Source organism: Allobosea sp. 05T438 (genome assembly GCF_056396025.1).
In genome coordinates, this window is the sequence record NZ_JBFTKQ010000006.1 from 115,344 (window position 1) to 292,717 (window position 177,374).

The 177,374-nt window shown below is 66.5% G+C and carries 162 protein-coding genes and 3 tRNA genes (1 of these 165 only partly in view); 98 read left to right on the plus strand and 67 right to left on the minus strand.

All coding sequences use genetic code 11. From position 1 onward, the window contains the following. Both AC1DIN_RS14760 and prfB read left to right on the plus strand, forming a co-directional pair. A protein-coding gene (locus tag AC1DIN_RS14760) for a penicillin-binding protein 1A (RefSeq protein WP_476810315.1) crosses the window boundary here: on the plus strand, window positions 1-1,745 show its 3' portion. The gene continues 703 nt to the left of window position 1, outside the view; only the last 1,745 of its 2,448 coding nucleotides appear in the window; its start codon lies off the left edge, out of view; it ends in the stop codon at window positions 1,743-1,745. Window positions 1,746-1,910: 165 nt separating this feature from the next. Beyond that, window positions 1,911-3,039, plus strand: a protein-coding gene (prfB, locus tag AC1DIN_RS14765) for a peptide chain release factor 2 (protein WP_441470933.1) whose coding sequence is annotated in 2 segments (ribosomal slippage) — window positions 1,911-1,979 and window positions 1,981-3,039 — 1,128 coding nt in all. Because the reading frame shifts where the segments join, the coding sequence is not laid out codon by codon here. Between the two features lie 74 nt (window positions 3,040-3,113). Here prfB and AC1DIN_RS14770 read toward each other — a convergent pair. Next, entirely contained in the window at window positions 3,114-4,421 is a 1,308-nt protein-coding gene (locus tag AC1DIN_RS14770) for a M23 family metallopeptidase (RefSeq protein ID WP_476810316.1), read from the minus strand. 82 nt (window positions 4,422-4,503) lie between these two features. Then, window positions 4,504-4,968, minus strand: a complete 465-nt coding sequence (locus AC1DIN_RS14775) for a peroxiredoxin (RefSeq protein ID WP_476810317.1) — start codon at window positions 4,966-4,968, stop codon at window positions 4,504-4,506. Window positions 4,969-5,198: 230 nt separating this feature from the next. On the opposite strand from AC1DIN_RS14775, the gene AC1DIN_RS14780 reads away from it, so the two are divergent. After that, the gene (locus tag AC1DIN_RS14780; protein WP_476810318.1) at window positions 5,199-8,633 is read left to right on the plus strand and encodes a hypothetical protein; all 3,435 of its coding nucleotides are present in this window, start codon (window positions 5,199-5,201) and stop codon (window positions 8,631-8,633) included. Window positions 8,634-8,648: 15 nt separating this feature from the next. Here AC1DIN_RS14780 and tyrS read toward each other — a convergent pair whose 3' ends face one another. Together tyrS and AC1DIN_RS14790 are read right to left on the minus strand one after the other, a co-directional pair. Then, window positions 8,649-9,902, minus strand: coding sequence for a tyrosine--tRNA ligase (gene tyrS, locus AC1DIN_RS14785; protein ID WP_476810319.1), 1,254 nt, complete (start codon window positions 9,900-9,902; stop codon window positions 8,649-8,651). 191 nt (window positions 9,903-10,093) lie between these two features. After that, the gene (locus AC1DIN_RS14790) at window positions 10,094-10,321 is read right to left on the minus strand and encodes a DUF1127 domain-containing protein (protein WP_441470938.1); all 228 of its coding nucleotides are present in this window, start codon (window positions 10,319-10,321) and stop codon (window positions 10,094-10,096) included. Between the two features lie 128 nt (window positions 10,322-10,449). Here AC1DIN_RS14790 and gcvA point away from each other — a divergent pair, with 128 nt between their 5' ends. After that, window positions 10,450-11,397 (plus strand): transcriptional regulator GcvA, encoded by a 948-nt coding sequence (gcvA, locus tag AC1DIN_RS14795; protein WP_441470939.1) that lies wholly within the window; start codon window positions 10,450-10,452, stop codon window positions 11,395-11,397. A 9-nt stretch (window positions 11,398-11,406) separates the two neighbouring features. Here the strand turns inward: gcvA and AC1DIN_RS14800 are convergent, their stop codons facing one another. Further along, window positions 11,407-12,078 (minus strand): alpha/beta hydrolase, encoded by a 672-nt coding sequence (locus AC1DIN_RS14800; protein WP_149129147.1) that lies wholly within the window; start codon window positions 12,076-12,078, stop codon window positions 11,407-11,409. Between the two features lie 293 nt (window positions 12,079-12,371). On the opposite strand from AC1DIN_RS14800, the gene AC1DIN_RS14805 reads away from it, so the two are divergent. The 8 genes from AC1DIN_RS14805 (at window position 12,372) to AC1DIN_RS14840 (ending at window position 20,204) form a co-directional block, all read left to right on the plus strand. Next, window positions 12,372-13,577, plus strand: a complete 1,206-nt coding sequence (locus AC1DIN_RS14805) for a cysteine desulfurase family protein (protein ID WP_476810423.1) — start codon at window positions 12,372-12,374, stop codon at window positions 13,575-13,577. Between the two features lie 60 nt (window positions 13,578-13,637). Next, window positions 13,638-15,110 (plus strand): Fe-S cluster assembly protein SufB, encoded by a 1,473-nt coding sequence (gene sufB, locus AC1DIN_RS14810; RefSeq protein ID WP_441470940.1) that lies wholly within the window; start codon window positions 13,638-13,640, stop codon window positions 15,108-15,110. Between the two features lie 110 nt (window positions 15,111-15,220). Beyond that, entirely contained in the window at window positions 15,221-15,973 is a 753-nt protein-coding gene (gene sufC, locus AC1DIN_RS14815; RefSeq protein WP_476810320.1) for a Fe-S cluster assembly ATPase SufC, read from the plus strand. Continuing rightward, window positions 15,973-17,322: a Fe-S cluster assembly protein SufD gene (sufD, locus tag AC1DIN_RS14820; RefSeq protein ID WP_476810321.1), complete on the plus strand. Its 1,350-nt coding sequence runs from the start codon at window positions 15,973-15,975 to the stop codon at window positions 17,320-17,322. Before sufC ends, sufD begins: the two co-directional genes overlap by 1 nt. Next, window positions 17,322-17,528, plus strand: coding sequence for a tautomerase family protein (locus AC1DIN_RS14825; RefSeq protein WP_038365758.1), 207 nt, complete (start codon window positions 17,322-17,324; stop codon window positions 17,526-17,528). Before sufD ends, AC1DIN_RS14825 begins: the two co-directional genes overlap by 1 nt. Window positions 17,529-17,530: 2 nt before the next feature. Beyond that, complete coding sequence (locus tag AC1DIN_RS14830; RefSeq protein ID WP_476810322.1) at window positions 17,531-18,784, plus strand: aminotransferase class V-fold PLP-dependent enzyme; 1,254 nt, start codon at window positions 17,531-17,533, stop codon at window positions 18,782-18,784. Window positions 18,785-18,839: 55 nt separating this feature from the next. Further along, a complete protein-coding gene (locus tag AC1DIN_RS14835; protein ID WP_476810424.1) occupies window positions 18,840-19,199 on the plus strand; it encodes an SUF system Fe-S cluster assembly protein in 360 nt (119 codons plus the stop codon). Between the two features lie 114 nt (window positions 19,200-19,313). After that, on the plus strand, window positions 19,314-20,204 hold the full coding sequence (locus AC1DIN_RS14840; RefSeq protein ID WP_476810323.1) for a PhzF family phenazine biosynthesis protein: 891 nt from the start codon (window positions 19,314-19,316) through the stop codon (window positions 20,202-20,204). Here the strand turns inward: AC1DIN_RS14840 and AC1DIN_RS14845 are convergent. Next, window positions 20,199-20,555, minus strand: coding sequence for an MmcQ/YjbR family DNA-binding protein (locus tag AC1DIN_RS14845; RefSeq protein ID WP_476810324.1), 357 nt, complete (start codon window positions 20,553-20,555; stop codon window positions 20,199-20,201). The two genes, AC1DIN_RS14840 and AC1DIN_RS14845, sit on opposite strands and share 6 nt — an antisense overlap. 7 nt (window positions 20,556-20,562) lie before the next feature. After that, complete coding sequence (locus AC1DIN_RS14850; protein ID WP_476810325.1) at window positions 20,563-21,630, minus strand: malate/lactate/ureidoglycolate dehydrogenase; 1,068 nt, start codon at window positions 21,628-21,630, stop codon at window positions 20,563-20,565. Window positions 21,631-21,836: 206 nt separating this feature from the next. On the opposite strand from AC1DIN_RS14850, the gene AC1DIN_RS14855 reads away from it, so the two are divergent. Beyond that, window positions 21,837-22,226 (plus strand): HesB/IscA family protein, encoded by a 390-nt coding sequence (locus AC1DIN_RS14855; RefSeq protein WP_441470947.1) that lies wholly within the window; start codon window positions 21,837-21,839, stop codon window positions 22,224-22,226. A gap of 108 nt (window positions 22,227-22,334) precedes the next feature. Here the strand turns inward: AC1DIN_RS14855 and AC1DIN_RS14860 are convergent, their stop codons facing one another. Together AC1DIN_RS14860 and AC1DIN_RS14865 are read right to left on the minus strand one after the other, a co-directional pair. Continuing rightward, the gene (locus AC1DIN_RS14860; RefSeq protein WP_441470948.1) at window positions 22,335-23,393 is read right to left on the minus strand and encodes a GGDEF domain-containing protein; all 1,059 of its coding nucleotides are present in this window, start codon (window positions 23,391-23,393) and stop codon (window positions 22,335-22,337) included. 186 nt (window positions 23,394-23,579) lie between these two features. Then, on the minus strand, window positions 23,580-25,049 hold the full coding sequence (locus tag AC1DIN_RS14865) for a DEAD/DEAH box helicase (RefSeq protein WP_441470949.1): 1,470 nt from the start codon (window positions 25,047-25,049) through the stop codon (window positions 23,580-23,582). A 162-nt stretch (window positions 25,050-25,211) separates the two neighbouring features. Between AC1DIN_RS14865 and AC1DIN_RS14870 the strand changes: the two genes are divergently transcribed. After that, a complete protein-coding gene (locus AC1DIN_RS14870) occupies window positions 25,212-25,907 on the plus strand; it encodes an alpha/beta fold hydrolase (protein WP_476810326.1) in 696 nt (231 codons plus the stop codon). Between the two features lie 2 nt (window positions 25,908-25,909). On the opposite strand, the gene AC1DIN_RS14875 is transcribed toward AC1DIN_RS14870, so the two are convergent. From AC1DIN_RS14875 to parE, 3 genes are all read right to left on the minus strand, one after another. After that, on the minus strand, window positions 25,910-26,170 hold the full coding sequence (locus AC1DIN_RS14875; protein ID WP_476810327.1) for a hypothetical protein: 261 nt from the start codon (window positions 26,168-26,170) through the stop codon (window positions 25,910-25,912). A 71-nt stretch (window positions 26,171-26,241) separates the two neighbouring features. After that, a complete protein-coding gene (locus AC1DIN_RS14880) occupies window positions 26,242-27,213 on the minus strand; it encodes a LysR family transcriptional regulator (RefSeq protein WP_476810328.1) in 972 nt (323 codons plus the stop codon). A gap of 159 nt (window positions 27,214-27,372) precedes the next feature. Next, on the minus strand, window positions 27,373-29,454 hold the full coding sequence (gene parE, locus AC1DIN_RS14885) for a DNA topoisomerase IV subunit B (RefSeq protein WP_476810329.1): 2,082 nt from the start codon (window positions 29,452-29,454) through the stop codon (window positions 27,373-27,375). A 337-nt stretch (window positions 29,455-29,791) separates the two neighbouring features. Between parE and AC1DIN_RS14890 the strand changes: the two genes are divergently transcribed. The 3 genes from AC1DIN_RS14890 to AC1DIN_RS14900 all read left to right on the plus strand — a co-directional run bounded on the left by AC1DIN_RS14890 (window position 29,792) and on the right by AC1DIN_RS14900 (window position 32,671). Next, window positions 29,792-29,992 (plus strand): hypothetical protein, encoded by a 201-nt coding sequence (locus AC1DIN_RS14890; protein WP_476810330.1) that lies wholly within the window; start codon window positions 29,792-29,794, stop codon window positions 29,990-29,992. A 71-nt stretch (window positions 29,993-30,063) separates the two neighbouring features. Then, window positions 30,064-31,281, plus strand: a complete 1,218-nt coding sequence (locus AC1DIN_RS14895; protein WP_476810331.1) for a glycosyltransferase family 4 protein — start codon at window positions 30,064-30,066, stop codon at window positions 31,279-31,281. A gap of 7 nt (window positions 31,282-31,288) precedes the next feature. Further along, entirely contained in the window at window positions 31,289-32,671 is a 1,383-nt protein-coding gene (locus AC1DIN_RS14900) for a hypothetical protein (RefSeq protein ID WP_476810332.1), read from the plus strand. 197 nt (window positions 32,672-32,868) lie between these two features. On the opposite strand, the gene glnA is transcribed toward AC1DIN_RS14900, so the two are convergent. Together glnA and AC1DIN_RS14910 are read right to left on the minus strand one after the other, a co-directional pair. Next, on the minus strand, window positions 32,869-34,278 hold the full coding sequence (gene glnA / locus AC1DIN_RS14905) for a type I glutamate--ammonia ligase (RefSeq protein ID WP_441470957.1): 1,410 nt from the start codon (window positions 34,276-34,278) through the stop codon (window positions 32,869-32,871). Between the two features lie 97 nt (window positions 34,279-34,375). After that, window positions 34,376-34,714: a P-II family nitrogen regulator gene (locus AC1DIN_RS14910; protein ID WP_441470958.1), complete on the minus strand. Its 339-nt coding sequence runs from the start codon at window positions 34,712-34,714 to the stop codon at window positions 34,376-34,378. A 283-nt stretch (window positions 34,715-34,997) separates the two neighbouring features. Between AC1DIN_RS14910 and AC1DIN_RS14915 the strand changes: the two genes are divergently transcribed. Next, complete coding sequence (locus tag AC1DIN_RS14915) at window positions 34,998-36,524, plus strand: NAD(P)H-hydrate dehydratase (protein WP_476810333.1); 1,527 nt, start codon at window positions 34,998-35,000, stop codon at window positions 36,522-36,524. A 68-nt stretch (window positions 36,525-36,592) separates the two neighbouring features. Here the strand turns inward: AC1DIN_RS14915 and AC1DIN_RS14920 are convergent, their stop codons facing one another. Beyond that, a complete protein-coding gene (locus tag AC1DIN_RS14920) occupies window positions 36,593-37,138 on the minus strand; it encodes a PRC-barrel domain-containing protein (RefSeq protein ID WP_476810334.1) in 546 nt (181 codons plus the stop codon). A 241-nt stretch (window positions 37,139-37,379) separates the two neighbouring features. Here AC1DIN_RS14920 and AC1DIN_RS14925 point away from each other — a divergent pair, with 241 nt between their 5' ends. After that, window positions 37,380-37,586, plus strand: coding sequence for a hypothetical protein (locus AC1DIN_RS14925; RefSeq protein ID WP_441470961.1), 207 nt, complete (start codon window positions 37,380-37,382; stop codon window positions 37,584-37,586). 139 nt (window positions 37,587-37,725) lie between these two features. Here AC1DIN_RS14925 and AC1DIN_RS14930 read toward each other — a convergent pair whose 3' ends face one another. Continuing rightward, complete coding sequence (locus AC1DIN_RS14930; RefSeq protein ID WP_441470962.1) at window positions 37,726-37,893, minus strand: hypothetical protein; 168 nt, start codon at window positions 37,891-37,893, stop codon at window positions 37,726-37,728. A gap of 184 nt (window positions 37,894-38,077) precedes the next feature. Between AC1DIN_RS14930 and AC1DIN_RS14935 the strand changes: the two genes are divergently transcribed. The 4 genes from AC1DIN_RS14935 to AC1DIN_RS14950 all read left to right on the plus strand — a co-directional run bounded on the left by AC1DIN_RS14935 (window position 38,078) and on the right by AC1DIN_RS14950 (window position 42,179). Beyond that, window positions 38,078-38,353 carry a hypothetical protein gene (locus AC1DIN_RS14935; RefSeq protein WP_476810335.1) on the plus strand — a complete coding sequence of 92 codons (276 nt, stop codon included), beginning with the start codon at window positions 38,078-38,080 and terminating at the stop codon, window positions 38,351-38,353. A gap of 196 nt (window positions 38,354-38,549) precedes the next feature. Beyond that, window positions 38,550-39,209, plus strand: coding sequence for a peroxiredoxin (locus tag AC1DIN_RS14940; RefSeq protein ID WP_476810336.1), 660 nt, complete (start codon window positions 38,550-38,552; stop codon window positions 39,207-39,209). Window positions 39,210-39,313: 104 nt separating this feature from the next. After that, complete coding sequence (locus AC1DIN_RS14945; RefSeq protein ID WP_476810337.1) at window positions 39,314-40,201, plus strand: MBL fold metallo-hydrolase; 888 nt, start codon at window positions 39,314-39,316, stop codon at window positions 40,199-40,201. 937 nt (window positions 40,202-41,138) lie between these two features. Further along, window positions 41,139-42,179, plus strand: a complete 1,041-nt coding sequence (locus AC1DIN_RS14950; RefSeq protein ID WP_476810338.1) for a zinc-dependent alcohol dehydrogenase family protein — start codon at window positions 41,139-41,141, stop codon at window positions 42,177-42,179. Between the two features lie 252 nt (window positions 42,180-42,431). On the opposite strand, the gene AC1DIN_RS14955 is transcribed toward AC1DIN_RS14950, so the two are convergent. From AC1DIN_RS14955 to uvrA, 4 genes are all read right to left on the minus strand, one after another. Then, window positions 42,432-42,758, minus strand: coding sequence for a hypothetical protein (locus tag AC1DIN_RS14955; RefSeq protein ID WP_476810339.1), 327 nt, complete (start codon window positions 42,756-42,758; stop codon window positions 42,432-42,434). Window positions 42,759-43,482: 724 nt separating this feature from the next. After that, on the minus strand, window positions 43,483-43,629 hold the full coding sequence (locus tag AC1DIN_RS14960; RefSeq protein WP_476810340.1) for an SEC-C metal-binding domain-containing protein: 147 nt from the start codon (window positions 43,627-43,629) through the stop codon (window positions 43,483-43,485). A 195-nt stretch (window positions 43,630-43,824) separates the two neighbouring features. After that, window positions 43,825-45,030: a reverse transcriptase domain-containing protein gene (locus AC1DIN_RS14965; RefSeq protein WP_476810341.1), complete on the minus strand. Its 1,206-nt coding sequence runs from the start codon at window positions 45,028-45,030 to the stop codon at window positions 43,825-43,827. A gap of 647 nt (window positions 45,031-45,677) precedes the next feature. Beyond that, on the minus strand, window positions 45,678-48,650 hold the full coding sequence (gene uvrA, locus AC1DIN_RS14970; RefSeq protein ID WP_476810342.1) for an excinuclease ABC subunit UvrA: 2,973 nt from the start codon (window positions 48,648-48,650) through the stop codon (window positions 45,678-45,680). A 208-nt stretch (window positions 48,651-48,858) separates the two neighbouring features. On the opposite strand from uvrA, the gene AC1DIN_RS14975 reads away from it, so the two are divergent. The 4 genes from AC1DIN_RS14975 to AC1DIN_RS14990 all read left to right on the plus strand — a co-directional run bounded on the left by AC1DIN_RS14975 (window position 48,859) and on the right by AC1DIN_RS14990 (window position 51,944). Beyond that, window positions 48,859-49,527 carry a GntR family transcriptional regulator gene (locus AC1DIN_RS14975; RefSeq protein WP_476810343.1) on the plus strand — a complete coding sequence of 223 codons (669 nt, stop codon included), beginning with the start codon at window positions 48,859-48,861 and terminating at the stop codon, window positions 49,525-49,527. 296 nt (window positions 49,528-49,823) lie between these two features. Next, on the plus strand, window positions 49,824-50,390 hold the full coding sequence (locus tag AC1DIN_RS14980) for a biotin transporter BioY (RefSeq protein ID WP_441470971.1): 567 nt from the start codon (window positions 49,824-49,826) through the stop codon (window positions 50,388-50,390). 145 nt (window positions 50,391-50,535) lie between these two features. Further along, window positions 50,536-51,090 carry a hypothetical protein gene (locus tag AC1DIN_RS14985; protein ID WP_476810344.1) on the plus strand — a complete coding sequence of 185 codons (555 nt, stop codon included), beginning with the start codon at window positions 50,536-50,538 and terminating at the stop codon, window positions 51,088-51,090. 98 nt (window positions 51,091-51,188) lie between these two features. Then, complete coding sequence (locus tag AC1DIN_RS14990; RefSeq protein ID WP_476810345.1) at window positions 51,189-51,944, plus strand: metallophosphoesterase family protein; 756 nt, start codon at window positions 51,189-51,191, stop codon at window positions 51,942-51,944. A gap of 181 nt (window positions 51,945-52,125) precedes the next feature. On the opposite strand, the gene AC1DIN_RS14995 is transcribed toward AC1DIN_RS14990, so the two are convergent. Further along, window positions 52,126-52,347 (minus strand): hypothetical protein, encoded by a 222-nt coding sequence (locus AC1DIN_RS14995; RefSeq protein ID WP_476765333.1) that lies wholly within the window; start codon window positions 52,345-52,347, stop codon window positions 52,126-52,128. 323 nt (window positions 52,348-52,670) lie between these two features. Here AC1DIN_RS14995 and AC1DIN_RS15000 point away from each other — a divergent pair, with 323 nt between their 5' ends. Beyond that, window positions 52,671-53,408, plus strand: coding sequence for an SDR family oxidoreductase (locus tag AC1DIN_RS15000; RefSeq protein ID WP_476765348.1), 738 nt, complete (start codon window positions 52,671-52,673; stop codon window positions 53,406-53,408). Here AC1DIN_RS15000 and AC1DIN_RS15005 read toward each other — a convergent pair. Further along, the gene (locus AC1DIN_RS15005) at window positions 53,359-54,300 is read right to left on the minus strand and encodes a LysR family transcriptional regulator (protein ID WP_476810346.1); all 942 of its coding nucleotides are present in this window, start codon (window positions 54,298-54,300) and stop codon (window positions 53,359-53,361) included. The two genes, AC1DIN_RS15000 and AC1DIN_RS15005, sit on opposite strands and share 50 nt — an antisense overlap. Before the next feature lie 333 nt (window positions 54,301-54,633). Between AC1DIN_RS15005 and AC1DIN_RS15010 the strand changes: the two genes are divergently transcribed. From AC1DIN_RS15010 to ssb, 4 genes are all read left to right on the plus strand, one after another. Then, on the plus strand, window positions 54,634-55,626 hold the full coding sequence (locus AC1DIN_RS15010) for an ABC transporter substrate-binding protein (RefSeq protein ID WP_476810347.1): 993 nt from the start codon (window positions 54,634-54,636) through the stop codon (window positions 55,624-55,626). Then, window positions 55,623-56,480 (plus strand): ABC transporter permease, encoded by an 858-nt coding sequence (locus AC1DIN_RS15015; RefSeq protein ID WP_476810348.1) that lies wholly within the window; start codon window positions 55,623-55,625, stop codon window positions 56,478-56,480. The genes AC1DIN_RS15010 and AC1DIN_RS15015 overlap by 4 nt, the downstream gene beginning before the upstream one ends. A 119-nt stretch (window positions 56,481-56,599) precedes the next feature. Then, complete coding sequence (locus tag AC1DIN_RS15020) at window positions 56,600-57,865, plus strand: 3-phosphoshikimate 1-carboxyvinyltransferase (RefSeq protein WP_476810349.1); 1,266 nt, start codon at window positions 56,600-56,602, stop codon at window positions 57,863-57,865. A 165-nt stretch (window positions 57,866-58,030) separates the two neighbouring features. After that, window positions 58,031-58,591 carry a single-stranded DNA-binding protein gene (gene ssb / locus AC1DIN_RS15025; protein ID WP_441470979.1) on the plus strand — a complete coding sequence of 187 codons (561 nt, stop codon included), beginning with the start codon at window positions 58,031-58,033 and terminating at the stop codon, window positions 58,589-58,591. 664 nt (window positions 58,592-59,255) lie between these two features. Here ssb and AC1DIN_RS15030 read toward each other — a convergent pair. Genes AC1DIN_RS15030 through AC1DIN_RS15045 form a run of 4 tightly spaced genes read right to left on the minus strand, consistent with a single transcriptional unit; the run spans window position 59,256 to window position 64,220 of the window. After that, on the minus strand, window positions 59,256-59,522 hold the full coding sequence (locus tag AC1DIN_RS15030) for a YMGG-like glycine zipper-containing protein (RefSeq protein WP_441470981.1): 267 nt from the start codon (window positions 59,520-59,522) through the stop codon (window positions 59,256-59,258). A gap of 12 nt (window positions 59,523-59,534) precedes the next feature. Then, complete coding sequence (locus AC1DIN_RS15035; RefSeq protein ID WP_441470982.1) at window positions 59,535-61,364, minus strand: SLC13 family permease; 1,830 nt, start codon at window positions 61,362-61,364, stop codon at window positions 59,535-59,537. A 50-nt stretch (window positions 61,365-61,414) separates the two neighbouring features. Next, window positions 61,415-62,620 carry a M20/M25/M40 family metallo-hydrolase gene (locus AC1DIN_RS15040; protein ID WP_441470983.1) on the minus strand — a complete coding sequence of 402 codons (1,206 nt, stop codon included), beginning with the start codon at window positions 62,618-62,620 and terminating at the stop codon, window positions 61,415-61,417. A 49-nt stretch (window positions 62,621-62,669) separates the two neighbouring features. After that, window positions 62,670-64,220 (minus strand): AbgT family transporter, encoded by a 1,551-nt coding sequence (locus AC1DIN_RS15045; RefSeq protein WP_441470984.1) that lies wholly within the window; start codon window positions 64,218-64,220, stop codon window positions 62,670-62,672. Between the two features lie 283 nt (window positions 64,221-64,503). Between AC1DIN_RS15045 and AC1DIN_RS15050 the strand changes: the two genes are divergently transcribed. The 11 genes from AC1DIN_RS15050 to AC1DIN_RS15100 all read left to right on the plus strand — a co-directional run bounded on the left by AC1DIN_RS15050 (window position 64,504) and on the right by AC1DIN_RS15100 (window position 79,780). Beyond that, window positions 64,504-65,736: an alpha/beta hydrolase gene (locus AC1DIN_RS15050; protein WP_476810350.1), complete on the plus strand. Its 1,233-nt coding sequence runs from the start codon at window positions 64,504-64,506 to the stop codon at window positions 65,734-65,736. Between the two features lie 286 nt (window positions 65,737-66,022). After that, window positions 66,023-66,907, plus strand: coding sequence for a helix-turn-helix transcriptional regulator (locus AC1DIN_RS15055; protein WP_441470986.1), 885 nt, complete (start codon window positions 66,023-66,025; stop codon window positions 66,905-66,907). A gap of 99 nt (window positions 66,908-67,006) precedes the next feature. Beyond that, entirely contained in the window at window positions 67,007-68,176 is a 1,170-nt protein-coding gene (locus tag AC1DIN_RS15060; RefSeq protein ID WP_441470987.1) for an MFS transporter, read from the plus strand. Window positions 68,177-68,414: 238 nt separating this feature from the next. After that, the gene (locus AC1DIN_RS15065; protein WP_441470988.1) at window positions 68,415-69,515 is read left to right on the plus strand and encodes an efflux RND transporter periplasmic adaptor subunit; all 1,101 of its coding nucleotides are present in this window, start codon (window positions 68,415-68,417) and stop codon (window positions 69,513-69,515) included. Continuing rightward, window positions 69,512-72,595, plus strand: coding sequence for an efflux RND transporter permease subunit (locus AC1DIN_RS15070; protein ID WP_476810351.1), 3,084 nt, complete (start codon window positions 69,512-69,514; stop codon window positions 72,593-72,595). Before AC1DIN_RS15065 ends, AC1DIN_RS15070 begins: the two co-directional genes overlap by 4 nt. Next, window positions 72,592-73,737, plus strand: coding sequence for an efflux RND transporter periplasmic adaptor subunit (locus AC1DIN_RS15075; RefSeq protein ID WP_476810352.1), 1,146 nt, complete (start codon window positions 72,592-72,594; stop codon window positions 73,735-73,737). The genes AC1DIN_RS15070 and AC1DIN_RS15075 overlap by 4 nt, the downstream gene beginning before the upstream one ends. Before the next feature lie 89 nt (window positions 73,738-73,826). Beyond that, complete coding sequence (locus AC1DIN_RS15080) at window positions 73,827-75,323, plus strand: M17 family peptidase N-terminal domain-containing protein (protein ID WP_476810353.1); 1,497 nt, start codon at window positions 73,827-73,829, stop codon at window positions 75,321-75,323. Next, window positions 75,320-75,829, plus strand: a complete 510-nt coding sequence (locus tag AC1DIN_RS15085; RefSeq protein ID WP_441470992.1) for a DUF1269 domain-containing protein — start codon at window positions 75,320-75,322, stop codon at window positions 75,827-75,829. Before AC1DIN_RS15080 ends, AC1DIN_RS15085 begins: the two co-directional genes overlap by 4 nt. Then, window positions 75,826-77,556 (plus strand): hypothetical protein, encoded by a 1,731-nt coding sequence (locus AC1DIN_RS15090; RefSeq protein ID WP_476810354.1) that lies wholly within the window; start codon window positions 75,826-75,828, stop codon window positions 77,554-77,556. The genes AC1DIN_RS15085 and AC1DIN_RS15090 overlap by 4 nt, the downstream gene beginning before the upstream one ends. Before the next feature lie 31 nt (window positions 77,557-77,587). Continuing rightward, window positions 77,588-78,661 (plus strand): patatin-like phospholipase family protein, encoded by a 1,074-nt coding sequence (locus AC1DIN_RS15095; protein WP_476810355.1) that lies wholly within the window; start codon window positions 77,588-77,590, stop codon window positions 78,659-78,661. A gap of 60 nt (window positions 78,662-78,721) precedes the next feature. Next, window positions 78,722-79,780 carry an AI-2E family transporter gene (locus tag AC1DIN_RS15100; RefSeq protein ID WP_476765339.1) on the plus strand — a complete coding sequence of 353 codons (1,059 nt, stop codon included), beginning with the start codon at window positions 78,722-78,724 and terminating at the stop codon, window positions 79,778-79,780. Here the strand turns inward: AC1DIN_RS15100 and AC1DIN_RS15105 are convergent. Beyond that, window positions 79,770-81,509: a metallophosphoesterase family protein gene (locus AC1DIN_RS15105; protein ID WP_476810425.1), complete on the minus strand. Its 1,740-nt coding sequence runs from the start codon at window positions 81,507-81,509 to the stop codon at window positions 79,770-79,772. The genes AC1DIN_RS15100 and AC1DIN_RS15105 overlap by 11 nt on opposite strands. Window positions 81,510-81,746: 237 nt before the next feature. On the opposite strand from AC1DIN_RS15105, the gene AC1DIN_RS15110 reads away from it, so the two are divergent. Genes AC1DIN_RS15110 through AC1DIN_RS15145 form a run of 8 tightly spaced genes read left to right on the plus strand, consistent with a single transcriptional unit; the run spans window position 81,747 to window position 89,068 of the window. Next, window positions 81,747-82,256: a Na+/H+ antiporter subunit E gene (locus AC1DIN_RS15110; protein WP_476810356.1), complete on the plus strand. Its 510-nt coding sequence runs from the start codon at window positions 81,747-81,749 to the stop codon at window positions 82,254-82,256. Further along, the gene (locus tag AC1DIN_RS15115) at window positions 82,249-82,536 is read left to right on the plus strand and encodes a monovalent cation/H+ antiporter complex subunit F (protein ID WP_476810357.1); all 288 of its coding nucleotides are present in this window, start codon (window positions 82,249-82,251) and stop codon (window positions 82,534-82,536) included. Before AC1DIN_RS15110 ends, AC1DIN_RS15115 begins: the two co-directional genes overlap by 8 nt. After that, entirely contained in the window at window positions 82,533-82,826 is a 294-nt protein-coding gene (locus AC1DIN_RS15120; protein WP_476810358.1) for a cation:proton antiporter, read from the plus strand. The genes AC1DIN_RS15115 and AC1DIN_RS15120 overlap by 4 nt, the downstream gene beginning before the upstream one ends. Next, complete coding sequence (locus tag AC1DIN_RS15125; protein WP_476810359.1) at window positions 82,823-83,755, plus strand: hydrogenase subunit MbhD domain-containing protein; 933 nt, start codon at window positions 82,823-82,825, stop codon at window positions 83,753-83,755. Before AC1DIN_RS15120 ends, AC1DIN_RS15125 begins: the two co-directional genes overlap by 4 nt. After that, window positions 83,752-84,096, plus strand: a complete 345-nt coding sequence (locus AC1DIN_RS15130; RefSeq protein WP_476810360.1) for an NADH-quinone oxidoreductase subunit K — start codon at window positions 83,752-83,754, stop codon at window positions 84,094-84,096. The genes AC1DIN_RS15125 and AC1DIN_RS15130 overlap by 4 nt, the downstream gene beginning before the upstream one ends. After that, complete coding sequence (locus AC1DIN_RS15135) at window positions 84,093-85,616, plus strand: complex I subunit 5 family protein (protein WP_476810361.1); 1,524 nt, start codon at window positions 84,093-84,095, stop codon at window positions 85,614-85,616. Before AC1DIN_RS15130 ends, AC1DIN_RS15135 begins: the two co-directional genes overlap by 4 nt. Then, window positions 85,613-87,244 carry a complex I subunit 5 family protein gene (locus AC1DIN_RS15140; RefSeq protein ID WP_476810362.1) on the plus strand — a complete coding sequence of 544 codons (1,632 nt, stop codon included), beginning with the start codon at window positions 85,613-85,615 and terminating at the stop codon, window positions 87,242-87,244. Before AC1DIN_RS15135 ends, AC1DIN_RS15140 begins: the two co-directional genes overlap by 4 nt. A 24-nt stretch (window positions 87,245-87,268) precedes the next feature. Then, window positions 87,269-89,068: an SLC13 family permease gene (locus AC1DIN_RS15145; protein ID WP_476810363.1), complete on the plus strand. Its 1,800-nt coding sequence runs from the start codon at window positions 87,269-87,271 to the stop codon at window positions 89,066-89,068. Between the two features lie 21 nt (window positions 89,069-89,089). Here the strand turns inward: AC1DIN_RS15145 and AC1DIN_RS15150 are convergent, their stop codons facing one another. Both AC1DIN_RS15150 and AC1DIN_RS15155 read right to left on the minus strand, forming a co-directional pair. Next, on the minus strand, window positions 89,090-89,380 hold the full coding sequence (locus AC1DIN_RS15150; RefSeq protein ID WP_441471004.1) for a GlsB/YeaQ/YmgE family stress response membrane protein: 291 nt from the start codon (window positions 89,378-89,380) through the stop codon (window positions 89,090-89,092). 705 nt (window positions 89,381-90,085) lie between these two features. Further along, a complete protein-coding gene (locus AC1DIN_RS15155) occupies window positions 90,086-90,973 on the minus strand; it encodes a LysR family transcriptional regulator (RefSeq protein WP_476810364.1) in 888 nt (295 codons plus the stop codon). 86 nt (window positions 90,974-91,059) lie between these two features. Between AC1DIN_RS15155 and AC1DIN_RS15160 the strand changes: the two genes are divergently transcribed. Beyond that, window positions 91,060-91,635, plus strand: a complete 576-nt coding sequence (locus AC1DIN_RS15160; RefSeq protein WP_476810365.1) for an NAD(P)H-dependent oxidoreductase — start codon at window positions 91,060-91,062, stop codon at window positions 91,633-91,635. A 1-nt stretch (window position 91,636) separates the two neighbouring features. Here the strand turns inward: AC1DIN_RS15160 and AC1DIN_RS15165 are convergent, their stop codons facing one another. Together AC1DIN_RS15165 and AC1DIN_RS15170 are read right to left on the minus strand one after the other, a co-directional pair. Continuing rightward, window positions 91,637-92,434, minus strand: coding sequence for a class I SAM-dependent methyltransferase (locus AC1DIN_RS15165; protein WP_476810366.1), 798 nt, complete (start codon window positions 92,432-92,434; stop codon window positions 91,637-91,639). Further along, complete coding sequence (locus tag AC1DIN_RS15170; protein ID WP_476810367.1) at window positions 92,427-92,900, minus strand: NUDIX hydrolase; 474 nt, start codon at window positions 92,898-92,900, stop codon at window positions 92,427-92,429. Before AC1DIN_RS15170 ends, AC1DIN_RS15165 begins: the two co-directional genes overlap by 8 nt. Window positions 92,901-92,994: 94 nt before the next feature. Here AC1DIN_RS15170 and AC1DIN_RS15175 point away from each other — a divergent pair, with 94 nt between their 5' ends. From AC1DIN_RS15175 to AC1DIN_RS15220, 10 genes are all read left to right on the plus strand, one after another. Further along, the gene (locus tag AC1DIN_RS15175; protein WP_476810368.1) at window positions 92,995-93,507 is read left to right on the plus strand and encodes a GAF domain-containing protein; all 513 of its coding nucleotides are present in this window, start codon (window positions 92,995-92,997) and stop codon (window positions 93,505-93,507) included. 9 nt (window positions 93,508-93,516) lie between these two features. Then, a complete protein-coding gene (locus tag AC1DIN_RS15180) occupies window positions 93,517-93,867 on the plus strand; it encodes a winged helix-turn-helix domain-containing protein (protein ID WP_441471010.1) in 351 nt (116 codons plus the stop codon). 336 nt (window positions 93,868-94,203) lie between these two features. Further along, complete coding sequence (exbB, locus tag AC1DIN_RS15185; protein WP_476810369.1) at window positions 94,204-95,220, plus strand: tonB-system energizer ExbB; 1,017 nt, start codon at window positions 94,204-94,206, stop codon at window positions 95,218-95,220. A gap of 3 nt (window positions 95,221-95,223) precedes the next feature. Beyond that, on the plus strand, window positions 95,224-95,673 hold the full coding sequence (gene exbD / locus AC1DIN_RS15190) for a TonB system transport protein ExbD (RefSeq protein ID WP_441471012.1): 450 nt from the start codon (window positions 95,224-95,226) through the stop codon (window positions 95,671-95,673). Then, window positions 95,670-96,530: an energy transducer TonB family protein gene (locus AC1DIN_RS15195; RefSeq protein ID WP_476810370.1), complete on the plus strand. Its 861-nt coding sequence runs from the start codon at window positions 95,670-95,672 to the stop codon at window positions 96,528-96,530. The genes exbD and AC1DIN_RS15195 overlap by 4 nt, the downstream gene beginning before the upstream one ends. A 69-nt stretch (window positions 96,531-96,599) precedes the next feature. Continuing rightward, window positions 96,600-96,842 (plus strand): hypothetical protein, encoded by a 243-nt coding sequence (locus AC1DIN_RS15200; protein ID WP_476810371.1) that lies wholly within the window; start codon window positions 96,600-96,602, stop codon window positions 96,840-96,842. A 391-nt stretch (window positions 96,843-97,233) separates the two neighbouring features. Further along, window positions 97,234-98,439 (plus strand): ABC transporter substrate-binding protein, encoded by a 1,206-nt coding sequence (locus tag AC1DIN_RS15205; protein ID WP_476810372.1) that lies wholly within the window; start codon window positions 97,234-97,236, stop codon window positions 98,437-98,439. 206 nt (window positions 98,440-98,645) lie between these two features. Continuing rightward, on the plus strand, window positions 98,646-100,511 hold the full coding sequence (locus tag AC1DIN_RS15210) for an ABC transporter permease (RefSeq protein ID WP_476810426.1): 1,866 nt from the start codon (window positions 98,646-98,648) through the stop codon (window positions 100,509-100,511). Then, window positions 100,508-101,281, plus strand: a complete 774-nt coding sequence (locus tag AC1DIN_RS15215) for an ABC transporter ATP-binding protein (RefSeq protein ID WP_441471016.1) — start codon at window positions 100,508-100,510, stop codon at window positions 101,279-101,281. The genes AC1DIN_RS15210 and AC1DIN_RS15215 overlap by 4 nt, the downstream gene beginning before the upstream one ends. Then, window positions 101,281-101,991 carry an ABC transporter ATP-binding protein gene (locus tag AC1DIN_RS15220; RefSeq protein WP_476810373.1) on the plus strand — a complete coding sequence of 237 codons (711 nt, stop codon included), beginning with the start codon at window positions 101,281-101,283 and terminating at the stop codon, window positions 101,989-101,991. Before AC1DIN_RS15215 ends, AC1DIN_RS15220 begins: the two co-directional genes overlap by 1 nt. On the opposite strand, the gene AC1DIN_RS15225 is transcribed toward AC1DIN_RS15220, so the two are convergent. The 7 genes from AC1DIN_RS15225 to modA form a co-directional block, all read right to left on the minus strand. Continuing rightward, window positions 101,948-102,505: a MarR family winged helix-turn-helix transcriptional regulator gene (locus AC1DIN_RS15225; protein ID WP_476810374.1), complete on the minus strand. Its 558-nt coding sequence runs from the start codon at window positions 102,503-102,505 to the stop codon at window positions 101,948-101,950. The two genes, AC1DIN_RS15220 and AC1DIN_RS15225, sit on opposite strands and share 44 nt — an antisense overlap. A gap of 212 nt (window positions 102,506-102,717) precedes the next feature. Next, on the minus strand, window positions 102,718-104,136 hold the full coding sequence (locus AC1DIN_RS15230; protein WP_476810375.1) for a M20 family metallopeptidase: 1,419 nt from the start codon (window positions 104,134-104,136) through the stop codon (window positions 102,718-102,720). A gap of 176 nt (window positions 104,137-104,312) precedes the next feature. Then, window positions 104,313-104,723: a Cu(I)-responsive transcriptional regulator gene (cueR, locus tag AC1DIN_RS15235; protein ID WP_441471020.1), complete on the minus strand. Its 411-nt coding sequence runs from the start codon at window positions 104,721-104,723 to the stop codon at window positions 104,313-104,315. Window position 104,724: 1 nt separating this feature from the next. Further along, window positions 104,725-107,211 carry a heavy metal translocating P-type ATPase gene (locus tag AC1DIN_RS15240; protein ID WP_476810376.1) on the minus strand — a complete coding sequence of 829 codons (2,487 nt, stop codon included), beginning with the start codon at window positions 107,209-107,211 and terminating at the stop codon, window positions 104,725-104,727. Window positions 107,212-107,448: 237 nt separating this feature from the next. Then, window positions 107,449-108,543: a molybdenum ABC transporter ATP-binding protein gene (gene modC, locus AC1DIN_RS15245; RefSeq protein WP_476810377.1), complete on the minus strand. Its 1,095-nt coding sequence runs from the start codon at window positions 108,541-108,543 to the stop codon at window positions 107,449-107,451. Next, a complete protein-coding gene (gene modB, locus AC1DIN_RS15250; protein ID WP_476810378.1) occupies window positions 108,540-109,202 on the minus strand; it encodes a molybdate ABC transporter permease subunit in 663 nt (220 codons plus the stop codon). Before modB ends, modC begins: the two co-directional genes overlap by 4 nt. After that, window positions 109,199-110,044 (minus strand): molybdate ABC transporter substrate-binding protein, encoded by an 846-nt coding sequence (gene modA, locus AC1DIN_RS15255; RefSeq protein WP_476810379.1) that lies wholly within the window; start codon window positions 110,042-110,044, stop codon window positions 109,199-109,201. The genes modB and modA overlap by 4 nt, the downstream gene beginning before the upstream one ends. Window positions 110,045-110,160: 116 nt before the next feature. On the opposite strand from modA, the gene AC1DIN_RS15260 reads away from it, so the two are divergent. Together AC1DIN_RS15260 and tsaA are read left to right on the plus strand one after the other, a co-directional pair. Continuing rightward, the gene (locus tag AC1DIN_RS15260; RefSeq protein ID WP_441471025.1) at window positions 110,161-110,367 is read left to right on the plus strand and encodes a TOBE domain-containing protein; all 207 of its coding nucleotides are present in this window, start codon (window positions 110,161-110,163) and stop codon (window positions 110,365-110,367) included. Window positions 110,368-110,535: 168 nt separating this feature from the next. Beyond that, window positions 110,536-111,027: a tRNA (N6-threonylcarbamoyladenosine(37)-N6)-methyltransferase TrmO gene (gene tsaA / locus AC1DIN_RS15265; protein WP_476810380.1), complete on the plus strand. Its 492-nt coding sequence runs from the start codon at window positions 110,536-110,538 to the stop codon at window positions 111,025-111,027. Window positions 111,028-111,242: 215 nt separating this feature from the next. On the opposite strand, the gene AC1DIN_RS15270 is transcribed toward tsaA, so the two are convergent. From AC1DIN_RS15270 to AC1DIN_RS15280, 3 genes are all read right to left on the minus strand, one after another. Beyond that, window positions 111,243-111,761 (minus strand): cupin domain-containing protein, encoded by a 519-nt coding sequence (locus AC1DIN_RS15270; RefSeq protein WP_476810381.1) that lies wholly within the window; start codon window positions 111,759-111,761, stop codon window positions 111,243-111,245. Window positions 111,762-111,822: 61 nt separating this feature from the next. Further along, the gene (gene sseA, locus AC1DIN_RS15275) at window positions 111,823-112,677 is read right to left on the minus strand and encodes a 3-mercaptopyruvate sulfurtransferase (RefSeq protein ID WP_476810382.1); all 855 of its coding nucleotides are present in this window, start codon (window positions 112,675-112,677) and stop codon (window positions 111,823-111,825) included. Between the two features lie 78 nt (window positions 112,678-112,755). Next, a complete protein-coding gene (locus tag AC1DIN_RS15280) occupies window positions 112,756-113,472 on the minus strand; it encodes an alanyl-tRNA editing protein (protein WP_476810383.1) in 717 nt (238 codons plus the stop codon). A 170-nt stretch (window positions 113,473-113,642) separates the two neighbouring features. On the opposite strand from AC1DIN_RS15280, the gene AC1DIN_RS15285 reads away from it, so the two are divergent. Beyond that, on the plus strand, window positions 113,643-114,425 hold the full coding sequence (locus AC1DIN_RS15285; protein WP_476810384.1) for an SDR family NAD(P)-dependent oxidoreductase: 783 nt from the start codon (window positions 113,643-113,645) through the stop codon (window positions 114,423-114,425). A gap of 8 nt (window positions 114,426-114,433) precedes the next feature. Here the strand turns inward: AC1DIN_RS15285 and AC1DIN_RS15290 are convergent, their stop codons facing one another. Together AC1DIN_RS15290 and AC1DIN_RS15295 are read right to left on the minus strand one after the other, a co-directional pair. Further along, entirely contained in the window at window positions 114,434-115,888 is a 1,455-nt protein-coding gene (locus tag AC1DIN_RS15290) for a cryptochrome/photolyase family protein (protein WP_476810385.1), read from the minus strand. Between the two features lie 99 nt (window positions 115,889-115,987). Then, window positions 115,988-116,061: transfer RNA gene (locus AC1DIN_RS15295), tRNA-Cys, on the minus strand. 169 nt (window positions 116,062-116,230) lie between these two features. Here AC1DIN_RS15295 and AC1DIN_RS15300 point away from each other — a divergent pair. The 4 genes from AC1DIN_RS15300 to AC1DIN_RS15315 all read left to right on the plus strand — a co-directional run bounded on the left by AC1DIN_RS15300 (window position 116,231) and on the right by AC1DIN_RS15315 (window position 119,513). Then, window positions 116,231-116,305: transfer RNA gene (locus tag AC1DIN_RS15300), tRNA-Asn, on the plus strand. A gap of 185 nt (window positions 116,306-116,490) precedes the next feature. Further along, on the plus strand, window positions 116,491-117,132 hold the full coding sequence (locus AC1DIN_RS15305) for a protein-L-isoaspartate O-methyltransferase family protein (RefSeq protein ID WP_476810386.1): 642 nt from the start codon (window positions 116,491-116,493) through the stop codon (window positions 117,130-117,132). A 173-nt stretch (window positions 117,133-117,305) separates the two neighbouring features. After that, entirely contained in the window at window positions 117,306-118,721 is a 1,416-nt protein-coding gene (locus AC1DIN_RS15310) for a TolC family outer membrane protein (protein ID WP_476765345.1), read from the plus strand. A 186-nt stretch (window positions 118,722-118,907) separates the two neighbouring features. Further along, window positions 118,908-119,513: a PopZ family protein gene (locus AC1DIN_RS15315; protein WP_476810427.1), complete on the plus strand. Its 606-nt coding sequence runs from the start codon at window positions 118,908-118,910 to the stop codon at window positions 119,511-119,513. Between the two features lie 52 nt (window positions 119,514-119,565). On the opposite strand, the gene AC1DIN_RS15320 is transcribed toward AC1DIN_RS15315, so the two are convergent. Both AC1DIN_RS15320 and AC1DIN_RS15325 read right to left on the minus strand, forming a co-directional pair. Further along, a complete protein-coding gene (locus tag AC1DIN_RS15320; protein ID WP_476810387.1) occupies window positions 119,566-119,859 on the minus strand; it encodes a hypothetical protein in 294 nt (97 codons plus the stop codon). A gap of 26 nt (window positions 119,860-119,885) precedes the next feature. Further along, entirely contained in the window at window positions 119,886-120,368 is a 483-nt protein-coding gene (locus AC1DIN_RS15325) for a pyridoxamine 5'-phosphate oxidase family protein (RefSeq protein ID WP_476810388.1), read from the minus strand. A 180-nt stretch (window positions 120,369-120,548) separates the two neighbouring features. Here AC1DIN_RS15325 and dps point away from each other — a divergent pair, with 180 nt between their 5' ends. The 5 genes from dps (at window position 120,549) to AC1DIN_RS15350 (ending at window position 127,856) form a co-directional block, all read left to right on the plus strand. Then, window positions 120,549-121,076 carry a DNA starvation/stationary phase protection protein Dps gene (gene dps, locus AC1DIN_RS15330; protein ID WP_476810389.1) on the plus strand — a complete coding sequence of 176 codons (528 nt, stop codon included), beginning with the start codon at window positions 120,549-120,551 and terminating at the stop codon, window positions 121,074-121,076. Window positions 121,077-121,222: 146 nt separating this feature from the next. Then, the gene (locus AC1DIN_RS15335) at window positions 121,223-124,042 is read left to right on the plus strand and encodes a valine--tRNA ligase (RefSeq protein ID WP_476810390.1); all 2,820 of its coding nucleotides are present in this window, start codon (window positions 121,223-121,225) and stop codon (window positions 124,040-124,042) included. Between the two features lie 264 nt (window positions 124,043-124,306). Next, on the plus strand, window positions 124,307-124,888 hold the full coding sequence (locus AC1DIN_RS15340) for a YqaA family protein (RefSeq protein WP_476810391.1): 582 nt from the start codon (window positions 124,307-124,309) through the stop codon (window positions 124,886-124,888). 288 nt (window positions 124,889-125,176) lie between these two features. Then, on the plus strand, window positions 125,177-126,907 hold the full coding sequence (ilvD, locus tag AC1DIN_RS15345) for a dihydroxy-acid dehydratase (RefSeq protein WP_476810392.1): 1,731 nt from the start codon (window positions 125,177-125,179) through the stop codon (window positions 126,905-126,907). Further along, entirely contained in the window at window positions 126,894-127,856 is a 963-nt protein-coding gene (locus tag AC1DIN_RS15350) for a tetratricopeptide repeat protein (RefSeq protein WP_441471039.1), read from the plus strand. The genes ilvD and AC1DIN_RS15350 overlap by 14 nt, the downstream gene beginning before the upstream one ends. A 117-nt stretch (window positions 127,857-127,973) precedes the next feature. On the opposite strand, the gene xth is transcribed toward AC1DIN_RS15350, so the two are convergent. Next, window positions 127,974-128,753 (minus strand): exodeoxyribonuclease III, encoded by a 780-nt coding sequence (gene xth, locus AC1DIN_RS15355; RefSeq protein ID WP_476810393.1) that lies wholly within the window; start codon window positions 128,751-128,753, stop codon window positions 127,974-127,976. A gap of 134 nt (window positions 128,754-128,887) precedes the next feature. Beyond that, window positions 128,888-129,334 (minus strand): BA14K family protein, encoded by a 447-nt coding sequence (locus tag AC1DIN_RS15360; RefSeq protein WP_441471041.1) that lies wholly within the window; start codon window positions 129,332-129,334, stop codon window positions 128,888-128,890. Window positions 129,335-129,578: 244 nt separating this feature from the next. On the opposite strand from AC1DIN_RS15360, the gene AC1DIN_RS15365 reads away from it, so the two are divergent. After that, window positions 129,579-130,154: a TIGR00645 family protein gene (locus AC1DIN_RS15365; RefSeq protein WP_476810394.1), complete on the plus strand. Its 576-nt coding sequence runs from the start codon at window positions 129,579-129,581 to the stop codon at window positions 130,152-130,154. 130 nt (window positions 130,155-130,284) lie between these two features. Here AC1DIN_RS15365 and trpE read toward each other — a convergent pair whose 3' ends face one another. Both trpE and AC1DIN_RS15375 read right to left on the minus strand, forming a co-directional pair. Continuing rightward, complete coding sequence (trpE, locus tag AC1DIN_RS15370; protein WP_476810428.1) at window positions 130,285-131,799, minus strand: anthranilate synthase component I; 1,515 nt, start codon at window positions 131,797-131,799, stop codon at window positions 130,285-130,287. A gap of 2 nt (window positions 131,800-131,801) precedes the next feature. Further along, on the minus strand, window positions 131,802-133,715 hold the full coding sequence (locus AC1DIN_RS15375; protein ID WP_476810395.1) for a peptidylprolyl isomerase: 1,914 nt from the start codon (window positions 133,713-133,715) through the stop codon (window positions 131,802-131,804). Window positions 133,716-133,908: 193 nt separating this feature from the next. Here AC1DIN_RS15375 and tpiA point away from each other — a divergent pair, with 193 nt between their 5' ends. The 3 genes from tpiA (at window position 133,909) to AC1DIN_RS15390 (ending at window position 137,014) form a co-directional block, all read left to right on the plus strand. Then, entirely contained in the window at window positions 133,909-134,673 is a 765-nt protein-coding gene (tpiA, locus tag AC1DIN_RS15380; protein WP_476810396.1) for a triose-phosphate isomerase, read from the plus strand. 152 nt (window positions 134,674-134,825) lie between these two features. Further along, window positions 134,826-135,233, plus strand: a complete 408-nt coding sequence (gene secG / locus AC1DIN_RS15385) for a preprotein translocase subunit SecG (RefSeq protein WP_441471045.1) — start codon at window positions 134,826-134,828, stop codon at window positions 135,231-135,233. A gap of 152 nt (window positions 135,234-135,385) precedes the next feature. After that, window positions 135,386-137,014, plus strand: coding sequence for a CTP synthase (locus AC1DIN_RS15390; protein ID WP_476767047.1), 1,629 nt, complete (start codon window positions 135,386-135,388; stop codon window positions 137,012-137,014). Between the two features lie 98 nt (window positions 137,015-137,112). Here the strand turns inward: AC1DIN_RS15390 and AC1DIN_RS15395 are convergent, their stop codons facing one another. After that, window positions 137,113-137,505 carry a GFA family protein gene (locus AC1DIN_RS15395; protein ID WP_476810397.1) on the minus strand — a complete coding sequence of 131 codons (393 nt, stop codon included), beginning with the start codon at window positions 137,503-137,505 and terminating at the stop codon, window positions 137,113-137,115. 101 nt (window positions 137,506-137,606) lie between these two features. Here AC1DIN_RS15395 and AC1DIN_RS15400 point away from each other — a divergent pair, with 101 nt between their 5' ends. From AC1DIN_RS15400 to AC1DIN_RS15415, 4 genes are all read left to right on the plus strand, one after another. Next, a complete protein-coding gene (locus tag AC1DIN_RS15400) occupies window positions 137,607-138,008 on the plus strand; it encodes a DUF350 domain-containing protein (RefSeq protein ID WP_476810398.1) in 402 nt (133 codons plus the stop codon). Between the two features lie 7 nt (window positions 138,009-138,015). Continuing rightward, window positions 138,016-138,636 (plus strand): DUF1190 domain-containing protein, encoded by a 621-nt coding sequence (locus tag AC1DIN_RS15405; RefSeq protein WP_476810399.1) that lies wholly within the window; start codon window positions 138,016-138,018, stop codon window positions 138,634-138,636. A 1-nt stretch (window position 138,637) separates the two neighbouring features. Beyond that, entirely contained in the window at window positions 138,638-139,807 is a 1,170-nt protein-coding gene (locus AC1DIN_RS15410) for a glutathionylspermidine synthase family protein (RefSeq protein WP_476810400.1), read from the plus strand. 165 nt (window positions 139,808-139,972) lie between these two features. Further along, window positions 139,973-140,854: a VOC family protein gene (locus AC1DIN_RS15415; protein ID WP_476810401.1), complete on the plus strand. Its 882-nt coding sequence runs from the start codon at window positions 139,973-139,975 to the stop codon at window positions 140,852-140,854. A gap of 64 nt (window positions 140,855-140,918) precedes the next feature. Here the strand turns inward: AC1DIN_RS15415 and mdoH are convergent, their stop codons facing one another. Both mdoH and AC1DIN_RS15425 read right to left on the minus strand, forming a co-directional pair. Then, complete coding sequence (mdoH, locus tag AC1DIN_RS15420; RefSeq protein WP_476810429.1) at window positions 140,919-143,102, minus strand: glucans biosynthesis glucosyltransferase MdoH; 2,184 nt, start codon at window positions 143,100-143,102, stop codon at window positions 140,919-140,921. Further along, entirely contained in the window at window positions 143,090-144,649 is a 1,560-nt protein-coding gene (locus AC1DIN_RS15425) for an OpgD/OpgG family glucan biosynthesis protein (protein WP_476810402.1), read from the minus strand. The genes mdoH and AC1DIN_RS15425 overlap by 13 nt, the downstream gene beginning before the upstream one ends. Before the next feature lie 310 nt (window positions 144,650-144,959). Here AC1DIN_RS15425 and glmU point away from each other — a divergent pair, with 310 nt between their 5' ends. Next, window positions 144,960-146,327, plus strand: a complete 1,368-nt coding sequence (gene glmU / locus AC1DIN_RS15430) for a bifunctional UDP-N-acetylglucosamine diphosphorylase/glucosamine-1-phosphate N-acetyltransferase GlmU (protein WP_476810430.1) — start codon at window positions 144,960-144,962, stop codon at window positions 146,325-146,327. A 121-nt stretch (window positions 146,328-146,448) separates the two neighbouring features. Beyond that, on the plus strand, window positions 146,449-148,275 hold the full coding sequence (gene glmS, locus AC1DIN_RS15435; protein ID WP_476810403.1) for a glutamine--fructose-6-phosphate transaminase (isomerizing): 1,827 nt from the start codon (window positions 146,449-146,451) through the stop codon (window positions 148,273-148,275). 99 nt (window positions 148,276-148,374) lie between these two features. Here glmS and AC1DIN_RS15440 read toward each other — a convergent pair whose 3' ends face one another. Beyond that, window positions 148,375-148,761: a YbaN family protein gene (locus AC1DIN_RS15440; protein WP_441471055.1), complete on the minus strand. Its 387-nt coding sequence runs from the start codon at window positions 148,759-148,761 to the stop codon at window positions 148,375-148,377. 128 nt (window positions 148,762-148,889) lie between these two features. Between AC1DIN_RS15440 and AC1DIN_RS15445 the strand changes: the two genes are divergently transcribed. Next, window positions 148,890-149,606, plus strand: a complete 717-nt coding sequence (locus tag AC1DIN_RS15445) for a DUF502 domain-containing protein (RefSeq protein WP_476810404.1) — start codon at window positions 148,890-148,892, stop codon at window positions 149,604-149,606. On the opposite strand, the gene AC1DIN_RS15450 is transcribed toward AC1DIN_RS15445, so the two are convergent. Then, window positions 149,596-150,510 carry an AraC family transcriptional regulator gene (locus AC1DIN_RS15450; protein WP_476810405.1) on the minus strand — a complete coding sequence of 305 codons (915 nt, stop codon included), beginning with the start codon at window positions 150,508-150,510 and terminating at the stop codon, window positions 149,596-149,598. The two genes, AC1DIN_RS15445 and AC1DIN_RS15450, sit on opposite strands and share 11 nt — an antisense overlap. A 103-nt stretch (window positions 150,511-150,613) precedes the next feature. Continuing rightward, on the minus strand, window positions 150,614-152,713 hold the full coding sequence (gene recG / locus AC1DIN_RS15455; RefSeq protein ID WP_476810406.1) for an ATP-dependent DNA helicase RecG: 2,100 nt from the start codon (window positions 152,711-152,713) through the stop codon (window positions 150,614-150,616). Window positions 152,714-152,900: 187 nt separating this feature from the next. On the opposite strand from recG, the gene AC1DIN_RS15460 reads away from it, so the two are divergent. Both AC1DIN_RS15460 and mfd read left to right on the plus strand, forming a co-directional pair. Beyond that, entirely contained in the window at window positions 152,901-153,197 is a 297-nt protein-coding gene (locus AC1DIN_RS15460) for an FAD assembly factor SdhE (RefSeq protein WP_476810407.1), read from the plus strand. Between the two features lie 175 nt (window positions 153,198-153,372). Continuing rightward, entirely contained in the window at window positions 153,373-156,921 is a 3,549-nt protein-coding gene (mfd, locus tag AC1DIN_RS15465) for a transcription-repair coupling factor (protein WP_476810408.1), read from the plus strand. 154 nt (window positions 156,922-157,075) lie between these two features. Here mfd and pcaG read toward each other — a convergent pair whose 3' ends face one another. The 10 genes from pcaG to AC1DIN_RS15515 all read right to left on the minus strand — a co-directional run bounded on the left by pcaG (window position 157,076) and on the right by AC1DIN_RS15515 (window position 165,963). Continuing rightward, a complete protein-coding gene (gene pcaG / locus AC1DIN_RS15470) occupies window positions 157,076-157,792 on the minus strand; it encodes a protocatechuate 3,4-dioxygenase subunit alpha (protein ID WP_476810409.1) in 717 nt (238 codons plus the stop codon). Beyond that, window positions 157,776-158,495 (minus strand): protocatechuate 3,4-dioxygenase subunit beta, encoded by a 720-nt coding sequence (gene pcaH / locus AC1DIN_RS15475; protein WP_476767054.1) that lies wholly within the window; start codon window positions 158,493-158,495, stop codon window positions 157,776-157,778. Before pcaH ends, pcaG begins: the two co-directional genes overlap by 17 nt. Before the next feature lie 39 nt (window positions 158,496-158,534). Then, window positions 158,535-160,442: a bifunctional sugar phosphate isomerase/epimerase/4-hydroxyphenylpyruvate dioxygenase family protein gene (locus AC1DIN_RS15480; RefSeq protein WP_441471063.1), complete on the minus strand. Its 1,908-nt coding sequence runs from the start codon at window positions 160,440-160,442 to the stop codon at window positions 158,535-158,537. A gap of 12 nt (window positions 160,443-160,454) precedes the next feature. Further along, window positions 160,455-161,285: a shikimate dehydrogenase family protein gene (locus AC1DIN_RS15485; RefSeq protein ID WP_476810410.1), complete on the minus strand. Its 831-nt coding sequence runs from the start codon at window positions 161,283-161,285 to the stop codon at window positions 160,455-160,457. After that, window positions 161,282-162,346, minus strand: a complete 1,065-nt coding sequence (locus AC1DIN_RS15490) for a Gfo/Idh/MocA family protein (RefSeq protein WP_476810411.1) — start codon at window positions 162,344-162,346, stop codon at window positions 161,282-161,284. The genes AC1DIN_RS15485 and AC1DIN_RS15490 overlap by 4 nt, the downstream gene beginning before the upstream one ends. An 11-nt stretch (window positions 162,347-162,357) precedes the next feature. Next, the gene (gene aroQ / locus AC1DIN_RS15495) at window positions 162,358-162,807 is read right to left on the minus strand and encodes a type II 3-dehydroquinate dehydratase (protein WP_476810412.1); all 450 of its coding nucleotides are present in this window, start codon (window positions 162,805-162,807) and stop codon (window positions 162,358-162,360) included. Window positions 162,808-162,858: 51 nt separating this feature from the next. Then, complete coding sequence (locus AC1DIN_RS15500) at window positions 162,859-163,590, minus strand: amino acid ABC transporter ATP-binding protein (RefSeq protein ID WP_441471095.1); 732 nt, start codon at window positions 163,588-163,590, stop codon at window positions 162,859-162,861. Between the two features lie 168 nt (window positions 163,591-163,758). Further along, on the minus strand, window positions 163,759-164,592 hold the full coding sequence (locus AC1DIN_RS15505; protein WP_441471067.1) for a transporter substrate-binding domain-containing protein: 834 nt from the start codon (window positions 164,590-164,592) through the stop codon (window positions 163,759-163,761). Between the two features lie 53 nt (window positions 164,593-164,645). Then, on the minus strand, window positions 164,646-165,287 hold the full coding sequence (locus AC1DIN_RS15510; protein WP_441471068.1) for an amino acid ABC transporter permease: 642 nt from the start codon (window positions 165,285-165,287) through the stop codon (window positions 164,646-164,648). A 7-nt stretch (window positions 165,288-165,294) separates the two neighbouring features. Continuing rightward, window positions 165,295-165,963 (minus strand): amino acid ABC transporter permease, encoded by a 669-nt coding sequence (locus AC1DIN_RS15515; protein WP_441471069.1) that lies wholly within the window; start codon window positions 165,961-165,963, stop codon window positions 165,295-165,297. A gap of 220 nt (window positions 165,964-166,183) precedes the next feature. Between AC1DIN_RS15515 and AC1DIN_RS15520 the strand changes: the two genes are divergently transcribed. Next, the gene (locus tag AC1DIN_RS15520) at window positions 166,184-166,849 is read left to right on the plus strand and encodes a TetR/AcrR family transcriptional regulator (protein ID WP_441471070.1); all 666 of its coding nucleotides are present in this window, start codon (window positions 166,184-166,186) and stop codon (window positions 166,847-166,849) included. Between the two features lie 50 nt (window positions 166,850-166,899). On the opposite strand, the gene aroQ (AC1DIN_RS15525) is transcribed toward AC1DIN_RS15520, so the two are convergent. Next, window positions 166,900-167,367, minus strand: coding sequence for a type II 3-dehydroquinate dehydratase (gene aroQ, locus AC1DIN_RS15525; protein ID WP_476810413.1), 468 nt, complete (start codon window positions 167,365-167,367; stop codon window positions 166,900-166,902). 191 nt (window positions 167,368-167,558) lie between these two features. On the opposite strand from aroQ (AC1DIN_RS15525), the gene AC1DIN_RS15530 reads away from it, so the two are divergent. After that, window positions 167,559-168,251 carry a GntR family transcriptional regulator gene (locus AC1DIN_RS15530; protein WP_476810414.1) on the plus strand — a complete coding sequence of 231 codons (693 nt, stop codon included), beginning with the start codon at window positions 167,559-167,561 and terminating at the stop codon, window positions 168,249-168,251. 46 nt (window positions 168,252-168,297) lie between these two features. Here AC1DIN_RS15530 and AC1DIN_RS15535 read toward each other — a convergent pair whose 3' ends face one another. Further along, entirely contained in the window at window positions 168,298-170,085 is a 1,788-nt protein-coding gene (locus AC1DIN_RS15535) for a peptide ABC transporter substrate-binding protein (RefSeq protein ID WP_476810415.1), read from the minus strand. A gap of 231 nt (window positions 170,086-170,316) precedes the next feature. On the opposite strand from AC1DIN_RS15535, the gene AC1DIN_RS15540 reads away from it, so the two are divergent. From AC1DIN_RS15540 to AC1DIN_RS15580, 9 genes are all read left to right on the plus strand, one after another. Next, window positions 170,317-170,391: transfer RNA gene (locus AC1DIN_RS15540), tRNA-Lys, on the plus strand. Window positions 170,392-170,460: 69 nt separating this feature from the next. Then, entirely contained in the window at window positions 170,461-170,772 is a 312-nt protein-coding gene (locus AC1DIN_RS15545) for an FtsB family cell division protein (protein WP_441471074.1), read from the plus strand. 174 nt (window positions 170,773-170,946) lie between these two features. Further along, complete coding sequence (gene pdhA, locus AC1DIN_RS15550) at window positions 170,947-172,035, plus strand: pyruvate dehydrogenase (acetyl-transferring) E1 component subunit alpha (RefSeq protein WP_476810416.1); 1,089 nt, start codon at window positions 170,947-170,949, stop codon at window positions 172,033-172,035. Window positions 172,036-172,095: 60 nt separating this feature from the next. Further along, complete coding sequence (locus AC1DIN_RS15555; RefSeq protein WP_476810417.1) at window positions 172,096-173,493, plus strand: pyruvate dehydrogenase complex E1 component subunit beta; 1,398 nt, start codon at window positions 172,096-172,098, stop codon at window positions 173,491-173,493. A 15-nt stretch (window positions 173,494-173,508) separates the two neighbouring features. Continuing rightward, complete coding sequence (locus AC1DIN_RS15560; RefSeq protein ID WP_476810418.1) at window positions 173,509-174,861, plus strand: pyruvate dehydrogenase complex dihydrolipoamide acetyltransferase; 1,353 nt, start codon at window positions 173,509-173,511, stop codon at window positions 174,859-174,861. Window positions 174,862-174,941: 80 nt separating this feature from the next. Further along, window positions 174,942-175,472 (plus strand): hypothetical protein, encoded by a 531-nt coding sequence (locus tag AC1DIN_RS15565; protein ID WP_476810419.1) that lies wholly within the window; start codon window positions 174,942-174,944, stop codon window positions 175,470-175,472. 140 nt (window positions 175,473-175,612) lie between these two features. Continuing rightward, window positions 175,613-176,200, plus strand: coding sequence for a hypothetical protein (locus tag AC1DIN_RS15570; RefSeq protein ID WP_476810420.1), 588 nt, complete (start codon window positions 175,613-175,615; stop codon window positions 176,198-176,200). Continuing rightward, on the plus strand, window positions 176,197-176,889 hold the full coding sequence (locus AC1DIN_RS15575) for an SGNH/GDSL hydrolase family protein (protein WP_476810421.1): 693 nt from the start codon (window positions 176,197-176,199) through the stop codon (window positions 176,887-176,889). Before AC1DIN_RS15570 ends, AC1DIN_RS15575 begins: the two co-directional genes overlap by 4 nt. A 75-nt stretch (window positions 176,890-176,964) precedes the next feature. Continuing rightward, window positions 176,965-177,374 (plus strand): FAD-dependent oxidoreductase (locus tag AC1DIN_RS15580; protein WP_476810422.1); only part of this gene is annotated, 410 nt, incomplete at its 3' end.

The window sequence follows — 177,374 nt, forward strand, 5'->3', positions numbered from 1 at the left end:
ACTACGTGATCGACCGCATGGTCGAGAACGGCTACGTCAAGCGCGAGGTCGCCGAGGACGCAAAGAAGCAGCCGCTCGGCGTCAATCCGCGCACGATTTCGCCGAATCAGATCGCCGCCGGCTATTTCGCCGAGGAGATTCGGCGCGAGCTTCAGGACCGTTACGGCGAGAAGAAGCTGCTCGAAGGCGGCCTGTCGGTGCGCGCCACCGTCGATCCCAAGACGCAGTTGATGGCACGCAAGGCGCTGGTCGACGGTCTCGTGCGCTTCGACGAGGCGCGCGGCTGGCGCGGCGCGATTCAGAAGCTCGATATCGGCCGCGATTGGGGCGCCGCGGTTGGCGAATTGCCGGTCCTCGGCGACGTCGCACCCTGGCGGCTTGCCGTCGTGCTCGAATCCAGCGGTGACAGCGCCAAGCTCGGCCTGCATCCGCTGCGCGACAATGCCGGCCATCTCAACAAGGAGCGCCAGACCGTCACCCTTGCTGCCGACGGCATCAAGTGGACGCGCCGCGCGCGTGTCTCCCAGGCCGTCTCGGTCGGCGACGTCGTCTACGTCGAGCCGATCGACAGCCGGCCCGGCTATGTGCGTCTGCGTCAGCTCCCGGAGGTCAACGGCGCCATCGTGGTGATGGACCCGTTCTCGGGCCGCGTGCTCGCCATGGTCGGCGGCTTCTCGCATGACCAGTCGGAGTTCAACCGCGCGACGCAGGCGCTGCGGCAGCCCGGTTCGTCGTTCAAGCCCTTCGTCTACGCGACCGCGCTCGACAACGGCTACACCCCGTCCAGCATCATCCTGGACGCGCCGATCGAGATCGATCAGGGGCCGGGGCTCGGCATGTGGCGGCCGGAGAATTTCGACGGCAAGTCGACCGGCCCGCGCACGCTGCGCTACGGCATCCAGTTCTCGAAGAACCTGATGACGGTGCGCCTCGCCAAGGATGTCGGCATGCCGCTGATCGCGGAATATGCCCGCCGCTTCGGCATCTATGACGATCTTCAGCCCGTGCTGTCGATGTCGCTCGGCGCCGGCGAGACGACGGTGATGCGCATGACCGCGGGCTATTCGATGCTGGTCAATGGCGGCCGTCGCATCCGTCCGACCCTGATCGACCGCATCCAGGACCGCACCGGCACGACCATCTATCGTCACGATCAGCGCGTCTGCGAAGGCTGCAATGCCGACAAATGGGCGAACCAGTCGGAGCCGCGCCTGGTCGACAACCGCGAGCAGGTGCTCGATCCGCTGACTGCGTATCAGATGGTCTCGATCCTGGAAGGCGTCGTCAACGCCGGCACTGCGACAGTGGTGAAGTCGGTCGGCAAGCCGCTCGCCGGCAAGACCGGCACGACCAACGACGCCAAGGACGTCTGGTTCGTCGGCTTCTCGCCGGACCTCGCGGTCGGCGTCTATATGGGCTTCGACAAGCCGAAATCGCTCGGCACTTCGGCCACCGCCGGCCAGTATGCCGCGCCGATCTTCCGCGACTTCATGACGGTCGCGCTGAAGGACAAGCCGGCCACGCCGTTCCGTGTGCCGGCCGGCATCAAGCTGATCCGTGTCGACCCGAGGACCGGCATGCGGGCCGGCGGCGAGGGCGGCATCCTCGAAGCCTTCAAGCCCGGCACCGCCCCTCCGGACAGCTATTCGGTGATCGGCGCGGCGGGTGACGGCAGCGCGCCGCTTTCCGTCGGCCCCGGCGGCGGCGGGCGCGCCATCGGCTCGGGAACCGGCGGCCTTTACTGACGCCGGCACGGGATTTTTCGATGCCCGGAGCGATGCTCCGGGCATTTTGCATTCCCTGGACCAGGCACGCTCTTGCAACTCGCCTCGGCGCGGGCGTTTACAGCCGGCGCATTCCCCCCTATCTCAGCCCTCGAACACAGATCACAAGGACGTTTCGACGGAATCATGCGCCCCGAAATCCAGACGCAACTCGACAACGCCAAGCAGTCGATCGGACTGCTGAGGAGGCATCTTTGACTGGGATCAAGCCCAGCGCCGCCTAGCGGAACTCAACGCTCTCTCCGAGGGCCCCGATTTCTGGAACGATGCCGAAGCCGCGCAGAAGCTGATGCGCGAGCGGACCTCGCTGGAAACCCAGATCGAAGGCATCAGCAAGCTCGAGCGTGATCTCGACGATGCGCTGACGCTGATCGAACTCGGCGAGATGGAGGAGGACGACGCCACCGTCACCGAGGGCGAGCAGGCGATCAAGGCCATTCAGGACGAATCGGCGCGCCTTCAGGTCGAGACTCTGCTCTCCGGCGAAGCCGATATGCTCGACACCTATGTCGAAATCCATCCCGGCGCCGGCGGCACCGAGAGCCAGGACTGGGCCGAGATGCTGCTGCGCATGTACCGGCGCTGGGGCGAACGGCGGAAGTTCAAGGTCGAGACGCTCGAATATCAGGACGGCGATACCGCCGGCATCAAATCGGCGACGCTCCAGTTCAAGGGGCACAACGCCTATGGCTGGCTGAAGACCGAATCCGGCGTGCACCGGCTCGTGCGCATCTCGCCCTTCGATTCGAACGCGCGGCGGCAGACCTCGTTTGCGTCGGTCTGGGTCTATCCGGTCGTCGACGACCGCATCGTCATCGATGTGAAGGAGTCGGACTGCCGGATCGACACCTACCGCGCCCAGGGCGCCGGTGGGCAGCACATCAACACGACCGATTCGGCGGTGCGCATCACGCATATTCCCAGCGGCATCGCGGTCGCCTGCCAGCAGGAACGCTCGCAGCACAAGAACCGGGCCAAGGCCTGGGAAATGCTGCGCGCGCGCCTCTACGAGGTCGAGCTGAAGAAACGCGAAGAGAAGGCCAACGCCGAGCAGGCTTCCAAGACCGATATCGGCTGGGGCCACCAGATCCGCTCCTATGTGCTGCAGCCCTATCAGCTCGTGAAGGACCTGCGCACCGGCGTGAGCTCGACGGCGCCTTCGGAGGTGCTCGACGGCGATCTCGATCCCTTTATGGAGGCGTCGCTGGCCCAGCGTGTCTACGGCACGGAGGTCGAGGTCGAGGATATCGACTGAGCCTTGCTCCGTTTCCCACGGTCCAAACAGAAAAAGCCGCGCAGGTTGCGCGGCTTTTTCATTGGATCAGAGGCTCAGAGTGCGTTGGCGAAGAGCTTGCCGCCAGCCCGCAGGAAGCGCGTGGGATCGACCGGCTCGTCGTTGATCCGGGTCTCGTAGTGCAGATGCGGGCCGGTCGAGCGGCCGGTCGAGCCGACCCGGCCGACCACCGTGCCGGCCTTGACCGTCTGCCCGACCGAGACCGAGATCGCCGACATATGGGCGTAGCGCGTGCTCAGGCCGTTGGCGTGCTCGACTTCGACCATGTTGCCGTAGCCGCCATTGTACTCCGCCGCGACGACCTTGCCGGGCGCCGTGGCGAGGATCGACGAGCCCGTCTCGGCGCGGAAGTCGACGCCCGTATGCATGGCGAGGCCCCGGGTGAAGGGGTCGGTCCGGTAGCCGAAATTGGATGTGAAATCGTGGTCGCCGGCCATCGGCCGGGCGAGGGGGAGCTGATCGATGACGCCGCGCAGGCGCATGACCGAGGCCATGCGCGGCTGCAGGGCGGTCAGCGTCGCCTCGAAGGGGCCGGCGGCGGGGTCCAGCTTGACCGGGACGAAGGGGCCGCCGACGCCTCCTGCGCTGTCCGGAGGCGTGAGGCGCTCGGCGTCGAGGCCGGTTTCCGCCAATGCGCTGCGGAGCCGCTTCTGAGTGGCGGCCAGCGTTTCGTCCATATCCTTCAGCGCGACGATCTGCGCTTCGGTCGTGCTGGCCATGGCCTTATCGAGCCGGGTCAGGGTTGCTTCGACGCGCTTCGCGGGCGGCTCGGCCGGTGCCTCGCCCGACTGCCAGCCCTCGGCCGCGTTGGCGTCGGCACCACGCAGCGGCGGCGCTTCCGGCGCGGGCATCGGCTTGCTCGGCATGATCGGCGCGAAACTCGTGACGCCCGAGGCGCGGATCGGCTCGCCCGGCTTGATGACGTTCGCGCGCAGCGGCAGCTTCACGGCCGGCACGAGGCCGCTGGACTGAAGCGTGTCGGCAAGGGCAGCGACGAGCGACTGGCGGGATTCGAGTTCCGCCTGCCGGGTCGCAAGCTCGTCGACGCGGGTTTCGACACCGTCCTGGTCGAGCAGGGCGCGGCTGGCATAGCGGTCGATATCGGCGCGCAGGGCGGCGATTCGGTCCTCATAGGCGTATTGGCGGGTCGTTTCGCGGGCGATCAGCCGGGCGGCGAGATCGTCCCGGCTGAGGATGTACCAGCCGGCGCCGCCGGAGCAGGCCGTGGTCAGGGCGAGCCACGCCAGCCCGGCGAGCATCGTCGAGCGGCGGATCGTGTAGGTCCTGTGGGTGACCAGGCCGACGGTCGAGAGAGCTGGGCCCGTTTGTGACTGATGATGCATACGCGGAACCGGAAAGAACGCTGCCGATGCCGCGATTAGAGATCGTTAGGGTTAATCTTTCGCAAATTCGGACGGAGCCGGCTCACAAGGCCCGAGCGGCCGCCAGCACTTCCTCGGCGTGGCCGGCGACCTTGATCTTGCGCCAGATGCGGGCGAGGCGGCCCTCGGCGTCGATCAGAAATGTCGATCGCTCGATCCCCATGTACTTTCGGCCATACAGGCTCTTCTCGACCCAGATGCCGTAGGCGGAAGCGAGCTTCTGCTCCTCGTCGGCCAGCAGCGCGAAATCCAGCTCATATTTGCGCTTGAAATTGCCGTGACGTTGCACGGAATCCGGAGAGACGCCGATAATCTCGGTCCCGCAATCCGCGAAGGCCTGGCGCAGGCGGTTGAAGGCGATCGCTTCCTCGGTGCATGCCGGGGTGTTGTCCTTCGGATAGGCGTAGAGCACGACCTTCCGGCCGCGCAGCTCCGACAGACCGACCTCGCCGCCGCCGTCGCGCGGCAGCCTGAAATCGGGCGCCGGATCTCCTTCCTGCAATGTCATGGCCGTTGCCTTCCTTTTGTCGCCTTCTCACTGCATGGACCGCCGAACACTACAAGGCAGGCCGGCGATACCATCGGTCAGCGAAGCATGTGGCACGTCCTTTCCGGATTGCCGAATCGCTTCGTCTGGCCTCATCGACATGCATGCCGTCTGGCGGGATTGCGGCAAGAGGCGAACAGACGCACTCTGCGGCAGGCCGATGCCCGGCGCCGAAAAGGACCACGCGCATCTTGGCGGATGAGGAAGTAGGGGCCACGGCTTCGGGGCGAGCGGAAGCGCAGCCCGAGCGCGAAGCCTGTGAAGTCGAGATCGTGAAGCGCGGCGCGAAAGCCGGGCTCGCGACGATCTGCGTCGCGATCACGGTGGCCATTGTGGTTCTGGCGGGCGCGGCGGTCACGCTTCTGGCGACCGGGATCGTCCCGTTGTCGGGCCTCGAGGGGCGTATCTCCGCAGCGATCGAGGAGCGGCTGGGGCCGGGCTGGGAAGTCGAGGCCGCATCGGCGGAACTCAGCCGGACCGACGGACATTCGCAGCTCAAGGTTCGTCAAGTCCTCTTCCGCCATGCCAGCGGCGCCATCATCCGCGCCCCTGAAGCGGTTCTCGGCTACGAACCGCTCGCTCTCCTCAAGGGCGATATCCGGCTGGTTTCGGTCGATCTGCGCGGGGTCAATGTCCGCCTCGGCGTCAACAAGGAAGGCGTCCTCGTCGTCAATGCCGACTCGGCGCCTGCCGAGACCCCGCCGACACCGGCACTGCCGGACGCCGCGCAATGGAACGCCTTCACCGGCATCATGGGCGCGATCTCGATGCTGGCGCGCGGCGACGGATTGCTTGGTTCGCTGGAGACCGCCGGCATGAACGGTGCGCGCCTGGCGCTCGTCGATCCCGATGGTCGCCTGAAGGCTGGCCTCGAGGATGTCGAGATCAGGCTCACGCGCTCCGGCGAGCGCGGAACCCGCCTGACGATGAAGGGGCGCACCGGCCAGCGCTGGAAGGATATCGCCGTCGATCTGTCGACGGAAGCCGATGGAACGCAGCGGGCCGACATCAACATCCTGCGCTTCGAGCCCGCGGAGATCGTGGCGCTGGCTTTGGGCACCGGGGTGAGCCTGGAAGGCTTGCCGCTCCAGGGCAAGGCGACGCTCCGCCAGACGCCGGACGGGCACAAGTCGATCACGGCGCAGATCGATGTCCATGCCGGCCATGTCCGCTTCCCGGACGGGCCGATGCCGCCGCTGGCGGTCGATTTCGTTCATCTCGAACTGGCGAGCGGCGCCGATCTCACGCAGCTCGACATCCAGAAGGCCGAGTTCAAGGCCGGTGCGACGCAGTTGACCGCGACCGGCTCTCTACGCACCGACGATGGGGCCTGGCGGCTTGCCCTCGACGCCAGCGGTCAGCTCGCGGGCCTCGATGCGACGGATGCCGCCGTTCGGATCGATAGCCTGAAGGCAGCTCTCAAGATCGACCCGGCGAACGCTACGGTGACGATCGAGCAGGCAGCGATCCGCGGACCTGCCGCGACCGTCGACATGACCGCCTATATCCAGAAGCAGGGCGAATCCCCGCTGCAGCGCTTCGCGATCAAGGCGAGCGATTCCGACGTGCGTGCGCTGCTCGCGATCTGGCCCGAGTTCACCACCCCCCAGGTGCATCAGATCTTGCACCATCAGCTCGCAGCCGGCCGGATGAAGTCGCTGTCCGTCGATCTCGACCTGCCGGCGGCCGATCATGCCCGCCTGATCCGCGGCCACGGCCTGCCGGACGGCGCCCTTTCGGTCGTGATCGATGCCAATCAGGTCCGCTATCTGCCCGATCCCGGCCTGCCGCCGCTGGCGGATGCCACCGTCACCGGCAAGGTGACGGGGCGGACCGTGCAACTGGCGATCGGCAATGCCACCGCCGAGCTCGGCAATGGACGGCAGTTGCAGCTCAGCGAAGGCAGCTTCGCCATGCMCGACTACGCCGTACATCGAGCCCCGGGCCGCATCGGTTTTCGTGCGCAGGGCTCGATGGACGCTTTGGCCGCGCTCTTCGCCTTTCCGGCCCTCAAGGATTTCAATCTCGGACAGATCGACCCCGGCGCCATCAAGGGCGCGAGCGATCTGAAGGTCACCATTGCCCTGCCGCTCGCACATGATCTCAAGCCGGACGAAATCACCGTCACCGGCGCGGGAACGCTGACGAATGTCAGTTCCGATACGCTTCTTGGGACGGAGAGGCTGGAAGGCGGCAATCTTTCCGTCAATGTCGACCGCAACGGTCTTGCCCTGCGCGGCGATGCACGCATCGGCGGCGACAAGGGCACCATCGAGCTGAAGCAGAACGGCAAGGGGCAGGGCGAAGCCACGCTGCAACTCAACCTCGACGCCACGGCTCGGCAGCGGCGTGGTCTCGGCGCGGATTCAGGCATTTCGGGCGTGCTCCCCGTGAAGGTCACGAAGCTTCTCGGCAAGGGCGGCGATGGGCCGCCGCGCATCGAGATCGATCTGACCAAGGTGGCGCTCGATGGCGTCGTTCCCGGCCTGAGCAAGCCGGCCGGCCGGCCCGGCAAGCTCAGCTTCCTCTATGTCTCCAGTGCCGACGGGCCGGATCTAGAGGACTTCACGCTCGATGCAGCGCCTGCGCTGATCAAGGGGCGGGTGGAGCTGAACAGGCAGAACGGCCTCGACGCCGCCAGCCTCTCGCAGTTCCGGATCTCTCCCGGCGACAATCTGAAGCTCGACGTGAAGCGGGACGGCAATGTCACCAAGCTCGCTGTGCGCGGCGCCGTGGCGGATCTGCGCCCCTTCATCAAGGATATCCAGGGCGCGGCCCCTTCAGCCAGGGGCGCAGACAAGGCAGGGCCGAAGGATAGCGACTACGACATCGATCTCGATGTGCCGATCCTCACCGGCTTCAACAACGAGGCCATTACCAACGGCACGCTCAAGCTCTCCAAGCGGGGCGGCGAGGTGCGGTCGGCAAACTTCCAGGGGCGGATCGGCAAGGCCGATGTGACGGCGCGCCAGGGCCGGCAGGGTGAGCGCCTTGTCGTTCAATCCGAGAACGGCGGCTCGCTCCTGCGCTTCCTCGATCTCTACAACAAGGCCCATGGCGGCGATCTCGTCCTGACCATGGGGTCGGGAGCAAACCAGAGCGGCGATCTGATGTTCCGGAACTTCATCGTGCGCGACGAGCCGGCCCTGCGTCGCGTGGTCGGTGCTCAATCCGCAAACGCCTTCTCGGGGGATCGCCCCGAGGAGCAGCGTATCGACACCTCCGAGGTCGCCTTCACCAAGCTCAAGGCGGAGTTCACCCGTTCCACCAGCCGGCTCGACGTTTCCGAGATGGTGATCTGGGGCCAGCAGGTCGGTTTCACCCTGCAGGGCCATGTCGACTATGGGCGTGACCGCGTCGATATCGGTGGCACCTTCGTGCCAGGCTATGCCTTCAACAACGCCTTCGCCCAGGTGCCGGTGGTCGGCGCCTTGCTCGGCGGCGGCAGCCAGTATGGCGGTCTCTTCGCCGTGAACTTCCGGATTTCGGGCCCGGCCAGCGCGCCGACCATGACGATCAATCCGCTCTCTGCAATCGCGCCCGGCATCCTGCGCCGCTTCGTCGATCCGCTCGGCGGCGCGCCGGCGCAACGCCCGGTCCGGCCGGGCGAGGCGCCGCGACGCTGAGCGACGTGCTGCGGCCTATTCGGGCCGCAACAGGATGTGCTTCTTCTTGCCGAAGGAGAGCTTGATGACGCCTTCCGACGACAGGTCGGAGAGCCCGAGCAAAGCGCGCTCATCCGTCACGACCGCGTCGTTGACGCGCAGGCCGCCGGCCTTGACCTGGCGGCGGGCCTCGCCTGTGGAGGGCACCAGCCCCGCCTTGACGAAGGCGGTCAGTACCCCGACGCCCGGCTCGATCTCGGCCCGCGCGATCGCGACGCTCGGCAGGTCGGCAGCGAGCGCGCCTTCCTCGAAGGTCTTGCGCGCGGTCTCGGCGGCGGCTTCCGCCGCATCGCGGCCATGGACGATCGCGGTGATCTCGGTGGCGAGGATCTTCTTCGCCTCGTTCAGCTCGGCCCCACCGAGCGCGGCGAGTCTGGCGATCTCGTCCAGCGGCAGCCGGGTGAACACCTTGAGGAAGCGGCCGACATCGGCGTCCTCGGTGTTGCGGAAATACTGCCAGAAATCATAGGGGCTGAAGACGTCAGCATTGAGCCAGACCGCGCCGTTGGCTGTCTTGCCCATCTTGGCGCCGGAGGAGGTCGTCAGCAGCGGGGTCGTCACGCAGTAGAGCTGCGGGCCGCCCATCCGGTGCGAGAGATCGACGCCGTTGATGATGTTGCCCCACTGGTCGGAGCCGCCCATCTGCAGACGGCAGCCATAGCGGCGGTTGAGCTCGACGAAGTCGTAGCCCTGCATGATCATGTAGTTGAATTCGAGGAAGGACAGCGACTGCTCGCGGTCGAGCCTGAGCTTCACCGAATCGAAGGACAGCATGCGGTTGACCGAGAAATGCCGGCCGACATCGCGCAGGAACTCGACATAGTTCAGCTTCAGCAGCCAGTCGGCATTGTTGGCCATCATCGCGTCGGTCGGCCCGTCGCCATAGCGCAGGATGCGGCCGAAGACCCGCTTGATGCTCTCGATATTGCTGGCGATCTCCTCGACCGTGAGCAGCTTGCGTTGGTCGTCGCGGAAGGAGGGGTCGCCCACCATGGAGGTGCCGCCGCCCATCAGCGTGATCGGGCGGTGGCCGGTCTCCTGGAACCAGTAGAGCATCGTCAGCGAGATCAGGTTGCCGATATGGATGCTGGTCGCGGTCGCGTCATAGCCGACATAGGCCGTCTGGGTCCCCTGCCGGCACAGAGCATCGAGGCCCGCCGGATCGGAGACCTGATGGATGAGGCCGCGCTCGTCGAGCACGCGCAGGAAATCGGACTTGTAGGTGGTCATGGCGGCTTGCGATCTGGTGAATGTCGTTCCGCCGTCGTCTAGAGCATGGACCGAAAAGTGGAAACCACTTTTCGGAAAATCCGATGCCAAACAAAGAGCTGGATCGCCACTTTGCGCCCGACAGGACACCAGGCGATCCAGCATGTTCAGCCAAAGTGGAAACCGCTTTTGCGGCAGGAGCACCTGCTGGCTTACCCTGGGACGCGGTTGAGCCAGAGCGCCGCAGGGGCGGATGGGCGCGGCGGGTCGACGATCTCGCGCGACAGTCCGAGATCGCAGAGGGCACGATCGTCGAGCGTTGCGAGATAGCGCTGCGCCCGGGCGGCAGCGAAGTGGCGCCGCCAGACCAGCAGCCAGCCGAGCGGGAAGGAAGCGCCGCTCTGCGGAGCGAGCGGTGCCGTTTGCGACAGACAAGTCATGATCCGACCCTCGGGAAGGCGGGCGGCGGCGCCCGCTGATGTGAGTTCGAATCTGGACGAGCCGCGGCGCCGTCACAAAGCGGAAGATTGTCATCTGCCATAAAGACAGCTTATGCTTCGGCATGCCCATGCATCCACCGCCACCGAAGCTTCCGCCCCTTGCAGCGGTCCGCGTCTTCGAGGCCGCGGCGCGCCACCAGAACTTCACCCGCGCGGCTGAGGAGCTTGGCATGACGCAGGCCGCGGTGAGCTATCAGATCCGGTTGCTCGAGGATCGCGTCGGTGCGGCGCTGTTCGTGCGCCAACCGCGCCAGGTTGTTCTGACGGCGATCGGCCAGCGGCTCGCCGGGCCCGTTGCAAAGGCGCTCTTCGATATAGGCACCGTGTTTCGCGGGCTGTGCGAGGAGAACCAGGCCGTCCTGACGATCTCCTCGCTGCAGACCATGGCGATCACCTGGCTGTCGCCGCGCCTGGCCCAGTTCCAGGTCGAGAATCCGCAATTCGAGGTGCGGGTGGGAACGACAGAGCACCTCGTCAATTTTGCGACGGAATCGGTTGATCTCGCATTGCGGTACGGGCGGGGGGAATGGCCCGGCCTCGTGGCGGAACGGCTGTTTGCCTGTCATTACGCGCCGCTATGCACGCCCGAGCTGCGCGAGCAGCTGCAGCTGCGCGAGCCCCGGGACCTGCTGCGGGCGCCGATGCTGAGCCCGATGGATATCTGCTGGAAGAGCTGGTTCGCCGATGTCGGCGTCGACGTGCCCAAGCTCGGTGGGCGCGCGACGATGGCGCTGCAGATGCAGGCGATGAGCATTCAGGCGGCGCTGCGCGGGCATGGCGTCGCGATGGCGATACCGGAGCTCTTCGCCTACGACATCGCAGCCGGGCGGCTGGTCTTCGCCATCGACCATGCCGTTCGCGACGAGCGCTCCTATTGGGTCGTCTACCCGCAGGAGCGCCAGCGCGAGCGCAAGATCAGGCTGTTCCGCGACTGGGTTCTGGCGGAAGCCCGGGCAGCCTGCATGAAGCTGCCCGTTCTCGCCGGAAGCCGGGGCGTTACCGTCCCGGCGGTCTGAGCGTCCGGGTCAGGCCTGTTCCTGCTCGGACTTGAGGATCTCGGGGCCGACCTTCCGGTCAAGATAGACGCCGACCTGCTCCATGAGCTGCTCGACGCGGCCGTCGAAGAAGTGGTTCGCGCCGTCGACCACGGCATGCTCGATCTGGATGCCCTTCTGGGTCTTCACCTTCTCGATCACCGCCATCACCTCCTTCACCGGGGCGACGCGATCCTCGGAGCCATGGACGAACAGGCCCGAGGACGGGCAGGGCGCCAGGAAGGAGAAGTCGTAGCGGTTGGCCATTGCCGCGATCGAGAGGAAGCCCTCGATCTCCGGGCGGCGCATCAGCAGCTGCATGCCGATCCAGGCGCCGAAGGAGACGCCGGCGATCCAGCAGCTCTTGGCCTCGGGGTTGAGTGCCTGCATCCAGTCGAGCGCGGCGGCCGCGTCCGAGAGCTCGCCGGCGCCGTGGTCGAACTGGCCCTGGCTGCGGCCGACGCCGCGGAAATTGAAGCGCAGCGCCGAGAAACCGCGGTTCACGAAGGTGTAGAACAGATTGTAGACGATCTGGTTGTTCATCGTCCCGCCGAATTGCGGGTGCGGGTGCAGGATGATCGCCAGCGGCGCACCGCGCTTCTTGGCGGGCTGATAGCGGCCCTCGATACGACCTGCCGGCCCGTTGAAAATCACCTCTGGCATCGTCTCACCGCTTCCTGTCGGGGACGCCGGCACGGGCGGGCAGAAAGCGGGCGCATGCCTGCTCGAAACCCGGCCGCCCTTGACGACGCCACCATGCGCGCCCTAGATAAAGAGCGCTTAGAATAGTTCTAACAGCCGTGAACAAGTCGAGAACAAAACGGTGGATCGCTTGAGCGGACCGCGTCTCGACCGTTCCGGCCGGTTCGGATGGGCGGCTATAGCACGGCGCACAGGTGCGATTTCAAGCATTTCGTATCGACGAGCCAGGCAATGACGATGATGGAGCAGGAAGGATCGTGACGGCGGGGCGCGCCTATCTCGACCACAACGCCACCACCCCGGTCCGACCGGAGGTGTTGGAGGCGGTCGCGCATGCGCTTTCGCTGCCGGGCAATCCGTCTTCCGTTCATGGCGAGGGGCGGGCTGCGCGCGGCGCGCTGGAGCGCGCGCGTGAGCAGGTCGCGGCGCTCGTCGGGGCCAAGGCGTCGAACGTCGTGTTCACCAGCGGCGGCACCGAAGCCAATGTCACGGTGCTTTCGCCCGGCCTGATGGATTGCGATGGCGGGCGCGACTGCGTGCGGACGCCTGCAACCCTGCTGCTCCACAGCGCCACCGAACATGCCTGCGTACGCGAGGGGCACCGCTTCCCCGCCGCGACGGTCGAGGCGATCCCGGTCGACGGGAACGGCCTGGCCGATCTCGCCTGGCTCGACGAGCGGCTGGCGCGTTTCGTGGCGGATAGTCCCGGCGCGCGGGCGCTGGTCTCGATCCATCTCGCCAATAACGAGACCGGAGTCGTCCAGCCGATCGCCGACGCCGCCGAGATCGTGCATCGCCATGGCGGCTTGCTGCACAGCGACGCCGTGCAGGCGGCCGGCAAGATCGCCATCGACATCATGGCTGTTGGCGCCGACGTGCTGACGCTCTCGGCGCACAAGATCGGGGGTCCGAAGGGCGTCGGCGCAATTGTCTTCCGCACTGGTGCGCTCGAACTCGCCAACAAGCCAATGCGCGGCGGCGGGCAGGAGCGCGGCTGGCGCGCGGGAACCGAAAATCTGCCGGGAATCATAGGCTTCGGTGCAGCAGCTGAAGTTGCGCGCGAACGTCTCATTGAAGAGGCGGAGCGCGTTGCGGACCTGCGCGACCGCCTGGAAGCAGGGCTGGCCGCTCTCTCGCCGGAGACGGCGGTCTTCGGCCGCGCTGCGCCGCGCCTGCCCAACACCAGCGCCTTCGCGACGCCGGGCCTCAAGGCCGAGACCGTGCTGATCAAGCTCGATCTGGCCGGGGCCGCGCTGTCCTCCGGCTCGGCCTGCTCCTCGGGCAAGGTCAAGCGTTCGCATGTGCTCGACGCGATGAAAATCGACCCCGCCATGAGCGCAGGGGCCTTGCGGGCCTCGCTCGGATGGACCACCTGCGAGGCAGATATCGACCTTTTCCTCGCGGCCTACGGCAAGCTCGTGGCCGCGGACACCGATCGGAGCGCCCGGGCTGCCGCCTGAGCGTTCCGCAACACGAAGACTGAACCGGCGGGCCCTTGAACCCGCGACTGGAGACTGAACATGGCAGCGGTCCAGGAGACCATCGATCAGGTCAAGTCGATTGACGTGACCGAGTACAAATATGGCTTCGTCACCGAGATCGAGGTCGAGAAGCCGGCCAAGGGCCTGACCGAGGACACGGTCCGCTACATCTCGGCCCGCAAGAACGAGCCGGAATGGATGCTCGCATGGCGGCTGGACGCCTTCCGCCGCTGGAAGACCATGATCGAGCCGACCTGGTCGCGCGTGAACTATCCGCCGATCGATTATCAGGACCTCTATTACTATGCCGCGCCCAAGAAGGGCGCTTCGCCGAAGTCCCTCGACGAGGTCGATCCGGCGATTCTGGATACCTACAAGAAGCTTGGCATCCCGCTGCGCGAGCAGGAGATTCTCGCCGGCGTCGCGCCGGAGAATCGCGTCGCGGTCGATGCGGTGTTCGACTCCGTCTCGGTGGTGACGACCTTCAAGGAGGAGCTTGCCAAGGCCGGTGTGATCTTCTGCTCGATCTCGGAGGCCATCCAGGAGCATCCGGAGCTGGTGAAGAAGTACCTCGCCAGCGTCGTGCCGGTGACGGACAACTATTTCGCCACGCTCAACAGCGCGGTCTTCACCGACGGCTCCTTCGTCTACATCCCCAAGGGCGTGCGCTGCCCGATGGAGCTGTCGACCTATTTCCGCATCAACGAGCAGAACACCGGCCAGTTCGAGCGCACGCTCATCATCGCCGACGAAGGCTCCTATGTGAGCTATCTCGAAGGCTGCACGGCGCCGAAGCGCGACGAGAACCAGCTTCACGCCGCCGTGGTCGAGCTGATCGCGCTGGACGATGCCGAGATCAAGTACTCGACCGTGCAGAACTGGTATCCCGGCGACGCCGACGGCAAGGGCGGCATCTACAACTTCGTGACCAAGCGCGGCGATTGCCGCGGCAGGAATTCGAAGATCTCGTGGACGCAGGTCGAGACCGGCTCGGCGATCACCTGGAAATATCCGTCCTGCATCCTGCGCGGCGACGGCTCGCGCGGCGAGTTCTACTCGATTGCGGTGTCGAACGGGGCGCAGCAGGTCGATAGCGGCACCAAGATGCTGCATCTCGGCAAGAACACGACCTCGAAGATCATCGCCAAGGGCATCGCGGCCGGCAAGTCGGACTCGACCTATCGCGGCATGGTCTCGGCCCATCGCAAGGCGACCGGCGCGCGCAACTTCACCAACTGCGATTCGCTGCTGATCGGCGACCAGTGCGGCGCGCACACGATCCCCTACATCGAGGCCAAGACCGCGACCGCGATCTTCGAGCACGAGGCCACGACCTCGAAGATCGGAGAGGACCAGATGTTCTACTGCCAGCAGCGCGGTCTCTCCGAGGAGGAGGCGGTGGCGCTGATCGTCAACGGCTTCGTCAAGGAGGTGCTGCAGCAGCTCCCTATGGAGTTCGCCGTCGAGGCGCAGAAGCTGATCACCATTTCCCTTGAAGGCTCCGTGGGCTGACGCCCGATCGTTTCCGAGATGCCCGGGCCAAGCCCGGGCAGGACGCCAGGACCAAGCGCGTCATGGACGGGCTCGCCCCGACCATCTCCTGCAGAATGGAACTCTGAACAATGCTCGAAATTCGCAATCTGGTCGTCAAGATCGCCGACGAGGACAAGCAGATCCTCAATGGCCTGAACCTCACCGTGAACGACGGCGAGGTCGCCGCCATCATGGGGCCGAACGGCTCCGGCAAGTCGACGCTCAGCTATGTCATCGCCGGCAAGGAGGACTATGAGGTTCTCGACGGCGAAATCCTGCTCAACGGCGAGAACGTGCTGGAGATGGAGGCCGACCAGCGCGCCGCCGCCGGCATCTTCCTCGCCTTCCAGTATCCGCTGGAGATCCCCGGCGTCGCCACCATGACCTTCCTGAAGGCGGCGATGAACGCCCAGCGCAGGGCGCGCGGGCAGGACGAGCTGCTGACGCCGGACTTCATCAAGCAGGTCAACGCCGCCGCCGACAAGCTCGGCATCGCCAAGGACATGCTGCGTCGCCCGCTCAATGTCGGCTTCTCCGGCGGTGAGAAGAAGCGCATGGAAATCCTTCAGATGGCTCTGCTTTCGCCGTCCATGTGCATCCTCGACGAGACCGATTCCGGCCTCGACATCGACGCGTTGCGCATTGTTGCCGAGGGCGTCAACGCGCTCCGCGACAAGAGCCGTGGCTTCCTGGTCATCACCCACTATCAGCGCCTGCTCGACCATATCGTGCCGGACACCGTCCACGTCATGTCGAAGGGCAGGATCGTGAAGACCGGCGGCAAGGAGCTGGCGCTCGAGCTCGAGAAGAGCGGCTACGCGGCCTATGGGGAGGCGGCGTAATGGCCATCGTCACCCCGCTGAAGACGGCTGCCGAGCAGCAGCTCGTCCAGCAATACGCGGACAGCAAGGCCGAGCTGCCCGGCGGCCCGGCTGTGCGCAAGCTGCGCGAGGAAGCCTTCGCTGGCTTCGAGGCCAAGGGTCTGCCGCATCGCCGGCTCGAATCCTGGCGCTATACCGACCTGCGCACGATGCTGCGCGAGGCACGCCCGCTCGCTGGCGGCGCGGCTGCCACCGTGGCAGTGAAGGCACGGCTTGGCGAGCTGAAGCTCGGCGGCCTGCGCCTCGTGCTGGTCGACGGCGCCTTCGCGCCGAAACTGTCCACGCTCGACGTGATCCCCGAGGGCGTCTCGGTGCAGTCGCTTGCCGATGCGCTGGTCTCGCCGCGCGAGGATCTGACCCGCATCCTGGCCGGCCCTTCGGTCGGTGCCGACGATACCGGCCTGATGCTCAACACCGCGCTGATGCGTGACGGCGTCTTCGTCGAGATCGCCGAGGGCGTCGAGCTTGAGCAGCCCGTCGTAATCATCTCGCTCGCCTCGGGCGAGGAGGAGCGGGCGGTGTTCCACCGCTCGGTCGTGCTCGCCGGCAAGGGCGCCAAGGGAACGATCGTCGAAGTCAGCGAGGCGTCGGGCACCGCCGCGCAGCAGATCAACGGCGCCATCGTCTTCGAGACCGGTGACGAAAGCGAGATCCAGCATATCCGCCTCGTCACGCGCCAGGCCGCCGCGAGCGTGCAGGTGCAAAGCCTGCTCGTCACTGTCGGTGCCCACGCCAAGTTCGACTCCTTCGCCCTCGTCGCCAACGCGGGCACGCTGCGCCAGCAGCACTTCGTCCGCTATGCCGGCGAACACAGCGAGATCGGCCTGCGCGGCGTCAATCTGCTCCGTGACTCCGAGCACTCCGACGTGACGCTGATCGTCGACCACGAGGTGCCGCACGGCACCAGCCGCGAGCTGTTCAAGACGATCGCGGGCGGCGAGGCCACCGGCGTCTTCCAGGGCAAGGTCATCGTGCGCCAGCATGCGCAGAAGACCGACGGCAGCATGAAGAGCAACGCGCTGCTGTTGAACGACGGCGCGACGATGTTCAACAAGCCCGAGCTCGAGATCTTCGCGGACGACGTCGTCTGCGGCCATGGCGCGACCGTGGCGCAGATCGACGGCGACCAGCTCTTCTACCTGATGGCGCGCGGCCTGCCGCGGCCGCAGGCGGAAGCGCTGGTGCTGCAGGCCTTCGCCGGCGAAGCGGCCGAGTTCATCGCCGACGAGAACCTGCGCGATCTGGTCATGGCCGAGGTCGAATCCTGGCTAAAGGCCCGCGAGGCCGCTTCCGAGGTGAGCACCGTCTGATGCCCTACATCAATCTCCAGATCACCAAGGGCGCGACGCGCGAGCAGAAGGCGCAGATCGTCAAGGAATTCACCGAGACGCTCGTGAAGGTGCTCGGCAAGAACCCGCAGAACACCCATATTGTGATCCAGGAGATTGAGCGGGAGGATTGGGGGCATGCCGGCGCGCTCGTCGCCGACCGGCAGCCCGGCACCGGAAAGGCGTGAGGATGAACGCGGTCACCGGCCAGCCCGTGCTGAAGCCCTATGACGTCGAGACCGTCAGGCGGGATTTCCCGATCCTGTCGCGCGAGGTCTACGGCAAGCCGCTCGTCTATCTCGACAACGCCGCCTCGGCGCAGAAGCCCGAGGTGGTGATCGAGGCGATGTCGCGGCTGATGCGCGAGGACTATTCCAACGTCCATCGCGGGCTGCACTATCTCGCGAACGCTTCGACCGAAGCCTATGAAGCCGCTCGCGAAAGTGCGCGGCGCTTCCTCAATGCCAGGCACCTGGAAGAGATCATCTTCACGCGCTCCTCGACCGGGGCGCTGAACACGGTCGCTTCCTCGCTCGGGCGCCATCTGAACCTCGGCGAGGGTGACGAGATCATCGTCTCGATCCTCGAGCACCACTCCAACATCGTGCCCTGGCACTATTGGCGCGAGCGCCACGGCGCCGTGCTGAAATGGGCTGGTATCGACGAGGACGGCAATTTCCTCGTCGAGGAATTCGAGAAGCTGATCACGCCGCGCACCAAGGTCGTCGCGCTGACGCATATGTCGAACGCGACCGGTACCATCGTGCCGATCGCCGAGATCGCCAAGATCTGCCGGGCGCACGGCATCCCGCTTGTGGTCGACGGCAGCCAGGGCGCCGTGCACCTGCCGGTCGACGTGCAGGCGCTGGGCTGCGACTTCTACGCCTTCACCGGCCACAAGACCTATGGGCCGACCGGTTCCGGCATCCTCTGGGGCCGCAAGGAATGGCTAGACAAGCTGCCGCCCTATGAAGGCGGCGGCGAGATGATCGTCACCGTCACCGAGGATACGGTGACCTATAACGACCCGCCGCATCGCTTCGAGGCCGGCACGCCGGCAATCGTCGAGGCCGTGGGGCTGGGCGCTGCGCTCGACTACATGATGGCGCTCGGCCGCGAGAACATCGCGGCGCATGAGGCCAGGCTCGGCGCCTATGCGATGGAACGTCTCGGCGAGATGAATTCCATCCGCATTTTCGGCAAGGCGAAGGAGAAGGGCGCGATCGTCGCCTTCGAGATGAAGGGCGCCCATGCCCATGACGTCGCGACGGTGATCGACCGCGCCGGTGTCGCAGTTCGCGCCGGCACCCATTGCGCCATGCCGCTTTTGGCACGATATGGGGTGACATCGACCTGCCGTGCCTCCTTCGGCCTCTACAACACGCTGGAAGAGGTCGACAAGCTGGTGGAAGCCCTGCGGAAGGCCGAGAGCCTTTTCGCCTGATAATCGAGGATTTTGAGCCTTGGCCACCTCCGAGCCCATCGCGTTGAAGGAAGACTTGAAGCCGAACGAGCCGCAGGTCGGCTCCGGCACGTCGCTTCCGCCCGAGGAGATCGACCGCCTGACCGATGACATCGTCGCGGCGCTGAAGACGGTCTACGATCCCGAGATCCCGGCTGACATCTACGAGCTCGGCCTGATCTATCGCGTCGACATCGCCGATGACCGCCAGGTCACCATCGACATGACGCTGACCGCGCCGGGCTGCCCCGTCGCCGGCGAGATGCCGGGCTGGGTCGAGAACGCCGTCAGCACGGTGCAGGGCATCGGGGGCGTGACGGTCAACATGACCTTCGACCCGCCCTGGGATCAGTCGCGTATGTCCGACGAGGCGCGCGTCGCTCTCGACATGTGGTGAAAAACGCCGGCTTCATGCCGGCGTGATGGATCGCATTCCATCGCTTCATTGGCTTTCGGCGCGTCCCGCTGGCAGGAAAGGCGATAGAGCCTCAGCTGCCTTTCGGAGCCTGCCATGCCGAGCTTTCCCTTTGAGACCGTCGACGTCTTCACCGACGCGCCATTCGGCGGCAACCAGCTCGCCGTCTTCACCGATGCGCGCGGCCTCTCCGACACCCAGATGCAGGCGCTGGCGGCGGAGATGAACTATAGCGAGACGACCTTCGTTCTGCCGCCGGACGATCCGGCCAGCGACGCCAGGGTCAGGATCTTCACGCGTACGCATGAGATGCCTTTTGCCGGGCATCCGAATGTCGGCACGGCTTTCGTGCTCGCGCGCCACGGTCGCGACCGTGGCGGCGTGCTGCGCTTTGAGGAGATCGCCGGGCTGGTCGAGGTCAAGGTCGCGCGCGATGCCGCAGGCACGGTCACGGGGGCGACGATCGCCGCGCCCCAGCCCCTGACGAAAAGCATCGAGCTGCCGGCCGACGCGATCGCGGCCTGCGCGGGTCTGGCGCCGGCGGATATTGTGGTGACCAACCACCAGCCGGTTCGTGCCTCGGTCGGAGTCTTCTTCGTTCTCGCGGAAGTGACCGTGGAAGCGCTTTCCCGCGCCACGCCGGATCTGAGCCGCTTCCGGGCGGTGCGCGACGCTACGCCGGGGCTGGAGGGGCGCTTTTCGCTGTTCCTTTATGCGCGGGACGGCGCCGCCGATATCCGCGCGCGGATGTTCGCGCCGATCAGCGGCACATGGGAGGATCCGGCGACCGGCAGTGCCAGCGCCACGGTCGCAGCCCTGCTGCTCTCGCTCAGTGGCAAGAACGATGCGAGCTTCACGCTGACGCAGGGCGTCGAGATGGGCCGGCCCAGCCTTCTGCACCTGACCGCGCGCCGTGGCGAGGACGGCATCCGCGCCACCGTCGGCGGCTCCTGCGCGCAGATGTTCCGGGGGGAAGCGCTCCTATAGGCCGAGCTCGGCACGGGCACGTTTCGTCAGCCCGGCGGCGGCGAGGCGGTGGCTCTCGCGCAGATAGTCCTGCAAGGCATCGTCCGGCATGCTCTCGGCCGTGAGCCATTGGATCCATTTCATGCCGCGCGAGGCGAGGTAGGGCGCCGGCCGAAGGCCCGGCTGCTCCCTGAGGATGTCGAAGGTCATGGGCGAGCATTTGAAGCTCACGGCCATCTCGCCGTCTTCCTGCTGCCGGGCGATGGCGAAGACCTTCCCGCCGACCTTCCAGACATCGGCGCCGCCCCATTGCACGACATGGCTCGTCGCCGGCAGCGAGGCGCAGAAGGCATTGTAGGCCTCGGGCGACATGTCGGCCTCAGTAGCTCTCGGCGTCGATGCCGTGGCGTGCCGCGGCCGCCTTGATCTGTGACCAGGTCTCGTCGTCGAGCGGGATGCCCGCGGCGCCGCGCTCGGCCCGGACCTTGCGCTCCTTGTCGCCCGGCGCGAGCACTGGATTAGCCGGGTCCTGCGGCTTCGCCGCGCGCACGAAGGCGAGGTAGCTTTCGGTGCGGCTCTTGCGCAGCTCGGCATCCGGCTCCAGCCGGGCCGGATCGATGATCACGCCGAAGAGCGAGTTGATGATCCAGCTCTTCTGCGGCTTCTGGTCGATGCGGGCGGCGCCCATCAATCCGGCCGAGAGCAATTCGGCGATCAGCGAAAGGCCGGCGCCCTTGTGGTCGCCGAAGGGCAGCAGCGCGCCGAGCGGATGGTCCGGGCTGGCGAAGACATGCGCCGGATCGGTGGTCGGCCGGCCTTCGCCATCGATGATGTAGCCGGGTGGCACCTGCTCGCCTTTGTTGAGGGCGACGCGGGCCTTGCCATGGGCCATGCGGCTGGTGGCGAAATCGAGGATAAGCGGCTCGCCCCCGGGAACCGGGATGCCGATCGCATGCGGATTGGTGCCGAAGCGCGCCTCCTTGGCGGCATAGGGCGCGACGATGGGCGGGCGACCGGCGACATTGACCCAGAAGAGCGAGATCAGCCCGGCGGTTGCGGCGACCTCGGCATAGTGGCCGATCCGCCCGATATGATGCGAATCGAGCAGGTTCACGATGGCGACGCCGCCGGCCTTGGCCATCTCGATGGCGCGATCCACGGCGTTGCGAGCATTCGGCTGGCCGAGCGCGACCGCCCCGTCGATGATCAGGAAAGGCGCGGCGTCGACCCGGGCCTGCGGCTGCGATTTCGGGCTGAGATTGCCGTCAGACAGCGACTGGAAATAGAGCGGGATCATGCCGACCCCGTGGCTGTCATGGCCGCTCAGATTGGCGAGCACGAGATGGTCGGCGGTTTCCTGCGCCTCCGCTTCCGTCCAGCCGGCCTTCACCACCATATCGCGGACGAGGGCGCGCAGCGATTCGGGACGGTGCAGGCGATGAGGCATGGTTCTTCCGGGAGTTGGGCGGCCAGGCAGGATGAAACCGCCAGAGTGCATGCCCCGGGCGGATGCGCAATGCATCTGGCGATGGACGCAGGGCCGGGGATTGCATGGCGAGCTGCGTCCATCTCGACGCGAGCCGCCGCGATCCCTATGTTAGACATGCAATCTTGCTTCACCGGGCCTTGAACCCGGTCGAGGAGGGACGAGGAATGTTTTCGATACCGGGCCTCAAGGTCATTTCGCTGACCGACGCAGCGGCCGCCCGCATCCGTGAGATCATGGCGCAGTCGGCTGGCGGCGACATGCCGGCGCTCGGCCTGCGCGTCGGCGTCAAGAAGGGCGGCTGCGCCGGGATGGAGTACACCTTCGAAATCGCCCGCGCGGTCAACAAGGGCGACGATGTCGTGACCGAGAAGGACGCGACCGTGGTTGTCGACGCCAAGGCGGTGCTGTTCCTGCTGGGCACCGAGCTCGATTTCAAGACCGACCGCTTCTCCTCGACTTTCGTCTTCAACAATCCCAATCAGGTCTCGGCCTGTGGCTGCGGCGAGTCGGTCGAGATCAAGCCGCGCAGCGAAAGCGCGCTCACGGCTCCCTGAACGGTCGACGTGGCCGCGCTCAGGCGGCTGGGCGAGCAGAGCGCCGCCCTCAAGCGCTGGACACAGGGCTCGCGCGGGCGGCCGCCTGCGAGGCGGCCGCCGGACCGCTCAGGCCACGCGGCTCGTCGTCTCGAGCACGTCCTCGGTAACCGTGCGGTTGCGGCCGTCGCGCTTGGCCTGCATCAGCGCCTGATCGGCCCGATCGACCAGCGAGCCGGCGGTGTCGCCGCGGCGGTAGCTCGACACGCCGAGCGAGATGGTGATGCGGCCGAGATTCTCGCTGGTCGAGCGCTTGATCAACTCGCGGGTCAGCAATGCCTGCCGGACGGTCTCGGCGCCGAACTTGCCGGCGATCAGGTCGGCCTCGGGCAGGATGATAGCGAACTCCTCGCCGCCGAACCGGCTGATGACCGCCTTTTCCTTGAACTTGTCCTTCATCGTGCGGGCAACCAGGCGCAGAACCTGATCGCCGGTGAGATGGCCATGGGCGTCGTTGAAGCGCTTGAAGAAGTCGATATCGGCCATCACCAGCGCGAAGGGTTCGCGCCGCAGCGTCGCCTGATCGATCGACTTCTGCAGCATCTCCTCGAAATGCCTGCGATTGGCGAGCCCGGTCAGCGGGTCGGTCAGGGCTTCGGCGCGGGTCGATTCCAGCGCCTCGCGGAGGTTGCGGATCTCGTTGGAGCTGTTGCGCAACTCGGCTTCGAGCTGAGCCTTGCGCGTCACCTCTTCGCGGGTCGAGAGCACGAGCGCCTCGACCCACTCACGCAGCTTCTGCCGGTCCGTCATCGGCGGCACGTCTTCCGACATCGCCGTCAGGCGGCCGTGAAAGAGCTCGCTCGACCCCAGGGCCTTGTCGACCAGTTCCATCATGGCATCGATCTCGCCGAGGACCTGGAGGCTGGTGCGTTCGGCCTGACGGGAAAAGCGCTCCGTGCTGATGAAACGCTCGTAGAGGCTGTCGATGTCGGCAGCGGTGACCTTGCCGTCGTTGCCGGCGAGGATGGCGTTCATTGCCATGCTGACGGCCGGCATCTCGCCGCTGAGATGCGCGTACCAGACCTCGAAAGCGCGGGGATAGCTCGGCGAACCGTGGTGCCGCATAGCGGCGACGACGCGCTCGGCGAGATCGTTGGTGCGGGCGGAAACCGAAGCTTCGTCGTCCATGCCTTCGCCATTCCGATATGAAGCGGAATCGTGACCTTCGGCCACGTCAGCTTCGATTGATCCAATCGAAGCGGGACATCCTGTCCGTCTATACGGCGGCATGCGCCCGTCCGCTGCCGCGGTGTTCCCGCAGCAGCGACGATCAATCTAGTCAGACGACGTTAAAATCGGGTTGATGACGCAAGGTTATCCGACGCGGGCAGGACGCAGCAGAAAGGCCGGCACGTGATCGCCGAGTCCCTTGACCTGAGGCCCGTCATCCTCGTCGCGCGAGCGGGAATTCCGGCCGCGGCGCGTGCTGTCCTGCTCGCGACGCGCGACCGGCGCAGCCGAGACCTCGGCATCCGGCCTGACGGGCTGGCGGCGTCCGGCGTTGCGCGGGCTGTCCTCGGCTTTCTCGGCCGCTTGAGGGCGAACCGGTTCGGTGGCAGCACGTGAGCCGTGTTCCGGCCGCCCGCGTCCGCGCGCGGGGCGCTTGTCGTCACGGCGACCGCGCCGTTCCTCGCGCGGCTCGCCGGGAGGCAGATCGGCGACGCTGCCGCCTTCGAAGGCGATCGTCTGGCCGGTCAGCTTCTCGATCGCGGCGACGAGCTTTTCGTCATGGCGGGTAACGATGGTGAAGGAGGCGCCTTCGCGCCCGGCGCGGCCAGTACGGCCGATGCGGTGGACATAGTCCTCGGCATGGGTCGGCACGTCGAAGTTGAAGACGTGGCTGACGGCCGGGATGTCGAGGCCGCGCGCGGCGACATCGCTGGCGACGAGGATCGGATTCTCGCCGGTGCGGAAGGATTCGAGTGCCGCCATGCGGGCGTACTGGTCCATGTCGCCATGCAGGGCGACCGCCGGGAAGCCGTGGCGCAACAGCGATTTGTGCAGCGTCGCGACATCGCGCTTGCGGTTGCAGAAGACGATGGCGTTCTGCAGGTCGGTCGCGCCCTTGATCAGGCGACGCAGTGTCTCCCGCTTTTCGAAATCCTGCGAATTCGAGGCGATCAGGCGCTGGGTGATCGTCGTCGCCGCCGTCGCCGGGCGCGAAACCTCGACGCGGACCGGATTGTGCAGGAACTGCTCGGAGATGCGGGTGATCTCCGGCGGCATGGTCGCCGTGAAGAACAGCGTCTGCCGGGTGAAGGGCACGAGCTTGCAGATGCGCTCGATGTCCGGGATGAAGCCCATGTCGAGCATGCGGTCGGCTTCGTCGATGACAAGCAGCTCGACGCCGGTGAGCAGCAGCTTGCCGCGCTCGACATGATCGAGCAGGCGGCCGGGCGTCGCGATCAGCACATCGACGCCGCGCGTGATCTTGGCGTCCTGGTCGCCGAAGGAGACGCCGCCGATCAGCAGCGCCACCGAGAGCTTCTGGTTGACGCCGTAGCGGACGAAGTTTTCCTCGACCTGCGCAGCGAGCTCGCGGGTCGGCTCCAGGATCAGCGTGCGTGGCATCCGGGCACGGGCACGGCCGTTTTCCAGAATGGTGAGCATCGGCAGCGTGAACGCTGCGGTCTTGCCCGTGCCGGTCTGGGCGATGCCCAGAACGTCCTTGCGCGCAAGGACATGCGGAATGGCCTGGGCCTGGATGGGGGTCGGCGTGCTATAGCCTGCGGCCGTGACAGCCGTCAGAACCTTTTCGCTCAAGCCGAGTTCGGCAAATGACATCGCTTATGGCGCTTCTTCAGGGTCGGTGAAACGCGGTGGGGCGACCTGCTCGACCACCGCGTTGGCGCGACAACACTTCCTGCGCGCCTTCGGACCCGTGTGGAATGCAAAGAAAACGCGGCAAAGTCAATCATCTAACCTTGAAAGGACTGCTTTAGCCCCATGAAGGAACCGCTTGTCCTCGTTCCCGGGCTAAGCGCCAACGCCTCGCTCTATGCGCCGCAATGGCCCGCGCTTGCCGATGGACGCCCGATCCTGGTCGCCGAACACAGCTTGGACGACACGCTTTCAGGCATCGCGCAACGCCTTCTGGCGGCAGCGCCGGCCCGCTTTGCGCTCTGCGGCCTGTCGATGGGCGGCTATGTCGCCTTCGAGGTCCTGCGGCAGGCCCCGGAGCGCGTGGCGCGCCTTGCCTTGCTCGGCACCACCGCCAAGCCGGCAACGCCGGAAACCAATGTTCCGCGCGAGCAGATGATCGCGTTGACGGAAAAAGGTGCCTTCGACAACGTTACGACCCTGCTCTGGCAGAAGCTCGTGGCGCCGGCGCGGCTCACCGACGAGCCGCTGCGGTTGCTCGTGCGGCAGATGGCGGAGGATGTCGGTGCGGACGGCTTCATTCGGCAGCAGCGGGCGATCATGCAGCGGCCGGACTCGCGGCCGGCGCTGGCCAGCTCAACCTGTCCGGTACTGGTTCTCGTCGGCGAGAAGGACGAAATCACACCTCCCGCGGAGGCCCGCGAAATGGCCGCGCTGGTCGGCGGGCGCGGGCGACTGGCCATTATTCCGGGCAGCGGGCATCTCTCGACGCTGGAGGCGTCCGACGGGGTCACCGCGGAGCTGCTGCGCTGGCTCGACTGAGCTCAGCGGGGCAGGGCGCAGGGGTCGAGGCGGGTGTCGTTGGCCGCCTTCGTAATCGAGCCGGTGGTCAGCGGATCGACCGGCTGGCGCTTGGAGACGGCGAGGCTGACAGCCGCCATCCGCTCCTTGTCCAGCGGCACGGTACGGCTCGACATGAAGTTGGCGGCGATCACCGACAGGAAGGCGATGGCCGCGCCGGCCTTGGCGACATCGGCGACCACCGTGCCGCGGTCGTTCTTCCAGAACAGTTCGATCAGGCGCATGGCGCACTCTCCGCGTCTCGTGACCTCACGAGCACCCCAGACGACCTTACGGAAGAGCCGTAAAAGCTTGGTTAGCCGGTTCTTGCTGGAAATCGCTCGATCTGAGTGATCTCAACCGGCTTGATCGCATCTCCGGCCAGGAGCGACCGCTGGTCGCGGAAGAGCTTGCGCAACGCGCCGAGCACGGCGATGACGCCGGGCCGGCTGCGCGAGATATCGTGCGAGACCAGATAGATGTCGTCGCCGGTCAGCTCCGGTGGCGGCTCCAGCCGACGCAATGTCGAATCCGCATCGCCCATGAAGCAGGGCGCCATCGAGAGGGCGCCAGCCGAGCGGATGCTCTCGTAGCGGGCCGCCGAGTCGCCGACGCGCGCGGCAATCGGCCTGCCGGCGGCATAGGTCATGATGTAGTCGTCGATCCGGGACGAGGTTTCGCGGTTGACCGAGATGATCGGGGCGGTGGCGGGGTCGACGTCGTGCCGGACATAAAGCGCCTGCATCAGACGGCCGAGCTTCTGCGTGTAATGCCCCGGCTCGATCGGCACCTTGCTCATGCGCAGCGCGATATCGGCCTCGCCGCGGGCAAGATCGAGCCGGCTGCGCGTGCTGATGATGACGATCTCGACGCCGCCGGCCGCGGCCGAGAGCGCGGTCGCATGCATGGTCAGAAGGAGGCTGATCGACGTCGTCGCGGTGACGCGCACCGGAGCATTGGCACGCGGTTTCGCCGCCTCCGCGCGGATCGCGAAGCGGCGGGCCGCAGCCTCGATCTCACCGGCCTCGGCCGCAAGCTCCAGTCCAATCACTGTCGGGACGAGGCGATTGGCCTCGCGCGCGAAGAGCTGGAGGCCAAGGTCGCGCTCGAGCGCCTTGAGGCGGCGCGTAACAGTGGCCTCGCTCAGCCCGAGCTGCGCCGCCGCCACGGCCATCGACCCGCCGACGGCAATGGCGTGGAAGATCCGGATGTCGTCCCAGGAGGCGCGCCCGGCGGCTGCCGCCAGATCGCCGTCGCGTCGAGATGGAGATGGAGCAGGCTCGGCCATAGCGTCAGCGGCCAGTCGCCCGCCGCGGTCCGGCGCTTGTCGTCATGACGTTCTGTAGAGAGGGGCGGGTTCGGCATGTGCGAACCCTGCCTGCAACGGCAGCGTTGGACAGCCCGGCGGCTGTGAAGCCCAGCCCCTCAGAATTGCGGGGCTCGTTCCTCACAGGTCGATCAGCTCCCCGGCGAAGGCGGCGCGTTCCTGGATGAAGGTGAAGCGTGCTTCCGGCTTGTTGCCCATCAGCCGCTCGACCGTATCCGAGGTTTCCTCCTTCGCCTCATGGTCCACCATGACCTTGAGCAGAATGCGCTTGGCTGGGTCCATGGTGGTTTCCTTGAGCTGCTGCGGCATCATCTCGCCCAGGCCCTTGAAGCGTGAGATCTCCGGCTTCTTGCCCTTGAATGCGGTCTCCAGCAGTTCGTCCTTATGAGCGTCGTCGCGGGCGTAGATGCTCTTGCCGCCATGCTGCAGCCGGTAGAGCGGCGGCACGGCGAGATAGAGATGCCCCTTCTCGATCAGCCGCGGCATCTGCCGCCAGAAGAAGGTGACGAGCAGCGACGCGATGTGGGCGCCGTCGACATCGGCGTCCGTCATCACGATGACCTTGTCATAGCGGAGATCGTCCTCGCGGAACTGCGTGCCGATACCGCAGCCGAGCGCCAGGATCAGGTCGGCGAGCTGCTGGTTGGCATTAAGTTTCTCGCGTGTCGCATTGGCAACATTGAGGATTTTTCCGCGCAGGGGCAGAATCGCCTGATTCGCGCGGTTGCGCGCCTGCTTGGCCGAGCCGCCGGCCGAGTCGCCCTCGACGATGAAGAGCTCCGATCCGGCCGCGCCGGCATTAGAGCAGTCGGCGAGCTTGCCGGGCAGGCGCAGCTTGCGTGTCGCGGTCTTGCGCGAGACCTCCTTTTCGAGGCGCCGGCGCAAGCGCTCCTCGGCACGATCCACCGACCAGTCGAGCAGGCGCAGCGCTTGCTGCGGGGCGGCGGCGAGCCAATGATCGAACGCGTCGCGCACCGCGCCCTCGACGATGCGGGAGGCTTCCAGCGTCGCCAGCTTGTCCTTGGTCTGGCCCTGGAATTCCGGCTCGCGGATGAAGACCGAAAGCATGGCCGCGCATGTCGCCATCACATCGTCGGAGGTGACCTGCGCCATGCGCTTCGACTGGCCGATGCGTTCGGCATGGTCGCGCAAGCCGCGCAGCAGGGCGATGCGCAGGCCCTGCTCATGGGTGCCGCCATCAGGCGTCGGAATGGTGTTGCAGTAGGAGGAGGAGAAGCCGTCCTCGCCGGTCGCGAGCCAGGCCACGGCCCATTCGAGCGAGCCATGGCTGCCTTCCTTGGTGATCTTGCCCGAGAAGATCGGCTCGGCGACCAGGTCCTTGCCCTCGATCTCGCGGCCGAGATAGTCGCGCAAGCCGCCGGGGAAGCGGAACACGGCCTCCGCCGCGACATCGCCTTCCGGCTTCAGCAGCGACGGCGCACAGGTCCAGCGAATCTCGACGCCGCCGAAGAGATAGGCCTTCGAGCGCGCCATGCGGAACAGGCGGGCCGGGGAGAAATGCGCGCCTTCGCCGAAGATCTGTGCATCGGGATGGAAGCGCACCTTGGTGCCGCGCCGGTTGGCGACCGGGCCGACCGTCTCCAGCGGTCCCTGCGGCAGGCCGCGCGAGAAGATCTGGCGATAGAGCGTCTTGCCGCGCGCAACCTCGACCTCGAGCCGGTCGGACAGCGCATTGACGACGGAGACGCCGACGCCGTGCAGGCCGCCCGAAGTCTCATAGGCCTTGGAGTCGAATTTTCCGCCGGCATGCAGCGTCGTCATGATGACTTCGATCGCCGACTTGCCGGGGAATTTCGGATGCGGATCGACCGGGATGCCGCGGCCGTTATCGGTGACGGCAATCGAGCCGTCCTCGAACAATTCGACATCGATGAAGGTGGCATGGCCCGCCACCGCTTCGTCCATGGCGTTGTCGATCACCTCGGCGAAGAGGTGGTGCAGCGCGCGCTCGTCGGTGCCGCCGATATACATGCCGGGCCGGCGCCGGACCGGCTCCAGTCCCTCCAGCACTTCGATGGCTGAGGCGTCATAGCCGGCCTCGGAAAGCGTGCCGTTGCGCGGCGCAGCGCCGGAACCGGCCGGCGCCTTCGGAGCTGCGGCCGGCGAGCGCGCTTCCGGCTTGGGATCAACCGCGCGAGGCCGCTCCGGCTCCCCGCCGAAAAGATCGCCGTTCTCGTCCATCACTGCCTGATGTTTCCTGATTCGTTCCGCCCAATCCTAGTGCATGAAGGACGGATTGTGCGACTTGGTTATTTGATCCGGCATTCGATCAGGCTCGGTTGCGGCGCCGGGCGCCGCGCCTAAGCCGATCTGCTTATAGACAGCTCCCCGACACATCGAAACTCTCTCGTTGGAGCCATGCACCGGTCGTCATCTGCGTGTGACGTTGCCGTGGCAGAAGAGCACCGGAACCGAGGCATTCAGCCTGCGTTAACCATCGCCACCGAGGATCGGTGTCACGATCGGGCCTATGCGGAGAATCGCAATGCGCTATGATCGGGCTGGGAGGGAGAAGACCGTGGCGTCGCGTCAGTCAGTGCCGGTGAAGGGCATCGCGGGTCTGCAGCGCACGGCGCGCCTCGCGGGGGAATGCTTCGGCCATGAGGATGTCGTCGGCGGCTCCCTTTCAGCGGCGCCCGAAAGCGCTTTATCGCGCTGGCTGTGGTGGGTCGCAGCGATCGCCGCAGCGACCGGGCTCGCCGCCCTCCATTTCTACTGATCGCTCGGACGGCCTGCGCGGAAATATCAACCTTTTGGCCCTACCCCTGACGGCGGAGGGGCTTTCCGCACATGCGTTGCGTCATCGTCAGCGATTTTGGTTCGGTCAATGGCGGCGCGGCGAAGGTTGCGATCGAAAGCGCGCGTGGCCTCGCGGAGGCCGGCGTCCGGATCGTCTTCGCCTGCATGATCGGTCCCCTCTCCGAGCGGCTGCAGCACCCGAATATCGAGGTGGCACTGTTCGAGGGCGAAGAGGTCTGGAAGGTCGGCAGCCGGCTCGCCGCCGCCCGGCAGGGTATCTGGAACGCAAAGGCGCATGAGGCGCTCGGCGCCCTGCTGCGCCGGCAGCCGCCCGGGGAAACGCTCGTCCACCTGCATCAATGGACCAAGGCGTTCAGCCCGGCCGCCATCGCCGCCGCCGGTGAGAGCGGCTTGCCGGTCGCCATCACCATGCACGACTATTTCTCGTTCTGTCCGGTCGGCGGCTATTTCGACTTCCGCGCCGGCAGACCTTGCCACCGCCAGCCGCTGTCGGCGTCCTGCATCGGCAGGAATTGTGATCGCGCCTCCTATGGCCACAAGCTCGTCCGGGTGGCGCGCCAATGGCGCTCGGACGCGGCGCTGCATCGACTGCGCGCGCCGCTCTTCATCCATGTCAGCCCCTTTGCCCGCAGCTTCGCCGAGCCCTTCCTGCCGAAGAATGCCCGCCACATCGTCGTCGAGAACATGATGGAGGCGCAGAAGCGCGCGCCAACCGATGTCGCGGCCAACCGCCACGCACTCTTCCTCGGGCGCTTCACGCAGGAAAAGGCGGCCGATCTTCTGGCTGAAGCGGTGGTTGTCGCGGGAATGCCGGTGCGCTTTGTCGGCGAGGGGCCGATGGAGACAGAGATCCGGCGCCTCAACCCGGCGGCGGAGGTGCGGGGCTGGGTTCCGGCCGACGCCGTGTTCGATGAGATCGAGCAGGCGCGCTGCCTCGTCCTGCCGTCGCTCTGGTACGAACCCGGGCCGCTCGTGATCGCCGAGGCGCGCTCGCGCGGCGTGCCGGTCATCCTCGCCCGCACGACCGGCCCGGCGAGCTGGGTCCGCGACGGTGAGGATGGGCTTCTGGTCGAGGGAGGCGATGTCGCCGGTCTGGCCAAAGCGCTGGCGACATTGCGCGACGACGATATCGCGACCCGCATGGGCGCCGCCGCCTATCGCAACTACTGGGCCGAGCCGCTGACTCTCGGACGGCATGTCAGACGGTCGATGGCGGGCTATGAAGCCCTGCTGGCACAGGCGGCGTGAGGGCGGCATGGCGAAGCTCGGTGCGCTCGCAGCCTATCTCTACCAGGCGGCCTTCGCTTTCGGGCTGCTGATCGTTCTCTCGCATCTGCTGCCGGCCGGCGACTATGCCGCCTATTCGCTGTTCGCCTCGATCGCGCAGTTCGGAGCGATCGCCTTCTTCGAATGGGTGCGCTTCGCCTGTAGCCGCTTCTATCCCGGCCCGGACGCAGCGAGCGAAGCGGCGGAGCGCGGCACGATCACCCTTGAGTTCGTCATAAGCGCCGCGCTCTGTGTCGTTGCCGGGCTTGCCGCGATGACATGGGGCGCATCGGCCTGGACCGGGCTGGCAGGGGCGGGCGCGGCGATCATGATCGCCGCAGGAGAACTGCACCTGACCATGCTGCGCTTCCGCGGCGCCTTCAGCCTGTTCTCGCGGCTGCAGAGTCTGCGCGCCTCGCTGATCGGGGCCGCGACCGTCGGCGGAGCCCTCGTCTCGGCCGATTTCATCCATGTCGTCATGGGCGTCCTGCTCGGCAACGCCCTGTATTGCCTCATCGCCTTCATTGCCGCGCGCCATGTGCTGGGTTGGTCCCTGCGGGCCGATATCGGCGCCGCGCGGCGTCATCTCGCCTATGGCGGGGTCTCGGCCGGCGCCTCCATCGCAGGGCTGCTGGGACCCCTCGGCCTGAAGGCGATCCTGGTCTCCGCCTTCGGCGCCACGCCCGCCGCCGGCGCGCTGCTGGCGCTCGACCTGCTGCAGCGCCCCTTCATCCTGATCGTGTCCTCCCTGCAGGCGATCCGCTATCCCGACCTCGTCGCGCTTTATGATCGCTCGGGCGCCGGGGGCGCCCTTCGGCAGGAGCTCGGGCGCTACTACGCGCTGCTCGCAAGCCTGACGCTGGTCGGCGGCGCATTGCTGCTGGCCGTGATGCAAGGGGCGGCCGAGCTCGTCGTCCCGCGCGACCTGCAGGCGGCATTCCTGCGGACGGCGCCGGCTTTCACGCTGATGGCGCTGATCCGCGCGCTGGTGCAGGCGCTGCTGCCGACGCCGGCGCATCTGCTGCGGCGCCTGCTTGCCATCGCCGGCCTCGCAGCCCTGGATTGTGCGTTGATGTGTGCCGGTGCCCTGTTTGCGATGTGGCTGGCGCCCGGAGGCGACGCCGTCATCGCCATCGGCGCCGCCCTGGGCGCGGGGCTTGCGATGCTGACGGCCCTGCCGCTGCTGAGGCTCTTGCCCTTCGAGATGCCCTGGCGCCCGGTCGTGCTGGCGATCCTCGCTCTGGTCGCGGCCCAGCTTATCGCGACAGGGATGTCCGGAAACGTCCTGCTGTCGACGGTGGCGGGTCTCGCCGCTGTCCTGCTTCTGGGCGCAGCGCCGATGCTGACCGCCTTCCGCTGGGCGATCCGATAGACCTCGAACTCCGCCGGGCTTTCGAACGAGGGGACGTGCGTTCCCGGGTGAGGGCGTTTGCGTGAAGCGGGCGCCCGGCTCTCATTCGGCAAGCGCCAACGAAAAACCGGGGCGTTGCCGCCCCGGCTTCCCGGCTGGCCGCGGGTCCGCGGCCGTTAGGATCGCCGGCCGGCTCCCTACGAAGCCGGCCGAAACCCTCAGTAGGAGTAGTACATCGCGAACTCGATCGGGTGAGGCGTCATCTCGAAGCGCGCCACATCCTGCATCTTGAGCTCGATGTAGCTCTCGATGAAGTCGTCGTTGAAGACGCCGCCGGCCTTGAGATAGGCGTTGTCCTTCTTGAGCGCTTCCAGCGCCTCGCGCAGCGAACCGCAGACGGTCGGGATCTTCTTCAGCTCGCGCGGCGGCAGGTCGTAGAGATCCTTGTCCATCGCCGGGCCGGGGTCGATCTTGTTCACGATGCCGTCGAGGCCGGCCATCAGCATGGCCGCGAAGGCGAGGTAGGGGTTCGCCATCGGATCGGGGAAGCGGACCTCGACGCGCTTGGCCTTCGGTGAAGTCGTCCACGGAATACGGCACGAAGCCGAGCGGTTGCGCGCCGAATAGGCGAGCAGCACCGGAGCCTCATAGCCCGGGACGAGGCGCTTGTAGGAGTTGGTCGAGGGGTTGGTGAAGGCGTTCAGCGACTTCGCATGCTTGATGATGCCGCCGATGTACCACAGGCACTCCTGCGAGAGGTCGGCATACTTGTTGCCGGCGAAGAGCGGCTTGCCGTTCTTCCAGATCGACTGGTGGACGTGCATGCCCGAGCCGTTGTCGCCATAGATCGGCTTCGGCATGAAGGTCGCGGTCTTGCCGTAGCTCTGGGCCACGTTGTGGATCGCGTACTTGTAGATCTGCATCAGGTCGGCGGTGTGCGTCAGCGTGTCGAACTTCATGCCGAGTTCGTGCTGGGCCGAGGCGACCTCGTGGTGATGCTTCTCGACCTTGACGCCCATGGCCTGCATGGCCGCCAGCATCTCGCCGCGCATGTCCTGCGCCGAATCCTGCGGCGGAACCGGGAAGTAGCCGCCCTTGGTGGCGATGCGGTGGCCGAGATTGCCGCCCTCGTAATCGGCATAACCGTTGATCGGCAGCTCGACGTTATCGAGCTTGAAGCCGGTGTGGTACGGATCGGCCGCGATCTTGACGTCGTCGAAGACGAAGAATTCGGCCTCGGGGCCGACATACACCGTGTCGCCGATGCCGGTCGACTTCAGATAGGCCTCGGCCTTCTTGGCGATGCCGCGCGGGTCACGGCCGTAGGGCTCACCGGTGGCCGGCTCGAGCACGTCGCAGTTGATGACCATCGTGGCGGCCGAGAAGAACGGATCCATCGTCGCGGTGGTCGGATCAGGCATCAGCAGCATGTCGGACTCGTTGATGGCCTTCCAGCCAGCGATCGAGGAACCGTCGAACATCGTGCCTTCGGCGAAGATGTCCTCGTCGACCATGCCGACGTCGAACGTCACGTGCTGCCACTTGCCGCGCGGGTCGGTGAAGCGGAAGTCGACGTATTTGACGTCATTGTCCTTGATCGCCTTGAGGACATCCTTGGCGCTTTTCATTTCAGCATTCCTCTTGCCAGCAGTTTTCAAACTCGTAGGCCGTCGCCGGCTCCAATCCAGCCGCGGCCTTTGATCCCTTGATGCGGGGGGAAATAGCTCAGATCGCGTCCGCGCCGGTCTCGCCGGTCCGGATGCGGATCGCCCCCTCGACCGTCGATACAAAAATCTTGCCATCCCCGATGCGGCCAGTCTGAGCGGCCTTGACGATGGCTTCGATGGCGCGGTCCACCATTTCGTCGTTCAGCACGATCTCGATCTTCACCTTCGGCAGGAAGTCGACGACGTACTCGGCGCCGCGATAGAGCTCGGTATGGCCCTTCTGGCGGCCGAAGCCCTTTGCTTCGAGCACCGTGATACCCTGCAGGCCGACCTCCTGAAGCGCCTCCTTCACCTCGTCCAGCTTGAAGGGCTTGATGATCGCTTCGATCTTCTTCATGCGCCGATCGACCTCCACTGCGCTTCCAGGGTCCGGCACGTGCCGGAAAGAGAACTGCAAAAATCCGTCGTCGCGGGCTGGGCGCCCCTCGGCTTCGAACGATTGCGACCGTACGTCTGCTCATAGCATTGGCGCTAACGCCCCGCCATGCGGCAGACCCCTTCGAAGCGCCCGTGCAGGAGGCAAAAAACAGCACAAAAATGGATCATGTGCTTAATTTTATAGCAAGTCATTCGAGGCGCCTTCTCTTGCGATATCGCGCCAGGCCGTCCCATCATGTCGCATGACGATTTCTGAAGCCGAAGCGATGCAGCTATCGGGTCTCGCCCTGCTTTCGACAGACCAGATGCGCCGGGCGGACGGCATCGCGATCGCCGCCGGCACGGCGGGCATCGCTCTGATGGAGCGCGCTGGAAGCGCGGTCGCCGAGGCTACGTTGCGGCGCGTCAGGAAGGGGGCCAGGGTCGCGATCGCCTGCGGCCCCGGCAACAATGGCGGCGATGGCTTCGTTGCGGCCCGGCTGCTGCATGCGCACGGGGTCACGGTGCAGGTCGCGCTGCTGGGTTCTCCAGACGCCCTCCGGGGCGATGCCGCGCTCGCCTTCGCGCAGTGGAGCGGGCCGGTTCTACCGCTCGCATCGCTCGCCGACGGGGCGATCGATCTCTATGTCGATGCGCTGTTCGGTGCAGGCCTCGCGCGGCCGCTTGCCGGCGAGGCAGCTGAAGCCGTAACGCTCATGAATGGCGCGGGCCGCCCGGTGATCTCTGTCGATATTCCCAGCGGCGTATCCGGGGATACCGGTCAGGCCGAAGGCCCCGCCGTTCGCGCGACTGAAACCGTGACCTTCTTCCGGCTGAAGCCCGGCCACCTCCTGCTGCCGGGACGCTCCCTCTGCGGGGAGATCGTCGTGGCCGATATCGGTATTCCCGCCGCGACCGCATTGGCCGAGATAGCGCCGGCTGCCTTGCGCAACGAACCGGCACTTTGGCTCGCTGCCGTGCCGCATCACGGCCTCGACACGCATAAGTACCGGCGCGGGGCCGTTGCTGTCGCCGCAGGCGGCATCGCCGGTGTCGGCGCGCCGCGTTTGAGCGCGCGGGCTGCGTTGCGGATCGGCGCCGGGCTCGTGACGATCCTGTGCGCGCCGGGGGCTCTGGCAGCCCACGCCTCGCACGGCCCGGACGCAGTGATGCAGCGCCCGGTCGCGGGCGGCCAGGCGTTCGAGGAATTCCTGCAGGACCGGCGGATCTCCGCGATCGTGGCAGGCCCGGCGCTGGGACTGGATGAGCGGGCCGCCGCCCTGGTCCGCTCAGCCCTCGCCAGCGACAGGCCGGTCGTGCTCGATGCCGACGCCCTGACCTTGCTTGCGACATCGCTGCGCGAGGAGGCCTCGCCCCCGAACCCCGCTCATCCTCGCGTGTTCACGCCGCATGAAGGTGAGTTCCAGCGCCTGTTCGGCAAGGAACCCGCGATTGCGACGGAAGCCTCGAAGCTGGAGCGCGCGCGCAAGGCGGCGGCTCGCTCCGGCGCCATCCTCGTCTACAAGGGGGCTGATACGGTCATCGCCGCGCCGGACGGGCGGGCGGCGATCAACGCCACCGGCTCGCCGGCTCTGGCCACTGCGGGTTCCGGCGATGTGCTGGCGGGGCTGATCGCTGGCCTGCTCGCGCAAGGGATGAGCGCCTTCGAAGCGGCTTGCGCCGCCGTTTGGCTGCATGGCCGGGCAGGAGAGGCGCTTGGCATGGGGTTGATCGCGGACGATCTGCCGGAGGCGATCCCGCCATTGCTCCGGAACCTGTCCGTTGGGTGAAGCCCCACGCTGAGGAGAAGCCCGCCCTTTTAGGGCGGGCCTCGCTCGGTTCCCCAAGCGAGTATCGCTTAGCTGCCCGAATAGGTCACGGCAGGCGCCGCGTGGAGCTGGTCCTTGGTCATCGTGATCTTGCCGTGGTCCGGATACATCGCCGGCGCCTTGGGAGCCGCCGCGGCCGGAGGCGTGGACGGCATCGCGCCGCCGGTCCCGGCTGCACCACTGCTACCCGACGAGGCCGGCGCCGGCGCGGGAGGCGCGATCGGCTGGTCGCTCCAGCTCACCTGCTCGAACGGAATCGCAACATCCTTCGAGCCGATGCCGAGGAACCCGCCAACGCCGATAGTCACCATCTCGACCTTGCCGGTCTTGTCCATGATCACTTCCGTAACGTCGCCAACTTTCTTGTCGTCAGGGCCGTAGATGTCGACGCCGATCAGCTTGGTGGCGCGCCACTTGCCGTGGCCGGCGAGATTGGTCGGGGTAGGCATGCTGCTCTCGGCAGAGGTCGAGGCTTTCGGCGCTGAAGACGGCGGCGAAGGCGCATTGGTCTGGGCGAGCGCGGTCGCCGCGAGCAGGCTCGCGGCGACAGATGCGAACACAACATGTTTGATCATGTTTTCCTCCTGAGTGCTTCCGCAGCGATGCGGGTCGTCTTAGCAACAACCGCGATTCAAATTTGTTCAGATCCTGTGTTTCGAAGCTTGTCCGAAGCATTTCAGAAAACAAAATCTATCCGAAGACGGTGGCTTCGATTCGGTCCTGAAAGAATTTGCTCGCGGAACGAGGCCATGCTCGTATGCTGCGGAGGAAGAACGCCGGGAGCACGGCACTGTTCCATCCGAGGAGGAGACTGCGATGTCGCCGGCTATGGTTACGGTTGCGCTGAGCAGGGAGGTTCTGGCAGCGCTCGATCACTACATCACGACGCAGAACCCGCCCCGCACCCACGCCGAATTGATCGCCGAGATCGTTTCGCAATGGGCCGCGACGCATGGCGGGCAGGGCGGTCCGCCGGATGAGGGGTTGCGCCCCGAGGAACTCAACGCCAGCAACGACTCCTAGAGAATGTCCGCGTTTCTCCGAATCGCGGACATTCTCTATCTCTTTATTTTATCGTACTTTCTTCACGAAAACTGATGTCCGCTTCGCTCGAAAATGCTTGAGGGGCGCGCATATTGCCCCCCGGCTAGCTGCGCCGGCATCAATCGTCGGCGTCGTCGCGGCGAAGCTCGAAGGAGAGCATAGCTTCGGCGAGGGCATGTAGTTCCTTTTCCTTGTCCGGGGTGTCCGGCAAGGCGTTCAGTTCCTTCACCCGTTGCTGGGCGCGGTCGTAGTCCTCGTCGCTATGGATGACGATGGGCAGTTTCACGTCGCGATCTCCTTTGCTCGTCTGGCTCGCCGCCCCGCCCCCAGGGCGCATCGCGGCGATCCTGCGCTCGTCGGGAGCCGATGAAGCGGCCAGATGGCGCACTTCGGTTCCGAAGGCCCCGCTTAAGCGTTCGGCAAGGGCATGTCGGTCATCATAGGGCTCTGGGATTGGACGGGAAGAGGCGATGAACAGGTTGTTCCTCCTGGCGCTGCTGGCCGGCGGCACTTTGCCGGCTGCGTCGCTGCCGGCCGCGGCCTTCTGGCAGCGCTCGCAAGTCTCCCGCTGCAACGACGCCACCACCGAGGCTGAGCGCCAGAGGCTGCGCTGCTGGGAGCTCAACGCCTATGCCGATCCCGGCTGGCCGGCGCTCGGTGCCGGCGTTGGCTTGGGAGGTGCCTATTACCTCGGGCCGCCGGCCCCGCCTATGTATAAGGGCGGCGTAACGCGCCGCCTCGGCTGAACGCGCGAAAACTGCCGTCTCCCTGCGTAAGGGGCTCGCGAAGCAGCCGGCGTTCGTGCCAGAATTGCGTCGCGCGCCGACAAGGCCAGACGCCTTTTCCAAAGACGCACTTGTTTGACGTGACGGCGATCGGAGATGCCGCCGGCTGCCGACCTCGCAAGCCGTCTCCGTGACGAAGGAAGAGTTGGAGGAATCCATGACCCTGCGGATCAATGACACGGCCCCGGACTTTGCAGCCGATACGACGGAGGGACCGATCCAATTCCATGACTGGATCGGCGACAGCTGGGCGGTTCTGTTTTCCCATCCCAAGAACTTCACCCCGATCTGCACCACCGAACTCGGCATGATGGCCGGCATCAAGGGCGAGTTCGACAAGCGCAACGTCAAGATCATCGGCATCTCGGTCGATCCGGTGGAGAGCCACCACAAGTGGAAGGCCGACATCCAGACCGCGACCGGTCACAACGTCACCTATCCGATGATCGGCGACAATGAGCTAAAGGTCGCCAAGCTCTACGACATGCTGCCGGCCTCGTCCGGCGACACCTCCGAAGGCCGCACGCCGGCAGACAATCAGACCGTGCGTTCGGTCTTCCTCATCGGCCCGGACAAGAAGATCAAGCTGACGCTCACCTATCCGATGACGACGGGCCGGAACTTCCAGGAGATCCTGCGCGCGATCGACTCCATCCAGCTGACGGCGAAGTACCCTGTGGCGACCCCGGCGGACTGGAAGCCGGGCGAGGATGTCGTCATCGCCGGCTCGGTCTCAGACGAGGACGCCACCAAGCGCTTCGGCCTCTTCGAACGTGTCCTGCCTTATCTCCGCAAGACGAGGCAGCCTTCCGCTTGAGGAGGCTATGGCGCCCGCGACAGGCGTGGCGGGTGCCGATCGGCCCGGAGGCATTGCCTTGCCGCGGCCGTATCCGGCGTTGACGCAGGCAGGGGAGCGTTGAAGTGGACATCACGCAGCTCAAGCCGTCGGTCCGGGGATTCTACGATCCGCCGACCGGCTCGATCCAGTACGTCGTCGCCGACCCGGTGACGCGGCAATGTGCGATCATCGATGCGGTCCTCGATTTCGACGAGAAGTCCGGGGCGGTCGGCACCGAGAATGCCGACGCCTTGCTCGATTATCTGCAGGCCGAGGGCCTCACCCTCCAGTGGATCCTCGAAACCCATCCGCATGCCGACCATCTCTCGGCCGCGCATTATCTCAAGAGCAGGACCGGCGCGCCGACCGCGATCGGTGAGCGCATCGTCGACGTCCAGAAGCTCTGGAAGGCGATCTACAACTGGCCCGGCTTTCCGGCCGACGGTTCCCAATGGGACCACCTGTTCGCCGATGGCGAAGAATTCCTGATCGGCGAGATGCCGGTCCGGGTCCTGTTCTCCCCCGGCCACACCCTCGCCTCGATAGCCTACCTCGTTGGCGATGCGGCCTTCATCCACGACACGCTGTTCATGCCCGACAGCGGGACGGCGCGGGCCGATTTTCCGGGCGGCGATGCCGGCCGGCTCTGGCGCTCGATCCAGGCCATCCTCGCCTTGCCGGACCGGACGCGGCTGTTCACCGGCCATGACTACCGGCCGGAAGGCCGGCCGCCCCAATGGGAGAGCACGGTCTCCGAGCAGAAGGCCGCCAATACCCACCTCGTCAAATGCCGGAGCGAGGCTGAGTTCGTCGCCCTGCGCGAGGCGCGCGACAGGACGCTGCCGATGCCGCGCCTGATCCTCCATGCCCTGCAGGTCAACATCAATGGCGGGCGCCTGCCGGAGCCCGAAGCCAACGGGCAGCGCTACCTGAAGTTTCCGCTCAACGCGCTGAAGGCCTGCGGCGCCTGAGCCGAATATCGAACTGGTCGGGCATCTGCGCCCGTGGCGCGGCGCTCTTCTCGGCAGGCTCGAGCGCTCGTGCCTCGCCTTCGCCGCGGCGAGGACGGTGGTTCACGCATGCTTCTGATCGCCCGCGCGAAGCGCACGAGCGTGAGAACGGGGCTGGCGGAGCGCCGCGAGGCGCGGGGTAGAGTGACCACTTCCATTGAGCCAGGAAGCGGCGCGGATGGAGCCCCATCCGCACGCCCCGTGGCGCTCCGCCTTCGGCGATTTCAGTCTCCGGGCCGCGCTTCTACGGTTCTTCGGTGCCGGCCCCGCTCGCCTCGACGCCAGCTCGGTTCTTCACCTCGTCGCGTCTCGGCTTGCGGGGCCTTTCCCGTCGAACGTCCCAGCGATGCTCCTCGCGCAGGGGCCATAGTACCCCCAGGGCGGTGCCCCGAAGCCTCCCGGGAGCGGGGCGTAACCCCCGCCCGCAGGCGCCGGCCCTCACCCAACCTCCAGCATACCTCCGGACGGCCGCCCCGTTTGGGTGATGGGCGAGGGCAGGATAGGGGAGCGGCGAAGGGCGGGGATAAGTCCGGTTGGACAAGCGTCATGCGCGGGCTCGACCCGAGCATCTCATGACGGCGCGACTCCGGCGCCTCCTCCGGCCCGAGAATGACGAGGAGGCGAGGGAACCGCGACACCTTCTTCCTTCTCCCACCCATCCCGGGCCTGCCCGAGATCAGCACCTGAAGTGGCGAAGCCGGCAACAGCGGCTTCGATGCGGGAGAGGGTTCCCCGCGCAATTCATCGCCGGTCAGCCCCCACCATCACAGCCGCAGGACGTTGATGCTCGGGACAAGCCCGCGCATGACGCCGAGGCAAGGCGACCCCGCCGCCACGCAATTGACGATTCCACCGGCACTGCCCCATGACACGGGCCTCGACAAAGGAGTGCCCCGCCATGAAAGCCGTCGTCTACGAAGCCTTCGGGCAGGCCCCCGAACTGCGCATCCTGCCGGACCCAGTGCCGGAGCCGCACAGCGTCATCATCAAGGTCGAAGCGACCGGCCTGTGCCGCAGCGACTGGCATGGCTGGGTCGGGCACGATCCCGATATCCGCCTGCCGCATGTGCCGGGCCATGAGCTGGCCGGCGTCATCGCCGCGGTCGGCCGCAGCGTCGTGCGCTTCCGCGAGGGCGACCGCGTCACCGTGCCCTTCGTCTCGGGCTGCGGCTCCTGCCCGCAATGCCATTCCGGCAACCAGCAGGTCTGCGACGACCAGTTCCAGCCCGGCTTCACCCATTGGGGCTCGTTCGCCGAATATGTCCGCATCGACCGGGCCGATTTCAACCTCGTGCGCCTGCCCGAGGAGATCGATTTCGCCACGGCTGCCAGCCTCGGCTGCCGCTTCGTGACCTCGTTCCGCGCCGTGGTCGACCAGGGCAAGGTCTCGGGCGGGCAATGGGTCGCGGTGCATGGCTGCGGCGGCGTCGGCCTCTCCGCGATCATGATCGCCAATGCGCTCGGCGCCCAGGTCGTCGCGGTCGACATCTCCGACGACAAGCTCGCGCTCGCCCGTGCGGTCGGCGCCGCTGTGACGATCAACGCCAAGACGCAGCCCGATGTCGTCGCCGCCGTGCGCGACGTCACCGGCGGTGGCGCCCATGTCTCGCTCGATGCGCTCGGCCATCCGCAGACCTGCTTCAATTCGGTGGCGAACCTGCGCAAGCGCGGCAAGCATATCCAGGTCGGGCTGCTGCTGGCGGAGCAGGCGACGCCGCCGATTCCGATGGCGCAGGTCATCGCCCACGAGCTCGAAATCCTCGGCAGCCACGGCATGCAGGCGCATCGCTATGGCGCAATGCTCGACATGATCAGCGCCGGCAAGCTCACCCCGCAGCAGCTCGTCGGCCGCCGCATCGACCTCGCCGAATCGATCCCCGCCCTGATGGCGATGGACCGCTTCGAGGGCACGGGCGTGACGATCATCGACCGGTTCTGAGGGGGCGGCGAGGGGCGGAAGCCAGCGTTGCGACTGCCTCCCGCGCGCGTCATGCTCGGGCTTGACCCGAGCATCTCATGACAAGGAGGCTCCGGCGTCTCCGATGCCGGCCTGCCTGAGAACCACGCGGTCATCCCGGGCTTGACCCGGGATCCATGCCTGAGCCTATCCGATCAAGGCTCAGGCATGGATCCCGGATCTCCGCTTCGCTCCGTCCGGGATGACCCGCGTTTTCATGGCAACGCGGTGGCGTTACTCCCCCTGCCGCGCGATCTCCCCGGCGACACGGGCCTGCGCCTGCTCCATCGCCTCGCCGGGAGAGAGCCCGGCCGCGCGGTTGTCCAGCGCGTAGCGGATCTCCCGGCGCTCATCGTCCGGAATCGCCTGCATGAAGGCGCGCAGGCAGGCCGTGTCCTGGCCCTGGCAACTGCGCGCCCGGCCGCACGCCTTGTTCGCGCAGACCTCCCAGACACCGAGATTGTCGGCGAAACGGCGCAGGATCATCGGCCGCGCCCTCTGGCAGCTCTCAAAATCGGTGATCGGCGGGATGGCGGCGGGGGTGTTCTGGCGTTTCGGCATGGCGGGTCTCCCTAGGGTCAGGCACGCAGGATCATCCGCCCGCGCGGGTGCGCGGCGGGAGGGTGGCTGGACAGGGCTGGCGGAGCGCCGCGAGGCGCGAGGGATATCCGCAACCGTTGAGCCAGGCTGCGGCGCGGCGGGATTGAGCCACCCGTCGCACGCCCCGTGGCGCTCCGCCTTCAGCGACTTTTGGCTCCGGGCCGCGCTTATCGGGCTTAGGCGGTTCAGGATGGGCGGGTTTCGGCGCCAGTTTCCCTCAGCGGGTCGTCGCGCCGTCGCCATGCCCGTCCGTCACCGGCCGAGCCTTCCAGCGAGCTCCTCGCACAGGGACCGTAATATCCCCAGGGCGGTGCCCCGAAGCCTCCCGGGAGCAGGGCGTAACCCCCGCCCGCAGGCGCCGACCCTCACCCAACCTCCAGCATACCTCCGGACGGCCGCCCCGTTTGGGTGATGGGCGCGGGCAGGATAGGGTGGGTGATGGGGGGCGGGCATAAGTTTGTTGTCAGGAGGGAAGGCGAGGGAACCGCAACGCTCTCTTCCTTCTCCCGAATGGGAGAAGGTGGCCCGGAGGGCCGGATGAGGGCCTGCGGTTGCCGGAGAAGGCGAGGCGGTGCCGTTGCGCCTATGCGATCAGCGGCGGTCCCTCACCCCTTCCCCTCTCCCATCCGGGAGAGGGGTTCCCCGCGCTTTGGTTCAGAAGGGAGGTATCACTCCCTGAAAGTAGTCATCCCGGTCGGAGCCGTCGAAACGCCCACTCGGCATGCAGCACTTCTTGAAATCTGCGCCCGGAGCCGCAAACGCAGAGATCGTTGCGGCCGAGCTTTTCCTGCAGTTCGACATCGCCATGGACGATGCGAACGCCGCGCTTCACGTAGGTTTCAGACGGGTAGGACTTCCGACGCTTGCTCGTGACCTCAAAAGGACGGCTGGTCGGTGAAGTCGTGCTTGTTCTTGGTCATGGCACCCTCCATCGCGTTTTGTGGGGGCGTTCTCCTAACCTATGGAAGGTGCTTCTGCCTAGATGGAAGGCGAGGAGCCGCGATGGATGAGACGTAAACGGACAGAATTAATCTGATAGAAGTTGTACGCGGAGTGCCCGGCGTTGCTGTGTTCGGGTTCGTTTTGCCAACTTGTCTCGGAAGAAGTTCCTAAAATCCATTAAGCGGCGGTCTATCATCATATCAAGGCCGTCAAATACGTCGGGGCAGTTTGAGGACTTAAAGGAGGCGCGCCAGCCGCGAATTGTGTGATCAATAGCTACTAGTGTCTGAGCGTAACATCGATCTTGGCTCGTCAAATGACGGTCGGTCACGGCTTTGCTGACCGCGCGTTGGCCGTTAACAATCAAGGTTTGAATCTGGCCCATAAGCTTCGCTGAAGCGGCATCAGCAGGCGGGTAGATGTCGGGCAGCAGCTTGTAACCCAAAAAAACATGCGGCTCTCCAACTGAGCCGATAAATGCCTTTGTGGGCGATTTGACGGGATCGTAAATATCCATTCGCAATCCCGATAATATCCGCTTGGCTGATTCCATCGCTTTTTCTACAGACTTTAACGATTTTCCGACGACTATAAAGTCATCGATATATCTAACACATGTAATACCCCTCTTATTCATTTCACGATCAAAATCTTCAAGAACGATGTTGCCAGCAAGGGCCGACAATGGACAGCCTTGAGCTACCCCATCATCGCCTGTAGGAAAGAGCTTTCTATCGTCTTCGCTCAAATTATCCGCGTTTATGAGTTCGACATTTAGAGCGTCTTCTACAAGTTGAATGAATTCGGGCTCGATAGATTCTTGTCCGAGAAAGTCAATAACTCGCGATTTCGGAATTTTCGTAAAGAACCCCGAGATGTCCGATCCTGCAATAAACAGATCTCCCGCTTTTACTCGTTCATCAAATAGAGCTATTGCATGCTCCACCCCACGGCCACGAATGCCGCCGATTGACGTGGGAGTTTGCAGAACGCGTTGGACGCCGGTAATTTCTCTAGCGTCTTGAAGGACATCGAGGATGGCTCGCTGGACGATGCGGTCCTCTAAGGGCGCCACGACGATTGGGCGTTTGCCGGGTTTCCCACCGCCTTTGGGGGGAGTGGCCCCATAAGCCTTGTCAAAGCGATACCCTTCACGCAGGCGGTCTTGAAGCTTACGAAGATTTGTCGGTAAATTTTCACCAAATTTGCGAGCCTTGAGCTTCGTCTTCTCGTGCTGCGAGGTTTCGGCATTTCGGCGGATTGCATGCCAAGCTGATACCAGAACACGCATCGAACGGACGCGCTCACATAAGGACTTTTGCTTGGACCTAGCTTTGGGGCCTGCCGACAAAGTTATCCCCCCGGCCAGTTGCGTCCTTCAAGCGAAGCCCCGACAACGAAAGCCGCCGTGGCATCGACCTGCACCGCGAAGCTACTCGCCCCGCGATGGTCCCCGCCTCTCGGACCTGCACCCGATACGGGCCAAGCGAGAATAAGGGCCAGTGACAAAACGGCTGCCGCCCTGAGGCTCAAGGCCAAAGTAATCGACACCGATCCAGCTCCGCGTCCGCTCAAGATGACTTCCCCCTTCAGCTTACCAGCTTTTTGGGCGCGTCAAGTCCTTGCGCGGCTCCCCGCCCAGGCCAACAAATAAATTCGGAGACTGATCGGCAGGCCGCCAGCGACGGAACACCAGTCTCGCACCTGTCAGCCGGGGCGTGCGGGCGTCCTTCAAGCGAAGCCCCGACAACGAAAGCCGCCGTGGCATCGACCTGCACCGCGAAGCTACTCGCCCCGCGATGGTCCCCGCCTCTCGGACCTGCACCCGATACGGGCCAAGCGAGAATAAGGGCCAAGTCAGCCCCTCGTGCTTACCTGATTAGGAATGAGAAGAAAAGGTGAACATTGAGAGTGACTGCAACATGCTGGGGACGGCTGTCACTCCGCCGCCTGCCTCGCGACCGTCTTGCCCTTCTTGATCGGCCGCCGATCCAGCACTTCCTTCAGGAAGCGCGCGGTGTGGCCCTTGCCGATCCGCACGATGTCCTCCGGCGTGCCTTCGGCCACCACCTGGCCGCCGCCGTCGCCGCCTTCGGGGCCCATGTCGATCACCCAGTCGGCGGTCTTCACCACCTCGAGATTGTGCTCGATCACCACCACCGAATTGCCCTGGTCGACCAGTTCGTGCAGCACCTCCATGAGCTTGGCGACGTCATGGAAATGCAGGCCGGTCGTCGGCTCGTCGAGGATGTAGAGCGTGCGGCCGGTGGCGCGCTTCGACAGTTCCTTGGAGAGCTTGACGCGCTGCGCCTCGCCGCCCGAGAGCGTCGTCGCCTGCTGGCCGACCTTGACATAGTCGAGCCCGACGCGCGCCAGCGTCTCCATCTTGTCGCGGATTGAGGGTACTGCCTTGAACAGGCCCTTCGCCTCCTCGACCGACATGTCGAGCACGTCGGCGATCGACTTGTCGCGGTACTTCACCTCCAGCGTCTCGCGGTCGTAGCGCTTGCCCTTGCAGACGTCGCAGGTGACGTAGACATCCGGCAGGAAGTGCATCTCGATCTTGATGACGCCGTCGCCCTGGCAGGCCTCGCAGCGGCCGCCCTTGACGTTGAACGAGAAGCGCCCGGCCTGATAGCCGCGCGCCTTCGCCTCCGGCAGGCCGGCGAACCATTCGCGGATCGGCGTGAAGGCGCCGGTATAGGTCGCCGGGTTCGAGCGCGGCGTGCGGCCGATCGGCGACTGGTCGATGTCGATGACCTTGTCGAGATGCTCGATGCCCTCGATCCGGTCATGCGGGGCCGGGTGGTCGATCGCGCCGTTCAGCTTGCGCGCCACCGCCTTGTAGAGCGTGTCGATCACCAGCGTCGACTTGCCGCCGCCGGAGACGCCGGTGATGCAGGTGAACATCCCCAGGGGAATCTCGACATCGACATTCTTGAGGTTGTTGCCGCGCGCGCCGACGATCTTGAGGCTGCGGCCCTTCTGCGCCTTGCGGCGCTTGGGCGGCACCGGCACCGACATCTCGCCGGTGAGGTATTTGCCGGTCAGCGAGTTCGGGTCGTCGAGAATGTCCTGCGGCGTGCCCTTGGCGACGATCTCGCCGCCATGGATGCCGGCGCCGGGGCCGACATCGACGACATAGTCGGCGGTCAGGATCGCGTCCTCGTCATGCTCGACCACGATCACGGTGTTGCCGAGGTCTCTTAGCCGGCGCAGCGTGCCGAGCAGGCGCTCGTTGTCGCGCTGGTGCAGGCCGATCGAGGGCTCGTCCAGCACATAGAGCACGCCGGTCAGGCCCGAGCCGATCTGCGACGCCAATCGGATGCGCTGGCTCTCGCCGCCCGACAGCGTGCCGGAGGCGCGGGCGAGCGTCAGGTACTCCAGCCCGACGTCGAGCAGGAAGGTCAGCCGGTCGCGGATTTCCTTGAGGATGCGCGGGGCGATCTCGTTCTGCTTCTTCGACAGCCGGGCGGGCAGGGCGGTGACCCAGTCCAGCGCGTCCTTGACCGAGAGCTTCGAGACCTCGCCGATATGGCGCATGTCGATCTTCACCGCCAGCGCCTCGGGCTTCAGGCGATAGCCGTTGCAGGCGGCGCAGGGCGTCTCGGACATGAAGCGGCCGATCTCCTCGCGCGCCCAGTCCGACTCCGTCTCCTTCCAGCGCCGCTCCATATTGGTGATGACGCCCTCGAAGGGCTTCTTCACCTCATAGCTGCGCAGGCCGTCATTATAGGCCATGCGCACGGCTTCCGTGCCCGTGCCGAACAGGATCGCCTTCTGCGCGCTCTCTGGCAGCTCCGACCAGGGCTTGGTCATCGAGAAGCCGAAATGCCGGGCGAGCGCTTCCAGCGTCTGGCCGTAATAGGGCGAGGTCGACCTGGCCCAGGGCGCGATCGCGCCCTTCTTTAGCGTCAACGCATGATCGGGGACGATCATGTCCGGGTCGATCCGCATCTCGTGGCCAAGGCCGTCGCAGACCGGGCAGGCGCCGAACGGGTTGTTGAACGAGAACAGCCGAGGCTCGATCTCGGGGATGGTGAAGCCGGAGACCGGGCAGGCGAACTTGGACGAGAAGGTAACGCGCTTGGCCTCGCCGTTCTCCTCCTTCTCATCAGCATATTCGAAGACGGCGATGCCGTCGGTCAGCTCCAGCGCCTGCTCCAGCGAATCCGCGAGGCGCGCGCCGAGATCGGGCCGGATCACGATCCGGTCCACGACGACGTCGATGTCGTGCTTGAACTTTTTGTCGAGGGCAGGGGCGTCCGGGATCTCGTAGAACTCGCCATTGACCTTGACGCGCTGGAAGCCGCGCTTCAGCCAGTCGGCCATCTCCTTGCGGAACTCGCCCTTGCGGCCGCGCACGACCGGCGCGAGCAGGTAGCCGCGCGTCTTCTCCGGCAGCTCGGTCATGCGGTCGACCATCTGCTGGACGGTTTGGCTCTCGATCGGCAGGCCGGTCGCGGGCGAATAGGGGATGCCGGTCCGCGCCCAGAGCAGGCGCATGTAGTCGTGGATCTCGGTGACCGTGCCGACGGTCGAGCGCGGGTTCTTCGAGGTCGTCTTCTGCTCGATCGAGATCGCCGGCGAGAGCCCATCGATCTGGTCGACATCGGGCTTCTGCATCATCTCGAGGAACTGGCGGGCATAGGCCGAGAGGCTCTCGACATAGCGGCGCTGGCCTTCCGCATAGATCGTGTCGAAGGCGAGCGAGGACTTGCCCGAGCCGGAGAGGCCGGTGAACACTACGAGCTTGTCTCTGGGAATGGCGAGATCGACGTTCTTGAGGTTGTGCTCACGCGCGCCGCGCACGGTGATGGCGCGGCTGTTCGGATCGGCCGTGCGGTTGCGGTCGAATATGTCTTCCAGCGCAGCGGCCTGGGCAGCGGCGGTTTCGGTCTTGCGGGCCATCGGGGCGTCCGTTGCGGTGAAGCGCTACAGATAGGGCAAAAGCCGGGCCTTTCCAGCCTCGCGGCGATCTGCCCGGCATGAATAGCACGCAGCCGTCCCGGCTGCTGCCGTCGTCCTGACAGAAAACGTCAGCAGCGGCGAGGTTCATGTGGGGACGATCCGGCGGATCGCAATCGACTCCGGTGCACGGCCGAATTATCTATAAAACATGACGAAGCCTGCCGAAGTCACCATCGCCGTCCGCATCGCCAGAACCCTTGCGGACAGGATCATCGCCGGAGCGATCGAGCCGGGAGCGCGGTTGCGGCAGGACCACATCGCGGAGGAATTCGCGACGAGCCATGTCCCGGTGCGGGAGGCCTTCCGCCGGCTGGAGGCGCAGGGGCTGGCGATCAGCGAGCCGCGCCGCGGCGTCCGCGTCGCCTCCTTCGACCTGTCGGAGGTGAAGGAGGTCGCGGCGATGCGCGCGACGCTGGAGGTGCTGGCTTTGCGCCATGCCGCGCCGCATCTCACCGCCGCCATTCTCGACGAGGCCGAGCGGGCCCGGCGCGATTGCGACGCAGCGACCGATGTCCGCGCCTGGGAGGAGGCGAATCGCCGCTTTCACCGCACGCTGGTCGCGCCCTGCGGCATGAGGCGCCTGCTCGCGACGATCGACGACCTGCATGCGGCGAGCGCGCGCTTCCTGTTTTCGGCCTGGCGCTCGGAATGGGAAGCACGCACCGATCACGACCACCGCACGATTCTCAACGCGCTGCGCAGCGGAGACCTTGAAACCGCGACGGCGACGCTGGCGCGGCACGCCCAGTGGATTGGCGAGCGACCCGTCCGCACCGCCTCGGGCACGACGCGCGGGGCCTTTGCGATCGTCGGGTGAGGGGGCAGAGCTGCGAACCCGGTCCTCGTAAAGATGCACATAACCCGGCCGTCATGCTCGGGCTCGACCCGAGCATCTCCGGCCGAAGAGGGCTCTCGGCGCCCATTCCGGCAAGAGATTCTCGGGTCCCTGCTGCGCTGCGCCCGAGAATGACGCTTGGGCCAGACGGAAGATTCCCAGGAATGCCAACCGGCTTCGCAACGAAGGGCGCGCTTGCCTTTTCCATCGATATATGGACTTTCTCATAGATCAAAGGTCAAAATTATAGATAATTTGACCTCGATGAAGGAGTGACCATGACCGATCTTGCCCTCAGCCGATCCTTCAGCCCGCTGCGGCTGGAAAGCCGCTCGCTCGCCTGGCAGGCCGGCGCCGTGATCGTCGGCAGTCTGCTGCTTGCGCTGTCTTCGCAGATCAAGGTGCCGATGTACCCGGTGCCGATGACGATGCAGACCTTCGCGGTGACGCTGATCGGCGCGCTTTATGGCTGGCGCCTCGGCGCCGTCACCGTGATCGCCTGGCTGGCCCAGGGCGCGATCGGGCTGCCCGTCTTCGCCGGCGCCGTCGGCGGCGCAGCCTATTTCGCCGGCCCGACCGGCGGCTATCTGCTGGCCTTCCCCTTTGCCGCAGCGCTCACCGGTTGGCTCGCCCAGCGCGGCTGGAACGGCAGCCGGGTCGGGCTCGCCTTCGCCGCGATGCTGGCCGGCAATGCGCTCTGCCTTGTGATCGGCGTGGCCTGGCTCGGCGTTCTCATCGGCCTGCCCAAGGCGGTCGCCCTCGGCGCAACGCCGTTCGTCCTGGGCGCCATCCTGAAGTCGGCCCTTGCCGCCGCCGCGCTCAAGGCCTTCGCTCCGCGCGGCTGAGCTGCGAACAACCCTCGCATCGCGACCCGGCGGGCTCGGCCTGCCGGGTTTTTCTATTCGACGTCCAGGATCCAAGGTGCCCGTCGTCGCATATGTCTCAGTTGGGTCGTTTGCGGACATTGCTTGCTGCGCCATAATTGACGGCATGAACGAAGCTATCTCGATCACCATTGCGCCGCTGATAGGCCTGCCCTGCTGGAGCGTGGGTCGAGTGCACGGAAGCATGATGTCTCTGGAATTTGGAGCGCCGCGCCTACACATCCGCGAGCCAATTGCCTCGCAGTCACCATCAGTACGGGTACGAGACCGGATGGCGCGCCGCCAAGTCAAACCCGTTGGAGAATGGAACCTTTGCGTCTCCGCTTGCCATTGGCGTGTGATCGCATTCGACAAAACGCTTGCAGAGGATGCTGACGCTCATGAACGGATCGAAGCGGCGGCGCGGACGGTGGACGGACAAAAGCTGACGGAGTTCGTCCTCGATACCTCAGGGCGCACCGCGATTTTTGTCTTCGATCTGGGCGCTACGCTAACGATCTGGCCATATGCGTCCGGCAACAAGGAACAATGGTCGCTATACCGCCCCGACGGCTTCGTTCTCACCTATCGAACCGATGGCCAGTGCAGTTTGGGTCCCAGCGTTGAAGAACCTGACTCGCGGGTCTGGCATCCTGTGTCGGGCGATGTGCACGTCCTATAACAGCGAGGACCGCAACGGATCGGAGGCAGACGTTATCAAACAAGGCTTGGATTGATCGGCATCGCCGGGCATTTGCGAATCACTGGAGCTTCCGAAAAATGCGCATCGCCGTTCTCGCCGATATCCACGGCAATGTCCTGGCCCTAGACGCCGTGCTGGAGGATCTGCGCCGGCGTGGTGGTGCTGAGCTGTTCGTCAATCTCGGCGACAGCGTCTCTGGTCCGTTGTGGCCGCGCGAGACTATGGAACGGCTCCAGGCGCTCAACCTCCCGACGGTGCGCGGCAACCACGACCGCCGCGTCGCCGCCGACCCCCATGACGAGATGTGGGCCTCCGACCTCTACGCTCGGGAGCGACTGACCGCGGCGCAGCGCGAAGTGCTTTTCACCCAGCCGCTTACACTGGAGATTGCGCCCGGCGTCATCGCCTTCCACGCTCGCCCCGACGACGACGAGAAGTATCTCGCCGATACGGTCGTCAATAGCCAGTTGGTGCGCGCTCCTTTGGCGGCGATCCGGCGCCGGCTGAAGGCGCTCGACCCCGGGTGCCGCATCGCGCTGTGCGGCCACAGCCACCGCGCGGAACTGATCCGCATCCCGGATGGTCCCATCATCTTCAACCCGGGCAGCATCGGCTGCCCCGCCTATGACGATTCCACACCACCGGCCCATGTCTCCGAGCAAGGCTCGCCGCACGCACGCTACGGTATCGTCACCTTGGATGGTGCAGGCCAACCGGACCTTTTCGAGGCCATCGCCGTCGACTACGACCACGAAGCGGCGGCGCGCCAGGCCGAACACGCGGGACGGCAGGAATGGGCCTGCGCGCTCAGAACCGGGTTTATGTCCGGCTGAGCGAAGCGCAGCCCGGGCTGCTCGAGCTTCACGCTGACCGGGCTTTTTCAACACAAGTGGTCGGAAGCCGACGTTCGGCGCGTGCGTCGGAGAATGCTTGCTTCCCGGCGGAAGGCCAGCCCCAACTGTTGGCGCATCACGGGCTGGGAGTGCAGACCCCGTCGGCGTGGATTGTGCTCGGTCAGGTTTTCTTGCCGGACAAGCGGGATGATGCGTCTGCAATCATCTCCCGACCATGTTGGGTCATGCCTTCGTTTCCAAGCAGTGATCCCGCCATCTTCACAACAAGCCCCCCTACCATGCGAAAGGTGCTCATGCCGGTCCTGCCCATGCTGCCGGCACCTGCAACTGCTTCGAGTTCGGCATCATTCAACTGAACAGAATTGTTGCGGTCGTCGCTCATGATCAGGCTCCCTCGCGTTTCATGGATTTGATGCGAGAATTAGGCGCGCTCATCCTTACAGGAGCCTTACTCCTCCGCGCGCTCGGGACGGGGCAGCTTCCGAAATGGGGCGCTAGCAGAAGTTGGCGGGTGGTCCGGAAGCTGGCCGATGCCGCGGCGCCGGCCTTTACCGCCAGCCCCGCGTCGGAGCAGTCCGTGGCATTCTCGGGGCGCGCCACCCTTCGTCTTCGATCGGCATCGCCGATGACATCATCGGTTCATTCCGTTTCCCCTCGAGCCGACAAAGCTCGAACACAGTCGGCAGATCGGAAATGGAGATCGAGATGACCGACCACAGAACGGGCCCGCGCCGCATCCTCATCGCCGGGGGGAGCTCGGGCATGGGCTTCGCCCTTGCGCGGCGGCTGATACGGGCCGGAGACCATGTGACGATCGTCGGCCGGAACCCTTCCCGGCTTCGGCGCGCGCACGATGATCTCGGGGCTTCGCCGCTGCTCACGACATTCGCAGCCGACATCACGTCCGAAGGCGAAGTGCAGGCCCTGTTTGCGGACGGGGACCTTTTCGATCACATCGTCTGCACGGCTGCCGACTTTACGGGCGCTTACGAACTGCTGCCTGCGCTCGATCTCGACGCGGCCCGGCGCGCCATCGACAGCAAGATCGTTGGCCCGATCCTGCTCGCCAAGCACGGCAGCCCGAGGCTCGCCGCCGGGGGATCGCTGACCTTCACATCCGGCATAGCGGCCTACCGGCCGATGGCGCGGGGAACGGTGGTCGCAACCATAAACGCGGCACTTGAAGGCCTCGTCCGGGCCCTGGCCGTCGAACTGGCTCCGATCCGTGTGAACGCAGTATCACCGGGCTGGGTCGACACGCCGATATGGCAGGCGGTGGCGGGCGAGCGGAAGGCGGAGGTTCTCGCCGGAATGGCGGAACGCCTGCCGGTCGGCCGCGTCGGTCAGCCGGAAGACATAGCCGATGCCGTAGCCTTCCTCATCGGCAACGGGTTCACGACGGGCACCGTTCTTCACGTCGAGGGCGGTCATCGCCTTGTTTGAGAGCACGCCGCGCTCGTCCCGTCCGGGCCAGGAGGAGCGTGAGGCCAGGCGACTGAACGCGTCGGCGACGCCATACCATGTCGAGCGTCGCCACGAGTTCGAACCCAGGCGATGGGATCGCGGCGACGGCACTGCGCGCGAGCGCTTCCCTCGCGGCGAGCCGAGGCACCAGGGCATAGCCGCTGCCAGCCGCAACGAGACGCACGATTGCCTCGATGCTGCCGACCTCCGCGAACGGCCTTGGCGGCGCCAGGCCGGCCCGGCGCCAGGCCTGATCGAACAGATGCCGGTAGACGCAGCCGGGCTCGGTCGTAATGAACGGCTCGGCGGCGAGGGCAACCGGATCTGAAGGAGGCGCGAAGGCGCTTCCGACAGCCGGCGGCCCGATCATGACCAGAGGCTCCCGAGCAAATTCCCGCCGAGCGAGCCTTTCGTCCAGAGCGCCCCTGCGGAACAAAAAGGCGATGTCGTTCGAGCCGTCGAGAAGGCGCTGCAGCAGGTGATCGCTGCCCGCCACCTCGATGCGCATACGAAGCTCGGGCTGGTTCTGTCGGAGGTCGGCGAGCAGCGCCGGCAGAACCTCCGCCGCAACGGTTTCGAGCGCACCTATGACAAGTGACCGGTCACCCGAGAGGCTCGCGATCTTCACCGCGGCCTGTGCGTCATCCATCGTCGTCAGGATTTCCTGGGCATAAGGCACCAGCGCCTCTCCGGCGGCCGTCAGACGAAAGCCCTGCTTGGAACGCAGGAACAGGCTCGCTCCCAGAGTGTCCTCGAGGATCTGGATCTGGTCGCTCACGCTGGATTGGGCAAGGTTGAGCTCGCTGGCCGCCCGCGTAGCCGTCCGACAGCGCGCGACAGCGAGGAAAGTCTGGAGCAGGCGCGGGGTCATGTTTCGTGAAACTAGATCATGTCCCCTGCCGATGCGATCACGATTCTCCGGCTGCTGGGGAGCGGAACTTCGTATCGCCCGCGTCGGGGCGCCAACGGACTGCCCCGCCACGTCGCTCGTTTCTCGTCGCAGCTGCGCTTCGCCGCCGTCACGCGCATGGTCCTGACGGGAGCTGACAGGGTAGGGTGTGGTTTCGCCGCTCCACTTGAGCGATGCTCCCCACAAAGAGGCCGGGAGAACGGATCAATTCGCCGGGCTCCGCGTTACAGCGCGAACCGCCTGCGCGATCGGCCCCGGCGGCTTCTGTCATGGTCAAGCGGGGGAGCGATGACGATGAAAGCCTTTCTTGGAGCCGCAACGCTTGCCATCGGCCTCGGGCTCGGCGCCCCGGCCATGGCCTGCGAGCTCGACCGCCCGTTGAAGATGGCGGGCCTCGACTACGATTCAGCCGCCTTCCACACCGCCGTCGCCAGCGCGATCGCCGAGCGCGGCTTCGGCTGCAAGGTCGAGCGCGTACCCGGCGCCATCGCGCCTCTGGTCAACGGGCTGGCGCGCGGCGATGTCGACATCGTCATGGAAATCTGGATGGCCAACCCGGTCGAGGCCTGGGTCAAGGCGGCCGAGGCGGGCAAGGTCGAACCGCTGGGCACCGCCTTCCCGGATGCCAACGAGGGCTGGTTCGTGCCGCGCTATCTGGTCTCCGGGCCGGACGCCAAGGCGCCCGACCTGAAGTCCGCTGAGGATCTCAAGCGCTACAAGGACCTGTTCGCCGATCCCGAGGAGCCGGGGAAGGGGCGCTTCTATAACTGCGTCGCCGGCTGGGTCTGCGAGGGCATCAACACCAAGAAGCTCGCGGTCTACGGGCTCGCCGGGGATTTCACCAATACGCGGGGCGGCTCGGGCGAGGCACTGGTCGCTGCGATCGAGGGCGCGCTCAAGCGCAAGCGTCCGGTGCTGTTCTACTACTGGGGGCCGAGCTGGCTGCTGGGCGCCTATGACCTCGTCAAGCTCGAGGAGCCGCCGTTCGACCCGGTTGTTTGGGCGGAGCTGAAGGCGAGCGACACCCCCAAGCGCGCCACCGCCTATCCGACGAGCAAGGTGGTGATCGGCGCCAATGTCGACCTCGCCAGGAAGGCGCCCCAGCTGGCGAGCTTCCTGAAGAGCTACGGCACGACCAGCGACATGACCTCGAAGATGCTCGCCGAGGCGCGCGAGAAGGGCGTCACGCCCGAGCAGCAGGCCGTGGTCTTCCTCAAGACGCAGCCTGACATCTGGCGCAAATGGCTGCCGGCCGATATCGCCACGAAGGTCGCGTCGAGCCTGTGACGACCGCTTTGGTGCCGGAGTTCGGCAAGGCGCTGCAGGCCGCCGTCAACCGCGGGGTCGATGCCGTCGTCACCGGCTATGGCGACAAGCTCGACGGCCTCGGTGCGACGCTGACCGCCCCGGTCCGGCTGGTCGAGACGGCGCTCCAGCACATTCCGGTTCCGGCTTTCGTCCTGGCGGTCGCAGCCGGCGCCTGGCTTGCGACGCGGCGGATCGGCTTTGCGCTGGCGATGGCGGCCCTGCCGGTGGCTCTGGCCGGGCTCGGCGTCTGGGGCGAGGCGATGCAGTCGCTTGCCCTGGTCGCGGTCGCCGTGCTGTTCGTCGTGCTGCTCGGATTGCCGCTGGGCGTCGCGGCGGCGCGGCTGCCGCACCTCGGCCGGGCGCTCGCGCCGCTCTACGACCTGATGCAGACCATCCCGAGCTTCGTCTATCTGATCCCGGTGGCGATGGTGCTCGGCCTTGGGCGTGCGCCGGCACTGGTCGCGACGCTGATCTATGCGCTGCCGCCCTTCGCGCGGCTGACGGAACTTGGCCTGCGCGGCGTCGATCCCGGTTTCATCGAGGCCTCGCGGGCGCTGGGCCTGAAGCCACGGCAGACCTTCTGGCTGATCGAGCTGCCGCTCGCGCGGCTCACCATCCTGCAGGGGCTGAACCAGGCGATCATGATGGCGCTCGCCATGGTCGTGGTCGCTTCGATGATCGGCGCCAAGGGACTCGGAGAGATCGTCCTGCTCGGCCTGCAGCGGGCCGATCCCGGCCTCGGCTTCGTCGGCGGGCTCGGCATCGTCCTGCTCGCCGTGTTGCTGGACCGGATGGCGCAGGCCGTCCTCGTGTCGCACCGGCGGGACGGCTGATTTTGGGGCGGAGCGCGGGGTCGCTCGCCGCTTCGTCCGCGACAAACCAAGCCGGCCACGCTATGAGCTTGCGCGCGCCGTTTCGGCGCAGGCTTTGAAACGGGCGAAGGTTACGGACCATGAATGCGACGGTCGCACTGACGATCGTTCCGCCTGGCGCGCCGCTGCGGGGCCGGGTGGAGCCCCCCGGCTCGAAATCGATCACCAACCGCGCCTTGCTCGTTGCGGCGCTGGCCGGCGGCACCAGCCGGCTCACCGGCGCCCTGAAGAGCGACGACACCCGCTACATGGCGCAGGCGGTCCGCGCGATGGGCGTCACGGTCGACGAGCCCGATGAGACCACCTTCGTCGTCTCGGGAACGGGCCGGTTGCAACCGCCCGCCGAGCCGCTCTTCCTCGGCAACGCCGGTACCGCGACACGCTTCCTGACCGCAGCCGCCGCGCTGGTCGACGGCACCGTGATCGTCGACGGCGACGAGCACATGCGCAAGCGCCCGATCGCGCCGCTGGTCGAGGCGCTGCGGACATTGGACGTGGCGGTGACGGCTCCGAGCGGTTGCCCCCCGGTTACGGTCCAGGGGCAGGGGAGCTTCCCTGCCGGGCGCGTGGAGATCGATGGCGGCTTGTCCAGCCAGTACGTGTCCGCGCTGCTGATGGCGGCGGCCTGCGGGCGTGGCCCGGTCGAGATCGCCTTGACCGGCAAGGAAATCGGCGCGCGCGGCTATATCGATCTGACGCTGGCGGTGATGAAGGCCTTCGGGGCGATAGTTTCGCAGCCGGATCCGGCGACATGGCGGGTGGAACCGACCGGCTATAAGGCTGCCGACTTCCTGATCGAACCCGATGCGTCCGCCGCCACCTATCTCTGGGCGGCCGAGGTGCTGACCGGCGGTGCCATCGATCTCGGCGTCGCCCCCTCGGCCTTCACCCAGCCCGACGCGGCCGCGCACAAGATCATCGCCAGCTTCCCGCACCTGCCGGCCGTCATCGACGGCTCGCAGATGCAGGATGCGATTCCCACTCTCGCCGTGCTCGCGGCCTTCAACCAGCGGCCGGTTCGCTTCGTCGGGATCGCCAATCTGCGGGTCAAGGAATGCGACCGGGTGGCGGCGCTGGCGCAGGGGTTGTCGCGCATCCGGCCGGGCCTCGGCCGGGAGGAGGGGGACGATCTTCTGGTCGCGTCCGATCCGGCCCTCGCCGGGCAGACCCTTCCCGCGCGGATCGACAGCCATGCCGATCACCGCATCGCAATGAGCTTCGCGCTGGCGGGCCTCAAGCTCAACGGCATCACCATCCTGGACCCCGCCTGCGTCGGCAAGACCTATCCGGGTTATTGGCGGGCGCTGGCTTCGCTCGGCGTCAGGCTGGAAGGCGACCTGCCGTAGCCTTCCGGCAGTTCGTCTGCGGCGACCGCCTGGCGGTGTGATTCGACAGGGGAAAACCACTCGAACAAAACGAGAACATCATTGATAATGCCTTAATCGGCCGATAGGGTTCGGCTCCGGTCGAGCGGCCGGTTTGTGTGAAGTGCGCAGGAAATGGAGCCTGTCATGGCTGGTAGCGTCAACAAGGTCATTCTGGTCGGCAATCTCGGGCGCGATCCCGAAGTGCGCCGCCTCGGCAGCGGCGAGCCTGTCGTCAATCTGCGCATCGCCACCTCCGAGACATGGCGCGACAAGCAGAGCGGCGAGCGCAAGGAGCGCACCGAGTGGCACTCGGTCGTGATCTTCAACGAGAACCTGGCGAAGGTTGCCGAGCAGTACCTGAAGAAGGGTTCGAAGGTTTACATCGAGGGCCAGCTCCAGACCCGCAAGTGGCAGGACCAGTCCGGCGTCGAGAAATACACCACCGAGATCGTGCTGCAGCGCTTCCGCGGCGAGCTCACCATCCTCGACAGCCGCCAGGGCGGCTCGGATGAGTACGGCGAAGGCGGCGGTGGCGGCGGCTACATGGACGATCGTTCGGGCGGCGGCGGCTCCTTCGGCCGCTCCGGCGCGATGGGCGGTGGCGGTGGCGGCGGTTCGCGCCAGCCGGCCATGTCGGGCGGTGGTGGCGGCGGCGGTGGCGGCCGTTCCTCGTCGACCCATCTCGACGACGATATCCCGTTCTAGGGCCCGTTCCGATCAGCTTGCACCGCGAGCCGATCGCTAAAGCCGTATCTTTCCAAAAGTGAGAGCGGATTCACCGATCAGGTTGATTCAACCTGATCGGTGAATCCGCTCCAGGTCGGCGCGCGACCGAATTCGGGCGCCCGATGACGCCATTTTCTTGCATATCCGGGAGGCTGGCCGAGAGCCTCCCGCTCAGCGGCTGGTCCTGCGTCCAGCGGGCGCTTCGCCGTCGTCAGCGATGGCGCCAATGCGGCGGACGCCTGCGTTGGCGGCGCTGCCGCGGCGGCTGTCCGTGCTGCCGCTGGCGATTGTAGTATAGTTGCGGCCGCTGGCTGAAGGCGACATCGGCCTCATCCAGCGCGCGCGCCATCTCTTCCCCGATGGGCTGATCGTCCCCTGCCGGGGCAGCTGTTGCGCTGGTCGTGGTGCCCATCGCGGCGCATCCGAACCCTCCAAGAATGCAGGAGAGCAATGATCTCCTACTGATCGTCGAGGCGATGCGCATGAGATTCCCTTAAGGCAGGCGTTTCTGCATTTGGCGCAGTGCAACTCCGCGCCTCCACCGACACGCATCGGGATGATCCGCCAATCGTGCGCGGCGACACGATTTCAACCGCGCCGGCGGAAGGCCGCGCGACTGAAATCGCTGAACCTGAAGGCCCTATCAGGGGCAGCGCGCTTCGAAGGTGCGTCCGTAGCGGTCCTGGTAGATGCAGTTGTTCGGGGTGGTCGCACGTCCGATCACGGCGCCCGTCACACCGCCGACGGCGGCACCGATCGCCGCGCCGCGACCGCCGCCCGCAATGCCGCCGATCACGGCGCCAGTGCCGGCGCCGATGAGCCCGCCACCCAGCGTCCGCTGATCGGCCGAGTTGGTATTGCAGCCCGCAAGCGCCAAGCCAATGGCAAGTACAGCAAACTTCCAACGCATCGTTTTTCTCCTTCAGAAGCGCCAGATCAACGGCACGATGAAAACTGCGACGATGAAGAACCAGATCAGGAGCGGCAGCCCGAGTTTCCAGTAGTCGCTGAAGACGTAGCCGCCCGGGCCCATCACCATCAGATTGGTCGGAGTGGCGATGGGCGTCAGGAAGGCCCCGGCTGCAGCGACGGCGGTGCTCATCAGCACCGGCCGAGGCGAAATGCCCATGCTTGCCGCGGCGGCGACGCCGATCGGGATCACGATGAGCGCCGTCGCGGTGTTGCTGATGAGCTGGCCCAGGACCGCGGTCAGCACGAACAGCCCCGCGAGCAGCGCTGTCGGCCCGGCATCGCCGACCAGGGCGACCAGATGGTCGGCCATCATCTTCGCTGCGCCCGTCTCGATCATCGCGGTCGAGAGCGGCATCATCGCGCCCACCAGGATCACGGTGGTCCAGCTGATCGCGCGGTAGGACTGTTCGACGGTCATGATCCCGCAGAGAACGATGGCGCCGGCTGCAAGCAGGCCCGCCACGGCGGAGGGAACGACGCCCGTCGCGAGCATCAGCACCATTGCGAACAGGATGATGATCGCCTGCTTGGCGCCCGGTCCCATCGGGACGGCCTGGCGCCGCACCAGTTCCGGCGAGCTGACGACGAGGACGTCGGGATCGTCGAGATGCGTATCGAGCGCCTTCCAGGTGCCCTGCAGCAGCATGGTGTCGCCGGCTTGCAGCACGACGCCCGCGGCCTTGGCCGCGCCGCCGCTCGGATCCTCGCCCGCACCACGCTGGACGGCGAGGATGATCAGGTCGCCGCTCTCGGTGACCATGCCCGGAAACACGGTCTGGCCAATCAGGCCGGAGCGTGGCGGGATCACGACCTCGGCCAAGCCCGAGCGGCGGTTGAACAGGGTCTCTTCACTGTCGCTCGCGCGTTCCTCGCGGAAGGCGAGATGCATCTGCGCCGCGAAACTGGCAGCGGCCTCGGCATCGCCGCGCAGCAGCAGATGGTCGCCCTCGGCGATCGTCGTGCGGCGCAGCGGCCCGGCCGTATCCCCGTCCTGGATCGCCACGAGCTGGAGACCCGGCCATTCGTCCAGCGCAACCGCGCTGGACGGCGCCCCGACATAGGGGCAGGTGGTGCGAACGCGCAGCTGGTGGATGCCGCTCGCCAGGCCGTACTGCTCGACCAGCGTCTTGGCGTGACGGCTGAAATCGGCCGGCATCGTCGCGCCGTTGCGCTGGGGCAGCAGGCGCTCGCCGAACAGGATGATGATCGCCATGGTGCCGGCCAGAAGCGGAACGCCGGCCAGCGCGAACTCGAAGAAGCCGAAGCCGCCCACGCCGGCGTCAAGCCCGGCCTCGGAAACCAGCACGTTCACTGGCGTTCCCGTCAGGGCGAGCATGGAGCCGGCATGGCCGGCGAAGACCAGCGGCATCAGGAGCTGCGAGGAGTTGCGCTTGAGCCTGACGGCGATGACGACCACGACCGGCAGCAGCGCTGCGACCGCACCGTTGAGGCTGATCAGCGCGACCAGAAGCGCCACCAGCCCCATCATCAGCAGCAGAAGCCGCGTCCGGCTTTCCTCACCCGCGCCCTTGATCAGGAGCTGGCCCGCCCAGGCGGTGACGCCCGTGACCTCGAGGCCGGAGCTGACCACGAAGAGCGAGGCGATGAAGATGACGGCCGGGTCGCCGAAGCCGCTGAGCGCCTGCGGCAGGGTCAGCACGCCGGTCGCCCACAGGCCGAGCGCCGTGCCTATCGCGACGAGCACGACAGGCACCTTGTTCGTGATGAACAGGACGACGGCAATCGCGATGATGATGCCGGTATAGGCGATCGGACTCACGCATCAGCTCCTTGTGGGTCCCGTTCGGTAGCAGACCCGTTTGAAGGGTCTCAGTCTTCGAGCGTCGCCATCAGGATGCCGAGGCGGCAGCCCTTTTCGTACTCGGCCAGATTCACATATTCCTTGATCGTATGGATCTCGGCCTGGCCGGCCCCGATCGTGATCGTCGGGACGCCGTGCTTGTCGAGCCAGTTCGCATCGAGGCCGCCATTCGAGAACAGGTAGTTCGGCTCGATCCCGAGCATGCCGAGAGCCTTGGCCGCGCGCTTCACCACCGGCGAATCTTTGGCAAGCTCGAAGGGCGGATAGGCCGGCTTGTGGGTGAAGGTCACCTTCGCCGTTTCGCCGCCATCGTCCTTGACCTCGGCCTGCGCCTTGGCGAAAGCGGCCTTGAAGGCCTCTGCGATCTTGGTCGCGAAGGCCGCCTCGGGGCTGCGCGCCTCGCCGCGGATATAGGCATAGTCGGTGACGACGTTGGTCGCGTCGCCGGCGGCGACCGTGCCGCCCTTGCCGCCGAAGATGCCGACATTGCTGGTGCCGCGGCCGTCCGGCTTGACGATCTTGCCGAACCAGCCTTCGCGGCGGGCCTCAGCAATGGCGATGGAGCCGACGAGAGTCGCCGATATGCCCTTCTCGGGGGCAACGCCGGCATGGGACGCCTTGCCGGTGATCTCGACTTCCCAGTTCTCCTGGCCGACAGCGCCGATCAGCAGCTCGGAGGCGAGCTGGCCATCGACGTTGATGCACATCGCGGCGCCGCCGAGATCCTTCGGGTTAAGCTCGCGCGCGCCATGCAGGCCGCTTTCCTCACGCACCGTGAACAGCAGCGTGATCGGCGGGTGGGGCAATTTATTCTTGATCAGCGTCTCCGCGAGCACGACGAGCAGCGCCACGCCGGTGCGGGCATCGCCGCCGAGCGCCGTGGTGCCGTCGGAGACGATGCGGTCCCCCTCGCGCTTCGGCTTGGCGCCGGCGCAGAGCGGCACGGTGTCGAGGTGGGTCGAGAACAGCAGCCGCGGGCCGGCCTTGGTGCCGGGCAGGTCGACGATGAGGTTGCCCGTCTCGGTCGGCAGCGGGATGCGCTTGTTGGCATCGTCGAAACGGATGGCCGAGGCAGGGACGCCGACGGCCTTCAGCGCGTCGCTGACGGCGGCGCCGATATTGGCTTCCTTGCCGGTGACGCCCTCGACCGAGAGGAAGCGCATGAGATGCGCGATGGCGGCTTCGACGTCGAGCGGAATGGAGGGTGTCGTCATGATCTGCATCCGAACGGGTTGGATTGGCGACGGGAGGGTCGTGGGAAACTCACAGGCCCCAGGGCAGGCCGAGCATCTTCCAGACGGCGAAGAGCGCGGTCCACAGCACGAACATCCACACGACATAGGGCAGCATCAGCGAGACCACCGTGCCGACGCCGGCATTCCGGTCGTATCTCTGGATGAAGCCGACCACGAGGGCGAAATAGGCGTTGAGCGGGGTGATCGCGTTCATCGGCGAATCACCGATGCGATAGGCCGCGAGCACGGCTTCCGGCTCGACGCCGAGCTTCATCAGCAAGGGCACGAAGACGGGAGCGAAGATCGCCCATTTCGCGATCGCGCCCGTCAGCAGGAGGTCGATGATCGCGACCACCACGATGAAGCCGAGCAACAGCGGCAGGGCGCCGATATTGGCGGCCTGGAGCGCGCCCGAAAGGCTCAGCGCCATGACCGTGCCGATATTGGTGTAGGTGAAGTAGGCGACGAACTGGCTGAGCACGAAGAACAGGAAGATCGTGCCGCCCATGCTTTTGATCGATTTCTCGATCGCGGCGATGACCTCCGACAGCGTCTTCAGCGTGCCGGCACCGATGCCGTAGGTCCAGCCGGTGACCAGGAACATCAGCATGATCAGCGCGATCAGGCCGTTCATGAAGGGCGAGTTGCCGATCAGCTCACCGGTCGTCGGGTTGCGCAGGGGCGCGCCCGCGGGGAGCGTCAGAAGACAGAACACCGCGATCAGCGCCAGCAGGCCGAACCCGGCGAAGCGCAGGCCGCGCGACTCCGCCTCGGACAGCACGGCGCCTTGTTCGGTGACCGTTCCCTCGGCCGCCAGCTTCGGATCGTAGGTGCCGAGGCGCGGCGAAATCATCTTGTCGGTGATGAACGCGATGATCACGGTCAGGAACAGCACCGAGGCGATCGAGAACCAGAGATTGGAGGCGAGGCCGATCGTGCGGTTGGGGTCGACGAGGCGGGCGGCATCGTTGGTGAACTCGACCAGAACCGCATCGAGCGGCTTGATCAGCATGTTGACGGTGAAGGCGCCGGCGACCGCCGCGAAGCCCAGCGCCAGACCTGCGACCGGATGGCGCCCGACGGCGAGATAGGCAATGCCGGCAAGCGGGATCAGCACGAGATAGCCCGCATCGGCCGCGATGCTGGCGATAATGCCGACGAAGGCCAGGATATAGGTCAGCGCCCAGTGCGGCGAGACGATCACCAGTTTGCGGATCAGGGCGGTGACGAGCCCGGATTCCTCGGCGACGCCGGCGCCGATCATCGCGACGATCATGAGGCCCACCGCGGTGAAGCTCATGAAGTTCGGGATCAGCGACGAATACATGAAGCGGATGCCGTCGATCGTCAGCAGGCTCTGGATCGCCGTGCTCGCCGTCTCGATCTTGTGCGTGTCGGGATTGATCCGCTCGAAGGTGACGGCGGTGCCGAAGAGTCCGAGCACGGCCGACAGCACGATGACGATGCCGATGAGGATCAGGAAGATGACGACGGGGTGAGGAACCATGTTCCCCACCTTCTCGACAGTGTCGAGGAACCTCTGCATGGTCGTCTTCGGCGCAGCGGCGTCGGTCGTCATCGCTCTTATCCCCCTTGAGCCAAAGTCTTAGGCGCCAGATCTGCGGCAGGCGCGCACGACCTGATGATCCAGGCGCCGACAAGACTCCGAGTCTCGAACGCGAACCATAAATCCGGGTACGGGGAGGGCATCGGCAGAGAATCCCAAACTTTGGGCCTCCTGTCCCAAAGTTGAATCCGTCATAGCTGCGGGACTCGCTTGCGCTTGCCGTCGGCGGAGCGGTTTCCTACGGTCTGCTGCGCATGCGAAGTGCCGCCTACCGGTAACGGACAGAGTCGAAGTGATGCCAGCTCGAGGCAAAGAGAATGGCTGCGCAAGCCGGGCTGGGGCCTGCGTCGCGGCGAACGACAAGCTTCGGTGCGGGCGCTGCTCGCGCATCGGCCGGATCGTTCTGTCCCGCCTTGCACTTCTGGCATTCGCCGTCGGTCTCGGCGCTTGCGCTTCGACACCGCAAGGCCTGCTGCAGCCTGTCGCTGCGATTCCCGGAACCGACAAGGTCAACATGCTGGCGGCGACGACGCGCGCGCCTTCGCCCGATCCCGGCATACTCTTCAGCGGCGAGCGGGGCGAGGGGGTTTCGTTCAGCAACATCGTCGTCTCGATCCCGCGCGAGCGCGAGGTCGGCACGATCCAGCTGCCGCGTTCGGTTCCCGGCAACCCGGCCACGGATTTCGTGGTGACCGCCTCGACGCCGCTGCCGAAAGCCAAGCTCGCCGACTGGTTCCGATCGACGAGCGGGCGGTCGAAGCGCGTCTTCGTCTTCGTCCACGGGTTCAACACGCCTTTCGACCGTGCGGTCTTCCGCTTCGCGCAGCTGGCGCACGACGCCGATGCCGATGCCGCGCCGGTGCTGTTCTCCTGGCCGTCGCGCGGCTATCTGCTCGACTACAGCCGCGATTTCGACAACGCTTCCTATTCGCGCTCGGATCTGGCGGATCTGCTGGAGGTGGCGGCCGCGGCCCCGTCCGTCCGGGAAATCGTGATCCTGGCCCATTCGATGGGGAGTTGGCCGGCAGTCGAAGCGGTCAGGCAGATCGCGCTGAAGGACGGCGGCGTCCCGCGCAAGATCAGCAATCTCATCCTGGCGTCGCCCGACCTCGATGTCGGAGTCTTCCGGCGCCAGATCGAGGACATGGGCTCGAAACGGCCCCAGATCACCCTGTTCACGGCTCAGCATGACCGGGCCCTGCAGCTCTCGCGCTTCATTTCGCGCGGCGCGACCCGGCTCGGCGGCATCGATCCGACGCAGGAAGAGTATCGCAGCCAGTTCGCCGGGTTGTCCGGGATCACCGTGATCGACCTGTCGGCAGTCAATGCCGGGGACAGGATCAACCATGATCTGTTTGCGGCCAGCCCGGATGCCGTTCGCCTGATCGGCGGCAGGCTGCTTCAGGGGCAGGTGATCACCGATTTCGACGTTCCCACCCCCCTGGCTGCGGCGGGGGCGCTCGGTTCCGCAGCAACCCTTCTGGTCACGGCCCCGATCAGGGTGTTCGATGCCGCAGCGGCGCCCTAGGGTTGACGCGCTGTGTTCGGGATGTCAATATTTGAATGGTACTTTTAAATTTAAAATTCCGATCAATAAATACTAGTCTTGTCATCATTTATTGATCTCGGTCAATTTCAATGGAACTTGATCGATGCCAGAATTTTAGCCTATTTTTGAAGATCCAGGACGATCGGAGTGTCCGATGCCGGCTTTCTCTCAGGGCGGAGTGAGGACGGACGTCAGCGTATTTGCTGTAGCGCACTTTTGTACGACTGATCTCCAGCCACGAGATCAGTTTGACGCCTGGCGGACTTTGCACTCGAACACCATCGAGCTTTTCCCGACGCGCGAGCCCTCGGCGGGCTTCGCCGCCGAGTTCTCCTCATGGCGCCTGGGCGAACTCGCTCTGACGCGTGTCGTCTACGCGGGAGCGCCGGACAGGCAGTGGCGGCATCGCCCCAGATCCTATCTCGACCATTGGTGCGTGGTGCTGGCGCGAACGCCTGCGGCCGATGGCCGGCTCCATGAGGAGCTGAGCTTCCGCTCCCTTGCTCTGCCCTTCGAGGGGAGGGCTCAGGACAGCGAGGTCATCACCCTCTACCTCCCGCGCGACCAGTCCGCTGCCGACGAGCAGCGCCTGGACTGGGCCCACGACCTGGCCGTGAGCCAGGATTTCGCCCCCCTGCTCATCGGCTATCTCGACAGCCTGGTGCGACAGCTGCCTCACGTCACGCCCGAGCATGCCGCGAGCCTCGAGATGCCGACAAGGGCGCTCGTCGCCGCCTGCATCATCCCGCAATCGGTCTATCACGAGGCCGCAAGGGCGCCTCTGGGCTCGGTCCTCATCGACAGGGCGCGCAGCGTCGTGCGCCAGAACATGGCCTCGCCGGAGTTCGGCCCCGACCGGCTGGCCCGCCTGCTCGCAATGTCCCGCTCGAAACTCTACCGGCTCTTTGAGAACAGCGGCGGGGTGGCCCATTTCATCAACAGGGAACGCCTGCGCAAGGCGCATCTCCGATTGAGCTCGCAGCGCGAAACCCTTTCCGTCCACGCCATCGGAAACGAGGTCGGATTTGTCGATCACTCGACCTTCAGCCGGGCTTTCCGGCGGGAGTTCGGCTACAGCCCGACCGAGGCGCGAGAGCGCGGGATCCTGCGCTCCCTCGCCGATGAAGGGGACGAGCCGGCCCAAGGCTGAACGATGCGGCTTGGATCACGCGCGAGAACGCGGCTTTTCGGCCGGTGGGGCTCTGATTGCGCTGCTCGGCCGGTGCGCAGGGCGGGCCTGGCGGCAGATGTGCCCACCGGACGGCTTTCGTTTCTCTATGCATTTCTGTTCTTCGAGCTCGGGGTCAATCTCCCGTTCTTCCCGCTTTGGCTGCAGGCACAGGCTCTCGACGCCGATGCGATCGGCGTCGTTCTGGCGGCGCCGCTGCTGATACGGATCATCGCGAATCCGACGGTCGGGGCTCTCGCCGACCGGAGCGGACGCATCTCGGCGACGCTTGCGATCTGCGCAGTGCTGGTTGCGGCCGGAACCGGGCTTCTGACCGTCGCGCGCGGCTTCTGGCCGATCCTCGCCGTCGTCATCGCCATTGCTCTGGCGCAGGGGCCTTTGATCGCACTGGCCGATGCGATGACACTCGGCCGTCTTGCCGAAACACCGCGGGCGGAGCTGATATATGGGCGCATCCGCCTGTGGGGATCGCTCGGCTTCGCTGCCGCCAATCTCGCGGCCGGCTGGTCGCTCGAATGGTTTTCGACCTCCTCGGTCGTCGCATTGCTGCTGCTGTCGTCCATCCTCACCGCCGCCGCGGCGGGAAGCTGCATGGCCCCCGAAGCAAACACCTCTCGGGATGCAGAAAGCAGCGAGGTACCGACGGCGCGCCCGCTGCTGCTCGTCGGCGTAATAGCCGGCGCGGCATTGGTGCAGGCGAGCCACGCGGCGTTCTACGGCTTCGGCACGCTGCATTGGCAGGCAACCGGCGTTTCCGGACCGGCGATGGGTGGGCTCTGGGCGCTCGGCGTCCTGTCCGAAGTCGTCTTGTTCTCGTTCCTGGGCTACCGCATGAACGGTGCCTCGAGTGCTGCCGGCCTGCTGGTCGTCGCATCCGTCGCTGCGACCCTGCGCTGGGCAGCGATGTCGCAGGATCCGGGCATTTCCACGCTGATGTTTCTCCAATTGACGCATGGGGTGAGTTTCGGTGCCACGCATCTCGCCAGCATCTTTCTGCTCGCGAGGCTGGCGCCGGGCAGGATGCAGGCGCGTGCGCAGGCCTGGCTCGCGGGCGGCTGGGCCGGCGCCATGGCCGTCCTGACGACGCTTTGCGGCCGGCTTTACGAGACGTGGGGAGAGCAGATCTACCTCGTCATGGCCGCGGTTGCCGCGGTTGGGCTGTCCCTGCTCTTGCCGGTCGCCCTCGGCCTGCGTCGTGTAGCGGCGCGGGAACCGTTGGGCTTGACCTAGCGGGAGAGCGACCCGTCCCAACAATGGGATGAGTAGCCCAGAGTTGGGATTCTGAGCTAATCCGCGCCCCCTCGGCTGTTGCTAGCGTCCGAGCACCGTCCCGAAGAGCTTCGCAGGGCGCAAACGCGCGTGCGGACGCGCAATGCGGCAGCCGTCAGAGGAACAGTTCGATGCAGAGGCGAGGCTTACGGCGTCCGGGTGAACCGACACGGAACCGGGAAGCTGCCGCGGAGCGGGCATGAGACGCAGCGAAGCTTCATCACGCCTCGGCTGCGCTTCGGTCGCGGCCGTCATTGCGCTCGTCGTCGCCTCCTGCAATCGGGAGGAGAAGGCGCCGCCGCCGCCAGTGCGCTTCGTCCGGACCGTAACGGTCGAACCGCCGCGTCAGGCGCCCGATCTCACCTTCACCGGACATATCGAGCCGCAGGACCAGGCTGCACTGGCGTTCCGCATCGGCGGACGCCTGGCGGAGCGGCTGGTCGGCGTCGGCGCGAGCGTCAGGGAGGGAGAGACTGTCGCGCGGCTCGACCCTGAGAACGAGCTCAACGATCTGCGCTCGGCCCAGGCCGCGCTGACCGCGGCCCAGGGCGATCTGCGGAAGGCGGACAACCAGTTCCAGCGCCAGAGCCATCTACTCGAACGCCACATCACCACGCAGGCGGATTTCGAGGCCGCCAACCAGGCGCTCACGGCCGCCCGTGCCCAGGTCAATGCCGCTCAGGCACGGGTTCGCTCCGCGGAGGACGTCGTCGGCTTCACGACGCTGACGGCCGATGCGCCCGGTATCGTCACGCGCGTCGGGGCCGAGCCCTCCGAAGTCGTCACAGCCGGTCGGATGATCGTCCAGCTGGCAAGACGCGACGGACGGGACGCCGTCTTCGAGATCCCTGCGGAACGGGTGCGGCAGCTGGCGCCCGGCATGCCGGTGCGGGTCGCGCTGACCGGGGAGGGCGGCGCCGAAGCGGCCGGCCGCGTGCGCGAGATCGCGCCTCAGGCGGACCCGGTGACCCGGACCTTCCGGATCAGGGTCGGACTCACCGATCCGTCGCCGGCCTTCCGGCTCGGGGCAGCCGTCTCGGGCTCGGTCCGTGCCGGCGGGGGCGGGGCCATCACCATCCCGGCGACGGCTCTGACGCAACGCGATCAGGGCCTCGGCGTCTGGGTGGTCGATCCCAAGAACCTGACCGTCTCGCTGCGCAAGCTCGACGTGGCGAGCTCCGACCCTGCCGCCGCGAAGATCTCCAAGGGGTTGGATATAGGCGACATCGTCGTCACCGCCGGTGCCGGACTTCTGCGTGAAGGCCAGCGCGTGCGCCTGATTGGAGCGGAGTCGCGATGAGATTCAACCTGTCGGAATGGGCGCTGAAGAGCCGCTCGGTCGTGATCTATCTCATGATCGTGGCGGTCGCGGCCGGCGTCTTCGCCTTCATCCGGCTCGGCCGCAACGAGGACCCCGCCTTCGTCATCAAGACGATGGTCGTCTCCGCGGTCTGGCCGGGCGCCACCATGGAAGACACGCTGAGCCAGGTGACCGAGCGCCTCGAGCGGCAGCTCGAGGAGACGCCCGGCCTCGACAGCGTGCGCAGCTACACCAAGCCCGGTGTGACGACGATCTTCGTCAACCTCAAGGGCGAAGTGCCCGGGCGCCTGGTCCAGGATACCTGGTACAGGGTGCGCAATCTCGTCGCCGACATGCGGCACACGCTGCCGGCCGGCACGCTCGGGCCGTTCTTCAACGACCGCTTCGGCGACACCTTCGGCATCATCTACGGCTTCACCTCGGACGGCTTCACCAGCCGGGACTTGCGTGATCAAGTCGAGACGATCCGGTCGCGGCTGCTGCTGGTGCCCGACGTCTCGAAGATCGAGATCATCGGCGCGCAGGACGAGCGCATCTTCATCGAGTTCTCGGTCAGGGAACTCGCCAATCTCGGCCTCGATCGTTCGGCGCTGCTCGCGGCGCTGCAGGCGCAGAACGTCGTGCGGCCGGCAGGCGAGGTGCAGACGCAGGACGAGAAGTTCTCGGTGCGCGTCTCCGGCGCCTTCCAATCCGAAGCCGATCTGCTGAACATCAACTTCCCGGCGGGCGACCGCATGGTGCGGCTCGCCGACATCGCGACGATCAGGCGCGGGCAGGCCGATCCGCCGACGCCGATGTTCCGCGTCAACGGGCGCGATGCGATCGGGCTCGGCATCGCCATGCGCGATGGCGGCGACATCCTGGCGCTCGGCAACAACGTCAAGAAGGCGATGGCCGAGGTCACCGCCGGCCTGCCGCTCGGCATCGAGCCCTATCTCGTCGCCGACCAGGCCGTGACCGTCTCGCACGCGATCGACGACTTCATGACCTCGCTCTGGCAGGCGGTCGGCATCATCCTCGTCGTCAGCTTCATCAGCCTCGGCGTGCGGCCGGGCCTCGTCGTGGCGCTCGCGATCCCGCTGACGCTCGCCATCGTCTTCGCCTGCATGCTGGTCGCCGGCATCGACATGCAGCGCATCTCGCTCGGCGCCCTGATCATCGCGCTCGCGCTCCTGGTCGACGACGCCATGACCACGACCGACGCCATGGTCACGCGGCTTGCCGCGGGCGAGGAGAAAATGAAGGCGGCGACCTTCGCCTTCGAGAAATACGCCACCGCGATGCTGGCGGGCACGCTGGTGACGATCGCCGGCTTCGTGCCGATCGGCTTCGCCGCGAGCTCGGCCGGCGAATACACCTTCTCGCTCTTCGCCGTGGTGACGATCGCGCTCGTCGTCTCCTGGTTCGTGGCCGTCCTCTTTGCGCCCGTGCTCGGCGTCGCCATGCTGAAGGCACCCGACGCCTCTGCACAGCAGAAGGAGCCGGGGCGTGTCGAGCGCGGCTTCCGAAGCTTTCTCTCAAGCGCGATCAAGCTGCGCTGGGTGACGATCGCGGTGACGCTCGCGCTGTTCGCCGCCGCCGTCCTGGCGCTGCCGCTGGTGCCGCGGCAGTTCTTCCCAGCTTCGGACCGGCCGGAGCTGCTCGTCGACCTCACCCTGCCGCAGAACGCCTCGAYCTATGCGAGCGAGGACCTCGTGAACCGCTTCGAGGCCTCGCTGAAGGGCGATCCCGACATCGAGCGCTGGAGCACCTATGTCGGCCGCGGCGCGATCCGCTTCTACCTGCCGCTGAATGCGCAATTGCCGAACGACTTCTTCAGCCAGGCGGTGATCGTCGCCAAGGACGTGGCGGCGCGCGAGCGGCTGCAGAAGAAGCTGGAGTCGCTTCTCGCCAAGGACTTCCCCAACGTGGTCGGGCGCGTCTCGCCCCTGGAACTCGGCCCGCCGGTCGGCTGGCCGGTCCAGTACCGCGTCAGCGGCCCGGACATCGCCGAAGTCCGCAGCATCGCGATGCGGCTCGCCCAGGTCGTCGCGGCGAACCCCAAGGCCCTCCAGATCAATTTCGACTGGGTCGAGCCCGCCCGCGAACTGCGACTGCGCGTCGATCAGGACGAGGCGCGTCGGCTCGGCCTCAGCTCCGCTGCGGTCGCCGCGATCGTCAACACGGTGGTCTCCGGCACGGTCGTCACCCAGGTGCGCGATTCCATTTATCTCGTCGACGTCGTCGTGCGGGCCCAGGACGCCGACCGCGCCTCGTTGGATACGCTGCGCAGCATGCAGGTCGCGCTGCCGAGCGGCCGCTCTGTGCCGGTATCCCAGTTCGTGAGCTTCAGCTACGGGCTCGACTCGCCGCTGATCTGGCGTCGCGACCGGGTGCCGAACCTGACGGTCTCGGCCGATGTGCCGCCCGGCACCTTGCCGGATGCCGTCGTCAGCGCGCTGCAGCCTTCGGTGGACGCACTCCGGAAGGCGCTGCCGGCCGGCTACGACATCACCGTCGGCGGCACGGTCGAGGAGAGCGCCAAGTCGCAGGCCTCCGTCATCGCCGTGATCCCCGTGATGCTGCTGATCATGTTCACGGTACTGATGGCCCAGCTCAGGAGCTTCAGGCTGTTCGCCATCGTGCTCAGCATCGCCCCGCTCGGGCTGATCGGCGTCGTCGCGGCGCTGCTGCTCTCGGGCAAGCCCCTCGGCTTCGTCGCCCTGCTCGGCATCCTCGCCCTGATCGGCATCATCACCAAGAACGCGGTGATCCTGGTCGGGCAGATCGAGGACGAGCGCGCGGCCGGCAAAGGCGTCGTCGAAGCTGCGGTCGATGCCGCCGGCACACGCTTCCGTCCGATCGTGCTGACCGCGATCTCGACGGTGCTCGGCATGATCCCGATCGCGCCGACCGTGTTCTGGGGGCCGATGGCCTTCGCGATCATGGGCGGCCTGCTGGTCGCGACGGTGCTGACCCTCGTCCTTCTCCCCGTCCTCTACGTCACCGTGTTCGGCGCCGCGAGCGCGCGCAACGGCAAGGCGAGGCGTACGGCCAGTGCGGGAGCCTCCCGGTCATGAGCGCGATCATCACGAGGCGGATGCCGGCGAAGGATCTGGGACGGGTTGCTGCCGTCACGCTGCTGGGCGCGGTCCTCGCTTCCTGCGGCAGCGAGAAGGCGCCGCAGGCTGAGGGAAGGCCGGTCGGGGTCGTCACCGTCGAGGCCGGGCAGTTCTCCGACGACATCCAGCTCAGCGGCGAGATCCAGGCGAAGAAGGATGTCGGGCTCGCCTTCCGCATCGGCGGGCGCGTTCTCGAGCGCCCAGTCAATGTCGGCGACAAGGTGAAGGCGGGGCAGCTCATCGCCCGGCTGGAGCCCGCACTCGAACAGAATGCGCTGGCCGCAGCCAAGGCGGCACTGGAAGCGGCGCACGGCGAAGTCGACACGGCGCGCAACACCTTCGAGCGCCAGGAGCGCCTGATGGCGCAGGGCTTCACCACGAGGCCGCGCTTCGACCAGGCACAGCGGGCTCAGGAGACCGCGCAGGCACGGCTCGAGAATGCCGAGGCGCAGCTCGAACTGGCCAGGGATCGGCTCGGCTTCACGGAACTGCGCACGGACGTCGACGGCGTCGTGACGGCGCGGCAGATCGAGCCGGGCGAGGTTGTGCAGCCCGGGCAGGTCGTCGTCCAGATCGCCCGCGACGACGACCGCGACGCGGTGTTCAACGTGCCGGCCGCGGTGCTCGACACCCATCTCAGCGATGCCCGGATCCGCGTTGCGCTCGCGGATGCGCCCGCCGTGACGGCCTATGGCTCGGTGCGCGAGGTCGCGCCGCAGGCCGATCCGGTGACGCGGACCTTCGCGATCAGGGTCGGATTGCGGAACCCGCCGGAAGCGATGCGTCTCGGCTCCACGGTCGTCGGCACCATCGAACTCACCACCGCGGCGATCGTTTCGATCCCGGCGAGCGCGCTGACCCAGCAGGGCCGCTCGCCCGCCGTTTGGATCGTCGATCCCGCCAAGTCGACCGTCTCGCTGCGCAGCGTCGATGTGCTGCGTTTCGATCCGGGCACGGTCATCCTGTCCCAGGGACTGGAGCCCGGCGAAACGATCGTCTCGGCCGGCATCCAGGCGCTGCACCCCGGCCAGCGCGTCAGGCCGTTGCCCGAAAAGCGGCCTTCGCCGCAGCAGCAAGCCGCTGCCGCGCTGCCGCCGTGACACCGGCGACAAGAGCTCGCGCGGATACCAAGCCCGAGCGTTTCGGGGTCTGGCCGACAGACCTGACGTTTCCCTGGCAGAGGACATCGATGGAGATCATTCCGGCAGTGGGAGAAGCAGAGAAACTCGGGACCGACCTGCTCGTCCTGGGTGTCTTTCGCGATGGCCCGCTGACAGGGTCGGCGCGGGCTGTGAACGATCGCTGCGCGGGCCGGCTCGCCGGCCTCCTCGACCAGGCTGATCTCGGGGAGGCGGTCGGTGCGACGTGCATGATCGGGCGCCTGCCCGGCATCGCCGCAAAGCGTCTGCTCCTGGTCGGTCTCGGGCGGGCGGAAACCTTTTCGGACAAGGCTTATCGCCAGGCACTTTCCGTCGTGGCCAAAGCCCTCAATGACGACCCCGCGGCGGAGGTGGTCGTGACACTGGCGGAGAATGAAGTTCCGCGCCGGACTCTCAGCTGGCGGATGCAGCAGGCCGGGCGGGCTCTCGCCGATGGCCGTTATGATTTTGGCCTTCCCGACGGCTCCGTTCGGGAAGAGCGGCGCAATATCGTGCTGCTCGTACCGCAGGCCTTGACCTCCGAACTCGTCCGGGCTCTGCAGCAAGGGGTGGCGATCGGGGAGGGGGTCTCCTTCGCCAAGGAACTCGGAAACCTGCCGCCCGATTTATGCACGCCGGCCTTCATCGCGCAGACAGTGGAGGCGATGGCGAGCCAGTTCGGCTTCGGAGTCCAGGTGCTGGGTCGGCACGACTTCGAAGAACATGGATTGGCCGCCTTTCTGGCGGGCGAGGAGGTTGCGGCCGGCGCCTGCAAGCTGATGGTCATCAAAAGCGATCGACGCATGGCAGCGGGCCGCCCCATCGTCCTGATCGGCGACGGCATCGCGGCTTTCGAGGCGCTTCCTGAACATGAGCAGCATCTGCACCGGGCCCCGATCCGCGACATGCGCGGCATCGGCGGTGTTTTGGGTGCGATGCGCGCCGTCGAGCGTCTCGGCCTCGCCTTGAATGTCGTGGGCCTGATCGTGACCAGCCAGGGCGAGTTTCCCCATGGCACCGGGCGACAGACAGCCATGTCGGCGGCTGGCCACGGGCATTTCCCACCGGAGGCGTCGCTGTTGGGGGACGTGCTCGGCTATGCCGCGCATTTCTCGCCGAGTTGCGTCATCGACGTCGCCGCGCTGACGCGCGCCTGCGTCCTCGCATTGGGCAGCCACACCAGTGGCCTGTTCGCCAATGATCAGGCGCTGGCTTCGGAATTGGTGAAGTGCGGCGGAAATTCCGGAGACCGCGTCTGGCAGCTCCCCTTGTGGGACGACGATCCGGCGTCCTCTCCGGGCGGAGAGGCAGATCTGGCCGATGGCCCGCCCGATGCGATCGCCGCGGCGTCGAACCTGGCGCGATTCGCCACCGCCTATCCCTGGGCGCATCTGGACATTTCCGGCACGGCCTCGACCGCCGGCCGCACGCGCCGGGCGACCGGGCGCCCGGTCCCGTTGCTGGCCGAATTCCTCATCGGCCGGGCGCGGACGGTGCCGGGCCAGCCGATCTTTACCCCCCGCCCCAAAACGGAGCTGCACTCATGAGCGATCTCGTCTTCATCGCCTTTCCGACCGAACAGAAGGCCGAGGAGGTCCGCCAGAAGGTCCTCTCGCTTCAGCGCGAATACCTGATCGAGCTCGGCGACGCCGTCGTCGTCGTCAAGGACGAAAAAGGCCACGTCAAACTCAACCAGATGATCAACCTGACCGCCACGGGGGCGGCTTCCGGGGCACTCTGGGGCACGCTGATCGGCTTCATCTTCCTGTCGCCGCTGCTCGGCACCGCGATCGGCGCTGCCTCGGGCGCGCTGGGCGGCAAGTTCAGCGACATCGGCATCAACGACCAGTTCATGAAAGATGCCGCCTCGGCTCTGCAGCCGAACACTGCGGGCCTCTTCCTGCTCATCCGCAAGATGACGACGGACAAGGTCCTGGCCGATCTCAAGGGAGCCGGCGGCACGTTGATCAGCACCTCCTTCGACGAGACGAAGGAGGCCCAGCTGCGCGAAGCCCTTTCCGCCGCCGCGGACACGCAAGCGGCGGCGACGTGACCCTGGACTGGAGCCTGGGGGCGGAGGCCGCCGTCTGGGCGGAATCGACCGCGCGGCTCGACAATTTCCGGCCTCTGCTTCCTGCGGAGGAGGAGATCGTCGCCAGGCTCCAGTCCGGCAATTTCGACAGGCTGGGGGACGGCGTCCTGCCCACGGAGCCGGACCCGGCTCGGCTGGTGCGCGCCGCCTTCCTGCGTTTCCTGATCCTGGGCGGAGAGGTCGGCTGCCGGCCACATGAGAAGGGCGTGCTCCTCCGGGGCGCCTGGATCTCGGAGGTGCTCGATCTCGAAGCCTGCCGCGTGTTCCGCGATATCGGCCTGAACGACTGCCATTTCGAGGCGACGCCGATCCTGCGCGCGGCGATCATCAACCGGCTGTTCCTTGACGGCTCGCGGCTGCCAGGGCTTCAGGCGGAGCGGCTCGAAGCGCGCGGGGGGGTCTATCTGCGTGGTGCGGAGGTCGAGGGTGCGGTCAACCTCGACCAGGCCCGCCTCGGCGGGAATCTCCAATGCGATGGCGCAACGATCCGCAACCGTGGAGACTACGCCTTGCTGGGCCGAAGCCTGGAGGCGCGCAACGTGCTCCTGCGCGGCACGACGCTGCGCGGCGGCATCAACCTGTCCGGCGCCGTCCTGGCCGCCGATCTCGATGCCGCAGGGGCGACCATTCCGGCTTTCGAACGGATGGCGCTCGATGCGAGCGAGATCGCCTGCCATGGCAGCGTCGTCCTGCGGAACACCCGCGTGACCGGTGAGGTGCGGCTGACCGGCTCGGCCATCACCGGCGATCTCGACTGCTCCGGCACCGTCGTCGAAAATGCGGGGCAGACTGCGATCGAGGCGAGCCGTGTCGCGGTCAAGGGCGCCTTCTTCCTGCGGCGCGACGCGCGGCTGGATGGCACGCTCGCGCTCACCGGCGCCTCGATCGGCACGATCCATGACGAGGCGGCCTGCTGGCCGAAGCCCGGCGACCTGCTCCTCAACCGCTGCCGCTACGGCGCCTTCATCGACGGCCCCGTCGATGCCGAGAGCCGCGTGGACTGGCTGGCGCGCCAGACACCCGAGCGCTGGGGCGAGGATTTCTGGCCGCAGCCCTATGAGCAGCTCGCCTCCGTCTTTCGCGAGATGGGGCACGGCGAGGATGCCAGCTCCGTGCTCGTCATCAAGGAGCGGCTGCAGCGCAGGGCGCGGCGGGCACGGACGGAGAACCCGATATGGCGGGCGGTTCTCTTCGTCGCCGACGGCATTCTCGGGATCACGCTCGGCTATGGCCGCAGGCCGCTTTTCGCCCTCGTCTGGCTCGTCTTCTTCTGGCTCGCGGGCGTCGCGATCTTTGCCTATGCCGAGCGCCAGGGCGCCGTGATGCCCAACAGCGCCGTCGTACTGCGTGCGCCGGAATGGACCTTGTGCGGCATCGAGCAGAGCGAGCAGAGGCCGCTTGTCGCCAGCGGGATGTCGCAAGGGCTGGCGGCGGCTGGCCAGAACCAGCTCGCCTGCTTCCGGCAGCGCTGGGAGGCTTCGAGCTACCCCGCCTTCAGCCCCTGGATGTATTCGCTCGACACGCTGCTGCCCGTGCTGGACATGGGCCAGCGCAGCTTCTGGCGGCCGAATCCGACCAAGCCCGGGGGGCGGGTCGCGATCAACTATTTCTATTTCCAGTCGGTCGTCGGCTGGGCCTTGAGCCTGCTTGCGGTCGCGGGTTTCTCAGGGCTGGTGAAGTCGTCGTGACGCGGCCGGTTCTGCCAACAAGGGTGATGTCGTGAGCAAGGCACCTTCCACTTCCAGCCGCACAGGCGATGAGCGCGAGAGCGCCCCATCGCGCGAGCCGCTCAACATCGATCTCGCCCTGCAGGGCGGCGGCGCGCATGGCGCCTATACCTGGGGCGTGCTGAACCGGATCCTCGAGGAGGACTGGCTGACGATCGAGGCGATCTCGGGCACCTCGGCCGGCGCCATGAACGCGGCGGTCCTCGCCTCCGGCTATGTCAAAGGTGGGCGGGACGGGGCACGCGAGGCGCTGAACGAATTCTGGCGGAAGGTCTCAGAAGCCGCGCGCTTCAGCCCGTTCCAGCGCTCGCCGCTCGACGTGCTGCTTGGCCGCTGGACGCTCGACAGCTCGCCGCTCTTCGTGGCGATGGACATGATGTCCCGCGTCGTCTCGCCCTACAGCCTCAACCCGATGGGCACGAACCCGCTGAGCGACATCCTCGCCGAGGTGATCGACTTCGACGCCATAGCGAAAAGCCCGATCAAGCTGTTCATCAGCGCGACGAACGTCCGGACCGGCCGCAACCGCGTCTTCCGCAATGCCGAGGTCACGCCCGAGGTGCTGCTCGCCTCAGCCTGCCTGCCGACGCTGTTCCAGGCGGTCGAGATCGACKGCGAGAGTTATTGGGACGGCGGATATTCCGGAAATCCGACCATGACCCCGCTGATCGAGGAGAGCAACGCGAGCGACACGATCCTCGTCCAGATCAACCCGGTCGAGCGGCCGGGCACGCCGCGCACGGCGCGCGACATCCTGAACCGCCTCAACGAAGTCTCCTTCAACGCGGTGCTGCTGAAGGAGCTGCGCATGATGGCGCTCCTGCAGCGCGAGGCGGTGCCTGGCTCGGGTGAGGGCGCCCGCTGGGCGCGCATGCGCATCCACCGCATCGCCAGCGACGCGATGACCGAGCTCGGCTACTCTTCCAAGCTCAATGCCGAATGGGAATTCCTGACGATGCTGCATGACGAGGGCAGGCGCTCGGCCGAGATGTTCTACCGGGCGAATCGCGATGAGATCGGAAAGCGTTCGACGCTCGATCTCGCCGAGTTCACCAAGGGGGTTTGACGGGTGACTTCAAGATCGAGCGTAGCCGGCAAAGCTTCGGATGCAGAATTGGGCGGGCCTATGACGAGTGGCGGTATTTATCAGGCGGCGCAGGTCGTCGTTGCGACGATCCTGGTCGTCGCGGCGCTGTCGATCGCGAGTTCGGTCTTCGCCCCGGTCGCCTTCGCGCTGTTCATCATCGCATTGGTCTGGCCTCTTCAGAAGACGCTTCAGGGCTTTCTGCCGCGGTTGCTCGCGCTCGCCGTCAGCGTCATCGTGATGACCGTCGCATTCGTTTACATCGGCTCGCTGGTGGTGTCCGCGTTCGGACGCGTCGGGCGCTGGATCGTCAACGACGCCGCCCGCTTCCAGGCCTTCTACGATCAGATCACGCTCTGGCTCGAGGGGCACGGAATCGCGGTGGCGGGAGCATGGTCGGAGGCGTTCAGCGTCGGCTGGATGCTGCGCACCGCGCAGACCGTCACCGGCCGCCTGAACAGCACGATGAGCTTCTGGCTCGTTGTTCTCGTCTACGTCTTTCTCGGGCTGCTGGAGGTCGACGATTTCGGCCGCAAGCTCAAAGGCATGCGCAACCGCGCCGCCGGGGCCTTGCTGCTGCAAGGCAGCATGATGACGGCGGCCAAGATCAGGCGCTACATGCTGGTGCGAACGCTGATGAGCGTGATCACCGGCGTCTTGGTCTGGCTCTTCGCCAGGGCCGTCGGGCTGCAACTGGCCGAGGAATGGGGCTTCATCGCCTTCTCGCTCAACTACATCCCGTTCCTCGGGCCGCTCGTCGCCACCGTTTTCCCGACCCTGTTCGCGATGACGCAGTTCGGCTCCTGGCAGGCGGTGGTCGCGGTCTTCGCCTGCCTCAACCTGATCCAGTTCGTCGTCGGCAGCTATGTCGAGCCGCGCGTCGCCGGCAGCGCGCTCTCGATCTCGCCGGCGACGGTGCTGTTCTCGGTGTTCTTCTGGAGCTATCTCTGGGGTGTGTTCGGCGCCTTCATCGGCGTGCCCATCACCATCGCCTTCCTCACCTTCTGCGCCCTGCATCCGTCGAGCCTGTGGCTGGCCGAAATCTTCGGCTCGCCGCAGAAGGACGAGAAGGTCCCTGAAGGCTCGCCCGTCACGCCCTGACGGCGGGCTGCGCTGGCTCGATCACGATGCGCTGCGGTTCGAGCAGCGCGATCCCTTCGGGCGCCGCCGCCAGCGTGTGGATGTAGAAGCAGGTCGGCTCCGCATTCGTCGCCTCCATGACCGGAGAAGGCGCGGAGACGATCTTCAGCGCCCCGCAGCGCCCGATCCAGTCGATATGGCGGTGGCCGTGCATCGCAACCATGCGGGCGGCGACGGGCCGCAGCAGCCGCAGGAGGCGGCTGCCGTTGATCAGCGCGGTTCCGATGCGCTCCGAGAAGGCTTTTGCCGGTTTCGGATACTCGATCGGATGGTGATGGAGCGCCAGGATCCAGCGCGCCTGCGGGAACTCACGAGCCACTGCGAGGATCGCCTGCATGTCCTCCTCCGCGACGAGGCCAAGCGCATTGGTGAAGGAGAAATGCGCCTCCGCATTCGAGTTCAGCAGGATGACGCCGAGCCCGTCAGGCTCCGCCGGCGCCAGCACCATCGGGAAGGAATCCGCCCAGATTGCTTCGAGTCCCGCCGATCGGCGCAGGCCGCCCGCATCGGCGAAGGCAGCGATCTTCTCGCGATGCGGCTCGAGGGCAGCGGTGAGGCTCTTGGCGAGCCTGGTCCGGCTCTCGGAGAAGACCTGAACGCGCTCGCCCTGCAGGGCTGCCATAGCCGAGAGGGTCCGCATCTGGCGCAGGTGCTTGCCCGGGCTGCCCGGCAGCTCGAGCCGGGCGGGATTGGCGCGATCGACGATGTTGACGTCGTGATTGCCCGGCAGGATCAGGCAGCGCTCGGCGAGGGCGGGATGGCGCGCGATCGCGTCGAGGAATTCACCCCACTCCGCGGAGCGCCCGGCATCGGTCATGTCCCCTGTGATGAGCAGCAGGTCGAGCGGCTCGCTCTCGTGGATCTCCGCCAGCCTGTCGAGCACCTGCAGGAAGCGTTCGTTGCCGCGCGGACCGGCGCGCCCGCTTTCGATCCGGAAGCCATAGCGCTCGCCGACGACATGGACGTCGGAAAGATGGGCGACGCGCCATCGACGCGCTGACGCCGGCACCGTGTCGAAGCCGCCGAGGTCGCGTGGCTGATCCATCAGGCCGTCGGCCATGCCCCAGAGCAGCGACGCCACCGCGAGATAGACCGACATCAGCGCGACGGCATTTGCGAGAGCCGGCACGACGAGCCGCAGCGGGTCGATGAAGTCGGCGAAGCCGCCCGACCAGCGCGTCGCCGGCCAGACCAGGGCGAAGACCGCCCCGGCGACGGCGCAGCCCAGCAAGCCTGCCCCGATCGCGCTGCCTGCTCGCAATCGTGCGCGCTTGTCGGGATCGGTTCCGACGGAACTGAAACTCTCCGCAAGATGCTGCAGTCCTTCGCGGCAGACCGCATAGCCCGGCTGGACCACGAGAGCGTTCAACGACCAGAAGCTCTTCTCCGCGATGCGGAACAGTGGCCGGAAGCCATACCAGCCGACGATTCCGACAAGTGCGAGCAAAACGAGCGAGCCGATCCCGGCCAGCGCCACCACGCGGCCCGATACCGATGCGAACCACGCCGTTACCACCAGCGGAGCCGCGCCCAGCAGGAGGCTCGGCAGCAAGGCGCCGAGAACCCAGGCGAGCGCGAGCTTGGGCAGGCTGATCTCGCCGAGCAGACTGCCGGCGATCGCGATCAGCGAATGCTTCTTGGTGCTGCTGGCATCATCCTCTGCGTCGCCATTGCGCGGCTCGATGATCATGGACACGACAACCCCGCGGAGCAGAGAGCTGTGATTGGCGAAAACCTTGGCCGATTCATGCGATCCCCGGAGCGCGGCACGGAACCTCATCCTGCTCATATCGGGCCGGCCACTGCCAGCAGCGCCGGCGAGAATGGGACGCGGCGCACAGGAGTGAGACGTCGGGCTGATGTTGCCCGTGGAGGCGGAGGCTACCTTGACGGCCCGGCAGGGCACCAACAGAGGCGGGCGGATGGAATGAAGGCGGCGGCCACAGCCGACGACACGCCGCTCTCGGCGCTTTTCACCCGCGGGCTCGGGCTGCTGCTGCTTTGGGTCATCCTGATCGGACCGGCGCTCAAGGATTTGCCCGTCGGGCTCGTCGCCAGCGCAGCGGGGGTCTGGGCCAGTACGGCGCTCTGGCCGGGCGGCGGAAAGCTGTCATGGATGGGCCTCCTCCGTTTCCTGGCCCGTTTCCTGCCGCAATCCGTCTTTGCAGGGCTCGACGTGGCACGGCGCGCCTTTGCCCGCACGCCCGATCTGCAGCCCGGCTTTACGACCTGCCGCTCCACGATCCCCGCCGGCCTGGCGCGTGACTCGGCCTGCGCGGTGATGAGCCTGCAGCCGGGCAAGCTGCCGGTTTTCGCCGAGGCCGACGGAACGCTGCACATCCATTGCCTCGATCTGCGCGAAGCCGTGGCCCGGCAGGTCGCCGACGACGAGGCGGCATTCCGGCGAATCCTCAAGCCGGAGAAGCGCGATGGCTGATTTCCTGACCGCGGCGGCGCTCCTCATCCTGGCGGTGACCGCCGTCGCTCTGTTCCGGGTTCTGCGTTCCGGCATCGTCGCCGAACGCATGATGGCGGTGCAGTTGCTCGGGACAGGCGGAGCGGCGGCCCTCCTGCTGCTGGGGGCTGCTTCCGGATCGGCCGCGACGAGCGATGTCGCGCTGCTGCTCGCACTGTTTGCAGCCTTCTCCTGCGTGGCCTTCGTGCTTGGCGCGGAGGGGCCGGGCGCCGATCGGGATTCGTCGAAGGAGCGGCCGTGACTGGCCTCGCCGACATCGTCACCGTCATTCTGGTGACTGCGGGAGCGCTGCTTTTCCTGGCCGGCACGCTCGGCCTGCTGCGCTTTCCCGATACGCTCAGCCGCTTGCATGCCATCAGCAAGGCCGACAATCTCGGGCTCGGCTTGATCGTGATCGGCCTGCTGCCGCAAGCGACGAGCGTTTCCGGCGGCGTGAAGCTCATCTGCGTCTGGCTGCTCGCGCAGCTTTCGGCCGCGACGGCGAGCCAGCTGCTCGCCCGTGCCGTCCATCGCGACAGAGCCGAGCCATGACGCTCCTGCTCGATCTCGCGCTCGTCGCCTGGCTCCTGGGGCTCACGGCCTATGTTGTCGCGCGGCGGGACGAGCGCAGCGCGATCATCGCCTTCCTGGCCTTCGGTCTCCTGCTCGGGCTGGTTTGGGTGCGGCTCGCGGCGCCGGACGTCGCCCTGACCGAGATCGCCATCGGCGGGGGCGGGACGGGCATCCTGCTGCTGCGAGCGGAGGCTGCGCTCCGCGGCCGTGGCAAGCACGAGGAGCCGATGCGGCGCGCCGGAAAGCTCGCCGTGGCTGCGGGCTGCGCCGCCATCTCCACGGGGCTCGCCTTCGCCGTGCTGACCTTGTCCTCTCCCGCTCCGACGCTGGCGCCGGCGGCTTCGGAGGCGCTGGGAACGACGGGGCTGGGCAACCCCGTCACCGCCGTGCTGCTGGCCTATCGCGCGCTCGACACGCTGCTGGAGAAGGTCGTGGTGCTGCTCGCCCTGATCGGGGTCTCGTCGCTGGCGCCGGACGGCGTCTGGGGCGGTGCGCCCGAGGTGAAGCCCGCCGCCGTTCCGGGGCCGCTGGCCTATCTCGCACGCACCTTGCCGCCCTTCGGCGTCGTGATCGGCGTCTACATGTTCTGGGTCGGGGCTGACGCGCCGGGCGGCACCTTCCAGGCCGGAACGGTGCTCGCCGCGATGTGGCTGCTGGTGATGATGGCGGGGCTCTATCCGCCGCCCGATACGGCACGGCCGCTGCTGCGGCTCGTGCTCACGGGCGGCCCGGCCCTGTTCCTGGCGATCGCCTTTCTCGGTTTCGCCTTTGCAGGCGGCTTCCTCGCTTACCCCGAAGGGCTCGCAAAACCCCTCATCGTGGCGATCGAGGCGGCCCTGACGCTGTCCATCGCAGCCGCGCTCGCCATGCTGGTCGCCGGCCCCGCCCGAAAGGCGCGCGCACGATGACGGCTGCGCTTCAACCCGGCATTCTGTTCGGCCTATGCGGCGCAGCGCTTGTCGGCATCGGGCTCTTCGCCGTCGTGACTCATCCCGGACTGCTGCGGCGGATCATCGGCTGCAACATTCTGGGTGCGGGCATCTTCCTGGTCTTCGGCGCCGTCGCCCGGCGCGGCGCAGGTGCCGGCCTCGAGGCTGATCCAGTGCCGCAGGCGCTGGTGATCACCGGCATCGTCGTGGCCTTTTCGGCGAGCGCGCTGGCCGTCGCACTGCTGAAGCGGCTCTCCGAACTGAACGTGGGGGAGCGTGCAGGCGCCGCGGCAGCGCCCGAGCCGCGGAGCGGAACGTGACGCCGCTCGTCCACGCCACCACGCCGGGCGGCTTCCTGCTGGTCCTGGCCGTGATCCTGCCGGTCTGCGCCGTGCTCGCCATCCTCGCCTGCGGGCCCCGCAGCGCGGCGCGGATCGCGATGACGACCTTTGCGGCCGGGCTCGCCGTTGCCATCGCAATCGCCGTCCAGTTGATGTCGAGCGGGGCTGCGCTGTCCTATGTCGTCGGCGCCTGGCAGCCACCGCTTGGCATCGCGCTGCGGGCCGACGGGCTTTCGGGCGCGATGCTCGCGATGACGGCGCTTGTCATCGTCGCCGTCGGGCTTTTCGCGCGAACCCAGCACAAGCTTCATGAGGGCGCCGAAGACGGGCGCGCGCCGGCGACCTTCTGGCTGATGCTGCTCGCGCTCTGGAGCGCGTTGAACGCCGTCTTCGTCGGCGAGGACCTGTTCAATCTCTATGTCGCGCTGGAGCTGCTGACTTTCGCGGCGGTGCCGCTCGTCTGCCTCGACGGCCGGGCCGAGACCGTCAAGGCCGCGCTGCGCTACCTGCTGTTCGCGTTGATCGGCTCGTTGCTCTATTTGCTCGGGACCGGGCTGATCTACGGCCAGTACGGCACGCTCGACCTGCTCGCGCTGTCGCGCCTCAGCGGGCAGGACCCGGCACTTGCGGCGGCGCTGGCGCTGATGATAGTCGGGCTCCTGGCCAAGGCGGCGCTGTTTCCGCTGCATCTGTGGCTGCCCCCCGCTCATGCCGGGGCGCCGGCGCCGGCGAGCGCCGTGCTCTCGGCGCTGGTGATCAAGGCGCCGATCTTCCTGATCCTGCGGCTGGTGCTCGATGTGGCTCCGCCGCAATCGGCCGCTGTTGCGGGCCAATTGCTGGCCGTCCTCGGCGCGGCCTCGATCCTGTTCTGCAGCGTCATGGCGCTCCGGCAGGCGCGGCTCAAGCTGATGATCGCCTATTCGACCGTCGCGCAGATCGGCTATCTCTTCATCGTCTTTCCACTGGCCGCCGGCAGCCCCGAGCTGCCGCCCTGGGGAACGATCGCCTGGACCGGCGGCGCGCTCCAGCTCATCTCGCACGCGCTGGCGAAGGCGGCGATGTTCCTGGCGGCCGGCGCCATTGCCGAGGCCTTCGGCCACGACCGCATCGCCGATCTGCGCGGCTTCGGCCGGGTGCTGCCGTTCAGCGCAGCTGCGTTCGGACTGGCCGGGCTATCGCTGATGGGCATTCCGCCGAGCGGCGGCTTCGTCGCCAAGATCCTGTTGCTGACGGCAGCTGTGACCGAGGGTTATCCATGGCTGGCCGCGACGATTCTGGCCGGCGGCCTTCTCGCCGGTGGCTATGTCTTCCGCGTGATCGACAAGGCACTGGCCGTCCCCGCCGTTCCCATTGCGCCGCTACGCAAGGTGCCGCGACGGCTCGAACTCGCGGCGCTGGCCCTTGCCGTGGCGGCCGTTCTGCTCGGCTTCGTGCCGCTGCGCCCCTTCGGCTTCCTGCAGATCGGCCGTGACGGCCTCGCCGCGGCGTGGGCGCCATGACCGCCACCAGCCTCCTTCTCGCCTCAGCCCTGCTGGTGCCGCTCCTGCTGGCGGCCTGCTGCCTGTCGCCGTGGTTCCGGGCGAGGGCGTTGGCTGCGCTCGCCGTCGCCCCGCTTCCGGCGCTCGCGGCGGCGATCCTCATACCGGAAGGCCGCTTCGCCATTTTCCCCGCGCCGTTCCGGCTGACACTGGTGCTCGACCAGCCGGGCGCGATCCTGCTTGCAGGAGCGGCGCTGCTCTGGAGCGCGGCCGGCGCCTATGCCGCCTCGCAGATGGCCCGCGACCCGGCAGCACCACGCTTCGCCATCTGGTGGCTGCTGACGCTCGGCGGCAGCCTCGGCCTCTTCCTCGTCGGCGATGTCGTGAACTTCTACCTGCTGTTCACGCTGGCGAGCCTCGCGGCCTATGGCCTGATCATCCATGAGCAGAGCGCCCCCGCGCATCGGGCCGGCGTCATCTATGTGGCGCTGGCACTGCTGGGGGAGGCGTTCCTCCTGATCGCGCTGGTGATGCTGGCGGCTGGCCATCCCGACGCCAACCCGCAGATCCGTGGCGTCGTCGCCGATCTCCAGGCCAATCCGATGCGGGAGGGCATCGTCGCGCTGTTCATCCTCGGTTTCGCGCTGAAGATGGGGCTGGTGCCGCTGCATGTCTGGCTGCCGCTGGCGCACCCGGCGGCGCCGACGCCGGCTTCGGCGGTGCTGAGCGGCGTCGTGGTCAAGGCCGGCGTGATCGGGCTGATCCGCTTCCTGCCCTTCGAGGCGGGAATGCCGCTCCTGGGCACCGTCCTGATCGCGGTCGGCATCGTCACGGCCTATTACGGCGCCATGGTCGGCATCACCCAGCGGCGCGCCAAGACGGTGCTGGCCTATTCCACCGTGAGCCAGATGGGTCTGCTGGCGATGCTGCTGGGCGTCGGCCTCGACACCGCCGACCCGGACGCCACCCATCTCACCGCCTATTACGCCGTTCACCACACGCTGGTGAAGGGCGCGCTCTTCCTCGGCATCGGCATCCTGGCGGCAACCGGCGGGCGACGGCTGAGGCTTGTGCTGCTGCTGACCGCTGTGCTCGCGCTGAGCCTCGGCGGCCTGCCGCTGACCAGCGGCGCGCTGGCCAAGCTCGCGACCAAGCCGATGCTCGGCTATGGCTGGCTCGCCGGCGCGATGACGCTTGCCGCTGCCGGCAGCACCGCACTCATGGTGCATTTCCTGCTGATCGTCCGGCGAGATGCGATCGGCAACCCTGCAGGATCACCGCCGCTCGGGCAGCTCGTGCCCTGGCTCATCGTTCTCGCCGCCTCGCTCATCGTTCCCTGGTCGCTCTATCCTGCGGTGTCCGGCGAAACCGTCGCCAGCCTGCTCCAGCCGGAAGCTCTCTGGAAGGTGACCTGGCCGATGCTGCTCGGCGCGGCGGCGATGCTGTTCGTCGACCGCTTGCCCCGACGCCTGGGCGCGATTCCCGAGGGAGACATCGTCGTCCTCCTGCAAAAGGGCGGGCCGTTCGTTCGCGGCCTCTCGAACCGCATCGGAGAGATCGATGTCCATCTGAGGCGTTGGCCGGCGGCCGGGCTGGGACTGATCGCTCTTGCCATCCTGCTCGGTGGCGCTTTGATGCTCCGGACCTGACGAAGGCCTGCAGGAGACCGCTGCGTGACACCGATCGAAAGCACTGCCGTCGTCACCGTGGCCGCGATCGTATTGTTCACCTGGAACAGGCTGCCGGTCGTCGTGGTCGCGATCGGGGCGGCGCTGGCACTGTGGGCGACCGGCGTGGTGACGCTCGAGCAGGCCTTCGCCGGCTTCGGGGACCGCGCTGCCCTTTTCGTCGCCAGTCTCTTCATCGTCAGCGCGGCCTTGGAGAAGACCGGCGTCACCGCCTGGGCGGGGCAATATCTGATCGCCAAGGCCGGCAGCGATGGCCAGACGCGCCTGCTGATCATCATCATGGTCGCAGCCGGCTGTCTCAGCGCCTTCATCAGTGGCAGCGGGGCGGTCGCAGCCCTCATGCCGGTGGCGGTCATGGCGGCGGTGCGGCTGCGCCAGTCGCCGGCCCAGCTCCTGATGCCGCTCGCCTTCGCCTCCCATGCCGGCTCCAACCTCCTGCTGACCGGGGCGCCCAAGAACATCCTGGTGTCGGAGGCGCTGGAGGATGCCGGCCTGCAGGGCTTCGCCTTTGCCGAATTCGCCTTTGTCGGCCTGCCGCTTCTGGCCGGCACGATCGCGATCATCCTGCTGCTGGGCAAGCGCCTGCTGCCGCAGCAAAGCAGCGCGCGGCTGCCGGCCGATTTCAGCCGGCACGCCCAGACCCTCGTCGAGCATTACGGACTGAGCGACGGCATCTTCCGGCTGCGCGTGCGCTCGACCTCGTCCTATATCGGCGTCGCACCGGGCGATATCGATCTCGGTGCGGATGGGCGGCTCAGCCTGATGGCTGTGCAGGCCGGAGGCACGGCAATGCCGCTGCGGGCGCCGGCGGTTTCGGAGGGCGACTACCTCCTCGTGCGCGGCGATGCCGAGGCCGTTGCGACGCTGGCGGCGGACAAGCACCTCGCACTGCGTGACGATCCTGCTCAAAAAGGATTGTTCAGCCGGCGCTCGGGCCTGGCCGAGGTCGTGATTCCGCCGCGCTCGGCGCTGATCGGCCGCGCTCTCTTTCCGGGCATGGTGACCGACAGCGGCGATCTCGTCGTGCTCGCCGTCCAGCGGGCCGGCGTCGACATTGATCCGGGCGAAACGCTGGCCGCCGGCGACACGCTGCTGCTCGAAGGCAGCTGGGAAGCGCTCGATCTGCATCTCGACGATCCCGACGTGCTCGTCGTCAACTCGCCCGACCTCGTCAGGCGCCAGGCCGTGCCGATGGGCGCCGGCGCCGGGGTAGCGCTTGCGGTGCTGGCCGGCCTCGTCACAATGCTCGCGACGGGCATCCTGCCGCCGGCCGTCGCCGGGCTCCTCGGTGCCGGGGCGCTGATTGGCGCCGGCATCATGAGCGTCGAGCAGGCCTATCGCGCGATCAACTGGACGACGGTGATCCTGATCGCGGCGATGATGCCGCTCTCTACCGCAATGGTGCAGTCGGGTGCGGCCAAGATCGTGGCCGACCATCTCGTGACGCTGACCGGCGGGGCAGGCCCCATCGTCTTTCTCGCCGGCCTCTTCGTGCTGACCGCGAGCCTCGGCCAGGTCATGAGCAACACGGCGACGACGATGCTGGTCATCCCGATCGCCATGGCCGCAGCCGCCGGCATGGGTGTCTCGCCGCGGCCAGTCCTGATGAGCCTGTGCGTCGCCGGCTCCGCCTCGTTCCTGACGCCGATCGCGACCGCGACCAACATGATGGTCATGGGTCCGGGCGGCTACAGCTTCAACAGCTACTGGAAGCTCGGCGCGCCATTGATGCTCTGGTTCTTCGTGATCGCCGTCTTCTACGTCCCGCTGATCTGGCGGTTCTGAAGGGTGGCCTGCGCTCCGGCCTCAGGCCGAGGGCCCTTCAAAGCGCTTCCAGCCCCAGAGGCCGACGAGCACGATCAGCGATCCGACGAAGGCAGCGATCACATCCCTGAGCGAAATCGCGATGTTGTCGAGGCCCGGCAGAATCTGGAGCCACCGGAAGAGCAGGCCGCCGACCACGGCGCCCGCCAGACCCACGGCGAGATTCCGCAAGAAGCCGAAGCCGCGCCTGTCCCATCTGATCGCGAGGCCAGCCAGGCCGCCGCCGATCACTCCAATGATGATCCAGACAATTACATGATCGAGCGTCTGCATGTTCCCCCCAAGTCGCGATCGATAGCGGCGGGACGTTCGCTTTGCCCGCCCGCAGAAACAACGCTAGAGCATCTCCGCGTTTATTGGATACGCGGAACTGCTTTAGCTCTTTGTTTTAAAGCATTTTCTTTACGCGAAGCGATACCCGCCGCGCTCGAAAATGCTCTAGAACGAGACCCAGTGGCACCGGCGAATAGGCCGTCCCCACCGATCCCAATGAGTCCGGCAAACCCGCCTGCGGGGGCGATTATGGCGGTGCCAGTGCCGATAGTGATGCCGGCGGTGGACCGGGTGGCCCCTGCGATGCTGGGACCAGTCGATCGGCGTCCCGTCCGGCAGCCTGAGTTCCTGATCCGGCGATGGCGTCGGCTGCCGCGGCGCCGCTTCGGCCTCCCGCGCCGGAAGGGCCAGGGCGGAGCCCGTTGCAAGGGCAAGCAATCCGAACAGAAATGAACGTCGTTCCATGGGATGCGCTCCGGACTGGCTTCGGAAAAAGCAGTCTAGAGGCTGTCAGGGGCCATGGGAACGATTTGATGAGGTCGAAGTGGTGGAGATGGGACCGGAAGGTTTGTGTCCTCGCTCCCCTCATTCGCGCAAAATCGCCAGCGTCAAATCACTTCCATGGCCCATAGCAGCCTGTGGAGCGCCCGAAGCCGTGCGGCCAATATCTTCGGCTCCTTGCAAGGCGGCTTTCAAACCATGTCGTTACCGGAACATCTTGGTCAGAATCGCCGCGACATGCTGCAGGGCGACATCCTTCAAGCGTCGACGGTGCCAGGCGAGATGGAGCGTGAAGCCCGGCACCGGCAGCGGCGGCGGGAACGAAACCAGCCCCTCGAAGGATGACAGCACGCGCGAAGGCAGGAGGGCGATCATGTCCGAGCCGTGCAGCAGTGCCTGGACCATCTGGAAATTCGGCACGACGAAGCCGACGCGCCGCGTCAGGCCGCGGCTGGCGAGTTCCGCATCGACGGGAGTGCGCGTATCGCCGCGGCCGGATACGAGAATATGCGGATAGGCCAGCCACGCCGCGAGACCGAACGCGGCTTCGGCCGGGTGACCGCGGCGCATCGCGACGGCATAGTGTTCGACCAGAAGCTCCTCGCGATGGAGGTCATCCTCCGCCGGCGGAAATACGGAAATGGCGATATCGCTGGTGCCCTCGACCAGGGCCGCGCGGGCAGTATCGGCGCCATGCCACGGCTGGATCACGATATCGATCCCCGGTGCCGAACGCTGCAGCTTCTCCTGCAACGGGCCGATCAGGAACACGGCCGGATAGTCGGCCGTGGTGATGCGCAAGGTCAGGCGGATTTCCGCGAGCGGCACCTGCGGCGGATCGACGAGTTCCGTCACGCCGGCCAGCAGCGATTTCAGCGGGGCGCGCAGTGATTCCGCCTTTGGCGTCAGGAACATCGTTCCCCGGCCACGTTCGAGAAGCTCGTCCCGAAACAGATGGCGGCAACGCTGCAGCGCTGCGGATGTGGCCGGCTGCGACAGCCCGAGCCGATCGGTTGCACGGCTGACATGCGCCTCGTCCAGAAGCGCGTCGAGAACCACCAGGAGATTGAGATCGAGGGACCTTAAATTCATAGGTTCGATAATATGATAGATCGATAATCGATTGGAAGAATTTCTTGTTTGACCGCAGGGTCGTCCCGCCACCGCAGGAGACGACCATGACCAAGACGCTCATCCTCCTCTTCCACCGCGACCTATCCCAGTCCAACGCCAATGCCGCACTGGTTGCGGCAGCCGGCAGGCTGCCCGGCGTCGAGATCGTCGACATGCAGGCGAGTTATCCGGGCGGGATCGAGATCTTCCGCGACGCCGAGCGCGAGGCCGACCGCCTGCTCGCGGCCGACCGGATCGTGCTGCAGTTCCCGATCCAGTGGTATTCGACGCCGGCATTGTTGAAGGCCTGGCAGGACGCCGTGCTGACCCGGATGTTCTATCTTGCCTATGAGACGGAAGGGCGGTTGCTCGAAGGAACGCCCCTGATGCTGGCCGCGACCGCAGGCAACGTGCCTGAGGCCTACCGGCCGGGCGGCCGGAACATGTTCCCGATGATCGAGCTGCTCGCCCCGCTGCGCGCCACCGCAAATCGCTGCGGCCTGTTGTGGAGCGAGCCCTTTATCCTCTACCGGGCGGACAAGCTCCCGCAGCGCGCGCTTGACGCCGCCGCCATGGACTACGCCATCGCTCTGGAGCGATGGATCGCGGAAACACCCGTGCCCCGCCCGAAAGCCGCCTGAGTCAGGGCCGCGCCACGACGAGGCGCAGCGAGCCTTCGAAATTCGGCTGGCTGCGCAGGAAGCCGTAGCAGGAATCCCAGGCGCCGGATTCGATGTCGCCCCGCAAATGGGCGATCGACGCCGCGCTCTCGGCTTCGCTCACGAAGCTCCAGGCGGAGCAGGCCGAGCGTGCACCCGGCTCCAGGAAGAGTTCCGGCCGGCCGTAATACGCCTCGTTGAAGCCATCGCGGCAGGCGAGGGGAATCGGCACCGCGATGATCTCGACATCGCCGCCCAGCACCTTGCCGATATGCCCGAGCGAGGGATAGCGCCGTGCCTCCGTCGCCAGGACGTTGGGGGCGTAGTGATTGAGCCAGAAGGCTTCCACCAACTCCGGGTCGCAGGAGAGGATCACGACCGGGCCGCGCGTTACGCGGCGCATCTCGCGCAGGCCCGCATCGAGATCCTGCCATTGATGCACGGTGAAGGTCGCCATGCTCGCGTCGAAGGATTGGTCGGGGAAGGGCAGTCTCTCGGCCATCGCATCGATGGCCACGGCAATGCCGGCCGGCCGCTGCGCCCGCATCGAGGCGGAAGGCTCGACCGCCGTGACGTCGCGGTTGCGCGGCTCATAGGAACCTGCGCCGGCCCCGACATTGAGGATGCGACCGGCCGGGCCGAGCGCGCTCTCGATCAGGGCGGCGATGGCAGGCTCCGGCTGGCGGTAGGAGGCATAGCCCTGGCCGATCCGGCCGTAATCGGCGTCTCCGGCGCTGCCATCGGCGCGGCGCAGGCCGGCCATGGGGTTCAGCTCATTCATCACGCAAGGTCTCCGAAGCGAGGGAACGCCAGAGCGGCAGGATATGGTCTCGAGTCAGCGGGGCGAGCGCGACAGCCGGCGGCTGGCCGGGCTCCAGCCACGCGATCTCCGCAATCTCGGCGGCCGGACGCGGCTTTGCGGGCAAAGCGAGCGTGAAGATCTCCGCCTCGACCGTGAATCCGGGTTCGTTGGCGGCCGGTGCAGTGAAATGACCCTGATAGCGCGGCTCATCGCGGGAGATGGAAAAACCGAGCTCCTCCCGAAGCTCGCGGAGCAACGCGTCCAGCGGCTGCTCGCCGGGCTCAATCTTGCCGCCCGGCTGCATGAAGGCCGTGGTTGCGCGCTTCCTGACAAGAAGCAGGCGCTGGCGTTCGTCGGTCAGCAGAGCGGCCGCGATGCGCAGCCGCCGGATCGTCCCGCTCAAAGGTCGATTCCCTTTCAGATGGCGCGGGGGGAGGATTGCCATGACCCGCCTGCATTCGGAAAGGGCTTTGGCGCCGGCCTGTCGATGGTGGTAGGACAGCCCTCGGACTCAAAGACCTTCAGCGAGACGCAGAGCCATGTTCGAGGCCCATCGCATCGACGCGACCGACAAGGCCGCATTCTATCGCGAGCTGGCGGCCCAGCTCGAAGCCCTGCTCGCCGGGGAGAGCGACCCGATCGCCAACGCAGCCAACACCTCGGCGCTGCTCTACCAGATGATGCCGGAGTTGAATTGGGCCGGCTTCTATCTGATGCGAGACGGCGAGCTCGTGCTCGGCCCCTTCCAGGGCAAGCCGGCCTGCGTGCGCATACCCGTCGGGAAGGGCGTCTGCGGAACCGCAGTGGCGCGCCGAGCCTCGATGCTGGTCGAGGACGTCCATGCTTTTCCCGGCCATATCGCCTGCGACTCGGCCTCCCGTTCGGAGCTTGTCGTCCCGCTGATCGGCCGTGACGGCGTCATCGGAGTGATCGATCTCGACAGCCCCTCGGTCGCGCGTTTCGACGCCGCCGACCAGGCCGGGATCGAACGCATGGCAGTGATCTATCTCACCGCCTGCGGCGAGGGCGCCGATCTCGCCGAAGCCTCCTGAGCGGCTCCGGTGCCGTCGCTCAGCCTGCGCATCGAGCTCGATCCCGAGGGGCGGATCGGCCCCGGCAAGATCGAATTGCTCGAGCAGATCGCGGCGCAGGGCTCGATCTCGGCCGCGGGCAGGGCGATGGCTATGTCCTACCGGCGGGCCTGGGAGCTGGTCGAGGAGCTGAACACATTGTTCGGCAAGCCGGTGGTCGAGCGCCAGACCGGCGGTCGCAACGGCGGCGGAGCCCGCGTGACCGATCTCGGCCAGGCCTTGATCATGCGCTTCCGGGCTGTCGAGCAGGCCGCCACCGCAGCAGCGAGCGAACACCTCGCCGCGCTTCAGGCCGAGATCGATCGGCCGACGGATTCCTGACGGGCGACCCGGCGCACAGCCCTGCATCCATCGAATAACGGCTATGTGGGAATTTCCCGATCGCCTTTGGCGTCGGAAAGGTGACCGCGCACAAGCACAGCTCAAGGCTAGTTAGCCTTGACATACGGACCCTATTCGAACAGGCGTATCGCATATGCAGAATAGGTGCTGCAAGTCTTTTTTGTAATTTTTCCAATGAGGAAGCAGCGGAGTCTCAGATATTCGGAATGATCTCTTGGCGCGAGGCCTGTGGCCTTGTGCAAAGAGCGCAAACCGACAGACTCCGAGCCGGCGGCGGCTGGGTAAGCTTACCTCCAGCGAAGACTGGACTTGGTGATGATGCGCGCGTTTCGTCTGGCTCTCGTCGCGGCGGGTCTCTCGGCACTGTCCGGGCTGGCCGTCCAGGCTCAGGGCCAGCCGGCCCAGGCTCCGGCCGCGGCCCCGCCTCCCGCCGCTCAAGTTCAGCCGGCCACCCCGACAAACCCGCTGCCTTCGGTTCCGTCACAGTTCGGCATGAACCCGCCGAGCACCGCGCATCCGCCGCTGACGACGGAGGCTCCATCGGCTCCCGCCGCCGCGCCGGCGGCGACGGCGGTGCTGCCGCACGACCTGTCGCCCTGGGGCATGTTCATGGCGGCCGACATCGTCGTGAAGGCCGTGATGCTCGGCCTCGCCTTCGCCTCGCTGGTGACCTGGACGATCTGGTTCGCCAAGGCGATGGAGCTCGCCGCCGCGAAGGCCGCGGCCGGACGCGCGTTGCGCCGCATCGAGGCGGCGGACAGCCTGAACGCCGCAACCGGCGCCGCCGCTTCCAAGAACGGCAAGCTGCGCGGCGCCGTCGGCGAGCTTCTCAACGCCGCGCTCTCCGAGACGCGCCGCTCGGCCGATCTCGGCGAGGACGGCATCAAGGAGCGCGTCGCCATCGCGCTTTCCCGGATCGAGGCCCGCGCCGGTCGCTCCATGGCGCGCGGAACGGGGCTGCTCGCGACCATAGGCTCGACGGCCCCCTTCGTCGGCCTGTTCGGCACGGTCTGGGGCATCATGAATTCGTTCATCGGCATCAGCCAGGCGAAGACGACCAACCTCGCGGTCGTGGCGCCGGGCATCGCCGAGGCGCTGCTGGCGACCGCGATCGGCCTCGTCGCGGCGATCCCCGCCGTCATCATCTACAATGTCTTCGCCCGCGCGATCACCGGCTATCGCGCCACCCTGTCGGACGCTTCAGGCGAAATTCTGCGCCATCTCTCGCGCGATCTCGAACGGCGCCAGCGCGCGCTCGCGCCAACCTCGCGCTCGGCCTCCTCGGCATCGGCGGCCGCGTCCGCCTCCGCAGCGCTTGTGCCGGCGGAGTGAGCCATGGCCGTTTCCCTCAAGGACCCGCAGGACGGCGATCTCGGCGAAGTCAGCGAGATCAACGTCACGCCCTTCATCGACGTCATCCTGGTGCTGCTGATCATCTTCATGGTGGCCGCGCCGCTCTCCACGGTCGACGTCGCGGTCGATCTGCCGGTGTCGAACGCGCAGCCGCAGCCGCGGCCGGATACACCTGTCTTCCTGACCGTGAAGAGCGACCTCTCGCTCGCCCTCGGCAACGACACCGTGCCGCGCGAAACCCTGCAGGCGACGCTCGACCAGCGCACGAACCGGGACCGCGAGCAGCGCGTCTTCCTGCGTGCCGACGGCACCGTCGCCTATCGCGAGCTGATGGATGTGATGAACCTGCTGCGTAACGCCGGTTACCTCAAGATCGCGCTCGTCGGCCTCGAGGACACCGGGCAAGGCGCTGCTGCGGGGACCAAGCCATGAGCCTGGAGCGCCGCTCGCTGTCGCGCTTCGCACCGGCGGCGCTGCGCTGGAGCGTGGCGGCGCTCGTGGTGGCGAGCGCCCATGGCGCGGCCGGCTGGGTCGTGGCCAACTGGCAGCGTGCCGAGGCCGCTATGGGCACGCCGCCCGCCGCCGTCATGATCGAGCTCGCCCCGCTCGCCGTCGCGCCCGAGGCGCCGCAGCGGGATGTCGCGCCGGGGCCGGAGATGGTCGAGGCGCAGCCCGAGCCCGAACCGCCAACACCCGAGCCGGTCGAGCAACCCAAGGAGCCCGAGCCTCCACCGCCGGAGCCTGAACCGGTCGCGATCCCAGAACCCGAGATCAAAATCCCCGAGCTGCCCTCGCTGCCTGACGCCGCCGCCCTGCTGACGCCGCCGCCAAAGGAGCAGCCGAAGCCGCCGGAGGCAAAGCCAAAGCCCAAGCCCAAGCCGAAGGTCGTCGAGCGCCGAAAGCCGCTGGACCCGGACAGGCCGAAGGCCGAGCAGACCACGGCGCCGGTCGCACAGGCGCAGGCCGCTGCGCAAGCAGCCGCTCCTGCCTCGGGCTCCCCGAGCGCTTCGCCGGCCGCCAATGCCAGCTGGCGCGGTTCCCTGATCGCCCATCTCAACCGCTTCAAGCGCTTCCCGAACGGCGCCAGCCCCGGAACCGTCCAGGTCGCCTTCAGCATCGACCGTGGCGGCCGGGTTCTCTCGGCCCGGCTGGTCCGCGGCTCGGGAGACGCCGCACTGGACGAGGAGGCGGTCGCGATGATTCGACGGGCGAGCCCGGTGCCGGCACCGCCGGACGGGATTGGCGGCAGCTCGATCGCGCTCGCGGTGCCCGTCCGGTTTTCGCGCTGAGGCAGGTCTGGAACCGGAGGGCCGCATGCGCGTATCACGTGTGCAGCCCGTGCGCAGAGGAGACGCGGCATGAGTATCGGAAAGCTCGTCGCCGGCGCTCTCCTTGCGCTCGCGTGCAGCGGCTGCGTGACGGATGCCGAGCTGCGCGCGGCCGACGAGGCGCGTTGCCACTCTTTCGGTTTCCGGACATCGAGCGAAGGGTTCGCGAACTGCCTGCTGCAGCTCGACCTCAATCGCGCGGCGGATCGGCGCGCTCGTTTCGACCGGTATGATGCACCGCCGGGCTGGTACTACGGCGGCCGCTGGTGGTGAGCGCAGGAGCTCTCAGGCAAGAAAAAAGGGCCGCGCCGGAAAGCGCAGCCCAAGTCTAGGGAGGAAACGCCCAAGGAGGGCGACGCAGCATCTCTGCTGCGCTGAGCAATAAATAAGTGCGCTACCTCGCTGCCGCAAGAGAAAAAGGGCAGCAGCACTGACTTATTTTTCACCTGTCGTCATGTCTTTGAAATCAAAACATTTTACCGCGATTCAGCGATTGCCGCGCCGCGTTTCTGGGCAGCCCCGCTTCTGCTGCATTGCCGAGAAGCAGTTGACAATCAGTCAGCATGGAATTTCATATGCACTCATATGAATTCCGCTCCTGCCGCGTCTGGCGGCGGGTGGTATCGGCGCGGATCGCGGCCGAAGCGGAGCGAAGGACAGCCTGATGCAGATCGATCGTCGCAGTTTCATCGCCGGCGTCGCCGCCGTCGGAACGCCCGGCCTGGTACGCGCCCAGGGCGCAGGGCCGATCCGCATCGGGGAGATCAACAGCTATACCGCCCAACCGGCCTTCCTGAAACCCTATCGCCAGGCCTGGGAACTGGCGCAGGAGCAGATCAATGCGGCCGGCGGCGTGCTCGGCCGCAAGCTCGAGACGGTCTTCCGCGACGACGCCGGCAAGCCGGAAGACGCAGTGCGCCACGCTGCCGATCTCGCCACCGCCGAGAAGGTCGACATCATCGCCGGCGGCTTCCTCTCCAATGTCGGCCTCGCGCTCGCGGATTACGCCAACCAGAACAAGCGGCTCTATGTCGCCTCCGAGCCGCTGGCCGACGCGCTCGTCTGGTCGAAGGGCAACCGCTACACCTTCCGCCTGCGCCCCTCGACCTACATGCAGGCCGCGATGCTGGTCGAGGAAGCGGCCAAGCTCCCGGCCAAGAAATGGGCGATCGTTGCGCCGAACTACGAATACGGCCAGTCGGCAGTGAAATGGTTCAAAGAATTGCTCCTGAAGGCGCGCCCCGACGTGACCTTCGTCGCCGAGCAGTTCCCGGCGCTCGGCCGTATCGATGCCGGCGCCACCGTCCAGGCGCTGGAGGCGGCCAAGCCGGAGGCGATCTTCAACGTCACCTTCGCGGTCGATCTCGCCAATTTCGTCCGCGCCGGCAACACGCGCGGCCTGTTCGAGGGGCGCCAGGTCGTCTCGATGCTGACCGGCGAGCCGGAATATCTCGACACGCTCGGCGCCGAGACGCCGGAGGGCTGGATCATCACCGGCTATCCGCATGCCGACCTGCAGACGCCGGAGCACGTCAAGTTCCGCGACGCCTACAAGGCGAAGTACAACGACTATCCGCGGCTGGGCTCGGTCGTCGGCTACGAGACGGTGCAGGCCATCGCGGCCGCGCTGGCGAAGGCGGGCTCCACCGACAACGAGAAGCTGGTCGACGCCTTCGAGGGGCTGAAGTTCGGCTCGGCCTTCGGCCCGATCGAATTCCGCAAGATCGACCACCAGTCGACGCTCGGCGCCTATGTCGGCAAGAGCGCGCAAAGGAACGGCAAGGGCGTAATGGTCGACTGGAGCTATCGCGACGGCGCCAAATACCTGCCTGGTGATGACGAGGTCCGCAAGCTGCGCCCGGCCGTCTGAGTTCGGCGGGGCGCCGCGCGTCATGCTCGGGCTTGACCCGAGCATCTCTTGACGCCTGAGGCTCCTGAGCCTCTTTGGGCGGGAGATTCTCGGGTCTACGCTTCGCTTCGCCCGAGAATGACGGAGCGAAGCGCCGGTGCGATTCGGAACTCGCCCCCGTCAAGCCCTCCTCCATCTGAGATCGATCGCCCGCCCGAGACGACATGCTGGATCTCGTCCTCACCCAGACCCTGAACGGCCTGGCCTCGGCGTCGTCGCTGTTCCTGGTCGCGTGCGGGCTGTCGATCATCTTCGGCGTCACGCGGATCGTGAACTTCGCCCATGGCTCGCTCTACATGCTGGGCGGCTATCTGGCCTTCACGCTGGTGACGTATTTCGGCCCGGCCGATGCCTTCGGCTTCTGGGGCGGCGTGGTGTTGGCCGTGCTGCTCACAGGCCTCGTCGGCGCGCTGATCGAGGTCACGATACTCAGGCGGATCTATCAGGCTCCGGAGCTGTTCCAGCTGCTCGCCACCTTCGGTGTCGTGCTGATGCTGCAGGACATCGCGCTGGCGATATGGGGGCCGGAGGACAAGCTCGGTCCGCGCGCGCCCGGCTTCAAAGGTTTCGTCTTCCTGTTCGACGGCCGCTTCCCGAGCTACGATCTGTTCCTGATCGCGGTCGGTCCGGTCGTGCTCGGACTGATCTGGCTCCTGTTCCACCGGACGCGCTGGGGCGTGCTGATCCGGGCCGCGACTGAAGACCGTGAGATGGTCAGCGCGCTCGGCGTCAACCAGCGCCTGCTCTTCACCTCGGTCTTCGCGTTCGGTGCAGCCCTTGCGGGGCTGGGCGGTGCGCTCCAGCTCCCGCGCGAGGCGATCAACCTGCACATGGACCTGTCCATGATCGCGGAGGCTTTCGTCGTGGTCGTGGTCGGCGGGCTGGGCAGCGTGACCGGCGCCTATCTCGCCGCCGTCCTGATCGGGGTGCTCCACGCCTTCGGCATCCTGATCCTGCCCAAGATCACGCTTGTCCTCGTCTTCCTGGTGATGGCGGCGGTTCTGATCGCCCGGCCCCACGGCCTGCTCGGCAAGGCCGCTGCCGAGCCGCGCGGCCATGCCGGCCAGCTCTTCCTGCTGCGCCCGGCCAACGGCGCGGCCAGGGCGTTTGGGGCCGTGGCGCTCGTCCTGCTGATCCTTGCGCCGCTCCTTGTGCCGGATCATCTCGTCCTGACGCTGACCGATCTGGTGATCTTCGCGGTCTTCGCCGCCTCGCTGCATCTGCTGATGGGGCCCGGCGGCATCATCTCCTTCGGCCATGCCGCCTATTTCGGCCTCGGCGCCTATGGTGCGGCGCTGGCGGTGAAATGGTTGGGCGCATCGATGGAGCCGGCCTTGGTGCTGGCACCGCTGATGGCGGGCGTCGCCGGCGCGATCTTCGGCTGGTTCTGCGTGCGGCTCTCGGGCGTCTATCTGGCCATGCTGACCCTGGCCTTCGCCCAGATCGCCTGGGCCACGGCCTTCCAATGGGTGGATCTGACCGGCGGCGACAACGGCATCCTCGGTGTCTGGCCCTCGGCCTGGGCGGTTTCCAAGACAGCCTTCTATTATCTCGCGCTCGCCATCGCCGTGCTCGTGATCCTGGCGCTCCGCCTCATCATCTTCGCGCCCTTCGGCTATTCCCTGCGCGCCGGCCGCGACAGCCCCTTGCGGGCGGAGGCGATCGGCCTCGATGTCGGGCACTTGCAATGGGCCGCTTTCGTCATCGCCGCGCTCGCGGCCGGTATCGCAGGGGGGCTTTTCGCCTTCTCGAAAGGCTCGGTCTTCCCGACCTATATGGCGATTCCGCGCTCGGTCGACGCGTTGCTGATGGTGCTGCTCGGCGGCGTCCAGACCGTGGCCGGGCCGGTCGTCGGCGCCTTCGCCTATATGGGGCTGAACGAACAGCTCGCGAAGATGACGGCCTATTGGCGATTCGGCCTCGGGCTGTCGATCGTGTTGCTGGTCGTCCTGTTCCCGCGCGGGCTCGTCGGCACCTGGCTGTTCTGGCGTGCCCGGCGCGAGAGCGCCGCACCGGAGGCGGCTGCAAGATGAGCGCGCCCGTGCCTGCCGTGCTGGAGGCCCGCGACCTTGCCCGATCCTTCGGCGGCGTGAAGGCGGTCGATGGCGTGTCGTTCTCGGTCGAAGCGGGAAAGCTCGTCGCCCTGATCGGCCCCAACGGCGCCGGCAAGACGACCTGCTTCAACATGTTGAACGGGCAACTCAAGCCCGATCGCGGCGAGATCCTGCTGGAGGGCCGCCCGATTACCGGGCTCGCGCCGCGCAAGGTCTGGCGACTCGGAGTTGGCCGCACCTTCCAGATCACCGCGACCTTCGCCTCGATGACCGTGCGCGAGAACGTCCAGATGGCGCTGATCTCGCATGCCGGCGAGAGCTGGCGCCTTTTCGGCCGCGCCAACCGGCGCCACAGTGAGGCGGCGGACGGGCTGCTCGATCAGGTCGGCATGCGCGAGCAGGCCGAACGCGCCTGCGGCGTGCTGGCCTATGGCGACCTGAAGCGGGTCGAACTCGCCATCGCGCTCGCCAATGCGCCGAAGCTCTTGCTGATGGACGAGCCCACCGCCGGCATGGCGCCGCAGGAGCGGATTGCGCTGATGGCACTGACCGCCGGCATCGCCAGGGAGCGCGGCATCGCCGTGCTGTTCACCGAGCACGACATGGATGTCGTCTTCGCCCATGCCGACCGCGTGCTGGTGCTCGACCGCGGCCGGCTGATCGCGTCCGGGACCAGCGCCGAGGTCCGCAACGACCCGCAGGTCCGTGCCGTCTATCTCGGCTCCGGCGCGACGTCGGGAGGGCACTGATGGCGCCGCTGCTTGAACTCTCCCGCGTCGAGGCCTGGTATGGCCGCGCCCAGATCCTGCATGGTGTCGGCTTTTCGGTCGGAAGTGGCGAGGTCGTGGCGCTGATGGGCCGCAACGGTGCCGGCAAGTCGACGACGATGAAGACGGTGATGGGGCTGGTGCCGCAGCCGCGCGGCACGATCCGCTTCGAAGGCAAGGAGATCGCCGGCCGCGAGCCCTTCGCCATCGCCCGCCTCGGCGTCGGTTATGTCCCGGAGGATCGTCGCGTCTTCTCGGAGCTGACGGTGATGGAGAACCTCGAGGTCGGGCGCCAGCCGCCGCGGACCGGCGCGCCGCACTGGACACCGGAGAGGCTGTTCGACCTCTTCCCCAATCTCGGGCGCATGCGCGACCGGCCGGGCGGCGCGATGTCGGGCGGCGAGCAGCAGATGCTGACGATCGCCCGCACGCTGATGGGCAATCCGCGCCTGCTGCTGCTCGACGAGCCCTCGGAAGGGCTCGCGCCGATCATTGTCGAGGCGATGGCCGAGACGATCCGCGTGTTGAAGGACGAAGGGTTGTCCGTGCTGCTCTCCGAGCAGAACCTGCATTTCGCCGGCAGCGTCGCCGACCGCGCCGTCATCATCGAGAAGGGGCTGATCCGCTTCGACGATACGATGGCGGCGCTCAAGTCCGACGAGGCGGCGCGGAGCCAGTATCTGGCGGTTTGAAGCCGGCGAGCAGGCGCCGCATCAGATCGAGCAAGGGCGCGACTTCCCGATCCTTGATCGGATCGAGGGCGGCGATTGTGATCGCCTTGGCGCGCTCGACATAACCCGGCAATTGCTCGCGCCCGCGTGGGCCGAGCTGCACCAGCACACGCCGCTTGTCGTCGCGATCGTGCAGGCGCTCGACCAGTCCGCGTTCTTCCAGGCGCGTCACCACGCCCCGGATGGTGGCCGGGTCCATCGCGGTCATGCGGCCGAGCTGGTTCTGGGAAATCCGCCCATCGGCGGCAAGCCGGCACAGGACCGCGAATTGCGGCGGCGTCGGCCCGTCCTCGCCCATCATCTGCTGGAACATCGCGACATAGCGCTGCTGCATCTGCCGCAGCAGGAAGCCGAACTGCTCGTCCAGCACATAGCCGGCCAGATCGACGGGTTCGGGAACAGTGGAATCAGCCTGACCGCTGGCCGAGCGGTGATGCCGGCCCAGTCCGCCGTCCGACTCTTCTGCGCGATCCATGCTTGCTCCGGGCGGACGATTCTGCCGGCTGGCGGCAGAGCCCCATTGTCCCGGATCATGTGTGTTCGTTCAATCGGCAAGGCAACGCAGCCACAGCCGTCATGCTCGGGCCTGACCCGAGCACCTCGTGAAGGAAGGGCGCCTCTACCCGCACGAGATTCCCGGGTCGCCGCTGCGCGGCGCCCGAGAATGACGGCGAGGTTCCGTCGCGCTCAGCCCAGCGACATGGTCAGCGGCGGCTTGACCTCGGGCGGCAGCGGCGAGGTGTAGCCCTCCTTGCCGAGGCGGGCCTTGTGGTCGGCCTTGGCGGCTTCCATCAGCGCCGGGTCGCTGAGCACGGCAGCGCCGGTCGCGGCCATCGCCTTGGCGACATGGACCATCGCCTTGTGCGCGGCGGGCGACTTGCCCTGCGCCACCACCTGCCAGGTGTGGAAGGGCGTGCCCATCGCCACGGTCGGCGCATGGGCCTGCACGGTCGGCACCGCCCAGCTGACGTCGCCGATATCGGTCGAGCCGATCGCCGGGTTGCGCTTGGCATCGCGCGGCACGAGGAAGTCGGCGAGCGGCGTGCCGGTATCCGGCATGCCGATCGTGCGCCAGATCGATGCGATCTCCTGCGGCGAGAGTGTCGCGCGGATCTTCTCGGCATAGGCCTTGTCGGCGTCGTCGAAATGCGGCGCGCCGAGATCTTCCATGACCTTGTGCATGGCTTCCTCAAGCGGCGTATTGGCGACGAGGTCGGAAACGGCGCTGACGATGCGCATCTCCATCTTGGTTTCCGTCATCAGCGCCGCGCCTTCGGCGATCTTCTTCACGCGCTGGACGAGCTCGAGCATGCCGCGCAGGTCGCGGGCGCGGATCGAATAGCGCACGCGGGCATGGGCCTGCACGACGTTCGGCGCGATGCCACCGGTGTCGAGCAGCGCGTAATGCACGCGCGCATCGCTCGGCATGTGCTCGCGCATGTAGTTGACGCCGACATTCATCAGCTCGACGGCGTCGAGCGCTGAGCGGCCGAGATGGGGGGCAGCAGCGGCATGCGAGGCGCGACCGGTGAAGACGAAATCGGCGCGGGTATTGGCGAGCGCCAGCGCTGGAGCGACCTCCCAGAAGCTCGACGGGTGCCAGCTGATGGCGACATCGGCGTCGTCGAAGGCGCCGGCGCGGACCATGAACGCCTTGGCGGCTCCGCCTTCCTCGGCCGGGCAGCCATAATAGCGCACGCGGCCGGGGATCTTGTTCTCGGCGAGCCAATCTTTCATCGCGACAGCGGCGAGCATCGCGGCGGAGCCGAGCAGGTTATGGCCGCAGCCGTGGCCATGGCCGTTGGTCTCGATTTCCTTGTGCTCGGAAGCCCCGGCTTCCTGCGAGAGGCCGGGCAGGGCATCGTATTCGCCGAGGAAGGCGATGACCGGGCCGCCTTCACCGGCCTCGCCGATCACGGCGGTCGGGATGTCGGCGACGTTCTCGGTGATGCGGAAGCCCTGGTGCTTCAGCTCCGCGATATGCTCGGCGACCGAGCGCTTCTCGGTGTAGCACACCTCCGGCATGCCCCAGACCCGGTCGCTCAGGGCGATCAGGCGCTCCTTGTTCGCATCGACATGCCGCCAGAGATCGTTTCGATTGTCCATTGTCGTTCCGCCTAGAGCCCGTTCCGAACGGGGCGCGGGCTCTCTGTCATTTGTTGAGAGACGGATTCACCGGGCAGGTCGCGTTGGCCTGACCGGATCCGGCTCATGTGGGCAGCGGCATATGAGCAATCTCGGCCTGCGGCGTCCAGACCGAAGGCGCATGGCGGAACAGCGTCTCAGGCCTTGGCTTGCACCGGCGAGGCGGCCGCGAAATCGGCCAGGATGGGACAGTCCGGCCGATGGTCGCCATGGCAATGCGTCGCCAGGTGCCGCAGCGTGTCGGCCATCGCCTTGAGCTCGGCCGCCTTTTCCTCGAGCTCGCGCACATGGGCCATGGCGAGGCGCTTCACATCGGCGCTGGCGCGGCTCTTGTCGCGCCAGAGCGTCAGCAGCTCGCGCGTCTCGTCCAGCGAGAAGCCGAGATCGCGGGAGCGGCGCACGAAGCGCAACGTATGCACGTCCTCATCGGCATAGACCCGGTACTGCGCCGCCGTGCGGGCCGGCGGGGTGATCAGCCCGATGCTCTCGTAATAGCGGATCATCTTGGCGCTGACGCCGGAGCGGGTTGCGGCTTCGCCGATATTCATCTCAGGCCTCCACCTGAAAGCGCTTCAACCTGAGCGCATTGCTGACGACGCTGACGCTCGACAGGGCCATGGCGAGCCCGGCGAAAACCGGCGAGAGCAGGATGCCGAAGGCCGGGTAGAGTACGCCGGCCGCGACCGGGATCAGCAGGGCATTGTAGCCGAAGGCCCAGGCCAGATTCTGGCGGATATTGGCGATCACGGCCTGCGACAGCGCGATGGCGCGCGGCACTCCCATGACGTCGCCCGACATCAACACGACATCGGCGCTCTCGATCGCGATATCCGTGCCGGTGCCGATGGCGATTCCGACATCGGCCTGGGCGAGGGCAGGCGCGTCGTTGATGCCGTCGCCGACGAAGGCGACCTTGGCGCCGCCCTTCTGCAGCGCCTTCACCACCTCGGCCTTGTCGGTCGGCAGCACCTCGGCGCGGACCTCATCGATGCCGAGCTGGCGCGCCACGGCCTCGGCCGTGCGCCGGTCGTCGCCGGTCACCATCGCGACCTTGAGCCCAAGCTTGTGCAGCGCTGCGATAGCGGCGGGCGTGGTCTCCTTCACCGCGTCGGCGACGGCGATGACGGCGGCGATCCGGCCGTCGATCGCGGCATAGAGCGGGGTCTTGCCGGCCTCGGCCAGCGCCTTGGCGCGGGCCGCGAAGGGCGCGGTATCGAGCTTTGCCTCTTCCATCAGCCTGTGGCCGCCGATCGCGACCTTGCGACCTTCGACCGTCGCGGTAACCCCGCGGCCGGGATCGCTGGCGAAATCAGCCGGCTCGGCGAGCGCAAGACCGCGTGCCTTGGCCGCCGCGACGAGCGCCAGCGCCAGTGGATGCTCCGAGCGGTTCTCGGCCGAGCCGACGAGACGCAGCACTTCGTCGGCCGCGAACCCCGAAGCCGGCTCGATATCGGTGAGTTCCGGCTTGCCCTTGGTCAGCGTTCCCGTCTTGTCGAGGGCGACGATCTGGACGTCCTTCAGCGCCTGCAAGGCGTCGCCCTGCCGGAACAGGATGCCGAGCTCGGCGCCCCGGCCGGTGCCGACCATGATCGAGGTCGGGGTCGCCAGGCCCATGGCGCAGGGGCAGGCGATGATCAGCAGCGCGACGGCATTGACCAGCGCATGCGACAGGGCCGGGCTCGGCCCGAAGCTCAGCCAGACCAGGAAGGTCGCCAGCGCCAGAGCGATCACGACCGGGACGAACCAGAGGGTGACGCGGTCGACCAGCGCCTGGATCGGCAGCTTGGCGCCCTGAGCGGCCTGCACGGTCCGCACGATCTGGGCCAGCAGCGTATCGGAGCCGACCTTTTGCGCCGTGAAGCGCAGCGCGCCCGAGCCGTTGACGGTGCCGCCGGTGACGGTGCTGCCGGCTTCCTTGCGCACAGGCGCAGGTTCGCCGGTGATCATCGATTCATCGACGAAGGAGGTGCCGTCCGTGACCTCGCCATCGACCGGGACGCGCTCGCCCGGCCTGAGGATGACGACGTCGCTGGGGCGGACGCTCTCGACCGGGATATCGCTCTCGGCGCCGTCGCGCAGCACGCGGGCCGTCTTGGGCTGGAGCGCGATCAGGCTGCGGATGGCTGCGCCGGTGCGGCCCTTGGCGCGGGCCTCGAACCAGCGGCCGAGCAGGATCAGCGTCACGATGACCGCGCCGGATTCGAAATAGGTGCCTTCCGTGCCCGCCGGCAGCAGGTTCGGCAGGAAGGTCGCGACCGTCGAATAGAGATAGGCCGCGCCGGTGCCGAGCATGACGAGCGAGTTCATGTCGGGCGCAGCCCGCAGCAGCGCCGGAAAGCCCTTGCGCAGGAAGACGAGTCCTGGCCCGAACTGCACGATGGTCGCCAGCACGAAGGAGGCAACGCGGACGTTCCACTCGCCGAATGTGCCGGCGAGCCAATGGTGCAGGGCAGGGACCATGTGGCTGCCCATCTCGACGACGAGCAGCGGCAGCGTCAGCAGTCCGGCAATGATGACGGAGCGGAGCAGCTTGCCCTGTTCCTCATCCTTGGCAGCCTGCTGCCGCGCGGTGGAATCGCCATCGGCCGCGACCATCGGGCTCGCCTCATAGCCGGCGCCGGCCACAGCCTTGACGAGGGCCGGGATGATATCGTCGCCGGCGAGCGTCTTCACGCTGGCGCGCTCGGTCGCGAGGTTCACGGTCGCCTCGACGACGCCGGGCACGGCGCGCAGGGCCTTCTCGACATGCCCGACGCAGGAGGCGCAGGTCATGCCGGAAACAGACAATTCGATCGTGTTCTCGACCGGGGTATAGCCGCTCTGGCGGACGGCCGCTTCGACCTGCTTCAGATCGGTGCCGCCCTTGGCGAAGGTGATATGGGCCCGGTCGGTCGCGAGATTGACCGCGACCGCATCGACGCCCGGCACAGCCGCGATGGCGCGCTCGACATGCGCGACGCAACTGGCACAGGTCATGCCCTCGACGCCCAGATCGAGCGTCTCGAGGTCGTTCCTGCTCCTGTCGATGACCGTCATCGCCGTCTCCTTCATGGTGATGACAAGCCATATGGGGCTTCCCATTATGGGAAGGTCAAGGGGTGATATGATGCCATTTGAAAGTTCTGAGCGCTGGCTTGGCCGTCATGCTCGGGCTTGACCCGAGCATCTCCTGCAAGAAGAGGCACCAGCGCCTTCTCATCATGAGATCCTCGGGTCTGCGCTTCGCTCCGCCCGAGAATGACGGCGCGGCTCCAGCTGAATTGCGCGTCCGGCTCAGGGCATCTCGACAGAGACGCTCTTGATCACCGCATGGACCGGTTTTCCCTGGACGAGACCGAGCAAGGCGACGGATTTCGCCGTCAGCCGGGCCGCCAGCTTGGCCTCGTCGCAGGCGACGAGCAGATGCACGGTGCTGCCGCCGAAACCGCTCCGCTCGCCGATCTCGGAGACGGTTCCGGGCAGAACATTGAGCGCGCTGACCTCCCCGGGGCGGCCGAGGCTGAGCATGACGTCGCTCGCCAGGATGCGGATCTTGATCCGCTCACCCTGTCGAAGCGCGCCGCGCGCAATCGTCAGCGGCCCGGCCGGTGTCGTGAGCCGCGCCAGCCCGAAGGCTTCCTCGAAGCCGGCGACCTCGGCCGAGAGCAAGGTGCTCGCTTCGGGTGCACCCGGCCGCGCCGCCAGATCGGGCCGGGCGAGGATCTCGGCCGTGGGACCGCAAGCGGCGATGCGCCCGTTCTCGACCATGGCGACGGTCGTGGCAAGGCGCGCGACTTCCGCCAGTGCATGCGAGACATAGACGATGGGGATGCCGCCCTCGTCGCGCAGTCGCTCGATATGCGGCAGGATCTCCGCCTTGCGCGCTTCGTCGAGCGCCGCGAGCGGCTCGTCCATCAGCAGCAGGCGCGGTTGCGCCAGCAAAGCGCGGCCGATGGCGACGCGCTGCTTCTCGCCGCCGGAGAGGGTCCCCGGCCGCCGCCGCAGCAGATGGCCGATGCCGAGCAATTCCAGCACCTTGTCGAGCTCGGCCGGCTTGCGCTGGGCGCGCGGCACGAACCAATGGCCGAACAGCAGGTTCTGCCGGACGGTGAGATGCGGGAAAAGCCGGGCCTCCTGAAAGACGTAGCCGATGCGCCGGCGATGCTTCGGCAGGAAGATGCCGCGCTCGGTATCGACCAGCGTCTCGCCATCGACACGAACGTGGCCGGCATCCGGGCGGATCAACCCGCCGATGACATTGACCAGCGAGGTCTTGCCCGAACCCGAACTACCGAACAGGGCGGTCAGGCGCCCGTCGGAGGTAAAGGCGGCATCGAGCTTGAAGTCGCCGAGCCGGTGCCTGACGGCGATGTCGAGAGCGGGCTTCATTCGATGTCGATCCGGCGGCCCACCATGCGCGCCATCAATTCGGACAGGAAGAGCGCCGTGACCGAGATCGCGATCGAGATCAGCGTCAGCCGCATCGCGCCGGCGTCGCCGCCCGGGACCTGGGTGAAGGTGTAGATCGCCGAAGGCAGCGTCTGCGTCTCGCCGGGGATGTTGGAGACGAAGGTGATCGTCGCGCCGAATTCGCCCATCGCCTTGGCGAAGCACAGAATCATGCCGGCGATGATGCCGGGCAGGCAGAGCGGCAGGGTGACGACGAAGAAGACCCAGATCGGGCTGGCGCCAAGCGTGCCGGCGGCGGCTTCCAGCTTGCGGTCGACCGCCTCGATCGAGAGCCGGATGGCCCGGACCATGAGCGGAAAGCCCATCACGCCGCAAGCCAGCGCCGCGCCGGTCCAGCGAAACGAGAGCACGATCCCGAACCAGTCATAGAGGAACTGCCCGATCGGCCCACGCCGGCCGAAGCCGATGAGCAGCAGATAGCCCGTCACCACCGGCGGCAGGATCAGCGGCATGTGGACGATGGCGTCGAGCAGGGACTTGCCCCAGAAGCGCCCACGCGCCAGCAGAAGCGCGACGCCAAGCCCGAGCGGCAGGCTCGCGACCATGGCGGTGCTGGCGACGATGAGGCTGAGCCTCACCGCCGTCCACTCTTCCGGGGAGAGCGAAAAAAAGCMGCTCGCRAAGAGCTGGCAGCCTTGTTGAGAACCGTGAAGCCTTGCTTCTCGAAGACCGGCTTGGCGGCAGGGCTGCGCAGATAGGTCAGGAAGGCCTGCGCGTCGGGATTGGCCGATTCCTTGGTGATGGCGACGGGATAGACGATCGGCGGGTGCGAATCTTCGGGGAAGGTCGCGACGACCTTGACCTGCGGGTCGGCAGCGGCGTCCGTCGCATAGACGATGCCGAGCGGCGCCTCGCCCCGTGAGACCAGCAGCAGCGCGGCACGGACATTGTCGGCCTGCGCGATCTTGTCCTTCACCTTGTCCCAGGCGCCGAGCTTCTCCAGCGCCGCCTTGCCGTATTTGCCGGCCGGAACGGAATCGACATTGCCCATGGCGAGGCGGCCGGCGCCCACGGCACCGGCGACATCGACGCCGGGCTTGAGATCGAGCTTGGCGGTCGAATCCTTGCCGCCGACCAGCACGATGCGGTTGGCGAGCAGGCTGACGCGCGTATCGGGCTTGATCAGGTTCTTGGCTGCCGCATAGTCCATCCAGTCGAGGTCGGCCGAGACGAAAAGATCGGCCGGGGCGCCGTTCTCCAGCTGCTTCGCCAGGGTGTTGCTGGCGGCATAGGAGATCTTCGGAGCGGGCTTTCCGCTCTCCTTGACCCAGTTGGCCGCGGCCTCGTCGAGCGCATTCTTCATGCTGGCGGCGGCGAAGATGACGAGGTCCTTCGTCTGCGCCTGCGCGGCATCGAAGGCAGGGGCAAAGCTCACGGCAAGGGCCAGGCCCATGCCCAGCAGGGTGCGACGCTTCAACATGCTGTTCCTCGCTGTCTTTATCGTTGTATATCGATGGATATAACGATGGTTGCAGCGCGCCCGGAGCCAAGTCAAGCAGCCGCAGCGACCGACTTGCCGCAAGGAGAGGCCCAGCCATGAAGATCAGCGCGCGCAACCAGCTCAAGGGCAAGATCGTCGAGATCACCAAAGGTGCGACGACGGCCCATGTCCGCATCGATATCGGCGGCGCGATTGTGACGTCCTCGATCACCAACGCGGCGGTGGACGATCTCAAGCTGACCGTCGGCAAGGAAGCCTATGCCGTGGTGAAAGCTTCCGACGTGATGATCGCGATCGACTGAGGTTTTTGAACCGCTCGGATCGCGGGAACCGTCATTGCGAGGAGCGGAGCGACGAAGCAATCCAGGGTCCGCAGGGCTGGACGGCTCAACCCAGTCCCCTGGATTGCCTCGCTGCGCCCGCAATGACGGCGAAGCTGATCGAGGGCGGTTCCGGGAGGTTCTTTCAGCATGGTCCGCGAGAACGAGATCCGCGAAAAGGAAGTCGCCGTCGCGCCGCCGCAGGCGACCGATGCCGGCCTCGTCTTCATCGGGACCATCCGCACGCCCTGGACCTCACGGCTGACCTGTCCGCGCCAGGGCAGGGCGGACGGACCGATCTGCCGCATCGAGCTCTTCCCGCCCTGGGACGAAGCTCTTGAGGGCATCGAGCGCTTCGAGCGGCTCGAGGCGCTCTACTGGCTGCATCAGTCGCGCCGCGACCTCATCCGTCAGAGCCCTGCCAACAATGGCGAGACCCACGGCACCTTCGCCCTGCGCACGCCGGTGCGGCCCAACCCGATCGGCACCTCGATCGCGACGCTGGTCGCGCGGGAAGGGCGGGTGCTGCTGGTGCGCGGGCTCGACTGCCTCGACGAGACGCCGCTCCTCGACATCAAGCCTGACCGCACGCTCTTCACCCCGATCGCCCCGCCGCAGCCCGGCGATTTCGAGACAGGTTGAGATGGGACCTGTTCGAGGTGCGGCTGTCACTCCGGGGTTAGGCCGCAGGCCTGAGCACGGAGCCCATCAATAAGACATTTGCCGTCATGGTCGGGCTTGTCCCGACCATCCACGTCTTTGCTGGCCGAATGTTGCGTTCAAGACGTGGATGCTCGCCACAAGGGCGAGCATGACGATCGGGAACGACGGCCTTTCTACATACCCAGCCAGCGGGTCTACCCGTGCGGGTGCTTGTGGATCGGGTCGACCCAATAGACCTCTTCCGGCTGCTCGACCGGGTCGACATCGGTGATGTTGACCACCACCGCCTCATTGTCCGAGCGCACCAGCACGCATTGCAGCGGCTCGTCCGGGCTCGCATTGATCTCCTGATGCGGCACGAAGGGCGGGACGTAGATGAAATCGCCCGGCCCCGCCTCGGCGACGAACTCCAGCCGCTCACCCCAGCGCATCCGCGCCTTGCCGCTCACCACGTAGATCACGCTTTCGAGTTCGCCGTGATGGTGCACGCCCGTCTTGGCATTGGGCTGGATGGCGACGGTGCCGGCCCAGATCTTCTGCGCGCCGACGCGGGCGTGGTTGATCGCGGCCTGCCGGAACATGCCCGGCGTCTGCGCGGTGTTGGGATCGAGCTTGTCGCCGGAGATCACGCGCACGCCGTCATGCTTCCAGCGCGGCTCGTCATGGGAATGGTCGTGTGGATGGTCGTGATCGTGCGGATGGTCATGGCTCATGACGATCTCCCGATAAGAGGATCGCAGCCCTCATCCCGAGGGCTGCGAATGGGATACGCAATCAACCCTTCTTCGCCGGTCCGGTCGCGATCGGCCGGTCGCTGGCGCCCCATTCGGCCCAGGAGCCGTCGTAGAGCGCGCGCGCCGACTTGCCTATGGTCTCCAGCGCAGTCGCGAGGATCGCCGCGGTGACGCCCGAGCCGCAGCTGGTGATCAGCGGCTTGTCGAGATCGGCTCCGGCCTCGGCAAAGGCGGCGGCGATCGCGGCGGAATCCTTCAGGCTGCCATCGGCGATCAGCGCGGTTGCGGGCACGTTGAGCGCGCCCGGCATATGGCCGGAGCGGACGCCGGGACGCGGCTCGGGTGCTTCCCCGCGAAAGCGGTCGGCCGGGCGGGCATCGACAACCTGCGTTCCACCGGCAAGCGCCCTGGCGACATCGTCGGCGCTGGCGACGGCGGAATGGTCGAGCCGGGCGGTGAAGCTGCGTGCGGCCCGGGCGCGCGGCGGGCCATGCTCGATCGGCCGGCCTTCGCGTTCCCATTTCGGGAAACCGCCCTCGAGAATGACCACGTCCTTGGCGCCGAAGGTGCGGAAGGTCCAGCGTACGCGCGGTGCCGAGAACAGGCCGAGCCCGTCATAGACGACGATACGCATGCCGTCGCCGATCCCCAAGGCTCCGACGGCCGCCGAGAAGGCCTCCGGCCGCGGCAGCATGTGCGGCAGGTCGGAGTTGATGTCCTTCACCGCGTCGATGTCGAAATGCACGGCGCCTGGAATCCGCCGCTCCGCGAATTCGGCATGCGGATCGCGGCCATGCGCCGGCAGATACCAGGAGCCGTCGACCACGATGACGTCGGGCGCGTTCAGGCGCTCCGCGAGCCAGTCGGTCGAAACGAAAACGTCTTCACGGGCCATAGGCGTGTCCTTGGGGATATTCGAGGTTTGCAATCTACTTGAAAAACGCCCGAAGGGCTGGAATCCACGGACGGCTTCTCAGGCCAACGCGATGCGCACGCGCCGGTTCTGCTTGCCCTTCTTCTCGATATCGGTGACGGCGACGAGGCCGATCTCCGCCGTGTTGCGGACATGGGTGCCGCCGCAGGGCTGCAAGTCGATATCGCCGATGGCGACAAGCCGGACGCGGCCCGAGCCGCGCGGCGGCTTCACCGACATCGTCTTGACGAGACCCGGGTTGGCGTCGAGCTCCTCGTCGGTGATCCAGCGCTCGGTTACGTCGGCGTTGCGCGCGATGAGCGCGTTGAGCTTCTCGGTCACCTCGGCCTTGTCGAGCCCGCCTTCCGGGATGTCGAAATCAAGTCTCCCGTCGCCATCGCCGATCGAGCCGCCCGTTACGGGGAAGGGCAGCACGACGCTGAGCAGGTGGAGCGCGGTATGCACGCGCATGCGCTTGAGGCGGCGTTCCCAGTCGAGCGCGGCGGTAACGGCCTCGCCCGGCGCCGGCAGAGCCTGGCCTTCGGCGGGAACATGGATGACCCGGCTCTTGTCCTCCGGATCGTAGATCGTGGTGCCGATGGCGATGAGGCCGCCGTCCGCCCGGCGCAGATGTCCGGCGTCGCCCGGCTGGCCGCCGCCGGTCGCATAGAAGATCGTGCGGTCGAGGATGATGCCGCCACGCTCGTTGACGGTTTCCACCGTCGCGGGCGTCTCCTGCAGATAGGCGTCCTCGCGGAACAGCAGTTCGGTCGGCATGATCTTGTCGTCTCGCTGGTCGCGCTCGAGGCGCCTTCGCGCCGCAGACTGCACCGATTGCTTCGCCGGTGCCACCTCATTGAAGGGATAGCGGGGATGAATTGGGCCGCGAGGCTTCCGGCGTCGCGATTCGATGCCTAGATGGCGACTCCGACCAACCCGGAGCAGTCATGGCCTTGCCCCGCATGAAACCGCAGGACGGCATCGCCTGGGTCACCGGTGCCAGCTCCGGCATCGGAGCGGCGGTTGCGCTCGAACTGGCGCGGCGCGGCTGGACGGTCGCGGTCACCGCGCGAAGGACGGACGCGCTCGAAGCCGTCGCACGCGAGGCTGAGAGCTTCCCGGGCCGGATCGTCGCCCACGCCGGCGACGTGACCGATGCGCAGGCGATGCAGGGAATCACGGAGGCCATCGAGAGCATTCACGGACCGATCGCACTGGCGTTCCTGAATGCCGGCATCGCATCCGGGCAAGGCGGTCGGATCGATACCGAGACCGTGGAGAAGGTCGTCGCTGTCAATCTGCTGGGCGTCGTGAAAAGCCTCTTCGCCGTGAAGCCGCGCATGGCCGCGCGCGGACGCGGTCAGATTGCGGTCAACGCCTCGCTCGTCGGCTATCGCGGCCTGCCCGGTGCAGCCGCCTACGGGGCCGCCAAGGCGGCCGTGATCTATTTCTGCGAGTCGCTGCACTTCGACTGCAAGGCGGCTGGCATCCGCCTGCAACTGGTCAATCCCGGTTTCGTCGACACGCCGATGACGCGGGGCCGGCGATTCCCGATGCCGTTCCTGCTGACGGTGGAGGAAGGCGCCCGTCGAATCGTCGACGGCTTCGAGCGCGGCGGCTTCGAAATTGCCTTTCCACGCCGCCTCGCCTGGATGCTGAAGGCGGCGCGGCTCTTGCCCTATCCGGCTTATTTCGCGCTGATGGCCCGCTTCGCCGAGCGGAACGACTGAGCCCGGCTTCAGCGGTTGCGGATCCTGGAGAAGGCATCGAGCGCGCGCTGGCGCCCGAAGGCGAGGTCGACGAGCGGGGCAGGGTAGGTCTCGCCGATTCGCACTCCGGCCTCGCGCAGCGCCTTTTCCGAGGCCTTCCACGGCTGGTGGATATCTTTGTCGGAAAGTCCTGCCAGTTCCGGCACCCATTGGCGGACATAGGCACCGCCGCAATCATGGGTTTCGCCCTGCGTGACGGGGTTGAAGATACGGAAGTAGGGCGAGGCGTCGGCGCCCGATCCCGCCACCCATTGCCAGCTCGCAGCATTGCTGGCCGGATCGGCATCGACCAGCGTGTCCCAGAACCAGGCTTCGCCGGCGCGCCAGTCCTGCAGCAGATGCTTGATCAGGAAGGACGCCGTGACCATCCGGATGCGGTTGTGCATCCAGCCGGTTGTCCAGAGTTCGCGCATGCCGGCATCGACCAGCGGGATGCCGGTCTGTCCGCGCTGCCAGCGGCGGAGCGCCTCCTTGTCGGGTTGCCAGGGAAAAGCGTCGAAGCGCTCATCGTAGTTGCGCGTCGCCAGCTGGGGATTGTGGAAGAGCAGGTGGTGGGAAAACTCGCGCCAGCCGATCTCGGAGAGGAACTTCTCCGCATCGCGCTCCGATCCGGCGGCCTCGCCGGTTGCGCGGGCATGATGGAGCGCATGCCAGATCTGGCGCGGCCCGATCTCGCCGAAGCGCAGATGCGGTGAAAGCCGCGAGGTCGATTCGTGGTCTGGCCGGTCGCGACCTTCGGCATAGCCCGCGAGCGCGCCGGCCAGAAAATCCTCGAGTCGCACCGCGGCGCCTTGTTCTCCAGGCGTCCATTCCGCCCGCATGCCCCCGGCCCAGTCGGGCTTGCCGGGCTCAAGCCCGAGATTCGGCAGCGAAACGCTGAGAGCCTCGATCGACTCGGGCAGGGGGAGCGCCTCGATTCGCACCGGCACCGGAATCGGAGCCGGCGGCCCGCCCTTCTGCCGGGCCGCGCGCCAGTAGGGCGTGAACACCTTCATCGGCTGCCCGGTCGTCGTGGTGACCTGCCATGGCTCGTTCAGGAGATGGCTGTTGAAGCTGCGGACGCTGATTCCGCTCCGCGACAGGTCTTCCTTGAGCTGCCGGTCGAGCGCGATCGCCTCCGCTTCGTAGCGGCGATTCCAGGTGACCAGCTCGATTCCGGCCCCTGCCGCGACGCATGGAATCAGCTCGGCCGGATCGCCCTGCATCAGCACGAGCCGGCCGCCCTTCTGCGCCAGAGCTTTGCCGAGCGCGTCGAGCGAACGCGACAGCCACCAGCGCGAAGCGCCGCCGAGCGGCCGGCGAGCGGGGCCGGTGTCGAGAATATAGAGGCATAGGACCGGTCCGGCCTGCGCTGCCGCGGCGAGGGCGTGGTTGTCCGCCAGCCGCAGATCGTTCCTGAACCAGTGCAGGGAGCGCTCAGCCATGTTTCCTTATCCGGTCGGGCAGTATCGTGCACGCACCAACCACGCCGGCACAAACGCGGCGGGAGGCGGATCGGTATCAGGAAGAAGGATAATTTTTTTTGGAGGCCTCGCCCGGAATCGAACCGGGGTGCAAGGATTTGCAGTCCTCTGCGTAACCACTCCGCCACGAGGCCTTCCGGCGAAAGCGGCATCGGCCGCCTCAGCGAGAGCGCAATAACCACAAGCCGCAGTCCGCCGCAAGCCGGCATCGCTCCGTCCACAGCGCAGATGACAAATCTGCTTGGTTGGCTCGCAAGGGGCTTGCGCTGCCGGGGGCACCCCGCTATGACCCCGCCACGTTGTTCCCGGATAGCTCAGCGGTAGAGCAATCGACTGTTAATCGATTGGTCGCAGGTTCGAATCCTGCTCCGGGAGCCAGCACCTTCCCCAAAAATCGTTAGCCCGCCCGACAGGCCGCCGCGTTGCTGCGATGCAAGGCGAGCTTGCCTTTTGCGCGCGGGTCGAACACAAAGCAGCCGTGACGGCGCTGAGCCGGCCGGATGGAATCCGCTCTTCGCAGCCGATCCGTTCCGGGCGCCAGCGCAGACGGAGAGTTCAGGGTTATGGAAGGCTTCAGCGGGCTGCGCCGCAACATGGTCGATTGCCAGTTGCGCACCTATGACGTGACCGATCGGGCCGTGCTGGCCGCGGCCGATACGGTTCCGCGCGAGGTGTTCGTCCCGGAGAATTTCGCGCATCTCGCCTATCTCGACCAGTCGATCGCATTGCCGGGCACCGGGCGTGCGCTGATGACGCCGATGGTCATCGCCCGCATGATTCAGCTGCTCGACCTGCAGGCGGGCGAGGATGCGCTCGAATATGGCGGCGGCTCCGGCTACGGGGCGGCGCTGATGGCCCATGTCGGTGCCACGGTCACGTTGTGGGAGCCCGACTCGGCCGCCCGCACCCTCGCCGAAGGCGCGCTGCGTGCCGCCGGCGCCCAACAGGTCACGATCACCGCCACGCAGCCCGCCAGAGAATCGTTCGACGCGATTCTGGTCAGCGGTGCCTGCGAGACTCAGCCGGAATCGCTTTTCCCCTTGCTGCGAGCCGAGGGACGGCTCGTCGTGGTTGAGGGGGCAGGGCGTTCCGCCCGCGTCAAACTTTATCGAAAATCCTCGGATATCGTCGCCGGCCGCCCGGTCTTCGATGCTGCGGCTCCGGTTCTGTCCGAATTCCGCCGTCCGGAGGCCTTCGTCTTCTAAGCGTTTGCATTTTCGAAAGGAGGGTGTCGCATTTTTGTGGCAGGTTCCGAGGGAAATGCTCCTGGCGGCGCCCATGCGTTGGCTCACGGCGTCGGGCAGGGTATGAAATAGAGAATTATGCCGAGGCTGGGGCGTAGCCTGGGCGCGACTTCAGTGCGCACACGAGGCGTCCAGTGAAAATAAGATACGACAAGATTTCCGGGTTCGGGCTCTCCGCCATCATCGCCTTGGCGATGTCAGGCGGCTGGGCTTTGCCTGCCGCGGCACAGTCCATGGAAGCCGCGCTGGCCCGGGCCTATTCGGGCAATCCAACGCTGAATGCGCAGCGTGCCTCCGTCCGCGCCGTCGACGAGAACGTTCCCCAGGCTCTTTCCGGATATCGTCCCCGCATCCAGGCTTCGGCCGATATCGGCGCGAGCATCCTGGAGACCGACACCCCGGCCGGCAGTACGTCTTCGGGCTTTCATAACCGCACGACGAGCCGGCTCGCGCCGCGCGGCGCCGGCGTTTCGATCACCCAGAACATTTTCGACGCCGGCAAGACCCGCAACTCGGTCGGCCAGTCCGAATCGCAGGTGCTTGGAGCGCGAGCCACCCTCCGCAATACCGAACAGAACGTCCTGCTGGACGGCGCGACGTCCTATATGAACGTGCTGCGCGACACGGCGATTCTCAGCCTGAACCGGAACAACGTCGAGGTTCTCGAGGAGCAGCTGCGCCAGACGCGCGATCGATTTCAGGTCGGCGAGGTGACGCGGACCGACGTTGCCCAGGCCGAGGCGCGGCTGTCGTCCGCCCAGTCGCAGGCGATTCTCGCCGAATCGAACCTCAAGACCTCGGTGGCACGCTTTCGCCAGAATATCGGCATTGAGCCCCGTTCGCTCACGCCCGCCCGCCCGGTCGAGAGCCTCTTGCCGAAGTCACTGCCGCTGGCGCTGACGCACGCTCTCGGCAGCCACCCGGCGATCATCGCGGCGCTGCACGGCGTCGACGCCGCCGAGCTGCAGGTCAAGGTCACGGAAGCGGATCTCTATCCGACCATCGGCGTCACCGGCACGGTCCAGCAGCGCTACGACAGCACGTTCTTCGGCGACAACCGCCTGTCGGCGAGCATCGTCGGCGCGCTGACGATCCCGATCTATGAAGGCGGGCAGGTCTATTCCCGCACCCGGCAGGCCAAGGAAACGGCCGGCCAGCGCCGCATCGAGGTCGACACTCAGCGCGATACGGTTCGCGCGGCGGTCGTCTCCGCCTGGGGCGGGCTGGAAGCGGCCAAGGCCCAGATCATCGCTGCGCAGGCTCAGGTCGAGGCGTCCTCGACTGCGCTTGCCGGCGTTCGCGAAGAGGCCAAGGTCGGCCAGCGAACCACTCTCGACGTCCTGAACGCGCAGCAGGAACTGGTCAGCGCGCGCTCGAGCCTCGTGACGGCGCAGCGTGACCGTGTCGTCGCCTCCTATGCGGTGCTTTCGGCAATCGGCAAGCTCTCCTCCGAGACGCTCAAGCTCAAGGCCCAGTCCTACGAGCCCCGCCAGCACTACGATCAGGTCAAGGGCCTGCTGTGGGGCACACAGACCCCTGACGGCCGCTGAAGCTCTCCGTTGATTGCGGCTGGCCCTGATGCCAGCCGCCAGCTTCGGCGCATTCGCGCAACAGCGCCGATTTCTCCTGTGGGAGAGCCTGTCCTCGCCTTGTCTGCCCTGTAAGTCGTGGAATACTCCGCTCTTGGAGCAGCGTTGATTCCATCGGCGCGCCCGATGTCGAACGGTCAGGCCTTCATGAGCGCGCAAGCCAAGCCCAACGAACCGTCGATGGAGGAAATTCTCGCCTCCATTCGCCGGATCATTTCGGACGATGAGGTGAAGCCGGCTGAGTCTGCCGCCGCTCAGGCTCCGGAACCTGAAGCCGCGCCTGCCCCGGCCCCGATAGCGCCTATCGACGATGACGTGCTGGATCTGGGAGCCGAAGCCGCTCTGATCGCGGCTCCGACGCCTGCACCTGCACCGGCACCCGAACCTGAGCCAGCGCCCCAGAACAGCATCGTCGACGATTCCGACATCGCCTTTGTCGAGGAGCAGCCGGCTGTTGTCGCAGTGGCGCCGCCGCCTCCTCAACCAGAACCCGCTCCGTTCGTCGCCGCGCAGCCCGCTCCCGCCGTCGACATGGCGAGCCTGCTGTCGGATCAGGCCAGCTCGGCCGTGACCAACGCCTTTGGCCAGCTCGCCAGCACGGTGCTCAGCAACAACGCCCGGACGCTGGAAGACCTCGTCAAGGACATGCTGAAGCCGATGCTCAAGAGCTGGCTCGACGACAACCTTCCGACGATGGTCGAGCGTCTGGTCCGCTCCGAGATCGAACGCGTCGCGCGCGGCGGACGGAGCTGACTGCTCCGAGGCCGCGGCGCTATTGAGGCCCGCCGGTGTCGGCGGTTTACGATCAAGCCTTGGTTTGTTGCGAGCTGTCCCGGGCGCCGCGCGCCGGGCGCGCTCCGCGACGCGGGGAGACCGCCGGCCTCGCATGGCGTTGGCGCGGTCGCGCTGGCCGCCCCTCGAATGCGCCGGCTTCCCTGAGGCGTTCGAGCCCGTATCCGGCTACAGCGAGCAGGGTAGCGGGAGCGCCGAGCCGCGACACCAGCATCGTCAGGCCCACTGCGATCGGACGCGGATAGCGCCCGGAAGCGGCCTCGACGGCGAACCATGCCCCGAGGCCATGAACAAAGAGCTTCAGCATCGTTTTTCCTGTTTGGTAGCAGAGCTTTAGAAGGTGACCTTGCGGTGCTCTCCGAGTTCGGGTTTCGAGCCGGTCACAGCCGCCGCGGCCATCTTGACGCTGGTGACGATCTTGCCGGGGCTGTCCCAGAACTCGGCCATGGCGGGCCGCACGCGCAGGATGCGTATGTCGGGATCGTTCTCGTCGTCCCAGAACGCCTTGTTGCTCGGCTCCCAGAGCGCACGCACGCGAGCGCGGTCGTCGACCACGGTCGCTGTGCCGCTGATCGACAGATAGCGGTGTCCGCTCGTGTCGGAGAAGGCGAGACAGACATTGTCATTGATCTGGATCTCGTCATCCTTGTGGTGGCGACGATCCGTCAGGAAGTAGATGGTGTCCTCCTCGCGCTTGCCATGGGCGTGCATGGGGCGCGCGCGCAGTTCGTCGCCATTGCCGTCATGGGTCACGAGCATGGCGAATTTGATCGAGTCGACGAGCTCCCAGACGCGATCCTGATCATTGCGGGGCATGCCGGTTTCTCCGTGTTGCAGCTGTCGTGGATGCAACGGATCGCCGCGCGGCAGGTTCCCTCGGTCGTTTAGGTCTTGGCGAGGGAACAATGGCGCCGTCCGCGCGTAGGGAGTGGCGCGACGCGCCGCTAGCGGCGCGCAGCGCTTTCCTTTGTCGTTTTCCGCTTAGGGGGATTTGCTATGGCCAAGCCTGCCACGAAGACCGCGCCGAAAACCTCTGCATCCGCGAAGATCGTCAAATCGAGCAAGATCGATCTGGCCTCGAACACCAAGACGAAGGTTGTCGGCCTGTTCAACGAACGACTCGCCGATGGCATCGACCTGGCGCTGGTCACGAAGCAGGCGCACTGGAATCTGAAGGGGCCGGGCTTCATCGGCGTGCATCTCATGCTGGACGGTTTTCGCGACCAGCTCGACGAGCATGTCGACACGGTCGCGGAGCGGATCGCGCAGCTCGGCGGCATCGCGCTCGGCACCGCGCAGACGACGGCGGCGGCGACGTCGCTCAAGCCCTATCCGACAGAAATCGTGTCGGTTCAGGATCATCTCCACGCACTGATCGAGCGCTATGCCGACACCGGCAACAAGGTTCGCGAAGCGATCGACGCCTGCGCCGAAGCGGGTGACGCCGACTCCGCCGACATCCTGACGGCCTATTCGCGCATGCTCGACAAGTCGCTCTGGTTCCTGCAGTCGAACCTGGGTTGAGCCGCTTCGGCGCAAGGCCGGCGGTCGCCTGTCATCGAAAACGTTGACGGGCGCCCCGCGCATGCGCTCTTAAGACGCGAGACCTTTTGGCCTGTGATTTTCCGGCCGGGGCAGGTTCCCCGGCCTTTCTGCGTTCGAGCGAAGCGATGATGGACAAGACTTTCGAGCCGGCAGCCGTAGAGGCCCGGATCAGCAAGGCCTGGGACGAGGCGCAGGCCTTCAAGGCGGGCAGGGGAGCGGCGCCCGGGGCCGAGCCCTACTGCATCGTGATCCCGCCGCCGAACGTCACCGGCTCGCTGCATATGGGCCACGCGCTCAACAACACGCTGCAGGATGTGCTCTGCCGCTTCGAGCGCATGCGCGGCAAGGACGTGCTCTGGCAGCCCGGCACCGACCATGCCGGCATCGCGACGCAGATGGTCGTCGAGCGCAAGCTCGCCGCCGAGAACCGCACCGACCGCCGCACGATGGGCCGCGAGGCCTTCCTCGCCGAGGTCTGGAAGTGGAAGGAGGAGTCGGGCGGGACGATCGTCAATCAGCTCCGCCGTCTCGGCGCGTCTTGTGACTGGTCGCGTGAGCGCTTCACCATGGACGAGGGGCTGTCGGCCGCCGTCCTCAAGGTCTTCGTCGGCCTGCACAAGCAGGGCCTGATCTATCGTGCCAAGCGCCTGGTGAACTGGGACCCCAAGTTCCAGACCGCGATCTCGGATCTCGAGGTTCTGCAGATCGAGAAGACCGGCTCGTTCAAATGGCAGCGCGACGGCGAAGAGGCCTTCGACGCGGCCAAGCTCGACAAGGTCCTGAGCCGCGATCCGAACGGCCATCTCTACTATTTCAACTACCCGCTCGAAGGCGCGGCCTATGACCCGGATGACGCCTCGACCTTCATCACGGTCGCGACGACGCGCCCGGAGACGATGCTGGGCGATACCGGCATTGCCGTTCATCCCGACAACGAGACGATTGGCCATCTGATCGGCCGCAATGCCGTGCTGCCGCTGGTCGGCCGCATCATCCCCATCGTGCCCGACGACTATGCCGACCCGGAGAAGGGCACCGGCGCCGTCAAGATCACCCCCGCGCATGACTTCAACGACTTCGAGGTCGGCAAGCGCCACAAGCTCGACGTCGTCAACATCCTCGATGGCGAGGCGCGCATCCTGCTCGCCGGCAACGAGGATTTCCTGGCTGGCTCCAAGCCGGAAGCCGAGACGCTCGCGCTCGACGGGCTCGACCGTTTCGTCGCGCGCCGCCGCGTCGTCGAAATGATGGCCGAGCGCGGCCTTCTGGCGAAGGTCGAGCCGCATGCTCACACCGTGCCGCATGGCGATCGCTCCGATGTCGTCATCGAGCCCTGGCTGACCGACCAGTGGTATGTCGACGTCAAGCCGCTCGCGCAGCGTTCGATCAAGGCGGTGCAGGACGGACGCACCAAGTTCACGCCCGAGAACTGGACCAAGGTCTATTACGACTGGCTGGAAAACATCGAGCCCTGGTGCGTCTCGCGCCAGCTCTGGTGGGGCCATCAGATCCCGGCCTGGTACGGGCCGGACGGGGAGGTCTTCGTCGCCGAATCGGAAGCCGAGGCGCAGACGCTGGCGATGGCGCATTACGGCGACACCGTCGCACTCACGCGCGACGAGGACGTACTCGACACCTGGTTCTCGTCGGCCCTTTGGCCGTTCTCGACGCTGGGCTGGCCGCAGGAAACGCCGGAGCTCAAGCACTATTACCCGACCGCGACGCTGGTCACTGCCTTCGACATCATCTTCTTCTGGGTCGCCCGGATGATGATGATGGGCCTCAACTTCATGGATGAGGTGCCGTTCAAGGACGTCTACATCCACGCCATCGTTCGCGACGAGAAGGGCGCGAAGATGTCGAAGTCGAAGGGCAACGTCATCGATCCGCTGACGCTCGTCGACAAGTACGGTGCCGACGCGCTGCGCTTCACGCTGGCCGCCATGGCCGCGCAGGGCCGCGACATCAAGCTCGCCACCTCGCGCGTCGAGGGCTATCGCAACTTCGCGACCAAGATCTGGAACGCCGCGCGCTTCGCTGAACTGAACGGCTGCCTGCGCGCTGCCGATTTCGACCCTGCCTCGGTCAAGCAGCCGCTCAACCGGTGGATCCTCAGCGAAGCCGCACAGGCGGCCGAGGAGGTCGCGGCCGGCATACCCAGCTTCAAGTTCAACGAGGCGGCCGGCGCAGCCTACCGCTTCGTCTGGAACCAGTTCTGCGACTGGTATCTGGAGCTTGCCAAGCCGGTGCTGCAGGGCGAGGGCGTCGATGCCGCGGCGAAGGCCGAGACGCAGGCGACGGTCGCCTACGTTATCGACGTGATCTGCCAGCTGCTCCACCCCTTCATGCCGTTCCTGACCGAGGAGCTCTGGGCGCAGAAGGCCGAGGCCGGCGCGCCGCGCAAGCTGGCGGCGGGCGACGCCTCTCTGGTCTGCCTCACCCGCTGGCCCGATCTTTCGGCGCTCAAGGATGCGGCGGCGGAGGCAGAGATCGGCTTCGTCGTCGACCTGATCTCGGACATCCGCTCGGTGCGCTCGGAGGTCAACGTCCCGGCCGGCACGCAGGCGCCGCTCGTGCTCGTCAATGCCTCGGTGGCGACGCGGGCCACGATCGAAAGCTGGCGGCCGATGATCGAGCGGCTGGCGCGCGTCTCCGACATCGCTTTCGAGGCGGCGGCGCCGGCGCAATCGGCCCAGATCATCGTGCGCGGCGAGGTAGCGGCGCTGCCGCTCGCCGGCCTGATCGATCTCGACGCGGAGCGCACGCGCCTGACGAAGGAACTCGCCAAGCTCGATCAGGACATCACGATCGTCGAGAAGAAGCTCGGCAACCCCGATTTCATGGCCCGCGCGCCGGAGGAGATCGTCGAGGAGAACCGCGAACGCAAGGCTGCGGCGGAAGCGCGCAAGCTCAAGATCGCGGAGGCTCTGGCGCGGCTTGCGTGACGATACGTCATTGCGAGCGCAGCGAAGCAATCCAGGACACGTAGAGCTCTGCGGCCCCTGGATTGCGTCGTCGCTTCGCTCCTCGCAATGACGCTATGGCCCGCAGCACGCTCCGGGCATCGCAATCCGGTCACGCCTTTGTCGTCAAATTGACGCTGATCCAAGAGAGGACTGGCATTCTCTCTCGGACCCCGCTTAGATGCGCCCGACGCAAATCCGCCATGCAGAATGCGTGGCGGCAAAAGGACCGGCTGTTCAGAACCCATGCTCAAGCGAGCTTACGACTGGTGCGTTTCATACGCCTCCCATCCTGCTGCCCCCTGGCTACTCTTCGCCATCACCTTCGTTGAGAGCTCGATCAGCCCGCTGCCGCCGCTCCCACTGCTGATTCCGATGTGCATCGCGCGGCCGGACCGCGCCTGGTTCTACGCCGGCATCTGCTCGCTCGGCGCCGTGCTCGGCGGCTATCTCGGCTACGCCATCGGCGCTCTGCTCTACGAATCGGTCGGCGCCTGGCTGATCGGCATCTACGGCCTGCAGGACAAGGCCGCGCACCTGATCGCTTCTTCGCAGGATTACTGGTTCTGGGTGCTCGTCACCAAGGGCCTGACGCCGATTCCGTTCAAGATCGTCACGATCATGTCGGGCTTCCTGCATTTCGACCTGTGGAAGTTCACCATCGGCATGGTGGTGTCGCGCACGACCTTCTTCCTGATGATCGCGGTGGCGCTGCGTTTCTATGGCGACGACATCCGCATCTTCATCGAGAAGCACCTGCCGATGACGGCGCTCGCGCTCGTCGCCGTCGTCGTCGGCGGCTTCTTCGTCCTTCMCATGGTGCTGTGAGCGGCCGCTGCGTCAGCTGCCGCCCTCGACTTTGTGACATCGACGCAACACAGCGATGAGATTGGCGCCCAGCGCCGCCTCAACTGACGCAATCGCCGCGATGCCGCCACAAACGACGCCCAGCAAAACGGGGCGTTAAGTCCCTGAGATATATTCAAATTGGAACTAACGCGCCGGCTCGGGAGCGTTTTCGGGCCAAGAGTGGGTTTCGGGGGTGCCGATTGCTCCCGGCGGGTATGGCGTGGCACATCTTCGCGCCGTGCTGGTCGGGGGACGGGACGAGTGGCGATGGATACGCGTGTGTTCGACAAGTCGAGACTGCCGAGCCGCCATGTGAGCGTTGGCCCGGCCAAGGCCCCGCACCGCTCCTATTATTATGCGATGGGCATGACCGTGAAGCAGATCGCGCAGCCCTTCGTCGGCGTCGCCTCCTGCTGGAACGAGGCGGCCCCCTGCAACATCTCGCTGATGCGTCAGGCCCAGGCCGTGAAGAAGGGCGTGGCTTCCGCCAGCGGCACGCCGCGCGAGTTCTGCACCATCACCGTCACCGACGGCATCGCCATGGGTCACCAGGGCATGAAGTCGTCGCTCGCCTCGCGCGAGGTCATCGCGGACTCGGTCGAGCTGACCATGCGCGGCCATTGCTACGACGCGCTTGTTGGCCTTGCCGGCTGCGACAAGTCTCTGCCTGGCATGATGATGGCGATGGTCCGCCTGAACGTGCCGTCGATCTTCATCTATGGCGGCTCGATCCTGCCCGGCACCTTCAAGGGCCGCCCCGTCACGGTGCAGGACGTCTTCGAGGCCGTCGGCAAGCATTCGGTCGGCGCGATGTCCGACGAGGACCTGCAGGAGCTCGAGGAGGCAGCCTGCCCCTCGGCCGGCTCCTGCGGCGCCCAGTTCACCGCCAACACCATGGCGACCGTCGCCGAGGCGATCGGCCTGGCGCTGCCCTATAGTTGCGGCGCTCCGGCGCCCTACGACGTCCGCGACGCCTTCTGCTACACCGCCGGCGAGATGGTGATGGAGCTGATCGCGCGGAACATCCGCCCGCGCGACATCGTCACCCGCAAGGCGCTGGAGAACGCCGCGATGGTTGTTGCCGCCACCGGCGGCTCGACCAACGGCGCGCTGCACCTGCCGGCGATCGCGCATGAATGCGGCATCGACTTCGATCTCTTCGAGGTCGCCGAGATCTTCAAGAAGACGCCCTACATCGCAGACCTGAAGCCCGCCGGGAAATACGTCGCCAAGGACATGTTCGAGGTCGGCGGCATCCCGCTGGTGATGAAGAGCCTGCTCGATGCCGGCTATCTCCACGGCGACTGTATGACCGTCACAGGCCGTACCATTGCCGAGAACATGGCCTCGGTGAAGTGGAACGACCAGCAGGACGTCGTCTACCGCGCCGACAAGCCGATCACCGTGACCGGCGGCGTCGTCGGCCTGCAGGGCAACCTCGCTCCCGAAGGCGCCATCGTGAAGATCGCCGGCATGCCTGAAGACAAGCTGGTCTTCACCGGCCCGGCCCGCTGCTTCGACTGCGAGGAGGACGCTTTCAAGGCCGTCACCGAGCGCAGCTACAAGGAAGGCGACGTCCTCGTCATCCGCTACGAGGGGCCGAAGGGCGGCCCTGGCATGCGCGAGATGCTGGCGACAACAGCCGCCCTCTACGGCCAGGGCATGGGCGACAAGGTCGCGCTCATCACCGACGGCCGTTTCTCCGGAGCGACCCGTGGGTTCTGCGTCGGCCATGTCGGTCCGGAGGCCGCCGTCGGTGGCCCGATCGGCCTGATCCGCGATGGCGATATCGTCGAATTGGACGCCATCACAGGAAAGCTCGCAGTCCGCCTTTCTGATGCCGAACTTGAAGAGCGTCGTAAGGGCTGGAAACCGAGGAAAACCGACTACAACTCCGGGGCGCTGTGGAAATACGCCCAGACGGTTGGCTCCGCCAAAGGCGGCGCAGTCACCCACCCAGGAGGGGCGGCCGAAACCCATTGCTATGCGGATATCTAGCTCGACCATAGCATGCCTGTTCCTGTTCCTGGGTGGCCAGCAGGCCGCCTGGGCTCAGGACTTTGCAGGCGGAAAGCCGGTGCCGCCGCGCTCGATTCCGGGCGCCGCACTGCCGGAGCCGGGCGATTCCGTGTCTGGCGTTCCCGGAGCCGCGGTCGTCGCTCCCGCCCCTGATACGCCGACGGCGCATACGGCACTGCCGCTCGTGCCCTTCAGCAGCGCGCGCGATGCGTTGCGGGCCTGGATGCGCGATTCCTCCGCCGGCGACAAAGTCGGCGCCGTTCGCGCGCTCGAATACGCCGCCTCGCAGGGGCACCTCACCGCGCAGTACAAGCTGGGCCGCATGTATGCCGGAGGCGAGGGCGTTCCGACCAATGACCTCAAGGCCTTCGAGTATTTCTCGAAGATCGCGGACGAGAATGCCGACGCCATTCCGGGCACGGCCGAGGGCCGCATCGTCGGCAGCGCCTTCGTCGCGCTGGGCGGTTATTTCACCGACGGGATCAAGGGCAGCTATGTAAAGCCCAACCCCGACCGGGCCTTCGACATGTTCCACTACGCCGCCTCCTATTTCGGCGACCCGGACGGCCAGTACAACCTCGCCCGTCTCTACATGACCGGCCAGGGCACCGGCCGTGATCCGCGCCAGGCGGCACGCTGGATGAAGCTCGCCGCAGAGAAGGGACATGCGCCGGCGCGTGCCGCTTTCGGCGAGATGCTGCTGCGCGGCGGCGAGGGCGTGCCGCGTCAGCCTGTGCTCGGCCTGATGTGGCTTGCAATGGCCCGCGAGGGTGCCGATCCGGCGCGCGAATCCTGGATCATCGAGCGTCACGCTGCCGCCTTCGCCGCAGCTTCCGCTGCCGATCGCTCGGCAGCGCTGGCCCTCGTGGAACGCCAGCAAATGGCGAGCTCGCGCAACAGCGGCAACAGCAACAACGGCCAGAACTGAGCGCATCGCCGTCATTCTCGGGCGTAGCGAAGCGCAGACCCGAGAATCTCACGACGAGAAGGCACTGGTTTCCGAGATGCTCAGGTGAGGCCCGAGCATGACGGCCTTCTGCTGCCCTCAGTGCAGCTCCACCAACACCGGCACATGGTCTGACGGCTTCTCCCAGCCGCGGACATGCTTGGCGATCCTCACTCCTGCGAGCCTGTCCGCCGCTTGTGGCGAGAGCAGCAGATGGTCGATGCGGATGCCGTTGTTCCGCTGCCAGGCGCCGGCCTGATAATCCCAGAAGGTGTAGAGCCCGCCTGCATCGGTCGCGCTGCGCACGGCCTCGGTCAGCCCAAGGTTGAGGAGGCCCCGGAAGGCCGCGCGCGTCTGCGGCAGGAACAGCGCGTCGCTGACCCAGGCAGCCGGGTCACGGGCATCGCGCGGCTCGGGAATCACATTGTAGTCGCCGGCGAGCACCAGCGGCTCCTCCTGCTCGAGCAGCATCCGGGCATGGGCCGTCAGCCGCTGCATCCAGCCGAGCTTGTAGGGATATTTCTCGGTGTTGGGCGGGTTGCCGTTCGGCAGGTAGATCGAGGCGACGCGCACCACGCCGTCGCCGAAGGGCAGCACGCCTTCGAGATAGCGCGCCTGCTCGTCGCCATCATCGCCGGGCAGGCCGCGCCGGACATCCTCCAGGCGGGAGCGGCTGAGAATCGCGACGCCGTTGAAGGTCTTCTGGCCGTGGGTCTCGACCTGCCAGCCGGCCGCCTCGATCTCGGCGCGCGGGAAATCGGCATCCACGCATTTGATCTCCTGCAGGCAGAGCGCGTCGGGCTCGGCCTCCTTCAGGAAATCCAGCAGATGGCCGAGACGCTGGCGGACCGAATTGACGTTCCAGGTGGCGATACGCACGAGACGCTCCGAGTTAGGCAGGGCGCAGGATAAGCGGGATCGCCGCCGTCATGGCAAGCCGCTTTCGGCCGCAAACGAAAACTCCCCGCATTGCTGCGGGGAGTGATCATCCGCGACCGGATTGTCGGCCCCTGTCAGGGGCAGGCACGGACCACGCCGCCCTTGGCGATATAGGTGCCGGTTTCCGGGTTGTAGGACCTGAAGCGACGCGAGCAGTAAGCCACGGCATCGACATCCTCGATGCTGTAGCCATAGGCAGGCGCGGGCGCGCCATAGACCGGCGCCGGAGCGGGATAGGCATAAACCGGGGGCGGGGGAGGAGCGGCAAGCGCGCCGGCCGCCAGAGCCCCGCCGATGACGCCAGCCGCGATGCCGGCACCGACCGCCGGGCCTCGGTTGTAGCGGTAATACCCGGGGCCGTAATAGCCGTAGGGGCGCCACTGCACGCTTTGCAGCAGGCCCGCCTCGGCCTTGGCGGATACGACGGCCGCGGTGGCGGGAGCCAGCGGCGCTGCCGAAGCGGGGGCGGCAAGGGCGGCGCAACCGGCGATGGCGGTGGCGACGACAAGCGTCCTGATCATGACGAAACTCCTCTGCTGTCCTGTGCGAGTGGAACTCGGCATGTTCCCCCGGTCGGACTCAACTCTAGCGATCTGTCGATCCGGCGCAAAGACTAGCGTGCAATCTCGGCGCAAATTGGTCGTCGCAACATTGTGGCTGTTGGGTGCCAGAGCATCATTTTGCGGGTTGCATCGATGCGTTTTCATCGCCATCTAGCGCCTCACCGCACAAAAAGCTCATCATTCGAAGGATCAGGACCCGACCATGGCCTCTACCGGCAGCCCGCCTTTCCGACCCGACGCGCCTCGCGCGATGAAGCCGCTGCCGGCGCTCATCTTCAGCTCCCGCTGGCTGCAACTGCCGCTCTATATCGGCCTCATCGTGGCGCAGTGCGTCTATGTCTTCCTCTTCCTCAAGGAGCTCTGGCATCTCGTCGCCCATGCCTTCGATTTCAGCGAGCAGCAGATCATGCTGGTCGTTCTCGGGCTGATCGACGTGGTCATGATCTCGAATCTGCTGATCATGGTCATCGTTGGCGGCTACGAGACCTTCGTCTCCCGGCTGCGCCTCGAAGGCCATCCCGATCAGCCGGAATGGCTGAGCCACGTGAATGCGAGCATTCTGAAGATCAAGCTGGCGATGGCGATCATCGGCATCTCGTCGATCCATCTGCTCAGGACCTTCATCGAGGCCGGCAACATCGGCATCGCGGGCAGGACCGCGAACTACACCGAGACGGGCGTCCTGCTGCAGACGCTGATCCACGTCGTCTTCATCCTGTCCGCCATCGGCATCGCCTGGGTCGACCGGATGACTGTGGCGAACGGCAAGGGGCATTAGCGACCTGCCGAGAGCAGCGTCGTCATTCTCGGGCGCCGCATGGCGGCGACCCGAGAATCTCAGGACGAGAAGGCGCTGGTTTCCGTCATGCTCGGGTCAAGCCCGAGCATGACGCGGCTGCCGAGACCCGCTACTGCCCGCGTCCGGTCCGGGCGGCGAAGCGGATCGCTTCCTCGGCGGCGCGGAACAAGGCCTTCGCCTTGTTGATGCACTCCTCCTGCTCGGAGGCAGGGTTCGAATCGTAGACGATGCCGGCGCCGGCCTGGACATGCATGCGCCCATCCTTGACGACGGCCGTGCGCAGCACGATGCAGGTGTCCATCTCGCCATTGGCGCCGAAATAGCCGATGCAGCCGCCATAGGCCCCGCGCGCGTCGTGCTCCAGCTCGTCGATGATCTCCATCGCCCGCACCTTCGGCGCGCCGGAGACCGTGCCGGCCGGGAAGCCGGCGATCAGCGCCGAGAGCGCATCGTGCCTGGGGTCGATCGCCCCCTCGACATTCGAGACGATGTGCATCACCTGGCTGTAGCGCTCGATGAAGAAGGAATCGGTCACCTTGACCGTGCCGATCTGCGCGACGCGGCCGACATCGTTGCGACCGAGATCGAGCAGCATGAGATGCTCGGCGCGCTCCTTCGGATCGGCCAGCAATTCCTCGGCCAGTGCCTCGTCCTCGGCCTCCGTGGCGCCGCGGCGGCGCGTGCCGGCGATCGGGCGGATGGTGACGGTGTCGTCGCGCAGCCTGACCAGGATCTCCGGGCTCGAGCAAACGATCTGGAAATCGCTGAAGTCGAGATAGCACAGGAAGGGGGCCGGGTTGATCCGCCGCAACGCGCGATAGAGCGCGAAGGGCGGCAGCGCGAACGGCGCCTCGAAGCGCTGCGACAGCACGACCTGGAAGATGTCGCCGGCGCGGATATACTCCTTCGCCTTGGCGACCATCTCAAAATACTCGGCCTCACTCGTGTTCGAGGTCGTCGCCGGCTCCGGCAGGTTGGCGATGTCGATGTCGGCCTCGACGGGCAGGGCGCCTTCGAGGGCCAGGACAACCGCCTCCAGCCGCTCCTGCGCCCGCTCATAGGCGTGGCGCGCGCCGACGCCCGGCATGTGCCGGACCGGCGTCACGACATGGATCTCGTCGCGCACCGAATCGAACACCACCATCAGCGTCGGCCGGGTCAGGATGGCGTCGGGAACGCCCGTGCCCGTATCCTTGGCTTCCGGCAGGCGCTCCATCAGCCGGACCATGTCGTAACCGAGATAGCCGAAGACTCCGGCCGCCATCGGCGGCAGGTCTTCAGCGTCCGGAATGGCGCTCTCATCGAGGAGCGCACGCAGGCTCTCGAATGCCGGACGCGGATCGATGAGGAAGCTGTCACCCAGCGCGGTCCGGCAGAGCGAGGCTTTGCCCCTATGGCAGCGCCAGATCAGGTCCGGCTCCAACCCGATCATCGAATAGCGACCGCGCACGGCGCCGCCTTCCACCGATTCGAGCAGGAAGGCCGGGCCGGAGGTGGAATGACGCAGCTTCAGAAAGGCGGCGACCGGTGTTTCGCAGTCGCCCACCAGAACCTGCCGCAGGAGTTGCGGCGCGCCCGTCTCGTAGATCTGCGCGAAGCGCTCGAACTCCAGAAGGGGCTGCATCGTCAATTCTGCGCTCCGCCCGTGGCATTGCGGAAGGCAGCCTCGTTGATGCTGACACCCAGCTCAGCCTGACGCTTGGCGACGTATTGCAGCAGGATGTCCTCGCTGACGCTCGACGAGAGCGCCCGCTCGAAATTTGTAGCTTCCTGCGTGGTGCGGACGTAGGGCGGAACGGTCGCCGAATCGACCTTGAACAGGATGCGCCCGCCATCCGCGCCGGCCGCCGAGCCGCTTTTGCCGGCGGCAGTGCCGAAGATCTGGCTGACGACAGCGGCCGGCAACTCCGGGCGCTGGTCCTGACGGCCGATATCGGCGGCGGTCTCGATGGTGAGCCCGGCCGAAGCGGCAACCGTGTCGAAGCTCTCGCCCTTGTCGAGCCGCTCGATCAGCTCACGCGCCTTTGCCGCGAGCTTGGCCGCCGTCTCGTCGGCGCGCCATTGCTTCTCGACCTCGGCCTTGACCTCGTCGAAGCCGCGCTCGCGCGCCGGGTCGATCTTGGTGACGTCGAACCAGACATAGCCCGTTTCGCGCGGCAGGCGGATCGCCTCGTTGTCGACGCCGATATCGGAGCGGAAGATCGCCTGCAGCGTCGCGTCGCCGCCCGGCAATGCCTCCTCCTTCGAGCCGTCGGGCCGGCCGAGCGTGGCGTTCAGCGGGCCGGCGCTGCGCAGCTTCAGGTTGAACTCCTTGGCGATCTCGGCGAGCGGCTTGGCGGCGGCGCGCTGGTCCTCGATCTTGTCGTGCAGCTCGGTGATGTGCCCGGCCGCGCGGCTGGTCGCGATCTCCTGCTTCAGCTCGGCAGCGACCTCCTCGAAGGGGCGCACATGCGCAGTGTCGACCTTCGTCACGCGCAGCAGCACAGTGCCGAAGGCGCTGTTGACCGGCGCGCTGACGCCTTCCTGCTCGAGGGCGAAGGCGGCCTCGCGCACGGCGGCGTCGAAGACCTGATCGCGCGTGAAGGTGCCGAGCGTCAGGTCGTTGAAGGCGACGTTCCGCTCGGTCGCGATCTCGTCGAAAGTCTCGCCGCCGTCGATCTTGGCCTTGGCAGCCTGGGCTTCCTCGACATTCGGGAAGGCGATCTGCTGGATGGTGCGGGTCTCGGCCGTGGTGAAGCGCTGGGCCTTGACCGCCTCGTAGCGTGCCTTGGCCTCCTCATCCGTGACCTTGGCCGGGTCGGCGATCGTGTCGGCCGAGATCGCGAGGATGTCGGCCGTGCGGTATTCCGGCGCGCGGAAGGCGATCTTGCGGTCGTTGAAGAAGGTCTTGAGCTGGTCCTCGGTCGGCGCAGCGATCTCGCCGGCAGCGCTCGCCGGCATCCGAGCGAAGGTGACCGCGCGCTTCTCGTTGCGCAGGCGGCTGCCAAGCTCCTGCAGGGCAAGCGGGGCGGTGAGGCCACCGGCCAGCATCTCGGAGAGCTGCTGGCGCAGGATGGTCGAGCGCTGAAGCGCAACATAGGTCTGTTCGGTATAGCCGTTCGAGCGCAGCAGCTCGTTGAAGCGCGCCGAAGAGAACTGGCCGGCAGCGTCGCGGAAGACCGGATCGTCGAAGATCAGGTTGCGGATCGTGTCATCCGAGACGGCGAGCCGCATGCTCTGCGCCGTCTGATCCAGCGTCGCCTCGGTCAGCAGACGGGAGAGCACCTGCCGGTCGAGGCCGAGCGCGCGCGCCATCTCGGGCGAGATCTGGCGGCGCTGCTGGCGGATCAGGTTCTGCAGATCGTTCTGATAGGCCTGGCGCATCTGCTCGAGGCCGATCTCGGTCTTGCCGACCTTCGCCACCTCGTTCCGGCCATAGCCGCGGAAGATGTCGCCGACGCCCCAGATCGCGAAGGCGAGGATCAGGACGCCGAACATGACGCTGACGACGAGCTTGCCGAGAAAACCCTGACTCGCCTTGCGGATGCCCTGCATCATCATGGAAGCTGTCTTTCCCTGTTCCTGTTCGCCGCGCGGGATCGTGGCCGTGCGCGTGTCTGTTTCGGCGCTGCTTATAGGAACCGACGGCGAAAGCCGCAATCGTCCCGGCTGTTTCCTGTCGCGAGGTCGCATGCGATTGCGGCGGCGGGCGGGCGTTGCTAGAGCGCAGGGACTGAATTTTCGGAGGAAAGACGTGACGCGCAGCATCAGGCCGCTGGTAGCCGGCAACTGGAAGATGAACGGCCTGAAGGCCGATCTCGCCATCGCAGCCGAAGTCGCGAAGGGCTACGACGCGGCGCTGAAGCAGGCCGTCGATATCGCCATCTGCCCGCCCGCCACCCTGCTGTTCACGACTTCGGCAACCCTGATCGGCGCGCGCATCGCCACCGGCGGGCAGGATTGCAGCATGCAGGGCTCCGGCGCCTTCACGGGTGAGCTTTCGGCTGCGATGCTGGCCGATGCCGGCGCGAGCTTCTGCATCGTCGGCCATTCCGAGCGCCGCACGCTCCATGGCGAGAGCAATGCGACGGTCAAGGCCAAGGCCGAGGCGGCTCAGAAGGCGCTGCTGGTGCCGATCGTCTGTGTCGGCGAGACCAAGGACGAACGCGAGGCCGGCAAGGCGCTCGCCATCGTCAAGAAGCAGCTGCGCGGCTCGATTCCGGAGGGATCGACGGCGGCCACGCTCGTGGTCGCCTATGAGCCGGTCTGGGCCATCGGCACCGGCCTGACGCCGACTGCCGCCGACGTCGCCGAGGTGCATGCTGCCATCCGCACCGAGCTTGGCCGCCTCATCGGCAAGGCCGCGGCGGCCGGCGTGCGGCTGCTCTATGGCGGCTCGGTCAAGCCTTCCAACGCGGCGGAGCTGATGAACGTCGCCCATGTCGATGGCGCGCTCGTCGGCGGGGCGAGTCTCAAGGCCGAAGAATTCCTGGCGATCGCGCGCGCCTGCAACGGCTGAGCCGGAACAGGGCGCAGGGCTGATCGGCGGTCACTGAGGGGTGGCGCTGTCGGCGCACGCATGTTATGTGCGCCGCCGAATTCGCCTCGACCTTTCGAGGAGGAGCGGGTGGCCCTTGCCGGCAGCCCGCGCCATATCCATTTCGTGAGACCATGCAGAACGTTCTCATCGTCATCCACCTGATCATCGTCGTCGCGCTCGTCGGCGTCGTGCTGCTGCAGCGCTCGGAGGGTGGCGGCCTCGGCATGGGCAGCGGCGGTGGCGGCGTCGGCGGCTTCATGACCGGCCGCGGCCAGGCCAATGCGCTGACCCGCGCAACGGCGATCCTCGCGGCTCTCTTCTTCCTGACCTCGATCGTGCTGGCGGTGATGGCCAATCGCGGCCGCGTCCAGCGCTCGATCATCGACGGCGCTCCGGCGACGACCGCGCCTGCGACCCCTGGCGCGCCTGCCGCTCCGAGCGCCCCGAATGCCGGCGTGCTCGACCAGCTCCGCCAGATGCAGAACCAAAGCCAGGGCGGCGCACAGCCGCCGACGCCGCCAGCGGCGCCGCAACAGTAAGCAGGGCAGGGCCGGGAAACCGGCCCTTCTCTTTTGAGTTGAGAGGGGCCGGGCGACCGGCCTTCTCTTTTGTGGACAAGCGCTCAGGGCAGGTCGGGACTGCACTGAAGGCGCTTAGCGAATCGAACCCGTGGCGATAGAGGTGAACTCCCATGACGCGGTATGTTTTCATCACCGGCGGCGTGGTGTCCTCGCTTGGCAAAGGCCTGGCGGCGGCGGCTCTCGCAGCCCTTCTGCAGGCTCGTGGCTATAAGGTCCGCCTGCGCAAGCTCGACCCCTACCTCAATGTCGATCCGGGCACGATGAGCCCGTATCAGCACGGCGAAGTCTTCGTCACCGACGACGGCGCCGAGACTGATCTCGATCTCGGTCACTACGAGCGTTTCACCGGCCGGCCCTGTAACCGGGGCGACAACATCACCACCGGCCGCATCTACATGGACATCCTGACCAAGGAGCGGCGCGGCGACTATCTCGGCGCGACGATCCAGGTCGTCCCGCATGTCACCAACGCCATCAAGGAATTCGTGCTCACCGGCAACGAGGGCTACGACTTCACGCTGGTCGAGATCGGCGGCACGGTCGGCGACATCGAGAGCCTGCCCTTCCTCGAATCGATCCGTCAGATCAGCCAGCAGCTGCCGCGCGGCCAGTGCATCTTCACGCATCTGACGCTGCTGCCCTATATCCCGACGGCCGGCGAGCTGAAGACCAAGCCGACCCAGCATTCGGTCGCCGAGCTGCGTTCAATCGGCATCCAGCCCGACATCCTGCTCTGCCGCACGGACCGCGAGATTCCGCGCGAGGAGCGCCGCAAGCTCGCCCTGTTCTGCAACGTCCGCGAGACGGCCGTGATCGAGGCCCGCGACGTCGCATCGATCTACGACGTGCCGCTCTCCTATCACGCGGAGGGGCTCGACAATGAGGTGCTCGCCGCCTTCGGCCTCGACGCCTCGACCGAGCCGGACGTCTCGAATTGGAAGCGCATCTCCGAGCGCGTGAAGAACCCCGAGGGCGAGGTCACCATCGCCGTCGTCGGCAAGTACACCGGCATGAAGGACGCCTATAAGTCCCTCATCGAGGCGCTGACGCATGGCGGCATCGCCAACAACGTCAAGGTGAACCTCGACTGGATCGAATCCGAGGTCTTCGAGAAGGAGGACCCCGCGCCCTTCCTCGAGCATGTCCACGGCATCCTCGTGCCGGGCGGCTTCGGCCATCGCGGCGCCGAGGGCAAGATCAAGGCGGCGACCTTCGCCCGGCAGCGCAAGGTGCCGTATTTCGGCATCTGCTTCGGCATGCAGATGGCGGTGATCGAGGCGGCGCGCTCGCTCGCCGGCATCGAAGGCGCCAACTCGACCGAGTTCGGACCGACCACGGAGCCGGTCGTCGGCCTGATGACCGAGTGGATGCGCGGCAACGACCTGGAGCAGCGCGCATCCGGCGGCGATCTCGGCGGCACGATGCGGCTCGGCGCCTACGATTCGAAGCTGGCGGCTGGCTCCAAGATCGCGGATATCTACGGCTCGACCGAGATCTCCGAGCGGCATCGCCACCGCTACGAGGTCAATATGGGCTATCGCGAGCGGCTGGAGGCGAAGGGCATGCGCTTCGCCGGGCTGTCGCCGGACGGTCTGCTGCCCGAGACGGTCGAGTATCCCGACCATCCCTGGTTCATCGGCGTGCAGTACCATCCCGAGCTGAAGTCCCGCCCCTTCGAGCCGCACCCGCTTTTCGCGAGCTTCATAGAGGCGGCGAAGGCCCAGAGCCGGCTGGTCTGATCTGGATCACGCCGCACCTTGATGGAAACCCGGTCATCCCGGCTGGAGCGACGCGCAGAGCCGGGATGGCCGCATTTTCCTGATGGAAATCGCAGGCGCTAGCGATCGAGCTGTACCGCCACCCAAGGGTGACGGTGCTGCTCGAAGACGGCCTTTTGCGGGGCCGGGAATTCGGGATCGGCAAAGGCTCCGACCGCGACCGCGATCATCTCCGGCCTGCGAGACGGTTCCCAGAAGACCGTGCTGCCGCAGACCGGGCAGAAATGATGCAGGACGCGAAAGCCGCTGTCGGCGGGCCGGTCGTAATCGCTATATGTTCCCGAAATGACGATGGCACCCCGTGCAAAAAAGGCCGCGACGCCATAAGGACTGCCTGTTCGCATCTGGCACGCCCGGCAGTGGCAGAGCACGACGATGGCCGGTTCTCCCCGGCACGCGACGCGCAGCTGGCCGCAACTGCAGCGGGCTTCCCTGATCGTCATACGCTTCATCCTCGCCTCGAATGACGTCGACACACTTTTTTGGATATATTTGTGGCGCGCCACTACCATAAATGTATAATGATGCATCAGCACCCGGGGGCGCGGTCAGCATGACGGTCTCGATGGCAGGGCTGCTCGCCTTTCTTCTTTATTTCGTCGTCGGCGCGGCGCTGATTGCCGCCTTCGCCGCGCTCTATCTGCACATGACCCCGCATGATGAGATAGTCTTGATCCGGGATGGCAACCTCTCGGCGGCGGTCGCGCTCGGCGGCAATGTCGTCGGTTTTTCGCTACCGCTGGAGCAGGCGATCGCTCAGGCGAGCAGCATTCCAGACTGCATCCTCTGGGCGGTCGCGGCGATGCTCATCCAGTTCGCAGCCTATGGTGTCGCGCGCCTCTTGATCCCGGAATTGTCTCGGAAGATCGAGCAGGACAGCCTGCCTTCGGCCGTGATGCTCGCAGTGATCGCCGTCGTGTCGGGAACGCTGGCCGCGGCCAGCATGACGGAATGAGGCAGCCATGAAGCGCTCGTCCCAAATCGGACTCGCTGCCGCCGGCGTCCTCCTCGTCGCCACAGTCTGGTCGATGACGGGGGACGAGAGCGACGAAGACCTCGTATACAACAGCTTGAGCGACTGCCGGGCTGCCGGACAGCTCAGCGCCGGACAATGCGAGACCGCATTCTCGGAAGCGACTGCCGCGCGCCTGAACGACGCGCCGAAGTTCCGCACCCAGAACGAATGCGAGGCGCAATACGGCGCCAATGGCTGCAGCTCGGCCAGCGCAGGCGGAGCGCAGTATTTCATCCCCGCGCTGGCCGGATTCATGCTCGCGCGTGGCTTCGCCGGTACGCAGGCACAGCCGCTGCTGCCACCCACCACGGCAGCCTGCCCACCCGGCTCGCCCCAGCCGGAATGCCAGCAGGCGCGCAGTGGCGGCTCATCATCAGGCTCGTCAGGCGGGACCGGCGGCTCGTCCAGCAGCAGTCGGTCGCGGGCCTATTCGACGACGAACGGGCGCGGCGTCACCGCAGCCTTTGCCGCAGGCGCGCGGGGCGGCAGCGTCGCGACGACGAGCGTCTCGTCGCGGGGCGGCTTCGGCTCGACCGCGCGCTCCTATTCCTCGCATTCCTCGTCCTGAGATGCGCCGCGTCCCCCTCGCACCGCGCCCGGGCTGGACCGAACAGGTCGAGCGGCTGGGCTTCGCCTTCCACACCATCGACGGCGAGACCTATTGGGACGAAACCGCGACCTACGCCTTCACCATCGAGGAGATCGAGCGCGACATCGAGGCCCCGACCGAGGCGATCGAGCAGCTCTGCTTCGCCTTCATCGAGAAGGCGCTGGGGAGCGAAGAAACCCTGACCCGCCTCGCCATTCCGGCCGAGCACTGGGACTATATCCGCAAGAGCTGGCAGCACGGCCAGCGCAACCTCTATGGCCGGCTCGATCTCGCCTATGACGGGCGGGGCCCCGCCAAGCTGCTCGAATACAATGCCGATACGCCGACGGCCCTGTTCGAATCGAGTGTCGTGCAGTGGGACTGGCTCGAGCATGCGATGGCCCGCGGCGCGATCCCGGCTGGCGCCGATCAGTTCAATTCGCTGCATGAACGCCTGATCGCCGCCTTCGCGGCGCTGCGCGAACCTTGGCCCTATCGTCTGCATCTGACCTGTGTTCATGGCAGCGTCGAGGACAAGGGCACGGTCGACTATCTCACCGATTGCGCCATTCAGGCCGGCCTTGATGTGCGCTTCACCTATATCGAGGAGATCGGCCTGCTCACAGATGGACGCTTCTGCGACGGCGCCAACCAGCCGATCGAGACGCTTTTCAAGCTGTACCCTTGGGAATGGCTGTTCCGGGAGAGCTACGGCGAGGCGCTGGCTGGCTCGCGGTGCCAGTTCATCGAGCCGCCCTGGAAGGCGCTTCTCTCCAACAAGGGGCTGCTCGCCTGCCTCTGGGAGATGGAGCCCGGTCATCCCAACCTGCTGCCGGCCTTCTTCGAGGGCGATCCACGCTGCGCGACCCTGTCGGCCCGCCGCGTGCGCAAGCCGCTCTATTCGCGCGAGGGCGCCAACGTCACGCTGATGGAGCGCGACCAGGTGCTCGACAGCGACGACGGTCCCTATGGCGCGGAGGGGCATATCCTGCAGGATGCGGCGACCAATCTGTTCTCGGCCGACGGCAACTATGCCGTGCTCGGCTCCTGGCTCGTCGCCTCGCAGGCCTGCGGGCTGTGCCTGCGCGAAGACGCCTCGCCGATCACCAAGAACACATCGCGCTTCCTGCCGCACTACATCGAGCCGTAGCCCTCGCAATCATCGCGAGCGCAGCGAAGCAATCCGGGAGGGCAGGGTGATAGGCTTCGACCCGGTTCCCATGGATTGCTTCGCTGCGCTCCTCGCAATGACGTTTCAAACCGGGCCGAAAATGCTCTAGCCTTGGGTTCCTGACGCCTGTCGAAAGAGCCTGCCATGCCTGCCACAGCCTCAACGCCCCGCGGCCTCGACCATCTCGTCATCGGCGTGCGCGATCTCGATGCCGCATGGCGCTTCTATGAGAAGCTCGGCTTCCGCGTCGGCACCCGCAACCGCCACCCATGGGGCACCGAGAACCGAATCGTGCAGTTCCCGGGCTCGTTCCTCGAACTCGTCACCATCGCCGACCAGCACGCGATCCCGCCGCATGGCGAACGCCGCTTCTCCTTCGGCGCCTTCGTTCGCGATGCGCTGGCCGGGCAGGGGGATGGGCTCTCGATGCTGGTGCTGGAAAGCACCAATGCCAAGGCCGACGCGGCCGCGTTCCAGGCTGCCGGCATCGGAGATTTCGAGCCTTTCTTCTTCGAGCGTCAGGGCAAGCGGCCGGACGGCTCCACGGTGCGGGTCGCCTTCGAACTGGCCTTTGCGGCCGATACCCGCGCGCCTGAATGCGGCTTCTTCGTCTGCCAGCAACTCGAGCCGCAGAACTTCTGGAATCCCGAGTTCCAGCAGCATCCGAACGGCGCGACAGCGCTGACCTCGGCCGTGATGCTCGCCGTGGAGCCGTCCGTCCACCGCGGCTTCCTGACCACGTTCAGCGGCGGTGCCGAGGTGCTGGAAGGCAACGAGGACTATGTTCTCGCCTTGCCGCGAGGGCGCATCGACGTGCTCGATCCCGAGGCTGCACTGGGCGCCTATCAGGTCGAGCCGGACACGACGCCGGCCCGCTTCCTCGGCTTCTGCGTCGCAGTACCGAGCCTCGATGCCGTGGCCGAGCGCCTGACGGCGGCGGAGATCCCCTTCGTGCAGAACGAGGAACGGCTCTTCGTTCAGGCCGAGGATGCCATGGGCTGCATGATCGCCTTCGAGCAGATCTGAGCATCTGCCGCCAAGCAGCAGCAATAGCTCCGTCATTCCGGGCTTGTCCCGGAATGACGTGACCTCAGCTCTTGGCTTCGACGGGCGGCAGCGACGCCAACAGCCCGATCAGCGCGCGGTCGTGCAGCACGACCATGCGCTCCTTCGGCTTCAGCCAGATCGCCGCATCCTCGACGCTCTCTGCATCGACGAGCTTGGCCTGGGCCACGGCCCGGTCCGGCTCGATCTCGCCGCGCCGGCGCGACTGGCCGTAGGGCAGCATCAGCTCATGGGCGTGGCGCAGCTCGGCATCGGCATGAAGCGCCCTGATGCCATCGGCATCGTCGAAGCCTGCCCTCTCGAACTCGGCCTGCAATTCGTTGGCGCGCAGCGCGATCGTCGGCGGAGCACCTTCCTCCGGCGTCATCAAAAGCTTGTGCCGCTTGAGCCAGAGGCCGATCGCGAGCTGGCCGGACGCCCAGGACAGCGGAATCGCCAGCACGAGGCCGACGATCGTCGGCGACATCCAGGCGAAGAGCGAGGTCGCGATCATGAACGCCGACAGGCCGGTCACGATACCCAGCACCGTATGGGTGCGGTGGCGGCGAATGATGTCCTTGAGCGGGATCGAGCCGTCGTCGCGGCGCTGCGGGTTCCAGCCGGTGTCGCGCCCGAGCAGAATCTGGAAGACCGAGCCTGACTGGATCAGCATCATGATCGGCGCGAAGAAGGCCGAGAACAGCACTTCGATCAGGGCGGAGACGACCAGGCGGATCGCGCCGCCGCCGGCGCGCCGCAGCTTGTTGTTGAACAGCGTCAGCAGGAGGCCGAACAGCTTCGGCGCCAGCAGGATCGCCATGGTCAGCGCGAACAGGCGCAAGGCGCGTTCGGGGTCGAACCGCGGCCATACCGGGAAGAGCGTGAATTCCTGCGTGAAGTACTCGGGCCTGGCGTAGTTGACCTGCAGCACGATCAGGATACCGACCACCAGCTGCATCAGCCAGAGCGGCGAGGCGAGATAGCCCATGATGCCCGTGGCGAAATGCTGGCGCGTCGGCGTCACGAAGCCCTTCGCGCCCATGATGCGGGAATGCTGGAGATTGCCCTGGCACCAGCGCCGGTCGCGCACCGAGATGTCGATCAGCGAGGGCGGGCTCTCTTCGTAGGAGCCCGTGAGGTCCGGCAGCATGTAGACCGACCAGCCGGCGCGGCGGATCAGAGCCGCCTCGACGAAGTCATGGCTCAGCACATGGCCACCGAAGGGCGGCTTGCCCTTGAGATCGGGCAGGCCGCAATGATCGGCGAAGGCCTTCGTCCGGATGATGGCGTTGTGGCCCCAGTAGTTGCCGTCACGGCCGGACCACATGGCAAGGCCGGTTGCGATGACCGGGCCGTAGACCCGGGCCGCGAACTGCTGCAGCCGCGCGAAGAAAGTGTTGCGGTTGATGATCAGCGGCAGCGATTGGATGATGCCGGCGTCGGGATCGGCTTCCATCGCGGCGGCAAGGCGCACGATGCAGGTGCCGGTCATCAGGCTGTCGGCGTCGAGCACGACCATGTGCTCGTACAGGCCGCCCCAGCGCGTGACGAAATCAGCGATGTTACCGGCTTTGCGGTGATGGTTCTTCGGGCGGTGGCGATAATAGACGCGCGAATTGGGGCCGAGCCGCTCGCGCAGCGCCAGGAACGCCCGCTCCTCGGCCACCCAGACATCCGGATTGGTCGTGTCGGAGACGATGAAGTAGTCGAAATGGTCGCCGAGCCCGGTCGCATCGACCGACTCGCGGATCGCGGCGACCGCCGCGAAGATGCGTGCCGAAGATTCGTTGTAGATCGGCATCACCACGACGGTGCGATGCTTCAGGCTTTCCGCCCGATCCGCGCGACCGGCGCCGAAGAGCACGCCGAAGAAGCCGAGCAGGGCGCTGGTGAAGGCAAGGGCAATCCACGAGAAGTTGATCGTGAACAGCACCAGCAAGGCGTACTGCAACGAGGTCGTGCGGCTGACCGACACGACATTGTACATTTCCCAGGCGCCATAGGCCGTGAGGGCGAAGCCGCCGCCGAAGACGAAGAGGCGCTTGAGCCAGGGCGTCTTCCAGTTGGCCGGTGCCGCGGGCTTGCGCCGCTCGGAGGAGTTCCAGCTCCGGAAGGACTGCACCGGCATGATCAGCCGGTCCTCGGGCGGAGTCGCAGGCTCGCGGGCGGGATTGAAGCTGCGCGCCTCGGTCTCCGCGATCTCCTGGCGGGGCGCGGTCACCACGTCCATCGATTCAACCATGTTTCCGAGACGGGCTGGCCGCCGGATTGCAGGACGAGCCTAAGCTCGGAGAGCGCTTCGGTGCCCGGATCGACCTCGAACCCGACACGCATCATCTTGCGCTCGGGATAGGGCCAGAGCCGGACGCCATGCACCGCGCCGGGCTGCGCGGTCACCGTCGCCCGCGTCGAGGCGATCAGCGCCGCATCCCCAAGCTTGTCGCCGGTGAATTCGACGATGAAGCGGCGGCGGCGGCCCTGCGAGCCCTTGCCCTGCCGGGTGCGGGTCGCAATCGCCAGTGGCGGCCGTTCGGGCGGCTGCCAGCACCAGGCCTGTCGATAGCTGATCGAGGTCTCGCTGCCGGCGGCCAGCGGCTGCCGGGGCCGCCAGTACATGATGATGTTCTTGTTCGGTTCGGAGTCGCTGGGGATCTCGATCAGCTGGACCGAGCCGGCGCCCCAATCGCCCAGAGGTTCGTTCCAGACGCTCGGCCTGAGTTCGAAGCGCTGGTCGTCGTCCTGGAACGCGGCGGGATCGCGCTCGCGCTGCACCAGGCCGAAGCCCTTCGGGTTCTCGTCGACGAAGGAGGAGACCTGCAATGTCGCGGGGTTGTTCACCGGCCGGTAGATCCATTCGCCGCCGCCCGACCACATCTGCACGCCCGAAACCTCACCGATCGACGGCCTGAGGTCATCGAAGGTACGCCGGCTTTGCGGACCGGACAGGAAAGTCGCGCTGATGCAGCCGAAGCCGACATGCTCCAGCGCCTGACGGGCGAACAAAGTCATCTCGACGTCGATGAAGGTCACGTCGCCAGGGCGCAGCGTCATCCGCGCCGCACCGGTCACGCTCTCCGAATCGAGCAGTCCGTGGATCACCAGCGAACCGGTGGCGGGGCTCGGGCGCTCGATCCAGAAGGCGCGGAAGAAGGGCAGTTCCTCGCCGCGCTGCTCGCCCGGACGCAGGATGAGCGCGCGCGACATCGCACCGAAATTCTGGCCGCGGGCCAGCGCACGGAAGAAGGTTGCACCCTGGAAGATCGCGACCTCGAAGGGCCGCTCGAGCCCGGCCGCGATCCGCATTCCGGAGAACTGCAGGTCGGCATTCGCCGGGGGGGGCGTGACGCGGCCATAGTCGAACTTGCCGCGATCGAAGGAAACGCGGCGCACCGTGCCATCCTCGACCGTGAACAGGCTGACCGGATTGGAGAACACAAAACCGCGATGCAGCGGCTCGACCGTGAAGCCACGGTTCTCTCCGGCCCAGATCGTCGCCTCGGGACGCGTGCGAATCCCGGCGAACTGATCCGCCGGCAGCGTCGCATACCCCTCAGGCAGGTCGGACGCCCCAAGGGGGATCAGCGGACGCTGCGCCAATGTGCGAGCAGCGTCGACCACCAGGGCCGGGTCGAAACGCTGCCCATCGGCGAGAGCGGGAATGTTGAAGGCGGCCGCGCCTGTCGGCGTCTGGGCCGCAGCCGGAGCGGCCAGAGACAGCAGGGCCGCGCCGCCGGCCGCCCCCTCCAGAAACTGTCTGCGATTCAAGGGATTCGACATCTTTTCCAAACTGCGCGGACGACGCCCTCGCCCTCCGCGCTTCTAGAGCATTTCCAGTTCGGCTGAAAAGCGGTTCCGATCAGGAAATTAGTGGTGATCGAACCCGCTGGAGGGGCATCCCGGAACGACCTATGATGATCGATGAACGGTGGTCATTCTCGGGAGCCCCTTTTTTTCCATTTCGACTTTGGCAAAAGCCGAAAGGATCGGCTATCCACGCCGCCTGCAACGCCAGCATGCGCGAAAGCGACCGTGAGGAGCGGGCAGAAATCTAATCATGCCCGCAGGGGAAACGACAAAGATGACCGAAATGCAGCCGGCTCGCTCCTGCCTTGCGATCGTTCTGGCGGCCGGCGAGGGCACCCGCATGCAGTCGCGGACCCCGAAGGTGCTTCATCCCGTTGCCGGTCTTTCCATGCTGGGCCATGTCCTGTCGTCGGTCTCACAGGCCGGCGCGGACTCCGTTGCGGTCGTGATCTCGTCCGAGCGCCCCGAGGTCGGCGCGGAGACCTTGAAACTCCTTCCGTCGGCATGGATCGCGACGCAGCACGAGCGGCGCGGAACCGCCCATGCGGTGCTGGCGGCGAAGGAAGCCCTGAAAGCCGGCCACCGAGAGATCCTGGTCGCCTTTGCCGACACGCCGCTCGTCCGGCCGGAAACCTTCATGGCCCTGCGCGGGGCACTGGCAGGAGGGGCGGCGGTCGCCGTCCTCGGCTTCGAGGCGCGCGACCCGAACGGCTATGGCCGGCTTGTCGAGCATGACGGGAAGCTCGAGGCCATCATCGAGCACAAGGACGCGACGTCGGCGMAGCGCAAGATCAAGCTTTGCAATGCCGGCCTGATGGCGCTCGCCGGGGAGCATGCGCTGGCGATTCTCGAAGCGATCGACGACGAAAACGGCCAGCGTGAATTCTACCTGACCGACGCGGTGGCTATCGCGCGGTCGCGCGGGCTGGATGCCGTCGTCCTGAAGGCGCCGGAGAGCGAAGTCCAGGGCGTCAACGACCGGGTGCAGTTGGCCGCTGTAGAAGCGGAATTCCAGCGGCACAAGCGCAACACGGTCATGCTCGGCGGCGCGACTCTGATCGCCCCGGAGACGGTCTTCTTCAGCGTCGATACCGAGATCGGCCGCGACGTCGTGATCGAGCCCAATGTGATTTTCGGACCTGGTGTGCGCGTCGCCGACGGTGCCTTGATCCATGCCTTCTCGCATCTGGAGGGGGCCACCATCGGCGAGGGGGCAAATGTCGGCCCCTTCGCCCGTCTGCGGCCGGGCGCGAGGCTCGCGGACAAGTCCAAGGTCGGCAACTTCGTCGAGGTGAAGGCGGCGGATATCGGCCCCGGGGCCAAGGTCAACCATCTGACCTATATCGGGGACGCGACGATCGGCGCGGCAGCCAACATCGGCGCCGGCGCCATCACCTGCAACTATGACGGCTTCACCAAGTCGAAGACGACGATCGGCGCGAACGCCTTCGTCGGCTCGAACTCCTCGCTTGTTGCGCCCGTCACGATCGGCGAAGGTGCCTATATCGGCTCCGGCTCGGTCATCACCAGCGATGTTGCCCCCGATGCGCTCGCCATCGGCCGCGGCCGGCAGTTCGGGAAGGAAGGCTGGGCGAAAACGTTCCGTGCAGAGGCAATGGCTCGGAAAGCCGCCAAGAAGGCGGCCGAATAGCCGGGTTTCTCGGGAAAACCTGCAGGCCGCTGTTCACAGTTCGTCATGTAGATTGATTGGGCATCCGCGCCTTCTCCAGCTAAGCGGTATCGCTAGCAGCAACGGTTCGAGGGGTTCGCCCATGTGCGGCATCGTCGGGATTTTGGGCAAGGAAGCGGTGGCGACGCAGATCGTCGAGGCGCTGCGGCGGCTCGAATATCGCGGCTATGATTCCGCTGGCGTCGCGACGCTGGAAGCCGGCCAGCTCGTCCGCCGGCGCGCCGAAGGCAAGCTCAGGAATCTCGAGGTTCGCCTGTCGAGCGAACCACTCGACGGGCTGATCGGCATCGGCCACACCCGCTGGGCGACCCACGGCAAGCCCAACGAGACCAACGCGCATCCGCATGCGACCCCAAGGCTCGCCGTCGTGCACAACGGCATCATCGAGAACTTCCGCGAACTGCGCGCCGAGTTGCAGGCCGACGGCTACGTCTTCGAGACCGAGACCGATACCGAGGTCATTGCCCACCTCGTCACGCGCGAGCTCGACCGCGGCAAGACGCCGGTCCAGGCCATCGCGGCAAGCCTGCCGCGGCTGCACGGCGCCTTCGCGCTCGCCTTCCTGTTCCGCGGCGAGGAAGATCTCCTGATCGGTGCCCGCAAGGGCTCGCCGCTCGCGGTCGGCGTCGGTGACGGCGAGATGTATCTCGGCTCCGACGCGCTGGCGCTGGCGCCCTTCACCAACCTCATCGCCTACCTGGAGGAAGGCGACTGGGTCGTCCTCAACCGCCGTGGCGCGACCTTCTACGACAAGGCTGGCGCAGAGGTGGTACGCCGCGCCCAGCGCGTCGCCGCGGGCGCCTTCCTGGTCGAGAAGGGCAATCACCGCCACTTCATGGCGAAGGAAATCTACGAGCAGCCGGAGGTCGTCGGCCACACGCTGACACAATATCTCGACATGGCCGCCGGCGCGGTGCGCCTGCCGTTTCAGGATAAGGTCGACTGGAAGAAGCTGTCGCGCCTCTCGATTTCCGCTTGCGGCACCGCCTATTATGCCGGCCTGACGGCGAAATACTGGTTCGAGAAGCTCGCCCGCCTGCCGGTCGAGATCGATGTCGCCTCCGAATTCCGCTACCGCGAGCCGCCGCTGCCGGCCGATGGCCTGGCATTGTTCGTCTCCCAGTCGGGCGAGACGGCCGACACGCTGGCGTGTCTGCGCTACGCGAAGCAGGAGAAGCAGACCGTTCTCTCCGTCGTGAACGTGCCGACCTCGACCATCGCCCGCGAAAGCGATGCGATCGCGCCGACGCTGGCCGGCCCCGAGATCGGCGTCGCCTCGACCAAGGCCTTCACCTGCCAGCTCACTGCGCTTGCCTGCCTTGCTCTCGCCGCGGCGCGCGGCCGCGGGACGCTCTCGGCCGAGGACGAGGCACGCCATGTCCAGAATCTGATCGCGCTGCCCGGCCTGATCGCCAAGGCGCTCGCGCTGGAACCGGAGATCGAGCAGCTCTCGCACAAGCTCTCCAGGGCCAAGGACGTTCTCTACCTGGGCCGCGGCACCAGCTTCCCGCTTGCGCTGGAAGGGGCCCTGAAGCTGAAGGAAATCAGCTATATCCATGCGGAAGGTTATCCGGCGGGTGAGCTGAAGCATGGGCCGATCGCCCTGATCGACGAGGACATGCCGGTCGTCGTCGTAGCCCCGCACGATGCGCTGTTCGAGAAGACCGCCTCCAACATGCAGGAGGTCGCTGCCCGCGGCGGTCGCATCATCCTGATCACCGACGCAAAGGGCGCCGCCGAATGCGGCATCGAGCCCGAGGCGACGATCATCATGCCGGACATGGATCCGACCTTCGCGCCGATCGTCTACGCCCTGCCGATCCAGATGATCGCCTATCAGACGGCGGTTTTCATGGGCAAGGATGTCGACCAGCCGCGCAATCTGGCGAAGTCCGTCACCGTGGAGTGAGGCCGGCGGCCTTGCCGTCATGCTCGGCGGAGCGAAGCGCAGACCCGAGAAACTCTTTTTCGGAGATGCTCGGGTGAAGCCCGAGCATGACGCGGTTTGTCAGGCTTCGGGCCTGCTCGCCACATAGGTGCCCGCGCCGATCAGGCAGAGCGCCGTCGTTGCCAGCGCGATCGGTGGCGCGCTCGTCTGCGTCAGCAACGCGAAGCTGAGCACCATCGATCCGCAGGCGAGATATTTCGCCCGCCGGGCGATGGCGCCCGTCTCGCGCCAGCGCAGGACATGCGGGCCGAGCTTCGGATGGCCGAGCAGCCAGGCCTCGAACCGCGGCGAGGACCGCGAGAAGCACCAGGCCGCGAGAATCAGGAAGACCGTGCCCGGCATCACCGGCAACATCAGCCCGACGATGCCGAGCGCCGTGAAGATCCAGCCAGCCGCGAACAGAAGCGGCCGCGGCCAACGGCTTCGCGGCTGGTCATCGTCGCTCACGGCCTCATCCTTGCTTGCATGAAATGCGGGGCTGGCGGATATCTCCGCCTCGCTTATCTTGTCATATCGCGGCGCGAGACTGCGCCTGCAAGCAGGCGGGAGGTCGCGCCGGTGCCTTGGGGAGAGAGATGACCGCCGGCCCGCCCGATCCGCGCTTCGTTCTGCCGACGGAGATCCTTCGTCCGACATGGGGCGCACGGCTGCGCCGCTATTTCCTGACCGGGCTCGTCATCGCTGCGCCGCTCGCCATCACCGCTTCGGTGACCTGGTGGTTCATCAACTTCATCGACGGGCTGGTGAAGCCGCTCATCCCGAATTCCTATCTGCCCGATGCCTATCTGCCTTATCCGGTGCCAGGCTTCGGCCTCGTCATCGCACTGGTCGGGCTGACGCTGCTCGGCTTCCTCACTGCCAATCTGGTCGGCCGTTCGCTGATCCGCGCGGGCGAGGCGATCCTGGGCCGCATGCCGGTGGTCCGCAGCCTCTACAAAGGGGTGAAGCAGGTTTTCGAAACGATCTTCTCGCAGTCGGGCACCTCCTTCCGCAAGGTGGGGATGGTGCAGTTCCCGCAGCCGGGCATGTGGTCGATCGTCTTCATCGCGCAGGAGGCCGCGCCCGAAATCGCCGGGCGCCTGCCGGATAGCGAAGAGCAAATCGGCGTTTTCCTGCCTTGTACGCCAAACCCCACCACGGGCTTCTTCTTCTACCTGCCGCGTCGCGAGATCGTCGAGCTCTCGATCACGGTCGAGGACGGCGCCAAGCTGATCATGTCGGCCGGGCTGATCCAGCCCGGCGAGCAGAACGGCAAACCGAAGCCGGAGGCGAAGCTCCCGGTCAACGCTTGAGCGGCACCCAGATCTCGACGGTGCCGTTGCCGGTCGCGCCGTCGAAGCGCTCATCCATCCGCTCCAACGTGACGCCCATCTCGGGCTCGCGTCCCGATTTCGGGAACCAGTCCTGCCAGATCGCCTTGTAGGTTTGCGCGATGCCTGTGATGTGGCCACTGTGCTCGAAGACGGCGCAGAGCTGCTCCGGCACGCTCAACCGCGCGAACTCGTCGGTCAGGTCGCCGAAGGACGAGACCTCGGCCCCGGCGATGTAGTCGAAGGCGCCATGTTCGTCGCAATTATAGCTCGCACCATAGGCGACATAGCCGCGCTGGCCGGGGATATTGCCGAAATGCGGGGCGATCTTCTGCCAGAGCAGCGGAATTCCTTGCGTCTTGTCCATCGAGAAATGGCCGCTGAACCCGGCAATCAATAATGGCTTGTTGGTGACGATGCGTGGTTCGGCGATAGGGGCGGGGGCGATGTCGTGCATGGATAGGGGCTCCACGAGGGTGAGCGAGGACAAGTCGCGCCGGGCGCGCAGCTCTTCGGGCGTGATGCMGAACTGCTCGCGAAAGGCGCGGGTGAAGGCTTCGTGGGAGCCATAGCCCCAGTCGAGCGCGACCGAGAGGATGTCGGGCGCCCCATCAGCGAGCTGGCGTGCCGCCTCCGACAGCCGGCGCTCGCGCACATAGCGCATCACCGAGCGGCCGGTCGCCACGCCGAAGGCGCGACTGAGATGGAAGCGCGAGACCCCGCTGACCTCCGCGATCTCATCGAGCGAAAGCTCGGAGGCGAAGCGGCTCTCGATGCACCAGATGGCTGTCTTGACCGGGTCCATGCTCTCTCCACGAAGCGCCGGCACCATGGCGCCGGCAAGACGGCCGCGCTTGATCAGGATTGCTGTGGGGCCGGTCGTCATGCTCGGGCCTGACCCGAGCATCTCGGAAACCAGTGTCTTCTCGTCACGAGATTCTCGGGTCTGCGCGTCGCTTCGCCCGAGAATGACGGCAAGGTTCTCTCTCTCAACCCGCCCGCAGCAGCCGGATCGCGACGTCGCGCTCGAACAGATAGAGCAGCGCCCGCACGGCCTGCCCGCGCGGCGTCTCCAGTTGCGGATCGCGCTCGATCAATAGCCGCGCATCATCGCGGGCAGCGGCCAGCAGATCGCCGTCAATCTCCGGCCGGGCGATGCGCCAGTCCGGCGAGCCGGACTGCTTGGTGCCGAGCACTTCGCCTTCGCCGCGCAGACGCAAATCCTCCTCGGCAATGCGGAAACCGTCCTCGGTCTCGCGCATGATGGTCAGTCGCGCTTCTGCGATCGGCCCGAGCGGTCCCTTGTAGAGCAGGAGGCAGGTCGAAGCAGCCGAGCCGCGCCCGATGCGCCCGCGCAACTGGTGCAACTGGGCGAGGCCGAAACGCTCGGCGTGCTCGATCACCATGACGCTGGCGTTGGGCACGTCCACGCCGACCTCGATCACCGTCGTCGAGACGAGGATGCGCGTTTCGCCGGCGACGAAAGCGGCCATCGCGGCGTCCTTCTCGCGTCCGGGCATCTGGCCATGCAGCAGCCCGACCTTGGCACCGAAGATCTCGCGCAGAGCCTCATAGCGCTCCTGCGCCGCGGCAACGTCGAGCGTATCGGATTCCTGCACGAGCGGGCAGACCCAATAGACCTGCTGGCTGGCTTCGACGGCCCGGCCGATGGCGCCGACGACCTCGTCATAACGCTCGGACGAGATGGCGCGGGTGACGATCGGCTTCCGGCCCGCCGGCTTCTCGGAGAGGATCGAGACATCCATATCGCCGAACCAGGTCAGAGCCAGCGTGCGCGGGATCGGCGTCGCGGTCATCACCAGCACGTCGACCGCTTCGCCTTTGGAGCCGAGGAGCAGGCGCTGATGCACGCCGAAGCGGTGCTGCTCGTCGACCACGGCCAGCGCCAGATCATGGAAGGCGACGTCTTCCTGAAACAGGGCGTGGGTGCCGACGGCGATGTCGATCGAGCCGTTCGCCAAGCCTTCCAGCACCTGCCGCCGACCGGCACCTTTCTCGCGCCCCGTCAGCAAAGCAAGCTTCAACCCGGCCTTCTCGGCCAGCGGCGCCAGCCTCTCGGCATGCTGGCGGGCGAGGATTTCCGTCGGCGCCATCAGCACCGACTGCCGGCCGGCCTCGGCGGCGGCGGCCATCGCCATCAGCGCGACCACCGTCTTGCCCGAGCCGACATCGCCCTGCAGCAGCCGCAGCATCCGTTCGGGCTTGGCCATGTCGGAATGGATGTCGGCGATGGCCTTGCGCTGGCCCTCGGTCAGTTCGAAGGGCAGGGCGGACTGGATGCGCCAGCGCAGGCCTCCATCCCCGCTGGTGGCGCGTCCTGCGATCTTCTTCTGCTGGCGGCGCACGAGGGCGAGCGCGATCTGGCTCGCCAGCAGCTCGTCATAGCCGATCCGGCGGCGCGCGACCGTGTCGCCCTCGGCCGCCTTGCGATCGGCCGGGTGGTGCAGCGCTTCGACCGCCTCCCGAAAGGAGGGGAAGCTGTTCTTGGCCTGGAACCCGCCATCCTGCCATTCGGGCATATCCGGGCAGCGTTCGGCGGCAGCCTGTGCGATCCGCATCATCACTCGCCCGCCGATGCCTTCGGTCAGCGGATAGACCGGCTCGAAGGCGGGCAGGGTGGCCGCGAGCTTGGGATCGAGGATGCGCTCGGGATGCACCATCTGGCGCATGCCTTCCCAAAGTTCGAGCTTGCCCGAGATGATCCGGTAGGCGCCGATCGGCAGATTCTGCGCCAGATGGCGGGAATCGGCGTGGAAGAAGACGAGGGTGACGTCCCCGGTCTCGTCCTCGACGATCACGCGATAGGGTGCCTTCTTGCCGGCCGGGGCCGCGCGATGCTCGCTGACGCGCGCGGTGAAGGTCGCGATGTCGCCGATGGGCGCATCGGCGATCGAAGCGCTCGGCCGGCGATCGACTGCGCCAGTCGGCAGGTGGAACATCAGGTCGACCACGCGGGCGGTCTGCGTCTCGTCGCGGAGGAAACGATCCAGAACCTTGCCGAGTTTCGGCCCGACGCCGGAGAGCGTCGTGGCGGGAGCGAACAGCGGATCGAGGATCGAAGGGCGCAAATCGTCTCGCGAATCTGTCAGGAGCGCGAAGATCGCGGCGGCTTGGCCGCTGACTTCGCCGGGTTGCGTCGCTATATAACCTGCTCAGGCAGGCTCCGCGACGGGGCCGGCCCATTTGTCATTGCGCAATTCCCCAGGTTTTCAGGCCTGAAGTTTCGAGCCTGAAGTCTTCTTGCCCGAGGTTCCCATGTCCGGTTCGACCCGCTCCAGCGCCGATCTCGACCCCCGCCGCCGCAAGATCCTGTTCCGCGCCTGGCATCGCGGCATGCGCGAGATGGACCTGATCATGGGCCGCTTCGCCGACGACGCGATCGCCGGCTTCAGCGATGCCGAGCTCGATGAGTTCGAGCGCCTGATCGAGGTGCTGGACCGGGACCTGCTGAGCTGGGTGACCGGCGAGGCGCCCGTGCCGGCGAATTACGACACGGAACTGTTCCGGCGGCTGAGGGCGTTTCACCAACACGACAAGCCGATCCATGTGTAGCCGACTATGACTTACGCGCCGTCATCCCGGGCGCAGCGAAGCGAAGACCCGGGATCCATGCCTGAGCATCGCCGTTTAGCGCTCTGGCATGGATCCCGGATCGGCGCGGCTTCGCCGCTTGTCCGGGATGACGGCGCAAGTCTCCCAACGGCGTACTGAAACGATCAAGATACCGATGAGCATTCCTCCTCCCAGCCAGATCGCCAAACCGCAGCTCGACCGCATCCTCGATGCGCTGAACCGCGGCGACAAGCCGACACTCGCCGGCGTGCCCGATGGTTTCGACGCCGTCGTCCTCGCCGATCTCACCCGCGCCCGCGCCAAGAAGGCCGAGGGGGCGGCGATGCTCGTCTTCGTCGCCCGCGACGGTCAGCGCCTGCAGGTGCTGGAGAACGCGCTGCAGTTCGTGGCGCCCGATCTGGAGGTGATGAGCTTCCCGGCCTGGGACTGCCAGCCCTATGATCGCGTCTCGCCGGCCCCTGCCATCGTCGCGCATCGGATGACGACGCTGTCGCGTCTTGCCAAGACGAAGTCGGGCGACCGGCCGCGCCTGCTGCTGACGACCGTCAACGCCGCGCTCCAGCGCGTGCCCGCTTTCGGCAAGGTCGCCTCCGAAAGCTTCTCGGCCGCGCCCGGCAACATGGTCGACATCGAGGAACTGGCGCGCTGGCTCGACATAAACGGCTATCTGCGCACCTCGACCGTGCGCGAGACCGGCGAGTTCGCTGTGCGCGGCGGCATCGTCGATCTCTTCCCGCCGGGCATGCCGGCACCGATCCGGCTCGACTTCTTCGGCGATACGCTGGAATCGATCCGCACCTTCGATCCTGAGACGCAGCGCACGACCGGGCAGTTGCGCGGGCTCGACCTCGTACCGATGTCCGAAGCGCAGATGACGAGCGAAAGCATCCGCCGCTTCCGCCAATCCTACATCTCGACCTTCGGCACGCCCGGCCGCGACGACACGCTCTACGAGGCAGTGAGCGAAGGCCGCCGCCCGGCCGGGCTGGAGCACTGGCTGCCCCTGCTCGCCGAGAATCTGGATACGCTCTTCACCTATCTGCCGGACGTGCCTGTGGTGCTCGACCATCAGGCCGAGGACGCCGTCGGCGAACGCATCAGCCTGATCAAGGATTATTACGACGCCCGAAAGGCAGCGCTCGACCAGGGCGGGGCCGGGGGCATTCCCTACAAGCCGCTGCCTCCGAACGCGCTCTATCTTTCGCCGGCCGACTGGCGCGGCGTGATCGATGTCTCCGGCGTCGCCAGCCTGACCCCGTTCCAGCTGCCCGACAGCGAAGGCAAGCTCGTCCTCGATCTCGGCGGCAAGCAGGGCCGCAGCTTCGCGGCCGAGCGCGCCGGCGATTCCGGCAGCGTCTTCGAAGCCGCCGTCGCCCATGTCCGTGCGCTCGAAGCCGACGGCAAGCGCGTCATCCTTGCCGGATGGTCGGAAGGCTCGCGCGAGCGCCTTGCCCATGTCCTCGAGGACCATGGGTTGAAGAGCGTCCAGATGACCGGCTCGCTGCGGGCCGCCTTCGACCTCAAGCCCGGCACGGTCGCGCTCGCGGTCTGGGGCTTCGAGACTGGTTTCGAGGCCGGGCGCCTCGCCGTCGTCGGCGAGCAGGACATTCTCGGCGATCGCCTTGTCCGCCCGCGGCGCAAGACGCGCCGGCCGCAGGACTTCATTGCGGAGCTCTCCTCGCTCGCTCCGGGCGATCTCGTCGTCCATGTCGATCACGGCATCGGCCGCTTTATCGGGCTGAAGTCGATCACGGCCGTCGGCGCGCCGCATGACTGCCTCGAGATCCACTATGCCGGCGATTCCAAGCTCTTCCTGCCGGTCGAGAACATCGAATTGCTGTCGCGCTATGGCTCGGAAGACACCGAGGTCCAGCTCGACCGGCTCGGCGGCGGCGGCTGGCAGGCGCGCAAGGCCAAGCTCAAGCAGCGCATCCGCGAGATGGCCGGCAAGCTCATCCAGATCGCGGCGGCGCGCGCGCTCAAGGAGGCGCCGCGCCTCGTGCCGCCGGCTGGCGTCTACGACGAGTTCATTGCCCGCTTCCCCTATGAGGAGACGGAAGACCAGCAGAACACCATCGACGCCGTGCTCGACGATCTCGCGGCCGGGCGCCCGATGGATCGGCTGGTCTGCGGCGATGTCGGTTTCGGCAAGACGGAGGTGGCGCTGCGTGCCGCCTTTGCCACCGCGCTGAACGGCAAGCAGGTCGCGGTCGTGGTGCCGACGACGCTGCTCGCCCGCCAGCACTACCGCAATTTCGCGGATCGTTTTGCCGGCTTACCTGTCAATGTCGGGCAGGCCTCGCGCTTCGTCGGCAGCGCCGATCTCAAGACAGTCAAGCAGGGCGCGAAGGACGGCACGATGGACATCGTCGTCGGCACGCATGCGCTGCTCGGCAAGGGTGTCGACTTCAAGGATCTCGGCCTCGTCATCGTCGACGAGGAGCAGCATTTCGGCGTCGCCCATAAGGAGAAGCTGAAGGAACTGCGCGCCGAGGTGCACATGCTGACCCTCTCGGCGACGCCGATCCCGCGTACGCTCCAGCTCGCCATGACCGGCGTGCGCGAGCTCTCGATCATCGCGACGCCGCCGGTCGATCGCCTCGCTGTGCGCACCTTCGTCACGCCCTTCGATCCGCTGATCGTGCGCGAGGCGCTGCTGCGCGAGCGTTACCGGGGAGGGCGGTCGTTCTATGTCGTGCCGCGCATCGAGGACATCGCCGAGGTCAAGGACTTCCTCGACAAGCAGGTGCCCGAGTGCAAGGTCGGCATCGCCCATGGCCAGATGGCGGCCGGCACGCTCGAGGATGTGATGACGGCCTTCTATGAGGGCCAGTACGACATCCTGCTCTCGACCACGATCGTCGAGTCGGGCCTCGACATCCCCACGGCGAATACGCTGATCGTCCACCGTGCCGACATGTTCGGCCTCGCCCAGCTCTACCAGCTCCGGGGCCGGGTCGGCCGCTCGAAGACGCGCGCCTATGCGCTCTTCACCGTGCCGGCCAATCGCAAGCTGACCGAGCAGGCCGACAAGCGCCTCAAGGTGCTGCAATCGCTCGATACGCTCGGCGCCGGCTTCCAGCTCGCCAGCCACGATCTCGACATCCGCGGCGCCGGCAACCTGCTGGGCGACGAGCAGTCCGGCCATATCAAGGAGGTCGGTTACGAGCTCTATCAGCAGATGCTGGAAGAGGCGGTGGCGGCGCTCAAGGCCGGCATCGAGTTCGAGACCGAGACGCAATGGTCGCCGGCGATCCAGGTCGGCGCGCCCGTCATGATCCCCGAGCACTATGTCGCCGATCTGACGCTGAGGCTGACCCTCTACAAGCGCCTCTCGACCATGGACGACGATGCCGAGTTGCAATCATTCGGCGCCGAATTGGTCGACCGCTTCGGCCCGCTCCCGGAGGAGGTCAACCAGCTCCTGGAGATCGTCGCGATCAAGGCGCTCTGCAAGCGCGCCAATGTCGAGAAGGTCGAGGCCGGGCCGAAGGGCATCATCGTCGCCTTCCGCAACAACGAATTCGCCAATCCGGAAGGGCTGGTGAGCTACGTCGCCAAGCAGGGCACGCTGGCGAAGGTCCGCCCTGACATGCGCGTCGTCTTCATCGACGATTTCGAGTCAGTCGAGCAGCGCCTGAAGGCAACGCGCCGGCTGCTGACCGATCTCGCGCGGATCGCCGAGCGGAAGAAGGCGGCCTGAGAGGGCGCCTCATGAAGTCCGTCATTCTCGGGCGGAGCGAAGCGAAGACCCGAGAATCTCTGGCAGGAATGGGCGCGTTCTCGTCCTGAGATGCTCGGGTCAAGCCCGAGCATGACGGCTGCGTGAACGCCAGCCACTCTGTGCCCGCTCGCCTCTACATATCGAAGAACACCGTCTCGTTCTCGCCGGCGAGGTTGATGTCGAGCCACCAGGTCCCGTCCGGCTTGCGCTGGGCGATCAGCGTGTGGCGGCGCGCCTCGGGCACGAGGGCGAGGATCGGGTCGGTCTCGTTGCCCTCGCCATCGGCGAAATAGAGCCTGGTCGGCAACCGCTTCAGCAGGCCGCGGCCGAAGACCGAGAGCGCGATATGCGGCGCCTGCAGGCTGTTGCCGGGGCCGGGCACGCGGCCGGGGCGGATCGTGCGGAAGCGGTAGACGCCTTCCTTGTCTGTCGAGGCGCGGCCGAAGCCGACGAAATGCTGGTCGAGCGCCACATCCGCGCGATCGTCGTCCGGGCTGGCATAGCGGCCGTTCGCATTGGCCTGCCAGATCTCGATCATCGCGTCCTCGATCGGCTTGCCGTCGGCATCGTAGACGCAGCCGGCGAGCGCGATGACTTCGCCCTCGGGTTGACCTGAGACATTCGAGCCCGAGAGCAGGAAATGCTCCGGCGGCATCAGGTCGGGGCGGGCGCCCATATCGGACACGCCGACGAGATCGGCGCCGCCCTTCCAGGGCAGACCGTAATGGAAATAGGGGCCGACCGTCTGCCACGGCGTCTGGCCGAAGATCGACGCATCCTGGCTGTCCTGCCGCGGCGCTGCGTTGCGGGTTTCCAGATCCCCGCTCGCCGAATCAGTGGTCGTCGTCATGGTCGTCCTCGAACGGCGTCTGGTCGCGGCCCTTGAGCACGATGTCGAAGACATAGCCCAGCGCCCAGTTCGGCACGGTGGTGCCGATGTCGAAGCGCGAAACCATGCGCTGGCGATAGGGCATCGGCACGGCGTTGGCGATCGGATCGATCTCGATCAGCGGGTCGTCGGGGAAATACATCTGCGTGACCAGCCGAGTCGCGAAGGCCGGCCCCAGCAGCGAGAGGTGGATATGGGCCGGGCGCCAGGCGTTCTTGTGGTTGCCCCAGGGATAGGCGCCGGGCCGGATCGTGACATAGCGGTAGCGGCCCTCGGCGTCGGTGATGACGCGGCCGACGCCGGTGAAATTCGGATCGAGCGGAGCCGGCCAGTCGTCCTTGGCGTGGATGTAGCGGCCGGCGGCGTTGGCCTGCCAGATCTCGACGACGGTGTTCGGCACGGGCCGGCCGTCCTCGTCGAGCACGCGGCCGGTGACGACGATGCGCTGGCCCTGCGGTTCGCCCTTGTGCTGGGCGGTGAGGTCGGACATGGCCGGCCCCATCAGCCGGGACCAGTCGCTCGGGCCGGTCACTTCGGTCAGCGTCTGCGGAATCATGATCGGCTGATGACGCGGGCTGCGCGCGACCGTCGAACGATAGTCCGGATGAAGCGAGCTCGGCTGGCCCTGGTCCGGTGCCGCATAGGGAAGAATCAGACGGCTCATGGCGAGGGGGCTTTCACGGGCATGGCGACGCGTCTCCCTTCAGCCATGGCTCGGCGCGGGAATGGTGATCGGGCGCGCGAGCCTGGATTGTGCGGTCAGGCGGATGCCGGCATTGGCAGCACCATAGCCGGCATAGCCATCGCGCTGGACGATTTCGAAGAACAGACCACCATCCAGCGTCTGCGTATAGGCCTGCCGGAAGCTGCCCGAGGCGTCGCTGTCATGGAGGATGTTCAGCGCCTTCATCGCGTCGATCTCCTCAGCCGTCAGATCGGAGCGAGCCTCGAGGTCGTCATAGTAGTTCTCCGGGATGGGCAGCATGGCGACGCCATTCGCCATCAGCCGCTCGACCGTCGCAGCGATGTCGTCCGTCGCGAAGGCGATGTGCTGCACGCCCGAGCCGAAGAAATCGGTGATGAAGCGGGCCGACAGCGTGCGGTGGCTCTGCGAGCCGTTCAGGATGAGCCGCAGCCCATGGCCGTTCCGGCCGTCGAGGCCGCTCTCGATGACCTGGCTCTGGACCACGCCGCCGGGATCGAGCACGGCCTGGCTCGGCGCCTTCTTCGTCTCGAACAGCGAGGAGTAGAACAGCAGCCAGGTCAACATCTCCTCGTACTGCATGCTCTGCGAGACATGGTCGACGCCGGTCAGCCCGGCATCGCTTCCTGCTTCCCCGGTCGCCTCGAAATCGACTTCCGCCCAGCGCCCGAGCGCCGAGGCGTGGTCGAGGAAATAGACAAGGCTGCCGCCGAGCCCGCGCACAGCCGGGATGTCGAGCTCGCCGGGGCCGACCGCGCCGGCATGCGGCACGTCGAGCATCGCCTTGGCGCGGGCGATCGCGGCCTGCGCATCCGGCACGCGCAGGGCCAGCGCGCAGACCGAAGTGCCGTGGGTGATCTGATAGCTATGGGCGAAACCGTCGGCCTCGCTGTTCAGCACGATGCGGATATCGCCCTGTCTCCAGAGATCGACGTCCTTGGAGCGATGCGCGCCGGAACGAGCAAAGCCAAGCGCACGCAGCAGCCTCTCGAAGCCCGGCCGCTCCGCTTCCGACACAGCGAACTCGATGAACTCCACCGCCTCGACCGGGGCCGGCGGCGGCATCGGCACCGCGCCGGGCACGGGTTTGCCGATCTGCCGGGCGGTTTCGTCGAGCAGCCAGATCAGCGAGCGGTGCCCGTCGAGCGCGACGGAACGGGCTGAGCCGGCGCGGAAGCGGTCGTTGAAGATTTCCAGCGAGAGCACGCCGTCATAGCCGGTCGAGACCAGCGCGCGCATGAACCCGGAAAGGTTCAGGTCGCCCTGTCCCGGCAGGCAGCGCCAGTGGCGGCTCCATGAGAGCGGATCCATCTGCAGCAGCGGCGCATCGGCCATCTGCACCATCGCGATCTTGTCGCGCGGGATGGTGCCGATGGCCGAAAGGTCGAGCCCGCGCGCCAGGATATGGAAGGAATCCAGCACGATCCCGACTTCCGGCCGGTTGGCGCGGCGCACGATCTCCCAGGCGTCGCGATAGTCGAAGACATGCCGGCCCCAGGCCAATGCTTCATAGCCGACGCGCAAGCCTCGCCGGCCGGCCCGCTCGCCGAGTTCAATGAAATCGGCAGCCAGTCGATCAATGCCCGACAAGGCTTCCGGCGAGACACTGGAGCAGACGAAGAGCAGGTCTGTCCCCAGTTCCTGCAGCAGATCGAATTTGCGTTCCGCACGGTCGAAAACGCGCTGGCGGCGGCCCTCCGGCATGCCCTCGAAATCGCGGAAGGGCTGGCAAGTCACGATCGTCAGGCCAAGGTCACCGCAGATGCGCCGGACTTCAGCCGGGGAGCCGGGGAAGGCGATCAGATCGTTCTCGAAGATCTCGACTGCGGTGAAGCCGGCGGCGGCGATGGCCTCGAGCTTTTCCTGGAGCGTGCCGGAAACGCAGACGGTGGCGATCGATGGAATCATGGATGCCTCCTCTCAAGCCAACCGCGCCACGGCGCGCAGATCCTCGGCCGTAGTCGTGGGCAGGCCGAAGAATTCCAGATAGGCGGGGATCTGTTCGAACAGCATATCGGTGCCGACCTGCACCGCACAGCCGCGCGCGCGAGCGGCTGCGAGAAACGGTGTGATCTCCTGCGCCATCACGACCTCTCCGACCAGGGCGGAAGCGGGCAGGCGGGCAACGTCGAGCGGCAGCGGATCACCCGGCTTCATGCCGAGCGGGGTCGCATTGACGATGATGTCGAAGCCGGCCGGATCGTTCGAGCCGGTCGTGACGCGCAGGGCAGGGTAATGTGCGACGAGCCGCTGCCCCAGCTCCACCGCCGCCGGCCCCTGCGTATCGAACAGGGCGAGCTCGCCGACGCCGGCCTTCGCCAGAGAGGCGGCGATCGCCGAGCCGACACCGCCGGCGCCGACTACGAGCGCCCGGGCGCCCGCGAGCTTGCGCCCCTTACGCAGGATTCCGCGTACGAAGCCTTCACCGTCGAACATGTCGCCGGCGAGCCGACCATCCGGCTCGAGACGCACCGCGTTGCAGGCGCCGGCAATGGCGGCGGTCGGGGAGAGCGTGTCGACGAGGCCGGTCGTGGTGACCTTGTGCGGCATCGTCACCAGCGCACCGTGAGCATTGGACAGCCGGAAGAACAGCTTCAGAAAATCGGGATAATCCTCGCTGCGGCAGCCCATAGGCACGACGACGGCGTCGATCCCATCCCGCTCGAAATAGGGGTTGTAGATCATCGGCGCCTTGAAGCTCTCGGTCGGAAAGCCGAGATGGCCGATCAGCCGTGTCGTGCCCCTGATCATGCTGATGCCCTCGCCGGAACGGGCTCGGTGGTGACCTCGACAGATCCGCCCGTGCGTGCCGCCTGCTTGACCGCCTCGATGACGGCCAGCGTCGCCAGCCCCTCGCGCCCGGAGACGAGCGGCTCCTCCTCGCCGCGGATCACCGCACAGAAATGCCGGATCTGGGCCTGGAGCGGGTCTTCGGGCACGAAGGGGATGCGCTCGCGCTTCAGCGGCTCCCACCAGCCGCGCTTGTCCGTGTGGCTCCAGAGTTCGAGCGCGGGGATCGTCAGCGACCCCTGCGTCCCGCCGATCTGGTAGCAGGACTGATCCTGGCGCGGATAGGCCGGGTTCTCGCCGGTCGTCAGCTCCCAGCTCCAGGGCGAGACCACGGTGTCGGAAGCGCTGACCGTGCCGAGCGCGCCGTTTGCGAAGCGCAGGAGGGCGACGGCGGTTTCCTCGGCCGGGTTGCCGCGCACGGCGTTCGAGCTCTGCGCCTGCACCCCGACGATTTCGCCGCATAGATAGCGGAAGAGGTCGATATCGTGGATCAGGTTGATCAAAATCGGCCCGGCACTCGCCTGCCGACGCCATTCGACGTCGAAATACGCGTCCGGCTTCACCAGCCAGAACTGGCCGGTCAGGGTCAGGATGCGGCCAAGCCGGCCGGCGTCGATCGCCTCGCGCGCCCCACGGATCATCGGATTATGGCGGCGGTGATGGCCGACGAGCAGCGGTACACCCGCCGCCTCGGCGGCCAGGACCAGCTTGCGTGCGCCATCCACGCTGTCCGCGATCGGCTTCTCGACCAGCATCGGGATGCCGGCCGCAGCCAGTTCCAGCCCGTTTGCGACATGGAGCTGGTTCGGCGTCGCGACGATGACGCCATCCGGCCTCTCGCGGACGGGGAGGGCATCGAAGGCGGGGTACCAGGCGACGCCGATCTCCTCAGCGAAGGCGCGCCCGGTCGGCGCCGGATCGATGATCGCTGAGAGGACCGCCCCGGACTGCGCCCTGACATGTTCGGCGTGGCGCTTGCCTATCAGGCCCGCACCCATCACCGCGATTTTGACCAGAGCCATCGGATCGATCCTCACGCGGCCTGGTCTTCGATAAGCTTGGCGATGCGCCGCAGCCCGAGCTGGTAGCCTTGCGTGCCGAAGCCGGCGATGACGCCGTCGGAACGCAGCGAGACATAGGAATGGTGCCGGAAGCTCTCGCGCTTATGCACCTGCGAGATATGGCACTCGATCACCGGGCCCTCGAAGGTATTGAGAGCATCGAGCAACGCGACCGAGGTGTGGGTGAAGGCGGCGGGGTTGATGACGATGCCGCCAGCTTCCTCGCGCGCCTCGTGGATCCAGTCGATGAGCTCGTATTCGCGGTTCGACTGGTGGAAGCGCAACGTCAGCCCGAGTTCCTCGGCGAGCCCGCGGCAGTCGCGCTCGACATCCGCCAGGGTCTCGTGCCCGTAGATGTGCGGCTGGCGCTTGCCGAGCAGGTTCAGGTTCGGGCCGTTCAGGACATAGACGAGGCGGGACATCGATCGCGTTCCGTTTCAGATGCCCAGGGGCTAGGCCCCGGGCTGTCGTTTTCAGTGTTTGTGCAGGATTTCGCCGAGGAACTTCCGGGTCCGCTCATGGCGCGGGTTGTGGAAGAACTCTTCCGGCGGCGCTTCCTCGACGATGGCGCCATTGGCCATGAAGATGACGCGGTTCGCCACCTGCCGCGCGAAGCCCATTTCGTGGGTGACGCAGATCATGGTCATGCCCTCTTCCGCGAGGGCGATCATGGTGTCGAGCACTTCCTTGACCATCTCGGGATCGAGGGCCGATGTCGGCTCGTCGAACAGCATCACCTTCGGCTTCATGCAGAGCGCGCGCGCGATCGCGACGCGCTGCTGCTGGCCGCCCGAGAGCTGGGCGGGATACTTGTCCGCCTGTTCCAGAATCTTGACCCGGCCGAGCAGCTTGCGGGCGGTGGCCTCGGCCTCCGCCTTGCTGGCACCGAGCGAGCGCATCGGCGCGAGCATGCAGTTCTGCAGCACGGTCATATGCGGGAACAGGTTGAAGTGCTGGAAGACCATGCCGACCTCGCGACGCACCGCGTCGATCGTCCTGGCATCGCCTCCCAGCCTTGTGCCGCCGACCCGAATCTCGCCCTTCTGGTACGCCTCCAGATGGTTGATGCAGCGGATCAGCGTCGATTTGCCGGAGCCCGACGGCCCGCAGAGCACGATGCGCTCGCCCTTGCGGACCTCAAGGTTGACGTCGGTCAGGGCCTGGAAGTCGCCATACCATTTCTCGACATGGGTCATGGCGATCATGGCATCCGCCGAAACGGCGTTTTGGACGGCTGGCTGGTTCATGGCCCTGGTTCCGGTTGCTAGCATCGGGCCGAAAAGTGGAATGCACTTCTCGGGGAAATCCGATGCTGAAACAATGAGCTGGATCGCCACTTCGCGCCCGGCAGGACGCAGGGCGATCCAGCGCGCTCAGCTCGCGGTGAAGGTGATGCCTTCGAGGCTGTCCGGGAACTTGTGCACCGGCACCTTCATCCACTTGTCGTAGACCTTCTGCAGCTCGCCATTGGCCTTGATCTTGTCGATGAAGGTGTTGAGCGCGGCGTTGATCTCCTTCTCGCCGAGACGGGTGCAGGCGCCGTTGTAGAGGTTCTGGAACTCGAGCTTGTTCTCGAACTCGCCGGGGCGGCCCTGCTCGACGCGCTGCATGTAGAAGATGTTGCCGCCGAGCGCCTGAACCTGGCCGGAGACCAGCGCCTGGATCGAGGGCGCGTCGCCGTCATAGCGGCGGATCACGGTGTTGGCCGGCGCGTTCTTGGTCACCTGCGTGTCCTGCGCCGCACCCTTGGCGACACCGATCGTGTAGCGCGCCATGTCCTCGTTGGTGGTGATCTTGTCCTTCTTCGGCCCGATCAGCACGATGGTGTTTGCGACATAGGGCTTCGAGAACTGCACGGCCTTGGCGCGCTCCGGCAGCATCGCCATCGTGGCGAAGAGCACGTCGACACGGCCCGTGGTCAGCGCCGGGATTCGGTTGTTGACCTCGAGCGGCACGAACTCGACCTGTACGCCGAGCTCCTTGGCGAAGAGCGTGGCGATGTCGGCGTCGAGGCCGTCCTGCTTGCCCGCGCTGGTCACGAAACCCCACGGCGGATTGTCGCCCTGGATGCCGACCACGATCTTGCCCTTGGCCTTGATCTCGGCGGGGGTGATCGCCTGGGCGGGACTGCCGACCAGGGCAGGCAGCGCAAGCGCGGCCGCGCCGGCGATCAGCAGGCTGCGGCGGGTGGATTTCATCTTCGTCATGTTTCTCTCCCTTTTTCTTTGGTGGTTGGACTAGGCGGTGAAGCTTGGTCTGCTCAGCGCGCAGCGATGGCCATGCGCCGCTCCAGATGCGAGCCGTAGAGCGACAGCGGCCAGCACAGCAGGAAGTAGAGGATGCCGACGATCCCGAAGACGAGCAGCGGCTGGAAGATCTGGTTGGAGACGATGTTGCCGGCCCGCGTCAGCTCGGTGAAGCCGACGATGGCGGCGAGCGAGGTGCCCTTGATCAGCTGGACCAGGAAACCGACCGTCGCCGGCAGCGAGATGCGGATCGCCTGCGGCAGGACCACGTCCCGCATCCGCGAGGCATAGTGCAGGCTCAGAGCCTTGGCGGCCTCGGTCTGGCCCTTCGGAACGGCTTCGATCGAGCCGCGCCAGATTTCGCCGAGATAGGCGCTGGCATGCAGGGTGAAGCCGATCGCGACCGCGACCCAGGCATCGAGCCTGAGCCCGATCAGCGCGAGGCCGTAATAGACGACGAAAAGCTGCATCAGGAGTGGCGTCCCCTGGAACAGGGCGATGTAGCTGGCCGTGATCCGTTCGAGCAGCGAATGGCCGGAGGTGCGCATCAGCGCGATGCCGAGCCCGGAGACGGAGCCGAAGACGAAGCCGATCGCCGACAGCGCCACGGTCCATTTCAGGCCGGTGAGGAGGAAGAGGAATTCGTTCCAGCCCATGGCGCCCTCACTTCACCGGATAGCTGAAGTAACGGGCCGAGATCGCCGCGAAGAAGCGCATCATCACCCAGGAGATCACGAGGTAGAACAGCGTGATCGTGCCGTAGACCTCGAAGGAGCGGAAACTGTCGGACTCGATCCGCTGGGCCACAGAGGTGAGCTCATAGGCCGAGATCGCCGAGGCGACCGAGGTGGTCAGCGTCAGCAGCACGAACTGGCTGGTGAGCGACGGGAAGATCGCGCGCAGCGCAGGCTTCAACACGATCAGCCGGAAGACCTGCGCCTTGTGCAGCCCAAGCGCGAGACCGGCCTCGATCTGGCCCTTGCTGATCGACTGCACGCCGCCGCGGATGATCTCGATGGCATAGGCGCCGCCATTGATGCCGAGCGCGATGATCGCCGTCGGCGTCGGGTCGAGCCGCAGGCCCGTCAGCGGCAGCGCGAAGTAGATGAAGAAGATCTGCACCAGGAAGGGCGTGTTGCGGATCACCTCGACGAACGCCTTCACCAGAAAGCGGATCGGAGAGAAGCGGGAATCCCGCAGGATGACCCCGCCAATACCGATGACGATCGCCAAAGCCATGCCGGCGAGCGCCAGCAGGAAGGTGCCGAGGCAGCCCATCAGCAGATCGGGCATGCCCTCGATCACAGGTGCGAAATCGAGCTTGTAGTTCATGGCGCTTCCCAAAACGGCCGACCTTCTGAAGGGGTCGATCCGGGTCCCGTCTGTCGTCGCGGCCCTTCTGGCGAGGGCCTTGTCGTCCGCACGCGCAGCTTGCGCGGAGCCGATGGTGTGTTAATTGTACCAGTTAGTTCATTTGGTCAAGCGAAATTAACCGAGCTGTCCATTTGAGTGCCGCCGAAGGCCGGCGGAACGGCAAGGCACCGGGTAGAACATGAGCAAAGCAGCGACCAAACCGCAGGGAGCCAGCCGGAAATCGGCCTCCTGGACGCAGGACCCGGAGGGCGTGCGCCGCAGCATTCTCGAGGCCGCGCGCCTCGAATTCGTCGAGAACGGCCTGAGCGGCGCGCGCGTCGACGAGATCGCGGCCCGAACCGCGACCAGCAAGCGGATGATCTACTACTACTTCGGAGACAAGGAGGGGCTCTACCGCGCCGTCCTCGAAGAGATGTACGAGCGGATCCGCAGCTTCGAGCGCGGACTCGATCTCGCCAGCCTGGAGCCGGAGGAGGCGATCGCGCTGCTGACCGGCTTCACCTTCGACTACCATGCCGAGAACCCGGATTTCGTGCGGATGGTGATGATCGAGAACATCCATCACGGCCGGCACCTTGCGACCTCCGACCGGATCTCCACGCTCAACCTCTCGGTGATCGACATGATCCGCGAGGCCTACGAGCGTGGCATCTCGGCCGGCATTTTCCGGGCCGGAATCGAGCCGATCGACATCCACCTGACGATCAGCGCGCTCGCCTTCTACAACGTCTCGAACCGCGCCAGCATCCGCCAGGTCTTCGGCCACGACATGGGGGCACCCGAGGCGCTGGCGCGCCGCAGGGCCGCTGCCATCGACACCGTGCTGCGCATGATGCGCCGCTGAAGGCTGCCGCTCCTTACCGACGATCCGGCTTGCGGCGGCGGAGGCCATCGTCAGGCTTCCACCAGCCCAGCCATGGCGTGGATGGCGAGTTCATAGCCGGCGGCGCCGAGCCCGATGATGATCCCTGTCGCCGTCCGCGACACCAGGGAGTTGTGGTAGATGCTCTCGCGCGCATGCACATTCGAGATGTGCAGCTCGATCTTGGGACGCTCGAACATCTTCAACGCGTCGAGCAGCGCGACCGAGGTGAAGCTGTAGCCGGCCGGGTTGATGATGATGCCGCAGGCTTCCTGGCGCGCCTGCTGAACGCTTTCGACCAACTCGCCCTCGAAATTGGTCTGGCGAAAATCGACGGCGAAGCCGAGCGACCTGGCCTTCGCCTCGCAGCGCTCGCCGATCTCGGCCAGCGTCGTGGATCCGTAGATCGCCGGCTCGCGCTGCCCCAGCAGATTCAGGTTGGGGCCGTTCAGGATGTAGATGCAGCCGCGCCCGGCCGCCGGCTTCTCGCCTGCCGACATGATGTCCTCCCGAGATCGTTCGCTGCGGAGACCATCGCTCCGTCGACTTCTTATGCCAGCGATCTTATCCGGGACCGGCCTCAAATCAACTGATAATTGTCAGATCATCTGCTAATTATCCAACAAGCTGCTTTTTGGTTGGCGTCGCCGACCCCGCGGCTTAGTCTGAATCGAGCAGGTGAGGGGATGCCATGGCGGATGCGGCACCGGATATCGGCGGCGACGGGATCGCCGCGCTGTCGACGGGCGAGCATGCCTATGAGCGGATCCGGCAGGATATCGTGTTCGGGCGCCTGCAGCCGGGCCAGAAGCTGACGCTGGACAGGCTGCGCGCGGTCTACGGCGTCGGCATCAGCACCTTGCGCGAGATCTTCAACCGCCTCGCGCCGGAGGGCTTTGTCGTCGCCGAGGGGCAGCGCGGCTTCCAGGTCGCGCCCTGCACGGCCAGCGAGCTCCAGGAACTCGCCGATCTCAGGCTGCTGATCGAGTGTCACGCGCTCGCGCAATCCTTCGCGGCCGGCGATATGGAATGGGAAGGGCGCGTCGTCGCCGCCCATCACAAGCTCGCCCGCATGGAGGAGCGCCTGCTCGCCGCCGACGATTCCGGCACGCAGCAATGGAAGCGCTACGATTTCGAGTTTCATCAGGCGCTGGTGTCGGCCTGCGGCTCCAGGGCACTGCTCGACCTTCATGCCGGCATCTACGAGCGCTATCTGCGCTACCAGATGGTGTTCTTCATTTTTTGGGGGCCGACCTCGATCGGCGAGCATCGCGCCTTGCTCGATTGTGCGCTGCGCCGCGACGCAGGCGAGGGGCAGCGGCTCCTGCGCGGCCATATCCTTGGCTGCGTCGACGTGGCGCTCGAGCGGGGCTTGTTGGACTAGCGGACCGGCCCCTGACGGGGCCGGTCCTGTTTGATTGGCGGTACGCTCAGGTCCGATACCAGGCCGCCAGATTCCAGGTCGTGACCTCCCAGCCCGAGATGTCAGCCTCCAGGTTGTTGGCAGAAGCGCCGACGACCGTGCGTGAGAGGATCGGCAGCAGGATATTGGCCTCGCAGAAGATCTCGTTGACCTTGATCAGCAGCGCAGCGCGCTTGGCCGGGTCGAACTCCTTCTGGGCGGCCTTGTAGGCCTTGTCGGCCTCTGGGTCCGAGTAGCGCGAGACGTTGCGGCCCAGCCACTTGTTCTCCTTGTTGGCGATCTCCCAGGAGACGAGCTGGTTGAGGAAGCGCTCCGGATCGGGCTGCGGCTGCGTCGTGGTGTACATCTCCATGTCGCAGTACAGCTTGGTGTAGGTATCCGGGTTGGCGACGTCGGAAGAGAAATAGACCGACGCCGTGACCGACTTGAGCTCGAGGTCGATGCCGACGCGCTGGCAGGCCTGCTTGATGATGGCCTGGGTTTTCTGGCGCGGGGCGTTGATCGAGGTCTGGAAGACGTATTTGAGCTTCTTGCCGTCCTTCTCGCGGATGCCGTCGGCGCCCTTCTTCCAGCCGGCGTCGTCGAGGATCTTGTTGGCCTTGTCGATATTGAACTCGTATTTGAGCTTGGGCGACTTGAACTGCTTGGGCTCGTTGACGAAGCTCGCCGTCGCGGTGCCGCCGCGGCCATAGATGAACTTCTGGATCGAGTCGCGGTCGATCAGCAGGTTGAGCGCTTCGCGTACTTTCGGGTCGGACAGCGTCGGATGCTTGGTCTTGACGCTGGAGCGCTCGCCATCGACCTCGGTCCACGGATCGGTCGTGTTCAGGATGATGAACTCGATGTCGCCGCCGGGAACCGCCACCACCTTGCCGCGACCGCCGGTCTCCATGCGCTTGAGGATCTCATCCTCGACCTGCATGTTCCAGGCATAGTCGTATTCGCCGGTCTGGAGCACGGCACGCGCCGCCGAAACCGCGTCACCGCCGCCCTTGGCTTCAAGCGTGTCGAAATGCGGCTGGTTCTTGACGTGGTAGTCCTCGTTGCGGGTGCCCGTCAGGATGTCGCCTGGCTTGAAGTCGACGAACTTGTAGGGCCCGGTGCCGACCGGCTTCAGGTTGCCCGGAGCCTCGCGCGACTTGGCGCCCTTGTAGTCGCCGAAATGGTGCTTCGGGATGATCATGCCGGCGACGCCGACGAAGGGATCGGCCCAGAACGGCGTCGGGTCCTTGAAGATCACCTTGACGGTGAGGTCGTCGATCTTCTCGACCTTGATGTTGGTGTAGGAACCGGTCGTATAGGCAGCTGTCGCGGGATCGGCGGCATATTCCCAGGTGAAGACGACGTCGTCGGCGGTGAACGGCTTGCCGTCATGCCACTTCACGCCCGGCTTCAGCTTCCAGATGACGGTCGTGCCATCGGCCGAGAGGCCACCATTGGCCTTGCTCGGAATCTCGGCGGCGAGCTGGGGGAAGAGGTTGCCCTCCTTGTCCCAGCCGGCGAGCGGCTCGAAGAAGATGCGCGAGGCGATCTGGTCCTTGGTGCCGGAGGCGAAATGCGGGTTGAGCAGGGTCGGAGCCTGCCAGAGCAGTATCTTCAGCGCCCCGCCGCCGCCGGCCTTGGTCGGCTTGTATTGCAGCGCGGCGTTTGCCATCGCGACATCGTTCCAAGCCAGGATCTGGCTCGCGATCGGGGCGGTGATACCCACCGCCGCCATCTTCTGGATGAAGGATCGTCGCGACAGCGTGCCGCCCTTCACATCCGCGACGAGGCCGCGGATTTCCCGTTCGTCCATTCTATCTCTCCCAATATCAGTTGGAATCCCCCGGCGTTGAATCGCCGTTCGTTGTTATGGGCGCCCCCAGAATGCATGGGAGGGGGAGGGCGTCCAGCAGTTCCGATGCTGCGATGCCGCAAGAAAACGCCCGGTTTCGTTTGTCGGAGGCTCGCGGCGCTTGAGATGGTGACGATTTCATCGAACGAGTTGACCCGGGCGGCATGGCTCCGTATGTCAGCGCCTCGGTGAGGGCGGGTAGCTCAGTGGTAGAGCACGTGACTTTTAATCATGTGGTCGTGGGTTCGATCCCCACCCCGCTCACCAGAACAGCAAAATTCCCAGGCCRCGCCCTCCGTTAACTCGCCGGAAACCAAGTTTTCCTAGCGTGGCGCCATGGTTATCCGCCGCGGTCTCCGCTCCATCTTCGTGACATTGGCGCTCTATCTCGTTTCGGGAGCAGCGGTGGCCTATTTCATGTTCCATGCGCAGCATGGCGCGCGCGGCCTCGAGGCGCGCGGCGCCGTCCGTGAATCGCTGCGGGATATGGAGGCGGAGCTCGCCGGGCTTGTCGCCGAGCGCAAATCCTGGGAACATCGCCTCTCGCTGGTCCGAGACGAGGCGGTCGATCGCGACCTCCTGGAAGAAAACGCGCGCGCCATCCTCGGTCGCACGCACAAGAACGACGTCGTCATCATGGGACGCTGAGTTCTGACGATACGGCACATAGTCCCAGACGTATCGATTAACTGAAAACCAGTTAAGGTGATAGATCGCTGCCTTTCCAGTGGCTTAGATCATGCTGCATTGCGAGATAGCGTGCTCGCCAAGGTTTTTGTGATCCTCTAAAACAAAGATCAGATGACCTTGGAGGGCCGCCTGATGGCTGTTGCTGCGCGTAAGTCGAAAGCTCCCGCTCAACCGAAAGCCGCCGCGAAGGCGCGGGGCGCCAAGGAGGGGGCGGGCAAGGCCTCCGCCGCGCTCAGCAACACGCCGAGCTTCACCAAGGACGAGGACCTCCACGCCTATCACGAGATGCTGCTGATCCGCCGCTTCGAGGAGAAGGCCGGCCAGATGTACGGCATGGGCCTGATCGGCGGCTTCTGCCACCTCTATATCGGCCAGGAAGCCGTCGTCATCGGCATGCAGATGGCCTCCAAGGATGGCGATCAGGTCATCACCGGCTATCGCGACCACGGTCACATGCTGGCCTGCGGCATGGAATCGCGCGGCGTGATGGCTGAGCTGACGGGCCGGCGCGGCGGCTATTCGCGCGGCAAGGGCGGCTCCATGCACATGTTCAGCCGCGAGAAGAATTTCTACGGCGGCCACGGCATCGTCGGCGCGCAGGTCTCGCTCGGCACCGGCTTGGCCTTCGCCGACTGGTATCGCGGCGACAATACCGTATCGCTGACCTATTTCGGCGACGGCGCGGCCAATCAGGGCCAGGTCTACGAGAGCTTCAACATGGCCGAGCTCTGGAAGCTGCCGGTCGTGTTCATCATCGAAAACAACCGCTACGCCATGGGCACCGCGGTCACCCGTGCCTCGGCCCAGACCGATTTCTCGCGCCGGGGCATCTCCTTCAACATTCCCGGCGAGCAGGTCGACGGCATGGATGTCCGCGCCGTGCGCGAGGCCGGCCTGCGTGCGATCGAGCACGCCCGCTCGGGCAAGGGGCCGTACATCCTGGAGATGCAGACCTACCGCTATCGCGGCCACTCGATGTCCGACCCGGCGAAGTACCGCTCCAAGGACGAAGTCCAGCGCATGCGCGAGGAGCACGACCCGATCGAGCAGGTCCGCGCCCGCCTGATCCGCGACTTCAAGATCGGCGAGGACGAGCTCAAGGCGATCGACGCGAAGGTGCGCGAGGTCGTCAACGACGCGGCCGAGTTCGCCACGCATGACCCCGAGCCCGATCCGTCCGAGCTCTACACCGACATTCTGCTGGAGCCGGCGCAGGGCTGAAAGCCCCGCGCCTCTGGCCCGCTCACCGTCTTTCCCGCGTTTTAGAATCCGGGTGCGTTCATGCCGATCGACATTCTCATGCCTGCCCTTTCTCCCACCATGGAGGAAGGAAAACTGGCCAAGTGGCTGAAAAAAGAGGGCGATCAGGTTAAGCCCGGCGACATTATCGCCGAGATCGAGACCGACAAGGCGACCATGGAAGTCGAGGCGGTCGATGAGGGCATCCTCGCCAAGATCCTCGTCGCGGATGGCACCGACAATGTCGCGGTCAACACGCGGATCGGCGTGATCGCCGCCGACGGCGAGGACGTCAGCGCCGCGGCAACCGGCGGGGTCAAGACGGCGGCGCCCGAGCCCAAGGCCGAGCCCGCACCGGCGGCGAAGGCCGAGGAGGCGCCTGCCGCCAGTGCGCCGCAGAGCGTCCCGGCCCAGGCCAAGGCCTACGACGCTTCGTCCGAATTCCCGGCGGGCGCCGAGATCGTCAGCCAGACGGTCCGCGAGGCGCTGCGCGACGCCATGGCCGAGGAGATGCGCCGCGACGGCGATGTCTTCGTCATGGGCGAGGAGGTCGCGGAATACCAGGGCGCCTACAAGGTCACGCAGGGCCTGCTGCAGGAGTTCGGGCCGAAGCGCGTCATCGACACCCCGATCACCGAGCACGGCTTCGCCGGCATCGGCGTCGGCGCGGCGCTCTCGGGTCTCAGGCCCATCGTCGAGTTCATGACCTTCAACTTCGCCATGCAGGCGATCGACCACATCATCAACTCCGCCGCCAAGACGCTCTACATGTCCGGCGGCCAGATGGGCGCACCGATCGTGTTCCGCGGCCCGAACGGTGCAGCGGCGCGCGTCGGCGCCCAGCACAGCCACGACTATGCCGCCTGGTACTCGAACGTGCCCGGCCTCAAGGTTGTCGTGCCCTACAGCGCCTCCGACGCGAAGGGCCTGCTCAAGAGCGCGATCCGCGACCCGAACCCGGTGATCTTCCTCGAAAACGAGATCATGTACGGCAAGTCCTTCGACGTGCCGAAGGGCGACGACTTCCTGATCCCGATCGGCAAGGCCAAGGTCGTGCGCCCGGGCACGGACGTGACGATCGTCTCCTTCGGCATCGGCATGACCTATGCGCTCGGCGCCGCCGAGGCCCTGGCCAAGGAAGGCATCGAGGCCGAGGTCATCGACCTCAGGACGATCCGCCCGATGGATATCGAGACCGTCATCGCCTCGGTGCAGAAGACCAATCGCTGCGTCGCGGTCGAGGAGGGCTTCCCGCAGTCCGGCGTCACCGCCGAGATCGGCATGAAGATCATGGAAGCGGCCTTCGATTATCTCGACGCCCCGGTCGCCCGCGTCACCGGCAAGGACGTGCCGATGCCTTATGCGGCGAATCTCGAGAAGCTCGCTTTGCCGAACATCGGCGAGGTCATCGCGGCGGCCAAGGCCGTCTGCTATCGCTGAGAAGGGGGCTGACCGATGCCAACCAACATCCTGATGCCCGCGCTCTCTCCGACGATGGAGAAGGGCAATCTCGCCAAATGGCTGAAGAAGGAAGGCGACACGATCAAGTCCGGCGACATCATCGCCGAGATCGAGACCGACAAGGCGACCATGGAGGTCGAGGCGGTCGACGAGGGTATCCTCGCCAGGATCGTGGTGCCGGAAGGCACGGCGGATGTCGCCGTCAACGAGGTGATCGGCGTGATCGCCGGCGAGGGCGAGGATGCCAAGAGCGTCTCCGCTCCCGCTGCTGGCGGCGCTGCGCCCGCGAAGGCTGAGGCTCCGAAGGCCGAAGTGCCGAAGGCGGAGGCTCCGGCTCCCGCGGCAGCGCCTTCTGCCCCGGCTGCGTCCGCTCCCGCCGCCGCCAAGGCCAACGGCAGCCGGCCCTTCGCCTCGCCCTTGGCGCGCCGCATCGCCAAGGACGCCGGGCTCGATCTTGCCGCCATCAACGGCTCCGGTCCGCATGGCCGCATCGTCGAGAAGGATGTCGAGGCAGCCAGGAAGGGCGGCGGAGCCAAGGCCGCCCCGGCGGCTGCACCTTCTGCCGCTCCGGCTGCGCCCAAGCCCGCCGCCGCGCCGCTTGCCACCGGCCCCTCCGACGAACAGGTCAAGAAGCTGTTCGAGCCGGGCTCCTATGAGGAGGCCCCGCATGACGGCATGCGCAAGACGATCGCGCGCCGCCTGACCGAGGCCAAGCAGACCGTCCCGCATTTCTACGTGACGGTCGACTGCGAGCTCGACGCGCTGCTGAAGCTGCGGGCCGAGCTCAATGCTGCAGCGCCGGAGAAGGACGGCAAGCCGGCCTACAAGCTCTCGGTCAACGACATGGTGATCAAGGCACTGGCGCTGGCGCTCAAGGCCGTTCCGGATGCGAACGTGTCCTGGACCGAGAACACGATGCTCAAGCACAAGCATGCCGATGTCGGCGTCGCCGTCTCGATTCCGGGCGGTCTGATCACGCCGATCATCCGCGATGCCTGCCACAAGAGCCTGTCGCAGATCTCCAACGAGATGAAGGACATGGCGGCCCGCGCCAAGGCCCGCAAGCTGAAGCCCGAGGAGTATCAGGGCGGCACGACGGCGGTCTCGAACCTCGGCATGTTCGGGGTCAAGGACTTCGCGGCCATCGTCAATCCGCCGCATGCGACGATCCTGGCCGTCGGCGCCGGCGAGCAGCGCGTCATCGTGAAGGGCGGGCAGCCGGCCGTCGCGACGGTGATGTCGGTGACGCTCTCGACCGACCACCGCGCCGTCGACGGCGCGCTCGGCGCCGAGCTGCTGCAGGCGTTCAAGGGCTATATCGAGAAGCCGATGGCGATGCTGGTGTGAGGTGAGCCATGCCGGTTGCTTCGATGCACCGGCATCGTTCTTGGCCCTTCTTCGGGAAGGGCGCTTAGAGGCGCTTACCAATGCTCGACTTCCGCATCGCCACCACCATCACGCTTGGCAGCGGCAGGTTCCCCGCTGTCGAAGCCTGCCGCGGGCCTGGCTTTGGACGCAACTGGTGGTCAAGCGTGCTGATCTTGGCATCTCTAGGGCTTGGGCTCTCGAGCGTGTCTGCGCAGCAGCCATCAGCGGAACGAGCGCCAGCCGACCCAGTTGTTCGCGCTGCCGGACAGAAGGTCGCCGGTCGGACCTTTTTTGCCGCGACCGAGGGCAACCTCAGGGGAAGCATTTATTTCGGCCCGAGGAGCGAGGCGATCCAAGTCGCGCGAGAGCGCGGAATCCAGCGTCTGCGCTGGGGGATCATCAAGGAGGTCAAGGGGCTGAACGGGCCGGCGGTCTGCCTGCTGGGGGACTACTACCCCGTTCCCGCGGCCGGCAGCACGGTCACGGTGCAACGGAACGGACAGCCTTTAACTTGCTCGGCAGTGTCATCATTCGCCCGCGTCCGCAGCAGCCAGGGAAATGTGCTGGGCTTGGGGACGATCATCCAATGATGTGTCGGCAGCATCTTGGCGACGGACGGCTAGCGCGCTTTGCAATGGCGGCGTTGTCAATCAGCCTGTCGGCCTGCAACACGCCCCTCAAGACAGCGGAGGCGGAACATCCGGCAAGGCCGACGGCAGGCGGACCGCCCGTGATCGAATTCGGTCCGGGTGTCTCGGGTCAATTCCAGCGCCCACGCAACATCTTCGCGGCGCGACCGGCGCTGACACAGGCCGAATACATGGCGCGCAACGCTGCCCCCGGGGGAACCTCGCTGCCGAGCGCAGCCGCCGATCCCGAGGTCCTGGCGGCCTTCTTTGGCAACCGGACCATTTTGACCCATAGCGCCCAGCACGGCACCCAGGTCGAATACATCGCCGCGAACGGCGACAGCTTCCTGTGGTACCCCGGCAATGATGCAATCCTGCGCGGGTCCTTCGCCGTGCTCTGGGAGAACGCCTCTGCCGAGATCGATGATCCGCAGGAAGGGCACTATCGCGGCCAGGTCAAGCTCAACTATGTCTGCTTCCGCTATGCTGCGAACACCTACAACCCGGTCTCCGGCCATCGCGGCGGCGGCTTCGAGTGCGGCACCTATGCGCGCCAGCGCGAGACGGTGAAGGAAACCCGCAAGGGTGATGTGCTCGGCTTGGCGACACGCGACTTGGCACCGTTCCCGCTCGGGCGGGAGGCGCAAACGATAGCTGCGCTTCAGAAGCGGGTGGGAGCATCGCGATGAGCCGCCGGGCCCGCATCCTCGCCTTCGGCGATTCTCTCACCTGGGGGCGGATCGCCAACCGACCGGAGCGGCATGGCGACGATGTGCGCTGGCCGCGCGTGCTGGAGAAGGCGCTCAGCGGTTATGCGACGGTGATCGAGGAGGGTCTCAACGGGCGGCGCATCGCGCTCGAAGATCCTCTGCGGCCCTATCGCTCGGGCATCGCGCTGCTGCCTCTATTTATCGAGTGCCACGCGCCGCTCGATCTCGTCATCCTGATGCTCGGCACCAATGACTGCCAGCGGCACCACTCGCTCGCGCCTTACGACGTCGCCCGCTCGATGCGGGCACTGGCGCAGGTGGCCCAGCGCCCGCCTATCGAGCCCGGCATGCCCGTGCCGGAAGTGCTGATCGTATCGCCGCCGATCGTGCGCATGCCTGACGATCCCGAGCACGAGTCCAACTTCGTCATGGAAGGGGCGGCTGAGAAGATGGCGCTGCTGGCGACCTATTATCGCCGCATCGCCGACGAGATCGGCGTCAGCTTCTTCGATGCGGCCGCCGTCGCGAAGGTGACCGGTGAGGACGGCATCCATCTCGACGTCGAGAATACCCGTGCCATTGGCCTGGCGCTGGCGCCGGTCGTCGACGGACTACTCGGCCTCCCCCTGCCAGCACGCGGTCCCGCACTGCGGATTACAGGCCCATGAACAGCATTCGACCAGGGGCTTGCCCCGCAACATCAACGCCTCCCGCAAGGGGAGGAAAGAGCCGAGGTATTTCCCATGGCTGACTACGACATCATCGTCATCGGCTCCGGCCCCGGCGGCTATATCGCCGCCATCCGGGCCGCGCAGCTCGGCTTCAGGACAGCGATCGTCGAGCGCGAGCATCTCGCCGGCATCTGCTCGAACTGGGGTTGCATCCCGACCAAGGCGCTGCTGCGCTCGGCCGAGATCCTGCATTACGGCGAGCACGCCAAGGATTACGGGCTGGTCCTGGAAGGCTCGTTCAAGGCGGATCTGGAGGCGATCGTGAAGCGCTCCCGCGGCATCGCCGTGCGGATGAACAACGGCGTCCAGTTCCTGATGAAGAAGAACAAGGTCGACGTGATCTGGGGCGAGGCCAAGCTGACCAAGCCCGGCACGATCGCGGTCGCGCCGACCAAGAAGCCGGCGATGCAGCCGCAGGGGCC

Coding starts and splice junctions, on each gene's coding strand:
- AC1DIN_RS14770 (WP_476810316.1), bottom strand. CDS start 4,421: ATGCATCATCAGTCACAAACGGGCCCAGCTCTCTCGACCGTCGGCCTG.
- AC1DIN_RS14775 (WP_476810317.1), bottom strand. CDS start 4,968: ATGACATTGCAGGAAGGAGATCCGGCGCCCGATTTCAGGCTGCCGCGC.
- tyrS (WP_476810319.1), bottom strand. CDS start 9,902: ATGACCACCTACAAGTCCGATTTCCTGCGCGTGCTCGACGAGCGCGGC.
- AC1DIN_RS14790 (WP_441470938.1), bottom strand. CDS start 10,321: ATGACTTGTCTGTCGCAAACGGCACCGCTCGCTCCGCAGAGCGGCGCT.
- gcvA (WP_441470939.1), top strand. CDS start 10,450: ATGCATCCACCGCCACCGAAGCTTCCGCCCCTTGCAGCGGTCCGCGTC.
- AC1DIN_RS14800 (WP_149129147.1), bottom strand. CDS start 12,078: ATGCCAGAGGTGATTTTCAACGGGCCGGCAGGTCGTATCGAGGGCCGC.
- sufB (WP_441470940.1), top strand. CDS start 13,638: ATGGCAGCGGTCCAGGAGACCATCGATCAGGTCAAGTCGATTGACGTG.
- sufC (WP_476810320.1), top strand. CDS start 15,221: ATGCTCGAAATTCGCAATCTGGTCGTCAAGATCGCCGACGAGGACAAG.
- sufD (WP_476810321.1), top strand. CDS start 15,973: ATGGCCATCGTCACCCCGCTGAAGACGGCTGCCGAGCAGCAGCTCGTC.
- AC1DIN_RS14825 (WP_038365758.1), top strand. CDS start 17,322: ATGCCCTACATCAATCTCCAGATCACCAAGGGCGCGACGCGCGAGCAG.
- AC1DIN_RS14830 (WP_476810322.1), top strand. CDS start 17,531: ATGAACGCGGTCACCGGCCAGCCCGTGCTGAAGCCCTATGACGTCGAG.
- AC1DIN_RS14840 (WP_476810323.1), top strand. CDS start 19,314: ATGCCGAGCTTTCCCTTTGAGACCGTCGACGTCTTCACCGACGCGCCA.
- AC1DIN_RS14845 (WP_476810324.1), bottom strand. CDS start 20,555: ATGTCGCCCGAGGCCTACAATGCCTTCTGCGCCTCGCTGCCGGCGACG.
- AC1DIN_RS14850 (WP_476810325.1), bottom strand. CDS start 21,630: ATGCCTCATCGCCTGCACCGTCCCGAATCGCTGCGCGCCCTCGTCCGC.
- AC1DIN_RS14855 (WP_441470947.1), top strand. CDS start 21,837: ATGTTTTCGATACCGGGCCTCAAGGTCATTTCGCTGACCGACGCAGCG.
- AC1DIN_RS14860 (WP_441470948.1), bottom strand. CDS start 23,393: ATGGACGACGAAGCTTCGGTTTCCGCCCGCACCAACGATCTCGCCGAG.
- AC1DIN_RS14865 (WP_441470949.1), bottom strand. CDS start 25,049: ATGTCATTTGCCGAACTCGGCTTGAGCGAAAAGGTTCTGACGGCTGTC.
- AC1DIN_RS14870 (WP_476810326.1), top strand. CDS start 25,212: ATGAAGGAACCGCTTGTCCTCGTTCCCGGGCTAAGCGCCAACGCCTCG.
- AC1DIN_RS14875 (WP_476810327.1), bottom strand. CDS start 26,170: ATGCGCCTGATCGAACTGTTCTGGAAGAACGACCGCGGCACGGTGGTC.
- AC1DIN_RS14880 (WP_476810328.1), bottom strand. CDS start 27,213: ATGGCCGAGCCTGCTCCATCTCCATCTCGACGCGACGGCGATCTGGCG.
- parE (WP_476810329.1), bottom strand. CDS start 29,454: ATGGACGAGAACGGCGATCTTTTCGGCGGGGAGCCGGAGCGGCCTCGC.
- AC1DIN_RS14895 (WP_476810331.1), top strand. CDS start 30,064: ATGCGTTGCGTCATCGTCAGCGATTTTGGTTCGGTCAATGGCGGCGCG.
- AC1DIN_RS14900 (WP_476810332.1), top strand. CDS start 31,289: ATGGCGAAGCTCGGTGCGCTCGCAGCCTATCTCTACCAGGCGGCCTTC.
- glnA (WP_441470957.1), bottom strand. CDS start 34,278: ATGAAAAGCGCCAAGGATGTCCTCAAGGCGATCAAGGACAATGACGTC.
- AC1DIN_RS14910 (WP_441470958.1), bottom strand. CDS start 34,714: ATGAAGAAGATCGAAGCGATCATCAAGCCCTTCAAGCTGGACGAGGTG.
- AC1DIN_RS14915 (WP_476810333.1), top strand. CDS start 34,998: ATGACGATTTCTGAAGCCGAAGCGATGCAGCTATCGGGTCTCGCCCTG.
- AC1DIN_RS14920 (WP_476810334.1), bottom strand. CDS start 37,138: ATGATCAAACATGTTGTGTTCGCATCTGTCGCCGCGAGCCTGCTCGCG.
- AC1DIN_RS14925 (WP_441470961.1), top strand. CDS start 37,380: ATGTCGCCGGCTATGGTTACGGTTGCGCTGAGCAGGGAGGTTCTGGCA.
- AC1DIN_RS14935 (WP_476810335.1), top strand. CDS start 38,078: ATGAACAGGTTGTTCCTCCTGGCGCTGCTGGCCGGCGGCACTTTGCCG.
- AC1DIN_RS14940 (WP_476810336.1), top strand. CDS start 38,550: ATGACCCTGCGGATCAATGACACGGCCCCGGACTTTGCAGCCGATACG.
- AC1DIN_RS14950 (WP_476810338.1), top strand. CDS start 41,139: ATGAAAGCCGTCGTCTACGAAGCCTTCGGGCAGGCCCCCGAACTGCGC.
- AC1DIN_RS14955 (WP_476810339.1), bottom strand. CDS start 42,758: ATGCCGAAACGCCAGAACACCCCCGCCGCCATCCCGCCGATCACCGAT.
- AC1DIN_RS14965 (WP_476810341.1), bottom strand. CDS start 45,030: ATGCGTGTTCTGGTATCAGCTTGGCATGCAATCCGCCGAAATGCCGAA.
- uvrA (WP_476810342.1), bottom strand. CDS start 48,650: ATGGCCCGCAAGACCGAAACCGCCGCTGCCCAGGCCGCTGCGCTGGAA.
- AC1DIN_RS14975 (WP_476810343.1), top strand. CDS start 48,859: ATGACGAAGCCTGCCGAAGTCACCATCGCCGTCCGCATCGCCAGAACC.
- AC1DIN_RS14980 (WP_441470971.1), top strand. CDS start 49,824: ATGACCGATCTTGCCCTCAGCCGATCCTTCAGCCCGCTGCGGCTGGAA.
- AC1DIN_RS14985 (WP_476810344.1), top strand. CDS start 50,536: ATGAACGAAGCTATCTCGATCACCATTGCGCCGCTGATAGGCCTGCCC.
- AC1DIN_RS14990 (WP_476810345.1), top strand. CDS start 51,189: ATGCGCATCGCCGTTCTCGCCGATATCCACGGCAATGTCCTGGCCCTA.
- AC1DIN_RS14995 (WP_476765333.1), bottom strand. CDS start 52,347: ATGAGCGACGACCGCAACAATTCTGTTCAGTTGAATGATGCCGAACTC.
- AC1DIN_RS15000 (WP_476765348.1), top strand. CDS start 52,671: ATGACCGACCACAGAACGGGCCCGCGCCGCATCCTCATCGCCGGGGGG.
- AC1DIN_RS15005 (WP_476810346.1), bottom strand. CDS start 54,300: ATGACCCCGCGCCTGCTCCAGACTTTCCTCGCTGTCGCGCGCTGTCGG.
- AC1DIN_RS15010 (WP_476810347.1), top strand. CDS start 54,634: ATGAAAGCCTTTCTTGGAGCCGCAACGCTTGCCATCGGCCTCGGGCTC.
- AC1DIN_RS15020 (WP_476810349.1), top strand. CDS start 56,600: ATGAATGCGACGGTCGCACTGACGATCGTTCCGCCTGGCGCGCCGCTG.
- ssb (WP_441470979.1), top strand. CDS start 58,031: ATGGCTGGTAGCGTCAACAAGGTCATTCTGGTCGGCAATCTCGGGCGC.
- AC1DIN_RS15030 (WP_441470981.1), bottom strand. CDS start 59,522: ATGCGTTGGAAGTTTGCTGTACTTGCCATTGGCTTGGCGCTTGCGGGC.
- AC1DIN_RS15040 (WP_441470983.1), bottom strand. CDS start 62,620: ATGACGACACCCTCCATTCCGCTCGACGTCGAAGCCGCCATCGCGCAT.
- AC1DIN_RS15045 (WP_441470984.1), bottom strand. CDS start 64,220: ATGACGACCGACGCCGCTGCGCCGAAGACGACCATGCAGAGGTTCCTC.
- AC1DIN_RS15050 (WP_476810350.1), top strand. CDS start 64,504: ATGCCAGCTCGAGGCAAAGAGAATGGCTGCGCAAGCCGGGCTGGGGCC.
- AC1DIN_RS15065 (WP_441470988.1), top strand. CDS start 68,415: ATGAGACGCAGCGAAGCTTCATCACGCCTCGGCTGCGCTTCGGTCGCG.
- AC1DIN_RS15075 (WP_476810352.1), top strand. CDS start 72,592: ATGAGCGCGATCATCACGAGGCGGATGCCGGCGAAGGATCTGGGACGG.
- AC1DIN_RS15080 (WP_476810353.1), top strand. CDS start 73,827: ATGGAGATCATTCCGGCAGTGGGAGAAGCAGAGAAACTCGGGACCGAC.
- AC1DIN_RS15085 (WP_441470992.1), top strand. CDS start 75,320: ATGAGCGATCTCGTCTTCATCGCCTTTCCGACCGAACAGAAGGCCGAG.
- AC1DIN_RS15100 (WP_476765339.1), top strand. CDS start 78,722: ATGACGAGTGGCGGTATTTATCAGGCGGCGCAGGTCGTCGTTGCGACG.
- AC1DIN_RS15105 (WP_476810425.1), bottom strand. CDS start 81,509: ATGATCATCGAGCCGCGCAATGGCGACGCAGAGGATGATGCCAGCAGC.
- AC1DIN_RS15110 (WP_476810356.1), top strand. CDS start 81,747: ATGAAGGCGGCGGCCACAGCCGACGACACGCCGCTCTCGGCGCTTTTC.
- AC1DIN_RS15115 (WP_476810357.1), top strand. CDS start 82,249: ATGGCTGATTTCCTGACCGCGGCGGCGCTCCTCATCCTGGCGGTGACC.
- AC1DIN_RS15125 (WP_476810359.1), top strand. CDS start 82,823: ATGACGCTCCTGCTCGATCTCGCGCTCGTCGCCTGGCTCCTGGGGCTC.
- AC1DIN_RS15130 (WP_476810360.1), top strand. CDS start 83,752: ATGACGGCTGCGCTTCAACCCGGCATTCTGTTCGGCCTATGCGGCGCA.
- AC1DIN_RS15140 (WP_476810362.1), top strand. CDS start 85,613: ATGACCGCCACCAGCCTCCTTCTCGCCTCAGCCCTGCTGGTGCCGCTC.
- AC1DIN_RS15150 (WP_441471004.1), bottom strand. CDS start 89,380: ATGCAGACGCTCGATCATGTAATTGTCTGGATCATCATTGGAGTGATC.
- AC1DIN_RS15155 (WP_476810364.1), bottom strand. CDS start 90,973: ATGAATTTAAGGTCCCTCGATCTCAATCTCCTGGTGGTTCTCGACGCG.
- AC1DIN_RS15160 (WP_476810365.1), top strand. CDS start 91,060: ATGACCAAGACGCTCATCCTCCTCTTCCACCGCGACCTATCCCAGTCC.
- AC1DIN_RS15165 (WP_476810366.1), bottom strand. CDS start 92,434: ATGAATGAGCTGAACCCCATGGCCGGCCTGCGCCGCGCCGATGGCAGC.
- AC1DIN_RS15170 (WP_476810367.1), bottom strand. CDS start 92,900: ATGGCAATCCTCCCCCCGCGCCATCTGAAAGGGAATCGACCTTTGAGC.
- AC1DIN_RS15175 (WP_476810368.1), top strand. CDS start 92,995: ATGTTCGAGGCCCATCGCATCGACGCGACCGACAAGGCCGCATTCTAT.
- exbB (WP_476810369.1), top strand. CDS start 94,204: ATGATGCGCGCGTTTCGTCTGGCTCTCGTCGCGGCGGGTCTCTCGGCA.
- exbD (WP_441471012.1), top strand. CDS start 95,224: ATGGCCGTTTCCCTCAAGGACCCGCAGGACGGCGATCTCGGCGAAGTC.
- AC1DIN_RS15195 (WP_476810370.1), top strand. CDS start 95,670: ATGAGCCTGGAGCGCCGCTCGCTGTCGCGCTTCGCACCGGCGGCGCTG.
- AC1DIN_RS15200 (WP_476810371.1), top strand. CDS start 96,600: ATGAGTATCGGAAAGCTCGTCGCCGGCGCTCTCCTTGCGCTCGCGTGC.
- AC1DIN_RS15205 (WP_476810372.1), top strand. CDS start 97,234: ATGCAGATCGATCGTCGCAGTTTCATCGCCGGCGTCGCCGCCGTCGGA.
- AC1DIN_RS15215 (WP_441471016.1), top strand. CDS start 100,508: ATGAGCGCGCCCGTGCCTGCCGTGCTGGAGGCCCGCGACCTTGCCCGA.
- AC1DIN_RS15220 (WP_476810373.1), top strand. CDS start 101,281: ATGGCGCCGCTGCTTGAACTCTCCCGCGTCGAGGCCTGGTATGGCCGC.
- AC1DIN_RS15225 (WP_476810374.1), bottom strand. CDS start 102,505: ATGGATCGCGCAGAAGAGTCGGACGGCGGACTGGGCCGGCATCACCGC.
- AC1DIN_RS15230 (WP_476810375.1), bottom strand. CDS start 104,136: ATGGACAATCGAAACGATCTCTGGCGGCATGTCGATGCGAACAAGGAG.
- cueR (WP_441471020.1), bottom strand. CDS start 104,723: ATGAATATCGGCGAAGCCGCAACCCGCTCCGGCGTCAGCGCCAAGATG.
- AC1DIN_RS15240 (WP_476810376.1), bottom strand. CDS start 107,211: ATGACGGTCATCGACAGGAGCAGGAACGACCTCGAGACGCTCGATCTG.
- modC (WP_476810377.1), bottom strand. CDS start 108,543: ATGAAGCCCGCTCTCGACATCGCCGTCAGGCACCGGCTCGGCGACTTC.
- AC1DIN_RS15260 (WP_441471025.1), top strand. CDS start 110,161: ATGAAGATCAGCGCGCGCAACCAGCTCAAGGGCAAGATCGTCGAGATC.
- tsaA (WP_476810380.1), top strand. CDS start 110,536: ATGGTCCGCGAGAACGAGATCCGCGAAAAGGAAGTCGCCGTCGCGCCG.
- AC1DIN_RS15270 (WP_476810381.1), bottom strand. CDS start 111,761: ATGAGCCATGACCATCCGCACGATCACGACCATCCACACGACCATTCC.
- sseA (WP_476810382.1), bottom strand. CDS start 112,677: ATGGCCCGTGAAGACGTTTTCGTTTCGACCGACTGGCTCGCGGAGCGC.
- AC1DIN_RS15280 (WP_476810383.1), bottom strand. CDS start 113,472: ATGCCGACCGAACTGCTGTTCCGCGAGGACGCCTATCTGCAGGAGACG.
- AC1DIN_RS15285 (WP_476810384.1), top strand. CDS start 113,643: ATGGCCTTGCCCCGCATGAAACCGCAGGACGGCATCGCCTGGGTCACC.
- AC1DIN_RS15290 (WP_476810385.1), bottom strand. CDS start 115,888: ATGGCTGAGCGCTCCCTGCACTGGTTCAGGAACGATCTGCGGCTGGCG.
- AC1DIN_RS15305 (WP_476810386.1), top strand. CDS start 116,491: ATGGAAGGCTTCAGCGGGCTGCGCCGCAACATGGTCGATTGCCAGTTG.
- AC1DIN_RS15315 (WP_476810427.1), top strand. CDS start 118,908: ATGAGCGCGCAAGCCAAGCCCAACGAACCGTCGATGGAGGAAATTCTC.
- AC1DIN_RS15320 (WP_476810387.1), bottom strand. CDS start 119,859: ATGCTGAAGCTCTTTGTTCATGGCCTCGGGGCATGGTTCGCCGTCGAG.
- AC1DIN_RS15325 (WP_476810388.1), bottom strand. CDS start 120,368: ATGCCCCGCAATGATCAGGATCGCGTCTGGGAGCTCGTCGACTCGATC.
- dps (WP_476810389.1), top strand. CDS start 120,549: ATGGCCAAGCCTGCCACGAAGACCGCGCCGAAAACCTCTGCATCCGCG.
- AC1DIN_RS15335 (WP_476810390.1), top strand. CDS start 121,223: ATGATGGACAAGACTTTCGAGCCGGCAGCCGTAGAGGCCCGGATCAGC.
- ilvD (WP_476810392.1), top strand. CDS start 125,177: ATGGATACGCGTGTGTTCGACAAGTCGAGACTGCCGAGCCGCCATGTG.
- AC1DIN_RS15350 (WP_441471039.1), top strand. CDS start 126,894: ATGCGGATATCTAGCTCGACCATAGCATGCCTGTTCCTGTTCCTGGGT.
- AC1DIN_RS15360 (WP_441471041.1), bottom strand. CDS start 129,334: ATGATCAGGACGCTTGTCGTCGCCACCGCCATCGCCGGTTGCGCCGCC.
- AC1DIN_RS15365 (WP_476810394.1), top strand. CDS start 129,579: ATGGCCTCTACCGGCAGCCCGCCTTTCCGACCCGACGCGCCTCGCGCG.
- trpE (WP_476810428.1), bottom strand. CDS start 131,799: ATGCAGCCCCTTCTGGAGTTCGAGCGCTTCGCGCAGATCTACGAGACG.
- AC1DIN_RS15375 (WP_476810395.1), bottom strand. CDS start 133,715: ATGATGATGCAGGGCATCCGCAAGGCGAGTCAGGGTTTTCTCGGCAAG.
- secG (WP_441471045.1), top strand. CDS start 134,826: ATGCAGAACGTTCTCATCGTCATCCACCTGATCATCGTCGTCGCGCTC.
- AC1DIN_RS15390 (WP_476767047.1), top strand. CDS start 135,386: ATGACGCGGTATGTTTTCATCACCGGCGGCGTGGTGTCCTCGCTTGGC.
- AC1DIN_RS15395 (WP_476810397.1), bottom strand. CDS start 137,505: ATGAAGCGTATGACGATCAGGGAAGCCCGCTGCAGTTGCGGCCAGCTG.
- AC1DIN_RS15400 (WP_476810398.1), top strand. CDS start 137,607: ATGACGGTCTCGATGGCAGGGCTGCTCGCCTTTCTTCTTTATTTCGTC.
- AC1DIN_RS15405 (WP_476810399.1), top strand. CDS start 138,016: ATGAAGCGCTCGTCCCAAATCGGACTCGCTGCCGCCGGCGTCCTCCTC.
- AC1DIN_RS15410 (WP_476810400.1), top strand. CDS start 138,638: ATGCGCCGCGTCCCCCTCGCACCGCGCCCGGGCTGGACCGAACAGGTC.
- AC1DIN_RS15415 (WP_476810401.1), top strand. CDS start 139,973: ATGCCTGCCACAGCCTCAACGCCCCGCGGCCTCGACCATCTCGTCATC.
- mdoH (WP_476810429.1), bottom strand. CDS start 143,102: ATGGACGTGGTGACCGCGCCCCGCCAGGAGATCGCGGAGACCGAGGCG.
- AC1DIN_RS15425 (WP_476810402.1), bottom strand. CDS start 144,649: ATGTCGAATCCCTTGAATCGCAGACAGTTTCTGGAGGGGGCGGCCGGC.
- glmS (WP_476810403.1), top strand. CDS start 146,449: ATGTGCGGCATCGTCGGGATTTTGGGCAAGGAAGCGGTGGCGACGCAG.
- AC1DIN_RS15445 (WP_476810404.1), top strand. CDS start 148,890: ATGACCGCCGGCCCGCCCGATCCGCGCTTCGTTCTGCCGACGGAGATC.
- AC1DIN_RS15460 (WP_476810407.1), top strand. CDS start 152,901: ATGTCCGGTTCGACCCGCTCCAGCGCCGATCTCGACCCCCGCCGCCGC.
- mfd (WP_476810408.1), top strand. CDS start 153,373: ATGAGCATTCCTCCTCCCAGCCAGATCGCCAAACCGCAGCTCGACCGC.
- pcaG (WP_476810409.1), bottom strand. CDS start 157,792: ATGACGACGACCACTGATTCGGCGAGCGGGGATCTGGAAACCCGCAAC.
- pcaH (WP_476767054.1), bottom strand. CDS start 158,495: ATGAGCCGTCTGATTCTTCCCTATGCGGCACCGGACCAGGGCCAGCCG.
- AC1DIN_RS15480 (WP_441471063.1), bottom strand. CDS start 160,442: ATGATTCCATCGATCGCCACCGTCTGCGTTTCCGGCACGCTCCAGGAA.
- AC1DIN_RS15485 (WP_476810410.1), bottom strand. CDS start 161,285: ATGATCAGGGGCACGACACGGCTGATCGGCCATCTCGGCTTTCCGACC.
- AC1DIN_RS15490 (WP_476810411.1), bottom strand. CDS start 162,346: ATGGCTCTGGTCAAAATCGCGGTGATGGGTGCGGGCCTGATAGGCAAG.
- aroQ (WP_476810412.1), bottom strand. CDS start 162,807: ATGTCCCGCCTCGTCTATGTCCTGAACGGCCCGAACCTGAACCTGCTC.
- AC1DIN_RS15500 (WP_441471095.1), bottom strand. CDS start 163,590: ATGATCGCCATGACCCATGTCGAGAAATGGTATGGCGACTTCCAGGCC.
- AC1DIN_RS15505 (WP_441471067.1), bottom strand. CDS start 164,592: ATGACGAAGATGAAATCCACCCGCCGCAGCCTGCTGATCGCCGGCGCG.
- AC1DIN_RS15510 (WP_441471068.1), bottom strand. CDS start 165,287: ATGGGCTGGAACGAATTCCTCTTCCTCCTCACCGGCCTGAAATGGACC.
- AC1DIN_RS15515 (WP_441471069.1), bottom strand. CDS start 165,963: ATGAACTACAAGCTCGATTTCGCACCTGTGATCGAGGGCATGCCCGAT.
- AC1DIN_RS15520 (WP_441471070.1), top strand. CDS start 166,184: ATGAGCAAAGCAGCGACCAAACCGCAGGGAGCCAGCCGGAAATCGGCC.
- aroQ (WP_476810413.1), bottom strand. CDS start 167,367: ATGTCGGCAGGCGAGAAGCCGGCGGCCGGGCGCGGCTGCATCTACATC.
- AC1DIN_RS15530 (WP_476810414.1), top strand. CDS start 167,559: ATGGCGGATGCGGCACCGGATATCGGCGGCGACGGGATCGCCGCGCTG.
- AC1DIN_RS15535 (WP_476810415.1), bottom strand. CDS start 170,085: ATGGACGAACGGGAAATCCGCGGCCTCGTCGCGGATGTGAAGGGCGGC.
- AC1DIN_RS15545 (WP_441471074.1), top strand. CDS start 170,461: ATGGTTATCCGCCGCGGTCTCCGCTCCATCTTCGTGACATTGGCGCTC.
- pdhA (WP_476810416.1), top strand. CDS start 170,947: ATGGCTGTTGCTGCGCGTAAGTCGAAAGCTCCCGCTCAACCGAAAGCC.
- AC1DIN_RS15555 (WP_476810417.1), top strand. CDS start 172,096: ATGCCGATCGACATTCTCATGCCTGCCCTTTCTCCCACCATGGAGGAA.
- AC1DIN_RS15560 (WP_476810418.1), top strand. CDS start 173,509: ATGCCAACCAACATCCTGATGCCCGCGCTCTCTCCGACGATGGAGAAG.
- AC1DIN_RS15565 (WP_476810419.1), top strand. CDS start 174,942: ATGCTCGACTTCCGCATCGCCACCACCATCACGCTTGGCAGCGGCAGG.
- AC1DIN_RS15575 (WP_476810421.1), top strand. CDS start 176,197: ATGAGCCGCCGGGCCCGCATCCTCGCCTTCGGCGATTCTCTCACCTGG.